145 protein-coding genes, 1 tRNA gene and 3 pseudogenes (2 of these 149 cut by a window edge) are annotated in these 168800 nt (G+C 52.0%); 64 read left to right on the forward strand and 85 right to left on the reverse strand.

Annotation, left to right across the window (positions count from 1 at the left end; translation table 11 throughout):
- The 3 genes from efp to BTJ40_RS01780 all read right to left on the reverse strand — a co-directional run.
- Positions 1-163 carry the start of an elongation factor P gene (gene efp / locus BTJ40_RS01770; RefSeq protein ID WP_108731510.1) on the reverse strand. 410 nt of this gene lie to the left of the window's left edge, so only the first 163 of its 573 coding nucleotides appear in the window; its start codon is at positions 161-163; its stop codon lies off the left edge, out of view.
- A 313-nt stretch (positions 164-476) separates the two neighbouring features.
- Complete coding sequence (locus BTJ40_RS01775; protein WP_108731511.1) at positions 477-1271, reverse strand: aldolase; 795 nt, start codon at positions 1269-1271, stop codon at positions 477-479.
- Positions 1272-1474: 203 nt separating this feature from the next.
- Positions 1475-2185: a TenA family transcriptional regulator gene (locus tag BTJ40_RS01780; RefSeq protein WP_108731512.1), complete on the reverse strand. Its 711-nt coding sequence runs from the start codon at positions 2183-2185 to the stop codon at positions 1475-1477.
- 791 nt (positions 2186-2976) lie between these two features.
- Here BTJ40_RS01780 and epmB point away from each other — a divergent pair.
- On the forward strand, positions 2977-4002 hold the full coding sequence (epmB, locus tag BTJ40_RS01785; protein ID WP_369974268.1) for an EF-P beta-lysylation protein EpmB: 1026 nt from the start codon (positions 2977-2979) through the stop codon (positions 4000-4002).
- 24 nt (positions 4003-4026) lie between these two features.
- Here the strand turns inward: epmB and BTJ40_RS01790 are convergent, their stop codons facing one another.
- On the reverse strand, positions 4027-4638 hold the full coding sequence (locus BTJ40_RS01790; RefSeq protein ID WP_108731513.1) for a hypothetical protein: 612 nt from the start codon (positions 4636-4638) through the stop codon (positions 4027-4029).
- Between the two features lie 611 nt (positions 4639-5249).
- On the opposite strand from BTJ40_RS01790, the gene BTJ40_RS01800 reads away from it, so the two are divergent.
- The gene (locus BTJ40_RS01800; protein ID WP_108731515.1) at positions 5250-5975 is read left to right on the forward strand and encodes a LuxR family transcriptional regulator; all 726 of its coding nucleotides are present in this window, start codon (positions 5250-5252) and stop codon (positions 5973-5975) included.
- On the opposite strand, the gene BTJ40_RS01805 is transcribed toward BTJ40_RS01800, so the two are convergent.
- From BTJ40_RS01805 to BTJ40_RS01850, 10 genes are all read right to left on the reverse strand, one after another.
- Positions 5972-7510 carry an AMP-binding protein gene (locus tag BTJ40_RS01805; protein WP_108731516.1) on the reverse strand — a complete coding sequence of 513 codons (1539 nt, stop codon included), beginning with the start codon at positions 7508-7510 and terminating at the stop codon, positions 5972-5974. The two genes, BTJ40_RS01800 and BTJ40_RS01805, sit on opposite strands and share 4 nt — an antisense overlap.
- A 94-nt stretch (positions 7511-7604) precedes the next feature.
- On the reverse strand, positions 7605-8423 hold the full coding sequence (locus BTJ40_RS01810) for a class I fructose-bisphosphate aldolase (RefSeq protein WP_108731517.1): 819 nt from the start codon (positions 8421-8423) through the stop codon (positions 7605-7607).
- A gap of 31 nt (positions 8424-8454) precedes the next feature.
- On the reverse strand, positions 8455-9777 hold the full coding sequence (locus BTJ40_RS01815) for an ABC transporter permease (RefSeq protein ID WP_108731518.1): 1323 nt from the start codon (positions 9775-9777) through the stop codon (positions 8455-8457).
- Positions 9778-9785: 8 nt separating this feature from the next.
- Positions 9786-11795: an outer membrane lipoprotein-sorting protein gene (locus BTJ40_RS01820; RefSeq protein WP_108731519.1), complete on the reverse strand. Its 2010-nt coding sequence runs from the start codon at positions 11793-11795 to the stop codon at positions 9786-9788.
- On the reverse strand, positions 11795-12520 hold the full coding sequence (locus tag BTJ40_RS01825; protein WP_108731520.1) for an ABC transporter ATP-binding protein: 726 nt from the start codon (positions 12518-12520) through the stop codon (positions 11795-11797). Before BTJ40_RS01825 ends, BTJ40_RS01820 begins: the two co-directional genes overlap by 1 nt.
- A 38-nt stretch (positions 12521-12558) precedes the next feature.
- The gene (locus tag BTJ40_RS01830; RefSeq protein ID WP_108731521.1) at positions 12559-13809 is read right to left on the reverse strand and encodes a hypothetical protein; all 1251 of its coding nucleotides are present in this window, start codon (positions 13807-13809) and stop codon (positions 12559-12561) included.
- The gene (locus tag BTJ40_RS01835) at positions 13779-15554 is read right to left on the reverse strand and encodes a class I adenylate-forming enzyme family protein (protein WP_108731522.1); all 1776 of its coding nucleotides are present in this window, start codon (positions 15552-15554) and stop codon (positions 13779-13781) included. Before BTJ40_RS01835 ends, BTJ40_RS01830 begins: the two co-directional genes overlap by 31 nt.
- Positions 15555-15560: 6 nt before the next feature.
- Entirely contained in the window at positions 15561-16973 is a 1413-nt protein-coding gene (locus BTJ40_RS01840; protein WP_108731523.1) for a hypothetical protein, read from the reverse strand.
- 10 nt (positions 16974-16983) lie between these two features.
- On the reverse strand, positions 16984-18093 hold the full coding sequence (locus BTJ40_RS01845) for an SDR family oxidoreductase (RefSeq protein WP_157953857.1): 1110 nt from the start codon (positions 18091-18093) through the stop codon (positions 16984-16986).
- A 66-nt stretch (positions 18094-18159) separates the two neighbouring features.
- A complete protein-coding gene (locus BTJ40_RS01850; RefSeq protein WP_108731525.1) occupies positions 18160-19473 on the reverse strand; it encodes a 3-dehydroquinate synthase II in 1314 nt (437 codons plus the stop codon).
- 730 nt (positions 19474-20203) lie between these two features.
- Here BTJ40_RS01850 and BTJ40_RS01855 point away from each other — a divergent pair.
- Positions 20204-22291: an EAL domain-containing protein gene (locus BTJ40_RS01855; protein WP_108731526.1), complete on the forward strand. Its 2088-nt coding sequence runs from the start codon at positions 20204-20206 to the stop codon at positions 22289-22291.
- Between the two features lie 67 nt (positions 22292-22358).
- On the opposite strand, the gene BTJ40_RS01860 is transcribed toward BTJ40_RS01855, so the two are convergent.
- Complete coding sequence (locus tag BTJ40_RS01860) at positions 22359-24020, reverse strand: alkaline phosphatase (protein ID WP_108731527.1); 1662 nt, start codon at positions 24018-24020, stop codon at positions 22359-22361.
- Positions 24021-24331: 311 nt separating this feature from the next.
- Between BTJ40_RS01860 and BTJ40_RS01865 the strand changes: the two genes are divergently transcribed.
- On the forward strand, positions 24332-26275 hold the full coding sequence (locus BTJ40_RS01865; RefSeq protein WP_108731528.1) for a M1 family metallopeptidase: 1944 nt from the start codon (positions 24332-24334) through the stop codon (positions 26273-26275).
- Positions 26276-26706: 431 nt separating this feature from the next.
- Here the strand turns inward: BTJ40_RS01865 and serB are convergent, their stop codons facing one another.
- Complete coding sequence (serB, locus tag BTJ40_RS01870) at positions 26707-27816, reverse strand: phosphoserine phosphatase SerB (RefSeq protein ID WP_108735130.1); 1110 nt, start codon at positions 27814-27816, stop codon at positions 26707-26709.
- Between the two features lie 337 nt (positions 27817-28153).
- On the opposite strand from serB, the gene BTJ40_RS01875 reads away from it, so the two are divergent.
- From BTJ40_RS01875 to BTJ40_RS01905, 7 genes are all read left to right on the forward strand, one after another.
- Positions 28154-29266: a hypothetical protein gene (locus BTJ40_RS01875; protein ID WP_192879371.1), complete on the forward strand. Its 1113-nt coding sequence runs from the start codon at positions 28154-28156 to the stop codon at positions 29264-29266.
- Positions 29267-29364: 98 nt separating this feature from the next.
- Complete coding sequence (locus BTJ40_RS01880) at positions 29365-29781, forward strand: MerR family DNA-binding transcriptional regulator (protein WP_108731529.1); 417 nt, start codon at positions 29365-29367, stop codon at positions 29779-29781.
- A gap of 110 nt (positions 29782-29891) precedes the next feature.
- The gene (locus BTJ40_RS01885) at positions 29892-31061 is read left to right on the forward strand and encodes an isovaleryl-CoA dehydrogenase (protein ID WP_108731530.1); all 1170 of its coding nucleotides are present in this window, start codon (positions 29892-29894) and stop codon (positions 31059-31061) included.
- A gap of 118 nt (positions 31062-31179) precedes the next feature.
- Positions 31180-32787 carry a carboxyl transferase domain-containing protein gene (locus BTJ40_RS01890; RefSeq protein WP_108731531.1) on the forward strand — a complete coding sequence of 536 codons (1608 nt, stop codon included), beginning with the start codon at positions 31180-31182 and terminating at the stop codon, positions 32785-32787.
- Between the two features lie 72 nt (positions 32788-32859).
- Complete coding sequence (locus BTJ40_RS01895; RefSeq protein WP_108731532.1) at positions 32860-33657, forward strand: enoyl-CoA hydratase/isomerase family protein; 798 nt, start codon at positions 32860-32862, stop codon at positions 33655-33657.
- A gap of 5 nt (positions 33658-33662) precedes the next feature.
- A complete protein-coding gene (locus tag BTJ40_RS01900) occupies positions 33663-35663 on the forward strand; it encodes an acetyl/propionyl/methylcrotonyl-CoA carboxylase subunit alpha (protein WP_108731533.1) in 2001 nt (666 codons plus the stop codon).
- Positions 35663-36562: a hydroxymethylglutaryl-CoA lyase gene (locus tag BTJ40_RS01905; protein WP_108731534.1), complete on the forward strand. Its 900-nt coding sequence runs from the start codon at positions 35663-35665 to the stop codon at positions 36560-36562. The genes BTJ40_RS01900 and BTJ40_RS01905 overlap by 1 nt, the downstream gene beginning before the upstream one ends.
- A 50-nt stretch (positions 36563-36612) precedes the next feature.
- Here the strand turns inward: BTJ40_RS01905 and BTJ40_RS01910 are convergent, their stop codons facing one another.
- The 4 genes and pseudogenes from BTJ40_RS01910 to BTJ40_RS23000 form a co-directional block, all read right to left on the reverse strand.
- The gene (locus BTJ40_RS01910; protein WP_108731535.1) at positions 36613-36981 is read right to left on the reverse strand and encodes a hypothetical protein; all 369 of its coding nucleotides are present in this window, start codon (positions 36979-36981) and stop codon (positions 36613-36615) included.
- A gap of 123 nt (positions 36982-37104) precedes the next feature.
- Positions 37105-37431 carry a hypothetical protein gene (locus BTJ40_RS01915; RefSeq protein ID WP_108731536.1) on the reverse strand — a complete coding sequence of 109 codons (327 nt, stop codon included), beginning with the start codon at positions 37429-37431 and terminating at the stop codon, positions 37105-37107.
- A gap of 563 nt (positions 37432-37994) precedes the next feature.
- Complete coding sequence (locus BTJ40_RS01920) at positions 37995-38270, reverse strand: multicopper oxidase domain-containing protein (RefSeq protein WP_202862849.1); 276 nt, start codon at positions 38268-38270, stop codon at positions 37995-37997.
- Positions 38242-38346: pseudogene (locus BTJ40_RS23000) on the reverse strand (multicopper oxidase domain-containing protein); the annotation flags it as partial. The gene BTJ40_RS01920 and the pseudogene BTJ40_RS23000, both read right to left, overlap by 29 nt.
- Before the next feature lie 244 nt (positions 38347-38590).
- Here BTJ40_RS23000 and BTJ40_RS22655 point away from each other — a divergent pair.
- Positions 38591-38803, forward strand: coding sequence for a hypothetical protein (locus BTJ40_RS22655; protein WP_238152103.1), 213 nt, complete (start codon positions 38591-38593; stop codon positions 38801-38803).
- A gap of 891 nt (positions 38804-39694) precedes the next feature.
- Positions 39695-40543: a putative porin gene (locus BTJ40_RS01930; RefSeq protein ID WP_157953858.1), complete on the forward strand. Its 849-nt coding sequence runs from the start codon at positions 39695-39697 to the stop codon at positions 40541-40543.
- A 142-nt stretch (positions 40544-40685) separates the two neighbouring features.
- Here BTJ40_RS01930 and BTJ40_RS22095 read toward each other — a convergent pair whose 3' ends face one another.
- From BTJ40_RS22095 to BTJ40_RS01945, 4 genes are all read right to left on the reverse strand, one after another.
- A complete protein-coding gene (locus BTJ40_RS22095) occupies positions 40686-40844 on the reverse strand; it encodes a hypothetical protein (protein WP_157953859.1) in 159 nt (52 codons plus the stop codon).
- On the reverse strand, positions 40845-41117 hold the full coding sequence (locus tag BTJ40_RS01935) for a hypothetical protein (protein WP_108731538.1): 273 nt from the start codon (positions 41115-41117) through the stop codon (positions 40845-40847).
- Between the two features lie 176 nt (positions 41118-41293).
- Positions 41294-43198, reverse strand: coding sequence for a multicopper oxidase family protein (locus BTJ40_RS01940; protein ID WP_108731539.1), 1905 nt, complete (start codon positions 43196-43198; stop codon positions 41294-41296).
- 117 nt (positions 43199-43315) lie between these two features.
- Positions 43316-44227 (reverse strand): SDR family NAD(P)-dependent oxidoreductase, encoded by a 912-nt coding sequence (locus tag BTJ40_RS01945; protein ID WP_108731540.1) that lies wholly within the window; start codon positions 44225-44227, stop codon positions 43316-43318.
- Between the two features lie 209 nt (positions 44228-44436).
- Here BTJ40_RS01945 and BTJ40_RS01950 point away from each other — a divergent pair, with 209 nt between their 5' ends.
- The 3 genes from BTJ40_RS01950 to BTJ40_RS01960 all read left to right on the forward strand — a co-directional run bounded on the left by BTJ40_RS01950 (position 44437) and on the right by BTJ40_RS01960 (position 46164).
- Positions 44437-44868 (forward strand): DUF4345 domain-containing protein, encoded by a 432-nt coding sequence (locus BTJ40_RS01950; RefSeq protein WP_108731541.1) that lies wholly within the window; start codon positions 44437-44439, stop codon positions 44866-44868.
- Between the two features lie 58 nt (positions 44869-44926).
- Complete coding sequence (locus BTJ40_RS01955; protein WP_157953860.1) at positions 44927-45229, forward strand: DUF1330 domain-containing protein; 303 nt, start codon at positions 44927-44929, stop codon at positions 45227-45229.
- An 80-nt stretch (positions 45230-45309) separates the two neighbouring features.
- Positions 45310-46164, forward strand: a complete 855-nt coding sequence (locus BTJ40_RS01960; RefSeq protein ID WP_108731543.1) for a GyrI-like domain-containing protein — start codon at positions 45310-45312, stop codon at positions 46162-46164.
- A 25-nt stretch (positions 46165-46189) separates the two neighbouring features.
- Here the strand turns inward: BTJ40_RS01960 and BTJ40_RS01965 are convergent.
- The 4 genes and pseudogenes from BTJ40_RS01965 to BTJ40_RS01980 all read right to left on the reverse strand — a co-directional run bounded on the left by BTJ40_RS01965 (position 46190) and on the right by BTJ40_RS01980 (position 49651).
- A pseudogene (locus BTJ40_RS01965) lies at positions 46190-46900 on the reverse strand (DUF1287 domain-containing protein).
- Positions 46901-47840: 940 nt separating this feature from the next.
- Entirely contained in the window at positions 47841-48014 is a 174-nt protein-coding gene (locus tag BTJ40_RS23005) for a DUF1287 domain-containing protein (RefSeq protein ID WP_108731544.1), read from the reverse strand.
- Between the two features lie 177 nt (positions 48015-48191).
- Positions 48192-49130: an NADP-dependent oxidoreductase gene (locus tag BTJ40_RS01975; protein WP_108731545.1), complete on the reverse strand. Its 939-nt coding sequence runs from the start codon at positions 49128-49130 to the stop codon at positions 48192-48194.
- Between the two features lie 134 nt (positions 49131-49264).
- A complete protein-coding gene (locus BTJ40_RS01980) occupies positions 49265-49651 on the reverse strand; it encodes a hypothetical protein (RefSeq protein ID WP_157953861.1) in 387 nt (128 codons plus the stop codon).
- Between the two features lie 691 nt (positions 49652-50342).
- On the opposite strand from BTJ40_RS01980, the gene BTJ40_RS01985 reads away from it, so the two are divergent.
- Positions 50343-51587: a DUF945 family protein gene (locus tag BTJ40_RS01985; protein ID WP_108731547.1), complete on the forward strand. Its 1245-nt coding sequence runs from the start codon at positions 50343-50345 to the stop codon at positions 51585-51587.
- Positions 51588-51657: 70 nt separating this feature from the next.
- Here BTJ40_RS01985 and ppc read toward each other — a convergent pair whose 3' ends face one another.
- The 5 genes from ppc to alaE all read right to left on the reverse strand — a co-directional run bounded on the left by ppc (position 51658) and on the right by alaE (position 58112).
- The gene (gene ppc, locus BTJ40_RS01990) at positions 51658-54321 is read right to left on the reverse strand and encodes a phosphoenolpyruvate carboxylase (RefSeq protein WP_108731548.1); all 2664 of its coding nucleotides are present in this window, start codon (positions 54319-54321) and stop codon (positions 51658-51660) included.
- Positions 54322-54602: 281 nt separating this feature from the next.
- Entirely contained in the window at positions 54603-54956 is a 354-nt protein-coding gene (locus tag BTJ40_RS01995) for a hypothetical protein (protein WP_108731549.1), read from the reverse strand.
- Between the two features lie 169 nt (positions 54957-55125).
- Positions 55126-56499: a response regulator gene (locus BTJ40_RS02000; RefSeq protein WP_108731550.1), complete on the reverse strand. Its 1374-nt coding sequence runs from the start codon at positions 56497-56499 to the stop codon at positions 55126-55128.
- A 374-nt stretch (positions 56500-56873) separates the two neighbouring features.
- Positions 56874-57575, reverse strand: coding sequence for an aspartate/glutamate racemase family protein (locus BTJ40_RS02005; protein WP_238152104.1), 702 nt, complete (start codon positions 57573-57575; stop codon positions 56874-56876).
- 39 nt (positions 57576-57614) lie between these two features.
- A complete protein-coding gene (gene alaE / locus BTJ40_RS02010) occupies positions 57615-58112 on the reverse strand; it encodes an L-alanine exporter AlaE (protein WP_108731551.1) in 498 nt (165 codons plus the stop codon).
- Positions 58113-58354: 242 nt separating this feature from the next.
- On the opposite strand from alaE, the gene BTJ40_RS02015 reads away from it, so the two are divergent.
- Positions 58355-58891, forward strand: a complete 537-nt coding sequence (locus BTJ40_RS02015; protein ID WP_108731552.1) for a PadR family transcriptional regulator — start codon at positions 58355-58357, stop codon at positions 58889-58891.
- A gap of 43 nt (positions 58892-58934) precedes the next feature.
- Here BTJ40_RS02015 and BTJ40_RS02020 read toward each other — a convergent pair whose 3' ends face one another.
- Both BTJ40_RS02020 and BTJ40_RS02025 read right to left on the reverse strand, forming a co-directional pair.
- Positions 58935-60080, reverse strand: coding sequence for a beta-ketoacyl-ACP synthase III (locus BTJ40_RS02020; RefSeq protein ID WP_202862851.1), 1146 nt, complete (start codon positions 60078-60080; stop codon positions 58935-58937).
- A 159-nt stretch (positions 60081-60239) separates the two neighbouring features.
- Entirely contained in the window at positions 60240-60932 is a 693-nt protein-coding gene (locus BTJ40_RS02025) for a ComF family protein (RefSeq protein WP_108731553.1), read from the reverse strand.
- A 179-nt stretch (positions 60933-61111) separates the two neighbouring features.
- Here BTJ40_RS02025 and bioB point away from each other — a divergent pair, with 179 nt between their 5' ends.
- The 3 genes from bioB to bioC are packed head-to-tail and all read left to right on the forward strand — an operon-like array spanning position 61112 to position 64892.
- On the forward strand, positions 61112-62161 hold the full coding sequence (gene bioB, locus BTJ40_RS02030; RefSeq protein WP_108735133.1) for a biotin synthase BioB: 1050 nt from the start codon (positions 61112-61114) through the stop codon (positions 62159-62161).
- On the forward strand, positions 62158-63351 hold the full coding sequence (gene bioF, locus BTJ40_RS02035; protein WP_108731554.1) for an 8-amino-7-oxononanoate synthase: 1194 nt from the start codon (positions 62158-62160) through the stop codon (positions 63349-63351). The genes bioB and bioF overlap by 4 nt, the downstream gene beginning before the upstream one ends.
- A complete protein-coding gene (gene bioC / locus BTJ40_RS02040; RefSeq protein ID WP_108731555.1) occupies positions 63348-64892 on the forward strand; it encodes a malonyl-ACP O-methyltransferase BioC in 1545 nt (514 codons plus the stop codon). Before bioF ends, bioC begins: the two co-directional genes overlap by 4 nt.
- 48 nt (positions 64893-64940) lie before the next feature.
- Here the strand turns inward: bioC and BTJ40_RS02045 are convergent, their stop codons facing one another.
- Positions 64941-65429: a murein L,D-transpeptidase family protein gene (locus BTJ40_RS02045; protein WP_108731556.1), complete on the reverse strand. Its 489-nt coding sequence runs from the start codon at positions 65427-65429 to the stop codon at positions 64941-64943.
- A gap of 233 nt (positions 65430-65662) precedes the next feature.
- Here BTJ40_RS02045 and bioD point away from each other — a divergent pair, with 233 nt between their 5' ends.
- From bioD to BTJ40_RS02060, 3 genes are all read left to right on the forward strand, one after another.
- Positions 65663-66349 (forward strand): dethiobiotin synthase, encoded by a 687-nt coding sequence (gene bioD, locus BTJ40_RS02050; RefSeq protein WP_108731557.1) that lies wholly within the window; start codon positions 65663-65665, stop codon positions 66347-66349.
- A gap of 109 nt (positions 66350-66458) precedes the next feature.
- Positions 66459-68240, forward strand: coding sequence for an acyl-CoA dehydrogenase C-terminal domain-containing protein (locus tag BTJ40_RS02055; RefSeq protein WP_108731558.1), 1782 nt, complete (start codon positions 66459-66461; stop codon positions 68238-68240).
- A 109-nt stretch (positions 68241-68349) separates the two neighbouring features.
- Entirely contained in the window at positions 68350-68541 is a 192-nt protein-coding gene (locus tag BTJ40_RS02060) for a DUF3094 family protein (protein ID WP_108731559.1), read from the forward strand.
- On the opposite strand, the gene BTJ40_RS02065 is transcribed toward BTJ40_RS02060, so the two are convergent.
- Positions 68538-69008 (reverse strand): EVE domain-containing protein, encoded by a 471-nt coding sequence (locus BTJ40_RS02065; RefSeq protein ID WP_108731560.1) that lies wholly within the window; start codon positions 69006-69008, stop codon positions 68538-68540. The genes BTJ40_RS02060 and BTJ40_RS02065 overlap by 4 nt on opposite strands.
- 121 nt (positions 69009-69129) lie before the next feature.
- Here BTJ40_RS02065 and BTJ40_RS02070 point away from each other — a divergent pair, with 121 nt between their 5' ends.
- The 10 genes and pseudogenes from BTJ40_RS02070 (at position 69130) to BTJ40_RS02120 (ending at position 82611) form a co-directional block, all read left to right on the forward strand.
- Positions 69130-70218, forward strand: a complete 1089-nt coding sequence (locus BTJ40_RS02070; protein WP_108731561.1) for a sensor histidine kinase — start codon at positions 69130-69132, stop codon at positions 70216-70218.
- Between the two features lie 3 nt (positions 70219-70221).
- The gene (locus BTJ40_RS02075; RefSeq protein ID WP_108731562.1) at positions 70222-71037 is read left to right on the forward strand and encodes a LytTR family DNA-binding domain-containing protein; all 816 of its coding nucleotides are present in this window, start codon (positions 70222-70224) and stop codon (positions 71035-71037) included.
- 138 nt (positions 71038-71175) lie between these two features.
- A complete protein-coding gene (locus BTJ40_RS02080; protein WP_108731563.1) occupies positions 71176-74271 on the forward strand; it encodes an efflux RND transporter permease subunit in 3096 nt (1031 codons plus the stop codon).
- The gene (locus tag BTJ40_RS02085; protein WP_108731564.1) at positions 74268-75392 is read left to right on the forward strand and encodes an efflux RND transporter periplasmic adaptor subunit; all 1125 of its coding nucleotides are present in this window, start codon (positions 74268-74270) and stop codon (positions 75390-75392) included. The genes BTJ40_RS02080 and BTJ40_RS02085 overlap by 4 nt, the downstream gene beginning before the upstream one ends.
- 550 nt (positions 75393-75942) lie before the next feature.
- Positions 75943-76854, forward strand: a pseudogene (locus tag BTJ40_RS02095) (PepSY-associated TM helix domain-containing protein).
- 451 nt (positions 76855-77305) lie between these two features.
- Positions 77306-77878 (forward strand): DUF6515 family protein, encoded by a 573-nt coding sequence (locus tag BTJ40_RS02100; RefSeq protein WP_108731565.1) that lies wholly within the window; start codon positions 77306-77308, stop codon positions 77876-77878.
- A gap of 101 nt (positions 77879-77979) precedes the next feature.
- Positions 77980-80145, forward strand: a complete 2166-nt coding sequence (locus BTJ40_RS02105) for a mechanosensitive ion channel family protein (protein ID WP_108731566.1) — start codon at positions 77980-77982, stop codon at positions 80143-80145.
- Between the two features lie 138 nt (positions 80146-80283).
- Positions 80284-81687 carry a rhomboid family intramembrane serine protease gene (locus BTJ40_RS02110; protein WP_108731567.1) on the forward strand — a complete coding sequence of 468 codons (1404 nt, stop codon included), beginning with the start codon at positions 80284-80286 and terminating at the stop codon, positions 81685-81687.
- A gap of 55 nt (positions 81688-81742) precedes the next feature.
- Positions 81743-82210 (forward strand): cupin domain-containing protein, encoded by a 468-nt coding sequence (locus BTJ40_RS02115; RefSeq protein WP_108731568.1) that lies wholly within the window; start codon positions 81743-81745, stop codon positions 82208-82210.
- A 35-nt stretch (positions 82211-82245) separates the two neighbouring features.
- Positions 82246-82611, forward strand: coding sequence for a DUF393 domain-containing protein (locus tag BTJ40_RS02120; RefSeq protein WP_108731569.1), 366 nt, complete (start codon positions 82246-82248; stop codon positions 82609-82611).
- A gap of 63 nt (positions 82612-82674) precedes the next feature.
- On the opposite strand, the gene BTJ40_RS02125 is transcribed toward BTJ40_RS02120, so the two are convergent.
- Positions 82675-84093 (reverse strand): hypothetical protein, encoded by a 1419-nt coding sequence (locus BTJ40_RS02125; protein WP_108731570.1) that lies wholly within the window; start codon positions 84091-84093, stop codon positions 82675-82677.
- A 164-nt stretch (positions 84094-84257) separates the two neighbouring features.
- Here BTJ40_RS02125 and pepB point away from each other — a divergent pair, with 164 nt between their 5' ends.
- From pepB to BTJ40_RS02145, 3 genes are all read left to right on the forward strand, one after another.
- A complete protein-coding gene (gene pepB, locus BTJ40_RS02130; RefSeq protein WP_108731571.1) occupies positions 84258-85547 on the forward strand; it encodes an aminopeptidase PepB in 1290 nt (429 codons plus the stop codon).
- A gap of 233 nt (positions 85548-85780) precedes the next feature.
- Positions 85781-86935, forward strand: a complete 1155-nt coding sequence (locus tag BTJ40_RS02135; protein ID WP_108731572.1) for a DUF3667 domain-containing protein — start codon at positions 85781-85783, stop codon at positions 86933-86935.
- A 764-nt stretch (positions 86936-87699) separates the two neighbouring features.
- Complete coding sequence (locus tag BTJ40_RS02145; RefSeq protein ID WP_238152105.1) at positions 87700-88335, forward strand: CARDB domain-containing protein; 636 nt, start codon at positions 87700-87702, stop codon at positions 88333-88335.
- 63 nt (positions 88336-88398) lie between these two features.
- On the opposite strand, the gene BTJ40_RS02150 is transcribed toward BTJ40_RS02145, so the two are convergent.
- Together BTJ40_RS02150 and BTJ40_RS02155 are read right to left on the reverse strand one after the other, a co-directional pair.
- Positions 88399-88674 carry a hypothetical protein gene (locus BTJ40_RS02150; protein ID WP_157953863.1) on the reverse strand — a complete coding sequence of 92 codons (276 nt, stop codon included), beginning with the start codon at positions 88672-88674 and terminating at the stop codon, positions 88399-88401.
- Positions 88675-88802: 128 nt separating this feature from the next.
- Positions 88803-89891, reverse strand: coding sequence for a hypothetical protein (locus tag BTJ40_RS02155; protein WP_157953864.1), 1089 nt, complete (start codon positions 89889-89891; stop codon positions 88803-88805).
- 508 nt (positions 89892-90399) lie between these two features.
- On the opposite strand from BTJ40_RS02155, the gene BTJ40_RS02160 reads away from it, so the two are divergent.
- Entirely contained in the window at positions 90400-91344 is a 945-nt protein-coding gene (locus tag BTJ40_RS02160; protein WP_108731577.1) for a GlxA family transcriptional regulator, read from the forward strand.
- A gap of 58 nt (positions 91345-91402) precedes the next feature.
- On the opposite strand, the gene BTJ40_RS02165 is transcribed toward BTJ40_RS02160, so the two are convergent.
- The 9 genes from BTJ40_RS02165 to rpsU all read right to left on the reverse strand — a co-directional run bounded on the left by BTJ40_RS02165 (position 91403) and on the right by rpsU (position 99602).
- Positions 91403-92416, reverse strand: a complete 1014-nt coding sequence (locus BTJ40_RS02165) for an NAD(P)-dependent alcohol dehydrogenase (RefSeq protein ID WP_108731578.1) — start codon at positions 92414-92416, stop codon at positions 91403-91405.
- Positions 92417-92798: 382 nt separating this feature from the next.
- The gene (locus tag BTJ40_RS02170; protein ID WP_108731579.1) at positions 92799-93041 is read right to left on the reverse strand and encodes a hypothetical protein; all 243 of its coding nucleotides are present in this window, start codon (positions 93039-93041) and stop codon (positions 92799-92801) included.
- Complete coding sequence (locus tag BTJ40_RS02175; protein WP_108731580.1) at positions 93025-93564, reverse strand: hypothetical protein; 540 nt, start codon at positions 93562-93564, stop codon at positions 93025-93027. The genes BTJ40_RS02170 and BTJ40_RS02175 overlap by 17 nt, the downstream gene beginning before the upstream one ends.
- 259 nt (positions 93565-93823) lie before the next feature.
- A tRNA-Ile gene (locus tag BTJ40_RS02180) sits at positions 93824-93900 on the reverse strand.
- A 284-nt stretch (positions 93901-94184) separates the two neighbouring features.
- On the reverse strand, positions 94185-94604 hold the full coding sequence (locus tag BTJ40_RS02185; RefSeq protein ID WP_108731581.1) for a diacylglycerol kinase: 420 nt from the start codon (positions 94602-94604) through the stop codon (positions 94185-94187).
- Between the two features lie 90 nt (positions 94605-94694).
- Positions 94695-96566, reverse strand: a complete 1872-nt coding sequence (gene rpoD, locus BTJ40_RS02190) for an RNA polymerase sigma factor RpoD (RefSeq protein ID WP_108731582.1) — start codon at positions 96564-96566, stop codon at positions 94695-94697.
- Positions 96567-96762: 196 nt separating this feature from the next.
- Positions 96763-98727, reverse strand: a complete 1965-nt coding sequence (dnaG, locus tag BTJ40_RS02195) for a DNA primase (protein ID WP_108731583.1) — start codon at positions 98725-98727, stop codon at positions 96763-96765.
- 15 nt (positions 98728-98742) lie between these two features.
- Positions 98743-99189 (reverse strand): GatB/YqeY domain-containing protein, encoded by a 447-nt coding sequence (locus tag BTJ40_RS02200; protein WP_108731584.1) that lies wholly within the window; start codon positions 99187-99189, stop codon positions 98743-98745.
- Positions 99190-99386: 197 nt separating this feature from the next.
- Positions 99387-99602, reverse strand: coding sequence for a 30S ribosomal protein S21 (gene rpsU / locus BTJ40_RS02205; RefSeq protein ID WP_020411530.1), 216 nt, complete (start codon positions 99600-99602; stop codon positions 99387-99389).
- 173 nt (positions 99603-99775) lie between these two features.
- Between rpsU and tsaD the strand changes: the two genes are divergently transcribed.
- Genes tsaD through folK form a run of 3 tightly spaced genes read left to right on the forward strand, consistent with a single transcriptional unit; the run spans position 99776 to position 101738 of the window.
- A complete protein-coding gene (gene tsaD, locus BTJ40_RS02210; RefSeq protein ID WP_108731585.1) occupies positions 99776-100810 on the forward strand; it encodes a tRNA (adenosine(37)-N6)-threonylcarbamoyltransferase complex transferase subunit TsaD in 1035 nt (344 codons plus the stop codon).
- A gap of 44 nt (positions 100811-100854) precedes the next feature.
- On the forward strand, positions 100855-101244 hold the full coding sequence (folB, locus tag BTJ40_RS02215) for a dihydroneopterin aldolase (protein ID WP_108731586.1): 390 nt from the start codon (positions 100855-100857) through the stop codon (positions 101242-101244).
- 2 nt (positions 101245-101246) lie between these two features.
- Positions 101247-101738, forward strand: a complete 492-nt coding sequence (gene folK, locus BTJ40_RS02220) for a 2-amino-4-hydroxy-6-hydroxymethyldihydropteridine diphosphokinase (protein ID WP_108731587.1) — start codon at positions 101247-101249, stop codon at positions 101736-101738.
- Between the two features lie 69 nt (positions 101739-101807).
- Here the strand turns inward: folK and BTJ40_RS02225 are convergent, their stop codons facing one another.
- Complete coding sequence (locus BTJ40_RS02225; RefSeq protein WP_108731588.1) at positions 101808-102920, reverse strand: NADH:flavin oxidoreductase; 1113 nt, start codon at positions 102918-102920, stop codon at positions 101808-101810.
- 148 nt (positions 102921-103068) lie between these two features.
- On the opposite strand from BTJ40_RS02225, the gene BTJ40_RS02230 reads away from it, so the two are divergent.
- A complete protein-coding gene (locus BTJ40_RS02230; RefSeq protein ID WP_108731589.1) occupies positions 103069-103530 on the forward strand; it encodes a helix-turn-helix domain-containing protein in 462 nt (153 codons plus the stop codon).
- 21 nt (positions 103531-103551) lie between these two features.
- Here the strand turns inward: BTJ40_RS02230 and BTJ40_RS02235 are convergent, their stop codons facing one another.
- The 5 genes from BTJ40_RS02235 to BTJ40_RS02255 form a co-directional block, all read right to left on the reverse strand.
- The gene (locus BTJ40_RS02235; RefSeq protein ID WP_108731590.1) at positions 103552-104610 is read right to left on the reverse strand and encodes a type 1 glutamine amidotransferase domain-containing protein; all 1059 of its coding nucleotides are present in this window, start codon (positions 104608-104610) and stop codon (positions 103552-103554) included.
- A gap of 202 nt (positions 104611-104812) precedes the next feature.
- Positions 104813-106060 carry a HAMP domain-containing sensor histidine kinase gene (locus BTJ40_RS02240; RefSeq protein WP_108731591.1) on the reverse strand — a complete coding sequence of 416 codons (1248 nt, stop codon included), beginning with the start codon at positions 106058-106060 and terminating at the stop codon, positions 104813-104815.
- The gene (locus BTJ40_RS02245) at positions 106044-106739 is read right to left on the reverse strand and encodes a response regulator transcription factor (RefSeq protein WP_108731592.1); all 696 of its coding nucleotides are present in this window, start codon (positions 106737-106739) and stop codon (positions 106044-106046) included. Before BTJ40_RS02245 ends, BTJ40_RS02240 begins: the two co-directional genes overlap by 17 nt.
- Positions 106740-106838: 99 nt before the next feature.
- Positions 106839-107576 carry a pteridine reductase gene (locus BTJ40_RS02250; protein ID WP_192879372.1) on the reverse strand — a complete coding sequence of 246 codons (738 nt, stop codon included), beginning with the start codon at positions 107574-107576 and terminating at the stop codon, positions 106839-106841.
- Positions 107560-108780 carry a multifunctional CCA addition/repair protein gene (locus tag BTJ40_RS02255; protein WP_108731593.1) on the reverse strand — a complete coding sequence of 407 codons (1221 nt, stop codon included), beginning with the start codon at positions 108778-108780 and terminating at the stop codon, positions 107560-107562. The genes BTJ40_RS02250 and BTJ40_RS02255 overlap by 17 nt, the downstream gene beginning before the upstream one ends.
- Positions 108781-109312: 532 nt before the next feature.
- Between BTJ40_RS02255 and BTJ40_RS02260 the strand changes: the two genes are divergently transcribed.
- Positions 109313-109885 (forward strand): helix-turn-helix domain-containing protein, encoded by a 573-nt coding sequence (locus BTJ40_RS02260; protein WP_108731594.1) that lies wholly within the window; start codon positions 109313-109315, stop codon positions 109883-109885.
- Positions 109886-109961: 76 nt separating this feature from the next.
- Here BTJ40_RS02260 and BTJ40_RS02265 read toward each other — a convergent pair whose 3' ends face one another.
- The 3 genes from BTJ40_RS02265 to BTJ40_RS02275 all read right to left on the reverse strand — a co-directional run bounded on the left by BTJ40_RS02265 (position 109962) and on the right by BTJ40_RS02275 (position 114927).
- Positions 109962-111551 carry a SpoVR family protein gene (locus BTJ40_RS02265; protein ID WP_108731595.1) on the reverse strand — a complete coding sequence of 530 codons (1590 nt, stop codon included), beginning with the start codon at positions 111549-111551 and terminating at the stop codon, positions 109962-109964.
- Positions 111551-112828, reverse strand: a complete 1278-nt coding sequence (locus BTJ40_RS02270; RefSeq protein ID WP_108735136.1) for a YeaH/YhbH family protein — start codon at positions 112826-112828, stop codon at positions 111551-111553. Before BTJ40_RS02270 ends, BTJ40_RS02265 begins: the two co-directional genes overlap by 1 nt.
- 176 nt (positions 112829-113004) lie before the next feature.
- On the reverse strand, positions 113005-114927 hold the full coding sequence (locus tag BTJ40_RS02275; RefSeq protein WP_108731596.1) for a PrkA family serine protein kinase: 1923 nt from the start codon (positions 114925-114927) through the stop codon (positions 113005-113007).
- 351 nt (positions 114928-115278) lie between these two features.
- On the opposite strand from BTJ40_RS02275, the gene galE reads away from it, so the two are divergent.
- Together galE and BTJ40_RS02285 are read left to right on the forward strand one after the other, a co-directional pair.
- Positions 115279-116307 carry a UDP-glucose 4-epimerase GalE gene (gene galE / locus BTJ40_RS02280; protein ID WP_108731597.1) on the forward strand — a complete coding sequence of 343 codons (1029 nt, stop codon included), beginning with the start codon at positions 115279-115281 and terminating at the stop codon, positions 116305-116307.
- Between the two features lie 345 nt (positions 116308-116652).
- On the forward strand, positions 116653-117975 hold the full coding sequence (locus BTJ40_RS02285; RefSeq protein ID WP_157953865.1) for a hypothetical protein: 1323 nt from the start codon (positions 116653-116655) through the stop codon (positions 117973-117975).
- A 145-nt stretch (positions 117976-118120) separates the two neighbouring features.
- Here the strand turns inward: BTJ40_RS02285 and BTJ40_RS02290 are convergent, their stop codons facing one another.
- The 5 genes from BTJ40_RS02290 to BTJ40_RS02310 all read right to left on the reverse strand — a co-directional run bounded on the left by BTJ40_RS02290 (position 118121) and on the right by BTJ40_RS02310 (position 124923).
- Positions 118121-118933, reverse strand: a complete 813-nt coding sequence (locus BTJ40_RS02290; protein WP_108731599.1) for a symmetrical bis(5'-nucleosyl)-tetraphosphatase — start codon at positions 118931-118933, stop codon at positions 118121-118123.
- Positions 118934-118960: 27 nt separating this feature from the next.
- Positions 118961-119761 carry a 16S rRNA (adenine(1518)-N(6)/adenine(1519)-N(6))-dimethyltransferase RsmA gene (rsmA, locus tag BTJ40_RS02295; RefSeq protein WP_108731600.1) on the reverse strand — a complete coding sequence of 267 codons (801 nt, stop codon included), beginning with the start codon at positions 119759-119761 and terminating at the stop codon, positions 118961-118963.
- A 152-nt stretch (positions 119762-119913) separates the two neighbouring features.
- Positions 119914-120897, reverse strand: a complete 984-nt coding sequence (gene pdxA / locus BTJ40_RS02300) for a 4-hydroxythreonine-4-phosphate dehydrogenase PdxA (protein WP_157953866.1) — start codon at positions 120895-120897, stop codon at positions 119914-119916.
- 73 nt (positions 120898-120970) lie between these two features.
- Positions 120971-122314, reverse strand: coding sequence for a peptidylprolyl isomerase (locus BTJ40_RS02305; protein WP_192879409.1), 1344 nt, complete (start codon positions 122312-122314; stop codon positions 120971-120973).
- The gene (locus BTJ40_RS02310; protein ID WP_108731602.1) at positions 122314-124923 is read right to left on the reverse strand and encodes an LPS-assembly protein LptD; all 2610 of its coding nucleotides are present in this window, start codon (positions 124921-124923) and stop codon (positions 122314-122316) included. Before BTJ40_RS02310 ends, BTJ40_RS02305 begins: the two co-directional genes overlap by 1 nt.
- Positions 124924-125221: 298 nt before the next feature.
- Between BTJ40_RS02310 and BTJ40_RS02315 the strand changes: the two genes are divergently transcribed.
- The 8 genes from BTJ40_RS02315 to trpC all read left to right on the forward strand — a co-directional run bounded on the left by BTJ40_RS02315 (position 125222) and on the right by trpC (position 132807).
- A complete protein-coding gene (locus BTJ40_RS02315; RefSeq protein WP_238152106.1) occupies positions 125222-126304 on the forward strand; it encodes an aminoglycoside phosphotransferase family protein in 1083 nt (360 codons plus the stop codon).
- Between the two features lie 29 nt (positions 126305-126333).
- On the forward strand, positions 126334-127041 hold the full coding sequence (locus tag BTJ40_RS02320; RefSeq protein WP_238152107.1) for a nucleotidyltransferase family protein: 708 nt from the start codon (positions 126334-126336) through the stop codon (positions 127039-127041).
- A 19-nt stretch (positions 127042-127060) separates the two neighbouring features.
- Positions 127061-127723, forward strand: a complete 663-nt coding sequence (gene rpe, locus BTJ40_RS02325; protein ID WP_108731603.1) for a ribulose-phosphate 3-epimerase — start codon at positions 127061-127063, stop codon at positions 127721-127723.
- Between the two features lie 232 nt (positions 127724-127955).
- Positions 127956-129467 carry an anthranilate synthase component I gene (gene trpE / locus BTJ40_RS02330; protein WP_108735140.1) on the forward strand — a complete coding sequence of 504 codons (1512 nt, stop codon included), beginning with the start codon at positions 127956-127958 and terminating at the stop codon, positions 129465-129467.
- On the forward strand, positions 129454-130317 hold the full coding sequence (locus BTJ40_RS02335) for an ion transporter (protein WP_108731604.1): 864 nt from the start codon (positions 129454-129456) through the stop codon (positions 130315-130317). The genes trpE and BTJ40_RS02335 overlap by 14 nt, the downstream gene beginning before the upstream one ends.
- Entirely contained in the window at positions 130314-130892 is a 579-nt protein-coding gene (locus BTJ40_RS02340) for an aminodeoxychorismate/anthranilate synthase component II (RefSeq protein WP_108731605.1), read from the forward strand. Before BTJ40_RS02335 ends, BTJ40_RS02340 begins: the two co-directional genes overlap by 4 nt.
- A 74-nt stretch (positions 130893-130966) precedes the next feature.
- On the forward strand, positions 130967-132016 hold the full coding sequence (gene trpD, locus BTJ40_RS02345; protein ID WP_108731606.1) for an anthranilate phosphoribosyltransferase: 1050 nt from the start codon (positions 130967-130969) through the stop codon (positions 132014-132016).
- The gene (gene trpC, locus BTJ40_RS02350; RefSeq protein ID WP_202862893.1) at positions 132010-132807 is read left to right on the forward strand and encodes an indole-3-glycerol phosphate synthase TrpC; all 798 of its coding nucleotides are present in this window, start codon (positions 132010-132012) and stop codon (positions 132805-132807) included. Before trpD ends, trpC begins: the two co-directional genes overlap by 7 nt.
- Positions 132808-132885: 78 nt before the next feature.
- Here trpC and crp read toward each other — a convergent pair whose 3' ends face one another.
- Positions 132886-133536, reverse strand: coding sequence for a cAMP-activated global transcriptional regulator CRP (crp, locus tag BTJ40_RS02355; protein WP_051089460.1), 651 nt, complete (start codon positions 133534-133536; stop codon positions 132886-132888).
- Between the two features lie 301 nt (positions 133537-133837).
- Between crp and BTJ40_RS02365 the strand changes: the two genes are divergently transcribed.
- Positions 133838-134245, forward strand: a complete 408-nt coding sequence (locus BTJ40_RS02365) for an OsmC family protein (RefSeq protein ID WP_108731609.1) — start codon at positions 133838-133840, stop codon at positions 134243-134245.
- An 84-nt stretch (positions 134246-134329) separates the two neighbouring features.
- On the opposite strand, the gene coq7 is transcribed toward BTJ40_RS02365, so the two are convergent.
- The 11 genes from coq7 to BTJ40_RS02420 form a co-directional block, all read right to left on the reverse strand.
- Positions 134330-134974, reverse strand: a complete 645-nt coding sequence (gene coq7 / locus BTJ40_RS02370) for a 2-polyprenyl-3-methyl-6-methoxy-1,4-benzoquinone monooxygenase (RefSeq protein ID WP_108731610.1) — start codon at positions 134972-134974, stop codon at positions 134330-134332.
- Positions 134975-135030: 56 nt separating this feature from the next.
- On the reverse strand, positions 135031-136335 hold the full coding sequence (gene purD, locus BTJ40_RS02375) for a phosphoribosylamine--glycine ligase (protein ID WP_108731611.1): 1305 nt from the start codon (positions 136333-136335) through the stop codon (positions 135031-135033).
- A 191-nt stretch (positions 136336-136526) separates the two neighbouring features.
- Positions 136527-138098: a bifunctional phosphoribosylaminoimidazolecarboxamide formyltransferase/IMP cyclohydrolase gene (purH, locus tag BTJ40_RS02380; protein ID WP_108731612.1), complete on the reverse strand. Its 1572-nt coding sequence runs from the start codon at positions 138096-138098 to the stop codon at positions 136527-136529.
- Positions 138099-138241: 143 nt separating this feature from the next.
- Entirely contained in the window at positions 138242-138550 is a 309-nt protein-coding gene (gene fis / locus BTJ40_RS02385) for a DNA-binding transcriptional regulator Fis (RefSeq protein WP_020411495.1), read from the reverse strand.
- Positions 138547-139539: a tRNA dihydrouridine synthase DusB gene (gene dusB, locus BTJ40_RS02390; RefSeq protein ID WP_108731613.1), complete on the reverse strand. Its 993-nt coding sequence runs from the start codon at positions 139537-139539 to the stop codon at positions 138547-138549. Before dusB ends, fis begins: the two co-directional genes overlap by 4 nt.
- 205 nt (positions 139540-139744) lie before the next feature.
- Positions 139745-140965 carry a DUF3426 domain-containing protein gene (locus BTJ40_RS02395; protein WP_108731614.1) on the reverse strand — a complete coding sequence of 407 codons (1221 nt, stop codon included), beginning with the start codon at positions 140963-140965 and terminating at the stop codon, positions 139745-139747.
- Between the two features lie 75 nt (positions 140966-141040).
- Positions 141041-141922: a 50S ribosomal protein L11 methyltransferase gene (gene prmA, locus BTJ40_RS02400; RefSeq protein ID WP_108731615.1), complete on the reverse strand. Its 882-nt coding sequence runs from the start codon at positions 141920-141922 to the stop codon at positions 141041-141043.
- 149 nt (positions 141923-142071) lie between these two features.
- Positions 142072-143412 carry an acetyl-CoA carboxylase biotin carboxylase subunit gene (accC, locus tag BTJ40_RS02405; RefSeq protein ID WP_108731616.1) on the reverse strand — a complete coding sequence of 447 codons (1341 nt, stop codon included), beginning with the start codon at positions 143410-143412 and terminating at the stop codon, positions 142072-142074.
- Positions 143413-143427: 15 nt separating this feature from the next.
- On the reverse strand, positions 143428-143895 hold the full coding sequence (gene accB, locus BTJ40_RS02410) for an acetyl-CoA carboxylase biotin carboxyl carrier protein (RefSeq protein WP_108731617.1): 468 nt from the start codon (positions 143893-143895) through the stop codon (positions 143428-143430).
- A gap of 22 nt (positions 143896-143917) precedes the next feature.
- The gene (gene aroQ, locus BTJ40_RS02415) at positions 143918-144373 is read right to left on the reverse strand and encodes a type II 3-dehydroquinate dehydratase (RefSeq protein WP_108731618.1); all 456 of its coding nucleotides are present in this window, start codon (positions 144371-144373) and stop codon (positions 143918-143920) included.
- A gap of 259 nt (positions 144374-144632) precedes the next feature.
- Positions 144633-146435, reverse strand: coding sequence for a protein-disulfide reductase DsbD (locus tag BTJ40_RS02420; RefSeq protein WP_108731619.1), 1803 nt, complete (start codon positions 146433-146435; stop codon positions 144633-144635).
- A gap of 120 nt (positions 146436-146555) precedes the next feature.
- Here BTJ40_RS02420 and BTJ40_RS02425 point away from each other — a divergent pair, with 120 nt between their 5' ends.
- The 4 genes from BTJ40_RS02425 to BTJ40_RS02440 all read left to right on the forward strand — a co-directional run bounded on the left by BTJ40_RS02425 (position 146556) and on the right by BTJ40_RS02440 (position 150318).
- The gene (locus BTJ40_RS02425; RefSeq protein WP_108731620.1) at positions 146556-147284 is read left to right on the forward strand and encodes an N-acetylglucosaminyltransferase; all 729 of its coding nucleotides are present in this window, start codon (positions 146556-146558) and stop codon (positions 147282-147284) included.
- The gene (locus tag BTJ40_RS02430; protein ID WP_108731621.1) at positions 147281-147739 is read left to right on the forward strand and encodes a copper chaperone PCu(A)C; all 459 of its coding nucleotides are present in this window, start codon (positions 147281-147283) and stop codon (positions 147737-147739) included. The genes BTJ40_RS02425 and BTJ40_RS02430 overlap by 4 nt, the downstream gene beginning before the upstream one ends.
- A gap of 36 nt (positions 147740-147775) precedes the next feature.
- Positions 147776-148345 (forward strand): YajG family lipoprotein, encoded by a 570-nt coding sequence (locus tag BTJ40_RS02435; protein ID WP_108731622.1) that lies wholly within the window; start codon positions 147776-147778, stop codon positions 148343-148345.
- Positions 148346-148524: 179 nt separating this feature from the next.
- On the forward strand, positions 148525-150318 hold the full coding sequence (locus BTJ40_RS02440; protein ID WP_108735141.1) for an EAL domain-containing protein: 1794 nt from the start codon (positions 148525-148527) through the stop codon (positions 150316-150318).
- Between the two features lie 50 nt (positions 150319-150368).
- Here BTJ40_RS02440 and BTJ40_RS02445 read toward each other — a convergent pair whose 3' ends face one another.
- The gene (locus tag BTJ40_RS02445) at positions 150369-151367 is read right to left on the reverse strand and encodes an adenosine kinase (RefSeq protein WP_108731623.1); all 999 of its coding nucleotides are present in this window, start codon (positions 151365-151367) and stop codon (positions 150369-150371) included.
- Positions 151368-151749: 382 nt separating this feature from the next.
- On the opposite strand from BTJ40_RS02445, the gene mrcB reads away from it, so the two are divergent.
- Entirely contained in the window at positions 151750-154332 is a 2583-nt protein-coding gene (gene mrcB / locus BTJ40_RS02450) for a penicillin-binding protein 1B (protein ID WP_108731624.1), read from the forward strand.
- 43 nt (positions 154333-154375) lie between these two features.
- On the opposite strand, the gene hemB is transcribed toward mrcB, so the two are convergent.
- The 7 genes from hemB to BTJ40_RS02485 all read right to left on the reverse strand — a co-directional run bounded on the left by hemB (position 154376) and on the right by BTJ40_RS02485 (position 162082).
- Complete coding sequence (gene hemB, locus BTJ40_RS02455; RefSeq protein WP_108731625.1) at positions 154376-155386, reverse strand: porphobilinogen synthase; 1011 nt, start codon at positions 155384-155386, stop codon at positions 154376-154378.
- Between the two features lie 113 nt (positions 155387-155499).
- Positions 155500-156126 carry a GntR family transcriptional regulator gene (locus BTJ40_RS02460; RefSeq protein ID WP_108731626.1) on the reverse strand — a complete coding sequence of 209 codons (627 nt, stop codon included), beginning with the start codon at positions 156124-156126 and terminating at the stop codon, positions 155500-155502.
- A gap of 9 nt (positions 156127-156135) precedes the next feature.
- A complete protein-coding gene (locus BTJ40_RS02465) occupies positions 156136-157308 on the reverse strand; it encodes a benzoate/H(+) symporter BenE family transporter (protein WP_108731627.1) in 1173 nt (390 codons plus the stop codon).
- Positions 157309-157468: 160 nt separating this feature from the next.
- On the reverse strand, positions 157469-158752 hold the full coding sequence (gene hemL, locus BTJ40_RS02470) for a glutamate-1-semialdehyde 2,1-aminomutase (RefSeq protein ID WP_108731628.1): 1284 nt from the start codon (positions 158750-158752) through the stop codon (positions 157469-157471).
- A gap of 179 nt (positions 158753-158931) precedes the next feature.
- A complete protein-coding gene (locus tag BTJ40_RS02475; RefSeq protein WP_108731629.1) occupies positions 158932-159717 on the reverse strand; it encodes a hydroxymethylpyrimidine/phosphomethylpyrimidine kinase in 786 nt (261 codons plus the stop codon).
- An 82-nt stretch (positions 159718-159799) separates the two neighbouring features.
- Positions 159800-160222, reverse strand: coding sequence for a protoporphyrinogen oxidase HemJ (gene hemJ / locus BTJ40_RS02480; RefSeq protein ID WP_108731630.1), 423 nt, complete (start codon positions 160220-160222; stop codon positions 159800-159802).
- Positions 160223-160255: 33 nt separating this feature from the next.
- On the reverse strand, positions 160256-162082 hold the full coding sequence (locus BTJ40_RS02485; RefSeq protein ID WP_238152108.1) for a chloride channel protein: 1827 nt from the start codon (positions 162080-162082) through the stop codon (positions 160256-160258).
- A gap of 95 nt (positions 162083-162177) precedes the next feature.
- Here BTJ40_RS02485 and argC point away from each other — a divergent pair, with 95 nt between their 5' ends.
- From argC to erpA, 4 genes are all read left to right on the forward strand, one after another.
- Complete coding sequence (argC, locus tag BTJ40_RS02490) at positions 162178-163224, forward strand: N-acetyl-gamma-glutamyl-phosphate reductase (protein ID WP_108735143.1); 1047 nt, start codon at positions 162178-162180, stop codon at positions 163222-163224.
- A gap of 53 nt (positions 163225-163277) precedes the next feature.
- Complete coding sequence (locus tag BTJ40_RS02495) at positions 163278-164021, forward strand: DUF6776 family protein (RefSeq protein WP_108731631.1); 744 nt, start codon at positions 163278-163280, stop codon at positions 164019-164021.
- A 33-nt stretch (positions 164022-164054) separates the two neighbouring features.
- Positions 164055-164498 (forward strand): polymer-forming cytoskeletal protein, encoded by a 444-nt coding sequence (locus tag BTJ40_RS02500; RefSeq protein ID WP_238152109.1) that lies wholly within the window; start codon positions 164055-164057, stop codon positions 164496-164498.
- Between the two features lie 162 nt (positions 164499-164660).
- Positions 164661-165014: an iron-sulfur cluster insertion protein ErpA gene (gene erpA / locus BTJ40_RS02505; protein ID WP_108731633.1), complete on the forward strand. Its 354-nt coding sequence runs from the start codon at positions 164661-164663 to the stop codon at positions 165012-165014.
- Positions 165015-165038: 24 nt separating this feature from the next.
- Here the strand turns inward: erpA and BTJ40_RS02510 are convergent, their stop codons facing one another.
- A complete protein-coding gene (locus BTJ40_RS02510; protein ID WP_108731634.1) occupies positions 165039-166148 on the reverse strand; it encodes an anhydro-N-acetylmuramic acid kinase in 1110 nt (369 codons plus the stop codon).
- Between the two features lie 15 nt (positions 166149-166163).
- Positions 166164-167549, reverse strand: coding sequence for a peptidoglycan DD-metalloendopeptidase family protein (locus BTJ40_RS02515; protein WP_108731635.1), 1386 nt, complete (start codon positions 167547-167549; stop codon positions 166164-166166).
- A gap of 276 nt (positions 167550-167825) precedes the next feature.
- On the opposite strand from BTJ40_RS02515, the gene tyrS reads away from it, so the two are divergent.
- Positions 167826-168800: the 5' portion of a tyrosine--tRNA ligase gene (gene tyrS / locus BTJ40_RS02520; RefSeq protein WP_108731636.1), read on the forward strand. Its footprint extends 330 nt past the window's final position; only the first 975 of its 1305 coding nucleotides appear in the window; its start codon is at positions 167826-167828; its stop codon lies beyond the right edge, outside the window.

Genomic DNA, 168800 nt, shown 5'->3' on the forward strand with positions numbered 1-168800 from the left:
TGCGTTCCCATACACGACCGGTTTTCAGGTTGCGAAGCTTCACGCGGTTGAACGCCTGGCCCTTACCAGGTTTGACGAATTCGTTTTCCACGATTGAGCAGGGGTCGCCGTCCAGCATCACCTTGAGGCCGCCCTTGAATTCGTTAGTGGAGTAACTAGCCATAGCAAATAGAGCCCTTTAAGTCATTTATCTATATGATTTTTAACGAGTTTTTTGTTTCTAGCCGATTCCGGCCAAGGCTGGGCTAACGCCCTCCGCTTCCGCCACAAATGGTAGCCGCAGGTAACTCGTCTGGCTGGGGAAAAGAGACTTCACCGCCAGCCCTGCATGATGGAGCGGGATTATACAGGAGGGTGGGAGCTTGAACGAATACCAGAGAGAAATGGAGGGGAGGCGCTCCGGTTGTTATAGCCAAGTTGCAATTGTTGGGGCAGTCGGCAGTGCAATGGGCTTTAGCCCATTGCACAAAAAGCACTTAACTTAATGGGTCGTCCCCGCCGCCATAACCTTTTCTCTGCATGCGGCGCACAAAGTAGGCAAAAGTCGCTTGTGTGCGTTTTTCCTGGAGAATCCAGTCGTGGGCTTCGCGGCCCAGTTCGGGATCAATATCCTGGATGGTGCCGGCGGATTCAGCCAGTATTTGCAGCTTGGCAGCGCGCTCGCACTGAACCGCCATTACACAGGCTTCCTCTACAGAGCGACAGGCCATAATCAGGCCGTGGTGCCCAAGCAGGATTGCGCGTTTGTCTCCAATAGCTGCGGAAATCAGCTCACCCTCACTGTTACCTACGGGTACACCCGGCCAGTCTTTAAGGAAGGCAATATCCTCATACAGCATGCAAGCGTCCATATGGGAAATCTTTAGCGGGCGTTCCAGCATGGAAAGCGCACACACGTGCATGGGGTGAGTGTGCACAATGCAGTTCACATCGGGGCGCGCCCGGTAGATCCAGGAGTGAAAGCGGTTGGCGGGATTGGCCATCCCCTCTCCGGACAGTACTTCGAGGTCTTCGTTGACCTCCAATAAATTGGAAGAGGTAATTTCATCGAAGCCGAGACCCAGGCGCTGGGTGTAATAGGTTCCGGGCTTTTCTGCACGGGCAGTAATTTGCCCAGCCAGACCGGAGTCGTGACCATCGTTAAATAAAATACGGCAAGTCAGTGCCAGCTTTTCTCTCAGTGACCACTCGGGTGTGCTGAGGTGCTGTTTCATCGCTTTGCTGGCCCGTTCAACCAGTTCGCTCTTTGCCAGTGATAGTGTTTCAGCCATGTTTATCTCCAATTCTCACAGCAAGTTATTTTAATTTCACAAAAATTGAATAAATATTCCTTTTCTATTTCTCAATCGTGAAATTATTTTTAAAAACCTAACTCTTAATGTTTCGATCTTTGTCGAATTTATGTTGGTGGCATATCCCTATGCCCAAGCTTTCTCCAACAACACCTGTGAGCGGGTTGATAACTGCTTGATAATTAAGCGGGTACTGCTTGTGGCTGTTCTCGCTTGGAAGCGCGATAGGCCGTTTCAATCGAATCGAAAAATTGCAGGCGGGCTTCTACCAGATGGCGTCCGGCCTCGAGCATAATGTCGAGTTGGCTGGGGTCCTTTGAGCCTATATCAACCATAATGTCCCGGATGGTTTCCGCATGTCCATCGTCACACTCGATATGCAAAAGGAAAAATTCCATTTCCTTGTCGGCAACGCCACAGGAGCGGAACCCGGCCACGATATCAGTGTATAGATCGGGTACCAGAGCTTCAGCCCCCAGGCATAAAGCCCCCAATCCAGCGCTGGCCCTGAGGTCGCGACAGTTTTTGAACATGGTATCGATCAAGTGTTGGGTGCCCGGTAAAGTTTCTGCGTTTTCCAGGGTCAACCCAAAGTGCTCAAGGGTCTCGCGGTAAATTACCGCATGAGGTTTGGGACTGTCTGGCTCCAGGCCCAATTCCTCCATTAGATTTTCAGCAAGCTCCAGAACTTCATGATTGCTTGGTAGGTTGGCCATCATGGCGCATAAATATCTAACGAAAAAACCACTATAGATACCCTGCTGGACCAAAAATATTTTCAGTTCTTCTAGAGTGATAGATCCTTCACGACAGCGTTTTAGAAAAGGATGTGCGCGAGTTTGCTCTATAAGTAGGTCTTTGTTTGCTTCAAGCAATTCAAGCTGCATTTCCATCGAGTAATTCCTTTTTGTAATTCTAAACTTACTGTTTGAACACCTTTCCGGTGTGTTACTTATTTCTTGATAGAGCCTACCTTTGGTAAGCCGGCAAAATAGTTTTATTTGCCGGCGGTTAAACTAACACTGGATTATCCCTATTGTGAATAGGGGAATTATGAATTTTTCGATATTTTGTTGGCAGTTTTTGAAGTTGCTTTTCGTTAACAATTAAAATTTTACTAATAATATATTTTATTTTTTGCTTTATCCTTTTTAGTTTTTTTCATGGTGATAGTTATTTGTATCCTGAACTGGTTTAAAAGTGTCTACTGGGTTGGGTTTTAACACTTGCGATGGTTGCCACTATCAGTTAGGGGTGGCCGTTAAAAATAAGAGTGAATGCTTGCTATTCGCTGAGGTGGATGAATGCTGTTTGGTGGTAAAGAAGAGTAAAGCATCTCTTAAGCTGATTTTTATTTTTAGAATTTTTTCTGTTAGCGGGTGAGGGGCTCTGAATAATTGCGTGAATTGTTTTTCAAGCCTCTTAGGGTGGGTCTAATATCTGTAGCCTTTAAGCCTCACGGGGTCACCCATAGGTTGCCTTGATAACTGTATTCTTCAGTTGTGACATACCAAGGAATAGATATATCTACTAATTCGCAGAAGAGGATTGTCAGCGATGGCTTTCACGATTTCCGTTGCTGGGTAATCGCTTGAGTTGGTGTCTGCTGGGTCAATGGTGTATGTCGAGAGGCGGGGATAGCTGAAGGGGATCTGTTACAATTTGTTATTTTGCAGTGTACCTCATGATGGCGTCATCGGCCCCCGACATACAACTTATCGACACACAGGAATCCCGCCGTTGGCAGGATGAGATGTCTGATTTGGTCACAGAGCCGGCAGAGTTAATTCACCTGTTGCAGTTGGACTCAGGTCAATTGCCGGATGCTTTAAGGGCAGCGTCAGGCTTTTCCCTGCGTGTGCCGCGGTCTTTTATTCGCAGAATGCGTCCAGGTGATCCCAATGACCCCTTGCTTTTGCAGGTTTTACCTGGTGCATCGGAGTTGCAGCAGGTACCGGGATTTAGTTCAGATCCTTTGCAGGAAGCCGAAGCCAACCCCTTGCCCGGCGTGGTACATAAGTATCATGGGCGATTACTGCTGATCGCCGCAGGGCAGTGCGCAGTAAATTGTCGCTACTGTTTCCGCCGGGAGTTCCCCTATGGTGATAATCACCTGAGCCGCAAACAGGGCTTGGCCGCCCTAGGGTATATTCGCTCACGCACAGAATTGCGTGAAGTTATATTGAGTGGCGGTGATCCCTTGGTGCTGAATGATCGCCAGCTCGCCTGGTTGTCAGGAGAGCTGGCCCAGATTGTTCACCTGGATAAGCTGAGAATCCACAGTCGCTTGCCAATTGTCGCACCGAGCCGGGTAAACCGGGAGATGTTGGAGTGGTTTACTGGCTCTCGCTTAAAGCCCGTATTGGTATTGCACTGCAATCATGCCAATGAGATTGATAGTGAAGTCAGGTCAGCTCTACTGCGTTTGCGCGAGTCAGGGGTCACCCTGCTCAATCAGGCAGTATTGCTAAAGGGGATAAATGATAGTGTTACTGCACTGGAGGCACTCAGTGAGTCCCTGTTTGATGCCGGTGTGTTACCTTACTATCTCCACCAGCTGGATCGGGTTAATGGAGCTGCCCACTTTGAAGTGCCTGACCAGCAGGCCCTGGAAATCATTGAACAGCTGCGCCATCGTGTACCCGGCTATCTGGTGCCGAAATTGGTTCGTGAAATCCCCGGTGTTCCGTCTAAATCCCCCGTATTGTAACTCCTTGCCTCGAATCTTTTTTAATCAGCAGGCTGTCAGGCAGTATTCCTCAGGGAGCGGCACCAGGTAATAGGTGCCGCTAAAAGTAGTTACTATGGTGAGTCCAATCACCAGTCCAACTGCCATTACAGCACCCGCACTGCGATCCAGGGCTGCAGTCGAAAATTTTTCTCGAAATATCCACCGTAAACCACAGGCGAGATGAGTAAAGAAAGCTGCCACTGCCAGGGTGTAGTAGGGGGCAAAAAATAGTGGGTAGGCTTGTGGTTGCAGGCCGGCTGCAGCAAAAAAGAAATTTGTGTCCAGGCCCTGTACCAATCTGCCATACATTACCGCCGAGATATGGAACATTAAAAAGAATGCCAGATAGCCGCCGGATACTGCTTGGGCATGATCAAAAAATCCGCGGCGCTGCCCCCACCTTTTTACAATAAATGTAATCCCCGATCCCACCTGGAAAAGGGCACAGGCCAATAGCAATGGCTCGATAATTTGAGTCCGGTAAATTTGTCTGAAACTCTGCATAAAGCTGATATGGGCTTCAATACCGCTAAGGGCTACCAGGTGATTAGTGATGTGGGAGAGTACATACAAGCTGATTATAAGGGCGGAAAGCCGGTGTAGTGTGTGAAGCATTGGCGGAACTCCTTTCTGCCATTGGCTATCGATTTCATTGTTTCTCTATCGTTAGCTTTAAAGTGTCTATCTACTATTTGGCTAAATTGAAAATCCGTACTGCCAATCATATCACTCCATTAGTTTTCATTGCAGATGGTTTTGAGGCTTGCCTGCAATCGATCATGAATCTCTACCTTCAATTTTTGCGTGATATCCGATGTTTATTGTGACAGTTTCTATGTTTTATTTATTTTCATAAAAAAATTGCCTGAAATTGATAGATTTTTTGTGAAATGAACAGTTATGTTTTCTATTTACAGGTAGGCCAGTTCAGACTCCCGGTTTGTGTTTCTCGGAAACTAAGATTTCGGAGGATTGTTGTTAAGGTAAGTTAAATGATGTATTTGTAAAAGGAGTTTAATTTTTGGTTGCCTTATCCTTTTTTAATTAAGGGACTGTTATTTTTTGTTGTGCTTGATCAACCGGGTTGCATTTTAATGCACGAAGCGTTAATAAATTGACTCAAAGAGAAAAGGTATTCTCTTTTTGTCATATGCCAAAGTTATTATCCAGGGGTTTTTAGCGGATAAATGTGAAGATGTTTTTGTAATAAAGTTGGAGAAGGAATTTTGCGCCCGAAAAAGGAAGTTATTCAGGCCCTGCCAGAAATGTTGAATGCACAGACGATCCAGCAGGTTAAGGAGCGCGTACAACGTTCCATTAGTGCAATAGGATTTGATTATTATCTTATTGGATTGGAAGATCCAGCCGGAGCGCTCGATCAGTATTCGGTAGAAACCAATTACCCCAACGACTGTATCGAGAGCTATAGCCGGCAAAAATGGGTAACCCGCGATCCGGTCGTACGCCATTGCCGCCAGTCGCCAATCCCCATGATTTGGCACCGGGCACATTTTCCCGGTGAAGCTGGTCGAATATATGAGGAGTCCGAATCCCACGGTATTGCCTCCGGTGTTTCCACGGCACTGCGCGGCGCCAGGCAGAGCCGGTTGATGATGATTTCTGTTGCCAATGGTGCCACTTACACTCCACAGCTCGGCGGTTGGTTACAGGAAACCATGCCGATGATTCAACTGCTCGCTTCATACGCTTATGAGGCGATCAGCCGTATTGATCAGGGGGCCGCCGCAATTGAAATAGGGCTCACCCGCCGCGAAGGGGAGTGCCTGCATTGGGCGGCAGTGGGCAAGACATCCTGGGAGACTTCCAGGATTCTTGGCTGTTCCGAGGCCACTGTGAATTTCCATATTCGCAATGTGATACAGAAACTCGGTGTTTCCAACCGACGCCAGGCTGTAGCCAGGGCACTCTCCATTGGTTTAATCAGACCTTAGGCTAACACTACGCCGGCGCGCGCTGTTTGCTGACCGATAAAGCTGCGAAGTTCCTGCCGCTTGAGTTTGCCACTGGGGGTACTGGCAATATCCTCTACGAGCTCAATGCGGTCGGGGCAAAGAGCGCGGGGATGCAGGTGCTCTCGAATTCTTTTCATCAGGTCGTTCACCAGTGCGGTTGCCGAGTAGCCGCTATTATTGGCTACCACATAAGCGCGCAATCGGGTCAGCCCTTCGTCCGTTTCGATAGGCAGGGCCGCCGCTTTGACTACCCGTTTATCGGTGAGTAAAAACTCCTCAAGTTCCTGAGGGCTTACCCAGTGTCCAGCCACTTTAATTCGCTCACTGTCGCGGGAAATAAAATGAAACCCGTCATTACCTCGCGTGAAAAGATCACTGGTTGCAAAGGGCTGCTTTGCAGTTTGTAGTTCGCCGGTAGCGGGTGCCAGGTAGCCGAGCATCAGGCAGCCCTGGGATAAAGACAGACTTATATCGCCACCGTCACCGTGAGGGGTTTCTGTGTAGCGAAATCCCTCCACTTTTTGCAAAGCCCCTTCAGCACCTGCCAATTCGGATAAATAGGGAGCGAAGGTTTCAGTCGTACCAATTGAGTCGAGAATTTGTGCGCCGCTCCAGGCCTGCCAGCGTCTGCGTACTACAGGAGGTAATCTCTCACCGGCAGAGAGTGACAGTCGTAAATGCTCTAGCTGATATTCGCGTTCCGCGCGGGACATTAATAAATGATAGAGGGTTGGTACGGCGAGAAATACACTGACTTTTTCCGCTTCGATAACCTCGAGAAAATCGGTGTGCTGTTTCCACTGGGGTAACATAATTGCAGTGCCACCCCGGCTCAGGGGAACGTGCAGCCCCTGCAAACCAAAGGAAAAGAAGGGGCCGGTACTGGCAAGTACCCGGTCCTCTGCACGGATATTCCACAGTGGGCGACTGACTGTGCGCTCGAACTCCCAAAAAGAGCGGTGGCTGTGCACACAGAGTTTCGGTTTCCCGGTGGAGCCTGAAGTGGCCAGCACCAGGGCGGGTCTCAGGTCCAGGTCTGCCGCTAGCCGACTGATTTCACTGGTCTCCACCGGCCCCACTTCCAGGTTGTCCAAGTCCTCTATTGATGACATAGGCTCGAAAGGTGCGCGCAGGTTTGAGCCATCCACAGTGGGATCTGCCAGGATCACTTTGGGGTCAAAATCCTCCCATAAATTGCGGTAGTGTCCCTGGGGCAGGGCCGGGTGAACCATAAATGGAAGGTGGCCGCTGCGCATGGCCGCCAGCCAGTAAACGGTATTTTCCAGTGTGGCCCCGCCCACCAGAGCGATGCGCTGCTGGGTGCGGCTACCGGCCAGATGTAAGTTCAGATCAATGGCTGCGGCAAAGGTCAGCTGTTGCAATTTTCGGTAACTGACACTGCGACGACCGGAGGGTCCGATTTCAATCAGCGCAGGGTAGTCGCCCCGGCCATCGCGAACATGGCGGTCGACCAGCAGGTCGACACATCCTTGATTGGAATCTAGTGGGTTCACGGCAGGGCTCCTCCTTAATTGCCTGCTGGCACCAGCAATTGAGCTGGCGCACTATGTTTTTGGTGCAGCGCTGAGCTGCATTTCCAGCGATTTTTTATAGGGCCAATTCCGGCTCTTGTTGGCTGAGAGTCAATGAGCGGGCGAAGCCGTTTTCCGATAGCACGTCATCGCGGAATACGCTTTGCAGTTGCATCAGGGTTATGGCGGGGTTGGAGCGCTGGAATACATTGCGCCCAACACAGATGCCTCCGGCCCCAAACTCGACTGTCGCCGCAGCCAGCTCGATTAACGCGCGTTCACCTGCCAGGGCACCACCGGCAAATAACACGGGTGTGTGGTCCTGAATTCCGTCGATAAGCTCGGGGATGCGTTGCAGGTTTTGCGGTGCCGCCACTTTGAGTGCATCGACGCCCAGCTCTACAGCGGCGCGCATAAAGTGACGCAGGCGCTCAAGGCCCTGGGCATCGCTGCCCTTGTCATAAACCATATTCAGCACTGGCATTCCCCAGGCGTGGGCTTCATCCACAACGTGGCCGATCAAGCGCAAATTGTGGGATGCGGTTGCTGCGGAGAAATTGGTTTGGATCGAAACGGCATCAGCCCCCAGGCGCACTGCAGCTTCCACGGTGGTGACCAGCTGTTTGAGGTCCGGCTGCTCATCGGTGCAGACCGAACCATTGAGGTGAATAATCAGCCCACAGTTCAGCTTGCCGCCGAGACGCTCCGCCAGGCCCTTGTGCAGGACAATGCCAGTTACCGCGTCTGTGTCGAGCCAGCTGAGCATTTCATCCGGCCGATGGATACCGGCAATAGGGCCCATAGTCAGGCCGTGATCCAGGGGGACCACCAACGCTTTGCCGGATTGAGGGTCTACAAAGCGCTTCCAGCGCCTATTTCGTGCCATTTCAGTCATTGAAATTTCTCCTTAACTTTTGAGCTGGCGGTTAGGCGTCGGAGAGCACCGCGCGAATCGGCCTGCTCAGTATTTTGCGAGTGGGTATGGCGCTGGCGACAGCTGCAATCACTACCACGGCGCAAGCAGTTGCCAGGTAAATGGGAATGACCCAGGCGAGATCGACGGGAATAGCGTTAGTTGAGCCCGGCGGTGTCCACATAATTTGTGCAGCGCGCACTGCCCAAACAATCGCAGCGGTGATGGCGATACCCAGGGCCGTGGCGGCCAGGGCCAGCCAGCTGTTTTCCAGAGCCGTCAGTGTCAGCACAAATCGGCGGGTAAAACCCAGGCTGCGCAGGGTGGCGAACTCCCGTGAGCGTTGGGAAAAGTTCATATAGCTGGCATTCAACAGGCTGGTAAAGCCAATGGCGCAGGCGATGATTGCAATAAAGTTGAGGAAGCCGCTTAGCACCGCTTTAAATTGGTGGTAAAAAGCGGCGCGATCGGACCACAGGAATACCTCGATATCGCTGAGTCCCGCCTGATGCAGCTGTTCCTTGATTCGGGCCTGTGCCCTGCTGACATCGGCTGTATCGCGGAGTAAAACGTGATACTCACTCACGTCGGAAGTGTTCAGCAGGGCCTGGGCATCGGCCATTGGCAGAACTACGAGTCGGTCATTTATCTCTTTAATACCCCAGTCCATGATGCCGGTGGGTACCGCGCGTATTGCGTTGACCCTGGCGGTTCCACGGGTGGTGGCGGTCAGCTCCAACGGTCCGGGCGGGCAGTTGATGGGGCGTGACTCAGGGGTGTCCCCAGGTTGCAGCGGCGCAAAGCCCACCGAGGGAATTTCGCAGCCGAGTATCGCTGCCAGCCCCTGGCCAAGTATCAGGGGTTCAGCGCGGGTTTCCATCCACAGTGGAGTGCCCGCTACCACATCGTACTCATAGGCAGGCCCCTTGATTGTGCGGATTTCCTGCACATCCTGGCCGATACCGGCGAAGATACTGCTTACCTGGGCATTGGAGACCATGCCGGAAATACGCAGGATACGAGCGCTGGCGACAACGTCTGGATCAGATGCCAGCACTGAGCTGATATCCTCTTGCAGCTCGGAGGTAAGCGGCAACTGCCCAGCACCCTCGACCTGCCTAGCTAGGTCCGAACCGGGCCTTTCAATCACCAGGTGGCCTCGTGCACCCCAGTGCATAAAGGCATCGCGAATCAGCTCCACACTGGACTGGGTGTAGCCGGCCAGAAGGCACAGAGCGAGTACCGAGATACTCATTACCACAAAAGTGCCCAGGGTTTTGCGTCCCTGGCGCCACAAATTGCGCAGGGACATTGTCAGCAATAATTTAGCGGTCATGTCGGTTCCTAAAGAGTCATCAGTGTGTCGACGGTAAACAGGCTTTCCGGCGGGTTGGCCAGTGATACCTGGGCGTACTCAAGTACGCTGTAGCGGTCGGGAAAGTTCGCGTTGACGATCTTCATCTGCGACACAAAAGGCTGTTTCCTATCTCCCACCTGCACTTGATTGCCGTACTCAAACAGGGCGATTTTGAGGGGCATACCGCTGGCGGTGAGGAATTCCGCTTTCACTCCCAGCAGAGTGTTTTTATCGAGGTAATAAACGATGGATTCATAGGTGGCGCTGTCAGTAGCAGCGGTGAGTTTCAGCTTGTGGCAGGGCGTCCCATTAATTTCAGCGCTACCCAGATATTCCGGCGTGTAGTCGCGGGCATACTGGGTGGAGGCGATATCGCCGTTGGCTGCCTCACCTACGAGTCGTTGTTGCGGGCTGATACTGATGGGTTTGCGCAGTCCCGGTTTGGCGTACCACATGGCGCGGGAGGCGATAAGTATTTTCTCACCCCGGTAACGTCTGGGCGCAGTTGTCATAGCCAGGGCCCGTCCATCCCGCACGGCGATATCGTAATCGGTCTCGGTGGCGCCGGCGGGGTCTTCAGTATGAATGCGCAACTTCCACTGGTAGCTGCCCCAGCCTCCACGCGCCAGGTCTGCCTCGCGCAGCCAGTGGCGCATGACTTCCTCATCTGGAGTGGCGGTAGCTGTCACTTCCACTGGCTCCATTGCCTGGGGTTGCATGGGGAACAGGGTCAGGGCCAATACCACACTGGCTGTGGCAGAAAGTAATTGGGTGAGCGGCACACTGCGGCGCCCGGGGCGAACTTCTCCGCCAACCTTTTTGCGCGCTGTAAGCAGGGCTCCGAGAGTGATACCGGCTCCGACACAGGCAATTGCGCCGAGGGCAGTAGACAGTGGAAGGTCTAGGTCCAGCCGGGCCGCTTCAGAGATACGCGGCAATTGAGTTTCAACACCGGCGGCGCCGAGGGCAAGCATCGCAATATAAGCCGAAATGGTGGCGACCACTGCTGCAGCGATGGTGGTTAGAAGGCTCTCCCTGACAAACAGGCCGGCGATGCGTTTACGGCTAAAGCCGAGCGAGCGCAGCATACCGATTTCACGGGTGCGATCGGCGACATTCATCGCCAGGGTGTGCTGGATGGTGGTGAGGGCAATAGTGAACACCACCAGGCCGGTAAAGGCGAAGACCATGTTAAAGAAACCCATAAAACTGGTGTAGAGCTGGCCGATCTGGGGGTGATCCCATGTGGTCACTTCAAAGCGGCCCGGCGCCTTGTTCTCCAGGTCTGCCGCCAGTTGCTGGCGGAATGGGCCACTGTGCTGGCGATCGTCGAGTTGAATCACCACCCTGGAGACGGCATCGGTATCGTAGAGGGATTGTAGAAGCGCCAGCGGTGCCTTGAGCCCCTTGTCTTCGATAGCTTCAATACCGGTGGAGAAGTCACCGAGTAGGGGCGCCTCGATTGCATTGATCCGGTTGGCGTAGGAAGCACTGAACATCTGCAGCTCGGTGCCTTTGGGGGGATAGCCGAGCAGATCCTGCAGTTGGGTGGTAAGGAGCAGCCCATCCTCCGGCGGTGGAGTGGCGGCCAGGGGGCTGGCCTCTTGCAGCGCTCGTTCAAAAGCCGGGTCTATGCCCCGGGCCAGGAATACGGCATTTTCATTGCCTGCCTGCACTACTCCCACGCCGGCCAACTGGTTGGAGGCGCGCAGGAAGTGGGGCAGCTCGGCGCTCACCCTATGGATCAGGGCCTGCTCACTTTTATCCAGCGAATACTGGGCTGGGGAGGCGGCCAGCTGTTCAGGGCCATCGGTGCGATACACCTGCACATGGGCATTGGCGTCGCGATAGATTACGACCGAGGCCAGTGACCCTTCAACGAAGCGGATATAGCTGAGAAACATCAGCACCGCAAACAAACCTACGGCCACCGCTATCACAGTGGCGAAGGTGCGCCTGCGGTCGCGGTACAGGTTGCGAAAAGCCATTGACCACATCACGCCACCTCGCTTTCGTCAGTTTTTAAGCTGGTCAGCGGAGCTTCAGCGGCACTGTCGGTCAGGCGGCCATCGCGAAGCTCCACTACACGTTTGACGTGTTGCAGCAGACGCTGGTCGTGAGTGGAAAAGACAAAGGTGACGCCCTGCTCCCGGTTCAGCTGTTTCATTAACTCCACTAGGGAGAGGGCGCTGGCGGTGTCCAGGCTGGCGGTGGGCTCATCTGCCAGTATCAATTTTGGTTCTGTCACCAGTGCCCTGGCCACTGCGACCCGCTGCCGCTGGCCGCCGGACAGCTGGTCCGGGCGGAAGCCGGCAAAGCGACTCAGGTTAACAGCGGCCAGGGATGCCTGGGCGCGCTGACGCATTTCCGTCTTACTCAGTCCGTGCAGGTAGAGGGGCAGCATGACATTTTCCAATGCGCTCAATACCGGCACCAGGTTGAAGTTCTGGAAAATAATGCCGTAGGTGCGGGAGCGCAGGGTATCCAGGTCGCGATCGTTGAGTTTGCTGACCGGTTGACCGGCCACGCGGATCTCGCCAGAGGTAGCGCTGTCGAGGCAGCCGATCAGATTCAGCATGGTGGTTTTACCGCTACCGCTGGGTCCGGTTATCGCGACAAAGTCGCCTTTTTGCACGGTAAAGTTGACGTTGTTGAGGGCGGTTACTTCGACTTCGCCGAGCAGGTAGCGCTTGGTCACAGATTCAAATTCGACCAGGTTCATCTTGTTCTCCATTTTTTCGCTCTATTCGTGTGTTCCGTTCAGAAAAAGAGGTCCACAGCCAGGTAACTGCTGCTGGTCACCGGTTGGCTCAGCTCCAGATCCTCGTTGGCGCGGCTGCCGGAGAGACCTAAATAGAGGGTGACGCTGTCGCTTGGGCTGTAGGAAAGTTCGGCAAAACCGCTGCTGCTGGACTGATCCAGGCCCTGAAGTAATCTGGCGGTAAGGCTCCAGCGGCGGTCGCCAAACAACTTTGGCCAGGTGGTTTGCAGCAGGGCATAGTGGCGCTGTACAAACGGGTGCAGCGGGCGGTTGCGAGATGGCCCCCGGCCCGCTGACGGCAGGGCGGCGAGCTGCGGGTTGCGCAGTTCGGCCTCGCTAAGGGCGTAGCCGTTATAGATAAGCTCCAGGCCGGTTTCGGCGCCGGAAGTGGCGCCGTAGCGCAGATTGATCACACCGTCCCAACGCCAGTGACTGCGGTTTTGCGTCAGCTCGATACCTGTGTCACTGGATTCCGCGTAACCCCGGGAGGCGGCAAACTCTGCACCGAGGGTCCAGGCATCGCCGAGGCCGTGTTGGACGTAACCGCCGGCATAGGGCTGGAAACCGCCACCACCAGCGGCGACAGCGCCGACAGTTGTCACCTGCCCCTCAACCCAATTCCACTCGGCTCGGGTCAGCTGGAAGCTGCCTCCGCTGTCGATGGCGTCTACGGTATCCAGGCGGGGGTCCGCCACCAACAGGCTGGCGCGCGCCCGGGCGGAGATATCAGTACTGGCAAAAGCCATGGGTTTGCCGGGAATATCCCGGCGCGGTGTCACGGCGCCGTTGTCGGGAAACAGTCGGTTCGTAGGGCTGTAGAGCAATGATGGCCCCCAGCCCTGCAGGCGCTTGCCAGCGCCGAATCGGGTTCCCTCTTCTGTTTCGTAAAGCAGGTAGCCTTCGGCAAACCAGTCGGGGTAAGGATCTGGCATTGTTGCCGGACGCTCATCTTTGTCCGCAGCAAGGCGGGGTTTGAGAACGATTCGGGTGCCGTCGCAATAGCCTTTGGTGCAGCGCATTTGTAAATCCAGGCGCAGCTCGGCGGCGCTGCGCCGGGTGTCGTCATCTCCCAGAGTCTCAGCCAATCGCTCACGTTCATAGATCGCCTGCAGGCTCAGTTCGTAGTCACTGCGCCAGGTTTTGCTATTGCTGCTGGTATCGAAGGCCCACTGGGTCTGGCCCAGGACAGGCATAGCCACAGTGAATGTGGCCAGGGCAATCAGGCGCTTTCCAAGGCTTTGCTTTCGCACGAGGCTGCCTCCGTGATTACCGTTCGCGATTGCTGCACTATCGGGTTGTAACGCTCGCGCAGGCGGCGCTTAAGAGTTTTACCGGTGGCACCTATGGGGAATTCAGCCCAGTCGATCACCCACAAGTAATCCAGTCGCTGATGGCCCGGGAGCAGGGCATTGAGGCTTTGACGCAGGGATTCTGCATCTGTCAGGTCGACACCTGCCTGCGGAGCAACAACGGCTGCCGGTACTTCGGGCCCTTCCGGGTGAGGACGTAAACCGAACACACAAGTGTCGAGAACACCGCCTTGCTTTAACACAACCTCCTCCAGTGGCAGGGTGTAAACCGGCCCTGCGGCACTGTGGATCACGTCCACTTCCCGGTCCAGGTGAACGATTTCTCCATCGCTGCCCTGGCGCACCATATCCCCGGTAAACCACCAGCCATCCAGCGTTGAGGCGTAGTAGACATCATGGGCATTCCAGTATCCGTCGAACATGCTCTTGCCCTTGATCATCAAGCGCCCCACCTGGCCTTTTTCCACAGGAACACCATCGGCGTCGGCAATCTTGATCATCGGACCCAGGGGGGTCTTGCGTCCCACGCGGCGGTCGAAGTGCTTGGTCCAGGGGGTAGTGATTCGCAGGAGCGCCGCGATTCCCACTTCACTGGAACCGAGGCCATCCACAAACAGTGAGCCGCGCCAGGGCAAGCCCAAGCGGGTGAAGAAGGAGCCGTGAGCGATAAATGCGCGCTGCTGCACCTCGTGGCTGGCATCGGCGGTAGTACCCCAGATACGCACGCTGTCCAAGGGCTGGTCCAGGGCCCCGGATTCCATCAGGCGGGTGTAAGTGATAGGGAACCCAAAAAAAACACTGGGCTTGCGGTTGTGTAACTGTGACACCAGCTCCCTTGCTTCCAGCTTGTCATCCAGGATTACGTGTATCCCCATCATCAACATGCCGTGCAGGTAGAGATGGGAAACCTGGTGGTTAAGTGGCAGGGCAAAGCAGGCCAGGTCACGGGTGGAGATTGGGTTGAACAGCACTATAGAGCGCAGGGACTGAGCGATGCCTTCCTGTTTCAGAATCACGCCTTTAGGTACGCCGGTGGTACCCGAGGTGTGGACGATATAGAGCGGGTCGGCGGCACCTCGCGGGGATTCTGGCACCGGGGCCAGAGGTTCAAGCAGCAATACAGCCAGGCTGCGTACCTTTGGAGCCAGGTGGTTGTTGCTATCCGTAAGAACTGTACCGGTCAACCCGCTAAATAAAGTGCTGCCAGCGCCGTTTGCGGTGAGTTTTTGCCAGCCACTGGTATCTGTTACCAACAGTTTCACCCCCATGCGCTCCATATAACCTATCGCTGTCTCGGGGGCGACATTGCCGTTGATGGGCACTGCGATAGCTCCGATACGCAATGCGGCGACGGAGAACAGGAAGTAGTCGAACTGGTTGGCTTTGTAGATTGCTACCCGATCCCCTGCACTGACACCCAGGTGGCTCCAACAGGCCGATAGCTGGCGCACGGTGCGGAGTATCAACGCGGCACTCCAGTGTTGTTCACGGCTCCAGCTAAGTGGTCGGGTGAGTTCGATCAGCTCGCGGTCACCGTGGCGGCGCGTGGCAAATTCCAGTGCTTGATCGACGCGGTTGTCCCAGCTGGCCAGCAGGGAGAGACGCCCCCAGTAACCGAGTCGCAACAAAACAAAAGTCAGGTAGCCCAATACCAGGATTAAGGGGACAGCAATGGCGTAGCTCATGGTGCATCAACTCCGGTGAGTGGGTGACAGCTCGTCCAGCAGCTTGCGCAGCTCACCCAGGAAGGGTGCTGCGAATTCTGCGTGGATGTCGGCAAACGCCGAGCGGCGATAAACCAGATCCAACTGCATCCGGCCATTGACCGTGGGCGTGTAGAGAATGAAGTCGTAGGGCGGCACCAAGCAGCCGAAACCCACGTAGCTTTGGGTTTGGTGCTCATCTGAGCCAAAAGAAGAGAAATCCTCTTCTATTCGCCCGGGATTGGAGTAACAGGCATTGGTACCGAGTGCCCGGTTCAGCAGGCGCCGGGCTAGGCCGTGCAGGGGGCGCAGACGCAGTATCGGCAGCAGGGTTTCCAGTCTGGCGAGTTCAGTGCTGACCCGATCATTGCTCCGAGCTTCTGCCATGGCACTGTGCATGCTTTCTATCAGCGCCGGGGTGCTCTGACCGGTGCGCAGGCGAATCCCGATGGGGATCAGGTAGTTGCGGAAGCTGTGATCGTAGCGTTGATCAATTAGCCGGCGCAGGCTCACCGCGCAGGTCATGCGCAAATAGCCGGATTTGTGCCGGCCGGAGGTTTCCATCAGTCGCGCCAGGGCGGTACACAACAATGTGTTGATAGTGACCCCATTGGTTTTGGCTGTGCTGGCCAGGCGCTCTTCCAGGGCTCTGGGCATCAGGCTCTGGAAAAAATCCAGGTGTCCGATTTCCCGGTTGTTATCGTCAGTCTCCCAGCGCTGTCCGCGCAGCTTTACCGGCATGCCACTGTCGTTGCGCATCAGATCGAGTCCCACGCTGGCGAACGCCTGTAGCCAGCGATAGCCGCGCTTCAGGGGGCGGAACCAGTCTGGACGAATTTCCGGCAGTGGTGTGAAGGGCAGTGGTTGATTGGTGGCAACGGCACCAGGCACGCCGCTAATATGGGCGTAGTGATCGATAATCGCGCGCAGCAGCAGGCAGTCACTGCGGGCGTCGGCGACACCGTGGTGGCTGCTCAGGTAGACGCAGGAGTTGTGTCCATTGCCACCGTTGACCAGCAAAACCTGAAGGGGCGGACGGTCGCACCACTGCAGGCGGTGCGTTGAGCTGAAGTCCATCAGCAACTGGCGAAAATCGTGGTCGTTGAAATCGCAGGCGCCTACATACTCCAGGCAGTGGACCCATTGATAGGACCCGGTATTTACTTCATATAGCTGCTGGCCCTTGGGGCGGGTGCGCAGCAGCGGTATCTGGCGCACCGCGCGCTGCACACTCTGCTCCAGCAACTGTGGTTGAATCCGCCCACTGACAATCAGGATCTGGTTGGTGTTGACGTTGGCCAGCTCACCTAAATGGATAAAAAACTCGGCCATGGCATCGATGGGCTGGGGGGCCGTAAAGGCGACATTGGCGGCTGTTGTAGATGCGGTGAAACTGTCCATAGCCAACTCCTCAGATCACTTCGGCAGTTGCAGCCTTTTCGGCCTCACTGGTTTTGGAGTTTGTAGGTTTGCCGGCATACCAGGCACAGAGGCCCCAGACTTCTTCGGCGGATAGAGGTTTGACAGGCTCGGTGCGCCCGGTAACGGCATCCAGGCGGGAGCGGTCGAAGTGCCACTCGATGCGCATAAAGCGCTGGTTGAGCCTGACGGCCCGATCGAATTTTTGCTCGACAGAGGTGGTGGGATTACCCAGGTGTGCCTTCACCCCGGCGACATCCGCCCAAATCTGCACCATTTTTTCCGCCGGTACTGCAACGCCACCGGAGCAGTGGAATACCTCAAATTTTCCGGGATCTTCGCTGCGTAAGGTCAGTGAACAGGCGTCAGCGCACAGTTGGTCCACGGAAACCAGGTCCAGGCGCGGCTCTGGCAACAGGTCGATGGCGAGATCGCAATTCCCGGCGCCGGCGACGGCCAACATGGCATCCTGGAACATGTAAAAACCAAAACCGTTGCGGTGCACCCAGTGGGTGTGGCGGTGGCCCACAACTACGCTGGGGCGGAAGATAGTGATCGGCAGGCTGTTGCGCAGTGACAGCAGGTGCAGGGAGTGTTCTGCACTCCATTTTGTAGTCTGGTAGGTATTCACCATCTGGCTGAAGGGGTGCAGCTCCTCCTTCACTTCACCGCCAGCCATACCTGCGACATAGGCCGTGGAAACATAGTAAAAACGTCGGCATCTGGGGGCCTGTTGCTGAACGGTTTGGTAGAGCCGTGCGGTATTGCCCACATTGGTGTTAATGGCGGTTTCCAGTTTATGAGGCGAATAGCTCATCTCCGCTGCCACATGCCAAACCTCGGTAACACCGCTGAGGTCGGTTGTGGCGAGGATATTTTCCAGCTCGCTGAAATCGGTATCGATCACAGTCAGGTGGTTCTCAACCGCGCCGCTCACATCCAGCTGGCAGCCGTGCGCAGCGGTGAGTACGGCATTAATCGTGCGGATACTGTCTGGATCGTTGCGGGATAGGGCGATGACTTTAACACCGCGAGCTAAAAGGTTTGCCGCCAGTGCGCTGCCGACAAAGCCGGTTGCGCCGGTAATGAGTACCTGGTGCACTTTCACACTCCTTGTATTTCCGATCGGTGGTTTGGCGGAGGCGCAGCGCGCCTCCGGGCGGGAAAATCAGAGTTCGATAATGTGTTCGTCGACTTTCACACCGACGTGGCGGCCGGGCTCAGTGCCGAATCCCAACACGCGATCGCCGGGCCTTAGCTCGGTGACATTCAGCGGGGTCGCCTTGTCGGAGAACACGCGCACATGCCAGTCGTCCTGCATGATGATGTTGACCTTGCGGTTTTGCGGGAAGGTGGCTTCGATCAGTAGCAGCGGGCGGATTTCCGTTTTGGTGCGCCCCACGTAAACCTGGCGGGTTTCGCCTTTGGAGTTCACCGTGGTCAGTTGGCTGCCGGCACGCAGCTCGCTGATATAGCTGGTGCGATCATTGCTTTGGAATACATAGCTGTGTACGGAAGCGGCGTTGATACGGAATGGGCGCAGCTCCATATAGGGCAGGTGGAACACTTCCGGGCAGCAGAGAATACCGCCGGTAGAGGTGGAACCCACCAGGATGCCCTCATCCGGATTGAACATATGGGTAGTATCGATACAGGCTCGATAGCCCAGACCCAGATGAGTGATGCGATCGATGACGCCCACTTCAATATCAATTTTTGGTGAAGTTTGCGCATCCATCTTGTTGGCAAAACGGTCGAACTGCTCCATGGATGTGAAAGAGGCGAGGACGCCGTCACTGCCCAGTTCCAGGACGCCGAGCGCGATTACTGCATCGTCCACATCCTGGTTGACCTCTTTCAGCAGAACGGTGTTGGTTTTGTGCAGTTCTGCAATTACCAGCTCAAGAGGAATATTGGTGGGATCTTTGAAGGACACCATCAGGTGGTCATAGTGCATGCCCTGGTGAAAAGACGTGTGCAGGCTCTCGGCATTATCTACATGAATACGCAGACTGGTGCGCAGGCCGGCTTCACTGGCTGCGCTCAGTATCTGGGCCTCGTAGCTGGATACGATCGCGGGTTTTTCTTTACCGGCAGTTTCCTGTAACAGCTTGCCGAATTTTTCCCACTCACCCATATCCTCCAGGTGAACCACTCGCTGCAACCTGGGGGAAACGGCTTCATTTAAAAGCTCAAAGTTATCGGCGTAGAGGACAATCCCGTTGTAACGGCCCTGACCTAGACGCTGGATAATAGCCTTGCGGGTTTCTTCATCCAGTGTCTTGAGCACATTGGAGTCATACCAGAGCACGTGCTCGCGATTTTCGCGCACTTCTGTGGTAGCGGGAAAAAGCGCGGTGTTGGCGGGCGGAGCCGGCTCCAGTGGCGTAGTGGGCTCGCGCTTCGATGGGGAAGCTTTTTCCTGTGCACTTTTGCGGGCTTTTTTGGAAGTGGCAGGGCGTTTGCTCTCAACTTGTTCCATGTCGGTTTCCTGATGACGTTTGAAAAACTGTGGAGCTGGCTGAGGGAACTGGCTCTGTAATTGAGTCGGGTGGTTGGAAACTTCCCCACCAATTGCTTCCCTGCATCTGGCCAGCGGCCATAAATACCGGCGGCTAGACTAAGTTCGAGGGGGGTGAACGTCACCTAGCAGAACTGTTAGGTGCGATTGTTTGGCGCCTCTGTTAACAATTTTTACAGGTGTGCCAATTGAGTTTTTCGTCACCGAAAAGTGTATTTAATCCACTTCCCCATACCTGAAACAGGTACGTACGTATGACGGTTTTTTTGCGCGCCCGGTGATGGGGCTTCCCTATTGAATCGGGCCTATGAGCTTATTTATTGAAGATGGACTTGTTATCAATCGGTTGAGGGGATTGGTGAGAGGGAGGATCTCGGGAAACGCTAGGCTTGATAAATAAATTTTCGTCAAATTGATCTATGCTAACTGCTCTGCACCAACGCTCGATATATTTGCGCGGTTAATCCGTTTTCCCGATAGGCCTATTCCAAGGGCAGGCATTTACATCGGGAAAATTTGAATAGCGGTAATCGGACCGCAGATGGAGACAGGCGGACACTTTTGACAGGGAGCGTTGTGTGAATTAGATCACAGGTACCACTTTCATCTACCCTTGTATGCCATCCTCGACGCCCCCTAAAATTACCGCCAGCGGTAGCTGTGTGCCGCCATTAAAAAAATAGAGCAAGTAATGAGTAGCAACGACACAATACGACTTCTCCTGATTCACGATACCCCATCGGAAGCCCAACGCCTTGTGAGTATGCTGCACAACGCAGGCCGCCCCAATCGAGCACAGCATGTGGCCAGCGAGGCAGTGTTTAACCGCTTGCTTCAGGACAAAACCTGGGACTTGGTGATCGCTGCCGAAAGCAGCACCCAAGTGCCGCCCTCAGTTGCCTTGCGGACCATCAGTAAGCTGCAAAAAGACGTTCCGGTAATTATGTTGACCGAGCGCAGCGGCGCCCAGCCTGTGGTAGAGGGGCTGAAACTCGGGGCCCGCGATGTAGTGGTGGTGGATGAAGACCAGCACCTTCTCTTTGTGATACAGCGGGAGCTGGTAGCGCTGGCAAATCGGCGTCAGGCGCGTCTGCATGACCGCCGCTATCACGCCACCCTTAAGCGCGCCAAAGAGCTGCTCGACAGCTCCAAAGATGCCATTGCTTATATTTCCGATGGCCTGATTGTCTACGCCAACGACTCCCTTGCCGAGCGTTTTGGCTACGACTCCGGCGAGGATATTGAATATCAGCCGCTGATCGATATGCTGGCGGAAAATGAGCAGGAGGCGGGGCGCGAATTCCTCAAAGGTTGTGCTATCGACAATAACGAGCTGGAGGCGAAAGAGTGGAAATTTACCGCCAAAACCGCCTCCGGTGAATCCCTGCCCACCCGTGCAGAAGTGCTCAGTACCACTTACGATGATGAGCGCTGTCTACAGGTGCGCATTGCTTCGCGCCGGGGTGATACAGAGCAGCTGGAAGCGCAGCTCAGCGACATCAAGAACCGCGACCCGCTCACTGGCCTGTTTAATCGTCAGCACTTCCTGCAGGTACTGGATTCCAGCATCAAATCCGCTGCGGACTCTCACAATACTGGTGGTCTGATGCTAATCGAAGTGGATCGCTTTGAAGATGAAGTTCTGAAAGTTGTGGGGGTGGCCGGCGCCGATGCGCTGCAAAAAGGCATGGCGGAATTACTCAAATCCTGCCAGCGCAGTGGCGATACCCTGGCTCGATACAGTGAGGATGCCTTCTGCTTGCTCAGCCCGAATACGACCCCGGACAGCATCGAGCAGCGCGCGCGGGACATGTTGAAAAAGATTTCCGACACCATCTTCGATGCTGATGGCAAAACTCTGCAAATCACCGCATCTATCGGTATTTCCCTGATGAGTGAGGCCTCCAGCGGTGCACAGCAGGTGCTGGACCAGGCCCTATCTGCCCACAAGCAGGCTCTTGGTGAAGAAAAGAAAGGTGGGAATTTTGCGCTCTATGAGCCGGATACCGAAGGTGGTGCCGACGCGGATACCTATCACCGTGCACGGGTGGTTCAGGCTTTGGAAGCCGGCAACCTGAAGTTGCTCTATCAGCCAATTCTCAGTTTGCAGGGAACCGGCGAGCAGTTGTACGAAGTTTTGGTGCGTATGCTCGACGACAAGGAAGAGCTAGCGCCGCTGGCCTTCCTGCAGGAACTCGGCGATGCGGGCTTGTCGGCGAAGATGGATCGCTGGGTAATTATCACCGCGATCAAAGCCGCTGCCGCCGCCAGGGCTGAGGGCAAAAATATTTCCCTGATGCTGCATATCACAACTGCCTCACTGGTGGATAGCAGTTTGCCCGGCTGGCTGGCGGTTGCCTTTAAAGCAGCCAAGGTAGCGCCGGGGACGGTTATCTTCCAGTTGCGCCAGGAGGACATTAACAGCAACCTGCACGCGGCCCGGGACTTTACCACTCAGGTACAGCAATTGGGTTGTCGCGTCTCCGTGTGTCATTTCGGCACCGGACTCAATCCGTTCAAGGCGCTGGAGCATGTGAAAGTGGATATCGCCAAGATCGACCCCTCTTTCGTGCGCGAAGTTCAGGATGAAGGTGAAAGCAGTGATTCCCTGTCAGGGCTGGTACAGCGTTTGGGTGAGGCGGATACCAAGGTGATAGTGCCCCATATTGAGCAGGCCAGCATGTTGCCGACTTTGTGGCAGACCGGTACCGACTACATTCAGGGCTACTATGTGCAGGCACCAGCGGAAGATATGAATTTCGACTTCAGTCTCGAATGATTTCACGCTTCAAGTGTTAAAAAACCGCTCCGCCTTTACAGGGGGGCGGTTTTTTAATGTCTGTAAATTAGACGTTGTAGCGGCTGCGCAGGGCGGCGATGGTGTTGCGGGCCAGTGCGCCGTATTGTGGTGCCGGAGCCGGTACCAGCTCCCCGGCAGTACTCTCATTCCAGGCGCGCTGGATATGGTTCTGCCCCGCTTCCTGCTTATAGATCCTTGCCAGGCTAGCCTTGTAATTCTGGCTGGTGACCGTATCCACATGATACCAATGGGCCTTGGTGCGGGAGTGGGAAACATCCATCAACAGATAACCGCGCTGGGTGATCTCCACCCACTTGAGGTGTGGTATCAACCCGTCCATGGCGATGGAGGCGACATCGGTCAGGTGGGATTTGTCCAGGAAGCTGGAGGTTACCCCGGGGGTGACAAATTCACCGCCGAGGGCACCGCGACCGGTCAAGCGCCCGTATTTCAAAATGCTGAACGGATTGCTGGCCAGGTCCCAGGCCCAGGAGCTGTGGATATCTCCGGTGAGAACTACGAAGTTGTCGATATTATTGTCCGCAATATGATCGAACAGGCGCTCGCGGGAAGCGGTGTACCCATCCCACTGATCCATATTCACAGACAAATCCCGGGCCAGGGTGAGTTGCGCCATCATTACCTGTTGCCCCAATACCCGCCAGCGCACGCCATCCGACTGGGATTGGGTCAGACTGTTATGCAGCCACTGTTCCTGTTGGGCACCGAGGATACTGCGCTCCGGGTCATCGGCTGTCTGCTGATCAAACCATTTGGCCTGCTCGGATCGCGCGGCGACGCGGGTATCCAGCATCATCAGGTCCATCAGGTTGCCGAAGCGGAAACTGCGATAGATTGCCTTGTCACCAAATAGATCAAAGATGCCGTTATCGCGGATGGGCATCCACTCGAAATAGGCCTGGTTGGCTACCGAGCGACGTATAAACCAGTCGCCTTCACCGTCCTGGGGATTATGGTTCTCGGCACCTCCGGCCCAGGCGTTATTAGTGGTTTCATGATCGTCCCAGACACAAATAAACGGGTGCTGGCGGTGCACTTCCTGCAAGTCAGGATCGGAGCGGTACTGGGCGTAACGCTGACGGTAATCCTGGATATCCACCATTTCCTTGGCGGGGATTGGCTCGCGGCCCAGTCCTGTGTCGGTACCGTAGCCGCCGGGCCCATACTCGTAGATGTAGTCGCCCAGGTGCAGCACCACATCCAGGTCTGCGCGTAGGGCAATCTCCCGGTACACATTGAAATAACCCATGGGGTAGTTGGAGCAGCTGGTAACGGCAAAACGCAGCTTGTCCACATGCCCGGTGGGTAGAGTGCGGGTGCGACCTACCGGCGAGTCGATACCGTTAGAGTAGAAACGGTAATAGTAGCTGGTGCCGGGCAGCAGGCCGCTGGCGTCCACTTTGATTGTGTAGTCCACCTCGGGCCCGGTGATGCCACTGCCGCTATTGACTACCATGGTCATTTCCGGGTCCAGGGCGATCTGCCAGGTGTAGGGCACCATGGACTGGAATTCCGGATCGGCGGACGGGGTGATACGGGTCCAGAGAATTACGCGATCTGCCAGGGGGTCACCGCTGGCTACGCCGTGCTGGAACGGCTCCTGGCCGGAACCATAGGCTTTCAGTAGGGGCAGGGCCGCCAGGCCGGCGCCGGAAAATTGTAGAAACCGCCTCCGGGACAGAGACATGGGGTTCTCCTTATAGTGCTTGTTATAAAGGAACCGCAGTCTGAATCTGTAAAGTGAACGATGTATTAATCCCCGGTCAGTATTTTTCTCCCCTTACTGTTATTAGTCATGAAATTCGTCCTAAGGGGCCAAAACTGAGACATTAATCTGGTTTCTTGGCAATTAGCGGCATGACCGTCGGTAGCTGAGGCTCGCACGAGTGATTAGCGCGCCAGGCAGCGGCGGGCATAGAGGCCCCTGTCGTTTCTCATCTGCGCTCTCTCAGGTATCCTGTGGCGCAAATTGAAAAGCTGAATTCAGGGAGTAGACCCATGTTGCCCCGTTTACTGTGTACCAGTCTGATCGTTGGCGGCCTTGCCGTTGCCGGAGGCTGTTCCAAGTCGGAGCCTTCCAAGGCCGAATTAGACAGTGCGAGTGCGCCGATGAAGGCGTCCGCTGTAATCGAGAAGAAGCCCGGCGTTGAAAAGGCGCCGCAGTCCGGTGTGGACTACCACTCTTTCGCCAACAGCAATGATTACCAGGTTCAACACCTGGATCTGGACCTGACTGTCGACTTCTCCCGCAAGGTTCTGGAAGGTGAAGCCAAACTGGACTTCAAGCGTCTCAATGACAAGAACCTGCCGATGGTGCTCGATACCCGCGAGCTGGAAGTGGTTTCTGTATCCGCCGATGGCGCGCCAGTAAAATTCTCTATGGGCGAGAAAGACAGTCACCTGGGCACTCCGCTGAATATTGAGCTGCCGGAAGATGCCGATAGCATTACTATCCGCTACCGCACAGCGCCGGGCGCTTCTGGCGTGCAGTGGCTGGAGCCCCAGCAGACTGCGGGTAAAAAGCATCCGTTCCTGTTTACCCAGGCCCAGGCGATCCACGCGCGCAGCTTTATTCCGCTGCAGGATTCCCCGAAAGTTCGTATCACTTACAACGCCACTGTACGCACCCCGAAAGAGCTGCGCGCAGTTATGAGTGCGAACAATGACCCGCAGTCGGCCAAAGATGGCGTCTACGAGTTTGAAATGCCCCAGCGTATCCCCTCCTACCTGATTGCCCTGGCGGTTGGCGACCTGCAGTTCAAGCCCATGGGCGAGCGCACCGGTGTCTACGCTGAGCCCTCCATGCTGGAATCTGCAGCAGCGGAGTTTGCCGATACTGAATCCATGCTGGAAGTGACAGAAAAGGCGTATGGCCCCTACCACTGGGATCGTTACGACCTGCTGATTCTTCCGCCCAGCTTCCCCTTCGGTGGTATGGAAAACCCGCGCCTTAGCTTTATCACTCCGACGGTGATTGCCGGCGATAAGAGCCTGGTGGCCCTGATTGCACACGAATTGGCCCACTCCTGGTCCGGCAACCTGGTGACCAATGCCAGCTGGCGCGACCTGTGGCTGAATGAAGGCTTTACCACCTATTTGACCAATCGCATTATGCAGTTCGTCTACGGTGATGAGCGCTACCAGATGGAAATGGCCCTGGGCTATGACGATCTGCAAGCGGATCTGGCCGATAAAGAGCCCCGCGATGAGATTATGGCGATCGACCTGCGCGGCCGTGATCCCGATGAAGTCTTCTCCAATATTCCCTATGAGAAAGGCTCCCTGTTCCTGTATGAGCTGGAGCAGAAAGTAGGCCGCGAAGCGTTTGACCGCTTCCTGATGGAGTACTTCAACCACTTCTCCTTCCAGAGTATCACCACCGAGGATTTCGTTAAGTACCTCGACAAGACCCTGCTGGTTGAGCACGCCGACAAGCTGGACCGCGATCGTATCCTCCAGTGGATCTTCGATCCGGGTATTCCCGAAGGTGCGCCGCATCCGCAGTCCGATGCCTTCACTAAATTGGATCCAGTGCGTCAACAGTGGTTGGACGGCAAACTGGCGGCGAAGGATATCGATACCAAAGGCTGGACTTTCCACCAGTGGAAATACTTCCTCGATGGTATGCCGGAGAAACTGACGGAAGCGCAGTTAAAGGAACTGGACAGCGCCTTTGGCCTGACTGAATCCCGCAATAACGAAGTGGCTTTCAGCTGGCTGATGATTGCAGTGCGCAATGACTATGAGCCGGCCTTCGAGCGCCTGGAGAACTTCCTTACCAGCATCGGCCGAAACAAGTTCCTGCGCCCGCTGTATCGCAATATGGTTGAGAGCGGTAAAAAAGATGTGGCTGCGCGTATTTTTGAGCGTGCCAAGGTGGGTTATCACCCGCTGACAGTGAAAGTTAACAGCCTGGTTATCTACGGTAAAAAAGAGGGCTAATCCTCTCTTTTCCCCAGCTGCCGCAATTTCCCTACAGAATATCTGGATTGCGGCAGCTTCCCTTTCTTTCTTTCTTTTCCCGACCAATTTGGCTAATACTAAAGTTTTCTCCGCAAAGCATTCTTATAGGCTTTTTTTCAGTTTGTTTTTATAAATAAGCGAACTGGTACGATAGCGTGATTAATACGCCAGATTTCTGGCATAAAAATCATTAAATCGCTGTTCAAATGGATTACCTTTGCGTACTCTGCTGCCCCAGAGATTTCACTCAGGAAGGGAGGCACCTATGTATAAACGGGCTTTACTATTGGTTGTCCTGGGACTTTTTATTGCCAGTTGTGGGCAAAAACCCGGCCCCAGTGTTTGTACGGATAACAACAAGCGGCCGAGTTTTCCTTTTCCTCATGCGATGCTTTAAGAGCTAAGTTGAATTATTTCCCTAGCCTCGCGATTTGTTGATCGTTGAGTCCAAACAGGTAGAGGGCGGCATCCAGGCCAAACAGGTTGATGGCCTGGGGCGCCTGTAGTCTCACCTTGGGCTTGGGATGAATGGCGATACCCAATTCCCCCAGATTCAACATGGGAATATCGTTGGCACCGTCACCCATAGCGACCACGCTTTCCATCCCCAGGTCTAAATCCCTGGCAATTTCCTGCAGTAATTTGCGTTTGCGATCGCCATCAATGATGGGTTCCACCACTTCACCGGTCAGGGCTCCATTGGCGAATTTCAGTTCATTGGCGTGGGTATAGTCCAGGGGCAGGCGCTCTCGTTGCAGGAATTCTGCGAAGTAGGTAAAGCCGCCAGAAAGCAGTGCCGTTTTACAACCCAGTGCGTGCAGGGCTGCCAGTAATTCATAGGCGCCCTCTTTTAGCGGCAATTCCCGGGCAATTTCCGCCAAACGCTGTTCGGAAAATCCTTTAAGCAGGGCCATGCGCCGTTTGAAGCTCTCGCAAAAATCTATGTCCCCGGCCATGGTGGCCTGGGTGATGGCGGCGACTTGGTCGCCAATACCGGTAATTTTTGCCAGCTCGTCGATAACCTCGGCATCGATCAGGGTTGAATCCATATCAAAGCCTGCCAGCTTCGGCACCCTCTGGGTAACGGAGGCCTGGATGGTCAGGTCTACTCCCAGCTCATCCGCTACCCCCAGGCAGGCCAGGCGCGCGCTGTCGAAATCGAGATCGCCATCAATTTGAAAGCGAATGACGGTGCGATCCTGTCTCTGTGCCAAAGTATCGGTGGCGAAGAGGCTCCACTGTTGCTCGTCAAAAAACCGCAAAAGGTACTGGAGTTGAGGCAGGGACACAGAGTGGCTCAGCAAGGTGATACACCAGATGGCTTCAAGTGAACCCGGTTCTTCAGGTATCGGAGCGAAGTCGGTGGTTACGCCGGGGAAGGGCGCAGCACCGGAATATTCCAGTCCGAGTCTGGCGACCTTGTCGCGGTAATTCAGGTAGCGCACTGTACTGCTACTTGAAGCCTGGGCAATCTGTTCCAGGGAGAGGTGGAATTCCTGTGAATTTATTTGATCACCCATAAGCTCTATCCCGTTTGTATAAAATGTCCGGCGCATTATAGCTCTTGTGAGATTCTTCGCTAAAATTGCTGCTCCTTTATTTGAAGTATTGCTGATCTACCTGGGTATTTAATGGGGTCCTGGTCCTGGTCTTGGTCCTGGTCCAGGTCGAGGAGGGGAGATAAGAAGTTTTTCTTATCGGGCGCGTTGAGTTGAACTATTTCGTTGCTAGCTTTACCAATCGCTGAGGAATTAATTGGGTATGCACAATTTTAGTGCCTGCCGCTAAAATGCCCGCTGCTCCAAAATAGCTGGGGCGATAGTAAAAAAACAATACACAAGATATCTGCTGCAGTTTATGTCAGTTTCATTTGTATCCATTATTCGAAAAATACCGGCCCAGTTTTCACAATTATCCAAGCGTGCGCGCCAGCGTTTATTGGCTGTGACCATCTGGGTAACGCTGGCAATATTCTGCGCGGCGGCGCTGGGGCATTTTTATGGTCAGCAGCGCACTGGCGCTATAGAGCGGGACAGGATTACTGTGAAGGCGGCAGCTACCATTCTCGCCGGGCAAAGTTTGGAGAGTATCGTCGCCGGGGATCGCATCAGCTTGCAGTTGATCGCCCGGCAGCTGCTAGAGCTTCCGATGGTTTCCGGCATTTTAATTGAGGATGTGGAATCGAATTCCCTGGCCGAAGTGGGCGACCTTAAAGGGGGAGAGACAATCACTGAGCCAGTAGTCCTGCACGATAGTATTGCCGGCAATATCACCCTGGCGTTTGTGCCTGGAAATTCCATTACTTTTCCCTGGGCCAGCTTGTTGCTGACCCTGGTTTTTGCCCTGCCGTTTAGCGCGGTTGCGGCCCTGCTTACCGGTAGCTTGTCCAGGGGGCGCACATTGCCTGCACAGGCACCCCAGTCAGTGGAAGCTGTCACCGAGGTTGCCGAGCCCAGTGTGGGGCTCTATCTCCGTCCTCTCAATTGGGCGCAACTGGGCAATCAGCTGAGCCGCAGTGCACTGGAAGGATTACAGCGGGAACTGGATGGGCGCATGCGCTTGTTGCAGCGTATCTATGGCGCCGACCCACTGAATCATGCCGGGCCGCAGATTGGTCTGGATTTCTCCGGCACCGATGCAGCCTTCCGCGCGGTTTGCTGTGGTTTACTGCTGCGTGAAATGCAGAGTGTGAGTCGCGCTACGGGCCTCAAACTGGCTCTGGCAGTAGTCCCATCCCAGCCACAGTGTCCAGATTTCTGTGCCGATCAACTGCTCAATCAATCCCGGGGCCTGTTTTTACATCCAGAGTTGCTGGAAGACAGCTCCCTGTTGGGGCGTATTGAGCACCATGGTGCCGGTTGGGCGCTGGAAGTGACTGGCCTGACGCCTTCCTATCAAAAACTCCTCAACAATCAGCTACAACAACTGCTTGGAGCCGAAGCCACTCCCCACAGAACTCCCGTGGGGTAGGTGACTGGAAGTGCCTTGGGGTTCTCTCTTGGCGCCTGCTTTACGTTTACGTTAACGTAAACTCTTGCTAGGCTTGATGGCATCTTGAGGAAGTCGTTATGAAAGCAGAAGCAAGCCAACCGGGGCCCCATAGTTACAGCATTTCCGAGCTGGCGCGGGAGTTCGATATCACTACCCGTGCCATCCGCTTCTATGAGGACAAGGGCCTGCTCAATCCGGAGCGTCGCGGCCAGACCCGCGTCTATAGTCCCGAAGAGCGTGTGCGCCTAAAGCTGATCCTGCGCGGAAAGCGGCTGGGATTCTCCCTGGATGAGAGCCGTGAAATTATCGATATGTACGACCCGGCCCACGGCAATGTGGAGCAGTTGCACCGTCTATTGGAGCGTATCGCGCAAAAGCGTCTGCAGTTACAACAGCAACTGCGGGATATCGAAAGCCTGATGGAAGAGTTGGATGAAGCTGAATCCAGGGCCCGTGAGTCCCTGGCTCAAAGCGATGACAGCAGCGTTTCCTAAACAGATTTCGGCACTGTGCCAAGAGTGGCGCAGTTGCCTCATGTGGTATTGAACAGCCGCCAAGGCGGTTATTTGAATTAAAGACATTTTTAAATATCAGTGGAGCCGTTATGAACACCTCCTACCCAACCCTGAATTTCGGTCTCGGTGAAGACATCGATATGCTCCGTGACATGGTTTACAAGTTCTGCCAGGCGGAGCTGGCCCCGCGCGCGGCGCAGATTGATGAAGACAATCTGTTTCCTGCGGATATGTGGAAAAAGTTTGGCGAGCTGGGTCTGCTGGGCATGACCGTGGAAGAGGAGTTCGGCGGTTCCAATATGGGTTACCTGGCACACGCTGTGGCCATGGAAGAGATTTCCCGCGCCTCTGCTTCTGTGGGCTTGTCCTACGGTGCCCACTCCAACCTGTGCGTAAACCAGATCCGTAAAAATGGTACCCGCGAGCAGAAGCTCAAGTACCTGCCCAAGCTGTGTTCCGGTGAACATGTAGGCGCCTTGGCCATGAGTGAACCCAACTCCGGTTCCGACGTGGTAAGTCTGCAACTGCGCGCCGAGAAGCGCGGTGATCGCTTTATTTTGAACGGCAATAAAATGTGGATCACCAACGGTCCCGATGCCGATACCTATGTGATCTACGCTCGCACCGAGCCGGGCATCAGCTCCGGTGGTATCACTGCATTTATCGTTGAGCGCGGTTTCGCCGGCTTCTCCCAGGCGCAAAAGCTCGACAAGCTGGGCATGCGCGGTTCCAACACCTGTGAGCTGGTGTTCGAAGACTGTGAAGTGCCGGAAGAAAATATCCTCGGTGAACTGAACGGCGGTGTACGCGTATTGATGAGCGGTCTCGACTACGAGCGCACGATTCTCTCTGGAGGCCCTGTCGGAATTATGCAGGCCTGCCTGGATGTGGTGGTTCCCTATATTCACGAGCGCAAGCAGTTCGGCAAGGCCATCGGTGAATTCCAGCTGATGCAGGGCAAGATCGCCGATATGTACGCTGACCTGAATGCCAGCCGCTCTTACCTGTACGCTGTGGCCCGGGCTTGTGATCGTGGTGAGGACTCGCGCAAGGACGCCGCCGCTGTAATCCTGTTTACTGCGGAGCGCGCAACACAGATGGCCCTGCAGGCTATCCAGACACTGGGCGGCAATGGCTACATCAACGAGTACGCCACTGGTCGTCTGCTGCGCGATGCCAAGCTCTACGAAATCGGCGCGGGCACTTCTGAAGTGCGCCGTATGCTGATTGGTCGCGAGCTGTTTAAAGAGACCCGCTAAGGCTGGGCATTTCTTCTCGCCGCCGGCGCCTGCCGGCGGCAGCTGTCTCCAGCCGGGCACTGCGGCAATAAGCTGCGCCCTGTGGAGGTCTTTTCTCCGGGAAAGTGAATCGGACTTTATGAATCAGTTGCAGAGCAAAATAAACACGCGCGATACCGCCTTTGGCGAAAACCGCGAGCAGATGCAGGCGCTGGTGGCAGACCTGCGCGAGAAAGTGGAAGCCATCGCCCAGGGCGGCGGCGAGCGCGCAAGGGAAAAACACCTGGCGCGAGGAAAATTATTGCCACGGGACCGTATCGATGCGCTGCTCGATCCGGGTAGCCCTTTTATGGAATTTTCCCAGCTGGCCGCTCACGAGGTTTACGGTGAGGATGTTCCGGCCGCGGGTATTATTACCGGTATTGGCACCGTTTCCGGTCAGCCCTGTGTGATAGTGGCTAACGATGCCACTGTAAAAGGTGGAACCTATTATCCCCTCACAGTAAAAAAACACCTGCGCGCGCAGACCATCGCCGAGCAGAACAATCTGCCGTGCATTTACCTGGTGGATTCCGGTGGTGCTAATTTGCCGCGCCAGGACGACGTTTTCCCAGACCGTGAGCACTTCGGTCGAATCTTCTTTAACCAAGCCAATCTCTCTGCACAGAATATTCCGCAGATCGCGGTGGTTATGGGTAGCTGCACCGCCGGTGGAGCCTATGTGCCGGCTATGGCAGACGAATCCATTATGGTGAAAGAGCAGGCCACCATCTTCCTGGCGGGCCCGCCCCTGGTGAAAGCGGCCACCGGTGAAGAAGTTTCTGCTGAGGAACTCGGCGGTGCCGAGGTGCACTGTCGCACTTCCGGGGTTTCCGATCACTACGCCAATAACGACGTACATGCGTTGCAGTTGGCGCGCCGCTCTGTAGCGCGCCTGAACCGCATCAAAAATCCCGGCCTGGATATCCAAAAGCCAGTGGAGCCGATTTATCCACCGGAAGACATTTACGGCGTGGTGCCCAAAGATTCGCGCCAACCGTTTGACGTGCGCGAGATTATCGCGCGGGTTGTGGACGGATCTGAGTTCGATGAATTTAAAGCGTTGTACGGCACCACCCTGGTAACCGGTTTCGCCCGTATCCAGGGCTACCCGGTGGGAATTGTTGCCAACAACGGCATCCTGTTTGCGGAGAGTGCGCAGAAGGGCGCGCACTTTATTGAGTTGTGCGCGCAGCGCAAGATTCCATTGGTTTTCCTGCAAAATATCACTGGTTTCATGGTGGGCAAACAGTACGAGGCGGGCGGCATCGCCAAACACGGCGCCAAGATGGTGACCGCTGTCGCTACCGCCAAGGTGCCCAAAATTACCATCCTCATCGGCGGCTCTTTCGGCGCCGGTAACTACGGTATGTGTGGCCGCGCCTACGATCCCAACTTCCTGTTTATGTGGCCCAATGCGCGCATCTCGGTTATGGGAGGGGAACAGGCTGCTGGCGTATTGGCCCAGGTGAAGCGCGACCAGATGGCCGCCCGAGGGGAATCCTGGAGCGAAGAGGAAGAGCACCAGTTTAAGCAGCCGATTGTGGATAACTACGAACACCAGGGGCACCCATACTACGCCTCCGCGCGCTTGTGGGATGACGGCGTTATCGATCCGGCGGATACCCGCCGCGTGCTCGGTCTGTGCCTGGCGGCGGCCAGCCACAAGGAACCGGAAGAGACCAAGTTCGGCGTGTTCCGCATGTAAGAAACCGTGGTTGCGGCGCCAGCGAAATGTTCCGGTGCCGCTTTTGATAGACGCCCCAATCGAGGAATTACAATGAGCGATAAATTGCTGTGCGAAGTGGATAGCGAGGGCGTGGCCACGGTCACCCTGAACCGGCCGGAAATCCACAACGCTTTTGATGATGAACTGATCCACGAGCTGGCCACCACCTTTGACACCCTGGCGCAAAACCCCGCTGTACGTGTGTTGGTACTAGCCTCCAATGGCAAGAGCTTTTCTGCCGGAGCCGACCTCAACTGGATGAAGCGCATGGCGACTTATTCAGAAGAGGAAAACAGCCGCGATGCAGCTGCGCTCGCTGCCATGCTGTACAAGCTCGACACTTTTCCTGCGCCCACCATTGCGCGAGTACAGGGCGCCGCTTTTGGCGGGGCCGTGGGCCTGGTGAGCTGCTGCGATATGGCCGTGGCCTCTGAGCGCGCCAGCTTCTGTTTATCCGAAGTCAAAATCGGGTTGCTGCCCGCCACCATCAGTCCCTATGTCATCAATGCTATCGGCACTCGCCATGCGCGTCGTTACTTTGTCACAGCGGAACGTTTCCCCGCTGAACGCGCGGAACAGATCGGTTTGGTATCCGAAGTCTGTGCCGAGGCTGATCTGGACCTGCATGTGCAGAAATTAGTGAATGCCATTGCCGACAATGGCCCCAAGGCCGTCGCCATGGCCAAGCAACTGGCTATGTCCATGTCCAACCGGGTTATCAACGATGAATTGCAGGGCCAGACCAGCGCGCTGATCGCTGCCGTGCGTGTGTCGCCGGAAGGACAGGAAGGGTTGAGTGCTTTTTTGGAAAAGCGTGCACCCAGTTGGATGAATGGTAGCGAAGGGTAATTTTTATGATTCGCAAACTGTTAATAGCTAATCGCGGCGAAATTGCCTGTCGCATTATCAAGACCGCGCGCCGCCTGGGGGTGGCCACTGTCGCCGTTTATTCCGATGCGGATGCCGACGCCCTGCATGTGCAGATGGCGGACGAAGCGGTGCACCTGGGTCCGGCCCCGGCCAGGGATTCGTATCTGGATATCCACAAAGTATTGGGTGCTGCCAAGCAGACTGGTGCCGATGCCATCCATCCGGGTTATGGCTTCCTGTCGGAAAACGCGGAGTTTTGCCGCGCCTGCGATAGCAACGGCATTATTTTTGTCGGCCCACCCACCGGCGCGATTGAGGCGATGGGCTCCAAGTCCGCAGCCAAGCGTATTATGGAAGAGGCCAATGTGCCCCTGGTGCCCGGTTACCATGGCACCAATCAAAATGAAGAGCTGTTGGAAGGCCATGCCAATCGCATCGGATATCCGGTATTGCTGAAAGCTGCTGCCGGCGGCGGTGGTAAGGGCATGCGCCGTGTCGACAGTGCCGATGAATTCCACGAAGCTCTGGCCGCTGCCAAGCGTGAGGCCATGAATGCCTTTGGCGACGACATTATGTTGCTAGAGCGCTATGTGGTGAGTCCCCGCCATGTGGAAATCCAGGTGTTCTGTGATCAGCAGGGCAATGGCGTCTACCTGTTTGAACGGGATTGCTCGGTGCAGCGCCGCCACCAAAAAGTAGTGGAAGAAGCTCCCGCACCGGGCATGACTCCGGAGCTGCGCGCCCGCATGGGTGAAGCGGCCTTGCGCGCGGCCCACGCGATTGGTTACGTGGGTGCCGGCACAGTGGAATTCCTGCTGGATGCCAGCGGCGCCTTCTACTTTATGGAAATGAATACCCGCCTGCAGGTAGAGCACCCGGTTACGGAAATGATCACCGACCAGGACCTGGTGGCCTGGCAGCTGTCAGTTGCCGCTGGCGATACCCTGCCCATGAGCCAGGATGAGCTGCAGATCAACGGCCACGCCATGGAAGTGCGCATCTATGCCGAAGACCCGGACAATGATTTCCTGCCGGCAACCGGCGTGTTGGTGTGCCACCAGCCCCCGGCGGAAGGCGAGGGTGTGCGGGTGGATACCGGTGTGCAGACCGGCGATGAAATCAGCGTGCATTACGACCCGATGATCGCCAAATTGATCTGCCATGGCCGCACCCGCAAAGAAGCCCTGGCCAAATTGGATCGCGCACTGCGTGATTACCAGATTGCCGGTGTGCGCCACAATATCGAATTCCTGCGCCGGGTGATCAATCACCAGGCATTTGCCAGCGGTTGTATTTCGACGCACTTTATCGAGGACTACGAGGCGGAAGTACTGCATCAGGAGCAGACACTGACGCCGCTGAAATGCGCTGCTATTGCCGCTTATTTGCAGCAGCGTGAAGAGCGCGATCTGCGCAATAGCGCACCTCAGCGGGATCGTTTCTCTCCTTGGCACAATGGCGATAACTGGCGCAATGCTCTGGCTGGCAGTCGCACCCAGACGGTGGACTACCGTGGCCAGCACGCTCAAATTCGCTTTGTTGCGGAGGGCGATAGCCTGCGCTGGACTTGTGATGCCTTGCCTGAGGAACAAAACAGCGGTGAGATTCGCCTTTTGCCGGGACGCGACTTGATGTTGGTGGATGGCCGTCGCATGAGTTTCTCCGCCGTGGATACCCGCGATGGCGGTGCTGTATTTATCGATGGCACCCAGGTGGAATTCAAGCTGTTGCCACCGGATATCGGTGAGAGCAATGACCAGGCCCACGGCCTCGATGCCCCCATGAACGGCACCATAATTTCTCTGCTGGTTGAGGCCGGCTCTACGGTGGAAAAAGACCAGCCGCTACTGGTAATGGAAGCCATGAAAATGGAACACACCCTGCGGGCTCCGGCCGCTGGCACCGTGCAGCAGTTCTTCTGTGCCGAAGGTGAGCTGGTGGATGGCGGTAGTCTGCTGGTGGATTTTTCCGGGGAGGAGCAGTAATGACTTTGCCCAAACAGGTCAAAATCGTCGAAGTGGGTCCCCGCGATGGGCTGCAAAATGAAAAGCAGCCTATCTCTGTGGAGACCCGTATCGCTCTGGTGGACAAGCTCAGTGCCAGCGGGCTGTCGGTTATTGAAGCCGGCAGCTTTGTCAGCCCCAAGTGGGTACCGCAAATGGCCGCCAGCGAGGAAGTGCTGGTGGGTATCCAGCGCAAAGACGGTGTTATCTACAGCGCGCTCACGCCAAATTTAAAAGGTTATGAGCGCGCAGTGGAAGCCAAAGCCGATGAGGTCGCCGTATTCGGCGCGGCCTCAGAAGCCTTCACCCAGAAAAATATTAATTGCAGTATTGCTGAGAGTCTTGAGCGCTTCCGTCCACTGGTGGAAAAAGCTAAGCAAGACGGCATACCCGTGCGCGGATACGTATCCTGCGTACTTGGTTGCCCCTATGAAGGCGATATTGATCCGGCTAAAGTGGCAGAAGTTAGTGCCGCTCTACTGGAAATGGGTTGCTACGAAATTTCCCTGGGCGACACCATCGGTGTCGGCACCCCGGAAGCCGCCAAGCGTATGCTGGAGCAGGTGATGGCCCGCGTGCCCGTGGAAAAACTTGCTGTGCATTTCCACGATACCTACGGCCAGGCACTGGCCAATATCTACGCGGCCTTACAAATGGGTGTCGCAGTAGTAGATTCCGCTGTAGCCGGCCTGGGCGGCTGCCCCTATGCCCGCGGCGCTTCCGGTAATGTTGCCAGTGAGGATGTGCTTTATATGCTCAATGGCATGGGTATTGAAACCGGCGTGGATTTGCAGTTGCTGGCAGAGGCTGGGAACTTTATTTCTGAACAGCTGGGAAGGGAGACCAACTCTCGTGTGGCTAAGGCTTTGATGCCCTGCTGAGGAATTTCTGGGGCGGTTAGAGCACCGCCCTGAAACTACAAACTTGAAGATCAGATATCTACCCGATAAATCAGAGGGTGGTTATTTCCGTTACCTTCTCTGCAACCCTCTACTCCAAAACCTACGGTATTAGATTTAGCAAAATATGCAGCCAGAAGTGATGAAAATTGCTCTTTAGTGTCATTATTGTCTGTTCCATCATTGTGATCGAACTCTATGACTACATGGTTACTTGACCCAGATGAGCAGTCTTCCCCTAATTCGTCGCCGCTAGCATCTGGTGAGAATTTAATTACTGCATAATATTTATAGGTAGTAATGCCTTCGATAGTTTTATTAGGCTCAATGGTACTTGATGCAAAACTGGTGCTGGATAGTAGCGCGAGTAGTAGTCCGGAGAATAAATTTTTCATTTTCATAAAAACTAATATTTTTTGGTTCTCTGTAAATAGGATGGAAACTATTAAGTGGTTTTTCTATGCTATGATATTGCTTGTGCAAGTAACGTTATTTCTAATAATAGAATGGTCATCGGCAGCGGCTTATTTATCAGAGTAAATCATTATATAATTTATGTTGGCTAGTCCAGCTTCATTACAATTTGCGCCACTTTCCATAACTTGTACAATTTTTCCTGCCATCAACGCAGCAAGAGCAGTGCTATGCTGGGCTTCATTTACTATGGTAATTCTATCTTGTGCATTTGTGTTCTCACACATAGAGTTAGTTATATCGGTATCAAGATATAAAACATTATAGTTTTCTCCAATGCCTTCGGCCTGGATCTTTGTTATTTTTGCTGTCCAAGCAGCAGAGAAAACATTTGCGGAGAATGCAAGCAATATAGTTGCAGTCAAAAATTTCTTCATCTGGATCTCTTGGTTAGTTTTAATCAGAATAATTATATATTGATTTGATGGTTTATATTTTAGTATAAAATAATTTTATGTTTTTGCATATAGTTTCCGCCTTTTTGAGATTTTGCTTGGTGGGACGTATGTCCAGATTTTGAGGGAGATTGTGTCTTTTATTACTCTCAATGCTGAACTGCTCTAGATGTTTTAATATCTTAAGGTTTGGTTTTCGTGGCACTATTGGTGGGGGTGTCTTATTGTTTGGCAAATAATTGATATTTTTATTTTTTCATTATTTTCTGTAAATATCTTTGCAGGGCTGATTTCTCAAGTGCGGCTGATGAATTGTAATTGCCAGTGATGGTGCGTTTCATCGATATTTTATTTTTAAAGTTCTGTTGTTTTAATTGACTTTTAAGTGGTGGAAGATGTAGATGTCGTTGAGGAAGTTAAGATTATTGTTGGTGTTATATTTATAATTTAATAGTTAAAGCCGTATTTGGATCTAACTGGCGGTCAGACACTTTTTGATTTATTTGCTTTTTGCTGGTCTAAGGCATTGAATTAAGGTTGGTAGATTAGTTGCTATTTACTGGTTCTGACTCCATTACTCTAAATGGCCTCATCATATCGTAATCTCCATGGGAGAGTAGATGGCAGTGCCATACATAGAGTCCCTCTCGGTCGAAGCGGGCTATTACCCGTGTTACTTGGCCGGGAAGGGCGATGACCGTATCTTTGGGGCCGCTTTCTTCTGGTTGTGGTGGAAGTGGTTTCCCCTGTAGAGATTCTATTTCCAGTCGTGCACCCTGAAATATCCTATCTTTATGCATAAATTTTTTGCGGCTTGGCAATAAGTTTTCCTTTAAAAGGCTGGCGATCCAGTACCTGGAATTCCACCAGATGAATATGGATTGGATGAGCCGATACTGTAGGGTTTTATATCTCCCAGATCTCAACGGCGTTGTGTTGGATTATTTCTGTAATAGGGTCCGCAAAAAAAGGGAACCCTTGGACCTACCATCAGCAAGTTGCGGCCGTAGGGGGCGTCCAGGCGTGTGATGAAGCAGGTGATGGTCTCTGTACTGGTGAAAAAACTTGCAGTGCATTTCCACGATCCTAGGGACAAGCATTAGCTAACATTTATGCAGCATCACAAGTAGGCGTCGCAGTAGTGGACTCTACCGTAGCAGGTCTCGGAGGATGCTGTTATGCCCAAGGCGCTTCCGGTAATGTTGCCAGTGAGGATGTGCTTTATATGCTCAATGGCATGGGTATTGAGACCGGCGAGGATTTACAGTTGCTGGCAGAGGCTGGAAACTTTATTTCTGAACAGCTGGGGCGGGAGACCAACTCCCGTGTGGCTAAGGCTTTGGTGCCTTTTTGAAGCTATGATTAGTTTACACTAGAAAACCAGATTTTCTTCTAGTGTGAACTTTCTTTTATAAATTTCCCTTCTTCCTTTATTGTATTAAATGAAGTATTTTTTAAATTAAATAATCTTGCAGTTTGCAGTTTTCTGTTGTTAAAAAATACGCATAGTTGCCACCTGGTTTTTGCCTAAAATAACAAGTCTAAAAAGATAAAGGTTTACTATTTATTTTTCTGTATTGGTGCTATACGTGAAATAAATTTATTTATTGTCTGGGATATTACGCGATTCTTCTAAACTTTAATTAGTTTGGATTCTAAAATTCTATGTAGATTAACTTCTGCTCTTAGATTTATGTGTGAAGGGGGGAACGATAGTGTATGTAATCGAGGTGTCGGATTTTTGGTAGAGCTTTAATAAGTTTATATAAGCATTGAGTAAGCTATTAGGTTGTGTGTACTGTAAAAGTTGTACGAGTTTCCTTAGTTAGACCCTCATCTTAAAAGAATATCCTCTGTCATTTGTAGAATAGATGAGCCAACTGGCTAAACATGACCGATTACTTTTTAATTTGTCGATCTCAGGTTAATTCAATCTTTGTTATTTGTTTTCGCAAAGTACCTGAAAGTAATTCTGGTTAATACGCTTTTGCCTGTCAGGTTTGTCACCTTAGGCCTTGCCTGGCTTTGAGGGTTAGCCCGTGGGAGCTCTATTTTTAAGTTTCCTGTTTTTTTATGTAATCAATGAACTGCCATGCTACATGGGTATTTTTTTGCACCGAAAATCAAATTATATTGATTAATGTGGCATGCAATGGAGATAATTTTATTTGTTGTGAACCTTTCTAAATGGCTTGGGTCTCAGCTGGAAGCCAAAATATGGATTTTTCTTAGAAAGGAGATTGGTATGAAAAAATATGGGTTAGTTTTTTTGTTTGTACTTTCTGTGGCTTCAGGCGCTGACGCTGAGGAGTACAATTCAATCACTAATTTCGGCTACTCTGACTTGGATTTTAGTGAAGGTGATAGAGACGAACTTTTTGCAGAAACCACCTATTATTTTTCTGCAAAAAGCTCTCTGGGGCCTTTAAGGGAGTTTGAGTTTATTAATAAATCTAGTAGTTTGTCGGCGGCCTATTTTCATAGTACTACAGGTTTTTACAATAGTGATGACTTTGCTTTGGGTGGTGAATATTTCTCAAAAACTGGATTTGTGATTGGTGGTAACTTGACAACTTTTGGGCGAGATAACTTTAATACATTTTCACTGGGATATTTGTTTACACCTAATTTCTTAATGAAGTTTTACAATACTGAGGGAACTACATATGCAAAAATGCGTTATAACTATCAATTAAATGGTTCTGATTATGTTGGTTTTGATGTTTCTACTGATATTGTTTTTGATTGGCAGATTTTTTCTTCTAAGTACTTTTCTAAAGTCGGTGATGATAAATATATGTCGCTTGAATTCAATTATTTGAACGATAATGAATGGGATGATTATTGGCGAGCGGCTGCAAATTACTATTTTACTAAAAATTCTTCTTTAGGTATTGATTATGATGAGAATAGTGATTACAGGGTAGGTTTTTCCCATTTTTTTAATCAAAATGTTGCGATAGAAGCCTCTTATGGTACCATTTTAGAAAATCCTTTTAAATACAAAAGCTTTGGTAGTGATATCTTTAAAACTATTTGGAATACAGACAGAAACTTAGATAAGATTGAACTGGGTGTTACTGTTCAATTTTAGATTTAGGCCGCTGGAAGGGCTTGTTTGAGTAAACCCTTCTTGACAGATTTTAGTCTAATTGTGACGGCGAGAAATTACATTCTGGGTTTTCAGTGTCGCTTTCTTTGCTTTAATTCTGATTCTTTTGCTATTGGTAGGATATCTATTTCCAATACTCGATAATTCTGGAAACTTGATCACCCTCAAATTCAAAAATTGATAAGTGATTGGAAGTGACACCTTTATAGGTTTGTTGTCGCTCAAGTGAGACTGCTTTGTAGCCAGTAATAATTGATATTATTTTATATCTTGTATCGGTCATTTAATATTCTCCCTCCTTTAAATACTTTATAGAGTTATTATATAGATGCTCTCTGGTATAGGTGCCACCATAGACTTCATGAGTATAAGTGAAGTCGTCTGTGTAGTGAGAAAATAGTGTGTCGATGTCATTGATAGTAGACCCTTTCATAAGTACTTTGTTTTGTAAGTCATTAATAAGGGCCGCTTTTTTCTCTAGTTCTTCTTTTGTTAATTCTGAGGATATTGCCGGTGATGCTAGTATAAAAAATAACAGTACTGTTAGTGTTTTCATGTTGATTTCTCGTATTATTATTTATCTATTGTTAATAATTTTTTGTCTTCGTGACAATTTTAACTGGTCGCCCTGAAATTTTCTTGTGTTCTTTTTCATTTCGACTTGTTTGCTGCTCAACTTGTCGATTAGTTTATAGATATTGATTTTTATATGAATTTCAAGATTGTAGGTTATTAATTATTTACTGTTTTAGGAATCAACACCCTAAATGGCCGCATCATATCGTAGTCTTCATGGGAGAGTAGGTGGCAGTGCCATACATATAGACCTTCGCGATCAAAGCGCGCAATTACCCGGGTCACTTGGCCGGGAAGAGCGATCACTGTATCTTTGGGGCCACTTTCTTCTGGCTGTGGTGGAAGAGGTTTTCCCTGTAGAGATTCTATTTCCAACCGTGCTCCCTGAAATACTTCACCGGTGTGCATAAATTTCTGCGGCTTGGCAATAAGTTTTCCTTTAAAAGGCTGGCGATCCAGTACCTGGAATTCCACCAGGTGAATATGGATAGGGTGGGCCGATACGGTGGGGTTGTATATTTCCCAGATCTCTACGGCGTTGTGCTGGATTATTTCTGTAGTAGGGTCCTTAAAAAATAGGGAACCCTCCTTTACTGGACCTAACATGAGCAAGTTGCGGCCGTAGGGATCGTCCAACCGGTAGGTGGCAAGTTGTCGTGTACGGCTGGCATGGTTAAGCCTATTAAGGGGCGCGCGCAAGGGAGTATTTAGGGTGAGTTTTAAATCTCCAATGGTATTTTTAATCTCTGATTTCTTTTTATCAGAAGGGGCGTTTGTAGATATCGGAGCAATATGGAATTGTAGGATCTGGCCTGTAGTATTTGGATCGGTAGCTGGTGTGATGCCGCCGCGCCCATCGCTTAATACGCGTTTACCATCCGGGTTATAGACAAGTGGAATTGAACTCTTTGGGTTGTTGGCTTCCACAAACCCTTTAAAAGGGACATCCGGTCCAAAGTTCTGCAGTGTCAGTTTACGCCCTTCATAACCACTGAAATCTACTAAAACATCTGCCCGCTCTGCGGGCGCCAATACCAGCTCGTTCAGCTGTACTGGGTAATCAAGAAAGCCGCCGTCGCCACCGACCTGCACAAGGGGGGGCTCTGCGTCGATCCTAAGTATCAGTGTTCGGGTATCGGATGCGTTGAGTAACCGCAATCGATAGACGTGTGGAGTGACGCTGACTTTGGGCCAGGTCATACCGTTTACCAGAATAAAATTGCCAAAAAACTCGTCGAGATGGGACGGATTAGGCCAATTGGCTTTAACTGCTTCATGGGAAACCGGTGATGGAGGCTGGCCCCTCCGGCCAGGAAAATACAGCTGCCCATCGGAGCTAAATAAGCTGTCTGTAATAGCGGCCACTAAAGTGCGATCTTCTGCGGGGAGCAGTTTTTCCTGAATGAGGCGATCTTCATTGTTATCGCCAACCAGGTAAAAACCGAATAGACCTGCGTAAACATTAAGGCGCGTCATGCCCAGGGTGTGGTCGTGGTACCAGATAGTGGCGGCATCCTGGGAGTTGTCGTACTCGTAAATCCTTTTCTCAAATAATGGTCCCGTCTCACGATAATTACGGGTGTACCAAGCGAGGGGGTTGCCGTCACTTTTCCACTCTGTATGCCCGCCGTGAAGATGGATAACCATAGGCACAGCTTTGGGATCTTCTACGTCGGCGAGGTGAATGGATCGATCCACAGGAAATAGATGCGGTCCCGGTAGCTTATTGGCCCAGTGTACAAATACCGGTTGGCCCTCCCGGGCACGAATAGTAGGGCCGGGAGAGTGGATGCGACCTGCATATTCAAAACCCCAGGCCTTTGTCATTAAACGTTTGCCATCCTTATCCCGTAGCCCCATCCAAACTTGAGTGGGGCGGGCGGGTAGCTTAATCGGGGCTGAGCCCTGAGGGCGGATTTCTATGGGTATAGGTAGTTCATTGACGAACTTATCCACAGTTGCTGGATCCAGCAGTCGCAGGGGTGTTGCTTTAGCCACATCTTCAGCAGCAGTCAGGGCAAGGGGGATTAACAACAGCAGGGAAAAGATTACCCGAAACATTGGCTGTTTTTAGCAGTAAGTATTTAACAGTCAAGTATAGGTAAACAGACGGTTTCGGTGGCGTTATCTGGGGGGTAGGGAAGGGCGCACAGGGCCCTTACCCGATGCGATGCTTCACTAGATAAAGCGATTGATCGCCGTTTTGGCATTGTCCTGATAGGTTGGGTTGTCCAGGTCCGGGAAAAGCTTTCGCTGCTCGCCAAGAGGTCCAGTTAATCCGCGTTCACTACCGTAAAAGATACCTGTGCGGAAGGATGTATCCAGCAGGGCATCGATATAGCGTTTGGCGCCTACTTCGACTTTATGGACTTTGCCCAATAGCAGCATAATCCGCATCATTCCCTTCATCATATATTGTTTGAATAACGACAGCGTATTAAAGCCCTCTGTACCTACAGTGGCCCCCGGACTCATGGTTACGAAGCGGATATGGGGGAATTCCCGAGCCATGGAGGACATCCACAGGGCGCCCATATACTTTATCGGACCATAGGGTACCGTAGCGTCTTTGGTGCTTGCATAGAGTTCACCTTCACAGATCTGCATAAACTCCTCCACAGAGGCGCTTTTCAGCTTTGGTCTCTTCATGCCCATCTCTTTTACACCGCGAGCGGCCTCAGAGCCGGCGTAGATAGCAGCCTGGGTTAACTTATTGGCTTTCAGCAACTCGTTAGTCAGTAGTGCATGCCCGAGCAGGTTGACGGCGAAAATTTGTGTGACTCCCTCAGGGGTCTTGTTGTAAAACTCTTTCCCCCCGGTACCGCCAGCATTCATAACCAGAGCATCAATCGGGGAGTCCAGGTTCTTAACTGCCTCTTTCACGGATTGTTGATCCGCGACATCGATAAGCAATACTTCGAAGATATTCCTGCCTGTTTCCGACACCAGCTCGGCCTGGGCTTCCTTGGCTTTGTGCAGATTGCGGCACCCGAGATAGATCTTGTTAATCTGCTGGTACTCCGCCAGTTGCTTGGCGCACTCCCTACCTAAGCCTGCATTCGCTCCGGTAATCAAAACACTCTTAATCATCTTTCTGTCTCTGTGGATATTGGGAACTGGTGCCCGGATATTGATATACCCGGCTGTTGTAGGGAAAGATAAGCGATTAAGCGCCTCGTCTTTTGACATTTCTTGCTGTCTTAGTGGGATACCAAGACCGCAAGAAATATCAAAAATAGGGCCTTACTGACCAATATGATTAGGTCATCTTTTCAAATACGGCAAACTAAGGTGACACTATGAATCAGGCGAGTTCTATAGAAAGAAAAATTTTCCAATTGTTAGTGGTAGCGCTGGCGGTGATCTGTTTTGTACCCGGTGGTATCAGTGCATTTGGAGGTCTGAACGGCAGTGCTGCCCTGAGTGGTGGTGCTATGATTTTTGGCCCGGATAGCCCCTTGAGAGGATTTGGGGATAATCAATATCGATTTGCCTTTGGTGTTTTCTTTGCCCAAGGGTTGGTTCTACTGTATTTCCTGAGCAATATCGAAAAACATAAAGCACTATTTTACTTCGTAGCTTTATCCCTCTTTATTGGCGGTCTGGGGCGCTTAAGCAATATTCTGGAATTTGGATTGGTGGATGATCAGGTCTTACCGCCTACGATTATTGAGCTTGCGATAGTTCCACTTCTGGTTTTTTGGCATAGGCGAGTGGCCTCTCAACGTTAGTTATTAGAAGTTCTTAGTTAAGCAACTAAAAATCATTTATGCTTAAGAGGTTATTACTTTGTTACCAGTATTTTTACATATAGAGTCCTCACCAAACTTACAGGAATCGCAGGCTTTTCAGCAGTATATAGGTTTGGCTCCGCAATTAATGCAACAGTATGGGGGGGTGCCTATTGCCTCTTATGATGTGGAAGAGGCCCTGGACGGAGGTCGGTCACCGAAGGCATTTGTTGTGGTATCTTTTCCGGATCGGGAGGCGATCTATGCATTCTTCAATGATCCAGCCTACCAGGCGATTATCCCTTTGAGGGACAAGGCATTTGCCCATTTACGCTTTTTTATCACTAGTGAAAGAATTTGATTTAAAGGCAAGCTAAACCGGAAAAGTATTGCTCGAAAATCTCACCGTCCCAACGTAAACAGGTAGGAAAGGAGCCTCATATGCAACGATTTTTTAAAAGTATCAACTTCGTAGAGCAACATCTATACGACAAAATTTCTGTTCACGAAATTGCCGCTGCCTCTCATTACTCCACCTACCACTTCAGCCGTATTTTTAAGGCATTAGTGGGGGACTCACCGAAAGAGTATTTGCGTAAGCGCCGATTAACCGTCGCCGCAAAGAGGTTGTTGAGTGAAGATATTGGTATTCTTGAGCTTGCGATGGAGTGCCAATTTGATTCCCAAGAAGCGTTTACTCGCGCGTTTAAAGCTTTATTTAATGTAACCCCGGCGCAGTATCGAAAGCAGCAAGACCCTTTCCGGTTGCTATATAAAGATCAATTTAGCCCCCATATGCTGCATTTTTTGCAAAATGAGTTATCCATGGAGCCACAAATTATTTCGCGCCCAGCGATGCAATTGGTGGGGGTAGTGCAGGAATACGATCATGAAAATCTCAGCTTGCCAAAGCTCTGGTCTGCATTTCGGCCTTACAGGGATAAAATCCCCAATCGTATCAGCGATGAATCTTTTGGCATCTATGAATGTTATGAAGAAGCGGGTGATGAAATTCAGTTTAAGTATGTCTGCTGTGCGCCGGTTGCCGACCTGACTCAGGTACCCGAGGGAATGGTGGCGCGGGAACTACCGGAGCAGCTATATGCAAAATTTGTTCACCGCGGATCTATTACCACCCTGGAACAGACATTGAAGTATATTTGGGGAAGCTGGCTGCCAAAGTCCAATTACGACTATATCGAGAGGCCGGACTTCGAGCTGTACCCACCCAGATACCAGGTTACCAGCCCGACAGCGGAAATGTATCTTCATATCCCGGTCAAAGAAAGGCTATAATCGCTTGGCAATAGCGTATTTTTCGCTACTCAATCTTTTCGGTTGCCTGACCCGCGTTGTATCGGTAATGCCCGGTAATTTTGAAGGAAAACAGCATATCTTCCAGCACGGGTCCAGCCCCGATATTGTGTGCGATCAAGTACCGGTTGGTTTTTTGTGAACGTTTCGCAGTCACAATACCGATATGCGGTAAATTACCAGGCAGCATCCAGGTAACGATGTCCCCTGGCAGATAATCCTCTGCCTTGTCACTTATTGAGAGCGATTGCCCTTTGCGGGTAAAAAAAACCTGTAGATTGGGTACTCGCCGGTGATCAATATTTTTATCTGGCCTGGAAAGTCCTCATATGCGTTTAGACGGGTAGGCTTGAAAATGAACCGATATATCCTCGTGAACTTCTTTTTGCAAATCGATCCCCAGCTCCCTATATGATCGAATCACTACGTCGGTAAAAACACCGGCATCAGCCGGCACATCTCCATTTGGATAGGGGATCGACACATAAGCAGGATCGTAGCGCACCTTATGATAGGTTCGCTCCAGAGCAGCTTCGGCTAAAGTTATATTTTGTGCATAACTGGAGGCTGAGAGTAAGGTGCTGAGCAAGAGAGGCATCAGCTTAAACTTATCTCCAGAGATCTTTAAAATTATATTGATAATCCTACTCCTACCCCATCGAATTTTTATCCTACAATAGACCAATAAAATGATCAGATATAATGATTGATTAAACATTTAAAGTGAAGATAAAATTTAGGTAGAGTTCACACTACTCGCGGATAAGTTGTACGTTTGTTCTATGCTTGAATGTTTGATGGATGTTCAAGATTACTTGTTTACCTGTCTGTGTGTGAATTGCTCTGATGCTTATTTAGATATCTGAATTGTTGTAAATTTAAGGATTAAATTAATGAGAGCTTTTATTGCATTTTTTCTGCTGTTTGTATTCTCAAATGCTAATGCTGCTGGTTGGATAAGTAATGATGGGAGTGCAAAATAGATTTTATAAATACGGAATCTGATATTGTTCGTATTTCATTTACCGCCGACGAGTATGGAAACCCTGATGAATGTGTGAGTGCTGAATATGCAATTTTAGAGAGCACTAACCCTATGTTTAATCAACATTATTCTTTATTGATGTCAGCTTTTGTAGCTAAAAAATCGATAAGAATTTATGGGGATGGTTGTTGGGTGGGATGGAATTCATCATATCCTGTCATAACTGCACTTTATATTTTAGATTGATTTTGAAGGTTGCTTTGCATTGAAGTAAGTTAAAAGTGGAGGTTGCCCCCCCGCCCTTAAGAGTACAGGGGGTAACCTTGGCTTCCTCATGCTGGTATGTCGGTCTATATCAACAATTTGGATATTCTTTTACTTCTGTCACAGTATAATTTTTGATGTGTTTTTAAGTGCGGGATTTGGTAAATTCTTGTTCTCGCCGGAATTATGAGGAGAATAATATTTTGGATTATTGGTCCGTTTTTATAAGTTGCGTGTGCGGCTTAAGTAGTCACTACTTTAACATTTGATCAATAGTTATCAGTCAGTATTCTGACAATATCAGATATCTATATTGAGCCCTTCGCAGTCATAATTCTGATATACGGCAAATTTCTGGGCGGTATCCAGGTAACGATATCTCAAGGCAGGTAATCCCCAGTCTTGTCACCTATGGAGGTCGATTTCCCTTTGCGAGTTGAGTACTCGTCGGAGAGCAATATTTTTGCCCGGCCTGGAAATCCCATGATATATTCTCGTGAACTTCTTTTTGCAGATAAATCCCCAGCTTCCTGGATGACTGAATTGTCAGGTCGGTACAAACGCCCGTATCTAATTGGTACATCTCAACTTGGGTAGGGAGTAGAGACGTATGCAGGATCGTAGCGTACCTTATGATAGGTTCGTTCCAGAACAGTTTTGTGCATAACTAATGGCAGAAATCAGGGTACCCAAAAATAGGAATATCCGTTTCACTAGGGCTCCAGTTTTTCAAGTCTAAGCTGAAATCCTATACTATCGTTTATTTACCCTGCAATACATCAATGACTATTTTACCTTTGGCTCTTCCTTTATTTAGGTAGTCGAGTGCTGATTGAGTTTCATGCATGGGGTAGACTCGATCAATAACCGGTTTCAAAAACCCTTTCTCAAGTAATAGAGCAAGTTCTGCGAGAGTAGCGCCACTTGGCCATGAATAGACGAGTTGAAGGTGCTGCCTCATCCTTTCAATTAAGGTATCTGACTCTTTAGCTTTGACGGAGACTGATACTAATAGACCATGTTTGTTAAGCACTTTGGCAGACCTTTCTAATACTTCTCCGCCTAAAGAGTCGAGTACAAGGTCATAATCCTCGAGTAATTCCTCAAATTTTTCGGTTTTATAATTGATAACAGTGTCGGCACCGAGTCGTTTGACTAATGCAAAGTTGGCATCACTGGTAGTTGTGGATATGAAAGCGCCAATATATTTGGCAATTTGTATAGCGATAGTACCGACTCCACCGGAGCCGGCATGAATAAGAACTTTTTGTCCTTTCTGTAACTTTCCCACTTCAACAAGAGATTGCCAGGCTGTTAAACCTACGAGAGGAAAAGCGGCACATTCATTATTAGAGAGATTGCTGGGGCGGATAGCGGCGTCCATTGCTTTGATTGAAGTATATTCGGCAATCGTACCCGCTTGATTTGTATCGGGTCGTGCAAATATCAAATCGCCAATCTTAAAATTTCTGACAGCGCTGCCAATTTCTACTATTGTCCCAGTAACATCGTACCCGATAATATGCGGCATTTTTACAGGCATTACATTTTGTAAAGCCCCCGAGATTGCCCAGTTATCGAGGGGGTTGATACTGGCCGATTGTACCTTTACTAAAATACTATTTTTATCCGGTGAGGGTTTAGGCATCTCTGCAATTTCGATGGGACTGCCATAAGACCTGATAATAGCGGCTTGCATATTTCACAGCTCTAAAATTAGAGGATTAAAAATTTTAGTGTGTTGAAAGACTTACTAGTTGAGTAACTGTAAAAAAATAACAATTGAAAAAGGGGCCCAAAGGCCCCTTTCAGCAGTAAGTATAGCCGCAATGGCTAGCGCAAGTTGCTGATACAGCGGTTATACTCGCGTATATAAATTTTACCACCTACTGCAGGGTTAGCGTTTGCCATATCTGCAGCGGCATTCATACACCCTTCGACCTGGTCTCTAGTCAGGCCCCAGGCTTGGGGGCGAGGCTGTGAACCACGGATGTACATGTCTCTCGGATTCTCATAGCTGCGGATCGCAGTGGGGGGCTGTACTCTATAGAAATAACGGCCCTGCTCGTTAAAGGCATAGAAGGTATTACCACTTTGGTAATAAGTTTTGCCTAGAATCTGTACCGGTTCAGCATTAGATGGGAGGCGCGTCATGCGGTCATCTGCATAACTGAAACCTGCAATAGAACACAAGAGCACCATTGAAACAAGATATCGCATAACGTCTACTCCTTCTCCTAGTTTGGCCACAAGTCTACTCAAACTAGGGAGGTGTCCCAATGTGCGGTAATGGAAGTTTCGGTTGTTGTAAAGGTATGTTTTAAGACCTGATCGAGATAACGACCCTGAATTCAATAGGTATTTTTTACATAAATGGGTTAAAGCAAAGAAAATATTCTAGATTATGTTTTTTTTATAGTAATCAAGACTTTTTTCTGGGAAGCCCTGCTAGAAAACGTATCTGTAAAAGTATGGGGCTGCGTCAGGGTAAACAATAAAAGGGAAGCAACTTTATATCTTCCTCTCAATACAAATCCTATTTAAGGGAAGTAAGCGAAAGATTTAAAGTATCAGATTTCTAGTTTTTTAATTTTCAATATCGCCTTTTCTTAGGGAATCTCTAGAAATTTTCATGAATATCCACAGGCTTTTTTGAGGCGGCCTTAAGCGATAGTCTGCTTTAGTGCATAGCTGCTTCTGTGGTGATTCTTTCAGACTTGCTCAGAGCCTTTAAACTGCAGGTTTTGTTAATTGTTTAAGCTGGTACTTAGCCCTGTAGATGAAAGAGGCAGACCTATATCCTCTGCTTGAGGGAGAATCATCGCTTCTACCAAGTAACGTGGCTCCTGTCGCACCAATAGCTTCATAATCTGATAACATCGGCGCAAATCCCTTCGTTAGATGAACTTTTATGAAACTGTTGCGTTCACTTCTATTCGTTGTGCTTGCCCTGATGGTGATATCTGCACTGGCTGCGCCGGGTTTTATCGGTCCCAAAGTGGAGGAGATATGGAAGCAACAGTTGGGCAGGTTACAGGGGGGCAACTCCACGGGCTATAAGCGTGGTTGGTTTGGCGCCGAGACCAATACCGAAGTTGCATTGCCGGATGGCACTACCCAGCTCAGCACAGAAATTCACCATGGCCCTGTGTTGCTCACTTCCAAAGGGCCGCGCCTGGGGGTGGTTTACACCGAGACCCGCCTGGAACTCGACCAGCTACAGCCTGAGTTACGCGCTCAATTGGAATCCATTTATGGTGCTTTACAGGCCAGCCCAGTGGTTCTGGAAACTCTGGTAACCGCCGACAACCGTGTATTGAATACCTTGCGTCTGGAACCCTTTAAGAATACTGGCTCCTTTGGCGAGTTGGAATTTGGGGGCGGTGAGATTGCGGTATCTACGGATTACAGCGGTGCTGTGCTGAACGGTATTGTGGAACTTGGGAGCTTGCGCCAAATACGCGATGGTATTGAAGTACTGTTTACTGAGCCTCTCAAGGGGGAGTTTGAGTACACGCCCGGTGAGGGTGGTAGTGCGGAACTGCGCTTGTCGTTACTGAGGACTGAATCGGACTCCGGCCCGGTTCAGTTGCGCGATGTCACCCTGGACTTGAACCTGGAAGAGCTGGCTGCCCAGACTCTGAAAATAGTCAGTGACCTGCAGCTGCCCACGGTGGACTCTGCAACACCGATTACCTCAGTGCGTCAGCAGATGACCCTGCCGCGAATTAAGACTGCAGACCTTGGGCATTACCTGCGTGTTTTGTTGCCCGCTCCTGAGCGGAATTGGGCTCGTGAAATGAGCCGGCCGTTGCGTCTGGAGCAACAGCTGGCGATTCAATCCCGAAATGGCCCGGTGCTGGTGGATGCTGATATTGACTGGCGTGGTATGCGCAAATCCTCCCGTCAAGGTGCCAGCGAGATCAACCAGTGGCTCAAACCACTGAAGGGCAGCATGACATTAAGCGCTGCGGAGCAAGCGCTTTTACAGTCCCCCCTTGTGGGGCAGACAATGCTTTTGCGAGATTATGGCCTGTTGATCGAGGACAACGGTGAGCTGCAAATGTATCTCAAGGTCAACCGTGGCCAGCTGGAAGTGAATGGAGAACAGTTGCCGGCGGACCTGTTTGTAATGGCCCTTACCGGCAAATTCTGATTGCCTGGATGCCAGCTGCTATCCCGGCAGCTGGCCCCAAACCGCAGCTGCGGTGCAGCCGCTAAGATCTCTAGCCCGTATTGCGCATGCCCGCTGCAATTCCTGCGATCGTGACCATCAGCGCACTTTCCAAAACCGCATCACTTTCCCGTTCACGCAAACGCGCCATCAGTTCAGCCTGTAACAGGTGCAATGGATCGGTGTAGGGGTCGCGTACACGAATGGACCAACGCATAACAGGGTTGTTATCCAGTAAGCTCTCCCGTCCGGTGAGCTGCTTTAAAGCCTCTACTGTATGTGCGAGCCGCTCGCGCAAACTGACGCCCAGGTGGATAAGGTCTGTATCTTTGGTGAGCCGTTCTTCATACCAGGAGGCGACGCGGGGATCAGCTTTGGCCAGTACCATTTCGAGCATATCCACAACGCCCTGGAAGAAGGGCCATTGACGGCTCATATCCTGCAGAATATCGGTTTCATCTGCGTGCTTAAGGGCGTTCTCCAGGGCGGCGCCCGTGCCCAGCCAGGCCGGCAACATCAATCGTATCTGGGTCCAGGCAAAAACCCAGGGAATTGCCCGCAGTGATTCGACACCGCCACCGGGTTTGCGCCTCGCCGGGCGGCTGCCCAGAGCCAGGCGGCTAAGCTCGGTTTCCGGTGTTACGGTGCGCAAGTAAGCTACCAGGGCGGGATCGTCCTGCACTACTTCCCGGTAGTTGCCGACAGAGACTTCGGTGAGTCGGTCCATCTCCGCGCGCCATTCTGAGCGCGGCTCTGCTGGAGGCATCAGTGTTGCCTCCAGAGTTGAGGCGACATACTGCTCCAGATTGTAAGCGGCTACGGAGGGGCGGCCGTATTTAAAACGAATCATCTCTCCCTGTTCGGTAACGCGAATGCGCCCTGCTATAGATCCTGGAGGCTGTGACAACAGGGCCATGCGGGTAGGTGAGCCGCCACGGGATATGGAGCCACCTCGGCCGTGAAAAAGGGTCAGGGGGATACCGTGGTTGCGGAATATCCCGGTGAGGGCTTCCTGTGTGCGGTATTGGGCCCAGGCAGCGCCCAGGAAGCCGGCGTCTTTGGCGGAGTCTGAGTAGCCGATCATCACTTCCTGTCCGTCGAGCACTCGCTGCTTGTACAGGGGAATATTCAACAGGGTACTCATGGTGGCAGCTGCACCATCGAGGTCGTCGAGGGTTTCAAACAGGGGAACCACTCGCATTGGCTCCTGCACCCCGGCAATTTTTTGCAGCAGCATTACCGCGAGAACATCGGAAGGTGTGGTGGCCATAGAGATAACATAGGCACCTAACCCCTCAGGGCCTTGCTCGGCAATGACCTTGCAGGTCTGTAAGACCTCGCTAACCTCATCGTCACAACAGTCACTGCGGTAGAAATTCTCGTCAACCAGCGGACGACGGCTGTCCAGTTCGGATACCAGGAATTCCAGCTTCTCCTCCTCGTTCCAGCTACTGTAATTGCCCATGCCCAGATAGCGCGTAATGGCATCCAGGGTGTCGGCGTGGCGAGTGGACTCCTGCCGTATATCCAAGCGCAGCAGGGTGATACCGAAGCAGTTGAGTCGCCTCAAGGTGTCCTTGAGCTGGCCGTCGGCGATTGCAGAGAGGCCCACAGCCCGAAGGGAGCGGTCAATCAGGCTCAATTCGTCGGCCAATTGTTCGCTGGTGGTAAAACCGAGGCCCGAAGGCTCTGCGCGCCGCCCAATGCGGGCCTCCATTTTCTCCCGAGTAATTTGCAGCCGGTCTCGAACCTGGCGCAGTACCAGGCGATAGGGTTCGTGGCTGGGGCCGGTGCGGTTCAGAAACTCCTCGCTGGCGCGGTGCATGGACAGGTCTGCGAGCAGGTTTTCCACATCGCGGAGATAGAGGTCGGCCGCCATCCAGCGGGCCAGGTGCAGGACCTCCCGAGTGACGCCAGCGGTAACATTGGGGTTACCGTCCCGGTCTCCCCCCATCCAGGAGGCAAAGTGGATAGGAACCCAGTCCACCGGCAAAGAGGGCAGCTTGGCAAGGGCCAATTCGTTATCCATTTCCCGCATACTTCTGGGAACCGCCTGCCACAGGGATTGTTCGATAGTGGCAAATCCCCACCTCGCTTCGTCAACCGGGGTGGGCCTGGAGCGGCGGATCTCGTCGGTGCTCCAGGCGGACAGAATCTGCTCCTGTAGGTGGCGGCGTAAATCCAGGGATTCCTCAGTAGTCAGGTCCGGTCTATCGAGAGTGTTGAGTAAATCCGCAACCCGATCATATTTGCGAATCAGCGTGCGGCGGGTAACTTCGGTGGGGTGAGCGGTGAGGACTAGTTCTACGGATAGCTCTTTGAGCGTTGCGTGGATTTCATCTGGAGATTTGCCCGCCTTGCTCAATTCCGCCAGTACCTGGCGCAGGCCGCGATCGGTATCGGGATCTCCGGGAAAGCGCTGATGCTGGCGGTGAAGGCGTTCGCGATGGCGCTGTTCGGCAATATTGGCCAAGTTAAGGAATTGGCTGAATGCGCGGGCCACTTCCAACAGGGTTTCGTCATCAAGAGGGTCGAGTAATTGTCGCAGGTGGTCCACCTGCATCGCGCCCTTGCTGCGGCTCTCCACGGCCGCCTGGCGAATGGTTTCTACAGTATCGAAAAGCGGCTCGCCAACCTGATCACGCAATACTGCGCCGAGTTCTTCTCCCAGCAGGCGTACATCTTCCCGTAGCGGGGCATTCTGGTCCTGGCTCACGAATCTATTTCTCCCTGTTAACAACGTGGTGAAAGTAAATCGAATGGCATGTTCGCATACTTTGCTCCAAAGCATGCAATGTTGCAGTTGCAACCTTTGACGGATATGGGGTTGAGAATATAGCTGAGAAAAGATCACCACAGGCTTGTGGTTATTCAATTGATATTATCTTTATCGGTGCGGGAAGGTGGTTATTTGTAATGAGAAAATTCTGAATTAATTATCTATGGGATTTAAATGGGCCCAAAATAGATTGGACCCAAAAATCGAAATACTCATAGTTAATATGCGGGACGGCGGTCGATCAGCACCAGCCATCCGCGAATAACCCGATAGATTACCCACACCCAGTTAATCGCAAGAATCAGGTAGCCCAGCCCCAATATCCAAATGGTCAGGGAGCCAACAATAGTCCACAGTAACCAAAACCAGAAAGTGCGAATCTGCCAGCGAAAGTGTGATTCAGCCAGGGTGCCGCGAACATCACTGCGCTTGAAGTAGTTGATCAATACCCCTATAAAAAATGGTATTGCAGTAAATAAGCTGATCGCCTGGATCAGGTAAACCATGATGGCCAGGTCGCGTCCACTTTGTTCTCGGGCTTCCTGGCTGCGTTCGGGATACTGCTCTGACATAACCTTTTTCTCTCTGCTATTTACTCCAATATAGTGTGGTGCAAATAGTGCTTTTCAACTTGGCTGCGCTGGGATGGCCTATTTGTGCGGTGGGCTGCAGGGGTGTCCCCAGGCGAACTATTACCCGCTAGCAGTGTGTGGGCTTTGGATTGGGCCACACCACTAATATTTATTTAAGTGCCCACTCCGTGTGAACATTGCGTTCGCGCCAGGCCTTTAGCTGCCGCACGGATTCGCGCATAAGCTGTAACAGTTCTGTGCGCTGTTGGCGACAGTGCTCCCTCTCACTATCGATGGAGAGGTTGGCGGCGAGGGTGCGCAGACGAGACGCTATTGTTTCCAGGCCGACTTCAACAGCAGAGCGAGCCAGCTTTTGCGCCTGCTGTTCCGCATCCAGCCAGTGACGGCCGGTAATAGCGCTGGTCAGCGATGTAACGTGTTTTGGCAGTGTAGCAGTGCGCTCGCTGAGTAATTCGGCAAATGTCTGGTGATCTAAAGTATCCCTCAGGCGGAACAGGGTATTGGCATTCAGGAGGCGAGTGGGTTTTGCCCCTTGGGGGCCGGCGATGCCCTGGCTCCGACGAACGGCCCAGCTCAACAGTTGCATCAGTTGCCGATCGCCGATGGGGTGGGTTAATACACCGGTAAATCCCCTGGCCTGGTAGCGCTCTTTATCGCCGGAGCTGGCATTTTGTAATAGGGCAAAAATAGGTAATTCCGCGCCTCTCTCTCGGCGGATTTCCCGCACTGCTTCAACGCCGTCCATCAGTGGAAGGTGGGTATCGGTTAAAATCAGGTCAAATTTCTTTTGCAATGCAGCGCTGCTGCCATCGATCCCGTTGCACTCCCGCTGTATTTTATGGCCCATGCTTTCCAAAGTGGGTTGCAGGGAGTCGTGCTTATTATTTTCAATGAGTAATACTGATAACTGCTTGCCGGGAGTGCGTTGATTTTCAGTGGGTAGTTTCAGCTCCACTGTTTCAACATTGCCGCACTGGTGTAAATCCTCAAGGGATTTAAGGACGCTGTTTAATTGTCTTTTTCCAATTTCTACCAGGGCGCGAGTATTGTTGTCCTCGCTGCGAGCCAATAAGTTTAGAGTGCCGAGAAGTGTATCCAGGGGGTGCTGCAAGTGGTGCCGGGTTATGGTGAGGAGATCGGATTTCTCATGACGCAATTGCTCCAGCTCACTTCGGGCATCAGACAGCTGTTTTTCCAATGCGGTAAATTCACTGTTGCGGCTGTGTACCTGTTGGAAAAGATTACTATTTTCCTTGCTCAAATTTTTAAGTCTAGCGTTGCTGTCATGGGCCAAATGCCGCAACTTAGCTTGTCTATTTATTGCAAAAGCACAAACCATTAATAGAAGAACAGCGGGTATTCCCACCCAAAAGAGTGGAACCTGACTTTTTAGCGTGGCGATAACATTGGCCTGTGCAGTGCTCGATAAAAATACTGAGCCCAATACCAAAAAGCCGAGGCAAATGGCACGTAAGAATACGTGGCGCGGGGGGACTCCCCCAGATAAAGTGGTTTCTATCATCCTTGTAACCAACGTTATTTAAATTGGACTAGATCCTGCAGTCCAAAAAGGTTTTTATACGACTTGTTTTAATGGATACCTAGGCACATCGAAGATTTTTGATACTGCAATAAGGCTGCTTTTGGTACAAGGGAAATTTTTTCGCTGTCGTGAAAATTGTGGTGGCGCCTCAGTAATCGTACCAATGGGCAAGTTGCCTGGTGGCCCCGTAAGTTCTGCCCTGGGATTGAGCGGACAGCTAATGGGCGGAGAGATAATCTACAGATTGCATCTGATTACATGGAGGGATCTGGTGGCAATTAATGGGAAAAGGGGTGTGATTTGGCGACAACCTGGGAGCAGATTGCACTGGGGTTATCGCCAGGAAATCGATTTCAGGCGGCCTGGGGAATACGCTCCTGCAGTAATTCCAGCATACGCTCTGAAGGGAGGAACAGGCGGATACCATCGCAGTGGGCCAATAATTCCCGATAAAAATAATCGAAATGCGTACAGCCCAAAATGAGGATCTGTACCCCACTTTTCACCAGTGCTGAGACTAAGTCATCGAGCGCATGCTGCTGAACGATCATTTCTGCAGCGAGGCCGTCCTCGATGTCTTCTACGATTTGCAGGTTGCCGATACCAATGACTTTGGCCGTCGTATTGCGCTCGAGTATTTCTCGTTCGATGTTGGCGCAGCTCTGGCAGTTGGCGGCGAGTAGTCCAAAGTTGCGATAGCGCTGGGTAAGTTCAGCGTATACCTCTAGAGGGGATACCACCTCAATGGGGGAGGCGGCTTTCACTGCTGTCATATCCACCGCACCGGAAAGTGAGTTGCAATAGATCATGGCCGCTTCCGCGCCAGCTTGGTACAGCTGTTCTATGGCTTCGATTAACTGCTTTGTGAGAGCGTCGCGCTCCAGTGCCTGCAATTGGGTTTGGGCCTGGGGAGAGGACGATAGGGACAGGCCCACTCCACGAAGCTGGCGTGCGGCGAGGAAGTCCAATCCGAAGCGGGTATCTGTGGGGGTGCCGGCGACCACGCCAACGGTCATAGAACTGTTTTCAATGGCGTTATCGGTCAACACAGTCATGTTCCTTTCTCGTGATGCTTAATCGAGTATCGGTGCCCCTCAGGCAGCGCGCCTACTCCACAGGGGGGCCAGTGTATTAATCCACACTCGGCGCACCCAGTCGAGATAAATTCCATAGGGTCGCCCGAGAGCCCCTGCGATCAGCATGAATGTAATACTGGCGGTGGCAATTTCGTCCCAGCTGGCGCCACCGAGGCGCATATTGGCCATATAAAGCGGGAACTGGAAACTGAGGAAGACAAAAGTATCAACCAGGTAGGCATTGATAAAACCACCGCCGCCAAAACGGTTCACAATCCAGCAACGATACATGCTGAACGGGCGGGCGATAAGGGTATTAAAAACCAGAGCCATCAGGCGGACTTTCAAATGTTCGCTCCAGCTCATACCAGCCAGAACCAGCTCGATGGGGATTGCCACGGCCCAGGAGAAGCTGTTCATGGCGAAAATGTCCAGCACGAAGTCCCAGCGGCGCGCACCAGAGGCCTTTTCTTCAGGGGCATCTGGACTGGATGGTGATAGTGCGGGCGCGGACATTGGGCAAACAACCTCGTAGACAGTGGCCACCGAAACAACTTTGGTGGCAGGCCGGCGATTATATCTACAATTTGCATAAAAGCTAGCCTTACATCTCGACTGTTAGTTTCTGCCGATACATTTGTCCTAATATTTAATAATTTATTAATCTAACTATCTTGATGTGGAAATATGGCTGCTGGCCACTAGTGGTTAGCTCCGGTTAATATGCAACTCTTTGCATAAGATGAGTTGGAGTTTTCATGTCCCTGCGCTTTGCCGTTCTGACTTTGCTGGATATTGAGCCCGGCAGCGGCTACGACTTGAAGCGGCGTTTTGAGCGCAGCGTCTCGCATTTCTGGAGTGCCAGTCATCAGCAGATGTACCGCGAGCTGCACAAGTTGCATGAAGAGGGTCTGCTGGACTGTGAGGAGATGCCACAGGCAGGCAAGCCAGATAAAAAGGTTTATAGCCTCACCGACCTGGGGCGCACCGAACTGCGGGACTGGGTCATACAGCCCAGTGCACCGCAGAAGATTCGCGAGCCCTTCCTGGTTAGGATGTTTGCCGGCCACAACCTGAGCAATGATGAGATGCGTCATGCCCTGGAGGCTCAACTGCGTCAACATTGCAGTTCCCTGGCCAATTACCAGGAGCAAAATGAGCGGGTGTTAAAGAGTGAGAAAGCCCTGCAGGAGCGCTACTGGCTGGCACATCAAACGTTACTGCTGGGTATTGAGGCGGAAAAGACCTGGATCAGCTGGGCGGAAAATTTGCTGAGACAACTCGATAACCCATAAAAAAACCGGGCTATGCCCGGTTTTTTTATGGGTGTGGAGCAAGTCAGATTGCGATTTTCTCCACTACCAGACTGCCGATCGAGTAACCGGCTCCAAAGGAGCAGATAATTCCCCGGTCGCCTACCTGCAAGTCATCGCTGTGCATATTAAACGCGATAACTGAGCCGGCACTTGCGGTGTTGGCATAGCGGTCCAGAACGATAGGCGCACGCTCGATGCTGGCGTCGTCACCCATCAGTTTCCTGGCAATCAGGTTGTTCATATTGATATTGGCTTGATGCAGCCAATAGCGGCGAACACTGCGGGGGTCTGTGTCCGTCTCTCGCAAGTGATCTTCAATATGCGATGCCGCCATAGGGCAGACTTCTTTAAATACCTTGCGACCATTCTGGCGGAACAGCTTGCCGGGGCCAAAGGGATCTACATCGGCAGCGCGCGCGGTGTAGCCAAAGTTAGAGCGGATATTGTTGGAGTAAACGGTTTTTGCTTTAGTGCCGAGAATTTCCCAGGCGCTGCCGACATTGCAGGTCTCGCGGCGCTCGATGATGCTGGCTACTGCCACATCGCCAAAGATAAAGTGGCTGTCGCGATCGGTGAAATCCACTTGTGGGGAGGCCAGTTCGGCGTTAATCACCAGTACGGTTTTGGCGGAGCCTGAGCAGATCGAATCCACAGCGCGCTGGAGGGAGAAGGTGGCAGAGGAGCAGGCCACTTCCATATCAAACGCAAAACCGTCGATGCCCAGTGCACCCTGGATTTCGATGGCGATAGCAGGGTAGGCGCGCTGCATGTAGGAGGCGCCCACAATTACCATGTCGATGTCGGAAGCCTGTTTGCCGGCTTTGTCCATGGCTAGTTTAGCCGCCTTCAAACCTATCTCGGCTTGCACACTCAATTCGTCGTCAGCGCGTTCAGGGATAAAGGGACGCATTCGTTTAGGATCAAGAATACCATCGCGGGTTACCACATAACGGCTCTTAATGCCGGAGGCCTTCTCGATAAACTCTGCGGAAGATAAAGGTTTTGCAGGGCGCTCACCGGCCTCGATCTCTTGTGCATGCTCAAGATTGTACAGCTCTGCATAGCTGTTATAGGCGCCTACCAACTCTTCATTGCTAATAGATTCTGGTGGAGTCCACAGGCCGGTGCCGCTGATGACAATGCCCCGTGGCAACTTGTATTCACTCATCGCTGAATTCCTGGCCCGCGACAGCAAAATGCGGGCAATTTAGTCGCTGTTTAGAACCTTAGCAGTGCTGGCAGGTGAGGGACTGAGGTGCCAGGACGGCAAGGCAAGATATTGTGACGTTGGTGTGACTAGGGGTCTATCTGTAGTCGCGCCGAACAGTCATGGCGTTCTGGCCAAAACGAAAGCGCTGACTTTTTTTGCCCCGGCCGCGAGCAGCTGGCGAGTGGTGGCTTCCAGGGTGGCACCGGTGGTCACAACGTCGTCCACCAGACCAATGTGGGCACCCTGAATTTCCCTGCGAACAGTGAAGCTTTCTGACAGATTTTTCAGTCGTTGGTTGCGGCTGAGTTGGGACTGGGTTTTGGTGGAAGTGGTCTTGCGCAGAAGCCGGAGTTCCACCGGAATATCCCAGTGCCGACCCAGTCCACTGGCGATGAGTTGGGCCTGGTTGTACCCCCGTTGCCAATAGCGGCGCCAGTGCAGGGGAATTGGGGTGAGCAAGTCCGGGGTATCTTCTGGAGGCCACAGCTGGCGGGCCGCCAGCTGCGTGAGGCTGTCTCCAGCGGCCAGGTCCCGGTGGTATTTGAAGCGCTGGATTAAATGGTTAATCGGGAAAGCATACTGCCAAGCGGCACTGATTTTTGTGTAGGCGGGAGGTCTCTGTATACAGCCCGCACAAATACTGTTTTTTGCCGCCGCCAGGGGCAGGGCACAGTAGCGGCAGCCACAGTTCAATACTGGCAGCTCTCCAGTGCAAGCTGAGCAAATTCCAAACTCTCCCGAGGCTCCGCCACAAAGCATGCAGCAAGTCAGACTTTGGGCCAGGTTTTTATTAAAAAACTTGTAAACCATGTCTTGTCATCCAAGTTGACAGCGGTTTGGCCACGGCTAAACTGGCCAGTCTGGTGGATTGAGCTGTAAATGCTCATCAGAGGCTGTGGCCCAACTCCACCAGGGCCTGCCAACAGGCTGTGAGTATCCGATTTTAATAACCAACAGAGAGAGTACGCCCTGTGACTGCCGCCCAGCAAATGCCCGCCGCAGAGATCCGCCACGACTGGACCCGCCAGCAGGTACTGGATCTCTTCGCCATGCCGTTTAGCGACTTGATGTTCACCGCGCAACAAGTGCACAGGACTTACTTTGATGCCAACCGGGTACAGGTGAGTACTCTCTGCTCCATCAAAACCGGTGCCTGCCCAGAGGACTGTGCTTACTGCCCGCAAAGCGCTCGCTATGACACCGGCCTGGAGCGGGAGAAACTGATGAAAGTTGAAAAGGTTTTGCAGGAGGCCCGGGCGGCGAAAGCTGGTGGAGCTACCCGCTTCTGTATGGGAGCCGCATGGCGTTCACCAAAGAAAAAAGATATGCCTTATGTGACCCAGATGGTGCGTGAGGTAAAGGCATTGGGCATGGAAACCTGCATGACCCTGGGCATGTTAAATGATGACCAGGCCCAGGAGCTGGCCGATGCGGGCCTCGATTACTACAACCACAACCTGGATACCTCGCCCGAGTATTACGGGGAGATTATTACCACCCGCACCTACCAGGATCGTTTGGAAACTCTGGGCCGCGTGCGCGCTGCGGGAATGAAAGTCTGTGCTGGCGGTATTGTGGGTATGGGAGAAGGCGACAAAGATCGCGCAGGGTTGCTGATGCAACTGGCTAACCTTCCAGAGCACCCGGAGTCAGTACCCATCAATATGCTGGTAAAAGTTGCCGGCACTCCGCTGGAAGAACAGAAAGACCTTGACCCCTTCGAATTTATTCGTTGCATTGCTGTGGCCCGTATCATGATGCCGAAATCCCATGTGCGCCTCTCGGCCGGCCGCGAGCAGATGAGCGATGAAATGCAGGCAATGGCTTTCCTTGCCGGCGCCAACTCAATTTTCTACGGTGAAAAACTGCTGACGACCGCCAACCCTGAAGCCAACGAAGATATGCAGCTGTTCAACCGCTTGGGCATTAAGCCGGAAGAATACCAGCAGTATGCCGATGAGGCAGAGGTCGAAGCGGAATTGAACGCGCAGATCACCGAACAGCAAAACGATGCCTTTTTCTACGATGCGGCCAAATGACCCTGGATGAAATCCTGCAACAGCGCATAGATGAGCGCCACCGGCAGAACCTCTACAGGGAGATAAAGACACTGGACCGCGCACCCGGGCCGAGAGCTCGGGTCGATGGGCGCGAACTGCTGGTATTTAGCAGCAATGACTACCTGGGGCTGGCCAGCCGCGCGGAAGTGATCGCGGCACAGCAGGCGGGAGCAGAGTGCGGCGCCGGCGCTACGGCCTCCCACCTGGTCAATGGGCACCTGGATATTCATCACCATTTACAGCAGTGCATCGCCGAAGTGACGGGGCGGGACGCGGCGTTGGTATTTTCCAGTGGATATATGGCCAATATCGGCACTATCTGTGCCCTGTTGGGGCGAGCCGATAATATTGTTTCGGACAAGCTCAACCACGCCTCACTGATCGATGGTGCACGTTTGAGCGGCGCCAACAGTCTGCGCTTTGTCCATAACGATCTCGCTGCCCTTGAGCGCCAACTGCAGCGTGCCGCATCCCGGGGTGGTAACACCCTGGTGGCGGTGGATGGTGTTTACAGCATGGATGGTGACTTGGCGCCTTTGGCTGAGATTGCCACTCTGTGTAAACAGTACAGCGCCTGGCTAATGGTTGATGAGGCCCACGGCTTCGGTGTCATGGGTAGTAGAGCGCATCCATTGGCGGGCAGCTGCGCCCTGGCTGGTCTGTCTCAGGAGCAAGCCCCGGTCGTGATGGGAACCCTGGGCAAAGCGGTAGGTAATGCTGGCGCCTTTATTGCGGGCTCCCAGCCACTGATAGATTTCCTGACCCAGTTTGCGCGGCCCTATATCTATACCACCGGAATGACCCCAGCAGTGGCTGCTGGCGCCTTGGCGGCTATCGAACTGATTCGCGATGAGCCCCAGTTGCAGGGGCGGTTGCAGGATAATATTGCCTGTTTTCGCCGAGGAGCTGCACAGCTCGGCCTGCCTCTGGAGGCTTCGATTAGTGCGATACAGCCCCTGGTATTGGGTTGTGAAAAAACTGTTTTAGCGGTCGCCGGGGAACTGCAGGAGCGCGGGCTTCTCGTGGGGGCAATCCGCCCGCCTACGGTGCCTCAGGGCACAGCGCGTTTACGCATTACCCTGAGCGCTGCGCACCGAGCCGAGGATATAAATGAATTACTTAGCGCGCTGCAGGAAATTTTGCAGGGCGCGGGGGTGCTGGAAAAGTGACACGGGTTGAACACTTGGTTTTCCTGCACGGGTGGGGCGGGGACGCTCGTATCTGGCAGCCGCTTCTCGAAACCCTGGCTAGCAACACAGCGGTAAAACTCCACTGCATTGAATTGCCGGTGTTTGCTGCGCAGAGTGGTGAAGACTGGCCCCCGCTGGATACCCTGCTGCAGAAACTTTACAGGCAACTTCCCTCCAACTGCATTCTGGTCGGTCACTCCCTCGGCGGTATGCTGGCTGTTCGCCTGGCTTCTTTGACAGAGCAGGACAAAGTATTAGGGCTAGTGACCATAGCGGCCAATGCCTGCTTTGTTGAGCGAGATGGCTGGCCTGGTATGGCCGAGACCACTTTCGAAGCTTTTTACAGCGCTTTTACAACGGCCCCAGACAGTACCTGGGAGCGCTTCTGCTCACTGCAGGCACGGGGTGATACCGCCATGCGCTCTTTGCTTAAAAGCCTTAAGACGCAAAAGCCTCAAATGAATAATGACGCCTGGCGGGGAGCCCTGCGCTGCCTGGCGGAGCTGGATAATCGGCAGTACCTGGCAAACCTGTCATTGCCGGCGCTATTTCTGTTTGGTGATAGGGATGCCTTGGTACCCATTGACGCCGCTGGGGCCATTGAGGCGATTGGGGGCGATGTTGAGGTGATAGATGGTACGGGTCATTTACCCCACTGCTCCAGGGCTGATATTACCGCTGAATATTTACTCGAAATTATGCGGCGTGTTGGAAATTCCCCGGCGGAGCCGTTTGATAAGTCGGCGGTAGCCCGCTCTTTCACCCGTGCAGCACAAAGCTACGACGATTGTGCCTACTTGCAGCGGGCGGTTTGCCGGCAGCTGTTGTCTCAGGCCGATGTTAACCGGGTGCCTCGTACGATTCTTGATTTGGGCAGTGGCACTGGTTTTGGTACCGAACTGCTGCGCCAGCGCTTTCCTCAGGCACAAATTATTGCCCTGGACCTGGCGGAGGGGATGCTGAAATTTGCTCGGGCGCAGAGACCAGAAGCGGATGGTTACGTTGCTGCCGATGCTGAACAGCTACCCCTTGCAGCGGGCAGCATAGATCTGGTGTTCTCAAGTATGGCGCTGCAATGGTGTTATCGCCTGCCGCAGTTGTTTGCAGAGCTGCAACGGATAATGGTCCCCGGAGGGCGGTGCCTGGTGGCCACTCTGGGGCCCAGAACCCTGGTGGAACTGAAGCAGAGTTGGGCTCAAGTGGATGGGGGGGTGCACGTGAACCAGTTCCTACCCGCCGGGCAGTGGCGTGAAGCCGCGCTGCATTGTGGTCTCGACGGGCAGGTAAGCGATGAGCTGCGCCGTTTACACTTCGACAGTCTGCGCCAGTTGATGCGGGAGCTTAAGGGCGTCGGTGCACACAATATTAACCGGGCAGCTGACAAAGGTATGACCGGTCGCCGCAAGCTCCAGCGCTTGTCGGTATCGTATGAGGAAAAGCGGCAAGAGCGGGGACTGCCGGTGACCTATGAGGTGATCTATATGAACCTCTCCACCAGTGAGGCAAAAAAGGCCGGCTGACCTGTGCCTGTCACAGCGCAGGGCGAGCCGGGTGCAAGTTTGAAGAGATCAGGGGTAGATATCGATCGGGATGGGTGTCTTCACCAGAGCCCAGATTTCATCCATCTCGCGATTGGAGGCAACGGCGATACAGCCATCGGTCCAATTGGTGCTGCGCAGGTGTCTTTCCATATATGACCACTGCGGCTTGATACCGTGGATCATGATATCGCCACCAGGACTGACCCCCATTTTGGCTGCTCGTGCACGGTCTTGCTTGTTGGGGTAGGACACGTGAATAGAGCGGTAAAAGCGACTGTTGGGGTTCTTCCAGTCCAGGGTGTAACGGCCCTCGGGGGTGCGCTCGTCCCCCTGGCGAACTTTGTGTCCCCTGGGGTTATCTCCAAATGACACTGTATAGCTTTTAACAACACGGCCATCGCGTATCAGCTGCATCAGTTTCTTGGACTTGTAGACCACAACGTGGTCAACGGGATCGACTTTTGCTGAGGCGAGAAGTGGCGCCAGCAACAGCAGGGCAAGAGTCAGGTATCTCATGGTCTTTAAAGCAGTTAGGGTCGTTGTCAGTTATTTCGCAATTACTCCGCGTCCCTGCAGCTTTATTCCCCCAAAAGAGGGTTATTGTGTGAGCGCAGCCCCGTGCCTTGTTATCGGTATGTGGCTCAATGTGTTTAATATTTGCGCTACCCGGTTAATTTATCACCATGTTTGTGGCGTGAAAAGTCACGGTAAGAAAAAAACTAAATTTTTTCACAAGAGGGGCAGAGGCCTTGGCAAAAACTTTCTTCATTGCCGGTACTGATACCGAGGTCGGCAAGACATATGTGAGTGCCGCGTTGCTATCAGCAGCGGCAACCGCTGGCTTGCAAACCGCTGCAGTAAAGCCTGTAGCTTCCGGTTGCGAGCGCACAGATGATGGCCTGCGCAACGAGGATGCCTTGCTGCTTACCGAGGCCATGACCCTGGAAATGCCCTATCAACAGGTAAACCCCTTTGCCCTGGAGCCCGCTATTGCCCCGCATATTGCGGCTGCAGAGGCCGGCAAAATGTTGAGTGTTTCGCGAATGGCCGGTGTCTGTCGGGGGGTGATGTCTGCAGGAGCTGACCTGGTGTTGATTGAAGGTGCCGGTGGCTGGCGCACGCCACTGGGACCCAGGAGCTTTCTCTCACAACTGCCGCGGGAGTTGAATCTGCCAGTTGTACTGGTGGTTGGGATGCAGCTCGGGTGTATCAACCATGCACTGCTCACTGTTGAAGCGATTCGCCGCGATGGTTTGCAGCTTGCGGGCTGGGTGGCGAATTTTGTCCGTGATGGGATGGCTCGCGCAGATGAGAACCTGCAAACACTTAAATCTCTTTTGCCCACCCCCCTGCTCGGCACCCTTCCATTTGATTCCCTTGCTGACTACCGTAACGGGGCTCAACACCTGGATATAACTCCGCTCTTATCCCACTGATCTCTACTGCAGTTTGCCGGGTTCGAAAGGGCCCGAGACTGTTGACATTGGAACGCTTCGGCCCTAGATTCAAACGAGCGTTTGAAACACTTGAATGAGGACCGGGAGCATGGCCGACTATAAAGCGCCACTACGGGAGATGAATTTCCTGCTACATGAAGTATTCGCTGCAGAAAAACTCTGGGCGGAACTGCCTGGATTGGCCGGAGCGGTTGATCGGGAGACTGCAGACGCAATTCTCGAAGAGATGGCCAAGTTGGCTGCCAACACCCTGGACCCGATTAATCGCACTGGCGATGAAGAGGGCTGCAACTGGAGCGAAGGCGTTGTAACCACACCCAAAGGCTATAAAGAAGCTTACGCCACCTTCTGTGAAGGCGGCTGGGGCGGGTTGCTGGGTAACCCTGAGTACGGCGGCATGGGTATGCCGAAGATGTTGGGTGCCCAGGTTGAAGAGATGATCAATGCTGCGGGTATTTCATTTGCGCTCTATCCCATGCTGACCAATGGTGCCTGCCTGGCAATCGATGCCCATGCCAGCGAGGCACTGAAGGAAAAGTACCTTCCTAAAATGTATGAGGGAACATGGGCCGGGGCGATGGACCTGACTGAGCCACATGCGGGTACTGACCTGGGGATTATCCGCACCAAGGCTGAGCCTTGCGAGGATGGAAGCTACAGCATTACCGGTAGCAAGATATTTATCACTGGCGGTGACCATGATCTGTCAGAAAATATTATTCACCTTGTTTTGGCCAAGTTGCCGGATGCACCTAAAGGGCCTCGCGGTATATCCCTTTTCCTGGTTCCTAAGTACCTGGTTAATGAAGATGGCAGCTCCGGCGAGCGAAATCATGTTAACTGTGGCTCTATTGAGCACAAGATGGGTATCAAAGCATCTGCGACTTGTGCGATGAACTTCGACGGTGCCCAGGGGTGGCTGGTTGGCGAAGTGAACAAGGGGCTTGCAGCCATGTTCACCATGATGAATTACGAGCGCCTGGGTGTGGGTATTCAGGGCCTCGGTGCTTCCGATCGCTCTTACCAAAACGCTGTCGAGTACGCTCGTGACCGTATTCAGAGCCGCTCTCCAGCGGGGCCTAAGCAGCCAGAGAAGGCGGCGGACCCAATTATTGTGCACCCGGATGTGCGCCGTATGCTGCTCACGCAAAAAGCGCTGGTGAGTGGTGGTCGCGCCTTGTCCACTTACGTGGCCAAGTGGTTGGATGTTGCCAAGTTTGGTGAGGGAGAACAGAAAAAGAATGCCGAGGGGATGGTTGCACTGTTGACTCCGGTTACCAAGGCATTCACTACTGATATGGGGCTCGATTGCACTGTTCTCGGCCAGCAGGTTTTTGGCGGGCACGGTTATATCGCCGAGTGGGGTCAGGAGCAGTTGGTGCGTGACGTGCGCATCACCCAGATCTACGAGGGTACCAATGGCATCCAGGCCCTCGACCTGGTAGGGCGCAAGACCGTTGCTAATGGCGGTACCTTATTTGAGCTGTTCGCCTCCGATGTACAGGGCTTTATCGACTCTCAGGTAGACAGAGAGGAAATGGCGGAGTTTATCCAGCCTCTCGGCACTGAGCTGCAGCGCCTGCGCGAAGCGACTGAGAAAATGATCGCCGCGGCTAAGGACGATCCCCATGCGCCGGGCGCCGCCTCGGTAGAATATCTGCACTTATTCGGCTATGTGGCTTACGCCTTCATGTGGGCACAGATTGCCGCTGCTGCGCTACCGAAAGCTGAAGCGGATAGCTTCTATAAGGGCCAGTTGAAGACTGCGCGCTTTTACTTCGCGCGCCTGTTACCGCGCACCTTGGCATTGGCCGGTAGCGTTATTGCCGGCAGTACGACCCTGATGGATTTGGAGGAAGAACTCTTCTGAGTGGAGTCCAGCAAGATACAAAAAAGCCCCACTATGCGGGGCTTTTTTGTGGAGCTGGCAAGGGCTTTCTCCTACACTCAGGACACAAAAATAACGAGCGAAAGTGCCCATGTTAGATCCCGCCCAAAAGAAACTCTCCGATGAAGATCAGGCCAAGGTCGATAAATACCTGCACTCCGGCGTAAACAGTGTGGAGCGCAAGCCTTTCCGCCCCTGGGTACTGCTGCTAGGCCTGGTAGCGCTCCTCACTCTGCTGTCACTATTGAGTCTGTATATCGCCCAGACAAAAGGTATTGTCTAGCGTCGCGAAGAGTTACCTAGCTGTAACAGATGCTGCCATTCGTCTTCAGTAACGGGTTGAATAGACAGGCGTCCCTGTTTTACCAGCACCATTTCTGCGAGCTGGGGTGTCTGTTTGATCTCTGCGAGCGGTACTGGTCGCTGAAATTCACTTTGCCAACGGATGTCCACACAATACCAGCGAGGCTTGTCGGCAGTGGCTCTGGAGTCGAAATATGTACTCTCAGGGTCGAACTGTGCGGGGTCAGGATAAGCTGCGCGAACCACCTCAGCCGTGCCCACTACTGCGGGAACCTTACAGGCACTGTGATAAAACAACACACCGTCTTCCAGTGTGACTTTGTCGCGAAGGAAGTTGCGCGCCTGATAATTGCGGATACCATCCCAGCGGCCGTAACCATTGGTTTCGGCGTAGAGGTCCTGGAGGCTGTACTCGTCGGGCTCAGATTTAAATAACCAGTACGTCATGCGGCAGTTTGTCTCTTTGCTGCGCCGGTTGGTATTTCGCCGGCTTTCGGCGCCATTTAGTATGAAGGTGCCGAGCAGTGTCAAATCGGCACACAGATTTTTACCCAATTAGCGGGAGATTATGGGAAGCAAAACACTTCAGTGGCTCTCAGAGAAGCTGTCGAGTCATCGCTCACAGTACTGGGCCCTGCAGCTCAGTGGCTGGGGGGGCTATACCCTGTTAACCTTTGTGGGCAGTTTTTTCTGGGTGAATGACCACTGGATACATTCGGGCTACATCATAGTTGCCACTACCGCCGGTGTTGTTCTCAGCGCGAGCATGCGTTTCGGATTTCACCGATTGTGGAGCAAGCCCCCGGCTGTACGCCTACTGGGTTCACTGTTACTGGTAGTGATGGCTGCGTTGATTTGGGCAGCGATTAAGTTCAGCGGCTCGCTGTGGCTCTACGGCCATGATGGCGATGAGCATCCGTTTCTCCTGGCTATCTACTGGTTTACCTATTCATTTCTGATTTTGATGACCTGGGCGGCGCTCTACTACGGGATCAAGTACTACCGCGCTTCCCAGGCCCAGCAGGAAAAAGCGCTCAGGGCGGAGTCCATGGCCCATCAGGCTCAGCTGAAAATGCTGCGCTACCAGTTAAATCCGCACTTCCTGTTTAACACCTTGAACGCGATCTCCACCCTGATCCTCGATAATGATGGGCGCACTGCCAACAATATGGTGACCCGACTGTCCCAGTTCCTGCGCCACTCCCTGGACAATGACCCGATGCAAAAGGTCACCCTGGCGAAGGAAGTTGAAGCGCTGATGCTGTACCTTGATATTGAGAAGGTGCGCTTCGCCGATCGACTGGGTGTGAACCTGGACTTGCAGGGGGAATCTCCCCAGGCCCTGGTGCCGAGCCTGCTATTGCAGCCTCTGGTTGAAAATGCGATCAAATACGGTATTTCACAGTTGGAGTGGGGCGGTGAAATTGGTATCAAGTCGCGGGTCTTTGCCGGAGAGCTGTTACTCGAGGTAAGTGACAATGGTCCTGGCATGTCGGAAGAGGAATTGCGCCTGATTGGCAAAGGTTACGGTGTGGGTATTCGCAATACCTGCGAACGCTTAAAGGCCCTGTATGGTGATGACCAGAGAGTGCGTTTCCGCAATCGTGCGGAAGGGGGCTTGTCGGTAAATATTCGTATTCCCTACGAACAGGAATGAAAAATGAGTGCAGTAGATACCCTGAGGGCAATCGTTGTCGATGATGAACCCCTGGCACGTCGCGGCTTGCGGCTACGCTTGGAAAAATTGGCAGACGTCGAGGTGGTTGCAGAGAGTGGCAACGGGCGCGATGCGCTGGAAAAAATACTGGAACTGAAGCCCGATGTGGCGTTTGTGGATATCCAGATGCCCGGCGTAAACGGTTTGCAATTAGTGCAATTGATTCCCATGGAATCTCTGCCCCATGTGGTATTTGTCACTGCGTATGATCAGTACGCCGTGGAGGCATTTGAAATCAATGCGGTGGACTATGTATTGAAACCCATTGAGGAGGAGCGACTGGAACTGGCTCTATCCCGGGTAAGGGAGCAGAGAGCCAATGCAGATATCGCCAACCAGCGCGAACAATTACTTGAGGCTGTGGCTGACCTGACCAAGGAATCACCCGAGGCCCTTGAACAAAAATTGGTGACTGGTCAATTTGCCGGCAGTGCTTATCCCGACAAAATTGCGGTCAAGGATGCGGGCAAAATAACTTTGGTGCCCTCCAGCGAAATCGACTGGATTGATGCTGCCGGCGATTATATGTGCGTGCACGCCCGTGGCGAGACCCATGTAATGCGCATTACTATGAAAGAGCTCGAACAGCAGCTGGACCCAAAACTGTTCCAGCGTATCCATCGTTCAACCATTGTCAATTTAAGTCGGGTACGGGAGATTCGCGCCCATATTAATGGGGAATACCACTTGGTACTGGATAGCGGCGAGTGCTTAAAAATGAGTCGCAGTTACAAAAATAAAGTGCAGCACTTCCTTTAACCTATATGGCCAGTGGCCCCATACAATGTGAGGTTGTTGGCCTGATCTAAATTTCCAGGTAATTAGCTTCAAGGGCCTTGTCTGGATTTTATTTTCCTTTAGTGTTCTGTCCCAATTACAAAAATAAGGGTCCACGGAATGGCTCTCACTAGCGCCGCTCTAAAAAATCCCGCAGCTGCTGGGGTAGCTGTGGTTATGGTCGTATTACTCGGTGCATTCCTCGCCGGCCACCTGCCTGTGCAACTTTTTCCAGATATCACAAATCCCCGTATCACTATTGAAGCTGACTGGCGAGCAGCTGCACCGAAGGAAGTGGAGGCAGAAATTGTTGAACCCATTGAGTCGGTTCTCCAGGGGCTTACCGGTCTTGAAATGATGCATGTAAATGCGGTCCGTGGCGGCGCCTGGGTGAACTTGGAGTTCTCTATGGGGACTGACATGGATAAAGTACTGATCGATGTGATCAGTCGTATGAGCAGTTTGCCCCCGCTGCCAAGAGATGCGCAACCTCCTAGAGTAATGCTCGGAGGTGGAGGTGGTAATTCTCCGGCTCTAACTTACTTTTTTTTACAAAAGCTACCAGGAAACTCCTCGCACCTGGATGAATATGCGGGACTTATTGAAGACGTGATACTCCCGGAACTTGAATCTGTGTCGGGGGTTGCTGGTGTTCGGGCTCAGTCTGGGCGTGCTGCCAGGGAAGAATTGCAGGTTATTTTCGACCCCTGGAAAGCGGCTGAACTGGGTATTCAGCTGCCTGCTGTGAGTCGCCAGCTCGCTTCAGCACGCGATGTTTCAGGTGGTTTTACGGATGTGGGACGCCGACGATATACCTTGCGCTTTATTGGGGAGTATAAGCCCCAGGAATTGTCAGATCTAATTCTTGAATGGCGTGATGGCCAGCCGGTCCGTCTTGGGGATATTGCAGAGGTAAAAGTCGGGCCGTCAGAAGCTCGAGGTGTCACTACCCAGAATGGTAACCCTGCGGTGTCGCTGAGAATTGATCGTAGCAATGATGCCAATATGCTTGCGACTCTCGATCTGGTTAAGGGGAAAGTTGAGGAACTCAATGAGACCAAATTGAAGAATGAGAAGCTGGTACTAGTGCAATCCTTTGATGCTTCAATATTTGTCTATCGTGCCTTGAATCTGCTTGGAGGCAACATGATTCTAGGCATCGTTCTGGCAGTGGGCGTACTCTGGTGGTTTATGCGGCGTATGCGTGCCACTTTGATTGTAGCTGCGGCAATACCGATTTCTCTTCTGGCTACTTTTGTTGTCCTGTCAGCGGCTGGGCGCAGTCTCAATGTAATTTCATTGGCGGGGCTCGCTTTCGCTACAGGAATGGTTCTCGATGCCGCAATTGTGGTTTTGGAAAATATCGTTCGCCTTAGGGAAAAGGGGCTTGATGCTAACGATGCCTCTGAGCAAGGGGCGGGCCAGGTATGGGGCGCGCTATTGGCAAGTACGGCGACAACTGTGGCAATCTTTTTACCCGTATTTTTTCTCCAAAGTATCGAAGGTCAGGTTTTTGGTGATCTCGCTTTGACCATTGCTGTTGCAGTGGTGTTTTCTCTGTTGGTCGCAGTTGCGATAGTGCCGCTGTCTGCAAAACTCTGGCTCCCCTCTATTTCCAGTGAGGATCGACTCAAGGGAGTGTGGGATTCTATAACGGGTCGTATCATGAGACTCACGGGCACACCGGCCAGGCGTTGGCAAGTCATTGGTGGGTTACTTCTGGTGCCTGTTGCCGCAACTTATTTTTTCCTACCAAATCTCGATTATCTTCCTCCGGTGAAACGTGATGCCGTGGATGTATATATGAATTACCCCTCGTCTCTGAATAAGAAAACGTTGGAGACGGAAATCGTTAATGAGCTGGATCGCCGTATGGCGCCCTATATTAGCGGTAACAAGGAGCCCGCACTGAAAAATTATTACGTCATTACCTGGCCGGGGGGTGGCAATATGGGGGTGCGGGTAAAGGATATGGATATGGCCAAGGAGATGGAACGGATTTTGCGTGAAGAGGTTTTGGTTGATATCCCTGATCTTCAGGCCTTTGCCGCTCGAGGTAACTTGTTTAGCCGCTTTGGGGGAGATCGGAGTATTGAGTTACACCTTCAATCTCGAGATGCCGATGCGCTAATGGGTGCAGCAGCTCGTGGTGTAGATGTCATTGAATCCATATTGCCTGGGACACCAGTGCAAACTAACCCCGGCCTGTCCCTTTCTGAGCCTGAGCTAAGTGTTATACCAAATGACCGTGCCATGCTTGAGCAGGGTTGGAATCGCCAGGATATGGGGGGCTTGATCCGTACTCTGGGTAACGGTCTTTATGTGGGTGAATATTTTGATGGTGAAAAACGCCTGGATGTGATTTTCAAAGCACAGCCCTGGAGTATGCCGGAACAACTACAGAATACTCCGTTGGTAACACCCCGAGGCGATGTCGTCCCTCTAAGTCAGCTCGCAGATGTGAAACGCACGGTTGGGCCAGGCAGTCTCCGCAGAGTCGATGGGCGCCGCACCATCACTCTTCACATTGTCCCACCAGATGATGTCTCTTTAGAGAAAGTACGGGCATTGTTAGAGGCAGAGGTATTGCCGGAAATTCGAAAGGCTCTGCCGGAAGACGGTAATATTTTGGTGGGAGGAAATGCGAGTGATCTGGATAAAGCGCTGATATCTCTTTCACAGAATTTCATCTTGGCATTGCTAATTTTGTTTTTGTTAATGAGTGCTTTATTCCGCTCTCTGCGCGATGCAAGTTTGGTACTCCTCACAGTGCCACTGGCAACAGTGGGAGGTGTGTTGGCGCTACAGCTGTTGAATCTGATTAGTTTCCAGCCACTCGATTTACTTACCATGATTGGTTTTGTGATTTTATTGGGGCTAGTTGTGAATAATGCGATTCTTCTTGTTCATCAAACCCGTGTAGCGGAAGCTGCTGGTTCATCTCGGGTTGAGGCAGTGGAGCAAGCACTACGGCTGCGCTTGCGCCCAATTTTTATGAGCACCCTAACTAGTGTTTTCGGTATGTTACCTCTGCTGATCGCCCCGGGTGAGGGCAGTGTGATCTATCGTGGTTTGGCTGCGGTGATTGTTGGCGGCATGGCTGTTAGTACTTTGTTTACATTGGTTTTATTACCTTCATTATTGCAAACAGGACGTTTACCCCTTCCCCAATTTACCCGCTTACGCCAAAGACTGGTAGTGAGGAGTTCCCAATGAAAAAACTAATAGCTTGTATTGCTTTATCCTTTGCCGGTGGGGGGCCGGTGTTAGCACAAAATAGTGCTACTGCGGTTTTGGTAGATAGGGCGGAAATTCGTGAGATAGCGCCGAGCCAATGGTCGGCGGGCAAGGTAGTGAGTCGCAGGGATATTCGAATATCTTCGGAGTTGGATGGATTATTGGAGTTTGTTGCGGAACCGGGCAGTTTTATAAGGAAAGGGGAGCCGCTTTCCAAGTTGGATACAACTCATTGGCAGCTGCAATTGCGCAATAGTGAGAGTCGTATCGCTCATTTACGCGCTCGCCTTACTTACATGGATGCTCAATTGAACCGACTGAGCGCGCTAGCTGAGAGTAATAGCACCTCGCGTGCGGCCCTAGAGGAACAGCAGGCGGAAAGGGAAGCAATGGCTCAGGATTTATTGGCCGCTGAAATTGAGCGTGACAGACGTGCTTATGAACTTTCCAAAACCACTATTGATGCACCATTTGATGCTTTAGTGGTTAGTCGTGAGCTGCAGGCGGGGGAATATGTGCGCACAGGGTCAGAACTCCTGCGAGCGTTGGATATGTCACAACTCGAAGTGGAGGCGGATATCCCGATGAGAGCGCTGCGATTAATTGGCGCTGGGGATATGGTTTCCTTGCGTAGTGACGGTGTATCTGTTTCGGGGGGTGGGGATAATGGTGGGCGTGTTTTTACTGGTCGAGTTCGACAGTTTGTGCCAGTGGCCAGCGATAATTCCCGCCGTGTAAAACTGATGGTTGAACTACCGCAGAGCCCCGCTGAGCATAGAGATTGGATTGCAGGAATGCCGGTACAGGTATCAGTGCCCATCTCTGAGGCCCGCGCGACAACGACAGTACCAAGGGATGCTCTGGTTTTACGAAATGGGGAAACCTTCGTGTATCGAGTAGGTGAGGGAGACAAAGTGGAGCGGTTGTCTGTTCGTATCGGCAGTGGTGACGGCGAATGGGTATCGGTTAGTGGCGACCTTGCCAATGGTGATCGGGTGATAGTACGCGGTGCCGAGCGCTTGCAGCCGGGGCAGGAAGTTAAGGTATTGTCGGAAGTGGTTCGCGATAAAAAACCGGAACAGGTGATTAGCGGTATTTAGATTTCCACAGGGGCCCTCCATCCTATTCCTCTTCTTATTTTTCTTTAATCGGGGTGATTAACGAATTAGTGGTTACCCTGGTTTCTTATCTTTTTAGCCTAACTACTTCAGCTGCGTGTTTTCTGCCTTGCTCTTGATATCAATATCTATGTAAATGTTAATTATTTTTATTAGCTAGTATGCCCCTCATTCTATAATATGCCCCCGAAGATAGTATTTAAGTGCTGCTTGATATCCTGAGTGGGTGTCGGTTTGAGATCGTAGGACGATATCCATATCGAGCCCGAAGCCGGTGTACGCGTAGAGCAGGATAGCTATGCGCTTCTCATTGCCTTTGCGCAGTACGATGTAACAGAGTCACTGTCTGTTGGAATTAAGATTGATAATCTCACTAATGAGAAATATCTTAACAGCCTGTATTGGACCCTGGGTTTCGGTGCTCAACGCCAGGCACTGATGACGGTCAACTGGCGTTACTAAACGTCGGGCGAATCCCATTTCAGCATAACCCGGTACTTGTACCGGGTTTTCTGCCTTCAGTTTTAGGCAAATGATATGCGTCAACTTCTGGTTTTGCTCCACCGTTATCTCGCTGACAACAGCGCTCTTTCTGATAGTTTCCGGGCTGACCGGCGCTGTTATTTCCTGGGATCACGAGCTGGATGAATGGCTCAACCCCCACTTGTATAAAGTGGCTTCCAGTGGAGAGCCTCTGTCCTCAATTGAGCTGGCTGATCGCCTGGAGTAATCCCTGCCACAAGTCCAGGTTTCCTATTTTGAGCTGGTACAGGAGCCTGGTCACACCCAATATTTTTGGGTGGAGCCGAGAGTTAATCCCGCCAGGGGAAAGCTCTTTTCTGTCGATTACAATCAGGTTTTTGTCGACCCCAGCAGCGGTGAGATTGTCGGTAAACGGGAGTGGGGCCAAGTTTGGCCTATAAGCTCCGAGACGCTGATGTCTTTTCTGTACAAGCTTCACTGCGGTTTACATATTCCCGAATTCTGGGGAACAGATCACTGGGGTATCTGGCTACTTGGCGTGATAGCGCTGGTTTGGACTATCGATTGCTTTATTGGCTTTGCCATTACCTTGCCGCGTCGACAAGAAGCAGGGAGAAAATCGGGGCGCAGCTGGTGGCAGCGGTGGAAGCCGGCCTGGAGCATCAAAAGAGGCGCCGGTTCTGCACGTTTAACTTTTGATTTACATAGGGCGTTCAGCCTGTGGACCTGGGCATTGCTGTTCATCATTGCCTTTACCGCTTTTTCTCTGAACCTGTATCGCGAGGTGTTTTTCCCTGTGATGTCACTGGTTTCCGATGTCACCCCTTCACCGCTGGAGCAGAGAACCCCGAATGATCACGACAACCCTATTGCGCCTACGCTGACCTATCGGGATATCGTAAAGATAGGCGAGCAGGAGGCGGTAAAGATAGGATGGCAGGAGCCCCTGAATTCAATGTGATATACACGGGAGTGGGGTATTTACCGTGTTGAATTTTTCGATGCCAGCGCTGGACACGGTGCCGGTGGTGTGGGCCATAAGGCATTTTTTTTTGATGGTCATAGCGGTGAATATCTCGGAGGCTTCATTCCTAGGGAGGGCACGGCTGCTGATCTATTTGTACAAGCTCAGTTCCCGGTACACTCCGGCTAAATTTCAGGGATACCTGGTTGCGCGATGATTTCGGTGATGGGGGGTATTGCGATGCTGAGCGTGACCGGCATTCTAATCTGGGTGCGTAAACGCCGTGCGATGTTAGCCAGCCGAGCGAGCAATGAAGCGCTACTGAGTGCTGCTGTCTAATGAAATATTGCTACTGGGGAATAATGCATTGCATTGGAAAGTAATCTGGGGATTTCCTTCCGCCCGCCTTACCCTTGGGGGATTGCATTTTTACTGATGGTGGTAACTGATGCGTCCCCTTATCGTTCTCTTCTTATCCCTGTTTTTTTCAGTTGCCTTGGCTCAGGATCGAGTGGACCGACTTCCTCCGGGCAGCGAGCCTGTAAAAGTGAACAACCAGACTTTCTTTTACAATAACGGGTATTTCTACCGCAAAGGCCCTGATACTTACACGCGTGTTGAGCCGCCTTTGGGGGCGCGGGTATCCAGAGTACCAATAGGTACGTCCATTGTCCTCGGCAGTTTGCGTTATAGGTTGGCTGGCAATGGTACCTTCTTTTTATTAGACCCCAAAGACAATAAATATGTTGTCATCACACCACCGGCTAATTGGCAGTATGTCAATCGCAATCCGCTGGCACCCAAGAAAAAGATATATCCCCGTGCTTACCCACCCCGGCACGCATTACATCACTCACAGGGTAAACGTTTGAGTCGCAAAGACCGGGAGCTTTACTGCGAGGCTCGGGCAGCAAATTTGTTGCGCAGGACCGAGCGGCCAGGGCAAGTATCCAGGATAGCAATGCGCGAATATCGCAAGGTATATCGAAAATGTCTGCGTCAAAGTCGACGCTTAAGATAAATTAGCAGAGTGTTGATTTGGCTGGGCTACACTAGAGAATATGGCCCAATAGGCGCCTTTTTCATTTGTGCCGGATTTTTCTTCACGGATAGATGTGTTTTATGGTGGGTGCCAGCCTTTTAATCCCCCGTCGCATTGCCCGCAATTATTCTTTTTTCCTGCGTTTGTTTTTACCCACTCTGCTGTTATTGGCCTTTACCTGCCTGTCGGTATCCACTTCAGCCCAGCTTCCCGGTGGCAAGCCAAAAGAATTTACGCCGGAAGTGCCAGACTTTGCCGACCCCTCTGCAGACTGGTGGACCGGTTGGACCAATGCTTCTCCTGAAGAACGTCGCGAGTGGTTGAGTATATTGATTACGAACTGGCGGGAATGGGAGAAGGATATACCCGAAGATGACGAAGTACTACAAGAGGGGGCAGCAAAGATAAGTCAGAGTTTGCAAGGTATTACGATCACATGGAAAAAACGGGAGGAATACCTGAAAGTCTCCATAATGCCGGATTTGGAGTTTCCTGGAAACCCTACAGTATTGGAGTGGGCCAAGGCAGATTCGGAGATTAGTCGCGGTCGACGCAGGCTGAAAGGTGTGGAGCTGCAGGCGCGCCAACTTAAATCGACTCAGTCCCAGTCGTTGTCCCTGCTGCGCAAGCAGGTAATTGTATTGCGGGATTCCAGCGGTCGGGAAGAGGATGAAGCTGCGCAGGCACTATTGCTGGCACAGATTAATCATCTCAATATTATTGAGCAGCTCAGCACCGTTAATAGTTTCCTTGGTATTTGGCAGGACAAAATCAAGGAGGCCGAAACCAAATTGCGCCGTATGCTGGACTCGCTGGTGTATTCCAGCGAAGACGCTAAGGAGATTGAAGATGATATTGCCAGTAGCGACAAAAAAATAGAGCGCATTTCCGGCACCCGCACTAGTATCCAGAGCACAACTGAACCCTCAACTGATCCCACCATCAATATGCAAAAAGATCTCACTCTGATGCAGCTTGAGGTCGACCTTCTGGAGGAGCAGCTGGATAAGCGTAAAAGCGAACTGCTGCAATCAATCAATGAGGTTCTAAATGAAGAGGGGGAAGAGCGCCCACTGATCATCAGTCGTGACCTCTTGGAAAATGCCAACACGATAATTGAGGATGCTTCACGGGAACTGGCGGTGCGTCAGAGGCAGGTGGTTGCCTGGCGTGCAGATGAAGAAGATGAGGACCTGAGTCGCTGGTGGTCTTACTTCGCGAGGATTGGTAGCGGCCTCGCCCGTGCCAATGACCTCGAGCAGGATATCCAGCGCTATGAGAAAGCCCAGTTGGAGGTCTATCGAGAGCGACAGGGATGGTGGGCAACTGTGCGCGAGCGAGTTTCCCTGGGTGCCCGAGAGGCCTATAACCGCTGGCGTAAGCTGGCGGATTACCAGTTGTTTACCATTACCCAGAACCCGATCACCCCGCGGCTAATTGCCAAGATAATTGTGGTACTGGTGGGTGTCTGGTTGCTGTCGGGGCTGACCCAGGCCTTTCTGCGTCGCTTAGTGCGCAGGGAGCATGCCAGCGAATCCTCAATGTATAACCTGGGCAGGGTGCTGCACTACACCTTTATCGCTATCGCCTTGATTGTGGTACTGAGTATGCTGGGCCTGGATACTTCCAAGCTTGCACTGGTAGCCGGGGCCTTGTCGGTGGGTATCGGTTTTGGCTTGCAGGCGATTTTCTCTAATTTTATTTCCGGGCTGATTCTGCTGTTTGAGCGGCCGTTGAAGGTGGGGGACTTGGTAGAGTTGGAGTCGGGAGTATTCGGCCGTATTCGCGATATCAACGTGCGTTCAACGCGCATTACTACTCGCGACAATGTGGATATCCTGGTCCCTAATACAGAGTTTGTTGCGGGGAGAGTGATCAACCATACGCTGGATGATCCGGTGCGCCGTATTCATGTTTCTTTTGGAGTTTCCTACGCTTCTGACCCTGATCTTGTAAGAGAAGCAGCGCTGGAGGCAGCTTCCCGGGTAAACATTACTCACACTGATTGGAAGCGGAAAACAGAAGTCTGGCTGATGGGCTTTGGTGAGAACTCGCTCGACTTCAAACTGGTGGTTTGGGTGAACAGCAATATGGTGACCTCACTGGGAGATTCTTACGCCCTGTACAACCTGGAGCTGTTGCGAGAATTTCGCGAGAAAGGCATTGAAGTACCATTCCCGCAGCGGGACCTGCACCTTCGCAGTTGGGATGTGCCCGCACTGGTTGCGCGGCCATCCAGGAAGTAGCTTTGCCCCATTCGTGCTGACACCTTGGAGTTTTCATAGTATTTTCCTGTTGCCGGCAATTTGCCGGCGTAATTTCTTCTACCGGTGTTACTGCGTTTTCTCACAGGGCGCTGATGAAATCACGATAAGGGAACGCCCGTGCTAATCATTCCCATCCAGAACAAGCCTGATTGGCGACGCCCGCCACTGATGTGCTTTGCATTGATCGCCCTTAATCTACTGATGTTTGTTTTCTATCAGGGTCGAGATGAGGTTCGTTGGCAGGAGGCTGAGGATTACTATTTTGAAAGTGATTTGCCAGACCTCGAGGAGCAGCACTTTCTGATGTACGTCAATGAAGTGCGCCCGGAGTGGCGCGCGCAGATGGGCGTGGAAGGCGAGGAATTCTTCTACCGGGAGTCTCTCGGTAACCTTGAATTTCATCGATGGTTGCTCCCCAAGCTTGAGGCCGAGGGTGAGACCGAATGGCTGCGACAGCGGCAGGAGTTCGCCCAGCTGCGGGACAGGGTCAGCTCTATTGCGTTGGGGTTAACTCCAGCAGAGCCCAGTATCGCCGGTGCCTTTGGTCATATGTTCTTACACGGAAGCTGGGATCATCTTATTGGCAATATGGTGTTCCTGTTACTGTTTGGTCTGTCAGTAGAGCTGGCTTTGGGTGGGCTCTGGTTTACAGGCTTGTACTTGGTTGGCGGCCTGGCGGCAGCAGGGTTGCATATGCTGGTGGAATCCGGCAGCAATGTGCCAATGGTGGGAGCCTCCGGCGCGGTGTCGGCAATTATGGGCATGTTCGTAGCGGTCTATGGCGTTCGCCGTCTGCGTTTCTTTTACACCATTGGTTTTATTTTTGGCGAGTTCAGTGCGCCTGCTCTTCTGGTATTACCCCTGTGGTTGGGGAAAGAGATCTTCGGCTATTTATATGGGGATGCCAGCATTGCCTACTGGGCTCATACCGGCGGATTGCTCGCGGGGTTCGCTCTGACCCTGGCGGTATTGTACTGGCGACCGATGGTAGAACCAATGCCAGAGGAAGAGGAGGCCCCGTCTCCTCAGAGGGTCGCCCAGTCGCGCATTGAGCGCTTTATGGAAGAGGGAAAAATCCTGGAGGCTACTGAGGCAGCGGCTTCAGCGGTACGGCAATATCCCGAGGTGCTGGCATTAATTGAGCGCTATATCGAGTTGACTGCAGCTGCACCAGAAAGCGAGGGCTATCACCGGGCTAACCTCGCTCTATTTGCCCTGGCTGGAAATCCGGCGGTGGATGGGCATATCCTGGCAAGCGGCTATCGCCGCTACCTGAAGGCAACAAAAAAGCCGAGGGCTCTTACCCCTAAGGCGAATTTGCTGATGGCCCGGCGCGCAGCGGAGGAGAAGGACTGGCCGTGGCTGGAGGAGTTACTGCGCCGCTTGAAGCAACAGCAAGTGAGCCACCCTTTAATACCCAAGCTGGGGATGGCCCTGGTCAACTACTATCGTCGCCTGGGTGAAGAGGGGCGCGCTCGGGAAATGAAAGAGTTGACCCAGGATATGGCGGCCTCAGGTTGAAGGCCCCAGATTCGCCAAGCCTTAGAATAAATAAAAATAGAATATTGAGGGTAGAGTGAGTCGTTATATTTTAACCGGAAGTGAAATTGACGAGATGGAAGGGGAGCGCAAGGTGCATTTCCTGAATGCCAATGCGGTGCGTAAGAATAAACCCCTGGGTGATCTTACCGGAATATCCGGCTTTGGTTTTCATTTGATCGAAATCGAGCCTGGCTATGAATCCACAGAGTTTCACTGTCACTACTTTGAAGACGAATGTGTGTATATCCTGGAGGGCACGGCGGAGGTACGCATTGGTGACGATCTCCATCGGGTTTCTGCAGGGGACTTTATTGGCTACCCCGCTGGTGGACCAGCACATGTAATGCGCAACGTGGGAGAAGTGACTATACGCTGTATAGTTGTTGGCCAGCGGCTGCCCCATGATGTTGCCGATTACCCGGAAAAAAACCAGAGGATTTACCGTAATAATGGGTTGCCTTGGGAGTTGGTTAACCGGGATGATATCGAGCACCCGAAGTAGTCGTAGCTCATGGCAAAAGAAGGAGTTCTTAGCTTATGCCTGAGAAAATCCGCGTCTTCTATAATTCTGCCTGCCCGGTTTGCAAAGCGGGTATCTCAGCACAGAAGAAAAAAACTGCGTCCTGCAAAGTGGATTGGGAAGATGTTCATGTTGATCAGGATAAAGCCAAGCAGCTGAATGCTGAATTAGAGTTTATACGTGAGCGGTTGCATGTAGTGGATAAGGATGGGAACCTGAAAGTGGGATACGAGGCATTTATTACAATCTGGGAGAATTCTCCAAATGAGCAATGGAAGGCCAGGGTTTCGAAGCTGCCTGGCCTGAGATGGTGTTTGAATAAACTCTATAATGTTTTTGCGCGTGGGCTGTATCTGTGGAATCGGGCTTTAAAGCACTGGTAGCAGATAAGGAATTAAGATGAATTATTCAAGGTAACTGCCATGGCAGCTATCCCTGGTAGTTATTCAACGTGCTTTGGTGGTGCTGCTTAGTACTTTCCATAGGGTATCTATTTCGGAGCGCAAAGCACTTTCCGGGAATTTTTGCCGGATAAAGTGCAAGAGTTTTTTTGCCAAATCTTCTCGCCCCAGTCCATCCATATACACTTGTGCCAATAACAGATAGGCAGCATCGAGGTGGGGATAGGGCTCTTTGTGCAGGTTATTTAACAACTGCGCAGCAAATTGGTACTTGTGTTGTTGATATAGCACCTTGGCCAGTGCATGACGAACTTCGGGTTTATGCACTGGTGGAGCGGGCTCTGTAGCTAAGTAAAGCTCAGCGGCTTTGTACACACGATTAATCTGTACAAATTTTTCCAACAGATGTGGCCCCAATTCCTGCAGGGCTTTTTTATCCTCAGTTGCCAGCAACAGACGGTAGTAGCGTTCGTTTAATGTTTCATCATTGGGGAAGCGGCGCAGCCCATCTACCAAAGCTTGGCGAGCCCCTTGGTAATCTCCCTCACGCAAAAATATTTGCGCTTCTGCCCGGGCCCGCTGGCACAGGAAGTCATTTTCCTCCAGGTAATTTTCATCCTCCTCTTGCGACGCTGTTATTCCCAGTTTTTGTTGCCGGGTCAGGCAGATGTAGCCCATGATGGCACTTGAGACTACATAGAAATAAGAGGTAACAGCTGCGGCTGTTGGCATAATCGCCCAAGAAGGGAGCTTTTCGGCAACGATGGCCATTAAGACAGTGGGAGCAGAGGAAATCATGCCGGTGATAATCCATAGCAACCAGTAAGGCCAGCCTATAATCAGGGTAAATTCCAGCAACTTAAGAGGATTGATAGCTGATCTTAAACTGTGCGTCACGGCTAATACGATCATTGCAGCTGGCGCTAAAAGGGAAAGGGCGATCGTGTAAAGCAGGAAGATATTTTCGCTTTCGGTGAACTGTATCAGCTTGAAGCCTACAAAGCCGGCAATTAAAGTCATGGCAATAACCTTGATAAGAAGTATTGCACCATTGCCATCCAATGCATCGGTTAACGGCGGAGCCTCCATTTGACCCCCAGCCAGCTTTTCGATAACTAAAAGATTGTATCTGGATACTACTGCGACAATTGTCACCAAGGCGATAATACTGATCAGGCCCATTGAGCTAATAGCTAAGCTACCCGCAGCAGCTATACCCATAACTGTTAATGGGCCAGGCTTAAAAGCGTAGAGAAAATAAAAAAGCCCCATTTGCCAAAAAGGCTTGGCGCTATTGCTGGCTCCAATATATTCCAGATGTTCGCGACAAAGGGGACAGTCTGGACCCTGCCCGTGATAATTGGCACTGGAACCGGGGATACATTCACTACAGTATTGGCGGTTACAAGGTTGGCACTGCCAAGATGCATTTTTACTGGTGTGATAGTGGCAGGATTCAGCCATTCATTATTCCCTACTATTTTCTTTGCGAAAAATTATTTTTGTCCTATGTCACAGTTTATCTGTCGACTGGGTGGCGGTGCAATCATCAAGTATTTTTAATGTCCTGTTAGAATGCAGGAGATTTACCGATAAAATTGGTACACAAGTTTCAAAATAGGTGTTGTATGACAAAGGCTATGCATGTTTATTTGGTGGAGGGCTCGGCGCCAGAACCCTGGGGAGAATCAGCGTTACTGAGCTTTGATGGTAGCTCCGCCATTATTCATATTAGCGCTGTAAAAGGCGCTGCGTTGGTTGCAGCGCAGAAAGCTGCTCGCAAGCTCGAAGGGATGGGGATCAATGAGGTTGTCCTCAAAGGAGAAACCTGGGACCTTGAGAGCCGTTGGGCATTTTGGGCAGGTTTTTTTAATCCTCGTAAGCCCAATAAAATTGACTGGGGTACTGAAGACAGTGCCGAGTTGAAAGAACTTGCTGCCCGTGAAAATGCCAGCCGCTGGGTTCGTGAAATTACTAACGGTACGCCCGATGATGTGTCTCCGCGTGTATTGGCCGAGAGCGCTGCAGAAATGTTGCAGAAGTTGGCCCCTAATTCAGTAACTTACCGAATAGTCGCCGGGGATGACCTGTTGCGTGAAGGGTTTGTAGGCATCCACAATGTTGGGCGCGGCAGTGTGCGCGAGCCGGTGATGTTACAGCTGGACTTTAACCCTACAGGTGATGACCAAGCACCGGTAGATATGTGTTTGGTAGGTAAAGGGATTACATTTGATTCCGGTGGTTACAGTATTAAGCCTTCCAGCAATATGGCGACGATGAAATCTGATATGGGTGGCGCCGCTATGGTAACCGGGGGCTTGGCACTTGCCATTTCCAGAGGCCTGACCAAGCGGGTTAAGGTCTATCTGTGCTGTGCAGAAAACCTGATTTCCGGTCACGCCTTTAAACTGGGTGATATTATTGAATATAAGAATGGCGTGAGCGTAGAGATATTGAATACCGATGCTGAAGGGCGATTGGTATTGGCTGATGGCTTGATTGCGGCCTCGGAAGAAGAGCCCCGCTGGTTACTGGATGCCGCTACTCTTACTGGCGCAGCAAAGATGGCTGTAGGTCGGGATTTCAACTCTATCTTTAGTTTTGAAAATGAAGCAGCCCAAAAGGTATTGTCAGCAGCCGCTGAGGAAAATGAAAAAGCGTGGCGACTGCCGTTAGAGCGTTTCCATCTTGAACAAACCCCGTCTAACTTTGCCGATATCGCCAATGTTGGTATTGAGGGAAGTCCTGGTGCATCTACGGCAGCCTCCTTCCTGGCGCGCTTTGTACGGGATGAAGGTCGCAATTGGGTGCATATGGATCTGTCCGGTTCTTACCAGCCCAGTGGCAACGATCAGTGGGCCCCGGGTGCTAAGGGGCACGGTTTGCGTACTATTGCTCGCTTCCTTATGGATAATTAGCAACCGGTAATTAATGCCAAATACCATACAAAACGTGCCTAACTGGTAGGCGCGTTTCTTTTACCCCGTCCCTAGTACCTGTAAGTCATTAAAAAAATTGTATTCCAGCTGGAAACCGGGATATTAGTAACGCTCTGCTAATTGAGGTATTTCGATTCTGGTTCGTTAGCAGGTACTTGGGCCTGGAAGTGTTCGCCAGGCAGATCAGATTATCAGTGATTCGGTGATTGGTAATGAGCACTGCAACCTCTACAAATAATACAGATGTTAATCAAAACCATTGTGCCAATTGCCATACAGAGTTGTTGGGACCGCATTGTTATGCCTGTGGTCAGCCGGTTAAAGGCATGGTTCGCCATTTCTCTTCAGTGATTGGGGACTTTTTTGATACTTTACTGGCTTTTGATTCTCGTACATGGAAAACAGTGCCTTCACTGTTCTTTAAGCCCGGGTTTCTAACCGCTGAATATTTTTCTGGTCGACGGGTACGTTATGTCAGCCCTGTACGTTTGTTTATCTTTCTATGTATTACCAGCTTCTTTCTAACTCAGATAAACAGTGATTGGGCTATTAATTTTGGAAATGAAAAAGCTAAAGCAGTAGATGTTGAAGAAGCTGGCAAAGGTTACAACGATGCTATTGAAAATATTCGAAAAGGCAAAGAAAAGCACGCTGACAATAGTTATGCTGTTGCTATCTTGGAAGATGTTGAGAAAGACCTGATTAGCGGACAAGCTAGCCTTACTGGTGAATTACATGAGCTAAATGAAAGCTTAAACAAGATTGATGGAGAACAGGGTGGATCCGAAAATCTCTCTAAAGAGCAACTGGCTTCAGGCTTGAATGAGACTATTAGTGAGATAGATAAAGAGTTCCTGCAAATTGAGTGGCTTCCGAATCCAGTAGAAGATTGGATTAACAGCAAAGTAGAGAATGCCCATAAAAATGTAGAAAGAGTGACCGACGACCCAAATCGCTTTAAAAAAGCATTCCTGGGAGCTCTTCCGTCAACTCTTATAGTCATGCTGCCAATATTTGCCATGATGCTGTGGATGCTCTACATTTTTAAACGAAGACTTTATATGGAGCACCTGATTGTAGCGCTTCACAGCCAGGCCTTTATTTGCCTGAGTATTCTTATAGGCAACCTGTTTTATAGTATTAGTAGTCAACTGGAAGGATACGCATTTATATCCTCATTTCTTGATAGCCTGATGGCACTATTAATTCTTTGGGTGCCTGTATATCTTTTCTGGATGCAAAAGCGCGTATATCAGCAGGGGTGGATCATAACCTTGTTTAAGTATTCTGTTTTAGGTTTAGCCTATTTAATCTTGTTATCTGTTGGTGCGGCTCTTACTGTATTTTGGAGTTTGGCGGAGTTATAAGGATATACCCTAATAGGATTTTAACCATTAAGCGCATAAGCGTTTAATGGTTGTTATCGGAGAAACTATGTTGTTTGGACTCTAACCTAATCAAGATAAAGAGTTTATTCGCAGCACTACCTATATTCAGAATATTGTATTGCAAACTTTTATATCTGTTACTCAGTTCAGAACCGGTTTTATTGTTATTTCCAGGGTTTCTCACTTTGGAATACCTGTCGGGAAGGTGAGCTCGGTTTGTAAGCCCGGTAAAGTTATTTGTTATGTTGGTTGGCTATTAGCCAATGTTAAATACGCTTTGTTATACTTACTTTACCTGCTGCTGATTCTGTTCGGCCCAATGATGGCCGTATTTTTTAGCCTGACCTAATTACAGGTAAATAGTTATTCTACTTACAAATTCTTTTAGCCACCTTCAGCCTTTCGATGTTAATAACCATTAGGAGCTTGTGTTAGTAGTTCTAATTATTTTTAGAAATTTATAAGATGGTAATATTTTGTTTATTATTAAATTTATCGCACCGTAATAAAATGCCCGCCATTATTTATCCGTCTTGGTAGACCTGCAGTAAAGTCTGCATACAATCGCCCTGCCCATAAGCTCTATTTTAACTGTAAAAGTGCATTATCTTGGGCAAATTCAATATATATTTATAAATTCAAAGGAGGGTGTTATGTATAAATTGCTTTTTCGTATAATTACAGCAGTTACTACTTGTTTTTTGATGGTTATCAGTTATGCAGATCCAATTCAAGATTTAAGTATGCAAAACTATGAAGCGGGTTGGTTTCCAAATTATTGGCAAGGGCAGGGCCCACTGACGTGTCGTCGGACTTGCGCAATTTGGGTTGGAGGAGTGCCTGAGTCAGAGGTTGCTACCGACTTGATAGACGATTTTGAATCTACCAGTGTTTGTAAGGTAACTCGCGATCCTGAAATAATCGAGAAGCCTGTCAATGACCCATTATCTCACTGGCTCTATGGCAATCAGTTTGACGATAAGCCGGTTTGCTATGCCGGAACCCCTTATGGTGTCAAAGAAGATGATCATTATATGTGTCTGTGTGTATGTAATAAACCTGACCTGATAGTGAGTCAAATCTATGATCCGATCTGGAATCCTGGAACCGGGCAATCCATTATCGTGGTCGATATCACTAATATAGGTGCTCTGGCAGCGCCAATCAGCCAGGCTCGCCTGTTAGACCCTGATACACTAGCCAACGATGTACAGGCGACGCCTGCAATTCCAGCAGGTGGTACTGTAAGTATCGTATTTACTTTGGGCTACTGGGTTTTTGATCCGGATGCGGTTTTAGAGGTAACTGCTGACTTTACCAATCTCGTCGATGAGTGTAACGAAAATAACAATACACTGACTTATGCCGAGCAGGGGTAGGTAGTAGAAAGGGGGATAGCTCCCGGAACTAAGTCGTAGGGAGCTTTGAGATATTAAATAAGATTAGCTCGAAAGAAATACATTGATAACCTTGCAGTTCTCTTTATTCACAGCAGCATTAGGCTGTTCACTACCGACTGTTTGCTCCCCTGGTATTTTAGGCAGCACAAGATACATTCGTGGATAGTCTCGGACTATATAATCTTTTTTATCTGCACTCAGCCAAGGGTATTCAGCGACAATGGCTGTTACACCGCGAAGTAAAGCGATACCATCTGTGCAACTATTAGGAGTAGTAGCTGTGGTGAGCATGGCAAAAGCTAATGAAGAGAAGTTCATAATCTCTGCTATCCCAATGGGTCTTCAGACCGACGTTATGTTTATTCTGGGGACAGTATAGCTGAGCTTGATTATGAGCAACAGATAGCTCTATTAAAGCGGCCAGCCGAAGCTGGCCATCTTCTGCACTATGCGTGTTCTACAGAGGTTTCTTCGACTTTCTCCCAGAGGCGTGTCTCTGTCGGACTAATTAATTTGGACAAAAGGTTCGGGGCCACAGAGGTTAGCCCAATAAAACCAACTATCGCACGGAAAATAAATGAGTCAAACCAGTAGATAAGGCCTATTAACAGTATTGCTATCACAAGTGACGGTAGAGTGGCTTGCAAACGAGACCGCTGAATATGCTGATAATCCATTGTTTCAGGTAGTTGTTTCTCGATACGTTCTAATGCGTGCGCTTTTACTGTTTGATTTAAGAACTCAACAGAATGGGTTTTATCCCCGTGCTTGATAGTTATTACATCTGAATTGTGGTCACTGCTAAGTGAACTTATTTCATTGAGAGGGATTCGTGCTGCGGTATCAGGTTTACACAAATGATATATTTCTTCAGGGGATTTCCCCGCTTGATAGGCGGATTGAGCAGTTAAAGCCTGTTTTTTCGGGATATCAAAATAGACGAGTTCATCTCCTTCTAAGGCGACGAGGTAGTTATCATCGATATCAAGCCAGGACGTCTCAGTATAAAAGCCCTCGGGTAGTGCTTTTTTTGATTCCCTTACAAACAAGAAGCTTAAAATCCAATATATGACGAGGCAGATACCTATAGTGATAGGTGCTGCTTGAATCAGGTTTCCTATAGGTGTGTTGCTTTCGACATCTCTTTGAGCATTTTGCGCCAATACATGCCCGTAGATGTCGCCCTCTGGAAACCATACTTCGATAGGTTGACCTTGTTCATATTGACTATAAATTACTTTTGAAACCTCTGCGGAGGATTCAAAGTCCTCATCTTCATAGTTAAACTGGTAGTCAATATAGTAATTTGTACGATAGCGCTTTTTACCTTTGCGGCCCCGGTACTCTACTTCCTCCTCTCTTAACACTACTACTTCAGCATCTAGAGTTTGGTGATTTTCGACCCAACTTAATGATTCATTGTTGGCACGAGAGTAATAGTTTGACAGAAAGTAAGTCAGAATAAGGAAAACTAAAATACATACTGTACGTACCATCGATTTTCTTTTTTGTCCGGGGGACTTCTGCAACGCCATTTAATACATCCTTACTGTATTTCTTGTGCTTTAGGTATTGGTACTTTTGGAGTAATAAGTTTTTTTATAGAGTGGAAACTTGGTGTGGGTGCAAAATACAATTGCAGTTTGTTTGGTGAATAAAACTGAAGGTTAACTCTAAATTAATTTTTATTACTTGATCGGCATCATAGTTGGTTCATTTGCATATTGAGTACTTTCTTAAAGATTATTTTTTATTAAGTAAAAATTCCTACTTAGGATAAGAGCTGACCAATTTGGTACAAACGGTTTAGATAATACGAACCTTCCAAATATTGAACAGCTGAACGGTAGAGTTTTAATTGCTGTGGGATTTGGACTGACTAGCTAATTTTCTGTCAGCCTTATGAGTATGGGGTGGTTCACTTTCATGGAGGTAGTTCTATGTTGAACTAGTTCAGGTGAAGCACTAATGTCGTTTTATGTCGTAAATGTGTCCTAGCAGACATATCCGTTGGAGTACAATTCCCAATGTGGAGGAGATGCTATGACCAAGAAGATAGGTTTTTTTGTTGCAGATGGATTCCAGGCGTTAGACCTTTTTGGGCCATTGGATGCCTTTATGGAGACTAATAGTTTCGTTAGTGAAGCCTATACAAGTCGTTTGATAGGTTTAACTAACGCACCAGTTAAAACTGCGTACGGCCAAGCCCTATCCGTGGATTTTGATATTTATCAGGAGACAGAGATTGATTACCTGGTCATTACTGGTGGTATTGGGATGCGGCAGCTGCACTTAAGCCCTAAACAGCTGAATGCGCTGCGTGCAATCGCAGACAAAGCAGAGCGTGTCTTGAGTATCTGTACAGGTGCATTCTTACTAACAGATATATTTCCGGAACAAAAGCACCGTATTACCACTCACTGGCGGCATTGCCGGCAGCTTGCCGAACAGGCAACCAATTATCAGGTTGAGCAGGATCCCCTGTTTATTGAAAGCGGAAAACTGTGGTCTTCAGCGGGAATTCTATCTGGAGTCGACTTGGCCTTGGAAGTGATTCGCCAGGATTATGGCAATACTATTGCGGCCAGCGTGGCTAAAGATCTGGTCGTTTATCTTCAGCGCAGGGGAGGGCAGTCACAGTACTCTGATCTGCTTAAAGTGCAATCCAGCGACAGTATGAGGCTCAATCCTCTATTGGAGTGGCTGTCGGAGAATTACCAGAAATCAATCAGCGTTTCCGATATGGCGGAACGTATTTCTGTCAGCGATCGCCAGTTAACTCGCTTGTTCAAACAACATCTTAATAGCACCCCCGGACATTATCTAAACCAACTCCGTTTAAACCGGGCGCGGGATTTAATCACCTGTGAATCAGCAAGCCTTGTTCAAGTAGCTCGGCAGGTGGGGTTTGCAAGCTATGATAGCTTTCGCCGGGCTTTTTATGGCCAATTTGGTGTGTCCCCCTCATATTTCAGTAGGAATCGTTAAGCCGCGCTCTCACAAATGTCTTAGCTTTAAGAGTGCGGCGAGATTGAGAGCTACTCCATTACCACTCGACGCAGATCTTGCCAAAGTGCGACCCGCTGGCCTGGTACTCAAATGCCGCAGCCAGTTCCTCCATAGGGTAAGTCTTATCAATCACTGGCTGTATCTGGTTGGCTTCCAATGCGGTGACATATTCCCGTTGATCCCTACGGCTTCCAACGATCAAGCCCTGTAACCGGGCCTGCTTGGCCATCAACAGTGCTGTGGGCACTTCTCCCGAGCGGCCCGTTAAAACACCAATCAATGAAATATGGCCGCCAACTCTGACTGAATGGATCGATTGCTCTAGTGTACCGGGGCCACCGAGCTCAATAATATGGTCCGCACCTTTGCCTTCCGTCAGCTCCATAACCTTTTTTGACCACTGTGTATGGGTGCGATAGTTGACGCCATGATCGGCGCCTAATTTTTTAGCGCGTTCCAGTTTCTCATCGGAAGAAGAAGTAACAATGACTTTGGCCCCGAGTATTTTGGCAATCTGAATTACCGTAATAGATACTCCGCCAGTACCTAGAGTCAATATTGTGTCGCCAGGCTTTACCTTGCCGTCTACTACCAACGCCCGCCAAGCAGTAAGGCCTGCGGTAGTAATGGTTGCCGCCTGAGCGTGGCTCCAGCCTTTTGGGGCAAGGGTAAAAGCGCTTTGATCGCGCACAACAAATTCAGCAGCCATCCCATCGATACCGTCACCAGGCGTATTGGCAAAGTTACCTACGGAAGCCATAGGTGCACCTGCTGGCCACTGTGGGAAAAAGCACGACACAACAGAATCGCCAACCTGAAAATCGGTAACTCCATCACCAACTGCATCCACGATACCGCCGCCATCAGACATTAGAATACGGCCGTCTTCTGTGGGAATACTGCCATTAGCAACCAAAAGATCATGGAAGTTGAGGGAGGAGGCTTTAATTGCAACACGGATTTGGTTTGGGCCGGGTGCTCCCGGGGCAGGGATGTCGCTAACCGAAATGTTTTCTAGTCCGCCTGGTGTTTTTAGCGTCAATGCCTTCATGGTTTTCCTTCCTTTTCTTAATTCATTAACCCTTTAGGGATCAAATATTTTTAGTATGCTTGACAGATATGGAAAGTGATAAATTTAATTGAAAAAAATACGCCCTTTGACTACTAAATTGGGTTCGCTAGATAACACTAATTTGAAGAAATCGTTGCTCAAAAATATTAACACGATTAATTTTACAGAATTATAGTCATGTGTATTGAGATATGACTATGTGTTAATTTTGAAATTTATAGAAAGTTGGGGCTGATTCTCAGATGGTTCAAAAGTATATTGAGTTTCGTTAAACTTAAGAATGCTCTTAAATAAAAGATGGGGTGATATAATGAAAGCTATCACTAGGCCTTCAGTATATTACCCACTTGGAAGGTAAGTATTAATAGGTTTTTTTGGTGGGGTTGATAATTGCTTGAAGTGGAGGGAGGTCCTCCCCTTTACTTACCTCTTCTTCATATACACCCTTTAACGCTTCTAAAGCTTCGTTGTAGAAAAATAGCAACTCTGAAACGTTCTCCGGGTCCCTCAGCGTTTCAGAATCAAGTAGCGCTTTATAATGGTTTACAGTTTTAAAGACTGCCTGTAAGGAAGCAAGTAGAGTTTCATTATCGATAACTGGCATTTTTAATTTTACTTCTCTGTTTTTCAATGTTAATCATTAATTGGTTGAGCAACAGTTTAAAGTTTTGTACTGACATTGGGCGGTCTGGAACTATGGAATAATGAATAGCATCAAATGCGCCATTGTAGTCATCTTGAATGATAAGGATGCCTAATGGAATTTTTGTGCCTTTTGGGATCTCAATATATTCCCATTTTTTCCCTTTGAATGTGTTTGGTTTATTAAATAAAGATGTACCCTGGGCTTTCCACATACTTGAGGAGTTTTTTTGATAAACTTTAGGAATAATAAAGTCTACGCCATTTTGATTTTCTACCGTAACATCGGCGGGTCTGAATTCCCCACTCCTTATTTCTCTGCGAGTAAAGTCTGGGTAGAGGGGGTTTTCACAGGGTTGATCAGTACGTGAAGCTCGCCATAAGAACAATGATAAGTCTTTTTCACTGTCGTAAATTCTTTCTAAAGCGTCAATTTTGGCAAAAAAAGTCTTTACATTGCCGTCCCTAATTTTTTGTTCCTTCAAAGTTAATTCCTTTGTCTGTTGGCTGCAGGAAAGTAGTTTGTATACTTTCGTTTAAGGCTGAAGATCTACATTATCCTTCTACCATTTTAACGAGTAAAGTGAGGGAAATTACAATCTATATCATTTGCCAAAGCGAAGAGGTTGATAAATTGATAATACCAGAGAGGGAATAAACGACAGGTCAATCGTTGGTTAAAATCGGGAGTTAAGTTAACTTGAGAAGATTAGTAAGGCTAATCAACATTTAGTTGATGAAAAATGGTGGGCCCTCCGGGACTCGAACCCAGGACCTGCCGATTATGAGTCGGATGCTCTAACCAACTGAGCTAAGGGCCCACACATTGCTTGCGAGGATCGTTGCAAGCGGTTGGGAAAAGTACAAGATTTTCCCTTGCAAATCAATGCCTTTGTTAGCACTCAAAGCCGATATGGGCAAATTCTAGAAATCTTCTTTCCCTGTTGCTCAAGCTTTCGCCAACAACTGACCTTTATGGAATAGACGCCCACCTTGCGAAGGTTGCCAAACACCTTAATTGGTTCGATAGTATTAATTAGAGGTTGTAATTGGTACAAATGTCTTGCTTATGCGAAATGGAGACCAAAATCTCATACTAAAGTATTTAAATCGGCAGCTTGGGGATAAGGATACAGCACCAAACCAGGAATGCAGCGAAGAGGGCGACGGCAACGGCGGCGGAACCTGTATCTTTGGCGATCTTGGCCAGTGGGTGTTTCTCGGGGCCGATACGGTCCACGGTCGCCTCAATAGCACTGTTGATAAGTTCGATCGGGAGGACAAACATCACGGCTGCTATCAATATGGCGCGCTCAGTAGGTGTCTCCCCGGCCCAGAGTGCGAATGGGACTAGCAGGCATATACCAATGACTTCCTGGCGGAAAGCCTCCTCATTGCGCCATGCAGCGACGAGCCCCTGGCTGGAGTAGCTAGTGGCAGCCAGTAGGCGAGCAACCCCTTTCTTGCCGGGCTTGTTGGCAAGCTCTTCAGATTTTTCCTGCTTATTTGCCATTTCATCTTGCATGCTTTTCTCCTGCTTTCCCAAAGCCTGCGGGGGAAGGTCATCTTTATGTCACAAAAAAAAGCCCGGTTGAACCGGGCTTTAGTCTAGCGCTTACTCGTCGAGGAAGCTGCGTAAATGCTCCGACCTGGAGGGGTGTCGCAGTTTGCGTAGTGCTTTCGCTTCGATCTGACGGATACGCTCGCGGGTTACGTCAAACTGTTTGCCCACCTCTTCCAGTGTGTGGTCGGTATTCATATCAATACCGAAACGCATACGCAGTACCTTGGCTTCACGGGCGGTGAGGCCGGAGAGCACAGAGCGGGTAGCGTCGTGCAGGCCAGTTTGTGTGGCGGTATCCACCGGCGAGGATTGGTTTTGGTCCTCGATAAAGTCACCCAGGTGGGAGTCTTCGTCGTCGCCGATAGGCGTCTCCATGGAGATCGGCTCTTTGGCGATCTTGAGGACTTTGCGCACCTTGTCTTCCGGCATTTCCATGCGCTCGCCCAGTTCTTCTGGAGTGGGCTCGCGACCCATTTCCTGCAGCATCTGGCGGCTGATACGGTTGAGCTTATTAATAGTCTCAATCATATGTACCGGGATACGGATGGTACGGGCCTGGTCCGCAATAGAACGGGTAATGGCCTGGCGAATCCACCAGGTGGCATAAGTGGAGAACTTGTAACCGCGGCGGTATTCGAACTTATCCACAGCCTTCATCAAGCCGATATTGCCCTCCTGGATCAGGTCCAGGAATTGCAGGCCGCGGTTGGTGTACTTCTTGGCGATAGAGATAACCAGACGCAGGTTGGCTTCGACCATCTCTTTCTTGGCGCGGCGTGAACGGGCCTCACCAATGGACATGCGGCGGTTGATCTCTTTGATCTGGCCTACGTCCAGCTTAGCGCGCTCCTGGAACTGAGCCAGTTTGCGCTGGGCGCGAACAACTTCGTCTACGACGTGGCGCAGGGCATCGGAGTAATCGCGCTTTTTCTTGATGATTGCGGGAATCCAATCATCATTGGTCTCGTTGCCGGGGAATTCCTTGATAAAGGTCTTGCGCGGCATGCGGGCGCGTTTGATACACATGGCCATAACCACGCGCTCTTGCTCGCGCACGCTATCGAGTACGTAGCGAACTTCGCCGTACAGCGGGTCGAACTGACGGGGAGCCAGTTTAAAGAAGCGGAATACATCGCCAACGGCTTCTAGGGCCTGGCCAGCTTCTTTGGAATCGCGACCGTGGGCGGCGATGGCTTCGTCGGCAGCTTTTTGTGCGGCGATCAGCGCGTTCATGCGCTCGGCGAGCTCTTCGGGGTCGATACCGCCGGTAGCTTCCTCTTCCTCGTCGCTGCTGTCGTCGTCTTCGTTATCGTCGCTTTCAGCGTCGTCATCGGACTCTGATGACTCCGGCGCGCTGGCAGCGGCGGCGGCTTGGCCGGCCTGGGCTCCGGGCGGAACCTCGTCGGCGGGGTCGAGCCAACCGGAGATAATATCGGGGATGCGGCGCTCTTCTTTCTCGATTAGAGCGTACTCATCGATGATCTGCTGCACTGCACCCGGCCAGTAGGCCAGGGCGGCCATCAGTTCGCGCAGGCCCTCTTCGATACGCTTGGCAATGGCGATCTCGCCTTCGCGCGTGAGCAGCTCTACGGTGCCCATTTCGCGCATATACATGCGTACTGGATCGGTGGTTCGGCCTACGTCGGACTCTACGGCTGCCAGGGCAGCGGCAGCTTCGGCTGCGGCGATTTCATCAGCGGAGCTGTCGCCTTCAGCCATCAACAACTCTTCGGCATCCGGTGCGGTTTCAAACACCTTGATGCCCATGTCATTGATCATGCCAATAATGTCTTCCACCTGATCGGGATCGGAAATATCTTCCGGTAGGTGGTCATTTACCTCGGCATAGGTCAGATAGCCCTGCTCTTTACCGCGGGCGATCAGTTCCTTAATGCGGGACTGTTGCTGGGTTTTGTCGGTCATGCACAACCCTGAATTCTGGGAATGAAAATACGGGACAAAGACGCGGGATTATAGCGTATTTGCACTAGCAATAACCACTCTAGCTGTCAAGTAACGGCGTAGGTGCGATGTTTAGGGTGCTGGGGTTCCCGATCCCGCCCGGCGGGGGTGAGTGAATATAGTGCTGAGCCCGCAGTTTTCAAGGGGTTGGCGCTTATTAATTCTGCTTTTTTCGCCAATTGGCTAATAGAGCCAGTTGTTCTTCGGGGCTCAACTGGGCGCTGTTCTTGAGTTGATCGAGTAAATCGCGGTTGCGCTGTTTGTCTGCAGCTTGTTTCAGGCGCAGCAGACAGTCGTTAAATTCGGTGTGCGGATCGTATTCCAGGTTGCTGTCATCCTGGGCGAGTTGCCGCGCGACCGATACCAGTGGAGAAATAGCGAGCTTGGCCAGGGTATCGCAAGATTCTGCGCTGTGGTGTGCACGCCAGTGGCCGATCAATTGATAGAAATTTAATTGGGGTCGGCTTTTGTACAGCTCTACCAGCTGGATAAACAATGCCAGGTCTGCATTGCCGTCGATGGGGAATTGCTGTGGATTTTCGATTTGTGCCGCCAGCTCCGGGTGGTGCAATAGCAGGGCGATCAGCATGCGCTCTGGCGGCAGGAGATATTGGCTCTGGCGGCGCGGACTGTTGTAACTCGGTCCTGCACTTTCGCTGAAGTTGCTGTCGCGCTGCCAGGGTTCCGGCGGTGTGCGGTGCTCCAGCTCTTCGTGAAGGGAGGGTGCTTGGTTTGGCTCTCCCGGTGCAGCTGTAGGTTGCGGGTGGGGCTGTTGCGGCGCGCGAGCTTTTTCTGTGCGGATAACCTCTTGCAGGGTTTCCTTGTCGAGCCCGGTGCGTGAGGCCAGTTGTTGGAACATCAGCTGGCGGTAGACGCCATCGGGCAGCAGGTCCAGTAGGGGGGCGGCGAGTTTGGACAGGCGCGCGCGGCCGTCCATGGTCTGCAGGTTGATATCTTCGCTCAGCAGGTCGAAGAGAAAATCTTCCAGCGGTAGGGATTGCTCCTTAATTAGCTGCTGGAAACGTTCACCGCCCAGTTGGCGTACCAGGGTGTCCGGGTCCTCGCCTTCCGGCAGTAGCAGGAAGCGCAGGCTGCGTCCGTCCTGCATCTGCGGCAGGGCCGACTCCAGAGCGCGGCGGGCGGCGGCGCGGCCGGCGCGGTCGCCGTCAAAGCAAAACAGTAGTTCCGAGGTATGGCGGAAGGCGAGTTGGATATGGTCTTCGCCACAAGCGGTGCCCAGGGTGGCGACGGCGCAGCGGATATCGAACTGGGCCAGGGCCACCACATCCATATAGCCTTCAACCACAATTAGGCGTTCTAAATTGCGGTTGGTCTGGCGTGCTTCCCACAGGCCGTAGAGTTCGCGGCTCTTGTGGAAAATCGGGGTTTCCGGGGAGTTCAGGTACTTGGGTTTGTCGTCGCCCAGTACCCGCCCGCCAAAGGCGATGGCGCGCCCGCGCTGGTCGCGGATCGGGAAAATAATACGGTTGCGGAAGCGGTCGTAGTGATGGCGCGCGTTGGGCTTGGTGTTGCCATCACTGTCCTGGCGGCGAATGGCCAGGCCTGCCAGTTCCAGTTGATCCGCTTTCTCGGGGGTATCGGCTAATGCATTGAGCAGGTTGTCCCAGCCCGGGGGCGCAAGGCCGATACCAAAGTCCCGGGCAATCTCACCGGAGAGGCCGCGATTGCGCAAGTAGGCCACCGCATTGCCTGCGGCGGGGTGGTTACGCAGTTGTTCACGGTAGTAGTCGGCGGCTTTCTCTGTGAGCTGGTAGAGAGATTGACTCTCCCGCTGGCGCTTTTCTTGCCCCGGTGCCAGTTGTTCCCTGGGAACTTCCAGTCCACGGGTGGCCGCGAGTTTTTCCACCGCTTCTGGGAACGGCAGACGATCGTACTCCATGAGGAAGCCGATGGCATTGCCATTGGCGCCGCAGCCGAAGCAGTAATAAAACTGCTTGTCCGCACTCACGGTAAACGATGGGGTTTTCTCGTCGTGGAAGGGGCAGCAGGCAGAGTAGTTTTTGCCTGTTTTACGGAGCTTGACCCGGCTGTCCACCAGCTCGACGATATCTGCCCTTGCGAGCAGATCGTCAATAAAGTGCTGGGGTATCTTGCCGGCCATGGGGATTCGCTCAGCTTAGGCCAGTTGGGCCTTCACCAGTTTGCTCACCGCGCCCATATCTGCACGGCCTTGCACCTGGGGTTTAACCTGGGCGATGACTTTGCCCATATCCGCCATGCTGTTGGCACCGGTGTCTTTGACGGCGGAGGCAACGATATCGGTGATCTCTGCTTCGCTCAGCTGCTTCGGCAGGAATTCCTGGATAACTTCAATTTCAGCCTGCTCTACTGCTGCCAGTTCAGCCCGGCCAGCTTTCTCGTACTGGGTAATGGAGTCGCGGCGCTGCTTGGTCATTTTGTCCAGCAGGGCGAGGATGCGGGCGTCATCCAGGTCGATGCGCTCGTCGACTTCAACGCGTTTTATCTCGGCGTTGATCAGGCGCAGGGTGGCCAGGCGCTCTTTGTCTCGCGCTTTCATTGCGTCTTTAGTGGCTTGGGTCAGGGTTTCCTTGAGAGTGCTCATAATGAGTGTTCCGGGATTGTTGGCAATGAATTTTGGATCAGGGGCTTAGGATAGCTTGTCTGCTGGGCGGGGGAAATGCGTTAGCCCAAACGAAAAACGGCGCGCGAGTATGGCTCGCACGCCGTTCTTTATAGCTCCGCTACGGGCTAAGCCCGTCCGGCCGCCTCGCTGCGACAGGCTTATGCAGCCTGCGGCTCTTAGTAGAGACGCTGGAACTTGCGGTTTTCGCGCTGAAGCTTTTTAGCGTGACGCTTTACAGCGGCAGCAGCTTTGCGCTTACGAACAGCGGTGGGCTTCTCGTAGAACTCGCGACGACGTACTTCAGACAGTACGCCTGCTTTTTCACAGGAGCGCTTGAAACGGCGCAGGGCGATATCGAAAGGTTCGTTGTCTTTGATTCGTACAGAGGGCATTAGGATACCTGTTAAAATTCGTTTCTCTCGGCCATTCCGGCAATGCTCTCGCAGTTGCATCCGGTGGCCGGTTCACAGCGAGGGCGCAAATTCTAAACACTCCTATACGGGATCGCAACCCCATTTTCCAGTATGATAACCGCCCCTCGAAGTAGTCACGAGAATGAGATCAAGTGCGCGTCCTTGGTATAGAAACTTCCTGCGATGAAACTGGCGTCGCTATTTACGATTCTGAGTCCGGTTTGCTCAGCCATGCCCTGTTCAGTCAAGTGGACCTGCATGCCGATTATGGCGGTGTAGTCCCCGAGCTGGCGAGCCGCGATCATGTGCGCAAACTCTTGCCGCTGATTCGACAGGTAATGAAGAAGGCCGAGACCAGCCCTTCAGACCTCAATGGCATCGCCTATACCGCGGGCCCCGGTCTGGTGGGAGCGCTGATGGTCGGGGCCTGCGCGGCCCGTGCACTGGCCTATGGCTGGGATATCCCGGCGGTGGCGGTGCACCATATGGAAGGCCACCTGCTGGCCCCAATGCTGGAGGATAATCCGCCCGCCTTTCCTTTTGTGGCCCTGCTGGTTTCCGGCGGACACACCCAGCTGGTGGAGGTGCGGGGGCTCGGCGATTACGAATTGATGGGTGAATCCCTGGATGACGCTGCCGGCGAGGCCTTTGATAAGGCCGCCAAAATGCTCGACCTGGATTATCCCGGTGGCCCGCGTTTGGCTGCCCTGGCGGAAAAAGGAGACCCCAAACGTTTTACTTTCCCGCGTCCTATGACTGATCGACCGGGGTTGGATTTCAGTTTTTCAGGCCTTAAAACCTTCACCCTGACGACGGTGCGTAAACACGCCCTTGAGGATGGTTTGCCGGACGAGCAGACTTGCGCAGATATTGCCGCGGCTTTCCAGGAGGCGGTAGTGGACACCCTGGTGATTAAATGTCGTCGCGCTATTAAGGCTTCTGGCTATAAAACCCTGGTGATTGCCGGTGGAGTTTCCGCAAATAAATTATTGCGTGAGCGTTTGGAAACGAGCCTGCGAAAGGATAAGGCCAGCGTCTACTATCCGCGCCATGAATTCTGCACTGATAACGGCGCCATGATCGCCTACGCCGGTAGTTTACGTTTAAAAGCAGGGGAGCAGACGAGCCTTGCGGTAGATGTGCGTCCGCGCTGGCCTATGACAGAATTGCCCAAGACCGAACTTTAAAAATCCCAGGGATAGCCTGGCATTAAAAAGAAAAGAGCCGATAAATGGATATTGTTTATATACGGGATTTAAAGGTGAATACCATTATTGGTATTTACGATTGGGAGCGGGAAGTGCGCCAGATGGTCAGTCTCGATTTGGAGATGGCCTTCGATATTAGTGAGGCGGCGCGCACAGACAATATTGAGTACACACTTAACTATAAAGCGGTGGCCAAGCGCTTGATCGCTTTTATTGAAAGCAGTGAGTTTCTGTTGGTGGAGACCATGGCAGAGCAGGCTGCGGCAATTGTCAGGGAAGAATTTTCTGTAAGCTGGCTGCGACTGCGGTTGTCCAAGCCGGGTGCGGTCAGAGGGTCCAGGGATGTGGGTGTCATTATTGAGCGCGGCGAGAGGCCGGCAAAAGGTGCAGCAGCGATGTCTGCGGGAGTGTAAACGTGGCTCAGGTGTATCTCAGCCTCGGCAGTAATATCAATCGTGCGCAATATATCCGCGCAGCGCTGAATGCCCTGGCCGGGCGGTTTGGCGAATTACAGGTGTCCCGGGTCTTCGAAAGTGAAGCGGTAGGTTTTCAGGGCGATAACTTTTACAACCTGGTGGTGGGGCTGCAAACTGACCTGCCGGTAGGGCAGCTGGCCCTGTGTCTGCGCGGTATTGAAGATGCCAACGGCCGCCTGCGTTCCGGTCCCAAGTTCAGTGCACGAACTCTGGATATTGATATTCTCACCTATGATCACCTGACAGGAACTGTCGACGGGGTAAAATTGCCTAGAGGTGAGATTGTAAAAAATGCCTTTGTTTTACAGCCTCTGGCAGAGATTGCACCGGAAATATTGCATCCGGTCGAGCAGAAGACTTACCGTCAGCTGTGGAATGAGTACGACCAGGCTTCACAAAAATTGTGGCCGGTAGAATTTATTTGGCCGTGATTCCAATAATTTTTTAAAAAATGCAGATAAAAAAGCAGCCCTTTGAGGCTGCTTTTTTTTTAGGAATAATTAACTTAGGCTCATTAGCGCTTCTTTGGTGAACGGAGTGATTTCCTCCGGGCGATCTTCACGCACCTTGGCGAACCAGTGTGGGTCTTGTAATAGCGCGCGGCCAACGGCAATCAGGTCGAACTCCTGGTTGTCCATACGGCGGGTCAGTTCGCCTAAATCGGTAGGATTGGCAGTACCGCCCATGCCCTGGTTATTGCCGCCGATAAAATCATCGTCAAGGCCGACACTGCCGACAGAAATTACCGGTTTTCCAGTCAATTCCTTGGTCCAGCCTGCCAGGTTGAGATCAGAACCCTCAAATTCTGGCACCCAGAAGCGTCTTGTAGAGGCGTGGAAAATATCAACACCGGCTTCAACCAGCGGTGTCAGGAAGCGTTTCAGTTCTTCCGGGTTTTGCGCCAACTTGGCTTCGTAATCCTGCTGCTTCCATTGGGAGTAGCGCAGCACTATGGCGAAATCTTCGTCTACGGCTTCACGTACCGCTTTGATAATTTCCACTGCAAAGCGGGTGCGATTTTCGATGGAGCCACCGTACTCGTCATCACGTTGGTTGGTACCTTCCCAGAAAAACTGGTCGATCAGATAGCCGTGGGCGCCGTGAATCTCTACGCCGTCAAATCCAATTTCCTTGGCTGCTTTCGCCGCGTCTGCAAAAGCTTGTACAACTTCCTGGATGTCCTCTTTGCTCATCGCCTGGCCATTGGGCTTGCCGGGTTTGAACAGGCCTGAGGGGGAGTAGCCGGGCACTGATTTATCCGGGCCTATGCCCTCTTTGCGCACGGAGCCTACGTGCCATAACTGCGGGATAATCTGGCCACCGGCAGCGTGTACTTCGTCTACCACTTTTTTCCAGCCGGCGAGAGCGGCCTCACCGTAGATTGCCGGAACATTCTCGTAGCCGTTTGCGGCTTTATGATTAACGAAGGTGCCTTCGGTAATAATTAGTCCCACTTCACCTTCAGCTCGGCGGCGGTAATAGCCGGCCACTTGGTCATTGGCTGAATAGCCCGGTGACATGGTGCGGGTCATGGGGGCCATTGCGACCCGGTTGCGCAGCTGTAGGGATTTATGCTCGAAAGGACGCAGTAGGTTGTCCAGGGAACCACTCATATTTTTCTCCTGAATTGCTCGATTCAACACTGGGACTCACTGGTCCCACTAGGTCACAATTAAAACGGTTGCGTTATAAGACCTTATTTTAAGGTTGAGTTCAATATCTGGTTTCGTATTGCAACTCTTTTGCCGGTATACTAGGGGTATGTCACGTAAACGCTTTGATGATCTTGATTGCTCCCTGGCTTGCGCCCTGAATGAGGTGGGGGACTGGTGGTCCCTGCTGATAATTAAGCAGGCGATGCTTGGTACCCGCCGTTTTGTGGATTTCCAAAGAAACCTGGGAATCGCCAAAAATATCCTTGTGGATCGGTTATCCCGTTTGGTGGAAAACGAAGTGCTGGTGCGCTTTGATGCGGGTGAACACGGCACTCGCTATGAGTACCGCTTAACGGAAAAAGGCCGGGACCTGTTTACGGTGGTAATCGCCCTGCGCCAATGGAATCTGCGCTGGAACGGCAATAAAGATGGGATGCACCTAGTCGATAAAAACAGTGGTGAGCCTATCTCCGAAGTTGCTGTGCAGAATGCCCAGGGACAAAAACTCAGTATTCGCGATGTATTATTTGTGGATGAAAATGGCCAGCCCCTAGAGCAGGCTGGCTAGCTGGCTTTTTGAGGGGCTCTATCAATCCTGGCTCTTGGACAGCAGTCTGATTATGTCCAGGGCCCTGCCCGGCTCCCAGCGCATAACAGAGACAACGCCATGCATGGCCAGTAGGCGCTGGTCTATTTCCCCTTTCTCCTGAAGCTTATGTAATTTCTCTGTGGCCTCGGTAAAGCCGCGCTGCTCATAAGTGAGTAGTAATTTGACGGTCTGCTCCGCCGGAGTGATTTGGCGAGGAACAGGGGTATACCCCATCGCGCTTACCATACTCTCAGCCGCCAGCCAGGTGGACCAGGGGTTTTGCCCGGTAATAAGCTGGCCATCCACGCTGACTTGTTCCAGGTAAGTGGGCCCAGCCTGAAAAAACGCGCCTTGCTCACGTAAGCGATCCTCAAGCAGGAATGGAAATCGTTGCTCGGCGTCAGGGATAAGAAAAAGCTCCTCTTCGTTAGTAAAAGCACTGATCTGCCGATCGGCGATTAAGGGCTTGCCATTATCCAGGGTGACATTGGCAAGGGCTGCTGGCCCGTGGCATACCGCTCCGATAATTTTGCCGCTGTTATAGATTTCCCGCACCAGGGACTGGATATGGGGATTGTCGGGGAAATCGAACATGGTGCCTTTACCGCCGACAAAAAATACGGCCTGGTAATCCTCTGCTGAAACCTGATCGATAGGAATACTGTTGTTGACCTTTTGTTGTGCCTCCGGGTCATTGAGAAAGGCATAGTCGAAAGGCCCCAGATCATCTTTATCGATCACCGCAGGCGGTTTGCCGCCTTTGGGACTGGCAATATCGACAATAAATCCGTTGGCTGAAAAGATGTAATAGGGGCGTGCCAGTTCAGTTAATTCATAACCAGTCGCCTTGCCACTATCTCCCATCGTTTCAGTACTGGTGACAACAGCTAAGATTTTTCCTCGGCTTTCCCTGGGTAATTGTTGTAAATACGGCAGGTCACTTACTGTCGTAGTGGAAAAGTCCTGCTCTTGGGGTGGAATTAGGCCCTTAACCCAAATAATAAAACCAAAAAATACGGACAAAGTCAGAGCCAGGGAAATAACAATTTTCTTCAACATATTAATCTCCAAAATTACAGTAGCAGACGGGAAATCTTCTAGTGAGTTCGTAGGAGAATAAGGGATGGAAGGTGAAATTCAGGTGAGATTGCAATTGCTATTTAGGAAGAAAGAAAAAGCTGCGCTTGAGATCTTATAAGGTATGGATGCTGATTCACTGTGCATCTCGAGCGCATACGGTAAAAATTTGAATCTTAGAACGCTACTGTGTAAAAGATAGAGAGCACTGATAAATATTTTTTTTACATTGGATAGAGATGGTCCAATTTAAGGCTTCACAGATTCTCTTGGCCAGGAAAAGGCCTTGACCAATGCCGTCACTGCCTTCCCTTTTTTGGCCGGGTAAGAGGGAGGTTTTAAGATCTAATTGGTTGTCTGTGGCGTTCTCAAAAAAGAGTGTGTCCCCCTTATAGGTAATAACCAATTCAGGGCTGGTAGCGTGCTGTAATGCATTGCTGATCAAGTTGTCGAAGAGCAGACTTAGCAGGTGTCGATTGGCCAGGACTCTGACTTTGTGCCCTAACTTTAAATCAACATTAAAATGCTTTTGTACAATTAACTGGTGTTGAGCTAAAAGACGTTCCTCTAGTAAAGCGCACAATGGGATATCTTCCGACTGTAGAGACTCAGAGCGGGCGAGGGCTAATAGTGTCTTAACGGTTTTTTCCATACCGGTAACAGTTTCTAATAGCTCATTTTTCTCAGCTAAAGTCATTTCCCGATTTTGACTGAGAGCCAGTGTGCTTTTCAGAATGGTTAGCCCGGTGCGCAACTCATGGCTTGTATCCCGGGTAAACTCAGTTTCCCTGCGCAATGTTAGCTTGAGCTGGTTAAGTGTATCTTGCAACGTACTTGCGAGATAACCGATTTCATCTTGTTCATTGTTATAGGGCAGGGAAATTTGAGAATCGCAGTTTCTCTGCTGCTGAACTGCTTTAGCAAGGGTTACTACAGGAGCGATGGTTTTACGGGAAATACGAAAAGCACAATAGAGGGCTAAGAGTAGGGTCAAGATACAGGCGCTGGCAAAGAGCCAAAGAAGTTTTGAAGATTGTCGCGTAACAGTGAGCAATTCACTGACTTCAGCTACGAGAACGGCGGAATGGTTGTCCGGAAAATGTACTCTGCGTAAATGGAAGTGATGTTCAGTATCACTAAACCACTCAGCCTTTTCTGCATAGCTTGGTAGGGCAGTGCGCAGTTCGGCCGGAATTATTTTGCTTTCAGTGTATAGCGTTAAATAGGGTAGGCGTGGCTCTGGGGTCGTATTAGTCAGTCTTGCCTGCTGTTCGAGGTAGCGGACTTCTCCGGCCAATAAGTTATCGAGTAAATGATCTTCAACTACATAGGCCACCATCATACAAATGGCAAAAAACACCAAGCATAGCAGCAGGGTAAAACTGCCAAAAATAGCGAAGACCTTCCTCTGTAAATTACTGGTTTCGCGCATTGGGAGTTTCCAACTGATAACCGAGATTGGTGATGGTTTTCAACATAGGGGCCTGGAAAGGCTTATCCAGTGTTTGGCGAAGACTATAAATATGGGATTTTAAGGCGTCTGTTTCTGGGGGTTCATCACCCCAAATATGGTGGATTATTGCCGAGCGGCTTACTGGTGCTGGCGACGCCTGGGCGAGCATAGTGAGAATGCGAAAACCGATAGTTGTCAGGGGCAGAGGTTGTTTATCCCGGTAGGCCGTTTGCTGGCGCTGGTTTATCTGTAAATCACCGACCTTAATTTCTTCACTGGTATGCAGCTGGTGTCTACGTGCCAGGGCGCGGCATCTCAGTATCAGTTCCCTTGGTTCGAAGGGCTTACATAAGTAGTCATCGGCACCGATACCAAATCCGCGTTCTTTATCTGCGAGAGCATCTCGGGCAGTTAACATCAGAATTGGCATGTTAACTGGCGCTTGTGCCTTGATCTTTTCGCAAACATCCAAGCCATCCATATCCGGCAGGCCCAGGTCGAGAATGATCAGGTCGAAGATTTGTTCCAAGGCCAGCTGTAAGCCCTGGCGACCCCGGTGGGCATAATCTATCTGCCAGCCCTCAGCATGTAGGAATTCGGCAAGCTGGCGGGCGATAGTGGGGTTATCTTCAATCAACAATATCTTCAGTGAGCGCACCGGCAAATCTCTTGTGGCAGAGGAAGTTACAAAACATTCTGACAGAGTGCCGGTGAAATTGAAGTGAAGCCCCGTTGTTGGACTATTGGTTGGACTGCTCTAGATATTAAGGTTGCGGCCGCCGTCAACGGCAATAACCTGACCGTTGATATAGGGGGCATCACAGACAAGGAAGCGCACGGTCTTGGCGATATCGCTGGGGTCACCGGTTCGGGCCAAAGGAATGCGCTGGGTAATTTGTGCTTTCTTGGCTTCGTTAGTTGCCTCTTGCTCCGGCCAAAGAATGGCACCGGGGGCGACTGCATTGACCCGAATCTGGGGCGATAGCTCCAGAGCGAGGCTTTTTGTCAGCATTACCAGCCCGGCTTTGGCGGCGCAGTAAATAGTGTGCTCGGGCATCGGGCGCTCTGCGTGGATATCCGCCATATTAACAACGCAGCCCTGTTGTTGGCCGAGTGTTTCTTTCAGCGCCTGAGTGAGAAAGAAGGGGGCTTTGAGGTTGCTGCCTACCAGCCGATCCCAGTCCTCCTCGGTCGCCTTTCCCACAGGTGTGGGGTGAAATGCTGAGGCATTGTTGACCAGAACATCAATACCGCCCCAGGCCTCTTGTGCGCGCTGGGCCAGATTGGAACAGGCTTCGGCGCTATTCAATTCACTGTGCAACGCTATGGCAGAGTTGGGGCGAAGTTGGTTCAGCTCGTTTGCCAGGGCCTTGGCAGCATCAGCCGAATTGCGATAGTGAATAACAACACTGTGATCTCTATGTAGCTCTTCAGCAATAGCACGACCCAGGCGTGCGGCGGCACCGGTAATCAACACATTACGCAATGTAGTCATCCTTTGCTTTAGCGATTGCCTTGATGCGCTCCCGGTCCAGTGCTTGCCCGAGTTTCGCACCTTGGTAGCCCTGTTTAATCAACTCCTCGGCAGTTACTGCCGCTGCCCCATCTCGAGCGGCGCGTAAAAAGTCCACCTGTGGATAATCTCGATTCTCCAGCCCCTCACGACCCCGGGCATCTGCCTCACAGGCGCGAAGAAAGTTTTCAAATCGCTCGGGACGTCGCAAGGCATCCAGACTGCGGATCATTTTCATAATGGTCTGTGGGCGCAATTCGAAGGCCCTGTGGCAATGCAGGTGATATTCACAGACCCCGAGAGCTAGTGCAGTCAGGTCTTTTGGGGTACGCCAGCGCTCACAGACGGCCTTTACCAGGGGCACGCCGGCGGCCTCGTGGCCGTGGTGGCTGGGAAGAATCTCCTCGGGAGTCAGCCCTTTGCCGAGGTCATGTAACAGTACCGCAAAGCGCAAGGGGAGCTCCGCTGGCGCGGCGCGCAAGGCTAGTAGTACGTGTTCTCCAGTGTCCACTTCGGGGTGGTGTTTGGGCGGCTGGGGAACACCAAACAAATTCTCTAACTCTGGTAAAAGTACTGAGAGGGCACCGCAGTCTCGCAGTACCCGAATAAAAATATCGGGGTCTGGCTCGGTAAGCGCCCGGCTTACCTCTTTCCAGACTCTCTCGGCCACAAGGTATTCCAGCTCACCGGCTTCCACCATCTTGTGCATAAGCGCCTTGGTTTCAGGGGCAACAGTAAAGCCCAGATGGTGGTAGCGGGCGGCAAAGCGGGCCACTCGGAGTACTCTTAAGGGATCCTCTGCAAAAGCGGGGGAAACATGGCGTAAAAGTCGCGACTCCAGATCTCTCTGCCCACCATAGGGGTCAATCAGCTTGCCGTCATTGTCTTCTGCAATGGCATTAATGGTGAGGTCTCGCCGCAGAAGGTCTTCTTCCAGGGTGATGTCGGCATCGACATTAACGGTAAAGCCGCCATAGCCGTGGCCGCTCTTTCTTTCAGTGCGGGCTAGGGCATACTCTTCACCGGTTTCCGGGTGGAGGAACACGGGGAAATCCTTGCCTACGGGGCTATATCCCAGGTCCTGCATGCTACCTGCACTTGCCCCAACCACTACCCAGTCGCGCTCGGTGACTGGGCGATTCAAAAGTTTGTCGCGGACCGCGCCGCCGACAAGGTAGATCTTCAAGAGATTTGCTCCAAGTCTGGAGAGACCGGCGATTCGGTAGGTGATTTTACTGCCATAAGTCCATTTTTCCGGCACTGTCTTTAAGTTTGGCTATTGGACAGGAGTCAGAGGTAGGAAAATAAGAAGTCCCGGCAAGATAAAAAAAAGGCCCCGAAAATACAAGGGGGCCCATGGTCTTAGGGTATTCGCTTAGCAAACATTTCAATGCCAACTGTGGGGGCCTGTGACCTAACAGCCGCGCCACTGGGAAGGATCGCGTGACAAGTTCCGAGTCACGAATCTAGCGCCATTTTAAGAAACCTGTCATACCTGTCAACTATATCTATTAGTATTTTTTGAGGGGGTTGTTCTGCTGTTCGTTAATAAATTACATGGACCGAATTTCGAGCTGGGTTTGCAGCATTAAACAGCATAATTTATAGGGGCGGTTCAGCTGGGCAGGATAATTTCACGTGTAACTCTGTGGGGCAGAGGATACTTTCGGGAAGTTGGACTGTTCTTCTTTTAATCGCAGTTGTTGGGGAGAATAAAGATGAGCGAATTACATGTGCTAACCACCGGGGAAGCAGCCAGGTACTGCGGTGTTAACTTCCGAACGGTGATTCGCTGGATTGAGCGTGGGCAACTCAAGGCATACAAACTTCCAGGGCGTGGTGATCACCGTATCTGCGTTGAGGATTTCGTAGGTTTCCTGCGTGATAACTCAATGCCAGTTCCAAACGATCTGGCGGTTCCCAGTCGCAAAGTGCTTCTGCTGACGACTGATCCTGAGCTGACTTCTGGCGGGCGTCAGGCGCTCCAGCAAATGGGTTGCGATGTTGAAGTGGCTGGCGATAGTTTCTCTGCCGGTATCCTGATGGCGAGTGCCAAGCCGGCTTTGCTGGTGGTTGATACCGGGCTCTTAGGAGAGAGTGGATTTCAGGTACTGGACTACCTTAGGTCCCGCAGTGAATATTCAAACCTGAGTATTCTGGTGGTGCCCTCTGATGATGATGGTGAGAAGGCCCGTTGGTTGGATGCGGGAGCCGATGCCTTGCTGACACATCGTTCTGAACACGGTGAACTTTCTGCAAAGGCCAAGCTTTTGCTGGAAGCAGATGCCTAAGTAGCGTATCGCGCTATTAAGCATTAATTCCCCCTTCTGTGTGGGGCTGGTATTTCAACAGCCCCCGCGCTGAAACCTAGATGGGTTTCGGTATCAACATAGATTCCTCTTCTCCCTCAGGGCGATCTCGGCCCTGTTCAGGGCAGTGGCAGCTCGCCGTAATTTGGTCCCCGTTCAAGCTGTTCAGGTGAACATCGAAGCCCCATAGCCGGTGGAGATGCTTGAGAACTTCTGCTGTGTCTTTGCCAAGTGGCCGGCGGCGATGTTGTGTATGGTGCAAGGTCAGCGAGCGGTCGCCACGGGTGTCTACTGAATAGACTTGGATATTCGGTTCCCGGTTGCCCAAATTGTATTGACCCGCCAGGTTTTCTCTCAACTGGCGATAACCACTCTCATCGTGGATAGCACTGACAATAATATCGTTCTCTTTATCGTTGTCGCTAATGCAAAACAGTTTCATGTCTCGCATCACCTTGGGAGACAGGAATTGCAAAATAAAACTCTCATCCTTGAAGTCGCGCATGGCGAACTGAAGTGTTTCACGCCAGTTACTGCCAGCAATGTCTGGGAACCAATGGCGATCCTCTTCCGTAGGTTTTTCACAGATACGTCGTAGATCACTGAAAATACTGAAGCCCAGTGTGTAGGGATTGATGCCGCTGTAATGGGGACTGTCAAAAGATGGCTGGTAGATTACATTGGTGTGGCTTTGCAGGAACTCCATCATAAAGCCTTCAGTAACCCGCCTGCGTTTATACAGCTCGGTCAGAAGGGTGTAGTGCCAGAAGGTAGCCCAGCCCTCATTCATTACCTGGGTTTGCCGTTGTGGATAAAAATATTGGGCCAGTTTGCGTACGATACGCACCAGCTCACGTTGCCAGTTTTCCAGTAGAGGGGCATTTTTTTCAATAAAATACAGGATATTTTCCTGTGGCTCTTCGGGGAAACGCTTTTCCTTGGCTTCTTCGATGCCATCGCCGAGTTTTGGTATGGTTCTCCATAAATCATTCAGCTGTCTCTGGCGGTACTCTTCCCGCTCCTGCTGCTGACGCTCTTCTTCAATGGCTGAAATTGGATAGGGGCGCTTGTACCTGTCTACCCCGTAATTCATCAGGGCGTGACAGGAATCGAGAATGGCCTCTACCTCATCCAGTCCGTAGCGCTCTTCGCAGCGGGAAATATAATTTTTGGCAAAGATCAGGTAGTCGATTATGCTGCTGGCATCTGTCCAGGAGCGAAAAAGGTAATTTCCTTTAAAGAAAGAGTTGTGCCCGTAGGAGGCGTGGGCAATCACCAAAGCCTGCATCGTCATGGTATTTTCTTCCATGAGATAGGCAATGCAGGGATTTGAATTGATGACTATTTCATAGGCTAAGCCCATTAATCCGCGCTGGTAATTATTTTCAACGCTGATAAATTGCTTGCCAAAAGACCAGTGGTTGTAGCCCACTGGCATACCAACTGAAGAATAGGCATCCATCATTTGCTCTGAGCAGATGACTTCAATCTGATTGGGATAAGTGTCTAATCCGAACTCTTCTGCCAGTGCGCCGATGGCTCGGTCATACTCCTGGATTAACTCAAAAGTCCACTCCGAGCTGGTAGATATGGGCTGGGGTGACTCAGATTCAGGCGCTTCAGCGCCACTGGCAAATTTGTCGAGCATCAGGCCGTCACCTTTTGGCGAAATAGTTGCCGGAATACCGGATAAATATCCTGTACATCGACAATTTGCTCCATTGCAAAGTGATTGGGGAATAAAGTGCGAACACTTTCGTACTCCTCCCACAGGGCCTGGTGATCCCTGGGGGTAATTTCTACATAAGAGTAGTACTGCACATGGGGCATAATGTCGTCGATCAGAATTCGGTGACAGGTACTTGAGTCATCGTTCCAGTTATCACCGTCGGAGGCCTGGGCTCCGTAAATATTCCACTCACTGGCAGGATAGCGCTCTCTCATAATGCGTCGCATTAACTTGAGTGCACTGGAAACAATGGTACCGCCCGTCTCCCGAGAATAGAAAAACTCTTCTTCGTCAACCTCTTTAGCGCTGGTGTGGTGTCGAATAAATACAACTTCCGTATATTCATAACTCCGCTGTAGAAATAAATAAAGAAGTAAGAAGAACCGCTTGGCCATATCTTTGGTGGCTTGATTCATCGAGCCGGATACGTCCATCAGGCAGAACATTACTGCCCTTGAGCGCGGTTTGGGCTGGCGGATCAGTAAGTTATATTTTAAATCGAAATCGTCGAGGAAGGGGACCCGGTTGATACGGCTTCGAAGTTCGGCTATTTGGCTTTTAAGGGCTTCAATTTTCCGTTGGTCTCGCAGCGCGGTATCTTTGTTTTCTTCCTGAGTAAGGTCTTTCTCTAAATTGCGCAGGTTTCTACGCTTACTGCTTGTCAATGCGATACGCCTGGCATGAGCAGACCTTAATGAGCGAATCACGTTGAGGCGACCTGGAGTGCCTTCATTGCTGATTCCGGCACGGACTATCTGAAAAGACTCATTGCCGGCCAGGCGCTGCTTGATCATATTAGGCAGTTGCAGCCCCTCAAACATAAAGTCCAAAAACTCTTCTTGGGAGATTTGGAAGACAAAGTCGTCAACTCCCTCTCCGCTATCACTGGCGCCTCCGCCACTGCCATCACCACCTCTTTGCCCTTGACGGGGAATACGATCTCCAGCAGTAAATTGCTTGTTTCCTGGTAGAACCCGCTCTACGTGCCCTCCGCTGCCATGGGAAAAAAGGGGCTCACTGATATCCCGGGTGGGGATACTGATTCGCTCGCCCTTATCCATGTCCATTATCGAGCGGCTGTTCATGGCATCGCCGACAGCTTTCTTAATGTGAGCTTTATAGCGCCTTAAGAATCGCTGCCGGTTAACGGTGCTTTTTTTCTTTCCATTCAAGCGGCGGTCGATGATATAGCTCATATTTCTGCCTTTGTTCTGAATAAAAATCTCAGGCATTTGTTGCCATAAATCTATTCAGAAAATTCCCTACTGGGTCAGCCCAACTCAAGCACTAGCATCTTCACTCTAGGATCTAAGCAGTATTCTCGTTTGGCTTCCTCGTGTTTTCGTAGTGATGTAAGTGCGTGAAAAATTTACTACTGCGATTTTCTTACGCGCAGATACCATTCGGATAACAATCGAACCTGTTTCTCGGTATAGCCACGTTCGACCATACGTGCAACGAAGTCTGCGTGCTTACGTTTATCATCTGCTGAGGCTTTGGTATTAAAGGATATGACAGGAAGAAGATCTTCCGTATTGGAAAACATTTTCTTCTCAATAACGGCACGCAATTTTTCGTAGGATCTCCAATCGGGATTTTTTCCCTGATTGTTAGCTCTGGCTCGAAGTACAAAGTTAACTATTTCATTGCGGAAATCTTTCGGATTGGAGATTCCAGCGGGTTTTTCTGTTTTCTCAAGCTCTTCATTCAGGGCGCCTCGATCCAGTATTTCGCCAGTTTCCGGATCGCGGTACTCTTGGTCCTGTATCCAAAAGTCAGCGTAGGTAACATATCGGTCAAACAGGTTTTGACCGTATTCCGCATAGGATTCCAGATATGCGGTCTGAATCTCCTTACCGATAAATTCTACATACCTTGGAGCCAAATATTCCTTGATAAATCCGAGGTAATTTTCTTGAACCTCTGGTGGGAATTGCTCCTGCTCTATCTGTTGCTCTAGGACATATAATAAATGAACCGGGTTTGCCGCTACCTCAGTAGCATCGAAGTTGAAAACTTTAGAGAGAATCTTAAAGGAGAAACGTGTTGAAAGTCCGTTCATGCCTTCGTCGACGCCGGCATTATCCCTGTATTCCTGAATGGTTTTTGCTTTGGGGTCTGTATCTTTCAGGTTTTCTCCATCATAGATCCGCATCTTGGAGTAAAGACTGGAATTTTCCGGATTTTTAATCCTCGATAGTACAGAGAATTGTGCCAACATCCTCAGGGTGTCTGGTGCACAGGGTGCTTTTGAAAGGGAACTATTTTCCAGAAGTTTCTGGTAGATTCGGATTTCTTCCTGTACCCGCACACAGTAGGGCACTTTGACGATATAAATACGATCGAGGAAGGCTTCATTGTTACGATTATTACGGAAGGATTGCCACTCTGACTCGTTGGAGTGAGCAAGAATTGTGCCGTTAAAAGGAATTGATCCCAATCCCTCAGTACTGTTGTAATTCCCTTCCTGTGTTGCGGTCAGCAAGGGGTGAAGTACCTTAATGGGTGCCTTGAACATCTCGACAAATTCCATCAGCCCCTGATTAGCCCTACATAAACTTCCGGAAAAACTGTAGGCATCGGGATCATTCTGGGGGAAGTCCTCAAGTTTGCGAATATCTATCTTTCCGACCAGGGAAGAGATATCCTGATTATTTTCATCTCCGGGTTCTGTTTTTGATATGGCAACTTGATCAAGGATCGATGGGCGGATTTTTACGACACGGAATTTACTGATGTCTCCTTTAAATTCATGGAGTCGTTTCACAGACCATGGAGACATAATGGTATTAACGTATCGACGGGCAATGCCGTAGTCCTCTTCAAGGATACGGCCATCCTCAGAGGGAGAGAAAAGACTTAATGGGGATTCAAATACAGGTGACCCTTTAATTGCATAGATTGGAATCTGCTCCATTAGAGCTTTTAGCCGCTCTGCAAGGGATGACTTCCCGCCACCAACGGGTCCTAAAAGGTATAGGATTTGTTTCTTCTCTTCTAACCCCTGTGCGGCATGTCGGAAGAAGGAGACAATCTGCTCAATGGCTTCTTCCATACCATAGAATTCACTGAAAGCCTTATAGCGCTTAATAACCTTGTTACAGAAAATACGTGACAGGCGGGGATCCCGTGAGGTGTCCACCAGTTCAGCCTCGCCGATTGCCATCAGCATTCTCTCAGCTGGTGACGCGTAGGCGCTGCGGTCTGTCTTACACAGTTCCAGGTATTCCTGAATACTGAGTTCCTCGTCCTGGATAGATTCGTATCTTTCCAGGTAGTGATTGAAAATTGTCATGGTGTCTACTTCCCTGTAGCCTACTGGATTTAGCTCAGCTTCTTGCTTTCGTCAGGGTGTCGTGCGCTTGTGGCTGCTATTTCTGTGCGACTTCCCCAACTGGGACAAATGGTGCATGAGCTCTAAAGTCCAGATCTTGTTTGGGATACGCTTGGCGTGAAGCACTATCATTATTGCCGTTGTGAACCTTGTTCTTTGCCGGAGTATGTGATGAATGCACTCCAGCTTTTCCAGCATAGCTTTCCCTTTCAGTGAGACGGTGGAATGTCACTTATATAGGTTGAATTGAGCGGCTGTTTTACGCTTTACTACAGCCCATATTGGGTATCAAAGAAATATCGAGGAGTTTAAATGGCGATTTTGGTGACTGGTGGTGCCGGTTATATTGGCAGTCATACCTGTATTGAGTTGCTCACTGCCGGCTTTGAGCCAGTGGTTGTTGATAATTTAGCAAACAGCAGTGAGGAAGCTCTTCGTCGAGTAGAGTCAATTACTGGCAAAAGTATCCCGTTTCATCATCTCGATATTAATGATAAAGAGGGGGTGCGCAAAGTATTCTCCGCTCATGAGATTGACGCCGTAATTCACTTTGCTGGATTAAAGGCTGTAGGTGAGTCTGTTGCACAGCCTCTGCGCTACTACCAGAATAATGTGGCCGGCACCCTAACGTTATGCGAAGTGATGGAGGAGTTTGGGGTACACCGCTTGATTTTCAGTTCGTCTGCAACGGTCTATGGCGATCCTGAAACCGTGCCAATTAAAGAAGACTTCCCTACTGGTGCAACCAATCCCTATGGCTCAAGTAAGTTGATTGTAGAGAATATGCTGCGGGACCTTTGTGCAGCGCCGAACAGTCAGTGGAAAGTGAGTTTATTGCGTTATTTCAATCCAATTGGTGCTCATGAAAGTGGGACTATTGGTGAAGACCCCAGTGGCATCCCCAACAACTTGCTACCCTACGTTTCTCAAGTGGCAGTAGGTAGGCTGGAGCAGCTACAAGTTTTTGGAGGTGATTATGATACCGTTGATGGTACCGGGGTTCGGGATTATATTCACGTAGTGGATCTGGCTCGCGGACATTTGGCAGCGCTGAACTTAATTTGTGGCGAAGAGACTTCTGAGGGCTGTTATACCCATAACCTGGGTACAGGGGAGGGAAGCTCTGTTTTACAAGTCGTACGAGCCTTTGAGAGTGTCAGTGGAAAAGATATTCCCTATAACATTGCTCCGCGGAGACCCGGTGATATTGCAGAGTGTTATGCAGATCCAGAGCTGGCTGAGATGGAGTTGGGTTGGAAGGCAGAGTACGATTTGGTACGTATGGTGGAAGATACCTGGCGCTGGCAGTATAAAAATCCTAAGGGGTATACTGCTGAATAGCTTACCAAAATCAAAGAGTTTCGATATTCCACCTAGGACCTAAGATAATAAGCTTTTTCTAATATTTTAATATTACTCATTGCTTGCATACTCCCCTGAATTGATGTGGGCAATGAGATCTCTTCAGATTTTCAATATACCAATTTCTACAATTCTTGTCTTTTTACTGGTAAGGTCCGAAAATATATTATTCGTGTTGGCCAAGTTGTTTCCCGTCTGTTAGTAAAGAATAATAACCTTTTATCTACTGGTTGCTTGTATGGCTATTTGTTGATAATTTCTTATGCTCAAAATTTCAAATTTTACGTTATTTTAGTTTTTATCTCCGTGTGCAAGGAGTCAGGGTTGAAATATATTCAAGTTGTATTGTTAATGTTAGTAGGCTTTTCTACGTTGGCTGAGGAGAGATCAGGAGTAGATATTTCAATTGTGAAATCAGGAGATAATTTCTGGAAGCTTATTTACCAAATGGATAGACCGGCAAGCCGTATTGGTTTTGTGCGTAACCCAGATGCCTCTCGTGTCGAGCGTTGGGAACCTCTTTCTTTAGAGTTTGAAATAGTCTCTATTGATGGTTATGAGTATCTGGCCAGAAAAGATGGGGCTTCCTTTGACCGCGTTGAAATTTCGTTAACACCGACATATAAACATCTTAAAAAAGATTATGCGCCTTTCTCTCCTTATTCAAACGGCGGGAACTTGATATATACGGGACGCCTGTTTGCCTGTATTGAAGCGTGTAGCGATGACGTACAGAGTTGGAAGCTATCAATGCAGATCCCCGAGGGCGAGCATATGATTGTTAATGGACAGGTTTACACAGGATCAACAAATTGGGTTGATCGAGAGAGTGGAATGAATATCTATGTCGGCACCCAAAAGCCTATTGAGGGGAGTAGCTTTATCGCTGTAATTGATGGTGGCTTGCCGGACAAAATTAGGAATTCTTTAAATTCAGATATTCCAAAAATGATAAATTATTTTGGGGGAAGGCTTGGGGAAAATACTGTTGGAAAACCAACCTTATACGCATCTTATGCCCAAGTTGATGGTAGTGATCGTCAAGGGGGAACCTTGCCAAACCAGATATTCATGCATTGGAATTTGAACGATATGGATAAGAGGTTGGAAGATCCCAGTTTTGTTAGTGACATTATTTGGTTCTTTGCCCATGAAGTAGCTCATTTTCACCAGGAAGGTAAAGAGGAAGTGTTGTCAAATGATGTTAGTGAATCATGGCTACACGAGGGTAATGCTGACTGGCTGGCAGCCTCAGCTTTGATAGATTTGTATCCCGATTTAGAGGAATATGTTTATTCCAAAATTGATAAATATAAGGTGAGTTGTTCTGAAGGTTTGAAAGAATTCCCATTGGTTGAAGCTGCGAACCATGGAAGGTTTGATTTATATTACAGCTGTGGTCTGCTTATACACCGAGCAATTGATCAATCTTTACAGGAAAAAAGTAACGGCTCATTAAATTTGTTTTCATTATGGAAAAGTTATCGCGAAACGATTGAAGGTGGTGGAGAGAAAGGGAGTGATAGTTTTTTGAATATGGTGGAGGACAGAACCTCCCGAGATTTTGTTGAAGTTATCAGGCAGTTGATTAACAGTAAATTGGTTAATCCTGAAGCGACATTGGATAAACTATCAGAGACAATATAGGTCCACTGTAATATGTGTTAGTGCCAATTCAGTTAAGAACTGATTGTTGCGAAGCTTATTAATTGACAGTAATCAACTGATTTTATAAAAGGAACGTTATAAAATTTGCCTTTCCCTATTTAGCTTTGTGGGTATTTTTAGAGCCCTACAAGCTGCAATCTGTACAAAAGAACTCTTCATCACTTAAGCGCATTGCAGTTAGATATCCTCCCCAAACACAACCTGTGTCCAGTGCATAGATATTCTCAGTATCTGCGCGGCCTTCCAGTGCAGCCCAATGTCCGAAAATAATCTTGTCATTTTTGGTCTTTCGGTTGGGAAAGCTGAACCAAGGCTGGTATTCACCGTGAGATGCCTGGATTCCTTTTTTGTGGATAAGGTCCAGGGTGCCATCTGCCTTACAGAAGCGCATTCTAGTGAAGTAATTTGTGATGGATCGCAGGCGCTCAACACCAATCAAGTGATCATCCCAGCAGTGGGGCTCATTGCCATACATACCATAGAAGTATGCCTTTGCCATGGCTTCGTCGGCGAGAGCTTTATGTACTTCAGTGGCGAGTTTTTGGGCTTTTGTAACACTCCAAATCGGGGGGATACCCGCGTGCACCATTGTGTACCCCTTCTTGTGTACTAGAAGAGGTAGGCCTTGTAGCCATTCCAGTAAATTATCAGCATCCTTTGCCTTTAAAACCTTGGCCAGATCACGCTCTTTTTCCGATAGAGGTTTAGCTCCATGGGCGAGAGCCAGTAAATGGAGATCATGATTCCCCAGCACTGCTGTAACCTGCTGCCGGTGTTCGTAGAGAAAACGAAGCGTGCTTAGGCTGTCCTCGCCCCGGTGGACCAGATCTCCCGCAAGCCATAGTTTATCGCGGTCAGCACAAAAGTTGATTTTCCTGAGGAGGCTTTGAAATGCCGCAAAGCAACCCTGAATATCTCCGATGGCGTAAGTTGCCAAGGTTTCCCCCAAAAATTTGAAAAATATTTATTGTTGTTGCAAGTTTGTACAGTAGTCAGCCAGTTTAACAAAGTCCTCGACACTTAATGTTTCGGGGCGGCGGCTGGCATCTACAGGTAGCTGCTCGGGATCGAGTTCCGGGAACAGGGGTTTTAGGGCGTTGCGCAGGGTTTTACGGCGCTGCTGAAAGGCAATATTAACGATCCTTTCCAATAATCCTTCGTCTTTGGCGGTAAATGGCAGAGTGCTGTGGGGCACCAACCTCACGATGGCAGAGTCTACTTTAGGGGCGGGTCGGAAGGACTGCGGGGGAACAGGGAACAGGCCCTGTACACGGCAGAAGTATTGAACCATGACACTGAGCCGCCCATAAGATTTGCTGGAAGGAGTGGCACTGAGTCGATCTACCACTTCTTTCTGCAGCATAAAATGCATATCCTGGACCTGCTCGCGAAAACTAAGCAGATGGAACAGCAGCGGTGTGGATATGTTATACGGCAGGTTGCCGACGATACGCAGCTGCTTATCATCGGCAAAGGTGCCAAAATCAAATTTCAGCGCATCTTTCTCAATAATACTGAACTCCGGGTATTCCCTGAATTTAAATTCCAGCATCGGAATCAGGTCGCGATCCAGCTCTACAGCGGTCAGGGATGGACAGCGTTTTAGTAGTAACTCTGTAATCGCACCCTGACCCGGGCCGATTTCTACCAAGGTGTCTGTTTCCTTGGGGCCTACCGCACGAACGATGCGCTCGATAATATTTTCATCGACGAGAAAGTTTTGCCCAAAGCGTTTGCGGGCTTTGTGTTGAAAGAAGTTATCCATTGATATATCTGAAACCTGGATGATTAATTTTGCAGTTAAGTCTCGGAATTCTAGAGGGTGGCTCAGTTGATATGTCCATTAGGGCCTATCACTGCGCTCACATGAGTGAGGATATGGTTCACACTTTTCTCCAGGTAAGTTTTGAGTGCTGGTTAGGGATTGCGCAACTCGGCTAGTGAGATGGCCTGGGTCAGAGCTGCTTTGAGGCTGCCACAGTCTGCAGAGCCAGTGCCCGCAATATTGAGAGCTGTGCCATGGTCTACTGAAGTGCGGATAAAGGGTAGCCCCAAAGTGATATTGACGGCATGGCCAAAACCCTTGAATTTTAACACTGGTAGTCCCTGGTCGTGATACATAGCTAAAACGGCGTCGCATTCAGATAAATGCGGTGGGGTAAAAAGAGTGTCTGCGGGCAGTGGGCCCTTTAGTGATACACCTCGGCTACGCAAGTGCTCAAGTGCAGGTTCAATAATTTCTATTTCTTCCCTGCCCAGATGTCCCCCCTCTCCGGCGTGGGGGTTAAGGCCACATACGCTGATACGGGGATTGGGGATTCCAAAGTGTTCCTGCAAACTGGTGTCGAGGATGGTAATAATCTGTTCCAGAAGCGGGCGATTGATCGCACCGCTTACATCTTTTAGGGGAAGGTGGGTTGTTACAAGGGCAACTCGGAGGTCTTCTGCTGCCAGCATCATAACGACACGCTCAACCCCGGCTTTTTCGGCAAAGAACTCTGTATGGCCGCTAAATGAGGTTCCGGCTTCGTTAATAATGCCCTTGTGTACTGGCCCTGTTACGAGGGCGTCAAACTGGCCTGCCAGGCAACCCTCTGCTGCAACTGAAAGGGTTTCCAAAACATAGTGTGCATTGGCAGCATTCAGCATTCCTGGTCGAGCTGACTCGGCCATGGGAATGGGCAGGGTGTAGAGGGTACCGGGAGGCGTTCCCGCTGTTCCCGCAGTAGGCAAAGGGAGGAGCTTGAGAGGCAACTTCAAAGCCCCAGCGGTATCCATCAGTAACTGGGGGTCAGCAATTGCGACAATCTGTGCCGAAGAGCTCTCTTGTGCAATCTTTACTGCGAGCTCTGGGCCGATACCTGCGGGTTCTCCGGGGGTGAATGCAATTTTAGGAGCCATTGATATATAACTTTCCTATTGCTACAAAAAAAAACCGGGCACAGGGCCCGGTCTTTCCCGCTGACAAAGCGGTTTACGGTTGATTCTCTGAGCCCTCAGTGGTCTCAGAATCCGGCAGTTTGATTTCTACGTATGCCTGGTCGCGAATTTCACGGCGCCAGTTTTGCAGTTCCTCTTCGTAGCGGCGGTTACGCAGCAAGTTGGCGGCTTGATTGCGGATATATTGGTCGGTCATATCCTGTTTGCGGCGATCTTCAACCTGCAGGATATGCCAGCCAAACTGGCTGCGGAAGGGCAGGCTAATACTGCCGATCTCAGTTCCATCCATCGCCTGGGTAAACTCTGGCACAAACTGCCCGGGCATAGACCAGCCAAGATCGCCGCCGGATAGCATCGAGCCAATATCTTCTGAATTCTCACGGGCCAACTCGCCAAAGTTGTCGCTGGCCATGGCCTCTTCGCGCAATTCGATCAGCTTATTGTAGGCTTGGTCGTCAGTGAGAATAGCGGATGGTTTGAGCAGGATATGGCGCACTTTTGTCTGCTCTACCAGCTGCTCGCTGGCACCTTTCTGTGCGTGAATTTTCAATAGGTGAAAACCTGCGTCACTACGGAAAGGCTCGGTAATATCGCCGGCCTTTAAGTCAGTGAGGGCATCCGCAAATAGGGTTGGGAGCTCGACGGTTTTGCGCCAGCCTAGATCCCCGCCGGAGAGGGCATTCTGACCTGCAGAGTTTGCGATGGCCAAGCGGCGGAAGTCGGCACCGTCCCTGGCCTGCTGAGCCAGGTCTTCGGCTTTCTCCCGCGCCTGTGTAACTTCACTGGTAGGAGCGCTGGAGCTTACGGGAATCAGGATATGGCCCAGCTCAAACTGGGGAGACTTCCAGAATTCCCCTTCCTTGGAACGCAGGAAGTTATCGATATCCTGGTCAGTAATCTGAATCCGGCGGTTAACACTGCCTTGCTCTACACGGCGAATCATCAGCTCCTGACGGATTTGCTGACGAAAGCTCTTCATACTCATGCCGTCTGCGAGCAGGCGTTGGCGGAATATTTCGGGGCTGACCCCCGCGTTTTGCTGAACCCTGGCGATAGCCTGATCCAGCTCTGACTCGGAAACAGTTACACCGGCACGGGACGCCATCTGTAGTTGCAGGCGCTCGATAATCAGCTGTTCGAGCACTTGTCGGCGCAGGATTTCCACTGGGGGAGCCTGTACCTGTTGTGCCTGGATCTGGCTTGTAATGGTGTTCATGCGCTGAGACAGTTCACTTGCCATTACAACATCGTCATCAACAACAGCGACTACCCGGTCAAGGTTCCTGACTTGTGCAGTGGCGGAAGCGGCGATGAGGGCGCCAGCCGCCAGTACGGGTGCCAGGCCCAATTTCGGTACGAACTTCTTAATTATTCTCATCACTGTTTCAGCTCTTCTCTCTGATCAAAGTTGGCAATCCCCTGGGTCAGCATTTCTGTCACGGTTGAACCAAAGCCCGCTAAGCCTTTGAGTTCGACTTCAAGGTAAATACCCTCGTCGTACTCAAGGTCTTCAGCAGAGACAACCCCTGCGAGATCATTGTCCAGTGTGCGTCGCCACACTAGTCGGGTACGGTAGCAGCAGTCGTCATATTCGATACCTGCCAGGTATTCCAGTTCCCGATTCAAAGTAAGATCATAGCTGGCACCAGCCATGAGTGAGGTATGAGTACCAAGTGGGAGGACAGTTGAGGCATTTAGTTGACTCACGGTTTCATCTTCATCTTCGTCCTCATCATCGTCATCCGTTGAGTCCGGGCGCTCGTAGTAATAGCTTAAATTAAAGATGCGGAAGTCGTCATCAAGATAGCGCAGGCTGAAATTGCCGCGATTAATATTGTGCTCACTATCTTCATATACCAGCTCAGTACCCAAACGCAGGGATTCGAAAGGGCGACTCTCGATTCGTGCAGCCAGCTCTGACCGTTGGGTATCCTCAATGTAAGAGTCACGGCCAATTTGCCGGTCACTGGAGTAATAGACTTGCCCGACACTGGCTGAGAAGAGATCCCGACCACTGACTGGGTCGATATAGCGGGTTGTCAGGCCAAGGGCAATTCTGTCCGCATCGTCGATTCGGTCATTACCAGTAAACCGGCTATCGCGGAATAGCTGGTCATAACTGAAAGTGTAAAGTGACGTGTCGTACAGCAGGTTGTTACTATTTGGGTCGATCTCAACTTCAGGGTCGACGTCGTCAGCGCGATCGCTTATATCAAAGAAATCACTCTGATCAGCATTGCTGCTGATCAGGGTAAACAGCCGTGGCTCCAGAGTCTGGATAAAGTCGCGATTAAACAGGTGGCTATCCCGTTCGAAATAGAGCCCTGTATCTAGTATGAACTGTGCCGCAGCAGCATCGGGGGTATCGTCGGCATCCTCAGGTAGAAACAGGTCACTCACGCTGTAAGCTAGGTAGCGTCCTGCTATTCCTGGCTTGAAATATCCCCAGAGCCACTCTTTATCCCAGTAAAACTCATAGTCGAGGCGCAGTCGATCTGCGGTGATAAAGTCCCGAGTTTGAGTTGTGACACTATCGGGGTCATCGGTGTCTTCAATGAATCTGATGGTCTGTGTGTCGCTGTGATCCCAGCTGGTGACTTCATTTTGCATAGTCAGCAGCCAGTCATTCCAACGGTAATCACCATCGACATCAAAACGGGGGTATTGGGCAAATGTATCGAAGGCGTCGTTTTCTAGTACTTGATAGTCCTGGGTACGTAAGGTTGCTTTCCAGTGCTCGCTGCGTAGTAACCCCTGGACTTTCTGACTAACTCGGGTTTCCGCATTGATATCGAGGTTTGCGGTGCTCAAATCGCGGAAATAGTCCGGGTCACTGACCTTGGTATAGTCGATATCAGTACGCCAGACACTGCCACTGTATCCCCCTTGCTGCTCCAAACTGATCAGCCAGCGGTCTTCACCTTTGTAGGGAAGTACCAGATCCTCCGGGAAGCCCTCGTCAATCAGCTCCTGGGCAAGATCGTTGTTGCCGCCGTCGTCGTCGGGCAGATCGGCTACGCGAATTTCGGTACTGAACATTTCCGCTAAGTGGCGGAATTCAACTTCGAGACCGGTCCCACGGTACTGGATATGGCGTGGGGATATAGTGGCGTCCATCTGGGGCGCAATATTCCAGTAGTAAGGGATGGCGAGGTCCCAGCCATTCTTGTCACTGTTACTGAGGGTAGGAAACAGGAAGCCGGACATGCGCGCATCGCCTACAGGAAAGCGGAAATACGGCAGATACAAGACAGGCACATCCAAAATCCTAAGGCGCACATCTCGTGCAGTGCCCTGGCTCTCTACCTCATCAATATTGATCTCGCGTCCAGTTAATTGCCAGAACTCTCGCCCGGGCTCACAGCGGGTATAAGTGCCCTCGGTGAGAGTTAATTCGCCACTGGTTTGACGTGCAACCAGCTCGGCGTCCCCATGAATAAAAGCATCGTGAACCACATAGGTGGCGTCTTCAATGGAGGCGGCTTCGCTTTCTGTATGAACTTCGGCTGAAGAGCCACGGATCAGTAAACTGGGCTCTCGAAGCTCAATAGCGCCATTCAGGGTGGCAATATTTTCCTGGCGATTCAGTGTGACCTGATCGGCAAACAGCTGCCGGTATCCCTGGGTTATATGTACATTGCCACTCAGCTCGGCAGAACCGTCCTCCAGCCACTGCGACTTCTCTGCTGTCGCTCTGAGAGGGGCCTCACCAGGGGGAAGATCAGAGCCGGGATAGTTGCGCGGTGGAGCTACAAAGGCGCCGGAACATACTGCGGGTAGATTGGCTTGTTCCTCGGGGGTCAGCTCGGAGCGGGGCAACCAGTCCAGGTACAAATAGGGATTGTAGTCGGGGTCAGGATAAGGCTCGCCTTGGTTGGCTTGCGCCCACAGCGGCTGCACAGCGATCAGGCCGAGGGCGACAGAGCGGGCTTGGGAGTTTTTAGCTATCGCCAGAGCAAGGCGACGCCACCGGGAGACTTCAAGCATCAAACGATATGTTCCAGCTATCTTTTAGTGTTTCTTTATCGATGGATATGTGCGACAGCTTTCGAGCCGGGGCGCGCAAAATCATCGTCCGATTCTACTTGAATGTAGAAGTGGTTAATAGCCGTACTGGAGCCGTAATGTTAAAGCTTGAAACTCAGTCCTGAAACGCAAATTACCTGGAACTCGTGTTCTGTTTTTGTGTAAGGCAAAGCAGAGGCTCTAATAAATAGTGATGGTGTCTCTGGACGCAGAGGGGCTCAGGGTTAAAATGCAGCTAGAAACATTTGGAAGTCATAAGATGAGTCTAAGATCGAGCGGTGAAGTTGAGCAGGGGGGCGAGATTGACTCCGATTCCAGACGCGATGCATTGAGTGAGTGGGTTGGCGAGGCCCTGGATATGGGTGCTCCGGCTGATTTATCGCCCCTGGCGGGAGATGCCGGGTTTCGGCGTTATTTCCGCACTCAAACCGAGCCGCCGCTGATAGCGGTGGACACTCCTCCCCAGCTGACTAACCCCGCGCGCTTTGTGGCCCTGGCTGATTACTTGCGTCGAAACGGCATCCATACGCCGATGGTGGTTGCCGCAGATACCGCCGAGGGCTATCTGTTGCTGGAGGATCTGGGTGATACCCAGTTGTATAGTGTGCTCAACAGTGACAGTGTTGAGGGACTCTACGCAGAGGTAATGAGTGAACTTTTATGCCTGCAGCAAATCCCTTTTGAGGAACAATTATTCCCCACTTATAGCCGCGAACTGCTTCTTAAGGAAATGCAGGTTATGCCAGAGTGGCTGGTGCGAGAGCTGCTCAGCTACCAGCTTGGTGAGCGGGAAGAAAAAATGTTGGAGCATACCTTTGAGTTGTTGCTCAACAGTGCAGAAGAGCAGCCCCACACTATTGTTCACCGGGATTACCACAGTCGCAATTTGATGATCCGCGATGGGGAAAGGCCGGGGATTGTCGATTTTCAGGATGCTGTGTGGGGGCCTGCTACCTACGATCTGGTGTCTCTACTCAGAGATTGCTATATCCGCTGGCCCCGCGAGCGGGTAGAGCGCTGGGTGCTGGCTTATGCCGCCACTGCTGAAGCGGCAGGTGTTATGCAACCAGTGGATCCGCAACTCTATCTTCGTTGGTTCGACTGGATGGGGTTACAGCGCCATATTAAAGTACTGGGTCTATTCCCGCGTCTCAGTCTGCGGGATGGGAAGCAGGGCTACCTGCAGCATCTGCCCCTTGTGATTCGCTATGTTTTGGAAACCGCTGGACGCTACCCTGAGCTGAAGCCATTTGTCGAATGGTTCAGCGGCACCCTGCTGCCGCAGATAGAGCCTCTGCCCTGGTACTGCGATTACCGCTGTGCCGGTGATCAGCTGAAGTAGGCCGTACGAAAACTGTACAGATTAATTTAATGAGCAAACCCAAAAAGAATTCCCCTTTGACTGCCATGGTATTGGCAGCAGGTTTTGGGCGCCGTATGCGCCCACTGACGGATCAAACTCCAAAGCCCCTGTTGCCGGTTGCCGGTAAGCCCCTGATTGAATATGCAATTGAGCGCTTGGCAGCTATTGGTGTGCAAAAGGTCGTGATTAATCTGGGCTACTTGGGATCCAAAATTCGTCAACAGCTCGGTTCTGGTTCCCGCTGGGGGTTAGATATTCACTACTCTGTCGAGCATGAGGAGGAGCCACTGGAAACTGCCGGGGGGATTCTCAAGGCTCTGCCACTGATCGGAGATTCATCTTTTCTGGTGGTTAATGGTGACGTCTGGTGTGACTATGACCTGTCGCAATGGATCGAGAGGCCGCTGCCGGAGTCATGCCCTGGACGTCTTTTGATGGTCCCCAATCCTCCCCATAACCCCGATGGAGATTTTGGCATAGAAAGTGGCTTGCTGTCGGGTACAGCCAAGCCCCGTTATACCTTTGCCGGTATTAGCTGGCTGCGAGCTGAAACCCTCACTAAATACCCGAAGCGTCGCGAGTGCTTTGGTCTTGGAGAAGTGTTCACCTTTAATGAGGACAAGCTACAAGCTGAACTCTATGAGGGCGACTGGTGCGATGTGGGGACCCCCGAGCGCCTGGAAAATTTAGATCGCCGACTGACTGGCGAAAGTTGAGTTACCAAAGGATATTTTGATGTCAGATTACAAGATCGCTCCCTCTATTCTCTCCGCAGATTTCGCACGTTTGGGTGAAGAGGTGGACAATGTGTTGGCAGCCGGAGCGGACTGGGTGCATTTTGATGTGATGGACAATCACTATGTGCCAAATCTCACGATTGGTCCTATGGTATGCCAGGCACTGCGCAAACACGGTGTTGAAGCTCCGATTGATGTGCACCTGATGGTGGAGCCGGTGGATGAAATGATTCGCATGTTCGCTGATGCCGGAGCTACCTATATTACGTTTCACCCAGAAGCCTCTCGTCATCCGGACCGCTCCCTGCAATTGATCCGCAGCCTCGGCTGTAAAGCCGGGCTGGTATTCAATCCAGCCAGTGGTCTCGATGCCGCCAAGTATGTGATGGATAAGCTGGATATGATCCTGCTGATGTCAGTAAACCCGGGGTTTGGTGGGCAGAAGTTTATCCCAAGTACCCTTACCAAGTTAAAAGAAGCCCGCAAGCTGATTGATGAGTCTGGGTTTGATATTCGCCTTGAGATTGACGGCGGTGTAAATCGCGACAATATTGCTGAAATTGCCGCAGCTGGAGCGGATATCTTTGTCGCAGGCTCTGCCATCTTTAATACTCCAGACTACGCTGAAGTGATTGCGGCCATGCGCAAGAGTCTGGCTTAATTTACAAAACTGGCGGGTAATCTCTTGCCCGCCATAGACGGGATTTGTTAACTTGTGCGCCTGCACTGAGGGAATTTCCGTGAACCACTCTTTCTCCCTGACAAACAGTTGGCGATGGCGCCACTGACCTTTTGAGGCCCAATCGAAGCATGGCGATTGAGGCACCTTTCCCGTGGGCGCTGCTTATACTCTGGCGCCAATCATAAAGAATGAAAAATTGATCGGAGTCTCCATGACCCCTACTGAATACGCTCAACTTGCGTCTGAGGGTTATAACCGTATCCCCCTGGTAAGGCGCGTACTGGCGGATATTGAAACGCCACTGTCCACCTATTTGAAACTGGCCGGAGGCCGTTACAGCTATTTGCTGGAATCGGTCCAGGGCGGGGAGAAGTGGGGACGCTATTCCATTATTGGTTTACCTGCGCGGACTCTGCTCAGGGTTAAGGGCACTGACATCACTGTGGAAACTGATGGAGAGGTTGTAGAGAGCCACAGCGCCGCCGACCCTCTGGAGTTTGTTGAACGGTTTCAGCAGCGCTATCAGGTACCTGAATTAGCGGATCTACCACGTTTTAACGGCGGGCTGGTGGGTTATTTTGGGTATGACTGTGTGCGCTATATCGAACCGCGCCTGGCCGCCAGTACTCCGCCGGATACCCTGGGTAATCCTGATATCCTTTTGATGGTCAGCGATGAATTGGTAGTTTTTGACAATCTTGCCGGTGCGGTAATTCTGATTGTCCATGCAAATACCAATGAAGAAGCTGCCTACGAAAAAGCCCAGCAGCGCCTGAACCAATTGGTAGGCCAGTTAGCGCAACCGCTGCCGGATACTGTACCTCTCGATTTGCATGGGCGCGGCATTGATGAGAGTGAATTCCAATCCCACTTTGGCGAGAACAACTTTAAGCGCGCAGTAGACCGGGTTAAAGAGTACGTGCTTGCCGGTGATGTGATGCAGGTGGTGCCCTCCCAGCGCCTGTCTGCGCCTTTCGATGCGCCGCCACTCAATTTTTACCGTGCTTTACGCAGTTTGAACCCTTCGCCGTATATGTATTTCCTCGATCTGGGTGACCACCATGTGGTGGGTTCCAGCCCAGAAATTTTGGTGCATTTAGAAGAGGGGGAGATGACTGTGCGACCTCTGGCGGGAACCCGTCATCGGGGAGCCACTGAGGAGGAGGATCTTGCCCTGGAGGAAGAGCTGTTGGCAGATCCCAAAGAACTCGCTGAACATCTGATGCTGATTGACCTGGGGCGCAATGATATCGGCAGAGTGGCTGATACTGGCAGTGTCAAAGTCACCGACCAAATGTTTGTCGAGCGCTATTCCCACGTGATGCATATTACCTCCAATGTTGTCGGCCGGTTAAAGCCGGGCCTCACCGCAATGGATGCTCTGCGCGCGGCACTGCCGGCCGGTACCCTGTCGGGGGCCCCCAAGATTCGCGCTATGGAAATTATCGATGAGCTGGAGCCAGAAAAGCGTGGCATTTACGGTGGGGCGGTCGGCTACCTGGCTTGGAATGGCAATATGGATACCGCTATCGCCATTCGCACAGCAGTTATCAAGGATGGCCGACTATATGTGCAGGCGGGAGCTGGCCTGGTGGCCGACTCCGATCCGCAGTCAGAGTGGAATGAAACAATGAATAAGGCCCGAGCGCTTTTCCGCGCTGCCGGTATGGCGCTGGCCAAGAGTAGTGACCCTTTAAAGATCGAGCAAGATGAGCGAAGTTAGTATTTCTCAAAAGTTGACCCTGGCTGAACGCTGCGAGCGAGTTGTCGCAGCGCCGTTATTTAACCAGCTCATTATTGGCATGATTTTGCTCAACGCTGTTGCTGTTGGGCTGGAGACTTCCACCTGGGTGATGGAGCGTTTTGGTACGCTGCTCGGAACTATTAACCAGCTGATACTCGCTTCTTTTGTGATCGAAGCGGCAGTTAAGATCGCTTCCCATGGAACCCGGCCTTGGCGTTACTTTGCCAGTGGTTGGAACTGTTTCGACTTTACTATTATCGCTTTGAGCCTGATTCCCGCCACCGGGCCCCTGGCGACATTGGCGCGTTTGGTACGAGTGTTGAGGGTACTGCGCCTTGTATCTGCATTTCCAGAGCTTCGTACTTTGGTAGATACGTTATTGCGAAGCCTGCCAAGCATGATGCACATCGCTTTGTTGATGAGCATCATCTTTTATATCTATGGGGTGGCGGGTTATTTCCTGTTCCACGATATCGATCCTACTCATTGGCGCAGCCTGCCAATCGCCTTTTTAAGCTTGTTCCGGATTGTCACATTTGAGGACTGGACGGATATTATGTATACCGCGATGGATTCGATGCCTTGGGCCTGGCTTTACTTCGTCAGCTTTGTGGTCATGGGGGCGTTCGTAATGATTAACCTCTTTATCGGTGTAGTCTTGAATAACCTGGAAGAGGCCAAATTGCGACGAATGGATGAAATGTGTCTGCCTCCAAGCCAGACCGAAATCCTGCGCGAACTCCGCGCAACCCAGGCCTCTCTCGCACGCCTGCAAAAAAGAATGGAAGAATCCACTTATCAACCAGAGGCTAAGGGGGCCGCACAATGATTTTAATGATCGATAACTACGACTCCTTTACCTGGAATGTAGTGCAGTACCTGGAAGAGCTGGGTGCAAAAGTGATGGTAAAACGCAACGACGAAATTACCCTGGATGAAATCGAGGCAATGGCGCCAGAGAAAATTGTGATTTCGCCGGGTCCCTGTACCCCCAATGAGGCGGGTATTTCGCTCGATACCATTCGCCGTTTTGCCGGCAGTATCCCTATTTTGGGTATTTGTCTGGGGCACCAGAGTATTGGACAGGTCTTCGGTGGCAGGGTGGTTCGTGCCCGGCAGGTTATGCACGGCAAAACATCTCCTATAGTGCACAACAACTTGGGAGTGTTTCACGGCTTATCTAATCCATTTGAGGCGACCCGTTATCACTCACTGGTGGTGGAAAAAAGCAGCTTGCCGGAATGCCTTGAGATTACCGCCTGGACTGAAACAGAGGATGGTGAAATCGATGAGATTATGGGGGTGAAGCACCGGGAGTTAGCCGTGGAAGGTGTGCAGTTTCACCCGGAGTCGATTCTCACCATGCACGGTCACGATATGCTGAGAAACTTTATCGAGTCTTGAGAACCGGAAGCATCAGCGTGTGGCGGGCTGGGCCCCGCCGGAATCAATAACCTGAACGGGGCAAAGGGAGAAAAATGAATATTCAACAGGCCATTGCCAAACTGGTGGATGGCGAACACCTTACTCGTGAAGAAATGCGCGAAACTGTTGGCCAGATAATGCGCGGTGAAGCACTGGAACCACAAATAGGCGCTCTCCTTATTGCACTACGTATTCGCGGTGAGACAGTCGATGAAATTGTTGGCGCAGTGGAAACTATGCGTCAGCTGGCGGTAAAAGTTGATCTCACCCTGGAAAATACCGTTGATATTGTCGGCACCGGTGGTGATGGCGCCAATCTGTTTAATGTGTCCAGTGCGAGCAGTTTTGTCGCCGCTGCTGCGGGGGCTAAAGTTGCCAAGCACGGCAACCGTTCGGTGTCATCCAGCAGTGGTTCTGCGGACCTGCTTGAACATGCCGGCGTATTCCTGGAACTAAACCCCTCGCAGATGGCACGTTGCGTGGAAACTATCGGCATCGGCTTTATGTTTGCACCCAGCTTTCATAATGCCATGCGCCATGTTGGCCCTTCGCGAAAAGCACTGGGGTTGCGCACCATCTTTAACCTGTTAGGCCCGATGACTAATCCGGCAGGGGTAAAGCGCAAAGTAATAGGCGTTTACGAAAAACGCTACTGCCGACTATTGGCTGAAGTTTTACAGCAGCTTGGCTCAGAGCACGTACTGGTTTTACACAGTGACGATGGACTCGATGAAGCCAGTATTGCTGCGGATACCTTTGCTGTGGAATTAAAAGATGGTGCCTTGCGGGAATATACACTCAAGCCTGAGGACTTTGGCCTGCAGCGCCGGGATCTCTCCGGCCTCAGCGTTTCCGGTTCCGAGGAATCCCTGGCCTTGATTCGCGATGCACTGGGTAAACGCAGTACTGAGGCAGGGCAAAAAGCAGCAGATATTATTGCGCTTAATGCTGGCTTGGCGATTTATATTAGCGGCGTTGCGCACTCTGCCGAGCAGGGTGTGGCTATGGCGCAGGACGCTATCGACAGCGGCCTCGCCGGAGAAAAAATCAATGATCTTGCCGCGTTTACCAGTGCGTTTCGTCCGGAGGAAATTCAATCGTGAGCACCCCTACCATTTTAAAAACTATTGTCGAACGCAAATGGCAAGAGGTAGCTGAGCGCAAGGCTGAGTGCTCCACCGACGAAGTTCGCCTTCGCGCTCGGGATCAGGAGCCGGCGAGAGGTTTTGTCGATGCAGTGGATCGCAAGATTTCCACTGGCGAGGCCGCGGTTATTGCCGAAATTAAAAAAGCCTCTCCCAGTAAAGGCGTGATTCGCGAGGATTTCCTTCCTGCAGAAATTGCTACCAGCTATGAAAAAGGTGGCGCGGCTTGTCTGTCAGTACTAACCGATGTGGACTTTTTTCAGGGTGCAGATAATTACTTGCAGCAGGCCCGGGATGCCGTACGCCTACCGGTGCTGCGCAAGGACTTTACCGTTGACCCCTACCAGATCTATGAAGCTCGAGCGATTGGTGCCGACTGTATTTTGTTAATCGCAGCCTGCCTTGATGATCCTCAGATGCAGGACCTCAATGGGCTTGCTTTGGAATTGGGTCTGGATGTCTTGGTGGAAGTGCATAACCACAAGGAATTGGAGAGGGCCCTGGCATTACCTAACCGCTTAATCGGTATCAATAATCGCAATCTGCACACTTTCGATGTGCAGCTGGAAAATACCTTTAAGTTACTGGACTTGATCCCTGAAGACCGTCTTGTGGTCACGGAAAGCGGTATTCATACCACAGACGATGTTGCGGCTATGCGTGGTCATAACGTCAATGCTTTCCTGGTGGGAGAGGCCTTTATGCGGGAGGAGGAGCCGGGCAGGAAATTGATGGAAATGTTTAACTGACCGCTTACTCCAGTAGTAGAAATAAAAAAGGGCGATGTAAAAATCGCCCTTTTTTTATGCGGTGTATTTATTCGGTTACTAGCGGGTACCGTACACCACCATGGTTTTACCTTTAACGGAAACCAGGCCCTGTTCTTCCAGGGTTTTTAATACGCGGCCCACCATTTCCCGGGAGCAGCCGACGATACGGCCAATTTCCTGGCGGGTGATTTTTATTTGCATGCCCTCGGGGTGAGTCATTGCATCCGGCTCATTGCAGAGATCGAGCAGGGTGCGAGCGACACGCCCGGTGACATCCAGGAAGGCGAGATCGCCAACTTTGCGCGTGGTGTTGCGCAGGCGGCCTGCCATTTGGGTGGCCAGGGCAAAAAGAAACTCTGGGTGCTGGCGAGTGAGTTCCTGGAACTTGGTGTAGGAGATTTCTGCCACCTCACACTCGGTTTTGGTGCGGACCCAGGCACTGCGGGTGTCCTGATCGAACAGGCCCATCTCACCGAAAAAGTCTCCGTCGTTGAGGTAGGCAACGATCATTTCGCGGCCTTCATCGTCCTCAATCAGAACTGTAACGGAACCGCGCATAATGAAATAAAGGGATTCACAGCGGTCGCCAGCATAGATAATTGTGCTCTTGGCCGGGTAGCGACGCCGGTGGCAGTGGGCCAGAAAGTCTTCAATATTGCCGATAGTCATGGGGTCTTCGATAGCAACCGTCACGGATTTATTCCTCATTTTTTGTCTTGTGCTCTATCCCGGCTTTAGCAGCTGAGCACTATTGAATTATCGCGCGAAAACAAAATCCCCAACAGGGGCTGACCGCGGCAAAGTTCCGCAGTGTGACCTGTGACACTATGGCACTGGGTCGCTTGGACTTCATAAACCACGATGCGTTCATAGAAAAAGCATTTGATCATGCGTCATTCGGCTTTCGCGCGGAGGCGTACCAGACACTATACCGGAAACATACAGGTGCCGGGATAGACTTCGCCAATATGCTAAGCTTCGCCGCTGAAGTTTTAATGGGAGTGGAGTGATGCAGGGGAAAGTAACCTGGGTACATGATTTAACCTTCGTCGGTGAAGCCGGCAGTGGTAATTCGGTAGTGATGGAAGGCGGCCGCACAAATAATGGTGTGCGCCCGATGGAAATGATTTTGCTGGGCGTCGGTGGCTGCGCGGCTTACGATGTGGTGAGTATTTTACAGAAGGCGAGACAAGACATTATTTCCTGTCATTGTGAACTGGAAGGTGTGCGCCCGGATACAACCCCATCGCCGTTTGAGCGAATTGAAATGAAGTTTGTAGTGCGCGGTCGCGGATTGAAGGAATCCCATGTTGCCCGTGCAGTGGAACTCTCCGCAGAGAAATACTGCTCAGGCTCCATCATGTTGCGCAATGCGGGTGTCGAGATTGTGCACAGCTACAGCGTTGAAGAAGCTTGAAGGGAAATTAGCCGGGAAGGGAGGGAGGAAACTGGGCGTAACCTCCCTAAAATCCAAGTCGTTTTAATGAGTGAAGAGTAACGGTCAGATTTTATAACTGGCCGAGGTCATCACTTTGGATACCAGAGACATCACTCCTTTTACTGGAGCAGGGAAGCGGGCACCACCGGCGGCCAGTGCAGCGTGGGCGTGCTCGTCTTCGTCAATTAACATCTGTTCCACTACCGCACGGCTTCTCTTGTCGTCGGCGGGAAGCTTTTCGAGGTGGCTCTCAAGATGTTTACACACCTGGTCTTCCGTAGCGGCCACAAAACCGAGGCTGATTCGGTCGCTGATTTTCCCGGCGGCGGCGCCGAGCCCAAAGGACATGCCGTACCACAGTGGGTTGAGTAGGCTGGGGCGGCTGTCCAATTCCTTCAAGCGCTGTTCACACCAGGCCAGATGGTCGATCTCCTCATCGGCAGCGCGCTCCATTTCCCCCCGCACCTCGGGCAGCTTGGCGGTCAGGGCCTGGCCCTGGTAGAGCGCCTGGGCGCAGACTTCACCGCTATGGTTGACCCGCATAAGGCCAGCGGCGTGTTTGCGTTCGCTGTCGGTGAGGTCTGTCTCGGCTTCACCCTTCGCCGGGGATGCCCGGCCGTGGCAGGGTTCGCCGGGACTCAGGGTGCGCAGAGCCCGATCCGCTTGAATTAACAGGCGGTCGAGTCCGCTGAGGCTGCGTTTACTCATAGTATTCTGCTCCCTGTGGAAGGCGACCGCTGATGAGCGGCCGCCGATGCCAGCTGTTAGTCCTGCTGCTCTGCAGAAACCTTTTCTCTTTCGACAGCGCGGTAGCCGATATCTTTCCGGAAGAATACACCGTCCCAGTAGATAGCCCGAGCTGATTCATAGGCATTTTCCTGAGCTTCAGCGACGGTATCCCCCATTGCTGTGGCGCACAACACCCGGCCACCATTGGTGACTACGCGCTCACCATCCAGTGCGGTACCGGCGTGGAAGACCTTGGCGTTGTCACTGTCTGCTTTGTCCAGACCGCTGATGGCATCGCCTTTGCGGTAGCTGCCGGGATAGCCGTGCGCGGCAAGTACCACACCCAGGGCTGGGCGGGGATCCCACTCAGCAGTGACAGTGTCCAGCTTCTTGTCCAGAGCAGCCATGCACAGGTCGACCAGGTCTGATTTCAGGCGAATCATAATTGGCTGGGTTTCCGGATCGCCAAAGCGACAGTTGTACTCGATAACCTTCGGGGTGCCGTCGCTATCGATCATCAGGCCGGCGTAGAGGAAACCGGTGTAGGGTGTGCCCTCAGAGGCCAGGCCTTTAACGGTGGGCTCGATAACCTCTTGCATAATGCGCTGGTAAATGGTGTCGGTCACCACCGGTGCCGGGGAGTAGGCACCCATACCGCCCGTATTGGGGCCGGTATCACCATCGCCAACGCGCTTGTGATCCTGGCTGGTGGCCATCGGCAGGATGTTTTCACCATCCACCATCACGATAAAGCTCGCTTCCTCACCCTGGAGGAACTCCTCGATAACCACGCGGCAGCCGGCTTCACCAAAGGCGTTTCCAGACAGCATATCGCGTACAGCGAGCTCAGCCTGCTCTTCGGTTTCGGCAACGATTACACCCTTGCCCGCAGCCAAGCCGTCGGCTTTAACCACGATGGGCGCGCCGCGCTCGCGAATGTAGGCAACCGCCGGCTCCACTTCGGTGAAATTGCGGTAGGCGGCGGTGGGGATTTTGTGGCGCTCGAGAAAGTCCTTGGTAAAGGCTTTGGAGCCCTCCAGTTGGGAGGCGCCTTTGCTGGGGCCAAAAATGGCGAGGCCACGGGCATTAAAGAAATCGACAACACCCTCTACCAGCGGTGCTTCCGGGCCGACAATAGTTAGTTCTACGCCGTTTTCTTCGGCGAAATCTGCCAGGGCGGCGAAGTTATCCACACCGATTGCGATATTTTCTAGCTTGGGTTCGCGGGCAGTACCGGCGTTGCCCGGGGCAACATAGACGGTGCCGACATCTGGGTTTTGCGCTGCTTTCCACGCCAGGGCGTGCTCGCGGCCACCTGATCCGATAACCAATACGTTCATTCTTAAATCCCCCTAAGTCGACCGATCCGGTCCGTTGCACAGGTTATAGGTGTGCTAGTTTAACGTGGAATTGATCCTCGGGCCTGAGTCTCGCCCCTGGATTCCAATGATTTGTGCGGGCTGGGAAGTATCGATACTTTCCAGCCCGTTGATCATAGCCCGCAGCAGTAAGCATTTGCGGGCACACAATCTTAGTGGCGGAAGTGGCGCATACCGGTAAATACCATGGCCATATTGTGCTCGTCCGCTGCGGCGATCACTTCTTCATCGCGCATGGAACCGCCGGGCTGGATGACTGCCTGGATTCCCACAGCGGCAGCATTATCGATGCCGTCGCGGAAGGGGAAGAAGGCATCGGAAGCCATAACAGACCCTGCAACGGCGAGGCCGGCGTGCTCGGCCTTGATCGCGGCGATGCGTGCGGAGTTTACGCGGCTCATCTGGCCTGCGCCTACGCCTACAGTGCGACCGTCTTTGCCGTATACGATGGCATTGGATTTTACGAACTTGGCCACTTTCCAGGTAAACAGCAGATCGCGGATTTCTTCTTCAGTGGGTTGGCGCTTGGAGACTACTTTCAGGTCGGAAGCAGTGATCAGGCCGTCGTCGCGGTCCTGAACCAGCAGGCCGCCATTAACGCGCTTGTAGTCCAGTGCCGGGGTGCGCTCGCTGCTCCACTGGCCGCATACCAGCAGGCGCAGGTTCTTCTTCTCGGCGACGGCCTGCTTGGCCTCTTCGGAGACTGACGGTGCGATGATGACTTCAACAAACTGTCGCTCGACGATAGCGCGGGCAGTGGCGCCATCGAGTTCCCGGTTGAAAGCGATGATACCGCCAAAGGCGGATTCGCTGTCGGTAGCGAAAGCCAGGTCGTAGGCCTTGTGAATATCTTCAGCAATTGCCACACCACAGGGGTTGGCGTGTTTAACGATCACGCAAGCGGGTTGCTCGAAGGACTTGACGCACTCCAGTGCGGCATCGGTATCGGCGATATTGTTGTAGGACAGCTCTTTGCCCTGCAGTTGGGTGGCAGTGGAAATACTGGCCTCAGCCGGGTTGGCTTCGGTATAGAAAGCGGATTTCTGGTGCGGGTTCTCACCGTAGCGCAGGTCCAGTTTCTTGATAAATTGGCTGTTGTAGGTGCGCGGGAACAGCTGCTTTTCTTCGCCTTTAATGGCACCCAGGTAATTGGCGATAGCGCCGTCATAGCCCGCCGTGTGCTCGAAGGCTTTTACCGCCAGGTCAAAGCGGCTGGCGTGGCTCAAGGCGCCATCGTTAGCTTTCATTTCCCCGATGATGTTGCCGTAATCGCTGGCATTGACCACGATAGTGACATCTTTGTGGTTCTTGGCGGCAGCGCGAACCATGGTGGGGCCGCCGATATCGATATTCTCGATAGCATCTTCGAGAGAACAGTCGGGCTTGGCAACGGTTTGAGCGAAGGGGTAGAGGTTAACCACCACCATATCGATCGGGGTGATACCGTGCTCGCTCATGATGGCATCATCGGTACCACGGCGTCCCAGAATACCGCCGTGTACTTTCGGGTGCAGAGTTTTGACACGGCCGTCCATCATTTCGGGGAAGCCGGTGTAGTCGGAAACTTCTACCACGGGAATACCCGCTTCCTTGAGCTGGCGGTGGGTTCCGCCGGTGGAAAGAATCTCAACCCCCATTGCGGAGAGCTGTTGAGCGAACTCTACAATGCCACTCTTGTCAGAGACACTAATTAGAGCGCGGCGGATGGAAACCTTGTCTGTCATTGCACTTGATCCAACTGGTTTTCGAAAAGGATATTTAAAGGGTTTTAGCGGTTGTCCACTGTGGCAACAAAAATGCTGCCGGGAAAATAGCGAAGGGGGATGAGTTACCTCATCCCCCTTCAAAATTTCGCTCGGTGGGAAGCTTACAGCAGGCCGTAGCGCTTCAGCTTCTTGCGCAGGGTGCCACGGTTGAGACCCAGTAATTGCGCGGCGCGGGTCTGGTTGTGGCGGGTGTATTTCATCACCACTTCGAGCATGGGCGCTTCGATCTCCGACAGCACCATGTCGTAGACATCGGTTACCATCTGGCCATCCAGGTGGCGGAAGTAGTTCTCCATTGCGTGCTCGACGGCATCGCGCAGGGACTGCTGCTGTGGCTGTGCCAGTTGAGTCTGTCCCCTGGAGGATACTTCTTCATTGCCAGTATCCGGAATCAATACTTCGTTATTCATGCCGCTTGTGCCCCTCTCGTTATTCGGCGTTCAAACCACTCGTGAACGCTGGCATGTTGTACTTCTGCACTCTCTATTTGGAAAAAGGTCTTACGGAAGGACTCGCTATCCGCGAGCGTCTTCAAGTACCAGCCCACATGTTTGCGAGCGATACGGACCCCCATCACCTCACCGTAGAATCGGTGTAGTTCGCCCAAATGGGCGAGCAAAATATTCCTGACTTCATCCAATGTCGGTTCGGCTAGCCGCTCACCAGTGGCGAGATAGTGGGCTATTTCCCGAAAAATCCATGGTCTTCCCTGTGCTGCACGGCCAATCATGACCGCCGATGCGCCAGTGTAATCGAGCACCTCTCGGGCTCTCTCAGCACTGCAGATGTCGCCATTGGCAAAAACCGGGATTTTTACCCTGGATACAATTTCGGCAATGGTATCGAATTCAGCCTGTCCGTGGTAGCCACAGGCGCGAGTGCGACCGTGAACCGCCAGTGCAGCGATCCCGGAATCCTCGGCCATTTTGGCTACAGTGACGCCATTGCGGGAATCCGGGCACCAGCCGGTGCGGATTTTCAGCGTCACCGGGACGGAAACAGACTGGACCACGGCTTGAAGAATATCCGCTACCAGCTTTTCATCCCGCAGCAGGGCGGAGCCTGCTGCTTTCTTACACACCTTTTTTGCCGGGCAGCCCATATTAATATCGATGATTTGCGCGCCGCGACGAGCATTCTCCCGAGCGGCTTCCGCCATCATCTCAGGATCACCGCCGGCGATCTGCACCGATATGGGCGCCGCTTCGCCACCGTGATCCAGGCGCAAGCGGGACTTGCGGCTGTTCCACAGGCGAGTGTCCGAGGTCACCATCTCCGAAACCACCAATCCGGCGCCGAGTTCTCGGCACAGCTGGCGGAAGGGGCGGTCGGTGACACCGGCCATGGGCGCCAGAATTACCGGGTTGTCGATAATATAGGGGCCAATGGCAGTAGACACGGTAGCTCCAATTGGGCTGTAGGAAGGGCAATCTGTGCCCCGGCAAAACAGCCGCCTATGATAGCGGCTGGCCCGTTAATGGCAAAGCGAAAAAGCGGGCAATTTGATCGATCACTGTTCATTTAGCCTGCCGAATGCGCAGGTTTGGTTGTTTATGGCGCCAAATCCCCTTTGCTAAAAACTTAGCCGGGGAGCTTGTGTGTGCTCAGTGAGTGATGTTCAGCTCGTAGTTTACCGCTTCTGCACCGGGGTCAACCACCTCAATTGCGATATGAATGGGGCTGTCCTGGGGCATTAGTTTGCGTCCGGCCAACTCCCCCTGCAGGTACTCGTCCGGGGTAAACCGGCGACTGGCCACAGCCTTGTCCTTCAGGTCGCTGAAGTTCAGCAACAGGTTGGGGAAGGGTTGCGCGTAGGGGGCGGTATTTAGCAGCACTGCATCCACTACCAGGGCACCCTCCAGCTGCGGGTGGGTTCGCACCATCAAATTTGAGGCCTGGATCGCCCGGGTATCTTTCAGCTGGGGCAAGGTACAGCCGAATAACGGGCAGGTAACGGCATAGACGTCGCGCCAGGGCTGCTTGCGACTTAGGCTATCGAATTGGAAATAAGCGACCTGAACAGCGATGCCGAGGATCGATAGGGGAATCAATGCGCGCCACAGCCAGGGAGAGGCGGTGCGTTTCTTTTTCGGGACCCCCCAAGACATCTCCAGTGGCGCAGGTTGGATGGCTGAGATCAACTGCTCCCGCTGAGGTTCTTCAGTATTGGTAGATTCGCCGCCGAAGTAAGGCTCCCGGCGGGTTTCATCAGTGGGGCGAGGTGAATTTACCGGCTCGGTAGATGGTGTTGATTCGCCACTGTCCCAGGATCGGTTCTCAACGGAGGGACCTGAAGCTTCAAATTCCGATACTTCAGGTTGGGTGCTGTACCCTTGCAAAGAGTTCGAATCAGAATCCGGAATCTCCTCCAAGTCCGGTTTGAGGATCTGATCCAGATCCTCTTCCTGTTCCAGCTCCTCCTCGGTGTGGGATGCTTCCAGCTCCTGCCACTCGTGATCCCCAAAGGCATCACCAATTAATTCCTGCGCTGCTGCACTGTATTCCTTCGGTTCCGATGTAGATTCGCTTTCAGGTGCACTCTTTCGACCGGTAGTTTGATTTACTGCAGGTGGAGGTGGCGAAGTGGCGGGTTCGTCCTCGTCGAGCTCGATATCGTCGTGAATCAGGAAGTCATCATCTTCCAGCAATGCTTCTAAATCATTGCGGCTTTCGCTATCACTTTCAGAGAAAACGATATTTTCATCTGCGCGAAACACCTGCAGGCAAGACCCACAGCGAACGGCGCCACGGGCAGCGCGCAGTTGCTGGTCATTAATATGAAATGATGTGCTGCAATGGGGACAGCGGGTTACCAGTTGAGACATTCGACTAGAGCGCAGTTTATTTAGCAGCCAAGTTTATCAGCCTGAAGGGGTCCCGCGTAGTGTTCGGGAGCGCATTTAGCGCACCCGTTCGCCAGTCAATCTGACCCACCCCTCGTGTTCGCCATCAGAATCGAACTCAATCCATTCGCTGTAGGCGTTTTTCACCTGCTCTGCCTGGGAGCTGAGGATGCCGGACAAGCAGATTTTCCCGCCCAATTGAGTGAGTTGTATCAGTTGCGGGGCTAGCTCTACCAGGGGACCGGCGAGAATATTGGCCAACATAACATCGACGGCTTCGCTCGGCATTTGCTCTGGCAGGTAGACCGGGAAGCGCTCCGGGTCTATGCCGTTGCGCTGGGCGTTGTCACGACTGGCGATTAATGCTTGGGGATCGATATCGGTGCCGAGAACCCGCCCCGCTCCCAGTAGCAGTGCGCTAATACCCAGAATGCCCGAGCCGCAACCGAAGTCGATAGCACTCTTACCTTCGAGGCCCTGCTGTGCCAGCCACTGCAGGCATAGGAAGGTAGTCGGGTGCGTGCCGGTGCCGAAGGCGAGGCCGGGATCGAGCAGCAGGTTGACGGCGTCCGGTTGTGGTGGCTCGCACCAGCTGGGACAGATCCACAGATTGGGACCGCACTGGATGGGCTTATAGTGAGCCATCCACTCCCGCTCCCAGTCCTTGTCTTCAAGTTGTTCCCAGCGGGCATTGGGTAGTATTTCGCACAGGAAGGAGGCCGCTTTTGCTTCGGTAACCGAGGTGTCGACTTCCGCATCGAACAACCCGGTAACCCGTGTTTGTTCCCAAAGAGGCACCTCCCCGAGCCCAGGTTCAAGGATCGGTTGGTCGGCGTTGTCTTGCAGGGTGACAGATACGGCACCGGCAAAAAGCAGTGCGTCTTCGATTTTTTCCGCGTGATCACGATCAGTGTCCACGCGGAGTTGTAGCCAGGGCATAATTAATCCGGAATTGTTGTAGCGATGTTACGGCGTTGTTGCGGCCGGGCCGCACTCAAATAACGACGGTTGCCACGCCATCCTTGGCAACGTTCAGTGCCGTTAAGTTTGCCGCAATTCTCGCTAACTTTGCCCCGGCTGGCGAGCGCTTAAAGACCTAACTTCTTCTCCAGGTAGTGGATATTGACCCCACCCTTGGCGAAGTTTTCATCTCGTACCAACTCTTCCTGCAGGGGAATATTGGTTTTGATACCGTCTACCACCAGTTCCGACAGGGCCACCCGCATACGTGCTAATGCGGTTTCACGATCTTCCGCATGGGTGATCAGCTTGGCGATCATGGAATCGTAATTGGGTGGCACCGAGTACCCAGAGTAGAGGTGGGAATCCACTCGTACACCCAGGCCGCCGGGCATATGGAAGTTGTTCACCTTGCCGGGGCTGGGGAAGAAGGTCTGTGGATCTTCGGCATTGATACGGCATTCAAAGGAGTGGCCTTTGATAACGATATCTTCCTGTTTCAGGGATAGCTTCTCACCGGCACAAACCCGAATCTGCTCTTTGATCAAGTCAACGCCGGTTACCATTTCGGTAACGGGGTGCTCCACCTGGATACGGGTGTTCATTTCGATAAAGTAGAAGCGCTCATTTTCATACAGGAATTCAAAAGTACCCGCGCCGCGATAGCCGATATCGATACAGGCTTGTACACAGGACTCATGTACCTGCCTGCGCACCTCGTCGGGAATGCCTGGAGCTGGGGCTTCTTCCAAAACTTTTTGATGGCGGCGCTGCAGGGAGCAGTCACGATCGCCCAGATGGATGGCGTTGCCCTGGCCATCGGCCATTACCTGGATCTCCACATGGCGGGGATTCTGCAGGAATTTTTCCATGTAAACAGTGCCGTCGCCGAAGGCCGCTTGGGCTTCAGACTTGGTCACGGCAATCGCGTTTACCAGCTCCTCTTCCTTTTCCACCACGCGCATGCCGCGTCCACCGCCACCGGCGGCAGCTTTAATAATGACCGGATAACCGATGCTGCGGCCGATCTCCATGCAGCGCTCGCTGTTATCGGGCAGCGGGCCGTCGGAGCCGGGTACGGTGGGAACGCCGGCCTTTTTCATGGCAGCAATGGCAGACACCTTGTCACCCATCAAGCGGATAACATCCGGGTCTGGGCCGATAAAGGTAAAGCCGCTCTTCTGCACCTGTTCGGCGAAGTCGGCGTTTTCTGCGAGAAAGCCATAGCCCGGGTGCACAGCTACTGCGTCGGTGATCTCCATAGCGGCGATCAGGGCCGGCACGTTCAGATAGCTCTGTGGGGATGGATTGGGGCCGATACATACAGATTCGTCGGCCAGGCGTACGTGCTTGAGATTGCGGTCTACCAGGGAGTGCACCGCCACAGTAGCGATGCCCATCTCTTTACAGGCGCGCAAAATCCGCAAGGCAATTTCGCCACGATTGGCGATAAGGATTTTGTCGAACATAGTGACTTACCCCACTCAGACGATGGTCACGAGGGGCTGGTCAAATTCTACCGGCTGGCCGTCTTCCAGCAGGATGGATTCGATGGTACCGGCCTTGTCAGCTTCGATCTGGTTCATCATTTTCATGGCTTCGACGATACAGACAACGTCACCGACCTTGACCTGCTGCCCCACTTTCACAAAGGGCTCGGCGCCGGGGCTGGGGGCAGCGTAATAGGTGCCTACCATCGGGGATTTCACCGCGTGTCCGCTGATAGCCGGTTTGGACTCTTTTTCAGCTGGGGCAGCAGGAGCGCTGGGAACCGGAGCAGCGGGTGCGGCAACCGGTGCGGGAGGCGCGCTGTAAATCGGTGCAACAGGCTGGGTTGCGCCACTGACTCCGCGGCTGATGCGCACGGACTCTTCGCCTTCTTTGATTTCCAGCTCGCCGATATCCGATTCTTCGAGCAGCTCAATCAATTTTTTAATTTTGCGGATATCCATAGTTATTTACTCGTAGTTTGATTCATTGTTGTGCAGGTGCTGCATCCAGTTGGTGGATGGCTGCCTGTAGAGCCAGGGTGTAGCTGTTGGCGCCAAAGCCACAGATTACGCCGCAGGCCAGGTCTGAAAGATAGGAATGGTGTCGGAAGGCTTCCCTGGCGTGGGGATTGGACAGGTGAAGCTCAATAAAGGGGATGGCAACGGCTGCCAGGGCATCGCGCAAGGCGACACTGGTATGGGTGAACGCAGCGGGATTGATAACGATAAATTCGACTCCGCTGGTTGCCGCCAGATGAATTCGCTCCAGCAGGGCTGATTCGCTATTGCTCTGAAGGACTTCCAGTTCGTGTCCGGCGGCACCGCACTGGCGCTCGGCGGCTTCATTGATATCCGCCAGGGTGGTACTCCCGTAAATATGCGGTTCACGACTGCCTAAGAGATTTAGGTTGGGGCCGTGGAGGAGAAGAAGTTTAGCCATAATTCGCCCTGAAGAAAGTTGCCGAAAACCCATATAAAGTGAGTTAAAATTGGCTATCTTGCGGGCAAACCCGAATTTTCGGCCTAGTTGCCCGAACTAATTGACCGAGTCTGCCGCAAAAGTGACTCCCTGTCCATGCCAGACTCGGAGTTTATCGAAGTTAGCAGCAGTTCGGCGATATTGGGCAAAAAATTAGTTCAAAATATCCGGGCTGTGGCCTTTTTACCTTGGGTTGTTGGCTACAAAGGCGCCAAAAGCTTTACCGCGTGACCCCAGTGCTCAAGGGGGAGTCCACAGCGTTCTCCAATTCCTGCAGTAAATCATCCTGGGACAGTATTTGCGGCAATATTTTTGCCTCCCCTCCATCGGCGGGATAGAGAAGGTATAGAGGAACACTGGTACGACCGTATTTGGCCAATAATTCGCTGATCTTCGGGTCCTGGTTTGTCCAGTCGCCTTTTAGTGCGACCACATTGAGCCGCTCCAGCGCATCACTGATCTCGGTACTTGAAAGTACAGCTTTCTCATTCATCAGGCAGGTTATGCACCAGGCCGCAGTCATATTGGCCAGAACTGCACGCCCTTCACTGCGTGCAGTTTCCAGTCTCTCCGCCGAATAGGGCTCCCAGTAGTTGCTACTGGTCAGCTGCTCGGCCTGGTTGACGGTTTTGAGCTGCGGAAGCAGCAAAACCGCCAGGGCCAGGGATACCAGGGCCATAGAACCCCGCAGCCAGTGCCATTGGGGGCGGGGCCAAAGCCACAGGGCAAATGCAATGGCCACTGCTCCGGCCAATACCAGGGCAACCCCATCACCTCCGGCCTGCCGGCCCAGAACCCACAGCAGCCATACCGCTGTGAGATACATGGGGAATGCCAGAAGTTGTTTCAGGCGATCCATCCAGGGGCCGGGTTTGGGCAGTTTATCCGCCAGAGCGGGAATGTAGGTCAATAACAGGAAGGGGGCTGCCATACCGGCGCCAAGGGCGGCAAAAACACTCAGTGCTATTAGCGGGGGCTGTGTAACAGCAAATCCCAATGCGGAGCCCATCAATGGCGCGGTACAGGGACTGGCTACCAGGGTTGCCAGTGCGCCGGATGCTACAGAGCCCGATAATCCTTGGCGTCTGTCCAGGTTGCCTCCAATACCCATCAGGCTGCTGCCAAGTTCGGTCATTCCGGACAGGCTCAATCCCATGATAAAGAAAAGATAGGCAAGTGCTGCAACGAGCCAGGGGGACTGAAGCTGGAAGCCCCAGCCGACCGCTTCGCCGCCTGCACGAAGAGCGAGCATCACGGCAGCGATTGCCACAAAGCTTAAAATCACACCCAAGGTATAGGCCCAGCCGTGGTGGTGCCTTTGGCTCGCATTTTGTGCGGCCTGGCTCACCGCCAGTAATTTAATCGACAGTACCGGGAAGACACAGGGCATCAGGTTCAGGATCAGGCCACCGGCAAATGCGAGTAAAAGCGCCAGCGATAAGGTGACATTGCTACTGCCAGCAGCACCGTTAGCACCCGCCGGCGGAGTGGATGATCCTGTGATTAAGGCACTGTCCTGAGGTTCAATGTCCCGACTGGCAAAGTCCACGCTGTAATAGCGGGTCTGGGGGGGGTAGCAAAGCCCGGCATCCGCACAGCCTTGATAGTGGAGTTCCAGTTGGGTGGAGCCACTGGTGCCCGGCATATCCAGGGCAAATTCCAGCTGGCCCCGGTAGACTTCGGTCTCCTTCTCGAAATAGTCATCCCAAATGACCTCACCAGCTGGCAGGTTTAAGGGAATTTGGGTTTTCTCGCCATTGTCGATCCTGTAAAGCGCCAGCTTTTCCCGATATAGATAGTACTCAGGGGCAATCTGAAAGAGTGCGCTGAGGCCATTGGCATCGAAGAGCAAATCCTGTTGGTAAGCTTCATCGACTGGCAGGAAAGTGTTTTCCTGGGCACTGCTCAGCGAGGCAAAAGGGTTATCAGAGTTCTGTGCTGAGGCTCCAATACTGGCCACCGCCAGCAGGAATGTCAGCAGAACGAGGAAATTTTTTCGGAAACTTTTGGTCATCACAGCCATAGATGAAAAAATTCATTATAGTCGGGCGCATAGTTCAGACTGCTGCACCAGACGGGGGTTCAGTCGCCGCAGCAGTATAGCGACGCCAGTGGTACAAAAAAACAACAATAGGGGATTGTTTTGCCGTCATTTGAACGCCTTCACAGCCTTGGGGTTTTACTGATACTGACATTTTGCCTGGGGGCCTGCTCATCCAATAAGCCGGCGCCCAAAACGGTTGTCCCTCCACCCGCCCCTAAAAAGACACCATCCCAGGACCAGATTCGACGCAACAATGTTTCGTTTTTCTTGAATCGCGCGGAACAGGCGCTGCGCAAAGGGCATCTAACCCAGCCTGCCGGCGCCAGCGCTTACGACTACTACCTGCGCGTATTGCAACTGCAACCGGATAACAGTAAGGCTGAAACCGGCATTCAAACGATCGTGGTCACTTATGTTGAACGGGCCCGGGACGCCCTGAGGCGAAGGGATTTTGGGGAGGTGAATACCTTGTTGAAGCGGGCAGAGATGTTGGCTCCGGCCAATCCGCTGGTCGCAGAAGTGCGTACACAGTTGGTTCGCGAGCGGGGCCGGGCCCAGCTCGATTTGCCACAAGGAGAGGTTATCGGTCTGCCAGCAGATGAGCTGACGGCAAGGTCTGCCGGATTGGTGGAGCAGTTACAGCGTGTAGCCGAGCGAATTCGCAGTGAGCAACTGCGCGTCATCATTGTAGCGCGCAGCGATCCAGAGGGCCGCTGGGTTTACCAGCAGTTGCGCGAGGCCGTGCCCGGGTATCGGGTGCGAGGAGATATCAAAGTCGGCAATCCGGCGCGATTGATTCTGATAAAGTCCAGCGGAGGGGCATTATGAAAAAAGTATTGGCATTTGCCTTTTTAATCGCAGTACTCGTTCTGTCGAAAGAGGCCTATTCCATTGGGATTATGGCGGAGGGATATGCCCGGGAAACACCGCCGGGGCCCTCAATGAGCGCCGCGTTTGTATCACTGCGCAATACAGGGGATTCGAGTCAGGTACTCACCGGTGTGGAGTTGCCCGGTGCTGAAGATGCTTCGGCAGACCTGCATACCACCGTTTCTGAGAATGGAATAAATCGAATGCGCCCGCTGGATCAGGTGACAATTGCCGCCGGGGCTAGTGTAGAAATGGCGCCGGGTGGACTGCATTTAATGATTAAAGGTCTGCGTCTGCAGGCGGGAGAGCAGTTGTCGTTGAGGCTGCTGTTTGCCGATGGCAGCAGTGTAGATATTCTGGTGCCAATTGTTCGAATAAGAGATGAGGGTGAACATCACCATCATCACGGCTGAATTGGCAGTTTTTATCGAAGTTAGGGGGAATTAAATATGAAAAAGTTAATGGCTTTTGCCGGAGCACTTTTGCTCAGTGCTTGCGCCCATAGTCCGCTGCAAATTTGGCTGCAGCCCCAGGTTCAAGTGGCCCATGAACCTGTAGGTGAAGGGTTTAGTATGAGCGTGGCTGGGGTCAATGAACTGCCCAGCGGCGGCCTGGGGTCGCTAGGTGGTGTCTATGCCGATACTGCTCAGGTGAGTATTGGCAATGATGCCGGAGAGGCTATTGCAGCGGGGCTGCGCCAGGGTTTCTCAAACTGGTCGTTCCGAATTACCGATAGCGCTCCAGACGTTCAGGTGATCGCAAAACTGGTAAAACTTACTTACAACAGTCCGAATACGGTTTATACCACTGAGATTGATACCTCTGCTGAAATTCACTTGGAAGTAAAAATCGGTCCTCGTACTTATTTCGGTACTTACAGTGCTTCCGGCAAAGACCGCAACCTGGTTAAGCCCAGCCGTGAAGAAGTCCAGAGCCGAGTGAATGAACTGCTCAGCACAACCCTGCAGCGAGTATTTGAAGACGAGAAATTAAAAAATTTCTTGCGCACCAATCTATGAATGTGCAACTTATACATTTGTAGAAAAAACTCGGCTGGGAGGCTGGATAATTGAATAAAATCGGCGATCTTGGGCGATGATGTCGGTAACCCTTTTCGGTTATGTACCGCCGCAAGGTACCTCCCCGTTAAAGCAGGAGGTTTGCGCTTTGCTCTGTTGTAATTTGAGTGAGTTTTCGCGTGACGCTGTTTAATCCGGAGTCCGCAAATTATCTCGGACCTCTCGCCCAGTTGGAAGATGGGCTGCGTCCCTGTGAGCAGATTAGTTTACAGGCGGCGGAGGCCGCTCTCGGCGAAATTGCCGATGGTGTAATCGTCACCGATGCTTCCGGCACAGTCGTTTACACTAACCCCCTGGTCAACGAAATGACTGGGGACCTGGTTGGGCTACTGCCCGGTCAGCCACTCAGTGAAGGGTTGCGTCTGTGTAATAGCCAGGGCGATGCGATAGAACCGATACTTCCCCCATCCAGTGATCTGAGTGAAGTGCCCAGAACCAGGGAGTTTAATGCATATATCGCGCGTTCTGGGGAGGAGCATGTTCAACTTGAGGTGACTGTGCAGGTAATGGCCCTGTGGGATATGGGCCTGTTAAAAAATTACGTCCTGGTGCTGCGGGACACTTCTGCTGCCCGCCGGGTTTCCACTCGCCTTATGTGGCAGAGCAGCCACGATGCCCTGACCCGACTGCCCAACCGGCAATTCTTTGAGAGTGAGCTGCAAAGCCAGCTCAGCCTCTGCGTCGATAAGCGTCAGCACCATGTATTGCTCTACCTGGATGTTTATCAATTCAAAGTCATCAATGACACTTTGGGCTTTGTTGCCGGGGACCAGTTGTTGGTTCAGCTGGTGGAGTTAATCAAGCGTTGCCTGTCCAGCGATGACCTTTTTGCCCGGGTCGGCAGTGATGAATTTGCGATACTGCTGCGCGACTGCACCCTGGAGGAGGGTGGTCGAGTGGTGGCACGGCTGCGGGACTCTGTGCAGAATTTCAGTTTTCACTGGGAGGGAAATGACAGCCGTGTCGCGGTGTCCATCGGTGTTGTAGGTGTCGATCATTTTACTTCCAGTGCCAGCCAGTTACTGGCATCGGCCAACGATGCCTGTTGTAGTGCTCGAGAGCAGGGCAGAAATCGAGTTAAGCTTTTTGGTGACTCCCGCAAGGTGCTGGAGAAGCGTCGAGAGACTACCTGGGTGGCAGAAATTCACGCGGCCCTGCGAGAAGACCGCCTGATGTTGTACCGACAGCCAGTGGTTTCGCTAAAGGGGGACCGAAGTGTCCACCACTATGAAATCCTTGTGCGAATGCGTGGCCGGGACGGTGGAGTGATTTCACCGGGGCTATTTTTGCCAGCCGCAGAACGCTACGGTTTGATCGAAGAAGTGGACCGCTGGGTGATTCGTCGCGTTTTTGACTATATGGCCCAGGAGCAGCGCTTGGGTATGGGCGGAATTAATTATGCGGTCAATATTTCCGGTATTAGCTTAGGGGATGAGACCTTTGCTGATTTTGTGCTGCAGTCTTTGTCCGATGCGGGTGTAACGCCTTCGCGGGTTCAATTTGAAATTACTGAAACCAGTGCCATCAATAACCTAGAGCGGGCACTGATTTTTATCCACAAGTTGAGAGCTGCCGGTTGCAGCTTTGCCCTGGATGACTTTGGTCGCGGTGTCTCTTCCCTGGCGTATCTGCGCCAGTTGCCGGTAGATTTCCTTAAGATCGATGGAAGCTTTGTGCGCAATATGCTTGAAGATGAAATTGATAGCGCTATGGTGAGTACTATTGATCACTTGGCCAAAAGAATGGGCATCAGTACTATTGCCGAGTATGTAGAGAGTCCGGAACTGATGGATAGGCTGAGCCAGATGGGGGTGGATTATGCCCAGGGGTTCGGCATTGCGGCAGCGACGGGGTTGCCGGAACTGGATACTTACCCGGGCATCACGCATCATTCCAGAGGCTCTCAATCATAGAGCCCCTGGAAATCATGCATTCAGATGCAACGGCTGCTAGATAATTGTTACTAAACGACCGGTGCAAGTAATTCGGAGTGCTGCTCTGCCTTGAGCCGCGGTCCGTATTGGCTCACCACCTGGGCGGCAGCGCGACAGGCAAGTTCACCGGCTTCAGTAAAGGTCATCTCGCGGTTGATACCGTAGAGGAAGGCCCCGGCAAACATATCACCCGCACCATTGGTGTCGATGGCGTGGACTTCGGGGCTTTCAACTCGATGTATCTCGCTGCCATCCCAGAGCAGGGCGCCGTCGGCTCCCAGAGTGATGGCAAAGCTGCGGCAGTAATCGCGCAGGGCCTCGACAGCATCTTCTATACAGTCGGTACCGGTAAAGCCTAAAGCTTCGTCTTTATTGCAGAACAGCATATCCACACCGCCGCCGATCATCTCCCGCAGCCCTTCGCCGAAGAACTGGACCATGGCCGGGTCTGACAGGCTGAGTGCGGTTTTAACCCCGTGGGTTTCGGCTTCTTCGCGAAGCTTGATCGCTGCGGCACGGCCGGTTTCAGAGGAGACCAGATAGCCCTCGATATAGGCCCACTTGGAGCTGGACAGCGCATCGCTATCCAGCTCCGCGACCGACAGTCGCTCACTCATCCCCAGGTAAGTATTCATGCTGCGTTCGGCATCTGGGGTGATTAGCACCAGGCATTTGCCGGTGGTGCCCTGGTCGGCCTGCTTCAGCGTTTCTGGGTAGTCCACCCCGGCGCTGTTGAGGTTATTCCTGTAGAAGTCGCCATTTTCGTCAGCGGCGACCTTGCAAGAATAAAAGGTACGGAGCCCGAAATAGCTGGCAGCGATCACTGTATTGGCGCCAGAGCCGCCGCAGGCCAATGTGGCTGTGACCAGATGGTTTTGAAGGTCGTCTACCAGCTGTTGCTGGCGGGCGTCATCCACCAGGGTCATGATTCCCTTTTCCACGCCAAGGGTGCTTAAATCCTGGTCCGACACTTCGATTTCGGTATCGAGTAGGGCGGCACCTATGCCATAGAGATCGTATTGCTGCATATCATTCCTATTCGGGCTTATTGTCTACATTTCCGCCGCATTATGGACGTGATTTTGGCAAGTGCAAGGCGCGAGGCAGGGCTGGCGACAGTAAATAAAGACTTAGTCGCTTGTTACATCTTGGTGAACTAATAGGCGGTTGCTGCGGTCAATCCACGCACAGGTGTAAATAGCGCCTTCACGTGAACCATCAGGTGATAGATACTGCCAGACCTGGAATTTGGCCTGCTATTTGGGTGGGTCGTCAGTGTTGAAAGGCGCTGACAGCAAGTTATCAGCGGAGCTGCCACCTGCTGATACCTGCCTTCGACTCTCTGATCGGGCCTGCGAAACCCCGAGAGTCACTTGATGTACTGAATTGGCAGCGGGACTGAATCCTCATATGGCATCAACGAAACGCCGGCGCGTCAGAGCGTCAAAGCCCAAACGACGATATCGCTGGCTCAAGCTGCTGGTGCTGCTTGCCCTGGTGGGCTCCCTGGCGCTGGCAGCGTATATGGCTTACCTGGATGTACAGTTGCGTGAGCGACTGGACAGCCGCCAATACCAACTTCCCGCCCGTGTTTATGCCCGCCCGTTGGTGTTGCGCGAGGGTATGGCAATGCACCCGGATGAGTTGGAATCCGAATTTTCCGCCCTGAATTACCGCAAGCAGGACACCCTCAGTGAGCCTGGTTCCTGGGTTCAGGATGGGATGAGTTATAAGGTCTGGCGCAGGGATTTTATCCACGCCAATGGCCGACAGCCGGCTGCGATAGTCTCCTTCCGCCTGCGCAACGATCAAATCAGTGGTTTACGCGATGACAATGGCCGTAGTCTGGCGGAATTCCGCCTGGATGCGGCAAATATCGGCTCTTTACTGGGTGGGGGTGATGACCGCAATCCAGTGCGTTTCGATGATATTCCCCCTTTGGTAGCCAATACCCTGATCGCTGTTGAGGACCAGGACTTCCTCAATCACTTTGGTGTTTCCCCTCGTGGTATCGCCCGGGCCATGGTGGCCAATGCAAAAGCCGGACGATTGGTACAGGGGGGGTCCACGATTACCCAGCAGCTGGTCAAAAATATCTTTTTTGACCATAAGCCCAGCCTGAGGCGTAAATTCAACGAAGCGTTGATGGCCATTCTGATGGAGATACACTACGACAAGCGCTATATCCTGCAGGAATACATCAACGAGGTGTGGCTGGGACAGCAGGGTGCTCGGGGCATCTATGGCTTTGGACTGGCCTCTGAATTCTACTTTCAGCAGCCTTTGGATACTCTGGAACCCCATCAGGTAGCGCTGCTGGTAGGGTTGGCCAAAGGTGCTTCCTACTACAACCCCTGGCGCAACCCTGAACGAGCCCTGCAGAGGCGCAACACTGTATTGGAGCTGATGCTGGAACAGGGGTTGATTACCCAGGAAGAGTTCCAGAAATATTCCGCGAAGCCCCTGGGGGTGGTTAAAGGCGGTGTCGGTGCACAGAACCCCTACCCGGCCTTTACTGAGCGCTTGTTAACCGAACTCCGACCCTATTACTCCTACGAGGAGCTGCGAACTTCAGGTTTAAGGGTTTACACCACATTGGCCCCTTCGGTGCAGAAGTTGGCAGAGGAGTCTATCAGTCAGGGCGTCAGTCAGCTGGAGAAAGACCGAGGGATCAAAGCCAATTCACTCCAGGCCGCGACAGTGTTGCTGGATAATCGAAACGGTAATGTACTGGCCATGGTGGGGGATCGGAACCCGGATTATCCGGGCTTCAACCGGGCGCTGGAAGCCCGCCGCCAAGTGGGCTCCCTTATTAAGCCCGCCGTGTATCTCACCGCGCTGGAGCGACCGGAGGAATACAATCTCGCCACTCTGATTGATGATGCCCCGGTGAGAATTGAAGAAGCCGATGGCGATGTGTGGATGCCACAAAACTTCGATAAGCGCGCCCACGGGCAGATACCCCTCTATATTGCCCTGGCCAAGTCCTACAACCTGGCAACGGCCCATTTGGGACTGGATCTCGGCCTGCAGAATGTTCGCCAGACGATTCGCCGCCTGGGTGTTGAGTCCAGGCTCCCTCGGGTGCCGGCGATGTTGCTGGGTGCCGTGGAGATGACCCCGTTCGAAGTTGCCGGTATGTATCAGACGATCGCCAATAACGGTGAGACGGTACAGCCGCGCACGCTGCTCGCGGTTTCCGATGCCCAGGGAGGCCGTGTACAGCACTTCCGCCGCAAGGCTAATCGCGGTGTCGATCCTGTGCCCGCTTACCTGTTGCGCTGGGGGCTGGAGCAGGCCATGCGCGAAGGCACCGGCCGTCGTTCTGCCAAACGCTTGCCGAGCAGTATCGCTTTTGCCGGTAAAACCGGAACCACCAACAACAACCGCGACAGTTGGTTTGCGGGTTTCTCCCCGGAAGTAACGGCCGTGGTCTGGTTGGGGCGCGACGATAATGAGCGCACCCGCTTAACCGGCTCCACCGGTGCACTACCCATCTGGACAGAGATCATGCGCAAGCTGCCCCATCAACATGGGCCGGTTGAAATGCCCCGAGGAGTGGAGCTTAAGTCAGTGAACTCCCGGGGGCAGTTTATGGACCCGGATTACTGTCGCGGTGGTTATGAGATTCCTTTCTCCTACGAAAGCCAGCTGCAACCGGCGCCGGAATGTCGGGGGCAGAATCGCTGGCGCTGGTTCCGGAATCTGTTTGGCAGTGGTCGCGATGAAGCTGCTCCCAGAGAGGAAATGAGCCCTGGTTGGGGAGTAGATGCCAGCGAGCAGCAGATGCGTGATCGGCGCCGCCAACAGCTGCAAGAGCAGTTTCGTGGCGACGATGCGGAAGAATTTGGTGTTGATCCCGATTTTGACTCTGGCTTTGAAGAGGAGCCCCTGGAGTTACCTCGGGATAGCACCTTCGGTGCGGGCTCTCGCAGCGTACCGGTAGAGGAAGCTCAACCGGTGGGGCCGGATCTGGAAGATCAGTGGCCCTAAATAGATAGCGCGCGAATTAATCGCGCGCTTTTTTCATCAGCCATCAGTCCTGTAGCAGTTGAGCGGCCTCTTCAGCGAAATAGGTGAGGATGCCGTCGGCACCGGCGCGTTTAAAGGCCAGCAGGGATTCCAGAATAACTGACTCTCTCTTCAGCCAGCCATTTTCAAAGGCGGCACAGTGCATCGCATACTCTCCGCTCACCTGGTAGGCGAAAGTGGGCACCCGCAACTCCTCTTTTACCCGGCGCACTATATCCAGGTAGGGCATACCGGGTTTTACCATCACCATATCCGCGCCTTCTTGCAGATCCAGGGCGCATTCGTGCAGTGCCTCATCGGTATTTGCGGGGTCCATTTGGTAGCTCGCCTTGTTGCCACCTTTCAAGTTGCCGGCTGAGCCTACTGCATCGCGGAAAGGACCGTAGTAAGCGGAGGCATATTTAGCGGCGTAGGACATAATAAGGGTATTGCTGTGGCCTGCGCCCTCAAGAGCGTCACGAATGGCTCCAATGCGACCGTCCATCATATCTGAAGGGGCCACCATATCCGCACCGGCGGCGGCGTGGGACAGGGCCTGCTGTACCAATACTTCGACGGTCTCATCGTTGACGATATAACCGCTGTGATCCATTAGCCCATCCTGGCCGTGGCTGGTGAAAGGGTCCAGGGCTACATCGGTGATTACGCCCAATTCCGGTACTGAATCTTTCAGCTCGCGAACAGCTCTTTGCGCCAGGCCATCGGCGTCGTGGGCGGCACTGGCACAGTCGGATTTTGCCGAAGGGTCCACTACTGGAAACACTGCAATGGCAGGAATTCCCAACCCTTGAACAGCCTTCGCTTTCTCGGCCAAAAGGTCCACACTCAGGCGTTGGACACCTGGCATTGAGGCTACTTTTTGAGTTTCGTTGCGCCCCTCAATCACAAACAGTGGCAGGATCAAGTCGTCACTGCTCAATTGGGTTTCCCGCACCAGTCGACGGGAAAAATCCTTTGCGCGCAGGCGACGCAGGCGAGTGTTGGGGTAGGCACCACGGCCGAAACTTTGGCTCATCGGGAAATTACTCCGGCTATCCATAGGGCCGCAGAAACCCCGCAGCCGCAACTGGCAGCCATCATATCAAATTGCCGCAGAGGGTGATTTTGCGATTGCAGGGGGAAAGCAGTTTAAAAATGGGGCTGATGTAAGTGCTTTACCAATAGTTTGCCGGCGGCTTCTATATGTTTTGCCAACAGTGCGGCGGCCTGGTCTCCATTTCCCTCTTGGAGTGCTTTGAGAATTGCAAAGTGCTCGTCTTGACTGGTGCCCTGGTAATTCAGACCATGGGACTGGTAGCCGATATAGCGCTCACATTGCCGGTGCAGTTGCTTGACGGTACTAAATAGCGTGGGTCTTGCAGCTGCCCGGTAAATACAGGCATGGAACTCCCAATTCATTTTTCCGATCTGCTCGGCGGAGAGTTCAGGTTTGGCTTGCATGGATTCCAGAATATCTCTGGCCCGCCCCAAGATTTCTCCATTAAGGCTTTCCAGTGCCAGGGATTGCAGCAGCGGTTCCAGGCGCATGCGCATCAGGTAGAGGTCTTCCACTTCAATAGGGTCAAACTGCGGCACTGCGACGCCGCGTTTTCCGTGTCCGGTTAACCAGCCCTCATTTTTCAATCTTTGTAGAGCGTCCCTAACCGGAATACGGCTCACGGCGTAAAGCTCTGCCAGTTCGGCCTGCTTTAGTACCTGGCCGGCGGCGAAGCGCCCCTGCTGCAAGTCCGACTTAATTTTTTCGTAGAGGCCCATCGATATTTATTAATTCCTGCGCTTGAAAAACCAGTAACACACCAGCCCCCCCAGCAGTCCCCAAAAGGCAGAGCTAATGCCAAAGAGGCTGATACCGGAAGCACTTACCAGAAAAGTGATAATTCCGGCTTCGCGACTGTCGGCCTCGGCTGTTGCTCCAGCCAGGCTGCTACCAATGACGCCAATCAGTGCCAGGCCGGCGAGGCCGGCAATCAGTTCCTGGGGAAAGGCACTGAATAATGCCACAACGCCAGCGCCGCAGAGGCCCACCAACAGATAAAAAATACCGGCGGCAATGCCGGCGGTATAGCGTTTTTCGGGGTTGGGATGGGCCTCCGGGCCGGTGCAAATAGCAGCGGTAATAGCCGCCAGATTAAATGCAAAGCCACCAAATGGTGTCAGCAATAAAGAGGTGAGGCCGGTGCCACTAATAACAGGAGATATAGGCACTCTACTGTAGCCACTGGCGGCCAGGGTTGCCGCTCCGGGTAGATTCTGAGAGGTCATAGTGACGATAAAAAGAGGAAGGCCAATGCCAATTAAAGTGGAGAGGCGGAATTCTGGGGTGACCCAAACAGGGTGTGCCGCTTGCCAGCCGATCTGGGCCGATGCGATGAGTTGCAACTTCCAGCAAGTCGCCACTCCAGCCGCTAGTACCAAAATAATGGCGTAGCGAGGCGCCCAACGGCGCCCGACTAGATAGGTCAGCAACATGATGCCGACCAATAGTGGTTGTGCCTGCAGAGAAGTAAATACTGAGAGACCAAATTGCAGAAGTATGCCTGCGAGCATAGCGCTGGCAATTGGTGCCGGCACCATTCGCGCTACCCGCTCAAAGGCTCCGGACAAGCCCACGAGGAGTGTTAACAGGGCGCTAAACGCAAAAGCACCAATCGCCTCAGTAATGGGGATGCCACCTAAACTGGTGGCCAAGAGTGCAGCACCTGGAGTCGACCAAGCAGTGATTACCGGGGCGCGGTAATACCAAGAGAAGGCAATACAGGTAATGCCCATCCCCAGGCCCAGGGCGCCAATCCAGGAGGCGATCATTGCTTCACTTGCGCCAGCTGCACGCGCGGCTTCAAACACAATGGCGGCGGAACTGGCTACTCCCACCAGCACGGCGACAAAGCCTGCGCTAATGGCGGACAAGCTGGTATCTGAAAACGGTGAGCTTTTCAAAATGTATACCTTTTATATTTTGTATACATTTTTAGCTGTTAGTTTTTTGAGCGCAATAACTTTGCGGTGAAGCGACTGGGGCTTTATTGGAGGGGGGTAAAGTTAAGAGGGCAATTGAAGCAGCACCCGCAGGCTGCGGGTGCTGGAGAGAGGCAGGCAATTAGCCGAGACGGGCGAAGACGCGTTCAGCGGCGGCGATTGTGGCCTCAATATCCTTATCGGTATGGGCTGCGGACATAAATCCTGCCTCATAGGAGGCCGGTGCCAGGTAGACACCTTCTTCCAGCATGCCGTGGAAAAAACGGTTAAAGCGCTCGTTATCGCAGGCCATTACCTGTTGATAGTTAGTCACTTTAGGTTCTTCGGTGAAGAAGAAGCCGAACATGGTGCCGGCCTTATTGGCGGTAATTGGGATACCTGCGGCTTTACCAGCCGCCAGGATGCCCTCTACCAAACGGTCGGTTTTGGCAATTAAAGGCTCGTAGAAGGCGGGTTCTTCCACCAAACGCAGGGTTTCCAAGCCCGCGACCATAGCCACAGGGTTACCGGACAGGGTGCCCGCCTGGTAAACCGGCCCCAGGGGTGCGATTTGCTCCATGATCTCGCGCTTACCGCCAAAGGCGCCAACGGGCATACCGCCGCCGATCACTTTGCCGAGGGTGGTGATATCCGCCTCGATACCGTAGAAGCCCTGGGCCCCGGTCAAGCTCACCCGGAAGCCGGTCATCACCTCATCGAGAATCAACAGGGCACCGTGCTGGTCGCAAACTTCGCGCAGGGTTTCCAGGAAGCCGGGTACCGGTGGAATACAGTTCATATTGCCGGCAACAGGCTCGACGATGATACAGGCGATTTGATCGCCCAGCTCATCGAAGCAGCTGCGCACACTATCAGCATCGTTGTAGCTCAAGGTGATGGTGTGATCTGCCAGGGCGGCGGGAACGCCGGGAGAGGAGGGTACACCCATGGTCAGGGCCCCGGAGCCGGCCTTAACCAGCAGGGAGTCGGAGTGGCCGTGGTAGCAGCCCTCGAACTTCACAATCTTGTCGCGCCCGGTAAATCCACGGGCCAGGCGAATCGCGCTCATGGTGGCTTCGGTACCGGAATTGACGAAGCGCACCAGGTCCATATTCGGCCACAGGCGGCAGAGTTCTTCGGCCAGTTCGGTTTCCAGTTCGGTTGGCGCACCGAAGCTCAGTCCTGATTGGGCCTGTTCCACTACGGCTTCAATGACTTCCGGGTGTGCGTGGCCCAGCACCATGGGGCCCCAGGACTGTACGTAGTCGATGTAGCGTTTCTCGTCTGCATCGTAGAGGTAGGCGCCCTCGGCACGGCGGATAAACACCGGGGTACCGCCGACTGCGCGAAAAGCCCGTACCGGAGAGTTAACGCCGCCGGGAATGTACTGCTGTGCTTCTGCGAAGAGCTGCTCGGATTTACTCATAAATTTAATTCAAGTTCTGCATAAAGGGCCTGGGGAGCATTATCGCGGGGGTGGCGCCTGAGGACAATGTGTAGATTGGCGACGGCCGGTCACAGACTGAGCGGATACAAGGGCTCGCCGCTACAAGAACGGCGAAGTTGATCAGGATGAGGAAGAAATTTGTGCTGGCAGGTCTTGGCTCAGCGCTCGCACCAGAACAGCCGGTTGGGTATAGGTCTGCCCATTCCCAGGCGGCGACTGTCTTTGATCGCACTCCAAGCGTACTGCTGACTGCGGGTAACGGCTTCGATAATCGTCAGGCCGTGGGCGATATGGCAGGCGATGGCCGTAGCGAGGGTGCCGCAGACGCCATAGGCGGCTGGTTGCAAGCGCTCCCACTGGAATTCCCGCATCAGGCCGCGCTCATCGTATAGGCGGTTTTGTAGCTGCTGCTCGAAGGGCACCCCGGTAAGCAGCAGGTAGCGGCAACCGGATTCGAGGATCTCCTGGGCCATGGCGTCGAGTATATCGGCCTCCACCGCCATTGCGCGAGCCTCCCTGCGGTTGGGGCAGACCATCGTTGCTTTAGGCAGTAGCAATGACACCATCGCTTCCCAAAGTGGTGGGGCGAGAACGCTCTCTTTGTCGGCTAGAGTGGCATCGGGGTCTATAACTACCGGAATATCCGGGTAGTCGTGGAGCACGCTGTGTAGCGCGCGCACATTTTCCACAGAACCCAGGTAGCCGACCTTGATCGCGGCTACCGGCATATCCTCCAAAACGGCCCGGGTTTGTTCAATGAGCAAGCTGTCATCGACTGGGGCGACACCCAGCAGTTCACCGGTGTTACACACACTGATAGCTGTAACTGCCGAGGCCGCATGGCAGCCGAGACTGACCGCTGTCTCAGTATCTGCGGCAATTCCCGCGCTGCCGCTGGGGTCGTGGTGAGTAACGGTCAGAATAACGGGCTGAGGTGTTTCCATAAGTGCTCTACATGACTGCCATTAGCTGTGCGCCTAATTCTAGTTGCTGAGCGCCTTGGGTAAGGAATGAATGCGCGCCAAATTAAAATGGTTTTACGACAACCAAAATGACAATGGCGACAAGTGCCACTGCTGGGAACTCATTAAATATTAGAAAGTAGCGACGGCTGCGGGTAACAGTTCCCTTCGCAAACTTACGAACGTAGGCGCCACAGATATGGTGATAACCGAGAAGTAGCACAACAAAAGTGAGTTTTGCGTGCATCCAGCCCGCAGAGGTGTAGTAGGCCGGATTCAAACTGTACAGCCAAATCCCCAAGGCGATGGTAGCGAGCATTGAAGGAATGGCGATACCGCGATAAAGGCGGCGTTCCATAATACAGAAACGGTCGCGGCTGACGGCATCAGTGGCATCGACATGGTAGACAAACAGTCTCGGCAGATAAAAAAGTGCGGCAAACCAGCACACCATTGCAATAATGTGAAAAGCCTTGATCCACAGCATTGAAAGTCCCCTTGAAAGAAACGGGAAGAGAAATCACTTCCGGTAAAAATTGTTAATTTGTAGCGGCAGAATAATGCCCGCCGTACGATTGTCCAGCGAGCCGCTTTTGTGACGACAAATATACAGGCCATCCGCGCCACTTCTCTCCAGCTTTTGTGAGGCCTCCAGCATAGTCGCTCGCCAACTTAAGGACGCCATCTGTTTGCGCTCGCCGGGTAGCCTCAATAAATCGATCATCTCTCCTGGGTCTTGTAATTTATCCGGTGCGGAGGAAGTCTGTTTTTCACTTTCGGCCGCCTCTTTAGCGCCACCGCGGAGAAAAGTTGCCAAGTCTGCTGCACGCAGTAATTGCGGTGCCGGTTCCTTGGGTAAATCGATAAGAATCCATTCGGGGTGTTGATTAATTAATTCTGTTGCTGCTGCGCGAGTAATTTCTCGGGGAGTCACAACAAAGCTCTGGTTCATTTCACTGGCGACTCCGACACTGCTCAGCATTTGCTGTCGCCAACTTGGCATTCCCGCTTTATTCAGGGCTCGCAGCGTTTCGTGATAGAGACCGATGGTGGAAAAGAGCTGTCGGCTTACTAATGTGGCCACCACGATCATCATCATCCCCGGGAATAAAATATGTGGATTATAGGTAAGTTCCAAAATAGCGAGTAGCGCAGCCAGAGGGGCATTGAGCATGGCTGCCATCATTGCCGCCATACCCACCATTGCATAAAAGCCTGGGCTCGCTGTGTGTTCACCCAGCCAGAAATTAGCCAGGCCACCGGCAATACCGCCGATACAGGCGCCGATAATCAGACTGGGGCCTATGACACCGCCGGGAATTCCGAGTCCCGCCCCCAAAGCGGTTGCGACTAATTTTGCGGCGACAATAGCAATGAGTGTCGCGACTCCCAATTCCCCCAGCATCGCCATTTGCAAGGTGTCATATCCACCGCCCAGGATTTCCGGTACCCAGATACCCAGGGTGCCAGTAACTAGGCCTACCAAGAGAAACCGAAGAAGCGGTGAGTAACGTTGCTGGGGAATTAAAATACGCTGAGAACGGATAAATAGCCCGGCGAGAACCCCTATAACCAATGCGCAAACGAAAAGTAGCGGCAGCTCGGCAAGGGAGTTGAGTTGGATGGCTGGTACATTAAAGTCCGGCTGGCTACCGAAAGTCAGCTGGGTGATGGCACTACCGGCAACTGCTGCGAGAATTATCGGTAAAAAGCCGGCGACAGTATATTCCAGCATCACGACTTCCATCGCGAATACCACGCCAGCCAGTGGGGTATTAAAAGAGGCTGCAATTGCTGCGGCTACACCACAACCCAGTAGGTTACGACCGGAATTATTTGGGAGCTTCAGTGCCCTTGCTAACCAGCTGCCACTGGCTGCACCCAAGTGTACAGCCGGGCCTTCGCGCCCCACCGAGTGTCCGCTAATTAATATTATTGCGCCGGCGAAGAATTGTAGCAGGGCATTTTGCATTGGCATTTGCCCCTGATGATTGTAAAGCCGGTCCAGGACATGGACCACTCCCACCTGGCGGCGTCTGGGATTTAGAAACAAATAGATACATCCCACTATCAGAGAGCCAATGACTGGTAGCGCGAAACGCCAGAAAGGAGGAAGGGATTCGTAATTTTGTGGGATTGATAAAAACAGGGTGGTTGGCCACTCCATCGCCAGACGAAAAAGTACAGTTACTCCTCCGGCCAGGATGCCAGTGATCAGAGCCATCCCCAGTAAAGGCGCTAAAGCGTCCTTGGAGGAAAGCTGGAAGCGCATACTTTCCAGGCTTCCGGGCCTGGGTAAGTACCGCGAAAGTGATTTTTTCAACGGCTTACTGGGGCGCTGTGACACTGCACATCCTTAAAATGCTGGGGCTTGTGGTAGAGTGCCTGTCTGGTTTTACGATTATCGTCTCAGTTGGCGGATATACCGGAGATTTTAGCAAGGTGATAAAAGTAGCGATTGTCGGGGGCACCGGCTATACAGGGGTGGAATTGCTTCGGCTTCTCTCAACACATCCACAGGCGGAAGTCACCGCGATCACCTCCCGTTCGCTGAATGGTACCCCGGTTGCCGAGCTTTTCCCTAGCCTGAGAGGACACTCCCAGCTGTCTTTTTGCAGCCCTGATATTGAGCAGCTAGCGGATTGTGACGTTGTATTCTTTGCTACACCCCACGGTGTTGCCCAGGCCCAAGTGCCAGCGCTTATTGAGCGTGGGGTTCGCGTGATCGACTTATCTGCTGATTTTCGCCTAAAAGATATTCCCTCTTGGGAGCAGTGGTACGGTCAGGCCCATGCAGCCCCTGAACTGGCTCAAAGCGCTGTGTATGGATTGCCAGAAGTGAATCGGGAACAGATTGCCGATGCGCAGCTGATAGCCTGCCCGGGCTGTTATCCCACTGCGATTCAGTTGGGTTGGATACCGCTTTTGGAAAAGGGTTTGGTAGAGCCTGGTGAGCTTATCGCCAGCGCGGCCAGTGGTATCAGTGGCGCTGGGCGACAGGGTAAGACCGACTTGATTATGGCCGAGAATAGCGACAACTTCCGCGCGTATTCTGCCTCAGGGCACCGTCATTTACCCGAGATCGAACAGGGACTTCGTCGAGTCCAGGCCGGTGATTCCAGAACGGTACAGGTGACATTTGTGCCTCATTTACTGCCAATGATCCGCGGTATCCACGCGACTTTATTCGCTCGATCAGCTGGCAAAGTTGATGCGGGCGAACTTCAGCAGATCTTTGAAAACCGCTATAAAAATGAGCCTTTCGTTGATGTGATGCCGACTGGGAGTCACCCTCAGACCCGCACGGTTAGGGGGACCAATATGTGCCGCATCTCGGTGTTGCAACCACAGGAGCGGGATACTGTGCTGGTCTTGTCGGTTATTGATAACCTCGCCAAGGGAGCATCGGCCCAGGCAATCCAGAATATGAATATTATGTTTGGCTTAACTGAGACGTTGGGCCTGGATAGCCCGGCACTGCTGCCTTAGAATCGGGTGTTTCCCGACAATCGATAAATCCCGGATAAGACTTAGCAGATTTCATGGTGCTCAAAGTTAAAGGCAGCAAGCAGTACCGCATGAAAGTGGTGCCCCATAAACCCTTCTCAGGCGTCATCGCCGTAGTGGGGGTCGTTTTTTTGGTATTGGTTACCTCGGCGGGATCCTATTTTGCCGGGCAATACCAGTTGCGCCAAAGCCTTGATCGCAAAACGCTGGAGCATACCCAGGTACTCGATCGCGTCACTGAACTCCAGAGTGAAAATGAATCCCTGCGCATGCGGGTTGCCACTGCCGAGCAGTCACTGACCATTGGTGAGCAGGCGAGTGAGTCGGTACGTGCGGAACTGGTACAGAAGGAAAGCCAGATTGCCGAGCTTAAGCAGGAAATCTCTTTCTATCGCGGTGTTATGGCTCCAGAAGATGGGGGAGAGGGGGTATCTATCGGGCGATTTATCCTCTCGCAGACCAGTGATCCAAAAAGTTACCAATATAAGTTACAGGTCAAACAGTCTGCAGCACGTCGGGATATTGTAAAGGGCACGGCCACATTCACTGTAGTGGGCCGCCAGGATGGGGAGCCGAAGAGTTACCCGCTCAAAGATTTGTCTGAGCAGGTGGATAGTGAGTCTATCCAGCTACGTTTTAAATATTTTCAGAATATCGAGGGAGAGCTGCGTTTGCCGGAGGGCTTTGTGCCTGAAGGTGTGGAACTGTCCCTTAAATCTTCTGGGCGCAAGGGCTTCAATATAGAGCAGCGCTACGGTTGGTTGGTGCAGGAAAGTTAGCATAGGTGCTAAAAACACGAGGTTTTGGGGATTATGTTAAGAAAAAAAGAGAAACAGATAACTATGGCCAATACCGGTAGTAACCACACGACATTGATCGCTCGCCAGACCGAGATCAGCGGTGATATCCACTTCCGTGGCAACCTGGTCATCGAGGGCAAGGTGCGTGGCAATGTTACCGCTCACAGTGACAGTGATGCGCGCCTGCAAATTGTGGATGGCGGTATCATTGAAGGCGAGATCCGTGTACCTCAGGTGGTAATTAACGGCAATGTAAAAGGGGATGTGTTTGCCGCGCGCCACTTGGAACTCGCCTCCAAGGCAATGGTAGAGGGCAATGTACACTATAAACTGATCGAGATGCTGAAAGGTGCCCAGGTTAACGGTGCCCTGGTTTCCAGTGCCGATCTGAGTAGTGTGGGCGAACCCCATATGCTCGGCTATTCCGAAGATGAAACTGTCATCGAGGCCTCTTAAGTCCGGGTAGTATTGGCTGGCGCTGGCACTTTATTGTGCCGGCCTGCCCATCGGTTAATACTTGACTGAATTGCTGGGTTTAAGCAAGATGACGCCCCCGGGGCTGCACTCGTTATAACTTTTATACGAGCGGTGAATGTCCCGATGAGTTGAGAGAGACTTATGTCAGAAGCTGTATCCTTTTCTCCCGCGCCACTCGTGGTCACAGACAAGGCTGTGGCCAAGGTAAAAAGCCTGTTGGAAGAGGAGGGCAACCCGGAGTTGAAGCTCAGGGTGTTCGTGACCGGAGGCGGCTGTTCCGGTTTCCAATACGGTTTTACCTTTGATGAACTGGTTGCCGAAGATGATGCCATCATAGAAAAGGATGGCATTCAGGTCTTGGTGGATGCGATGAGCTACCCCTACCTGGTTGGTGCCAATGTGGACTACGAAGAAGGCCTCTCGGGGTCTCGTTTCGTAGTACAAAACCCTAATGCGTCCGCTACTTGTGGCTGCGGTTCCTCCTTCTCTATCTGAGGAACTCCCAACCCGCCCGAATTCTTAGGGCGGGTAAATAGCTCCTAATACCGCTTCTTTCTGCGCGCCTGTGACCCCCGGACAATTTCCGGGCAGGCCCCTCAGTGTCTGGCGGGCCAGCCAGGCAAACCCAACGGCTTCGAGCCAGTCTGCGTCAATACCGTAACTGCCTGTGTCAGTAATAGACCAGGTGGGCAACCGGCGCTGTAATCGCGCAACCAAGTCCCTGTTTTTTGCCCCGCCTCCGCAAGTGAGCAGCTCGCCCCCCTCGGCAAAATTATGCACGGCGTCGGCGATACTGGCTGCGGTCACTTCAGAGAGGGTAGCCTGCACATCTACCGGCGCCACTTCCAAACCGGCGCAGGCCTGCTCGAGCCAGTTGGCGTTAAAAGTTTCACGGCCAGTACTCTTGGGTGGCTCTGCGGAAAAATAGGGATCTGAAAGCAGCCGGTTGAGTAGCTCGGGGTTGGCACGACCGCTTGCCGCCCAGTCCCCATTTCGGTCGTAGGGCTGGTTTTTATGCAGGTTTACCCAGTAGTCGAGCAGTGCATTACCGGGGCCGGTGTCATATCCGTAAACCTGGCCATCTGCTGTCAGCTCGGTGATATTGGCCATACCCCCAATATTGACCACGGCACGGCTTCCATCGGTTCTGAATGCGGCCTGGTGAAACGCCGGCATTAATGGTGCTCCCTGCCCCCCGAGAGCGATATCCCGGCGGCGGAAGTCGGCAACGGTACAGATGCCTGTCAGTGTTGAGATAGTGTTGGGGTCACCGAGCTGTACGGTGAAGGGGGAGGTCACAGTGCCTGGGGGGCGATGGCGCACGGTTTGGCCGTGACTACCAATGGCGGTTACAGAGCGACCCTCAACACCGGCCCGGGCCAACAGGGTATTGGTGGCCTCGGCAAATGCCTGCCCCAGCTGCCGGTCCAACTGCCCGGCGCGATCTAGCTCTGAAGGGCCAGGGGCGCAGAGGCCGAGGATAGCTTCACGCAGCCCATTGTGAATTGGGTGGGCTAGCGCAGCCAGGATACGGGTATTAATTTTTTCTTCATCGCCAAAATCGACCAGCACCGCGTCAATCGAGTCAACGCTGGTGCCGGACATCAGGCCGATAAACAGATCGGGCATATTCGTTGGCGCTTGTTAGGGGCTATCTTCATCCAGTTGGGCCAGGGCTGGCCCCTGGAAGTTCTCTAGTTTCGCCAGGAGTGGCTGGGTCTGGTTCTTAAAACGGATCATCTCTGAAGCGGGCACTGACTTCGCTTTGGGCAATTTGCGCACAATGGTTGCGGGGTTGCGATGCCGGCCATCAACAAGGAATTCATAGTGCAAGTGCGGGCCAGTGGCATAACCGGTAGACCCTACAGTGCCAATAACCTGGCGCTGCTTAACACGCTGGCCTTTTTTGACCTTGCGCTTGGTCAGGTGGAGATAGCGGGTTACATAGCGCTCACCATGTTGGATAAATACATAGTTGCCGTTGGGTTTACTATAGCCGGATGCGATAACCCGACCATCACCGGTAGAGTAAACTGGAGTACCCCTTGGGGCGGCGTAGTCGGTGCCATTATGAGGTCGGCGGGATTTGAACACCGGATGCAGGCGGCTCGGATTGAAGTGAGAACTGATACGGACTATGTCCAGCGGTGTACGGATAAACGCCTTGCGCATACTTTTGCCTTCAGGCGTGTAGTAGTTGGCATCACCACTATTATCGACATAACGTACGGCGCTGTAAGTTCTTCCCTGATTGGTAAAACTGACTGCCAGAATAGGGCCGTTGCCAATTTTTTCCCCATCCAGGAATTGCTCTTCGAACATCACACTAAAATGATCACCTTTACGGATATCGAGGGCAAAGTCGATATCAGAGCTGAACACATCGGCCATTTCCATTATCAAGCTGTCGCTTAAGCCCGCATCACTACCTGCGAGAAAAAGGGAACTATCGATTTGGGCCTGTCGATAGGCTGGGTGACTATCCGGCTCGCGGGTTATCAGAGCGTGCTCAAACTTGTCTGCGTTTGTGCGGGTAAACTCAACTTGATTTAGACGATCCCGCTGTAACTTTAAAGACTGCAGCTGGCCATCATTATTCATTTGAAAAGTCAGTTCTTCGCCCGGGGTGAGTCGGGCCAGCTGTTTTGCCTCTTTGCCGCTGCCCAGAAGCTGGTACATCTCCTTGGCGCTGACTTTCGCGCGCTGGAACAGGTCTGACAGTGTATCGCCATTGCGCACTTCAAGGCTCAATGACTTGACCGCCTCAACACTGACATTAAGTAGAGGGGTTTCTGCCGGTGTGTAAGTGAGTGCGGGTTTAGCTTCAGCTTTAGCGTTGTCGTTGCTTGTGACCTCTGAAAGTTTGACGGCTAGGGATGTGCGTTTGGAGGAAGTCTCCGGCGAAGGAATCAGAACAGCCAGCATAAGGACAAATGCCGCAACGCCGGCCATCATCGCATGAACGCGGGGAAAATGCTTGGGTAAGCCACCAATACGGAGGCCTGTACTCGAATTACGGTGATTTTGCATGGCGTTAGCGGACGGTACTGACGGTCGTTGTTATTTGCGCTTGAAAAACTGAGTGTCTAAAAAACAGGCATTGAAGGGACTTTATAGCAAAAAAGCCGCCTTGGTTCACGAGATAATTGACACGTCTTTTCACGGTTTGGTTCCTCATGAATTTTGTTTTTAGTGCAGATACAAGGCTGCTATACGCTTGTATTTGCCGCAAAGTTCGGTAATGTTGCAGCGCATTTTGCCGCCGGCTGGTGGCGCTAATTTCAAGCCTGAATATGAGGGGAAAGCATGGCTGGGGTCGACATGACACTGCTTGAAGACTTGGACCGTCGCGGATTAATCAATCAAGCGACTGGTGACGGCGAACTGACGCAGCATTTGTCGGAGAGTCGAACCCTCTATTGCGGCTTTGACCCCACTGCAGACTCCCTACATATAGGCAGTCTAGTACCGCTGCTGACCTTGAAGAGGTTTCAGGCGGCAGGGCATAAACCGATTGCTCTGGTAGGCGGTGCCACGGGGCTGATTGGCGACCCATCTTTTAAAGCGCAAGAGCGCAGCCTGAATACCCCCGATATTGTTGCGGGCTGGGTAGATAAGCTGAAAAACCAGGTATCTCAATTTATCAATTTCGATTGCGGGGAAAATAGTGCCATTGTTGCTAATAACCTAGACTGGACTCGGGAATTGAATACGCTCGATTTCCTGCGCGACGTCGGCAAGCATTTCTCTGTTAACAACATGGTTAACAAAGAGTCCGTCAAACAGCGTATCCAGCGTGAGGGTGAAGGTATTTCCTTTACAGAATTCTCCTATATGCTGCTTCAGTCGATGGATTTTTCCGAGTTATATAAACTGCACGATTGCACCTTGCAGATCGGTGGTTCAGACCAGTGGGGCAATATTACTGGTGGTGTCGACCTGACCCGTCGCCAGCATCGCGGTAAGGTTTTCGGTTTGACACTGCCATTGGTGACTAAAGCAGATGGCACCAAGTTTGGTAAAACTGAGAGCGGCACTATTTGGCTTGATCCAAAACGTACCAGTCCTTACGCCTTCTATCAGTTTTGGTTAAATACCGCTGATGCGGACGTGTATAAATTCCTGCGCTATTTCACTTTCCTCAGTGTGGATGAGATTGATGCGATAGAAACTACGGATCGCGAGCGTGCTGGCAGACCCGAAGCCCAAGGAATCCTGGCCCGTGAAGTGACTCGCCTGGTGCACGGAGAGGAAGGGTTGGTCGCCGCAGAGCGTATCTCC

The organism is Microbulbifer sp. A4B17 (assembly GCF_003076275.1).
Lineage (GTDB): Bacteria > Pseudomonadota > Gammaproteobacteria > Pseudomonadales > Cellvibrionaceae > Microbulbifer.

Coding starts and splice junctions, on each gene's coding strand:
- BTJ40_RS02150 (WP_157953863.1), bottom strand. CDS start 88,674: ATGAACTTCTCTTCATTAGCTTTTGCCATGCTCACCACAGCTACTACT.
- BTJ40_RS02320 (WP_238152107.1), top strand. CDS start 126,334: ATGAGCAAACCCAAAAAGAATTCCCCTTTGACTGCCATGGTATTGGCA.
- BTJ40_RS01935 (WP_108731538.1), bottom strand. CDS start 41,117: ATGAAAACACTAACAGTACTGTTATTTTTTATACTAGCATCACCGGCA.
- alaE (WP_108731551.1), bottom strand. CDS start 58,112: ATGTCCGCGCCCGCACTATCACCATCCAGTCCAGATGCCCCTGAAGAA.
- BTJ40_RS02160 (WP_108731577.1), top strand. CDS start 90,400: ATGACCAAGAAGATAGGTTTTTTTGTTGCAGATGGATTCCAGGCGTTA.
- BTJ40_RS01865 (WP_108731528.1), top strand. CDS start 24,332: ATGTTGCCCCGTTTACTGTGTACCAGTCTGATCGTTGGCGGCCTTGCC.
- purH (WP_108731612.1), bottom strand. CDS start 138,098: ATGACAGACAAGGTTTCCATCCGCCGCGCTCTAATTAGTGTCTCTGAC.
- BTJ40_RS02265 (WP_108731595.1), bottom strand. CDS start 111,551: ATGCTCGACAAATTTGCCAGTGGCGCTGAAGCGCCTGAATCTGAGTCA.
- hemB (WP_108731625.1), bottom strand. CDS start 155,386: ATGAGCCAAAGTTTCGGCCGTGGTGCCTACCCCAACACTCGCCTGCGT.
- BTJ40_RS02045 (WP_108731556.1), bottom strand. CDS start 65,429: ATGAGATACCTGACTCTTGCCCTGCTGTTGCTGGCGCCACTTCTCGCC.
- BTJ40_RS01975 (WP_108731545.1), bottom strand. CDS start 49,130: ATGCAAGCCGCTATTATCAGGTCTTATGGCAGTCCCATCGAAATTGCA.
- BTJ40_RS02055 (WP_108731558.1), top strand. CDS start 66,459: ATGGCCGACTATAAAGCGCCACTACGGGAGATGAATTTCCTGCTACAT.
- BTJ40_RS02120 (WP_108731569.1), top strand. CDS start 82,246: ATGCCTGAGAAAATCCGCGTCTTCTATAATTCTGCCTGCCCGGTTTGC.
- BTJ40_RS02170 (WP_108731579.1), bottom strand. CDS start 93,041: ATGCCAGTTATCGATAATGAAACTCTACTTGCTTCCTTACAGGCAGTC.
- BTJ40_RS02145 (WP_238152105.1), top strand. CDS start 87,700: ATGCAAAACTATGAAGCGGGTTGGTTTCCAAATTATTGGCAAGGGCAG.
- fis (WP_020411495.1), bottom strand. CDS start 138,550: ATGAATAACGAAGTATTGATTCCGGATACTGGCAATGAAGAAGTATCC.
- BTJ40_RS02165 (WP_108731578.1), bottom strand. CDS start 92,416: ATGAAGGCATTGACGCTAAAAACACCAGGCGGACTAGAAAACATTTCG.
- aroQ (WP_108731618.1), bottom strand. CDS start 144,373: ATGGCTAAACTTCTTCTCCTCCACGGCCCCAACCTAAATCTCTTAGGC.
- BTJ40_RS01950 (WP_108731541.1), top strand. CDS start 44,437: ATGAATCAGGCGAGTTCTATAGAAAGAAAAATTTTCCAATTGTTAGTG.
- rsmA (WP_108731600.1), bottom strand. CDS start 119,761: ATGGATAACTTCTTTCAACACAAAGCCCGCAAACGCTTTGGGCAAAAC.
- BTJ40_RS02430 (WP_108731621.1), top strand. CDS start 147,281: ATGAAAAAAGTATTGGCATTTGCCTTTTTAATCGCAGTACTCGTTCTG.
- BTJ40_RS01875 (WP_192879371.1), top strand. CDS start 28,154: ATGTCAGTTTCATTTGTATCCATTATTCGAAAAATACCGGCCCAGTTT.
- BTJ40_RS02065 (WP_108731560.1), bottom strand. CDS start 69,008: ATGACGTACTGGTTATTTAAATCTGAGCCCGACGAGTACAGCCTCCAG.
- pdxA (WP_157953866.1), bottom strand. CDS start 120,897: ATGGCTCCTAAAATTGCATTCACCCCCGGAGAACCCGCAGGTATCGGC.
- BTJ40_RS02250 (WP_192879372.1), bottom strand. CDS start 107,576: ATGACTACATTGCGTAATGTGTTGATTACCGGTGCCGCCGCACGCCTG.
- hemJ (WP_108731630.1), bottom strand. CDS start 160,222: ATGCTGTGGATCAAGGCTTTTCACATTATTGCAATGGTGTGCTGGTTT.
- bioF (WP_108731554.1), top strand. CDS start 62,158: ATGACCCTGGATGAAATCCTGCAACAGCGCATAGATGAGCGCCACCGG.
- BTJ40_RS01910 (WP_108731535.1), bottom strand. CDS start 36,981: ATGAAAATGAAAAATTTATTCTCCGGACTACTACTCGCGCTACTATCC.
- serB (WP_108735130.1), bottom strand. CDS start 27,816: ATGGGTGATCAAATAAATTCACAGGAATTCCACCTCTCCCTGGAACAG.
- BTJ40_RS01915 (WP_108731536.1), bottom strand. CDS start 37,431: ATGAAGAAATTTTTGACTGCAACTATATTGCTTGCATTCTCCGCAAAT.
- BTJ40_RS02070 (WP_108731561.1), top strand. CDS start 69,130: ATGGGAAGCAAAACACTTCAGTGGCTCTCAGAGAAGCTGTCGAGTCAT.
- BTJ40_RS01815 (WP_108731518.1), bottom strand. CDS start 9,777: ATGACCGCTAAATTATTGCTGACAATGTCCCTGCGCAATTTGTGGCGC.
- BTJ40_RS01900 (WP_108731533.1), top strand. CDS start 33,663: ATGATTCGCAAACTGTTAATAGCTAATCGCGGCGAAATTGCCTGTCGC.
- BTJ40_RS01985 (WP_108731547.1), top strand. CDS start 50,343: ATGAAACTGTTGCGTTCACTTCTATTCGTTGTGCTTGCCCTGATGGTG.
- BTJ40_RS01890 (WP_108731531.1), top strand. CDS start 31,180: ATGAATCAGTTGCAGAGCAAAATAAACACGCGCGATACCGCCTTTGGC.
- BTJ40_RS01905 (WP_108731534.1), top strand. CDS start 35,663: ATGACTTTGCCCAAACAGGTCAAAATCGTCGAAGTGGGTCCCCGCGAT.
- trpE (WP_108735140.1), top strand. CDS start 127,956: ATGACCCCTACTGAATACGCTCAACTTGCGTCTGAGGGTTATAACCGT.
- prmA (WP_108731615.1), bottom strand. CDS start 141,922: ATGCCCTGGCTACAACTCCGCGTGGACACTGATCGTGATCACGCGGAA.
- BTJ40_RS01855 (WP_108731526.1), top strand. CDS start 20,204: ATGAGTAGCAACGACACAATACGACTTCTCCTGATTCACGATACCCCA.
- mrcB (WP_108731624.1), top strand. CDS start 151,750: ATGGCATCAACGAAACGCCGGCGCGTCAGAGCGTCAAAGCCCAAACGA.
- BTJ40_RS01835 (WP_108731522.1), bottom strand. CDS start 15,554: ATGAGCTACGCCATTGCTGTCCCCTTAATCCTGGTATTGGGCTACCTG.
- BTJ40_RS02460 (WP_108731626.1), bottom strand. CDS start 156,126: ATGGGCCTCTACGAAAAAATTAAGTCGGACTTGCAGCAGGGGCGCTTC.
- BTJ40_RS02420 (WP_108731619.1), bottom strand. CDS start 146,435: ATGGCTGTGATGACCAAAAGTTTCCGAAAAAATTTCCTCGTTCTGCTG.
- BTJ40_RS01895 (WP_108731532.1), top strand. CDS start 32,860: ATGAGCGATAAATTGCTGTGCGAAGTGGATAGCGAGGGCGTGGCCACG.
- BTJ40_RS02105 (WP_108731566.1), top strand. CDS start 77,980: ATGGTGGGTGCCAGCCTTTTAATCCCCCGTCGCATTGCCCGCAATTAT.
- BTJ40_RS01790 (WP_108731513.1), bottom strand. CDS start 4,638: ATGCTTCACACACTACACCGGCTTTCCGCCCTTATAATCAGCTTGTAT.
- BTJ40_RS02335 (WP_108731604.1), top strand. CDS start 129,454: ATGAGCGAAGTTAGTATTTCTCAAAAGTTGACCCTGGCTGAACGCTGC.
- BTJ40_RS02310 (WP_108731602.1), bottom strand. CDS start 124,923: ATGCTTGAAGTCTCCCGGTGGCGTCGCCTTGCTCTGGCGATAGCTAAA.
- BTJ40_RS01885 (WP_108731530.1), top strand. CDS start 29,892: ATGAACACCTCCTACCCAACCCTGAATTTCGGTCTCGGTGAAGACATC.
- BTJ40_RS01810 (WP_108731517.1), bottom strand. CDS start 8,423: ATGACTGAAATGGCACGAAATAGGCGCTGGAAGCGCTTTGTAGACCCT.
- BTJ40_RS02100 (WP_108731565.1), top strand. CDS start 77,306: ATGCGTCCCCTTATCGTTCTCTTCTTATCCCTGTTTTTTTCAGTTGCC.
- BTJ40_RS02240 (WP_108731591.1), bottom strand. CDS start 106,060: ATGCGCGAAACCAGTAATTTACAGAGGAAGGTCTTCGCTATTTTTGGC.
- accB (WP_108731617.1), bottom strand. CDS start 143,895: ATGGATATCCGCAAAATTAAAAAATTGATTGAGCTGCTCGAAGAATCG.
- BTJ40_RS02315 (WP_238152106.1), top strand. CDS start 125,222: ATGAGTCTAAGATCGAGCGGTGAAGTTGAGCAGGGGGGCGAGATTGAC.
- rpsU (WP_020411530.1), bottom strand. CDS start 99,602: ATGCCCTCTGTACGAATCAAAGACAACGAACCTTTCGATATCGCCCTG.
- BTJ40_RS02225 (WP_108731588.1), bottom strand. CDS start 102,920: ATGAGTGGTTCCCTGGACAACCTACTGCGTCCTTTCGAGCATAAATCC.
- BTJ40_RS02515 (WP_108731635.1), bottom strand. CDS start 167,549: ATGCAAAATCACCGTAATTCGAGTACAGGCCTCCGTATTGGTGGCTTA.
- BTJ40_RS02015 (WP_108731552.1), top strand. CDS start 58,355: ATGTCCCTGCGCTTTGCCGTTCTGACTTTGCTGGATATTGAGCCCGGC.
- BTJ40_RS02230 (WP_108731589.1), top strand. CDS start 103,069: ATGTCACGTAAACGCTTTGATGATCTTGATTGCTCCCTGGCTTGCGCC.
- BTJ40_RS01850 (WP_108731525.1), bottom strand. CDS start 19,473: ATGGAACAAGTTGAGAGCAAACGCCCTGCCACTTCCAAAAAAGCCCGC.
- BTJ40_RS02445 (WP_108731623.1), bottom strand. CDS start 151,367: ATGCAGCAATACGATCTCTATGGCATAGGTGCCGCCCTACTCGATACC.
- BTJ40_RS02495 (WP_108731631.1), top strand. CDS start 163,278: ATGGTGCTCAAAGTTAAAGGCAGCAAGCAGTACCGCATGAAAGTGGTG.
- BTJ40_RS01825 (WP_108731520.1), bottom strand. CDS start 12,520: ATGAACCTGGTCGAATTTGAATCTGTGACCAAGCGCTACCTGCTCGGC.
- purD (WP_108731611.1), bottom strand. CDS start 136,335: ATGAACGTATTGGTTATCGGATCAGGTGGCCGCGAGCACGCCCTGGCG.
- BTJ40_RS02365 (WP_108731609.1), top strand. CDS start 133,838: ATGCAGGGGAAAGTAACCTGGGTACATGATTTAACCTTCGTCGGTGAA.
- BTJ40_RS02085 (WP_108731564.1), top strand. CDS start 74,268: ATGAAAAAACTAATAGCTTGTATTGCTTTATCCTTTGCCGGTGGGGGG.
- BTJ40_RS23005 (WP_108731544.1), bottom strand. CDS start 48,014: ATGTACCAATTAGATACGGGCGTTTGTACCGACCTGACAATTCAGTCA.
- BTJ40_RS02025 (WP_108731553.1), bottom strand. CDS start 60,932: ATGGTTTACAAGTTTTTTAATAAAAACCTGGCCCAAAGTCTGACTTGC.
- BTJ40_RS01945 (WP_108731540.1), bottom strand. CDS start 44,227: ATGATTAAGAGTGTTTTGATTACCGGAGCGAATGCAGGCTTAGGTAGG.
- BTJ40_RS01840 (WP_108731523.1), bottom strand. CDS start 16,973: ATGGACAGTTTCACCGCATCTACAACAGCCGCCAATGTCGCCTTTACG.
- BTJ40_RS02125 (WP_108731570.1), bottom strand. CDS start 84,093: ATGGCTGAATCCTGCCACTATCACACCAGTAAAAATGCATCTTGGCAG.
- rpoD (WP_108731582.1), bottom strand. CDS start 96,566: ATGACCGACAAAACCCAGCAACAGTCCCGCATTAAGGAACTGATCGCC.
- BTJ40_RS02270 (WP_108735136.1), bottom strand. CDS start 112,828: ATGAGCTATATCATCGACCGCCGCTTGAATGGAAAGAAAAAAAGCACC.
- BTJ40_RS02305 (WP_192879409.1), bottom strand. CDS start 122,314: ATGAGAATAATTAAGAAGTTCGTACCGAAATTGGGCCTGGCACCCGTA.
- BTJ40_RS02275 (WP_108731596.1), bottom strand. CDS start 114,927: ATGACAATTTTCAATCACTACCTGGAAAGATACGAATCTATCCAGGAC.
- crp (WP_051089460.1), bottom strand. CDS start 133,536: ATGAGGAATAAATCCGTGACGGTTGCTATCGAAGACCCCATGACTATC.
- BTJ40_RS02185 (WP_108731581.1), bottom strand. CDS start 94,604: ATGCAAGATGAAATGGCAAATAAGCAGGAAAAATCTGAAGAGCTTGCC.
- BTJ40_RS02510 (WP_108731634.1), bottom strand. CDS start 166,148: ATGCCCGATCTGTTTATCGGCCTGATGTCCGGCACCAGCGTTGACTCG.
- BTJ40_RS01775 (WP_108731511.1), bottom strand. CDS start 1,271: ATGGCTGAAACACTATCACTGGCAAAGAGCGAACTGGTTGAACGGGCC.
- galE (WP_108731597.1), top strand. CDS start 115,279: ATGGCGATTTTGGTGACTGGTGGTGCCGGTTATATTGGCAGTCATACC.
- BTJ40_RS02395 (WP_108731614.1), bottom strand. CDS start 140,965: ATGTCTCAACTGGTAACCCGCTGTCCCCATTGCAGCACATCATTTCAT.
- BTJ40_RS02060 (WP_108731559.1), top strand. CDS start 68,350: ATGTTAGATCCCGCCCAAAAGAAACTCTCCGATGAAGATCAGGCCAAG.
- BTJ40_RS02135 (WP_108731572.1), top strand. CDS start 85,781: ATGAGCACTGCAACCTCTACAAATAATACAGATGTTAATCAAAACCAT.
- BTJ40_RS02435 (WP_108731622.1), top strand. CDS start 147,776: ATGAAAAAGTTAATGGCTTTTGCCGGAGCACTTTTGCTCAGTGCTTGC.
- coq7 (WP_108731610.1), bottom strand. CDS start 134,974: ATGAGTAAACGCAGCCTCAGCGGACTCGACCGCCTGTTAATTCAAGCG.
- BTJ40_RS01980 (WP_157953861.1), bottom strand. CDS start 49,651: ATGCGATATCTTGTTTCAATGGTGCTCTTGTGTTCTATTGCAGGTTTC.
- BTJ40_RS01880 (WP_108731529.1), top strand. CDS start 29,365: ATGAAAGCAGAAGCAAGCCAACCGGGGCCCCATAGTTACAGCATTTCC.
- BTJ40_RS01820 (WP_108731519.1), bottom strand. CDS start 11,795: ATGTGGTCAATGGCTTTTCGCAACCTGTACCGCGACCGCAGGCGCACC.
- BTJ40_RS02155 (WP_157953864.1), bottom strand. CDS start 89,891: ATGGCGTTGCAGAAGTCCCCCGGACAAAAAAGAAAATCGATGGTACGT.
- dnaG (WP_108731583.1), bottom strand. CDS start 98,727: ATGGCCGGCAAGATACCCCAGCACTTTATTGACGATCTGCTCGCAAGG.
- BTJ40_RS01940 (WP_108731539.1), bottom strand. CDS start 43,198: ATGTTTCGGGTAATCTTTTCCCTGCTGTTGTTAATCCCCCTTGCCCTG.
- accC (WP_108731616.1), bottom strand. CDS start 143,412: ATGTTCGACAAAATCCTTATCGCCAATCGTGGCGAAATTGCCTTGCGG.
- BTJ40_RS02260 (WP_108731594.1), top strand. CDS start 109,313: ATGAGCGAATTACATGTGCTAACCACCGGGGAAGCAGCCAGGTACTGC.
- BTJ40_RS01780 (WP_108731512.1), bottom strand. CDS start 2,185: ATGGAAATGCAGCTTGAATTGCTTGAAGCAAACAAAGACCTACTTATA.
- BTJ40_RS02340 (WP_108731605.1), top strand. CDS start 130,314: ATGATTTTAATGATCGATAACTACGACTCCTTTACCTGGAATGTAGTG.
- trpD (WP_108731606.1), top strand. CDS start 130,967: ATGAATATTCAACAGGCCATTGCCAAACTGGTGGATGGCGAACACCTT.
- BTJ40_RS02235 (WP_108731590.1), bottom strand. CDS start 104,610: ATGTTGAAGAAAATTGTTATTTCCCTGGCTCTGACTTTGTCCGTATTT.
- BTJ40_RS01995 (WP_108731549.1), bottom strand. CDS start 54,956: ATGTCAGAGCAGTATCCCGAACGCAGCCAGGAAGCCCGAGAACAAAGT.
- hemL (WP_108731628.1), bottom strand. CDS start 158,752: ATGAGTAAATCCGAGCAGCTCTTCGCAGAAGCACAGCAGTACATTCCC.
- BTJ40_RS02075 (WP_108731562.1), top strand. CDS start 70,222: ATGAGTGCAGTAGATACCCTGAGGGCAATCGTTGTCGATGATGAACCC.
- BTJ40_RS22095 (WP_157953859.1), bottom strand. CDS start 40,844: ATGACCGATACAAGATATAAAATAATATCAATTATTACTGGCTACAAA.
- BTJ40_RS02020 (WP_202862851.1), bottom strand. CDS start 60,080: ATGAGTGAATACAAGTTGCCACGGGGCATTGTCATCAGCGGCACCGGC.
- BTJ40_RS02080 (WP_108731563.1), top strand. CDS start 71,176: ATGGCTCTCACTAGCGCCGCTCTAAAAAATCCCGCAGCTGCTGGGGTA.
- pepB (WP_108731571.1), top strand. CDS start 84,258: ATGACAAAGGCTATGCATGTTTATTTGGTGGAGGGCTCGGCGCCAGAA.
- BTJ40_RS02000 (WP_108731550.1), bottom strand. CDS start 56,499: ATGATAGAAACCACTTTATCTGGGGGAGTCCCCCCGCGCCACGTATTC.
- BTJ40_RS02475 (WP_108731629.1), bottom strand. CDS start 159,717: ATGGAAACACCTCAGCCCGTTATTCTGACCGTTACTCACCACGACCCC.
- erpA (WP_108731633.1), top strand. CDS start 164,661: ATGTCAGAAGCTGTATCCTTTTCTCCCGCGCCACTCGTGGTCACAGAC.
- bioB (WP_108735133.1), top strand. CDS start 61,112: ATGCCCGCCGCAGAGATCCGCCACGACTGGACCCGCCAGCAGGTACTG.
- BTJ40_RS01930 (WP_157953858.1), top strand. CDS start 39,695: ATGAAAAAATATGGGTTAGTTTTTTTGTTTGTACTTTCTGTGGCTTCA.
- BTJ40_RS02005 (WP_238152104.1), bottom strand. CDS start 57,575: ATGACTGTGTTGACCGATAACGCCATTGAAAACAGTTCTATGACCGTT.
- BTJ40_RS01960 (WP_108731543.1), top strand. CDS start 45,310: ATGCAACGATTTTTTAAAAGTATCAACTTCGTAGAGCAACATCTATAC.
- epmB (WP_369974268.1), top strand. CDS start 2,977: ATGATGGCGTCATCGGCCCCCGACATACAACTTATCGACACACAGGAA.
- BTJ40_RS01860 (WP_108731527.1), bottom strand. CDS start 24,020: ATGTCTCTGTCCCGGAGGCGGTTTCTACAATTTTCCGGCGCCGGCCTG.
- rpe (WP_108731603.1), top strand. CDS start 127,061: ATGTCAGATTACAAGATCGCTCCCTCTATTCTCTCCGCAGATTTCGCA.
- BTJ40_RS02500 (WP_238152109.1), top strand. CDS start 164,055: ATGTTAAGAAAAAAAGAGAAACAGATAACTATGGCCAATACCGGTAGT.
- BTJ40_RS02200 (WP_108731584.1), bottom strand. CDS start 99,189: ATGAGCACTCTCAAGGAAACCCTGACCCAAGCCACTAAAGACGCAATG.
- folB (WP_108731586.1), top strand. CDS start 100,855: ATGGATATTGTTTATATACGGGATTTAAAGGTGAATACCATTATTGGT.